This is a genomic window from Methylobacterium durans (assembly GCF_003173715.1).
Taxonomy (GTDB): domain Bacteria; phylum Pseudomonadota; class Alphaproteobacteria; order Rhizobiales; family Beijerinckiaceae; genus Methylobacterium; species Methylobacterium durans.
This window is the reverse complement of record NZ_CP029550.1, coordinates 4,555,890-4,784,785: the sequence shown is the minus strand read 5'-3', so window position 1 is coordinate 4,784,785 and position 228,896 is coordinate 4,555,890. Positions and strand designations below refer to the sequence as shown.

Genomic DNA, 228,896 nt, shown 5'->3' with positions numbered 1-228,896 from the left:
ACGGAGTGCAATGTCGCCGCGCCGTCTCCTTCCCGCTCTCGGACTCGGAGGGCTCGCGGCCGCCGGCCTCGTCGCGGCCTGCAACCCCTGGCCGGTCGGGACCACCGCCGCCGCCCGCTTCGTGAGCCGGGGGCTCGCCCCCTACGGTCTCGCCCTCGGCGCCGAGGGCCGGACCGAGATGTCGCTCCTGCCCCTGCCCCATCTGCGCTTCTCCCGCGCCCGCATCGCCGCGGGCAGCGCCGCCGGCCCCGCGCTCGCCGAGGGCGGCCGCCTGACGATCGAGCTGAGCCTGCTCGCCCTGCTCTCGGGGCAGGCGGAGGTCGGGGCGCTCGCCCTCGACGGGGCGACGATCCACCTCGACCTCGCCGATCCGCGCTGGAGCGAGCCCCTGCGCCGCCTCGGCGAGCGGCTCGCGCAGGGGCCGTCGAGCCACCCGCGCCGCCTCGTGATCAGCCGGGCGCGCGTCGAGGGACCGGCGCGCGCGCAGGATCTCGACCTCGTCCTGTCCTGGCCCGTCTGGAGCGCGAGCCTCGACTGTGCCGGCAGCCTGATCTTCAACGGCGTGCCGGCCCGCTTCGCCCTGGCGGGCCTGCGGCCGACCTCCCTGATGGCGGGATCGGAGACGCCCGTGACGCTCAACGCCTCCTGGGACGGCGGCAGCCTCGCCGCCGAGGGCACCGGGACCTGGCGGGAGGGCCCGCGCCTCGTGGGCAGCGGCAGCTTCGAGACCGGCTCCCTGCCGCAGACGCTCGCCTGGATCGGCACCGACGTGGCGCTGGCGCCCTTCCTCGACCGCTTCACCCTCGACGGCACCTTCGAGGCGAGCCGCGGGGGCCTGATGCTTCCCGACGTGCGGGTGAGCGTCGGCGGCAACGCGCTCGAAGGAGCGGTCTCGGCGAGCTTCGGGGAGGCGCGCAGCGCCGTGCAGGCGACGCTCGCCGCCGACAGCCTGAACCTCGCCCCCTGCTCGGCGGGTTCATCCGCCTGTTCGGACTGCCGGAGGACGGCGAGGCCGCGGGCGGCCAGAGCGTCGCCGTGAAGCCTCTGACCGGCGGCGACCTCGACCTGCGCCTCTCGGCGGGCACCAGCCGCCTCGGACCGGTCGTGCTGCAGGACCTCGCCGCGAGCGTGCTGGTGCGCGGCGGCACGATCGAGGCCTCGCTCAACCGGGCGGGCCTGCAGGGCGGCACCCTCAAGGGCCGCGTCGCCCTGGCGCCGGCCGGCGCCGACGGGGACGAGACCGAGGTGAAGGCGCAGGGAAGCTTCGACCGGCTCGATCTCGGCGCGCTCCTGATCGACCTCGGCCAGACTCGCTGGGTGCTCGGCGGAACGCAGGGCCAGTTCGCGCTCGAGAGCGTGGGACGCGACGCCGCCTCGCTCACCGAGCATGTCGGCGGGCGTGCCACGATCGCCATCGATGACGGTGCCATCACGGGGCTCGACCTCGCCGACGTGATCCAGCGCAACGGCGCCGTCGCGCACGGGGCGCTGGCCCGCCGCAACGGCCGCACCGCCTTCGAGCGGGCGGCCGTCTCGATCCGCTTCGCCGACGGCATCGGCGAGATCGGCGAGGGCTTCCTCCGGGCTCCGGCGCTCGCCGCCTCCCTGCGCGGTCAGGTCTTCCTCGCCGAGCGCCGCTTCCGGGCCCGCGCCGAGCTGACGCCGCGGGTCGCGGGCGGCGCCGAGGCGCCCCGCGCCGGCAACCTGTTCGAGATCGCGGGGCCGTGGAACGCCGTGACTGTCCGGCCCGCCTCCCGCGACGAGCCCTCCGCGGCGCCGGACCACTGGGACGGCAAGGTTCCGCTGCAGGGCCCGCTGCGCCAGCCGGCCTCCGTCGGCCTGCCGCCGGCCGCGCGCGCCTACGCGCCCTGAGGGCCGCGCCGCGCCCACGCATGGGCTCGCGGCATTCCCGTCTCCTCGGCACCGACACCCGCCTAGCGGCGCGACGGGTCCCCTCTCCCGTTCGGGAGAGGGTTGGAGTGAGGGGTGCGACCACTCCGGAAAGACCTGATTCCTCACCCGGTGCGCTCACGCGCACGCGACCTCTCTCGAACGGGAGAGGTGCGGGAACCCGGCCCGCGAGGCGGCCTACGCTGCTGCCCCCTGCCGCCCGAGGAGCCGCGAGGCGGCCAGCACGACGAGGCTCACCAGGGCGATCAAGAGTGTCGAGGCGGCGTTGATCTCCGGGTTCACGCCGAGGCGGACCTGGCTGTAGAGCCGCATCGGCAGGGTGGTCGCGCCGGGCCCCGAGACGAAGCTCGCGATCACGAGGTCGTCGAGCGACAGGGTGAAGGCCAGGAGGAAGCCCGCGACCACGGCCGGCGCCAGCAGCGGGAGGGTGATGGTGCGGAAGATCCGGGCCGGCCCGGCCCCGAGATCGGCCGCGGCCTCCTCCAGCGTCCGGTCGAGCCCCTTCAGGCGCGCGCCGACGATCACCGCCACGAAGCCGGTGCCGAAGGTGGCGTGCGCGATGACGAGGGTGGCGAGGCCCCGGTCGAGGCCGATCCCGACGAACAGGAGGAGCAGCGACAGCCCGGTGATCACCTCCGGCATCACCATCGGCGCGTAGACGAGGGCCGTGAACGCGCCCCGTCCGCGGAAGCGCCCATGCCGCTCCAGCGCCAGCGCCGCGAGGGTGCCGAGGATCGTGGCGACGAGGGCGGCCGCCAGCGCCACCCGCAGGCTGACCCAGGCCGCCGCGATCAGCGGGGCATCGTTGAACAGCACGCCGTACCAGCGGGTCGAGAAGCCGCCCCAGACGGTGACGAGCGACGAGGCGTTGAACGAGAACACCACGAGCACGAGGATCGGCGCGTAGAGGAAGGCGAGGCCGAGGCCGAGGGCCGTGCGGGTGAAGGCGGTCACGGCGCGCGCCCCCGCCTCACCGGGCCGCCTCGCCGCGCCGGGCCTCGGCCTCGCGGAACAGCACGACCGGCCCCACCAGGAGCACGAGGAGCAGAATCGCCACCGCCGAGGCGAGCGGCCAGTCGCGGTTCGAGAAGAACTCGCTCCACAGGACGCGGCCCAGCATCAGCGTGTCCGAGCCGCCGAGGAGATCGGGGATGATGAACTCGCCGACCATCGGGATGAAGCAGAGCAGCGCGCCCGCCACGAGGCCGGGAGCTGAGAGCGGCAGGGTCACGGTCCAGAAGATCCGGGTCGGCGAGGCGCCGAGATCGGACGCGGCCTCGCGCAGGCTCGGGTCGATCCGGCTCGTCACCGCGTAGAGAGGCAGAACCAGGAAGGGCAGGTAGGCGTAGACGAGGCCGATCATCACGGCGGCCTGCGTGTTGAGGATCTCCAGGGGCTCTCCGATCAGCCCGGCCCGCAGGAGGCCCGCGTTGAGGAGGCCCTCGGGCTTGAGGATCGCGATCCAGGCGTAGACGCGGATCAGGAAGCTCGTCCAGAACGGCACCACGAGCAACGCCACGAGGAGGGGCTGCAACCGGGCGGGGGCGCGCGCCATCGCGTAGGCGAGCGGCGTGCCGAGGCCGATGAGGAGCGCCGTCGCGGTGAGCGCGAGCCCGAGCGAGGAGAGCGCGGCGTCCCGGTAGAGGCTGTCACCCGCGAGCGTCTCGTAATTCCCGAAATGCAGCGCTTCGAGGAAGGTCGACCAGCCTTCGATGCCCCCCTGCCAGTCGAGCACCGGCAGGTAGGGCGGCATCGCGGTGGCGGGCTCCGACAGGCTGATCTTCAGCGTGATCGCGAAGGGCACCAGGAAGAAGGCTCCGAGCCACAGGAGGGGCGGCAGCCGCACCAGGGCGGCGAGCAGCCGCTGGGGGCGTCCGGTGCCCGGCGGGCGAGGCCGCCCCGTCACGGCGCGAGCACCCGGATCGCCTCCGGCGGGATGCCGAGGCGCACCCCCGCGCCCGGGCCGGCGCCGGGATCGGCCGAGACCGGGCTCGCGACGCGGATCAGCGTGCCGTCCCGCATCCGCACCTGCCGGCGGGTGCGGTCGCCGAGGAAGACCGACTCGGTGACCGTGCCGGACGGCCCCTCCCCGTCCCCGGCAAGCAGCGCGACGCGCTCCGGGCGGAGCGCCGCCACGACCGGCGAGCCCGGGCCGAGCGCCGCCTCGGGGGCGGCCGCGACGAGCGGTCCGAAGCCGGTCTCGACCGTGACCCGCCCCTCCGCCCCGCCCGCGGCGAGGCGCCCCGCGATCAGGTTCACGTCGCCGAGGAGGCCCGCCACGAAGCGGCTCTCGGGGCGCTCGTAAAGGTCGGCCGCCGTGCCGGTCTGGACGAGGCGGCCGCTCTCCATCACGCCGATCCGGTCGGCCATGGTCATCGCCTCGGCGGGATCGTGCGTGACGACGACGAAGGTGGTGGAGAGCCGCCGCTGCAGGGTGCGGAGTTCCCCTTGCGTCTCCTCGCGCAGGTTCCGGTCCAGCGCCCCGAGCGGCTCGTCGAGGAGCAGCACGCGGGGCTCGCGCGCGAGCGCCCGGGCGAGCGCCACGCGCTGGCGCTGGCCGCCGGAGAGCCGGTCGGGCCTACGCTCGGAGAATCCTTCGAGCCGCACCAGTCGCAGCAGGGCGGCGACGCGCTCGGCGATGGCGGCACGGCCGAGGCCGAGGCCCTGCAGCCCGTAGGCGACGTTTTTTGCCACGTTCATGTGCGGGAAGAGCGCGTAGGACTGGAACATCATGTTCACCGGCCGCCGGTGCGCCGGCAGGCCGGTGACGTCGGCGCGATCGATCAGGATGCGGCCCTCGTCCGGGCTCTCGAAGCCCGCGATGAGCCGAAGCAGGGTGCTCTTGCCGCAGCCCGAGGGCCCGAGCAGGCAGAAGAACGCGCCCGGCTCGAGGTCGAGGGAGACGCCGTCGACGGCCCGGTGTGCGCCGAAGGTCTTCGTGACGCGGTCGATGCGGACGAGGGGCTCTGGGCGCGGCGGAACGGGTGCGTGCAAGGCTCGGCGGGGGCGTCGGGTCGGGTGGGGGAGGCTACAGGCTTGTCGGCCGATGCGGAACCGCGAACGTCGCCGGGGCTCAGCCGTCCTCGCGCAGGGCCTCGGCGACCCGCGCCTCCAGCAGGTCCGGCCGGCGGATGACGAGGGCGCCGCGGGTGCGGTCGACGAGGCCCTCGCTCGCCATCACTGTGAACTCGCGCGTCACCTGCTCGCGGCGGCAGCCGATCCGGGCGGCGAGCACGTGGTGGTAGGGCGGCGGGGTCACGACCCGCTCCTCGCCGTGGCCGGCCCGCGGCACCGAGAGGCGCAGCAACTCGGCGTAGAGCCGGTGGCGCAGGTCGAGGAGCGCGTGCTCCATGAGCCGGGTGTTCAGTTCGCGCACGCGCTTCGTCAGCAGGCGGAACAGGCGGTCGGCGATCGCCTCGGAGGCGAACACGATCTGCCGGAAGACGGGGGCCGGCACCACGCAGACCTCGCCGCGGGTCAGCGCCGTGACGTTGGCCGAGCGGCCGATCCCGTCGAGGGCGGAGAGCTCGCCGAAGAAGGCGCCGGCCCGCATCTCGCCGAGGATGACCTCCTTGCCCGATTGCGAGCGGTTGAGGATGCGCACCTCGCCCGCCGCCAGGAAGTAGACGTCCGTCGAGACGTCGTCGTAATCGACCAGAACCTCGTTCTCGTCGAAGCGGCGCCAGTGGCAGCGCGTCTCGTAGGGGCCGAGCTCGATGCCGGGCTCCTTGAAGAACGGTATGGTCCCCAGCCGCCCCATGTCCGACAAGCCCCCAGGATACCGACACGATGCCGACGCGGCCCGCGTCCGGCGAGCCCGCGTTCACCCCGCCGCCGAGGGCCGGGCCCGCGGTTGAACCGGAAATGGCGAAATCGTCAAGCTCGTCCAAAGCTTGCCGGCCGGTCCGGAACGGGTCAAGCCGGCGCCGGGCGAAGAGCGTGGATGACGTCGGCGCCCGATCGGCGCTCGAAAAATCTGTTCCCGGACCTGGGGCGCCGGCCACATCAAGATCTCGGGTCTCCGGAGGCAATAACGAAGCTTTTACTTTTCTTTCGCGCCGGTCGCAGGCAAACCAGCCGCCCGGTTTCGCCGCCTCGGCGGGCCGCACGCGCGGTTCGGAGGTCCGTCGGCGGGCAGCGGACGGCGTACCGACCCCGCCGCACCGACGAACATGCCGCTGAACGCTCCCCGTCCCCTGCCGAGATCCGCCGCCGAGCACGGCGCCGAGCCGTCCGCCACGACCGAGACCGCCCCGCGTCAGGCGACGCTGGCCGGCGCCGTCACGCGGTCCGGCCGCGGCCTCCACACCAACCGATTCGCGACCGTGCGGGTCGTCCCCGCCGAGGCCGGCACCGGGATCGTGTTCCGCCGCCGGACGCCGGACGGAGCCGTCGCGACCGTGCCGGCCCTCTGGCAGTATCAGGTGACGCAGCCCCTCTGCACGGCGCTCCAGGCGCCGGAGGGGGCCCTCGTGCGCACGGTCGAGCACCTGCTCGCGGCGCTCAGCGCCTTCGGGATCGACAACGCCGTCGTGGAGATCGACGCCGAGGAATTGCCGATCTTCGACGGGAGCGCCCTGCCCTGGTGCGCGGCGATCCGCGAGGCGGGCCGCGCCGTGCTCGACGCGCCCCGCCGCCGGATCCGCGTCCGCCGCCTCGTGGAGGTCCGCGACGGGCGGCGCGCGCTCAGCATCGCGCCGGCCGACGCGCTCGTCGTGGAGGCGGAGCTCGCGCTGGCGCATCTCGGCGCGATGCGCTGGGAGGGCCGCATCGGGCCCGACACCTTCGAGGGCGCGCTCGCGCCGGCGCGCAGCTTCGGGCGCCTGAAATGGGCCCTGCCGCTGAAGCTCTACGCCTACGCCACCGGCCGCCCGATCCTGCGGGGGGCGCGCTTCGGGACCACGGCGGCGATCGTCGGCGGACGGGTCGTCGGCGGGATGCGCGGGCCGGCCGAGCCCGTGCGGCACCGCGTCCTCGACCTCGTCGGCGACCTCTCCCTCGCCGGCCACCCGATCCTCGGCCATGTTCGCGCGGCCCATACGGGCCACGTGTTGAATCACGCGCTGGTGGCCAAGCTGATGCGCGATCCGAGCGCCTGGGACTTGGTCTGACGGATTTCAGGATTCGTAGCAGCCGATCAGCCAGCGCTCGATGACTGCGCGCAGAGCCGCGCGCCAGCCTTCGATCCGGCGGACGTTGGTCAGTGTCTCGATGAGCTGCATCGTCCGGGTTTCCGTCGGCGCGCGCGGCGCGTCGTGAGGAGCCCCCCCGGAGACCGGCGCGCGGCGGCGCACGGCAACCCTGTTATGGCCCGGTCCGTGGGCCCGCGGCAAGCCGGTCCAGCCTGCGGCACGGTCGCGATCGGGCCCGCGGGATCGGCTCCGCCCCGCTTCGTCGCGCGCGCCGCTTGCCTCCGCGCCCGCGCCTCGCCAGAAGGCGCGCCATGCTCCGCGTCAACGACCTCACCTACCGCATCGGCGAGCGCCTCATCCTCGACGGCGCCACCTTCGCGATTCCCGACGGCGCCCGCGTCGGGCTCGTCGGCCGCAACGGCGCGGGCAAGACCACTCTGTTCCGGGCGATCCTCGGAGACATCCCGACCGACGGCGGCGACGTCGCCATGCCCCGGGGCATGCGGATCGGCGCCGTCGCCCAGGAGGCGCCGGCCGGGCCGGAGACGCTGCACGCGGTGGTGCTCGCCGCCGATACCGAGCGCACCCGCCTGATGCAGGAGGCGGAGACCGCCGAGGGCCTGCGCCGGGCGGAGATCGAGACGCGCCTCGTCGATATCGGCGCGCACGCGGCGCCGGCCCGCGCGGCGGCGATCCTGCACGGCCTTGGCTTCGACGCGGCGGCGCAAGGACGCCCCTGCTCCGACTTCTCAGGCGGCTGGCGCATGCGCGTGGCGCTGGCCGCCGTGCTCTTCTCCGAGCCGGATCTCCTGCTCCTCGACGAGCCGACCAACTACCTCGACATCGAGGGCACGCTCTGGCTCTACGACTACCTCGAGCGCTACCCGCGCACCGCCGTCATCATCAGCCACGACCGCGACCTGCTCGACACCTGCGTCGACCACATCCTGCATCTCGACCGGGGGCAGCTCACCCTCTGGCGGGGCGGCTACACCTCCTTCGCCCGCCAGCTCGCCGAGAAGCGCGTGCTGCAGGCGAAGGCCAAGGCCAAGCAGGACGTCGAGCGCGCCCACCTGCAGAGCTTCATCGACCGGTTCAAGGCCAAGGCCACCAAGGCCCGCCAGGCCCAGTCCCGCATGAAGCGGCTCGCCAAGATGGAGCCGATCGCGGCGCTGATCGAGGACGAGATGCCGGTGATCCACCTGCCGAGCCCGGAGCGGCCGCTCTCGCCGCCGATCGTCGCGATGGAGCGGGTCCAGGCGGGCTACAGCGACCGGATCGTGCTCTCGGGGCTGAACCTCAGCCTCGCCCCCGACGACCGCGTGGCGCTCCTCGGCGCCAACGGCAACGGCAAGTCGACGTTCTGCAAGCTGATCGGCGGGCGCCTGCCCCCGCTTGCGGGCGAATTGAAGCGCTCGTCCAAGATGGAGGTCGCCTACTTCGCCCAGCACCAGCTCGACGAGCTGAATCCGGCCGAGAGCGCCTACGCCCACGTGCGCGCCCGGATGCCGGACGTGCCGGAAGCGCGGGCCCGCGCGGCGACCGCCCGCCTCGGCTTCCCGGCCGCGAAGTCCGACACGCCGGTCTCCCAGCTCTCGGGGGGCGAGAAGGCGCGCCTGCTGATGGGGCTCGCTGCGTTCAACGGGCCCCACCTCCTGATCCTCGACGAGCCGACGAACCACCTCGACATCGAGAGCCGGCAGGCCCTCGTGGAGGCGATCAACGATTACGAGGGGGCCGTGATCCTCGTCTCGCACGACCGCTTCCTGATCGAGGCCTGCGCCGACCGGCTCTGGCTCGTCTCGAACGGTTCGGTGAAGAGCTTCGACGGCGACATGGACGATTACCGCCGCCTCGTCCTCGCGGGGCCGGAGCGGGAGGAGAGCCGCGGGGAGGCGACGGGCGGCCAGAAGGCCGTGGAGCGCCGCTCGAACGCCGAGAGGCGGGTGGCGCTGGCGCCGCTCCGCAAGAAGCTCGACGGGATCGAGGCCCGCATGGGCAAGCTCTCGGACGCCATCGCCAAGATCGACGCGGCGCTTGCCGACGGCACCGCCTTTCAGGCGAACGCCGCCAAGGCCGGCGAGCTCGCCCGGATGCGCGCGGAGGCCGCGGCCGCCCTCGGCACTGCGGAGGAGGAGTGGCTGAACCTCAGCGCCGAGATCGAGGCGGCCGGCTGAGATCAGGCGCCCGTCGCATCAAGCCTGGCCGCAGGACGCAACGGGGCTTCGCCTGTGACGTTGTCGCCGGCAGATGCGAGGTTTCCGATGCCCAGCCGACCCCACAGCTTCCTCCCGCACCTCGCCGGACGCGCGGCCCGCGGCCTCGGCCTCGCCGTTCTCGGCGGGGCGGCGGGCTGGATCGCCTATAGCCGCCTCGGCATCGACCACCGCGTTCCCCTGCCCCCCGCCCTGCCGGGGCGCCTGCAGCGCCTGCGCACCCCGGTCGGGGCGGTGAACCTCTACGACGACGGGCTGGAGAGCGGCGTGCCGCTCCTCCTGATCCACTCGGTCAACGCCGCGGCGAGCGCCTACGAGGTCCGCCCGCTCTACCGGCACTTCGCCCGCTCGCGCCCGGTCTACGCCCTCGACCTGCCGGGATTCGGCTTCTCGGAGCGGCGCCGGCAGGTCTACACGCCGGCCGTGATGGTGGGCGCGATCCACGCGGTCGTGGCCGAGATCCGGCGCCGGCACACTGCCGCGCGGATCGACGCGATCGCCCTCTCGCTCTCGGCGGAGTACCTCGCGCGGGCGGCTTTGGAGCGGGCGCAGGATTACCGGAGCCTCGGCCTGATCAGCCCGACCGGGTTCGACGCGCGCCTCTCCGGCCGCGGCCCCCTCGGCGGCAACCGCGGCAACGACACCGCCCGCGCCGCACTCGACCTGCCGGTCTCGGGCCAAGCGCTCTTCGACGCGCTCACGAGCCGTCCCAGCATGCGCTACTTCCTGGAGAAGACCTGGGGCTCGCGCGACATCGACGAGGGCCTCCTCGATTACGGCTACGCCTCGGCCCACCAGCCGGGCGCCGAGCACGCGCCCTTCTCCTTCATCGCCGGCCATCTCTTCCCGACCGACGCGACGCGCCTCTACGACGCCCTCTGGCTGCCGGTCTGGATGATCCACGGGACGCGCGGCGACTTCGTGGATTACCGCTACGCCGACGCCTTCTACGACCGGCCGAACTGGACGATCGAGACCATGCCGACCGGCGCCTTCCCGCATTTCGAGCGCCTCGGCGCGGTGGCGCGCAGCTACGAGCTGTTCCTCGACGAGATCGGCAGCACCCACCTGACCGACCCGGTCCGCGCGGACAGTCCCGCTTCGGTCTGATCAGGGCACGCGCCAGCGCGTGTAGCCGACGAGCCTCGCGAGCCTGTCCACCCCGGCCTCCGCGATCTCGGCCGGGATGCTGCGCCAGGCGGGCGGTTCGCTGAGACCGAAATGCCGGATCGTCTCGGTGACGATCGCGGCGATCTCGGCCTCTGTCCGCGCCGGGATCGGACGCGTCGCCAGCTCGTTCGGCGCCCTCTCGGGCGCGGGGGCCACGACCTGCGACCAGGACCGGCCCCAGACGGCGCGGGCGAAGCGCTCGTTCGAGGCACCGTACCGCTCGTCGACCCGCGCCCGCATCTCCGGCGCGTCCCCGCGGAACGGCTCCGGATCGAGCCCGCGCGCCCAGGCGGCCTCGTCGATGACATGGCCGATCTGCCGCGGATGGCCGGGCACCTGCCGGTGCGCCCTGAGCCGCCGGAGCCGGCGCGACGCCTCGACGGCGACCGGGCCCGAGCTGCGGTTCGTGACGAAGCGGAGCGTCTCGGGCGAGATCAGCGACGCGGTCCGGTCCGAGAGGCCGAGATCCCGGAACATCCGCTCGAGGAGCGGCGTGTCGGACCGCGCGTCGCGCAGCGGGATTCCCGTGACGCGCCCATCCGCGGCGCGCAGCCAGGGCTCGACGAGGGCGTGGTATGCGAAGCGCCCCGAGCCGCAGAGCGCACCCGCATACGCCCGGAAGCTGCGCGTCTCCTGCACGAGCTGGGCGCGGTGCGCGTAGGCCGAGTTCAGCTGCTCGAAGACCGGCTTCACCACCATCGCGACCTCGACCGCGAAGCCGTGGCGGCGGAACAGGTCGGCCAGGGTCGCGGGCACACCGAGGGCGGGCTTCTGCACGGAGAAATCCTCGTAGGAGAGGATCACCGTGTCGGCCGCCGTCCCGGCCAGCACGTCCGACAGGCACTTGAGGGCGGCGGCGCGCTCGGGCGGCGGCCGGCGCCCGTCGAGGGCCTCGCCCAGCGGCTGGTGATTGACTTCCGTCCCGTGGGGCGAGCCCGGCGGCGTCAGGTCCGGGTAGAGGATGCCGGCCTCCGCGAGGTGCGGGCGCAGGTTCGTCAGCACCGCCTGGAACGAGGTGGACCCCGTCCGCGGCATTCCGATATGGATGATTCCTCGACGCATCGTGCCTGCCGTGCTCTCCCTGTCCCGGGCGCTTGCCACAACCTGAAGCTGCTCTCTAGACGAGTGCACGACCTTTGGTCGACGCCCCGCCCTCCGCGAGACCTCGAATGACCGATCTCACCCTCGCCGCCGCCCGCACCATCGTCGAGACGGCGCTCGCGACCGCGCGTTCTCGCAGCCTCAAGCCGCTGGCGGTGATCGTCTATGATGCCCGCGGGTCTCTGAAATGTGTCCAGGTGGAGGACGGCGCCTCGCTCCGGCGGGCCGAGGTCGCCCTCGCCAAGGCGAATGGGGCGCTGGCCCTCGGCCTCGGCTCCCGCGCCATCGCCAAGCGCGCCGAGGAGCAGCCGCATTTCGTGGCCGCCGTGAGCCACCTCGTCGGGCCGGCGGCCCTGGTGCCGGTGCCGGGCGGCGTGCTGATCCGCGCGGGCGAGCGGGTCGTCGGCGCGGTCGGCATCTCGGGCGACACCTCGGACAACGACGAGATCTGCGCGGTGGCCGGCATTGAGGCGGCGGGCTTCACGCCCGATACCGGCGCCTGAGCCGCATGCGCCCGCGCCGCAGGGACATGCTTCCGCGCCGCAGGGACTGCCTCGCGGGCGCCGCCGCCCTCCTCCTCGGCGGCGCGGCGGGCGCCGCGGAGCCCGGCCTCTACCGACGTGGCAACGACGCCGACCCGGAGACGCTCGACCCGCACAAATCCTCGACGGTGGCCGAGGCGCACATCCTGCGCGACCTCTACGAGGGGCTGCTCACCTACGACAACCGGGGCGCCATCATCCCGGGCGCGGCCGAGCGCTGGACCCTCTCGGAGGACGCGCGCACCTACACCTTCGCCCTGCGGGGCGACGGGCGCTGGTCGAACGGCGACCCGGTCGTCGCGGACGATTTCGTGTTCTCGCTCCGCCGGATCCTGAAGCCAGAGACGGCCGCGAAATACGCCGAGGTGCTGTTCCCGATCCGGAACGCCGCCGCGGTGAACCGGGGCGAGCTGCCGGGCGACGCCCTCGGCGTGGCCGCGCCCGATCCCCGCACCGTGGTGATCGCGCTCGGCGAGCCGACTCCCTACTTCCTCGAACTCCTCACCCACCAGACCGCGATCCCCGTCCACCGCGCCAGCGTCGAGCGCTTCGGCGACAGTTTCACGCGGCCCGGCAACCTCGTCTCGAACGGGCCCTACCGCCTGCGCGACCTCGTGCCGAACGACCGCATCACGCTCGAGGTCAATCCGCATCACCGGGACGCCGCGCAGATCGCCATCCCCCGCGTCGCCTTCATCCCGACGCCCGATCTCGCGAGCGCGGTGCGGCGCTTCGCGGCCGGCGAGGTCGATTCGCTGGCTGATCTGCCCGGCGACCAGATGGCCTCGCTGAGGACGCGCTTCGGCCCGCAGGTGGTGCTGGGGCCGGCGCTCGGCGTCTACGCGCTGGCGTTCAACACCCGCAAGAAGCCCTTCGACGACCCGCGCCTGCGCCGCGCCCTCTCCCTCGTGATCGACCGGGAATTCCTGGCCTCCGCCGTCTGGGGCGAGACGATGGCGCCCGCCTATTCCCTCTGCCCGGCGGGCCTCGACCATTACGGCACGCCCCCGGAAACGCCGGGCCGCGACGCGCTGCCGATCGACAATGAGGCGGAGGCGCTCCGCCTCGTGAGTGAGGCGGGATTCGGGCCGGGCGGCCGGCCGCTCACCATCGAGTACCGGTTCAACACCACCGACAACAACCGCAACACGGCGATCTCCGTCGCCGAGATGTGGCGCGGCCTCGGGATCGAGACCCGTTTCGTCTACACCGACGCGAAGACCCACTTCGCGCACCTGCGCGACGGTGGCGATTTCGACGTGGCGCGGATGTCGTGGATCGCGGATTACTCCGACCCGCAGAACTTCCTGTTCCTGCTCTCCTCGACGAATGACGGCATGAATGTGGGCCGCTACGCGAATGCCGGCTACGACGCGCTGCTCGCCGCCGCGGCCGCCGAGCGCGACCTCGCGCGGCGGGCGGGGCTGCTCGCCGAGGCCGAGGGCATCCTGATGCGCGACCTGCCCTGGCTCCCCCTGATGCACTACCGCTCGAAGGCCCTGATCGCGCCGCGGCTCCACGGCTACCAGCCCAACCTGCGCAACGCCGCGCCGACCCGCTTCCTGCGGCTCGACGCGTGAGGCGGGGCCGCACGAACCCATGATCGGCTACGGCTTCCGCCGCCTGCTCCAGGCCGTCCCGACGCTGTTTCTCGTCGTGACGCTGAGCTTCTTCCTGATGCGGCTCGCCCCGGCGGCCCGTTCGACCTGGAGCGCCCGCTCCCGCCTGCCGCGATGGAGAATCTGCGGCGGGTCTACGGGCTCGATCAGCCCCTGCCCGTGCAGTACCTGCGCTACCTCGCGGCGCTGGCGCGCGGGGATCTCGGCCCCTCCTTCACCTTCCGGGACCTCGGCGTCGCCGACCTCTTCGCCCGCGGCCTGCCGGTCTCGATGACGCTGGGCAGCCTCGCCCTCCTCCTGGCGCTCGGGGCGGGGATCAGCCTCGGCAGCCTCGCGGCGCTGCGCCGGGGCGGCGGTGCCGATCGCGCGGTCGGCCTCCTCGCCGCCGCGAGCCTGTCCCTGCCGAGCTTCGTCGTCGCCCCCCTCCTGCAGATCGTGTTCGGCCTCTCCCTGCGCTGGCTCCCCCTCGGCGGCTGGGAGGGCGGCGCGCCCGCCCACCTCGTCCTGCCCGTGATCACCCTCGCCCTGCCGCAGGTCGGCGCGATCGCGCGGCTGACCCGGACCTCCCTCGCCGAGAGCCTTGCCGCCCCTCACATCCGGACGCTGCGGGCGATGGGGCTCGGCCCGACCCGGGTGCTCGCCCACGCGCTGCGCGGCGCGCTGCTGCCCGTCGTCGCGATCCTCGGGCCCCTGGCGGCGGCGCTGCTGACCGGCTCCGTCGTCGTCGAGACGATCTTCGGCCTGCCCGGCATCGGCCGCTACTTCGTCGACGGCGCGCTCAACCGCGACTACACGCTGGTGATGGGCACGGTCGTGCTCGTCGCCGTGCTGGTGATCCTGTTCAACCTCGCGGCCGATCTCCTCTCGGCGATCCTCGACCCGCGCCTGAGGCTCGGGCGGTGAGCGGGGCGGCCGCGCCGCACGCCGCCATCGCGCCGCGCAGGCTGGCGCCGGGGCGCCTGATGCTCGGCCGGCTCGCGCGCAACCGCGCCGCGATGGGGGCCCTCCTGGTCCTGGTCTCGATGGCGCTGGCCTGCCTCCTCGGCCCCGCCCTGACGGGACACGCGCCGGAGCGGAGCTACCCGGACCTGCGCCAGCTCCCGCCGGGACTCGCGGCCGAGCCCGGCCCGGAGCGCCTGCGCCCTGCCCTCGACCGCATCGCCTTTCGGATGCGGGCCTCCGTGGCCGAGGCCGAGCGGGCGGGCGACCGGTTGCGCCTCGTGCTCGCCGCCGACCGGCCGATCGACCCGCGCTCCCTCGTCTACCTGCCCCGCTCCGACCTGTTCGGCGACCCCCGCATCCTCGCCCGCGAGGCGGACGGGCGCCGCCTCGTGGTCGAGGTGCCGGTGCGCCGCCTGCACTTCCTCCTCGGCACCGACGTGCACGGGCGCGACCTCCTCACCCGCAGCCTCGTGGCGGGGCGCGTCTCGCTCCTGATCGGGCTGACGGCGACCCTCGTCGCGCTCCTCGTCGGCGTCGCCTACGGCGCGGTCTCGGGCTTCGTGGGCGGGGCGACGGACGCGGTGATGATGCGCCTCGTCGACATCCTCTACGCCCTGCCCTTCGTGTTCTTCGTGATGGTGCTCGTTGTGTTCTTCCGGGCGAGCCTCGCGCTGATCCTCCTGGCGATCGGCGCCGTCGAGTGGCTCGACATGGCCCGCATCGTGCGCGCCGAGACCCTGGCTCTGCGCCGCCGCGACTTCGTGCGCGCGGCCGAGGCGCTCGGGCTCTCGGCGCTCGCCACCCTGCGCCGCCACATCGTGCCGAACGCCCTCTCGCCGATCGTCGTGGCGGCGACCCTGCTGGTGCCGCGGGTGATCCTGTTGGAGAGCTTCCTGTCCTTCCTCGGCCTCGGCGTGCAGGAGCCCGCGACGAGCTGGGGCGTGCTGGTGGCCGAAGGCGCCCGCGCCATCGAATCGGCGCCCTGGATGCTCGCCGGTCCCGCGAGCTTCCTCGTCGCCACACTCGTCGCGCTGAACCTGCTCGGCGACGGCCTCGCCGACGCCCTCGATCCGCGCCGGGCGGCGTGATGCGCCTCAGCGCGCCTCGACCAGGGCCGGGTAGACCATCCGCACGCTCCGCCGCGCCTCCGGGATGGTCGCGGCCTGTCCGCCGCGGACGGGCCGCGCCGCCGGCTGGACGGCAAGGCTGACCTGCGTCGGTCGCAGGCTCCAGACCTCCGCGCTGTTGATCGCCACCGGCGCGCGGTCGCGACCGAGCGTCGCGTCGGCGCCGTGTGTCGGCACCGCCGCGAGGCCGGCGAGCGTCGTCGCGCTCAGGAAAGCGAGGCGCAGGCAGGGATGCAGGGTCGAGCGGGGGCGAGGTTTCATGGGGCGCAGCCGTGTGAGCGCCCTAGATGAGACCGCTGGTGATGAAACCTTGTCCGCGTCGAGACGATTCGCACAGGACCACCAACAGAGATCCTGAGGGAGGGTAAACGGTCGATGTCGAGCCGAGCGGAGGGCAAGTCCGGCGCGCAGGCGCCCGAGCGCGTGCCGATGGGCACGATCATCGACACCGACATCTCCGCCCGCCTCGACAGGCTGCCCTGGGGGCGCTTCCATGTCCTCGTCATCGTGGCGCTCGGCATCACCTGGGTGCTCGACGGGCTGGAGGTCACGCTCGCGGGCTCCCTGGTCGGGGCGTTGCGCCAGCCGCCGATGTCCTTCTCCGAGTTCGACGTGGGGCTCGCCGCGAGTTCCTACCTCGTCGGCGCCGTCACGGGCGCGCTCGGCTTCGGCTGGCTGACCGACCGGATCGGGCGCAAGAAGCTGTTCTTCATCACGCTGGCCCTCTACCTCGCCGCCACCGCGGCGACCGGCCTCTCCTGGGACATCTACAGCTTCTGCCTGTTCCGCTTCCTCACGGGAGCCGGCATCGGCGGCGAGTACACGGCGATCAACTCGACGATCCAGGAACTCGTCCCCGCCCGTGTCCGCGGCTGGACCGACCTCGTCATCAACGGCTCGTTCTGGATCGGGGCGGCGCTCGGCTCCTTCCTGTCGATCGTGGCCCTGCGGCCGGGGCTGATCGACCCGGCCTGGGGCTGGCGCATCGCCTTCTTCGTCGGCGGCGGCATCGGCCTCGTCATCCTGCTCCTGCGCACCTGGATTCCCGAGAGCCCGCGCTGGCTCGTCACGCACGGCTACGCGGCCGAGGCCGACCGGGTCGTCACAGGCATCGAGAAGCGCTTCACCGACGAGGGCATCACCCTGCCGCCGATCGACGAGAGCAAGCGCCTGCGGCTGAGGACGCGCAGCCACACGCCCCTCTCGGAGGTGTTCGGCGCGATGTTCCATACGAGCCGGCGCCAGACCTTCGTCGGCCTCGCGCTGATGATCGCGCAGGCCTTCTTCTACAACGCCCTGTTCTTCACCTACGCGCTGGTGCTGGAGCGGTTCTACGGCGTGCCGGGCGACCATGTCGGCTGGTATCTCCTGCCCTTCGCGCTCGGCTCCTTCCTCGGGCCGCTCGTGCTCGGGCGGCTGTTCGACACGGTGGGGCGCCGCCCGATGATCGCCTTCACCTACGGCATCTCGGCCCTGCTGCTCGCCGGCGCGGGCTACCTGTTCCAGATCGGCGTGTTCGGGCCCATCGGCCAGACGGCGGTGTGGATGGTGGTGTTCTTCTTCGCCTCGGCCGCGGCCTCCTCGGCCTACCTGACGGTGGCCGAGACCTTTCCGCTCGAGATCCGGGCACTGGCCATCGCGGCCTTCTACGCCATCGGCACGGGGATCGGCGGCGTCTCGGGCCCGCTCCTGTTCGGGACGCTGGTCGAGACGGGCTCGCGGGAGTGGGTCCTCGTCGGCTACCTGATCGGCGCGGCCCTGATGGCGGTGGCAGCGGTGGTCGGCGGGATCTACGGCACCGCCGCCGAGGGCAAGTCGCTGGAGAGCGTCTCGAAGCCGCTCGCGGCGGCGTGAGGCGACGGGACGGGCAGCCTGCTGTAACATGTTACAGAAGGACCCGGCATGCCTCACCATAACGAGAAGCCACGATCCGCAGCCTCGCGTACACTAACCTACCGGGAGCGGATGCGCGCCGCCGGCCTGCGACCGGTTCAGATCTGGGTGCCGGACACCCGTGCACCCGGTTTCGCGGCAACGTGCCGTGCTCAGGCCGAGGCCATCGCGGCCGCGGACCCAGCCGGGGATGAAGCCCTCCGCTTCATCGAGGACACCTACGTGTGGCCGGAGGTGTGATCCGCCGTGGAGACCTGCTCACCGTCGTGATCCCGGGCGAGTACGGCAAGCCGCGCCCGGCTCTCGATGTCCAATCCGACCTCTTCTCGGCGCTGCCTTCGGCAACGATCTGTCCGTTGACGACGACGCTGCGCCCGGACGCAGGCTTGCTTCGCCTGACGATTGAACCGTCGCCGTCGAACGGCTTGCGGCAGACCTCCCAAGTGGTCATCGACAAGATCACGACGATCCCGCAGCAGCGCATCGGTGGGTTGATCGGGCGAGCCGACGATCACGTCATGGTCGCCGTGAACAGTGCTCTCGCCCTCCACCTCGGCCTGGCCTGATCAGCCCGCCGCCCGCCAGACCTGCCCGTGATAGACGAAGGCCGCGCCCTCGCTCGCCAGCGCCGCGAGCCCGGTCAGGGCCGGGTCGTGGACCGTGATCACGCTCGTGGGGATCTGCGCCATCATCTGCGCGAAGGGCGCCTTGCGCTCGAACGCCTCCCGGAAGCCCCCCGCCTGCAGCACCCGCACGATGCGGGGCGCGATGCCGCCGCCGATGTAGACGCCGCCCGTGGCCAGGAAGGTCAGGGCGAGGTCGCCGCAGGCCCGGCCGAGGAGGCGGGCGAACAGGGCGAGCGTCTCGGCCGCGTGCGGATCCTCCGCCGCGAGCCCGGCCCGGGTGATCGCGGCCGGGTCGAGCTTGTCCCGCGGGCTCCCCGAGCGGACTTGGTAGACGGCCGCGTGCAGCCGCGCGAGGCCGGGCCCCGACAGCAGCGCCTCGACCGTGACGCGCCCCTCGACGCGCTCGACCGCGTGCCAGACCTGCTCCTCGAACGCGTCGGTCGGGCCGAATTCCGTGTGCCCGGCCTCCGTCGAGACGATGGCGAGGCGGTCGGCATAGGGCACCAGCGCCGCGGCGCCGAACCCCGTGCCGGGGCCGAGCACGAGGCGGGCGCCCTGCGCCTCCGGCCGCGCCGGGCCGATCACGGTGAGGTCGTCCGGCGCGATGCCGGCCGCGCCCGCGGCGACGGGCACGTAATCGTTGACGACGACGGCGCTGGAGAGGCCGAAATCCCGGGCGATCCGCTCGCCCGCGATCACCCAGTGGGCGTTGGTGAGCTGCACCGCCGGCCCGTCGACGCGCCCCGCGATGGCGAGGATCGCCGAGCGGGGAGCGGGCGCTTCGCCGCCCTTGGCGAGCGCCGCGCGGATCGCGCTCGACGGGTCCGGATGGCCGGCCGTCGCCTCGTGGGACAGGACCCGCGGTGCGGCGCCCTTCGCCTCCACCAGCGCGAAGCGCGCGTTGGTGCCGCCGATATCGCCGACGAGGACCGGGAATTCGAACATGCGCGCGTCGCCCCTGTTTCGGTTCGCCTGGAGCCTCCGGACACGGAGCTTAGCCCCGCGGCCCGGCCCGGTTGAAGGCCCTCAGGCCGCGGGCAGGCCCGAGACGTCCATCGGCGCGCCCTCGGCCCAGGCATAGAGCAGGGCGCGGACCGCCGCCGGATCGGCGAGGCGCCGCGGCGCCACCGTCTCGCCGGGGCCGACCCGCACGCTCACGCCCCCATCCTCGTTGACGGAGGCGAAGGCGAGTTCGTCCGTGCGGTCGTCGCCGAGGAACACCGCCTGGCGCCCGGCATAGGGCGCCCCCTCCATCAGCGCCCGGATGGCGTGGCCCTTCGTGGCCGAGGCCGGCACGATCTCGCCGACCGCCTTGCCGAGCTGCAGCCGGTACGGACCGTCGAGCTCGGCCGCGATCTCCTTCACCACGGCCTCGGCCCGCGCGGCGTCCCGGGGCTCGCCAGTCGCCAGTGCACCGCGACCGAGGCGCCCTTGTCCTCGATCAGCACGGCGTCGAGGTCGGCGACCCGGGCCTGCAGGAGCGGCACGCGGGCGCGCAGCTCCGGGTGGTCCTCCGGACGCCCGCCCATCACCGCCTCCCCCACGCGGCGCTCGACCCCGTGCAGGCCGGCGACGTCGAAGCGGGCGGGCGCCAGGAAATCGTCGATCACGCCGATCGGCCGGCCGGTGACGATGGCGAGCGCACCGCCAAGCCGCTCCCGCAGCCGCTCCAGGGCGGGCACGAGGCCGGGATCGACCCGCACCGCGTCGGGCCGCGGCGCGATCTCGACGAGGGTGCCGTCGAAGTCGAGGAAGAGGGCGAGATCGGCCGTCACGGGGCGCTCCTGTCCTGAGGGCGGCCTGCGCTAGCACGCCGCGCGCCCGCGGCAAACGCCGCGATTGCCTGCCGGGACGCAGGCCGGTCTATCCTCTGGCGTTCCCGCGGAGACGTGAAGCCGATGCGCCCCGTTCCCCTGCCCGCCGGCCCGGACGAGGAGAGCGTCTGGGACTACCCGCGCCCACCGCGGCTGGAGCGGGTGCCGCAGCGCCTGCGCGTGGTGCTCGATGCCCGCACCATCGCGGAGACCGGCCGCGGCTGGCGCGTGCTGGAGACGAGCCACCCGCCGACCTACTATTTCCCGCTCGAGGATGTCGCCCCCGGCATCCTCGGCCCGCCGCGGCGGGCCGGGATCTGCGAGTGGAAGGGACGGGCTGTCCTGATCGACGTGGCGGGCCGGCCCGGCGCCGCCTGGTCCTACCCGGATCCGACGCCACCCTTCCGGGCGATCGCCGGGCATGTCGCCTTCTATGCCGGGCCGATGGAGGCCTGCACCGTCGGCGATCTCCGCGCCGAGCCGCAGCCCGGCGCCTTCTACGGCGGCTGGATCACGCCCGGCATCGTCGGCCCCTTCAAGGGCGGCCCCGGCACGATGGGCTGGTGAGCGGGTTTGGCGCGGAGCCCGGCTCCCGCTACATGCCGGGCCGGAACGGGCAACGGGAGCGGCGGATGCAGGGTACGAACGCGGGCGAGCCGGCGGCTCTGGGCTTCAGCGCCGAGCGCCTGGAGCGGATCGACGCCTGGATGCGGAGCCTCGTCGCCGAGGGCAAGCTCGCGGGCCTCTCGGTGAGCGTGATGCGGGGCGGGCAGACCGCCTTCGCCCGGGCGCACGGCCTCGCCGACCTCGCCCGGGCGCGGCCCTTCACCCTCGATACGATCACCCGCATCTACTCGATGACGAAGCCGCTGACCTCGGTGGCGGTGATGATGCTCTACGAGGAGGGGCGCTTCCAGCTCGACGATCCGGTCGCGCGCTTCCTGCCCGAATTCTCCGAGATGCGGGTGCTCACCGGCGGCAACCGCATCAAGTTCGACAGCGAGCCGGCCCGCCGGCCGATCACGATCCGCGACCTCCTCACCCACACCTCGGGCCTCACCTACGGCTTCATGGAGGCGACGCTCGTCGACGAGCTCTACCGGCGCAACGGCGTCGATTTCCACCTGAAGGACGCGAATCTGGCCGAGGTGGTGGGGCGGGTGGCGAGGCTCCCGCTCCTGTCCCAGCCCGGTGCGCAGTGGAACTACAGCGTGGCGACCGACGTGCTCGGCCACCTCGTCGCGGTGGTCTCGGGGCAGGATTTCGGGGATTTCCTGCGCGAGCGCGTGATCGCGCCCCTCGGCATGATGGACACCGACTTCCACGTCCCGGCCGGGAAGCTGCCGCGCCTCGCCGCCAACTACACCCTGTTCCGGGACCGCAGCCTGAAGCTCTACGACGACGCGGTCGATACCGCCTTCGCGCGCCCGCCCGCCATCGCGTCCGGCGGGGGCGGGCTGGTCTCGACGGCGGCCGATTACCTGCGCTTCTGCCGCTTCATCCTGAATCGCGGCGCGCTCGACGGCGTGCGCCTCCTCGGCCGCAAGACGGTCGAGCTGATGCTGACGAACCACCTGCCCGGCGACCTCGCCAGCATGGGCACGCCGCGCTTCGCCGAATCCTCCTACACCGGCATCGGCTTCGGCCTCGGCTTCTCGGTGATGCTCGACCCGGCCCGGGCGCAGATCCTCGGCAGCCCGGGCGAGGTCGCCTGGGGCGGCGTCGCCAGCACCGCCTTCTGGATCGACCCCGCGGAGGATCTCGCGGTCGTGCTCCTGACCCAGCTCGTCCCCTCCTCGGCCCTGCCGATTCGCCGGGAATTGCGGGTGCTGACCTACGCCGCGCTGGTGGGGTGAGAGGCCGCGGCTCCGCCCGGGAGCTGCGGCGCGCTCACTCCGCGGGCGCGGCCTTCTTCTCGGGCGCCGGCGGCTTCGGGGCGGCGGGCTTCGGGGCCGGGGCCGTCGCGGTGGCGGTGCCCGTCGTGCCGGGGCCGGCGGCGCCCGCCGCCGCGGCCGGGGCCTTCGGCGCCCACTCGGCGTCCGCGCGCGGGCCGTTGGCGCCGTTCGTCGGGCCGGTGAGCTGGCCGGGCAGCACGTCGGTGACGCGGTTCCAGGTCTGCGAGCCGCACAGGAAGCCGAGCATGCAGCCGCGCACCGAGAGCTCGGTCTGCTGCTCGGTCCAGATCGTCACGTCGTAGAACTTGCCTTCCTCGGAATTGTAGATCTTGCCCTCGAAGCGGGCATCCGCGTTCGGCTTCAGGCCCATGATGAGCTGGTGGCCGAGCGAGGGCCGGGCCTGCTTCTTCGGGTCGGGGTTCTTGAAGTCGACGCGGGGCTGGCCCTTGTCGTTGAGCGGCGTCTTCAGCCAGACCACGTAGCCGCAGATGTTCTTCTCCTGCGGGCCGCACTTCTCGACGCGGATGCGGGCGCGCCCGTCCTCCGTCAGCCAGGTGCCGCTCGGGTCGGCCGGCGCGGCGGCCTGGGCCAGCCCGGCGAGGGCGCCGAGCGCGATGAGCGGCGCGGCCACGCGTCCGGCCAGTCGTCCGGCACTTGCGCCGATCCGTCGAAACGTCATCCGATCACTCCCATGGCCCCCTGTCCGCCCCGACGACACGCCTCGGCGGCCCGGCCTCGTCTGTCTGTCCCGCCATTCCTCCCGGAAGGTGTCCGGATCATGACCGCGCCCGCCGCGGCCGGGGTAAAAGCAGGGGGACGGATCCGCACCGTGCGCCGCGAAACGGTCCCCGAACGCGAAGAGGGCCGGCGCTCGCGCACCGGCCCTCCCCTGTCACGATCCTGCGACCGGGCTCACTCGGCCGCGGTCATCTCCGGCGTGTAGTGGCCGCACCAATCCTTCGAGGCGACCACGGGCCACAGGCCCTTCGACTCCGGAGCCGGCTGGCTCACCGGCGGGTTGAAGCGGCAGAGCCCCTCGTCCGTCGCGGAGATGCCGCCGTTCAGCTTGTGGTCGTCGAAGAAGCGGCAGCTCTCGCAGGCGCCGTCGTGGGTGCTGGCCATGATCGTGTCTCCGTTCCGTTGGGGGGCAGGCCGGAGCCCGCCGCGTCCTCACACTTGTTAATTAGAACAAGTCGAATGTAGCGTCAATGCGCGGGCGCCACACCGGTTCCGGAATCGACCTCCGGGCTGTGCGCGGGCCGGCCGCTCCCGTTGACGGGCGGGATCCGCGCGGCCTAGCGTCAGCCCCGACGGTTCCCTTCGGGGATCAAAAGGGAACGCGGTGAGGGTTCGCCCCGAGGCCGCGGCTGCCCCCGCAACTGTGAGCGGCGAGTCCTTCACCACCATGTCACTGGGGTCTGCCCCGGGAAGACGGTGCGAGGGCGGCGACCCGCGAGCCAGGAGACCTGCCGTCAGCCGTGGTCACACGCGAAACGCGTCGGGCGGGGTGTCCTGACGGGTGTCGAAGCGCTGCCAATCCCGAGCGGAGGCGGCGACCGAGGCCTCGTTCGCGGTGACGTGCCACACCGAGCGCGCCCGCGTGTCCGCTGCATCCGCTTCCGCAACCGCCGAAGGCCTCGCGCCGGCGGCCCCGCCCCGTTCCGCCCCGCCCCCTGCGGCGTGGCGCTCCGGGTCATGGCTGTCCCGCGATGCCGTGCGGCGATATCCTGATTGTAATGTTGTAACATTGCATTCAAGGTTGCGGTGGGGCCGGTCATCCGCGCGTGCCTCGACCCTCGGAATCGACACCGTCATGCCGTCCCGTCCCCTCACGATCCGGTCACCCGGCCGGGTCCCTGCCCGCCTCGCCCGACGCCTCCTCCTCGCCGCCGCCGGCCTCGCTGCCGGCCCGGAGGCCGCCGGGGCGCAGGAATCGGTCACCCTCGACACGCTCTCGGTCGCCGGCGCCGGGACGCCGGGAGCCGGGGTCCTTGGGGCCGATCTGCCCGCCGGCCTCGCCCTGCGCGCGCCCAACCGCGGCGCGAGCCGCCTCGGCCTGACGCCGCTGGAGACGCCCGCCAGCATCGACGTGATCGCGGGCGAGACTGCGCGCCTGCGCGGCCAGAACACGCTGGTCGAGGCGGTGACGCAGAACGCCACCGGCATCACCACCATCGCCTCGCCCGGAAACGGCAACGGCGCCTTCACGGCCCGGGGCTTCGCCGGCCCGAACTCGATCCAGCAGCTCATCGACGGCACCCGCCTCTTCGTCGGCGCCGGCACCGTCAACTTCCCCTTCGACACGTGGAACATCGAGCGCATCGAGGTGCTGCGCGGCCCGGCCTCGGTGCTCTACGGGGACGGCGCCATCGGCGGCGTGGTCAACGTGGTGACGAAGAAGCCCCTCTTCGTGCCGCTCAACGAGGCGCGGGTCGGCCTCGGCACGGACGGGGTGGCGCGGCTCGCGGTCGATTCGGGCGGGCCCATCGGCGAGTCGATGGCCTACCGGCTGAACGTCAGCGGCAACCGCGCCGACGGCTGGATCACCCCGGACGGCGATTTCCGCAATCTCGCGGTCTCGGGCGCCCTCGCCTGGCGGGTGACGCCCGATCTCGACCTGACGGTCAGCCACGATTACGGCTTCCAGGAGCCGACGCGCTACTGGGGCACGCCGCTGGTCGAGGGCCGCATCCTCGAACGCTTGCGCTTCAACAACTACAACATCCGGGATTCCAAGATCCTCTGGCAGGACAACTGGACCCAGGCCCGGGCCGAGTGGCGCCCGAGCGCCGACATCACGATCCGCAACACCGCCTACCGCCTGCAGAGCCGGCGCCACTGGCGGGACGTCGAGCAATACGCCTTCAACCGGGGCACCGGCCTGATCGACCGCTCGGACTACATCGAGATCTACCACCAGCAGGAGCAGATCGGGAACCGGTTCGACGCGGCCTTCCGGGGCGAGCTGTTCGGCTTCCGCAACGAGTTCCTGGCGGGCTTCGACGTCAACGCGATCCGCTTCCGCCACACCAACAACTCGCCCTACGGCGGCGAGTCGAGCGTGGCGCCGACGAATTACGATCCGGGCCTGTTCATCAACCTCGCCGGCACCCGGCCGGCCTATTCGACCCGCACCAGCCAGGCCTCGGTCTTCGCCGAGGACCGGCTGATCCTGTCCGACCGCCTCTCGCTCTTGGCGGGCGTGCGCTACGACGCGCCGAGCCTGCACCGGGACGACCTGCGCGCCGGCACGTCCTTCGACCGGGACTTCCGCTCCGTCAGCTACCGGTTCGGCGCCGTCTACAACCCGACGCCCGAGACCGCCCTCTACGCCCAGTACGCCACGGCGACCGACCCGGTCGGCAGCCTGATCAGCCTGTCGCAGAGCCTCGCGAACTTCCAGCTCTCCACGGGCCAACAGGTCGAGGTCGGCGCCAAGGGCCTGTTCTGGGGCGGGCTCGGGGAGTGGACGCTCGCCGGCTACCGCATCGTCAAGGACAACCTGATCTCGACGGTGCCGGGCCAGCCCGGCGTGAGCACGCAGGTCGGCCAGCAATCCTCGCAAGGCTTCGAGGCGGCGCTCTCGCTCCAGATCACGCCCCTCTGGCGCCTCGACGCGAACCTCGCCCTGCTCCACGCGCAGTACGACGATTTCAATCAGGCCGTGAACGGCGCCGTCGTCTCCTATGCCGGGCGCCAGCCGATCGACGTGCCCGAGCGCGTCGCCAACCTCTGGCTGAACTATGCCTTCGCGCCCCGATGGGAGGCGCGGGTCGGCGTGCAATATGTCGGCGACACCTTCTCGAATTTCGGCAACACCGCCCGGCGGCCGGACTACGCCCTCGTCAATCTCGGCCTCGACCATCAGGTCACGCCGGCCTCGCGCCTGTCGCTCAGGGTCTACAACCTGTTCGACAAGGTCTACGCGGTGAGCGGCAACGCGGTCGACGGGATCGGCACCAACTGGCTGCTCGGGCGCCCGCGCTCGTTCGAGGTCGCCTACGCAGTGAGCTTCTGACGGGATGCGACGTCTGAAGCGCGTCAAGCGGTGGCTCGTCCTCGGCCACCGCTGGCTCGGCATCGGCACGGGCCTGTTCTTCGCGGTCTGGCTGCTGTCGGGCCTCGTCATGCTCCACGTGCCGTTCCCGGGCCTGACGGAGGCCGAGCGGCTGGCGGGGCTGGCGCCGCTCGCCCTCGACCGGTTGGGCGTCGAGCCCGCCCGCGCTCTCGGCGCGGCGGGGCTCGCCGCTCCGCCCCGCTCCCTCGACCTGGAGATGCGGGGCGACGAGCCCGTCTACCGGATCGTGACGGCCGAGGGCCGGCCGGTTACGGTCTCGGCCGTCACCGGCGCGCTCCTGACCCCGTCACGGCCGAGGCGGCGCTCGCCCTGGTGCGGGCCCGGGCCGGCACGGCCGCGGACGTGCGCACGCTCGCGCGCGACCAGTGGACGGTCGCCGGGCGCTACGACGCCTTGCGCCCCTTCCACGTCGTCGCGCTCGGCGATCCCGCCGGGACCGAGCTCTACGTCTCCGCCGTCACGGGCGCCGTCGTCCTCGACACGGGGGCCCGCGAGCGCTTCTGGAACTGGCTCGGGGCGGTGCCGCACTGGCTCTACCCGACGCCGCTGCGCGCCCGCCCCGACCTGTGGCGCGACGTCGTGCTCTGGGTCTCGGGGATCGGCATCGCGGGCGCCGTGAGCGGGCTCGTCCTCGGCATCTGGCGCCTGCGCCCGCGGCGCCGCTATCCGTCGGGCGCCGCCACGCCCTACCGGGGCATCGGCCGCCTGCACCACCTGTTCGGGATCGTGGGCGGCCTGGGGATCCTCACGTTCGTCGTCAGCGGCTGGCTCTCGATGAACCCGAACCGCTGGTTCTCCGGGCCGAGCGTCAGCCCGCAGGCGCGGGCGACCTATGCCGGCGCGCCGCCGCTGCCGGCCTGCCCGAGATCCGGGACGCCGCCGCACCGGGCACCGTGTCCCTCCGCCTCGTCGCCCTCGCCGGACGCGCCCACCTCCTCGCCCGCGACGCCTCGGGTGGCCGGCGCTCAAGCCCGCCGGTCGAGGGGGCGGCGATTCTCGCGGCCGCACCGGGCCTGATGCCGGACGCGCATCTCGCGCGCGCCGAGCGTCTCGCCGCCTACGACGCCTACTGGTACGCCCACCACGACACGAAGCCGCTGCCGGTGCTGCGCCTCGTCTTCGACGATCCCGCCGCGACCTGGTTCCACGTCGACGCGGCGACCGGCGAACTCCTCGACCGGCTCGACCGCAGCGGGCGGATCCACCGCTGGCTGTTCGCGGGGCTCCACCGCCTCGATTTCCCCGTCCTGATCGGCCACCGGCCGACCTGGGACCTCGCCCAGTGGCTCCTGGACGGGCTCGGCCTCGTCGTCGCCCTCACCGGCGTGGTGATGGGCTGGCGGCGCCTGCGCCGGCTCAGGCCCGCCGCCGGAACACGAGGCTGAGGTTGTTGGCCGGCATCTCCACACGCTCGGCAAGCGCGAGCCCGTGCCGGGCGCCGAGCGCGGCGACCGCGTCGCGGTCGCGCAGGCCCCAGGCGGGGTCGCGCGCTTTCAGGTCCGCGTCGAAGGCGAGGTTGCTCGGCGCGGTCTCACGGTCCGCCTCCAGGAAGGGCCCGTAGAGATAGAGGGGGCCGCCCGGCGGCAGCAGCCGCCCCGCCCCGGCCATCAGCCCCTCGGCCGCGGACCAGGGCGCGATGTGGATCATGTTGATCGCCAGCACCGCGTCGGCCCGCGCCAGCGGCCAGGATGGCGACGCCGCGTCGAGGGCGAGGGGCTCGCGGAGGTTCGCGAGGCCGGCGCGGCGCCGGTGCGCCGCGATGCTGGCGATGGCCTGCGCGCTCGGGTCGCTCGGCTGGAAGGTCAGCTGCGGCAGGCCGCGCGCGAAATGCACCGCGTGCTCGCCCGAGCCGCTCGCGACCTCCAGCACCAGCCCCTGCGCGGGCAGGATCCGGGCGAGCAGGGCGAGGATCGGCTCGCGGTTGCGCAAGGTGGCGGGGCGTGCAGGGCCCCGTCCGTGGCGTCCCATCCGAGCATTGCGGTGCCTCCCTCGGTCTCAACGCTTCACGTCCCCGCGCGGGGCCCTTCCCCGACGCGCTCGCGGTTCCGATCTTCTCCCCGCAGCAGACCGGAGGCGCCGATGCGGATCGAGACCAACGTCCTGTTCGACCTCGACGGGACCCTCGTCGACAGCGTGTACCAGCACGTGCTGGCCTGGAAGCAGGCCCTCGACGCGGAGGGCATCGCCCTCTCCGTCTGGCGCATCCACCGCAAGATCGGGATGAGCGGCGGCCTGTTCACCAACCAGCTCCTGCGCGAGACCGACCTCGAGATCAGCCCCGAGCGGGTCGACCGCCTGCGCCGCTTCCACGCCGAAGCCTATGCCGGGCTCTCGGACCAGATCGTGCCGCTGCCGGGCGCGCAGGCGCTGCTCGCCGCCCTCACCGAGGCCGGCATCCCCTGGGCCATCGCCACGAGCGGCCGGATGGAGACGGCGCGGGCCAACCTCGACGCCCTCGGGATCGACCCCGCCGCGGTGCCGGTGGTGACCCGCGATCAGGTGAAATACGCCAAGCCCGATCCGGACCTGTTCCTGGCCGCGGCCGAGCGCCTCGGCGTGCGCATCGACCATTCGGTGATCGTCGGCGACAGCATCTGGGACATGCTGGCGGCCCGCCGCTGCAAGGGGCTCGGCGTCGGCCTCCTGTCCGGCGGCTACGGCACCGACGAGTTGGAGCGCGCGGGCGCCGTGCGGGTCTACGAGGCCCCGGCCGACCTCCTCGTCCATCTCGACGAGGTGGCCGGCCGGCGCTGAGCCCGGCTCATTTCGGCTTGCGGCCCGTCCAGGCGGCCAGCATCGGCGCCGTGAAGGTCTCGTACCACCACGTCGCCGGCGTGGCGGGCCAGACCGGGAACGGCGCCAGGGCGAAGGCCGCCGGCGCCGCGCCTGCGCCCGGCCGCGCCGTCTTCCCCTCCACCACGGGCGGGCGGCCGTGCTTGATCAGGAGGTCGTTCAGCGCCTCGACGCCGAGGGCCTCGACCGGGACGCCCTGCTCCTCCGCGAGCCGTTTCAGCTCGGAGTAGCCCGGGGCGTTCACCCAGAGTTGCATCAGCCTCGGTCCCTCGGAGGCGCCCCGCGCCGGTTCGGGCTTCGCCGGCGCCGTCGAGAGCGGCAGCGGCCGCGGATCGGACCCGGGCGGCCGCGCCTCCTGAGGGCGCGGCTCGGGGCGCGGTTCCTGCGGGCGCGGCGTCAGGCTGGTGAGGGAGGGGCGGCTTCTGCGGGCCATGGGCCATCTACCTTCGGGTTCTGCGGGCCTCGGCGGCGGGGCGGACGAGGTCGACCACCGTCGACCACATCGCGCCGACCTCCTCCGCCGCGCGGCTGCCGGGATCGTACTCGTTGACCGACTGGCCGCTGATCAGCGCGTGCGACAGGCTCGCCCGCTGCGAGACCTGGCCGGGCAGGACCGGGGCGCCGAGGTCGGTCAGCACCGTGCGGGTCTCGGCGACGATGCTGGTGGCCGGCCGAGCCGGGTCATCGGGGGCGCGGCGTTGATGAGGCAGGCGATCCGCGCCTTCAGGCTGCGGGCCATCGCGAGCGTCGCGCCGACCGCGTCGAGGTCGAACGGGCCCGGCCGCACGGGGATGAGCGTCAGGCTCGCCCGGCTCATCAGGGACGAGATCAGGGGCGCGTTGTGGGGCGGACTGTCGATGACGACCCAGTCGGCGCGCTCGGCCCTCGCCCGCTCCAGCGTCTCGGGCACCGCAGCGGCATCGGCCTGGACGAGGAGCGGCGTCTCGGCCGCGCGCTGCCGGTGCCAGAACGAGAGGGAGCCCTGCGGGTCGGCATCGACCAGGATCGTGCGGCCGTCGCGGGCGGCGAGCGCGCCGAAATGCGCGGCGAGCGTGCTCTTGCCCGCCCCACCCTTCTGCGTCGCGATCAGGATCACCTGCACGGCGGCTTCCCCTCAGGTCCGGCCTCGAGCCGAGGCGCCGGCCGTGTCGCACTGCGGCGAGATGGCCATTTGAGGAGAGATGCCGGGCGCTGGCAAGCCCTCGCCGCGGCCGGATCCCGCCGATGATCGCGATCTACGCGACGATGTCGCCCGGATGATCGCTCGATGATCGCGCGCGGCGCGCGGGAAACGCCCTAGATGGATCCCGTGACCGACCGCATGCCGAGCCTGTCCCCGCCCTCCGCCGATACCCGCCGCCCCCCGTCCGTCGAGCGCCTGCTCGCCCACGCGGCGGCCGCCCCGGTGATCGCGGAGCACGGCCGCACCGCCCTCACGGGCGCCATCCGCGCCGTGCTCGAGGCCGTCCGCGAAGGCCGCCTCCCCCTCGGCGACGAGCCCGCGCTGCTCGCCTCCGCGGCGGGGCGCCTCGCCGCGGAGGCCCGGCCCTCGCTCCGGCCGGTCTTCAACCTCACCGGCACGGTGCTGCACACCAATCTCGGCCGGGCGCCCCTGCCGTCGGAGGCCGTGGTGGCGGTCGCCGCCGTGATGACCCAAGCCTCGAACCTCGAATTCGACCTGGAGCGGGGCGAGCGGGGCGAGCGCGACAGCCACGCCGAGGCCCTGATCTGCCGCCTCACCGGGGCGGAGGCCGCGATCGTCGTCAACAACAACGCCGCCGCGGTGCTGCTCGTCCTGAACGCGCTCGCCCTGCGAAAGGAGGTGGTGGTCTCCCGCGGCGAACTCGTCGAGATCGGCGGCTCCTTCCGGGTGCCCGACGTGATGGCCCGGGCCGGCTGCCGCCTGCGCGAGGTCGGCACCACCAACCGCACGCATCTGAGAGACTACGACGAGGCCATCGGCCCGCGCACCGGCCTCGTCATGAAGGTCCATCCTAGCAATTACGCGATCCACGGCTTCACCGCGGAGGCCGACGAGGCCGATCTCGGCCGCCTTTGCCGGGAGCGCGGCGTGCCCTTCGCGATCGACCTCGGCAGCGGCAACCTCATCGATTTCGCGGCCTACGGATTGCCGCCGGAGCCGACGGTGCAGGAGGCCCTCCGCCGCGCCGACCTCGTCACCTTCTCGGGGGACAAGCTCCTCGGCGCCGTCCAGTGCGGGCTGATCGCCGGTCGGCGCGATCTCCTCGCCCGCATCCGCCGGAACCCGCTGAAGCGGGCGCTCCGGGTCGACAAGATGACCTACGCCGCGCTCGAGGCGACGCTCCGGCTCTACCTCCATCCGGAGCGCCTGCGCGAGCGGCTGCCGACGCTGCGTCTCCTCACGCGCGAGGCCGCCGAGATACGGGCCCAGGCTGACCGGCTCTCGGGCCTCGCCTCGGAAAGCCTGAGGGGATGGGCCGAGGTCGCGGTCGAGCCCTGCATCAGTCAGATCGGCTCGGGGGCGTTGCCCGTCGAGACGCTGCCGAGCGCCTGCCTCGCGCTGCGGCCTCCCGGGCGCGGGCCGAGGGGAGGCGGATGGCTGAAGCGTCTCGGGGCGGCGCTCCGCGCCCTGCCGGTTCCGGTGATCGGGCGCATCGGCGACGGGGCGCTGCGGCTCGACCTGCGGACGCTTGAGGACGAGGCGGGCTTCCTCGCCGCCCTCGCCGCTCTCGCGCCTCCCCCGACGAGACCGTGAGGCGACGCTGTCCTCGGCCGGCCACGACTGCTAGGTTCGGAGATGGAGGCGAACGGGGTCTGGTGGCCCTCCTGGTCTTCAAAACCAGCGGTACGCCAACAGCGTACGGTGGGTTCGATTCCCATCCGCTTCCGCCAGATCAAGGACTTACGGGCGTATCGGCACCCTCTTGCTGCGATAAGACCAGCGGTACTGTGCCGGGTTTCGTGCCGACTCTCCTGATGGCTCGATGCAGGTGAGCGGTGTTGAGGTGCGCGTACTTGAGCGTCATCGCGATGTGCCGATGGCCAAGGATCGCCTGTAAGGCGGCGAGGTCGCCGGTTTCCTGAAGAAAGACGCTGGCGAAGCGGTGGCGCAGATCATGACAGCGCCACGGCACCCTGGCTCGCTTCGCAATGCTGGCGAACCGGCTGGCAAAGTGGGTGTACCGCTGCCCGTCCGCACCATGCCAGAAGACGTAGCGCTGGTCAGCATGGCGCGGTGTGCCGACCAGTGTGCCGAGTGCTCCATCGCTCAGCGGTACAGTCCGGGGCGATGATGTTTTGGTCTTCCAGAGGCGAACTTCTCGGCGCTCGATCGAGACCTGTTTCCATTCGAGGCTGCAAACCTCCTCCTGCCGCATGCCAGTCTCAGCAAGGAAGCGGATCAGCCGCCCGATCATCGGAGTTGCGTGCATGATCAGGCGTTCGATTTCCTCGTCGCTTGGATACGATGTGCGAGGAGGCGCCTCGCGGATGTGTTTCTTCGAGAACTGCCGGACCGGATTGACCTCAACAAGGTCCCACGCGACCGCACAGGAGAAGAGGCAACTCAACGTCGCCAAATCCCGCCGGATGGTAGCTCCGGTGACACCCTCGTGCTTCCGGGCCGCCACGAAATCGCTGAGGCGCCCTTTACTGATCTCATCGAGGTAGAGCGTTCCGAAGCGAGGGCTTATATGCTTGAAGCTCTCACGGTAGCGTGCCTGGGTAGAGGGCTTGAGCGTCGGCAAATACTCTGAGGCGAACCGTTCGAACGCTTCTCGATAGGAGCGTCGTGGACGGCCGCCGCGATCAAGGCGGCGATGCTCCTCCAAGAGCTGAGCGAGGTACTGCTGAGCGACCGCTTTCGAGGATGCGCCGGCAGACCGCCGAACTTCCTTCCCATTCGCCTGAAACCTGATCCACCACCGGGTGCCACGCCGATAGACCGTCGCCATCCAACCCCTCTGGTACGATCGTCCCCGACGAGGATGATCGTACCACTCAGGCGAGGGTCAATGTTTCCGGTGTAGAAGCGGGGACAGCCAGAAGCTCCGAGGAACCGAGTCGAACGCCGCGCCCGCCCTGAACGCCCGATCACCCAAAGCGCAGCTTGAACAAGAGAGCGTCCTCAGGATCCGCGAAGCGGAAGAGACGGCCAATAAGGCGCTGCTGAGGATCACGTATGGGAACGACATCAAAGCCGCCGGCACAATGCTCAGAAAGCCAAGCGCGGCATGCCCTCAACCGTCTGTGGAACAGATCCTGCTCCATCGAGCAGTTGCTCATCCCGAGACAGGGCACTGTGTAGCGAGTCTTAGCGCGCCTTGTGGCGTCAACGAAGCCGGGCTGCATGCGGGCCGGCAACCGCGCACTTAGTTCAGCGACATCGAAGGGGAGTCTCATGCATCTATTTATTATGGAGCAGCAGTGAGGCCGGCGCAGGCGAAAACTACCAGCGCCGCAAATGGACCTGCATCACAAACTCCAAGTCCCTCTCACAAACATTGACGCCACTAACTTGACTCGATGAGCCAATAAATGAGCCCTATGTATCGGCGAAATGAGACAATTTCGCTGTCTTAGGGTTGTAAATGTAGCCTGTTATCGAGCCATCCCTGATGCGCTCGACGGCCTCGTTGACAGCGAAGAGTGGCACAAGGAACCATTCCTTTGGCACAACAGGCATCCCAAACCGATCATTTATCTCTATATCAACACGCGCGCATCCGAAAATCCTATGAATCAGATTTTCCAGCTTCGTGCGGTTGATATTGAATAGTTCATAAGTGGCCACGATCTCGACATCCGCCATCAAGAACGTTGGATCAACACGGGCATTTGAAACTCGCCGTTCGACGTTACCACTGGTAACTCCAATTTTATGAAGAATATTGCGGTGAGCAGCCACGGTGGGATGATCCGATTTGCTTCGCAACACGTAGATAGTGCCGCTCGCCTCGTCTCCATCCTCGTCCTGATCCGCAAACAGAGGCCCTGCGGTGGGATCGGTTATGCGACGGCCCGCCTCATCCTTGTAGAGAGCACGCTGTAGAGACCGCAGGAGCAAATCGCTCTCGGTGCCGTTGGAATATACAACTCTGAGCCGGGCGTCCGAATCGCCATTCGGCGCTCTGATGGGCTCTCCAACAGACGCCACATAGGCCGTCTGGCCTCCAAGAATAAAGAACTGCCCTGCCTTGATTTCTGCCTTTGAGAAGCCGGCGTCCTTGACGAACGGCCTCGTTATACGAAGCCCACTGGTGAGTTCGTTCTGGACCTGCTGAAAGAGCGGTTTGAATTTCTCGAAGTCTGCGCATCGCTCTCTGGTCGCGATCTCCTCAGCCTCTCGCTTCTGCACAGCGCTCCGGACGTGACGAAGCTGCGTGATATCGGACGAGCCTGCGGCCCCTTCCAGCTCTGCCAGCAGTTCGTCATCGTCCATGGCTTCGACCGGTGCGGCGGGCGCGGCAAGCGCCTCAGTCAGCAAGCCCTGATGGTCGAACCCGGCCAGCAAGGAGCGGCACTCCTCAAGCGCGCGCAGCCGGTCGAGGCGCACGGCATATAGCCGCTCGAAAATGTCGCCATCCTCGCCATGCTGCGGGGCGCGGCCGTGTGTCTCCACAAAGCGCTGTATGTCCTCGAAGCCGGCGATGATCCGCTCCTCGCGCGCCGACCGCCCGCCCTTCTTTTCCGGCCGAGCAAAATCCTCCAATTCAGAGCGGAGTTCATCAAGGTCGAGATCACTCATAGCGGCCCTCATCCTTGAAGCGAACGAAGGCGGCAGCGCCTTCGGCCATGCGCTTTTCCCAGGCATCGGCCGAGCTGATCGACGGGAGACGGCCACGCTCCTTCTTAAATCGGACGGCGCGCACCGCCAGCTCCTTAGCTTCCTCGGGCGTCAGGGTGGTGCGCTTTGCGGCAATCGCCGCCGCGACCTGTTTCAAGCTGTCCTCGCTCATGGTCTTGGCCAGGATCGAATAGGCCTCGCCGAACGGGTTCACCCGGTCGATCAGGTCGATGTCCAGCTCGCGCACGTTCATGGCGTACCGGCGCACGCCTTCCACAAAGGCCGTGTTGGCCTTCTCCTCATGAAGCGAACTGCCGCAAGCAACCTCCTTGGCTTTCTGGGTTGTCCGTCGTCAGATGATTTGAGACGATCTGGGACGCTCAGGAACGGAGGCTCTGGTCCACCTGGGTTGAGAGGTTAGGCAGCCCGCGCGTGGTGGCGCAAGCGGCGGTCGATGAGGGTCTGACGCTTGATCTGCGCCCGCTCGCGCAGGATGCCCTCGCCGCGGCCGAGATAGACGTCAGCGGGGGTGAGATTGCCCAGGCTCTCGTGAGCTCGGACGTGGTTGTAGTGCTCCACGAAGGCGGCAACCCGGGCCTCCAACTCGCCCGGCAGGTAGGCGTGTTCGAGCAGGATGCGGTTCTTGAGCGTCTGGTGCCAGCGCTCGATCTTGCCCTGCGTCTGGGGATGGCGCGGCGCACCGCGGATGTGGGTCATGCCTCGGCTGCCAAGCCATGTCGCCAAGTCACCCGCGACGTAGCTCGATCCGTTGTCGGTCAGCAGCCGCGGGCGATGCGCCACCGGCACCTGATCGAGCCCGGCCGCGGTCAGCGCCAGATCGAGCGTGGCGGTGACGTCGCTGGCCTGCATCGTGGCGCAGAGCTTCCAGGCCACGATGAAGCGCGAGAAGTCGTCCAGCACCGTCGACAGGTAGTACCAGCCCCAGCCGACAACCTTCAGGTAGGTGAAGTCGGTCTGCCAGAGCTGGTTGGGCGCCGTGGTCTTGTCGCGGAACGCGTCGGCGGCCTTGACGACGATGTAAGCGGGGCTGGTGATCAGGTCCTGGGCCTTGAGCAGGCGGTAGACGCTGGCTTCCGAGACGAAGTAGCGCCGCTCGTCGGTGAAGCGCACCGCCAGTTCGCGTGGGCTGAGTTCCGGCTCCTCCAGCGCGAGGGCGACGATCTGCTCGCGGATCTCTGTCGGTAGACGGTTCCAGACCCGGCTGGGCCGGGATGGTCGGTCAGCCAATGCCTCGGGACCGCCTCTCAGGTAGGCGTCGTACCAGCGGTAGAACGTCGATCGGGTGATGCCGAGCTTCTCCAGGGTGCGGCGCACCGGCAGGTGGGATTGCTCAACCAGCCGGATGATCTCCAGCTTCTCAGGGGCTGGGTACCTCATGCCTCGTCGTCCCCAGCCCCGCTCATGCTTTTTTTGAGCAGGCGGTTCTCCAGGAGGAGATCGGCCACAACCTCCTTCAGCGCGCCCGCCTCGCGGCGCAGCTCCTTGACTTCGTCTGCTGTCGCCGCCCGCGCCGTGTCGCCCGCCAGCCGCTTCTTACCGGCTTCCAGGAACTCCTTGGACCAGCCGTAGTACATCGAGCTGGCGATGCCCTCGCGCCGACACAGCTCGGCGATACTGTCCTCGCCGCGCAGGCCCTCCAGCACGATGCGGATCTTCTCCTCGGCCGAGAACTGCCGGCGGGTGGCCCGGCGGATGTCTTTGATCACCGCGTCTGCCGGCTTGCGTGCCAGTCCGGATGTCTGCTTCATCGTCGTGCCTCAGGACTACGATGAACCAGCCATCCTCCGTTCGTGAAGGGCCTCGATGTGTCTCAGGAGCGCTGACGGCGGACACTCCATCATGACCTTGATGTCCTGTAAGCCAGTTGGATTTCTCACGTGTCCGCGCAGCTTCCCGTATTAGATGAGCCGTGAGAAAAACGGCTCCCGGACGAGAACGGGCGCGGAACGCGGCCCGGCCGAGATCCAACCCCCTCAGCCAACCGTCCTCTCCACGTCCTCCTGAACGTCCCCGCCACGGTTCTCCCGAACCGATCCGGCGCACGATCGAGGCAGACAGTCACACTGGTACGATCAGGCGAGGACAGTCAGGCGGTACGATCAGAACGACGATCTCCGAGAGGATCGAGATCCGGCCATTATCGGGCGGTATGAAGACAGATCGGCGCAGGAGGTCGAGGAGAAGGGTCGGCGAGCGTGGGGCTGCGAGGCGCCCCTCCCGGGGCTCAGAGCAAGCCAGCGATGCCGACAGCCGGGCCGCGAAGGATGAGCGGGACGGCTCAGGAAGGGTCAGCAGCCATCTGGGTAACGTTCATGAAGAAGTTGCAGGTGTATCCGGACTTCAGCCGCCGTCAACTTTGAGGCGGATAGGAGTGCAGGTCAGACCGGCAGCCTGATGTCTCACGCTTGAATAGTGGGAAGCAAGATAAATCCCACTCACGTGATATTACGTGAGGTAAATATGGACAGTCGAATGCCCGCGCTGGCATTATGGTGAAGTCTCGTTTTGAGGCGCAACAACCATTTTCAAGAAGCTATGTTAAAAACAATCTCCCGTATCTACCTCATGAGCGAACTCGCGCGCACTTATACGTCACCACAAACAGGAATTCTACGCCTCGATATGGCGGCGATCACTGATTTCGACGGATTTCCTTCGTTTACTGCCGTTCGCGACTATGTGCTCAACCGGCTGCGCTATCCCGCGCCCCAAGCCAACAAGCTGGAGAGCTACGGCTGGGTGCCCACGCTCTACACGCCCAATCACCGCACCTTCACGAGCCGGAAGACCGGACGCTCCTTCACCCGCTTCGGCTGCTGGCGCAACGGCGCGGCCGAGGACCCAACGCTGAGCCTGTTCTACGCCGACGTGGACAATGCCGATACCGATCGGCCCATGGTGACCATGCAAACCGTCGCATCAGCTCTGGACGCTCGCGGGCTCTCCTACTTCATGTACACAAGTTACAGTCACAGGGCCGAGAAGCCGAAGTTCCGTATCGTCATCGACACGGACCGGGACCTCACCCGCGTCGAGATGCTGCGGATCGCAGTATGGCTGAACCAAGTAGCCTTCGGTCAGCAGGCAGATCTCTCCATCTACGACCCCGGCGACTTCGTGTTCGCTCCGCCGCACAGCACGACCGTCATGGAACACCTGAGCGGCATCCCGCTCACCGTTGATGCGGCGCTTGCCGAGCAGCGGCAGCTTGAGCAGCACGACCCCTGCATATGGACGAAATACGTCGCGCAGAAGCAGCCATCCGAGGCATGCACCAAGCCGGCACGAAAGCAGACCGCTGCCGTAGAACAGCGTCGGGCCGATCGAGCTATCCGGCCCGAGATGAGCATCGACAATCCTGCCGTCTTCAACCCGGCTTGGGCCAGCTTCTACAGCGGCCGCATCACCAACGGCAGCCATTACGAGACGATGCGTTCGCTGCTCGGCATGGTCTGGGCGAAGACCGGAGGGGCCTTGAGCTACGGCGAAGTGGATCAGATCCTCCGGCGGATCGACGCCACGGCCGGCGGCTACTTCATCCGCCAGCACGGTGAGCAGAAGGCAGCGGAACTGATCGATTGGCTCATGAGCCTGTCCGTCGAGGAGGATGAGGACACCTACGAGTGGAATCCACTCCTCGAACGGGATGAGAGCGGACTGACCGTGCTCGTGAAGGAAGGCGAGTGCGGGGAAGGCAAGACGCGCGACGAACTTGCCCGCATGGCACGCGCGAAGGGTCGCTTCGTCTACGTCGTGGACAAGATCGCCACCATCGAGCAGCGCCGGCAGGAGTTCTTCGAGATCGCCGGCCGCCGAACTGCGATGCGCTTCCGGATCTTCGAGGCGCACAGTGAGCGGGCGGAGTGCCGTGTGCCCGTTCAGTTGGCGGCCATCCGCAAGGATCTCGACAAGGAGCCGGCGGGACGCCCTGCCATCGTGTTCGTGACGCAGGCCAGCGCGACGATGATGGATTGGTCCGCCTGGGGTGATTGCGAGGTGATCTTCGATGAGGTGCCGGACTGCTTCGCCACCTTCCCCATCGACGCCAAGAACCACGCCGAAGTGCTGCGCCGCCACGTGCACATCGAGCAGGAGGATGGCGCTTGCTACAGCCTCGGATTGACAGGCGCTGGCCGTGAACTCGCCCGCGCCACGGACGTGGACGACTACGACAAGGTCCACCACGGTCTGTGCGTGCTGCTGAGCAAGCCGAACACCCACGTCTGGGCGAGGAAGGCAGCGTGGGACAACCCGGCTGAGGGCGGCCGGCTGGAGTTCTTTGCCGTCACCTCGCCGCTGAACCTCAGCCACTTCAGCAGCGTGCGCCTGCTCGGAGACGAGGCGATGAAGGCTGTTACGGTGAAAGCCTGGACGGAAAAGTGGGGGGTCACCTTCGAACCGGTCGAATTCGAGCGCCGCAAGCGGCTCGTGCCGACCGCCGATCGAGTGACGATCCGGTACTTCTCCGATCATCGCGACAGTTCGCTCACCCGGTTCCGTGAAGGCGATCTCCCGCTCGAATCCGTGACCAAGTGGATCAAGCAGGACGCGGCCGGCGAGCCGGTGCTGTGGACGGCCAATGAGCGGCTACGGGCAAAGGCCAAGCTCGACCACCGCCACTTCATCAGCCCTAAGGCGCATGGCCGTAACGACCTCCAGCACTACAAGCGGGTGGCGTGGCTGGCAGCGATGAAGCCGAGCCAGTTCGAGGTCGGCTCGCTGCGCGAGGTCTGCGGCATGACGGCTGCCGAACTGACGGAATGGCGCGAGTTCAACGCCATGTACCAGTTCGTGATGCGTTGCGTCCTGCGCGACTTCTCCTCAGCAGAGCCGGCGGTGATCTACGTCTTCTCCCGCAAGCAGGCCGAGTATCTGAAGGGCCGCCTCGGCGGCACCGTCGAGAAGGTGCCGGGCGTCATCGAGGATAAGCCGGTACGCTGTATCGACGAGGCTGGCGCGATGACGGACGCCGAACGCTCGAAGGTCAAGTACTGGCGCGGGAAGATGACGAAGGCGGGGGTCACCGACGTGCGGCTGCTGCCGAACGCCACTCGGAAGCTGAATGAGCGCGAGATCCGGCTTGTGAACGCCACCTTCGAGAGGATGGCTGGTGAAGCAGCGCAAAGGCGGCTTGCAGCGTAGCAACTGCGGGGCGACAGGAAGATGGCCTGCCGCCCCGCTCCTGCGAGAACAGCGACGCTTCTCTGGCCAAGCAGGCATTCCGCCACTGCACTCCTTTCATGTGATGAGATTTTGGCGGTCCCGCTTGATTCAAGACCGCAAATGGCCGAGTAGGCGCGTATTCAGCAAACATATAAGCCAAGAACAAGTGACCGAGCAGACGGTAGGATCTCAGCCTGAATTCGCTCAACTCGTGGCCGACATTGTCTCGGCCTACGTGTCGAACAACCCGGTTCCTGTTGCTGAGCTTCCGGCTCTCATCGGCAACGTTCATCAGGCACTGAATGGCCTCGCGAGCGGCACGGCTCAGGCCGCCGCTGAGGAGATCGAGAAGGCCGCGCCTTCGCAGGTCAAGAAGTCGATCACGCCGGACTCGCTGATCAGCTTCATCGACGGCAAGCCCTACAAGGCTCTCAAGCGTCACCTGACCAAACACGGCCTCGACCCCTACAGCTACCGCCAGCGCTACGGACTGCCCAACGACTACCCGATGGTGGCCGCCGCTTACGCCGCCCAGCGCTCCGAATTGGCAAAGGCAATTGGGCTTGGTCGGGCTGGTGCTCGGGCCGAGTAAACCACCGACCGTAGCCGCCGGGCGGCCTAACAAAGATCTTCGTCCCTGGGCATCTGCCGTTTCGAATCAAGAGGCCCAGAGAGACCTTGACGCGCGGTAAACCACTTATCGCGACGCCCCTTCAGGCCGAGTTTTCAGGGCACGGTCTTGTTCACGCCAGCCGCCGTCCCCTCCATTGCGCCAGCACTCTCGTGAGTCGCGTTGCGCGTTTGATCCACGTTCTGCTGCAATGCGCTGCGGGCCTGCTCGGCTCCCTGCCGCATCGCGCCCTGCGCCATGCCGCCAAGCTCCTTGGCTTGAGCCTGCATCGCCGCGAACTGCGATCTCGTGAACTCTGACTGAAGCTGCATCGCCTCCTGAGCGCTGTTGGCGCGCGCCAGCTTCTGGGCGAAGTCGAACGCTGCATGCACGTTCTGCTCGGCCGCCTGGAAGCTGCGCGCCGTCATTTCCGCCGCGCTCTGGCGAGCGCTCTCGGCCGAATCTTGGACTTGCGCGGATGTGCGGCGGGCGGTGCTGATGAAGCTGTCGAATGCCTGCCGCGCTTGACCGACACTCTTCTCGGCAAGGTCGCGCATGCTGTCGGGGATCTCGAAGCGAGGTGTGTCGTTCACAGGCGCCTCCTGAGTTGGTGCACCCCCGTCATCGATACGGCGGGGCGCGGTTCATTTCCCTTCGTCTCGATCTGCGAGCGGAGGGTGAGGCACTAACGTCGGACGCTCACCAACCGTGCCGGTCACTCACGCACCGCTCATGATTTCGCTCCTCGCAGAAGCTGAAGCCGCGTGCTGCGGCGACGCTGGACCTGCTGTTGCACGATCGCATCAGCAGTCCGAACTGTGCTTCCTTAGCAGAAGGTAGAATGGCCAAGGTTGAAATATCGTGCTCCGTAATGTGGATTGCGTAGGCAACCTGTTTGTTTTGGTGCCGCGCAACGCATCATAGTTCCAGGGCGTTGGCCATCGCAGAAGTGGTCTGCTCTGGAATGGGCCGAAGGGAACGCCTTTATGCTGTACCTGATGCGTGATGCTTGTGACCTGATGCTCACGCCAGCGCGCATGGCAGCCGGGGTCGCCAGGACAGCCTGTCAGAACCCGTTCAGCCCACTCGCCTACACACCCTCAAGCCGCGCCGTCGCTGCCTCCTGCGAGTTGTTCGAGCGGGGCACCCGCAGCTACGCCAAACCCACCTTCGACCTGCCCGCGTCCGAGCACGTGGTGTGGGAGCGCCCGTTCTGCCGCGTCATTGCCTTCGGTGCACCCTCGGCAAAGCCGAAGATGCTGATCGTGGCCCCCATGTCGGGCCACTACGCAACACTCCTGCGCGGCACGGTGGCGGCGTTCCTCGACACGCATCAGGTGTTCATCACCGATTGGGCCGACGCCAAGCAGGTGCCGCTGTCGGCCGGACGCTTCGACCTCGACGACTACATCGACTACTGCATCGCCATGTTCGAGGCGCTGGGACCGGACCTGCACGTCATGGCAGTCTGCCAGCCCTCCGTGCCGGTTCTCGCCGCGATCGCCCGTATGGAAGCCGAGGATCACCCGCTGGTGCCGCAATCGGCCGTGCTGATCGGCGGCCCCATCGACACCCGTCACTCGCCGACAGCCGTGAACAGGCTGCCCCAGGAGCGCAGCATCGACTGGTTCCGGCAGCACTGCATCCACGCGGTGCCGTGGCCGCACGCGGGCTATGGCCGCAATGTCTACCCCGGCTTCCTGCAACTGGCCGGCTTCATCAGCATGAACCTCAATCGCCACCAGTCGGCGCATTGGGACATGTTCAACCACCTCGTGCAGGGCGATGGCGACTCGGCTGCCAAGCACCGGGAGTTCTACGACGAGTATCTGGCGGTAATGGACCTCACGGCGGAGTTCTACCTCCAGACCATTGAGACGGTGTTCATCGAGCATGCGATGGCGCGTGGCGTGATGCGGCACCGGAACGAGCCGGTGGATCTCGGCGCGATCCGCCGCTGTGCCCTGATGGCGATCGAGGGCGAGAAGGACGACATCACCGGCATCGGTCAGACCCGCGCGGCCCTGGATCTCGCCGAGAACCTGCCGGCCGCGAAGAAGGCCTACCATCTCCAGATCGGGGCGGGGCATTACGGCATCTTCAACGGCTCGCGCTTCCGGGCGGAGATCGCGCCGAAGATAGCTGCGTTCATGCAGCAGAACGCCGCCCTGCTGCCGGCAGAGCTACCGCCCGGGCTCGCGGATGTGACCACCTCCGGCTCAGATGCAGTGGCAGAGCCGTCCCCGCCAGCCGCGCTCTTCGCGGACAGAGCGCTGTCACAGGGCAGCGCCTCGGCCGAGTTGCGCCTGTAAGTTCCTGAACAGGACCCAGGCCGTTTGCGGCGAGACGCTGGCGAGCGGCCTCAGTGGAGGGTGTTGCGAGGATCTACGATCATCCTCGCTGACGCCTTCCCCTGCTGAGCCTCCGCCATCAGCCGCTTGGCCCGCTGTTGTAGCTGGTCGAGCCGCCTATTCAGCAGGACGCGCTGCCTCTGCCGCTTGCTCTCAAGCTGCCGGACAATCCGCTCCTTCTCGGCCTCCGGGCCGGACCATGCCTCAAGCCGCTCGCAGTCGATCTGGAAGCCAAACTCCACATCAGCCTGCGCAGCCAAGGTTCTCTGGAGGCAGCCCGTCAGATCATCGAGTTCGAGGCCGTCCGGCAGATCAGGGGGCAGTGCCTCCGTCCAGTCATCGCCGGGGTAGTCGAAAAGAGGCGGTACGCTGCCCTGCGCAGTGAGCGGCAAAAGCACGTTGGAGCCAGCGACGATGGCGCCTGAAGCGTCTCGCAGGGGTGTCGGATGCGGCATGAAGGGGATCAGCGTCCCATCCGGGCGCTCCAGCACGGCCTGCACCCCGCGCACGGCCCGGCCTTCCTTCAGCGCCACCGCCATGGGGCACTGATCGAGCGGCAGGTGAGCACCTTCGGTCGTGAAGATCCGCCAAGAGCCGCACCAGCGTGTCTTGCCGAGTTCGGGCCGGTAGCCCCAGAGATCGGCTGCCGCCTCGTTGTAGTAGGTCAGCCAGCCGTCCGCGTCGGTTGTGTAGGCAGGCGACGTGATCCGCTGGAACAACTCAGCCGGCGACCGCTCATCATTCCAGCCGTGGTCCGGCGCGTCGAGCGCGTATTTGGAATCGTCCAAATCCAAGGCGTTCTCCCTCGACCAGCGGGCCACGAAATGCCCGCAAGAAGCATTCCGGTTGCCCCCCTCTGTCGCGAGTAACCTGCGAACCGAATCTGCTCATGCAAAGGCAGTCTCGGCTCGTCTGGGACGCGCAAAGCGTCGCACTCCAGATCGTCCAACCCTGCGGGATTGTGCCTTGAAGCTTCCGGGGGCGGTCGCTCCACGACGCCATGACCAGCTCACGCCAGCCTGGGCTCTCCCGCAATGCCTTGTGCGGACACACCTACCTCGCACACGCGGGCAGTGCCTACAATGGCTCCATGACAAGGCTCCGACAGGGAGTGTCCCGGCTGAATCATAACGTGCTTGAGCCGGCGAACGGAGCCTTGCCTAGGGATTCGGCGTGTGGCTCGAAGGCCAGAGGAGTTGACGCTCGATGAAGTCGCGGCCATCAGAAACAACACTCGCCGTGGTTGATCACCGCTTCGTGGCAGGCGAGGTGAGTAATCAGGTGCAGCCTCACCGATCGAGCGGTTGGTCTAATGAGCGACCGGAAGACTGAGCGCATACCGATACGGCTCATACCAGTCCTCGGTGAGGGTGACTCACGTGGGGTGAGTAGCCCAGCGAACCCGGGTGTGATTCCTTCTCTGGGCGTGGTTGCCCGAGGAGGATGTGATGGCCGCTCCCGTGCCGCTCCGGTCAGATTTCGATGCGCCGAGGCTGCGCGCGCTCGCCAAGACCTCACGGACTCCAGCCCAGACACGCCGTCTCCTGGCACTCTCAGCCATCTATGCCGGCCGATCGCGCTCGGAGGCGGCGCAGATCGGCGGGGTCGGGCTGCAGACCGTGCGCGATTGGGTGCTGGCCTTCAACACACGGGGACCTGACGGCCTGATCGACGGCAAAGCGCCCGGTGCGCGCCCGCGCCTGAATGCGGCCCAATGCGAGGCGCTGCGGGCCATGGTGGAGCAAGGCCCGACGCCAGCTGCCCACGGTGTGGTGCGCTGGCGCCTGGTCGATCTGGCCCAGATCCTGTGTGAGGACCACGGTGTCTCGGTTTCCGAGCAGACGCTGAGCCGCGTCCTGCGCGCCATGGGCTTCCGTAAGCTCTCGGCGCGGCCTCGCCACCACGCCCAGGATCTGCAGGCGGCGGAGGTTTTTAAAAAGACTTCCCGGCCCATCTGGCAGAGATCGCGCAGGCAACCGGCGGCAAGCCGATAGAGATCTGGTTCTCAGATGAGGCCCGTGTCGGCCAGAAGAACACCATCACCCGGCGATGGGCACGCCGCGGCACACGGCCGGCAGCTCCGAAGGATCAGCGTACCGAATCCGCCTACATCTTCGGAGCGCTCTGCCCTGCACTCGCTAAGGGCGCCGGTCTCGTCATGCCACGCTGCACCACCGAGGCGATGAACCATCATCTCTCCGAGATCGCCCAGCATGTCACACCGGGCGCTCACGCCGTCCTGCTGCTCGATCAAGCAGGCTGGCATCTCACCAAGAAGCTTGTCGTGCCGGGCAATCTCACCCTCATGCCGCTGCCGGCGCGCTCGCCTGAGCTGAACCCGGTCGAGGCCATCTGGCAGTTTCTACGCCAAAACTGGCTCGGCAACCGGATCTTCGGCTCCTACGACGACATCGTCGATCACTGCTGCCATGCCTGGAACAGGCTCATTGATGAGCCCTGGCACATCGTCTCCATCGGCCGACGCACCTGGGCTCATGAGTGCTGATCAGTGAGACTTGGTATCAGAGGTAAGCTCTGGGCGCTGCGCTGCTACCTACCTCACTCTCAGATCAAGCGGACGTTGTCGCGAAAGCCGTACGCTGAGCGACGCGGCCGAGGATCGCTGCTGCGATCTTCTGATCTCCAGTGTTGATATGGATAGGCTTTGGGAGCGGCAACGGCCCCGAAGTGGCGGGATAGGCGTGGCTCATGACCGTGATCAGCACGCCAGACCAGAAAGCCGACTCTGAGCAAGTCGATCTCAGCGCGTGCGAGCGCGAGCCCATCCATGTGCCCGGCTGCATCCAGAGCCACGGAGCGCTCCTCGTACTTGAGCCGACCCGGCTGACCATCAAGAACGTTGCGGGCGATACCGGCACGCTCTTGGGCCACGCCCCGGAGACTCTGCTCGGTCGTTCCCTGGCCCAGCTATTTGGACCGGCGCGTGTGAAGCACCTGCGGCCTCTCCTCGCGCAGGACGATCTCGCGACGCCGCTGCACGCGCTCGATCCTGACCTTCGCCTCGGCACGGTGCCGGTGGATGCCAGCGTGCACAGGTCACGCCTGATCAAGGTAGCAACAGGGCGGAGGTGTGCGGATCGAAGTGTGTTGGTGGTCGAGTTCGAGGCGGCTGACCTACCCGATCTGCGCACGCGCGATCCGCTCACGACCGTTCAGCAGATGCTGCTCGCGGTGCAGCCTGCCCCGGATCAGAAAGCCTTCTGTCAGGCTGCAACCGAGCAGATTCGCCGGGCGACCGGCTATGATCGGGTCATGATCTACCGCTTCCTGCCTGAGGGTGAGGGATCGGTCATCGCCGAGAGCCACAGAGAGGGTGTGGCGTCCTACCTCGGCCTTCGCTATCCGGCCTCTGACATTCCGAGGCAGGCTCGCGATCTCTATCTGCGGAACTGGCTGCGCATCATCGCTGATGTGCGCTCCGTGCCGGCCCCTCTGCTTGGCCCAGCAAAGGGCGGCCGAGATGCGATGCCTGCTGTGCTCGACATGAGCCAGTGCACGCTGCGCGCGGCCTCGCCGATCCATCTGGAGTACCTGCGGAATATGGGCGTGGCCGCTACGATGACGATTTCCATCATCGTGGGTGGCCGCCTCTGGGGGTTGATCGCGTGCCATCACACAGTTCCGAAACGCATCCCGCGCCATCTGCGTGCGGTCTGCGAGTTGTTCGGCCACATGTTCTCGTTCCAGCTAGAGGCGCGCGAGCATGTCGAGGCCCTGGAGATCCGCCATAGGCTGCGCCGTGCGCGAGAGACGCTGGTGCAGCGCATCTCGGAGGAAGGCGATCTCGCCAGAGGATTGATCCAGCAGGCGAGCAGCCTCCTCGGCTACGTGAACGCGGGCGGTGTGGCCCTGTTGGTCGAAGACGCATTCTTCGCGATCGGACGCAGGCCGGGTGAGGACCAAGTTCGCGCGCTCGTCAGGTGGTTGGCGAGCAGTCAGTCATCAGGTGAAGCCGTGTTTGCGACGGCTTCGCTGGCGAGCCAGTGGGAGCCTGCCCGTGACTTCGCCCAGGACGCCAGTGGCCTGCTGGTGCTCGCCGTCGCGCGCACCCCGCCAATCTACATCCTCTGGTTCCGTCCCGAGGTACTGGAGACGGTCCGCTGGGGCGGCAATCCTGATAAGCCCGTCGAGATCGGCTCTGGCGGCTACCGCGTGTATCCGCGCAAGTCGTTCGAGGCGTACAGTCAGTCGGTTCGGTTGCACGCGGAGCCCTGGACGGAGACCGAGATCGAGGCCGTGCAGTTGCTCCGGTTGTCACTGCTGGAGATCATCCTCAAGCGCATGGAGCAGGTCGCGCGCGAGCGTAATGCCGCCCAGGCTCGCCACGAGGTGATGCTGGCTGAGTTGAACCACCGGGTGAAGAACACGCTTGCGACTGTTCAGGCGCTGGCACGCCACTCCAGAGGCAGCGCGACCGCACTCGACGCCTATGTGCACAGCTTCGAGCAGCGCATTCAGGCCATGGCTGCCTCACACAACCTGTTGAGTGATGCTGCTTGGCAGAAGGTGGAATTGCGTTCCCTCATCGTTGAGCAGTTGAGCCCATACGCCAAGGAGGGTGACAGCCTCTGGCTTGAGGGCGACCGAATGAGCCTGCTGCCCAGGATGGGCGCATCCCTTGGTATGGTGTTCCACGAGTTGGCGACGAACTCAGCCAAGTACGGCGCGCTCTCGGTGCCGGGTGGGCGCGTGCGCATCCGGTGGAGTGTCACAGGCCATGCGCCCTCCCGTGTGCTGAGCTTGTTCTGGCGCGAGGTGGGTGGTCCGACAGTGAAGCCCCCAAGGCGCGAAGGCTTTGGCTCCTTCGTGACGCAGCGTCTGATCGAGTACGAGATGCAGGGCACCAGCGAAGTCATCTACAAGCCGGACGGTGTGTGCTTCTACATGGACGTACCCGAGACGGCACTGGTGCTCGGCACAGTCCTCAACGGAGCATCGGGCAAATCGGCGACGCAGGCAGACGAGACCACAGGCGCGCCACGAATTCTGCTGGTCGAGGATGATGCCCTGCTCGCGCACGTGCTGGAGGAGGCGGTCCGCGCCCTTGGCTGGACGCCCGTGGGACCGGTGGCGCGAATTGAGGCCGCCATGGTGCTGACGCTGATCGAGGCCGGATCACTCGATGGGGCGGTGCTCGACATCAACGTTGATGATGAGAAGGTATGGCCAGTTGCGGAGATTTTGCAGAATCAAGGCGTGCCGTTCCTGTTTGCGACCGCCTACGACCGCAGCCGAGATGTCCTGCCTGCGCGCTTCGCGAATGTGCCGATCCTGAGCAAGCCGTTCGTGGAGCAGCAACTCATGGACACGCTAATGTCGCTGGTGGCGGGCAGAGACCCCCAGCATAACGGACACAGCAGATTCGATGCATAGCCGCACCTGAAGACGTTGCTTGACTGAGCGGCATGAGCGGTGAGATACGCCGCCGAACGGTCAAGAATAGCAGAAGAGAAAATGTCAGAACCTACTCCGGGCAGCGCGCCCGAATTTATCGGACTCGCCGCCGACATCGTGTCGGCCTTTGTCTCCAACAATCCTGTTTCTGTGGCCGAGCTTCCAGCGCTCATCAGCAACGTTCATCGGGCGCTAAACGGCCTCGCGAGCGGCACGTCTCAGGCTCCTGTGGAGGAGGTCGAGAAGCCGACGCCCTCGCAGATCAAGAAGTCGATCACACCGGACGCGCTCATCAGCTTCGTCGATGGAAGGCCCTATAAGACGCTCAAGCGCCACCTCGCTGGGCATGGCCTCGACCCATACAGCTATCGTCAGCGCTATGGTTTGCCCAACGACTACCCGATGGTGGCAGCCAGCTACGCCGCCCAGCGTTCCGAACTCGCCAAGGCGATTGGCCTCGGGCGTGCGGGTGCGCAGGCAGAGCGGACCAGCGGACGCGGCCGGAAGGTTGCGTAACGTGCCTGCACCTTATAGGCGTCCCCAGAGATGAGCAGGGTATCTGGCGAGGCCAGCGAGATGCCCGCTCGCTGGAGAGCCGCATACAGGCAGGACTAGACTGCTATCGGTGCAACCTCGTTGTGGCCGAGCCAGTACGCATTCACCTGCTCAATCAAGCTGTGCAGCGCGTGCGGTTGGCTCGGCTTCACCAGAAACGAGTTCGCGCCAAGGTCATAGGCTTGCTTCAGGTCGGTCTGGTCGCGTGACGAGGTCAGGATCACGACGGGGATGCGACGCAGTGCTGGCTGCGCCTTGACCCAGGTCAGAACCTCTAAGCCAGACCGACGTGGCAGCTTAAGATCTAGCAGGATCACGACCGGCCGCATTGAGGGATCGGCCGATGACGCCACCTCGCTCAGCAACGCCACAGCCTCATCACCATCGCAGGCGAAGCGAAGTGGGACGCTCGATCCGAGTTTCTTGAAGGCGCGGGTTAGAAGATGCCGGTCATCTGGATCGTCCTCGACGACCACGATCACATCTTCAAGCGGTGCGCTCATCCCCACCCCCCTCCTCGGCGGCCCGAAGCTCAATCCAGAACCGGCTGCCGCGACCAAGTTCCGATTCGACACCGCAGGAGCCCCCCATGCGCGTCGTCGCCCGCCGGGCGATAGCTAACCCTATGCCGGTTCCAGGGTAGGCTTCGATCCCATGCAGGCGCTGGAACGGGTCAAAGATGCGCTTCTGGTGCTCTGCCGCGATCCCAATGCCGTGATCTTCGACCCAAAGGCGGACACGCCCCGCATGCCGATCCGCGTGGATTAGCAGTTCGGGCTTCTCACCCGGCCCAACGAACTTCACTCCGTTTGCAATCAGGTTGCTTAGAACCTGCCGCAAGACCGAGCGGTTCGACTGCACCTCCGGAAGGGGACGCTCAACCCGAACATCTGCGGCCGTGTCCGCCAACATCGGCGCGAGGTCTGTCAGCACCTGATCTACGGCCGCTTCGAGAGATTCAGGTCTGACGCTGACTTCCTCCTTGGCCAGTCGGCTGTAAGCGAGGATGTCTTGGATTAGATCCTCCATGCGCGACGCGGCGGCGACGATGCGCTTGGTATAGTGATGTCCCTCTGGACCAAGGCCATCACCGAAATCCTCGATGAGCGCATCCGCGTAGCCTTGCATCGAGCGAAGTGGCGCTCTCAGGTCATGAGAAATGGAGTAGGCGAATGCGTCGAGTTCACGGTTAACCTCGACGAGCGCTTGCGTCCGTTCCTCAATCCGGCGCTCCAAATCGGCGTTCAGGCTGGTGAGCGCGTCCTGCGCTTCGCGCATCTCCGTGATGTCCTCGGCGATGCCAACTACGTACTCAAACTGACCAGTCTCATCGTGCACCGGCCAACCTCGGTCGCGTACCCACCTGAGTGATCCGTCCGGCCGCATGATCCGGTAGTTCTCGTCGTAGGTGCCCTTCATCGCCCTTTCGGCGTAACTGGCGCTTACCCGTTCACGATCGTCCGAGACGATGGCTTCCAGCCAGAGGCGGGGGTCCTGGTAGAGCGCTGACCGTGCCTGACCCCAGATGTGCTCGAATGCGGGATTGATGTAGAGCAGCGTGCTGCTGCGTGGGTCCGAGACCCAGAAGGCTTCCTCGATGTTTTCCGCGAGATTGCGGAAGCGTTCCTCAGCCTCGAACAGGCGTGTCTGCGCGCGTTTGCCGACAAGCGTGACAACGCCCAGAACCGCGCTGCTGAGTGCAAGACCACCGCTCAAGAGGGCGACCGCTGTGGCCCAGGCGGCATCCGTCTGCTCGCGCTTCGACTGTGCCGATAGGGCCTCGGTCCCTGTATCCCGGATGGTGCGAATCGTACTGTCGATCTGCTCCATCAACTGCTGGCCGACATCGGTCCGAACGACCTCAAGCGCAGCGTTTTGGCTACGCGCGCCCAGGCCAATCGTGTTGGCCAACTCGTCGAGCTTGTTCTCGATCAGCGAGCGGAGGTTCGCCAAACGCGCGACCTGCTCCGGCCTCCTGACCACTTGCTCGGCAGCCTTAAGGTCAGCCCAGACGCGCGGCACAGCCTCCTGATAGGTGGTGAGATAACGCTGTTCGCCAGTCAGTAGGAAGCCGCGCTGCCCCGTCTCGGCGGCTCGGATCGCCTCATGAAGCTCGGCCACGAGCGTCAGGACCGAGTTGATGCGGGCCACCTCCATACGGCTGGTGTTCAGCCGAGAGAGGTTCAGAACGAGTGCGCCCGTACTCACGACAGTGAGCAGGAGGGCAATCGTTAGAGCGATCAACCCGAAAGCGGAGAGACCACCCCGCTTGTGATGCCTGATGCGGTCCACGTTATATACGACGCCTTGCCACCAGATTCCCTCCCGGCTTCGAAACGCAGAAGCGCGGATCAAACGCCGGAAGCCCGCTGTTAGCACCGCGACCTGATGCCCTTCCATCTGGAGCGCACATGCGAGTGATTGTTGCCGACGACGATCCGGACACGCGTGCCCTGAACATCCGAGCCCTCTCACAGGAAATCGCCGGATTTGACGTGGTGGAGGTCGCGAGCCAAGCCAGCCTTGAGCAGGCGCTCGCTTCGCCTCCCGACCTTCTGGTGACGGATTACGACCTCCGCTGGATCGATGGCTTCGCGTTGTTCAACGCGGTCAAGGCGGCTCACCCCAATTGCCCCGCTATCATGGTCACGGGGACCGGCAACGAGGATCTTGCGGTCCGTGCCATGAAGGCCGGCTTCGACGACTACGTAGTGAAGGGGCGCAATCAGCTAAAGCGTCTGGCTCTCACCGCGCGCATCGTTGTCGAGCGGGGGCAGGCTCGACGGGCTCTGGCCGAGAACCGCGATCTGGTACTGGCCGAACTCTACCATCGCCTGCACAACAACCTCCAGATTGTTATCAGCCTGATACGGCAGACGGAGAAGGCGCTTCAGAGTGGTCCAGACCGGCAGCAGCTTGCCGACCTGCGTCAGCGCATTCAGTCGCTCAGTCGCCTACAGGAGCAGTTCTACCGCTCGCCGGACTTCCGTCGCGTCGATTTCGGTGCCTTCATCGGCGAGTTGGCCTCCAGCCTCGTGGCATTGGCACGCGTGCCCGTCAGCCTTGAGACAGAACTGGAAGCCTTGGAGTTGCCGGTTGACGTAGCTGTGCCATTTGGGTTGCTGGCCAACGAGATCATTACCAACGCGGTCCAGCATGCTTTTTCCGAGGTGGAAGGCGGGGAACTCAGGGTGCAGTTGCAGCGCGAGCAGAGCCGAATTGTACTCACGGTAGAGGATAACGGCCGGGGCTTTGAGCGCGATCTCCGATCGACACCCATTGGAATGGGCTTACACCTTGTTGAGCGATTGGCGCAGCAGATCGGCGGAGAGGTGATGGTTGAGGACAAGCATCCCGGTACCCGGTGCCGTGTAGGAGTTGCCCTTTGAGCCAGAACCTGCGGGTGCTGATCGTCGAGGACGAGTATTTGGTGGCCAGCTACCTGACTGACCTCGTGGAAGAAGCTGGCCATGAGGTGATCGCCGCAGTTGAGACCGGCGAGAGCGCGCAGGAGCGCCTGATGGATGGAGGGATCGACCTTGCGATCTTAGACATTAAGCTCCAGGGCATTTTGACGGGGATCGACGTGGCCAGAATCGCGCGAGCGCGCTTAATCCCGCACGTGTTCGTATCGGGTTCTGGAGACCCGACGACCCGCACTGCCGCCGAGGCAACAGGACCCGTCGCCTTCATTCAAAAGCCATTGGACCAGCGGCAACTCGACGCTGTGTTCACTAAACTGCTGCGCGAAGCCGTTAATCCTCAGGAGAGCAGTTCCCTCGCATCAAGGTAGGTAGGTTCGGGCCAGCCCGACCTTGTTATTTCAGCCCATCTCCAGCGGGATGTCGAGCAGACAGACGACTCCTGCCGGCTCGTAGCTCATCCGGACTTCGCCCTGGAGTTCGCTGGCAAGGCCGCGTTCGATCATGCGCGTTCCGAAGCCTCTGCGCGTCGGCGGGGTGACAGGCGGGCCACCTCGCTCCTCCCAACGTAGTGCTAGGCGAAGGCGCGTTTCGACGGACCGATCGCCCTGCTCGGTAATCTTCCATGTCACTGACACGGTACCAGTGGCATTCGAGAGCGCTCCGTACTTGATCGCGTTGGTCGCAAGCTCGTGCAGCACCATCGCCAACGCCAATGCAATGCGAGATGAAACCCGGATCGCGTTGCCCTGCCAGCGACAGCGCTCGCCGTCCCCACCATGTAGCCGCAGCGCATCAGCGACGATCTGGGCAAGGTCCGCACCCTGCCAGTCCTCGGCTGTCAGCACATCGTGCGCCTGAGCCAGTGCGATCAGTCGCGCCGTGATCGCTTCGCGTGCCTCGGCCAGTGAGCCTGCTGTCCGCAGAGACTGGCTGGTGAATGCCTGGACGGTAGCGAGTGTGTTCTTCACTCGGTGGTTGAGTTCGTGCACCAGAAGCACCTGACGCTCGGCTGCCTGCTTCGCCTCCGTGCGGTCCCGCAGGATCTTGAGAAAGCCAACGAGCCCGCCCTCATCATCGCGCAGTGGCATCATCAGGCCGTTAGCCCAGAAGCGAGAGCCGTCCTTCTTCAGGTGCCAGCGGTCGTCCTCGCCACGGCCTTCCGTGACGGCCAAGCGCATCTCGGTTTCCGCAATCGCGGTTCGGTCGTCCTCAGGCGTGAAGATCAGGTTGGCTGGAGCGCCGACCGCCTCCTCCTCGCTCCAGCCCATCAGGTTCTGAGCGCCTGAGTTCCACCCTGTGATGCGTCCGGTCAGGTCGGTGGTGAAGATGGCGTAGTCGCTGGCGCTCTCTACCGCGAGGCGATAGCGCGCTTCGCTGGCCGCGAGAGTCGCGCAGTTCGCGGTAAGTTTGGCGTTCGCCTGCTGCAACTCGGCCGAGCGTGCCTGCTTAAGGGCCAGAGCAGAGCGCAGATCTGCCACTTCGTGCTCGTAGCCTGCGCTGGCCGCCGGTACATCGACGGTTGTGCGCCGCACAGCCTCATCGAGCGAGCGACGCAGGCGGCCAATCTCGGCCTCAAGCTCGGCTTCACGTTCGCTCGGCTGCTGAGCGGGTGGAGACAGGTCGTGCAAAATCATCTCCGGAGCGCAGGCAAGCGCGGTGAGTAGGGAGCTTGGTAGGTTGCGCGCAGTAAGCCGGATTCGAGCCTGGAATGTGACGCATTGGATGCGAGGATTCGGAGGCATGCGCCCTAAAGGCCGTGAGAAGCAAGAAGTTAAGCCATCTGGGCGATTCATCACTCCTCAGCAACGGACAAGTTGCGAAGCGCGTTCATCCTCGGGCGTGAGCACAGCCGCTCACGATGTTGCAGAGCCATGGCCACTGACGGATCTCACGACCACTTCCTTGTTCTGCTCTCGGTCGTGATCGCGGCGGCAGCCTCCTACACGGCTCTCGATCTCGCCAGCCGCGTGCGTGCCGCTACAGGTTGGGTGCGGCACGCATGGCTTGGAACGGCCGCTGTCGCGATGGGCGGCGGCATCTGGTCGATGCACTTCGTCGCCATGCTCGCGTTCAGCATGCCGGGCATGGAGGTCAGCTACGACCCAACCCTTACCGTGCTCTCGCTTTTGCTCGCAGTCGGCGTCACCGGGGCTGCGTTCGCTGTCGTGAGTAGAAGTGACGCGAGCACCATCATGCTCGGGTGGAGCGGCCTCTTCATGGGGCTGGGCATCGCGGGTATGCACTACGTTGGCATGGCCGCGATGCGGATGCGGGCCGACCTGCGCTACGAGAGCATCTGGGTCGCAGTTGCGATTTTAATCGCCATCGGAGCCTCCACGACCGCCCTCTGGCTTGCCTTTCGTTACGCCAGAGCAGGGTCCCGGATCGTCGCGGCGCTCGTCATGGGCGTGGCCGTGGCTGGCATGCACTACGCGGCCATGCAGGGCTCAGCGTTCCATGCTCACGCAGGAATGGCTGAAGCTCAGACCGATGCCAACCTTGATCAGATCAAGCTGGCGCTTGCCGTCGCGACCACGACCTTTGTGATCCTCTTTCTGGCATCCGTGGCTGCCATGTTCGACCGGCGGTTTGCCGTTCTGGCCGAGCGCGAAGCCGAAGCGCTCCGCCAGAGTGAGGAGCGCTACCGGACGCTCTACAGCAGGACGCCTCTTCCCCTTCATTCGCTCGACAGCGACGGACAGATCGAGCAGGTCAGCGAGGCGTGGCTCGACCTCCTCGGCTACACCCGAAAGGAGGTCATCGGCCGCCCGCTGATCAACTTCATGACAGAAGCTTCTGCTCGGCAGCGGATGCAGGAGGACTGGCCTCGGCTGATCCGGGAGGGCACGCTGAAGCAAGCCGAGTACCGGTTTGTCACGAAGGCGGGCGAGATCCTTGAGGTCGTGGTCTCCGGGCGAGCCGAGTACGACCACGACGGCGCATTCACAGGTGCTCTGGGCGGGGTTGTCGATGTGACCGCGCGCAAGCGAGCCGAAGAAGCGCTGCGTCAGGCGCAGAAGATGGAGGCGGTGGGTCAGCTAACCGGGGGCGTGGCGCACGACTTCAATAACCTACTGGCTGTCGTGATCGGGAACCTCGACCTGCTGCGCAAGCGAGTTCCTGACGACCCTCGCCTTCGCCGCCTGCTGGACAATGCTGCGCAGGGTGCTCAGCGCGGCGCGGCCCTGACGCAGCGCATGCTGGCTTTCGCGCGTCGCCAGGATCTCAAGCCCGAGGCTGTGGACATCGCTTCTCTGGTGCAGGGCATGGCGGACCTGCTCCAGCGCGCTGCTGGGCCAGCGGTGCACATTGAGGAGCAGTTCCCCTCCAAGCTTCGTGCGGTTCAGGTAGACGCGAATCAACTGGAACTCGCGCTCATCAACTTGGCGGTGAATGCACGGGACGCGATGCCGAATGGCGGTACGATTACCTTGGCGGCGCGAGAGGAGCATGCTGATCCTGAGACTATGGATGCACTCCGACCCGGCGACTACGTGTGCTTGTCCGTGAGCGACACGGGCGAGGGCATGGACACGGCGACGCTGGCACGCGCACGTGAGCCCTTCTTCACGACCAAGGGCGTCGGTAAGGGCACCGGATTAGGGCTCTCGATGGTGCACGGACTGGCCGAGCAGTCGGGTGGCCGATTGGTGCTGTCGAGTGAGAAGGGCAAAGGCACAACGGCAGAGATCTGGCTGCCGCTGGCTGAGGAAGGTGCTTCCACAGCACGTCCGGCTGACGCTACGGAATCAGAAGCCACTGCTTCGGCCTACAAGTCGCTGCGAGTTCTCGTAGTGGACGATGACGCGCTGGTGCTCGCAAACACGGCCGAGATGCTGGAAGACCTTGGCCACACGGTCGTTCAGGCAGCCTCAGGCCGGGAGGCTCTGAACGCACTGCGCCATAGACGCGATGTTGATCTGATCATCACCGATCATGCTATGCCGGAGATGACCGGTGTGCAGCTTGCGGCTGCGATCCGGGCTGATCGGCCTGATCTGCCGATCATCCTGGCGTCCGGCTACACAGACCTGCCGGAGGGCACGGGATCCGGACTCCCCCGCCTGAATAAGCCGTTCAGTCAGACGGCGCTGAAGCGAGCCGTGGGTGAGCAGGCGCAGGCCATAGAAGAGCAGTCACAGGTCATCCCGTTCCCAGCGCGTCAGGGATGAGCAGCACGGCACTCGAACGTGTCTTGGTGCTACGCGCTGCCTGCGGAGGATTAGTGACGCGTAAACATCCGCGTCAAGCAGCCGTGGCTATGTGGGACGGGAGGGCTCCATCAGCAGGCTTAAGGAGCGCAGCGATCGCCATCTGCTCCTCCCGGAAGAACTCGTGCATGGAGCTATAGAACCGGTGCATGGAGCGGCACGCCTCATAGATCGAGTCGTCCGCCTCACCTTGTGAGAGCTTGAGGTAGTCGCTCGCCTTGTGCTCAGCGATCTGAGCACCAGCAATGCACTCAGCCAGAGCCTTCTGGATCTGAGGCGGAAGATTCTCACTCACCTGAGTGGCCGCTGGCATGGGGCGCGTCTCCCTGTAAGGCGGCGTCTGATCAGGCCGTCTTTGAAGCGTTGTGTGAGACACCCTCATTGGTTGGGATGTCTGCTTGGGGTCAGATGGTCTCAGCGCTGCGGCACGATATCGGCCAACGTTTGTGACGAGGCCGCATGCGTTCACGCTGTCAGCGCATCTGGTATACCAGATATGCTCGCCGCTATAACCTTTGTTGTTGGCAGGTGCCGCTTCCTGCTCGCGCCAGCGTCAATGTACGAGGTCGTGCAATGCCGGCGGGTAGACTTTCGCCGACGATCGAGGGCTTCTCACTCCCGCCTGCTAGAAGCGGAGCGATGGTAAGGCCAAGCTGAAAGATCGCGCGCAATTATATCTTCTGAAGCACTGCGCTGTGTTTCTGCAACCATATTCGAATTCAGTATGCACCCGCCGGAACGGCCACGCTGCCGGTGAGTTGCATGGTCAAGCTTCAGCTTGGCCGTTCACAGGTGCCCATGATCAGCCCAGACCAGAACCAGCGATCCTGCCTGACCGCAGCCCTGCGCGCCCACCTCGGCAATCAGCTTCGAGCCTGCTACGGCACTCTCCTGACGGAGCAGCAGCCGCAGCGGCTTCTCGATCTTATCAAGCAGCTTGAGAGTGCTCTGAGCACTCTGAGGGAACCAACCTCGGCAGCGTTTCGTGATGGCTTGCTGGCGGCGGTTCCGCGCTTGCACACCTATGCCATGTCCCTGACCGGGAACGCCGCGCGAGCCGATGATCTCGTGCAGGAGGCGCTGCTCAAAGCTTGGTCGAACCAGCACAGTTTCGTGCCCGGCTCCAACCTCAACGCGTGGCTGTTCACGATCTTACGCAACCAGTTCTACACGGAGTGCCGCAAGGGCAAGCGCGAGGTGGAGGACGCAGACGGCGCTGCGGCCGAGCGGCTGATCGAGGTGCCGGACCAAGAGGATCGGATCGAGTTGCAAGATGTCTGGAGCAAGGTGGCGAAATTGCCTGCACTCCAGCGCGAGGCTCTGCTCCTCGTCAGCGTCCATGACATGACCTATGAGGCTGCCGCCGAGGTGATCGGATGTCAGGTTGGCACTGTGAAGAGCCGGGTCAGTCGTGGTCGCGCCCTGCTGTCGGACCTGCTCGGCTTCGCGGGTGGCCGCCTGAGTAGGGCTGCGGCCTGATGCGTGTACGCCGCCCTACGCGGATTGTGGCCCTGAGGACGATGGGCGGCATCTGGTGAACACAGCGACGATCGCGCAGAAGACCCTATGCGGCGCGCGGGCGCGGCGGCCTCTTGCGGCCGACGAGGCGCGAATTGCGATAGCGCTTGTCGTGCGTCACCTCGCGCGTGACCCAGGCGGCAGCGTCACAGGCTGGTCCTCCCGCTGGAGTTCCACCTCGGCCAGGATCAGCCCTGCGAGTGCGCCGTCGAACACGTCCACCTCCCACATCAGACCGGCATGCTCGATCCCGTAGCGCCTCTTCTCCAGGCAGCGGTCGGGTGAGATCAGGCTCAGGAGGAAGTCGGCTGTCTCGGGCGAAATCTCCCGCTCGAACTCTGCCCGTGACGAGCCCTGCTTTTTGCCCTTCCATGTGAGAAAGCCGCGCTCACCCGCGCGGCGCACCCGAAGCGTATTTCTGCCATCAGTGTGCAGATAGCCCTGACGGATGTGCACGCCCGCCCGGCAGTGAGTCAGCACCTCAGGGGTAACGAGAAACCTGCGCTCGATCTCAATCTGCACAGGGCATCCGATCCGTTCGAAGCCGCAGCCTGAAGCGTGATGGCTCCTGCTGCGCCTCAGAGCTACGCTCCCGCTCCGCAACGGTCCAGCATCGGCTCATGTACAGCCGGTACTCCCGGTTGAATGCTTGTGGGCGAACTCGCCTGCCGCCGTGCGGTTGGCATGACGTTCGGGATATGGCGTCGCGATGGCAGGGGTGAAGAAGAAGTGGCGCAAAGCACGGCGGCAGGTAGCGGCTCTGCCCTACCGGTTCGACATGCAGGGCGAACTTGAGGTTCTGCTGATCACCTCGCGCGAGACGCGGCGCTGGGTCCTGCCGAAGGGCTGGCCGATGCCCGGCCGCAAGCCACATCGAGCGGCCGAGCGAGAGGCATACGAGGAAGCTGGGCTGAAGGGGCGGATTAGCAAGGCTGTGTTCGGCACCTACGAGTACGACAAGCGCCTCGACAACGGCATGGTGGTGTCCTGCGAGGTTAGTGTGTTCCCACTGCACGTGACGGGGCAGCGCAGCCGCTGGCCCGAGTGGGGTCAGCGGGAGCTATGCTGGTGCACGCCCCACGAGGCGGCAGACCTCGTGCAGGAGGGCGACCTCAAGCTCCTGCTGCACGCCTTCATTCCGGATGAAGTTCCGGCCTTGTCGTGACGGAGTGCAGGCTCTGTGATGGCTGCGCAACCACATCCACCCAGGCAAGGAACTGGTTTGTCATTGGTCAGCGGCGTTCGTCACGAACCTCACTGTGGGCCATCTTCTCGCCCGTGCATCCAATCTGGGTCGCCCGGCGTTGAGCCGTCACGAAGATGGACTTGCACCCCATCATCCGACCCTCCGTTCGTTCGTGCCTCGGCGCGAGCCTGCGGCTCCACAGGAACCCACGAACCCCATGCCCGACGACAGTAGTCGGTCGACCCTGCCGCCACTGGCTGACTGCGTGATCCGCGCCTGATCGTTCGATCCGGCTCGCCCGCGACCGGCCTTGGCGGCTGGTCAGACAAGGTGAGCCATGACCCTCCCAAACACCTTTTCGCGCGCGGCAGCGCCTGTGCGCCGCGACCGCAGCGCCGCTGCCATCCTCATCATGATGGTGCTGGTTTTCGCGCCGGTTCTCGGCATGCACGTCGTTGCCGTGGCCTTTAGCTCTGACGCCGCATCTGTCACGAAGTCCTGGGCCGCCGATGGCGTCGCAACGCTCCTGAGGCTCGGTCACGGCTCACCGGGCTAATGGCGGGATCAGTTCCTGCCGCACCTACGCGGCGACTTCACCCATCGTTTTGGTTGCCTGCGAGCGAACAAAGCAGCGGTCGAAGGCGTCGGGATCGTAGATGCGTCCGTGCATATCGCTGACCTGCACGCCCCGCGCCTGCTCGCTCTCCAAGGATCTGGCACGCTCCAGTGCGGTTTCGGGAGACCGGGCCTGATAGGCGATGTGACCGTCCTGCGTGCTCGCGCTGATGATGAACTGCAACAGCTTCCCTCCGTGGCGATAAAGCCGAGCTTAACGAACAGAAGCGTGGAAGGCGAGGTTGAGCCCGGTAGGGTGAGGATGCGCACCGCGTCCCTCCCCGAACCGCGTCAGGTTCACAGCAGATGCACGACCACGGGCGATGAACGCCACGGGCATGCCCCTTGGAGGCTTCATGAAGAAGTTGGCTCTGTCGGCTGTTGCAGCCGCGTTTGCGGGCTCCCTGCTTGTCGCTCCGGCCGCTGAGGCTCGCCCCGGCTACCGAGGCGGATACGGCTATCACGGCGGCTACGGCTATCGGGGTGGCTACCGCCACTACGGCCACCGTCGCGGCTCCGGTGTAGGTGGTGCACTCGCAGCAGGTGCGGCGCTTGGCATCATCGGCGGCGCTATCGCTGCCAGTCAGGCTCCCCGCTACTACGCTCCGGCTCCGGCCTACGGCTACGATCCCTACTACGGCTACTGACCGCCGTCGTAGTTCGATGCGAAAAGGGGTGCCTTCCGGCACCCCTTTTTCGTTGCTGCTCAGTCTGCCTTGAGCACACACCCAATGATGCGGTTCGGCACTATGCAACCATGCCGAGCGCAACCACGCATCCGATCAGAGTTACGAAAGAAAAACTGAAGCCTAAGCTTGCTTGAAGCAGCGACGGGCCTGACGGGAGCGCATTCCTATACTCAGCATTAGTGCTCATTTATCGTCCCCAGCGTTTGAATTTGGCTTGCAACGCAGGCACAAGCTGAGCGGTTCCATCGGGAGGCGTGCACGATTGCTTGGCTGCTGCGCTTCTCGTCCTCAGCGCAATCACGCGATTGTCTCAAGCAACGGGGTTGGAGCATCCCCAGCCCTGGGATGTTGATAGTCCGCTCGCCCTTAGGTCGGCATCAGCGGGCCGGGGAGCGCCTGCTCTGCCTCTTCCAGAAGGCGCGCCTCGTGCTCGCGCAGCATGACGATGAGCCAGATCAAACCAGCCGCTGCCAGGACCAGTAGGCATACGCCCACGGGGCCGGTCACCGCCTCGATGCGCGAACCGAAGAAGTAAGCGCCACACGCAAACACGGTCGCCCAGACGAGCCCGCCAGTGGCGTTGAACAAGAGGAAGCGTGGCCATGCCATCCGGTTCGCGCCGGCCAGGAGTGCTGCCAACACGCGCAGTACGGCGACGAACCGGCCCAGGAACACGACCTTGCCGCCATGGCGCATGAACAAGTAGCGCCCGAGCTTGATCTTCTCGGGCGTGATGCCGATGCGCGGCCCATGACGGATGAGCGTTCGCTGCCCCACGCTGCGGCCGATCCAGAAGCCGACGCTGTCGCCAATCACCGCCCCTGCCACGGCTGCGGCAATGACCGCGCCTAGGGAGAGATTGCCGGTTGCTCCGGCGTAGAGGGAGGCGCTGACGAGACACGTCTCACCAGGGAGTGGCAGGCCCATGCTCTCCAGGCCGATCACCAGGGCCACGATCCAGAGCCTGAAGTAGCCCCCTAAATGACCGGACACGGGCTCACGCTTGTGGAAGTGTGTGCCTATGACCGATCCTATGGTGAGTTTTAACGATCCGCCCCGCGCCGAGCGCGTCGAGGTGATCACCTCCGTCCAGCGCCGGCGGCACTGGACCACGCAGGAGAAGGTGCGCCTCGTCGAGGAGACGTATCTGCCCGGCCAGTCTGTCTCGCTCGTCGCCCGCCGCCACGGGCTGAACGCCAACCAGCTGTTCACGTGGCGTCGGCTGATGGCGCGCGGCGCCCTCACGGCCGCCGGGGCCGGCGAGGAGGTGGTGCCAGCCTCCGAGCTTCGCGCTGCCCTGCAGCAGATCCGCGAGCTACAGCGGCTCCTGGGCAAGAAGACGCTGGAAACCGAGATCTTGCGCGAGGCGATGGAGCGGGTCGCCGCCCCCAAAAAGTTGCCGCTGCGCATGACCTCGTGGCTGGGGGACGGCCGGTGAGCGCGGTGGCTTCGGCTTTGGGCTTATCGCGCCCGCACCTCGCCTCCTCCCGGCAGACGGCCCCCGCCCGGAAGCCCATAGCGCGACGCGGTCGTCCGCCTGCACCCGACGCCGAGCTGCTCGGCGCGATCCAGGCGCTCATCGCGGATCTGCCGACCTACGGCTATCGGCGCGTCCACGCCCTCTTGCGCCGGCAGGCCGAGCGGGACGGCCGGCCTGCGCCGAACGTGAAGCGCGTCTACCGAGTCATGAAGGCGCACGACCTCCTGCTTCAGCGACACGCGGGCGGAGCCGAGACGCGCCGTCATGAGGGCAAGGTGGCGGTGGCCGTCCGCAACACGCGCTGGTGCTCGGACGGGCTAGAGATCGCGGCGGAGAACGGTGAGAGGGTGCGGGTCGCCTTCGCGCTCGACTGCTGTGACCGGGAGGCGATGAGCTACGTGGCAACCACGGCGGGCATCACGGGCGAGGACGTCCGCGACCTGATGGTGGCGGCCGTCGAGCATCGCTTCGGGCCAGTCAACCAGCTGCCGAGCCTGATCGAGTGGCTGACCGACAACGGCAGCTGCTACTTGGCCCGCGACACGCGCCGCTTCGCTCGCGACCTCGGATTGGTGCCGAAAACGACGCCGCTGGAGAGCCCTCAGAGTAATGGCATGGCCGAGGCGTTCGTGCGGACCTTGAAGCGCGACTACGTGCGCGTCTCGATCCTGCCGGATGCTGAAAGCGTGCTGCGCCAGCTTCCCGTTTGGCTGGCGCACTACAACGACCTTCACCCTCATCGCGCGCTGGGCTACCGCTCGCCGCGCGAGTTCATCGCCCGATCAACCCAGGAGACCGTGTCCGGTCTTTAGGGGGCAACAACAGAGCCCGTGCGTGGCGATCAGCGCGGACAGGTCACCGAGAACGAACTCCAGCATGGACTCAACCGGCTTGCTGCTGCGGATGTTCGGCCAGCCTAAGGGTGGTTGAGCCCAGCCCTGAGGCACCTTCCGAACGCACGTCAGCGTTCACTGCCTCGTATAACTCAACGGTAGCTCTCGCTGCTCCGGCTCATGCGGCGAGCCACATCTCTGCTTGCGTGAGACTGCCCGAAGATCAGCCATGCGATGGCAAAGCCAAGCGCACCTGCGGCGAACAAACCGCCGAGCGTCGCACCGTCCATGTTGCCGAAGGCTTGGCTGCCCTGTCTGTAATAGCGCTGACCCTGATCGGAGGCGCTGTCCCACATGTCTGACGCCTGATCGGCCACTCCACGCACCGCGCTCTGCGCCTGATCGGCGAAGCTCTCACTCCGTTGTTGATCCTGGCCCCTGCCGGATTGCTTGGCTCCTGAAGAGCCTTGCGACGAGGGGTTCTGCGCTTGTGTCTCAGCCATGACCTTCTCCTCAGTTTCGCTGTCCCGGATTTTCGTTGGCGGTGCCGCTTACACCGCCTCCAGCATCAAAGCCGGGGTGTTCCGCGACGGCGCATGAAGTACCAGACCGCCGCTGCAATCAGGGCGGCCAGGATGATCAGCCAGAGCCAGTTCGTTCCGCCAGCCGCGTGTGTGGTGGCTGGTGCAGTAGGCTGAGCGGGGGCAGGTGTGGTTGGTGCTGTGGTCACCTGCGCAAGGGCTTGGCTTGCGATCACGAGCCACAGAAATGCGCTTGCCTGTGCCGTTTTCAGCATTGTTGCCTCCCATGTGGGAGCACGTAACGAACCGCTGGAACAACACGTTCCGCGAGAACTCCTTCCTACGGCAAAGGTTTGACTTGCGGCATCCCAACTCGTCGGTTGCCGCTTCTCCAGGCAGCCGGCGCAAGGTGAACAGAGAGCCGCTTGCCGTGTCACGGCCGGTTCATCTGGGAACGCCCAATCTTCCTGTGTTGGTGCAAACCAATCGCTGCTCAGCGGCACATACCGGCGCAATCGAGCAGATGTGTTCTGCATCCGAAAGGGAGTTCACTATGCGCATCAGTTGCCTTGCACTCAGCGCCCTGCTGGCTACTTCGCTGTCCGGCGCTGCGCTGGCCCAGGCTGGCGCTGCTGGATCTGCGGAAAAGAACCTCAACAATCCGGGTAGCGTGAAGAGCAACACCGAGAAGGGCATGCCCGCGAAGGACGGTGTTGCGACCGGCGCTGCGAAGAGCACGAGCCCGAATACCGCGAAGACGGCTCCCGCTTCCGGCTCGAAATCGGGTGCAACCTCGACCGGTGCACACTGACCGCATCCAGTCTGCCTGAGATGATGAAGGCCGGGCCATCTGCCCGGCCTTTGCCGATCAAACAGGCGATCTGCGGTCGCAGGCTCGTGGCGCGGCCACGGGTCAGTGGCTCGCGCCTGCGGCGGGCCGGAGGCCAAGAAAGGGAAGTGATGAGGGCCGCAACGGAACGTAGCCATTGGCGTTGAAGCTCGACAGTATGGAGTTCCAGGCCCATGACCCTTCTCACCATCCTGCTTGCAGGCAACGTTGCTATCGCTGGCACATTTTCCCTGGTCGCAGCTCTGAACGGACTGACGAGCTTGTGAAAGCCAACTTCCTTCGGCCGCACTTCGTAAGTAGCCGTCCCCTCGCTTTTCTCGCGGCCCGGCTGTCGGCATCGCTGGTCTGCTCTGTGCCCTGGTGGGCGCCTCGCAGCCCCACGCTCTCCGACGCCTTCTCCTCGACCTGCCGCACCGATCTGTCTTCATACCGCCCGGATCTCGATCCTTTCGGGGATCGTCGTCTTGATCATACCGGCCTGACTGGGCTCGTCTTGATCCTACCAGCGTGATGGTCCTCTGCGATCGTGGGCGCGGCCGTTCAGGAGGACGTCGGCAGGACGATTGGCTGAGTGGGCTGGGTCTCAGCCGGGCTGCGTTCCGCGTCCGTTATCGCCTAAGGAGCCACTTCCCTCACGCTTCATCGAGTACGGAGAGTCGCATGGACACGTGAGAGATCTAACGCTTCTCCGATTAGCCGAGAGTAGACGATCGAACCGTAGGGTGCGGGAGAAAAGCTGCTATCTCGGTCAGCGCACCTTCGCGCCCAGAGCCTCTGAGAAGGGCAGCGTCATCAGGTGCCGGTCCTTCGCGTTGGTGATCACGTACTTGAACTGAGAAGGATCAAGCCCCTCTCTCACCAACTCCGCCGCCACCCCTGGGACCGAGTGATAGGCCGCGAGGTAAGCAGCCTCGACGCTATCCAGCTCAAGGCCGATCTCGTCCTGTCGCAGCTTCGAGAGGGCATGCAGGTGGAAGTAGAACAGCGGCATGATGCAACTCGCCTCCGTCCTGCTACCAACTACGAGGACAGCAGGATGGATCAATGCTGACCATCACCGAAGAATACGGATGGCGTGAGAGGCGACAATCTCGCGACCCTCTGCACGGACTTCCGGGCCGAGCATCCTGAGGACGATTACGCGATCGTCTCGAACAGGGTAGCGATGCTTCCCAGCACCATGACCCACATGGCGGCCAGGGGGACCAGCGACCTGATCGGGCTCAACGATGTACTGGCCGTGCCACAGGCACCGGAAGCAACTGGACGTCTCTCCCTCCTGAGCCGTCCCGCTCATCCTTCGCGGCCCGGCTGTCGGCATCGCTGGCTTGCTCTGAGCCCCGGGAGGGGCACCTCGCAGCCCCACGCTCGCCGACCCTTCTCCTCGACCTCCTGCGCCGATCTGTCTTCATACCGCCCGATAATGGCCGGATCTCGATCCTCTCGGAGATCGTCGTTCTGATCGTACCGCCTGACTGTCCTCGCCTGATCGTACCAGTGTGACTGTCTGCCTCGATCGTGCGCCGGATCGGTTCGGGAGAACCGTGGCGGGGACGTTCAGGAGGACGTGGAGAGGACGGTTGGCTGAGGGGGTTGGATCTCGGCCGGGCCGCGTTCCGCGCCCGTTCTCGTCCGGGAGCCGTTTTTCTCACGGCTCATCTAATACGGGAAGCTGCGCGGACACGTGAGAAATCCAACTGGCTTACAGGACATCAAGGTCATGATGGAGGTGAGATCTGGATCTCCTCTCTCCCTCTCCCAACACCAGTCCGATCTGTGTTCGCGCTCTTGCCCTCAACGGAATCTCGGAGAGCCGATGGGGTGCGATTGGCGGCCCGAGGACCATAGGGCCAGCCGAGAGCATCCCATCGTGAGTGGGTAGGCGCTGATGCGCCTACCCCTCAACGATCATCGGGAGCCATGAGAGCAGGGCATCACACCAGCGCCTACGATGGATGGAAACCGATGCCCTGAACAGAGAACGAGGGAACGGCCCACGTCCGAGCACTGTGCCGACTCGTTCGCCGCACCCGGCTGTCAGCACTAGAGGCATCCGATACCCTAACTTCCTCACCTAATTGAGGTTTCTGCCTAAGACACACTCAGGCTGCCCTACAGGATCGATCTTCAAAACCAGCGGTACGCCAACAGCGTACGGTGGGTTCGATTCCCATCCGCTTCCGCCAGGATTGCCGCGCGCCGGGCCGCGGCGCTCACTCCCCGCAGCCGTTCCGCCGCTCCTCGCGGACGATGTCGGCGACCTTCGCCCGGTCGCGGGCGGAGAGCGGCACGTCCCGGATGTCATCGTAGCGGCAATTCGCGTTGCCGAAGGCCCGGATGCCCCGCGCCGTCCGGAAGCAGTAGCCCGCCTCGGCGTAGACGGCATTGCGCTCGCCCCAGAGCTCGTCGCAGGGAAAGGCCGCCTGCGCCTGGCCGGCGAGCGGCAAGGACGCGCACACGAGAGCAGCGCGGACGAGAGCGAGAAGACGCAAGGCAGGGCTCCGGACGGTGCGCCGGGACTGTGTCACATCCGCGCGCGGGCGCCTATGGCCGCGCTTGGGCAGGCGGCGTTCACGGGCCGCGCCTCGTCCTCGGCGTCTCTCCCACGCGATTCCCCCGGACCGATCTCACGAATCGACCCGCAGCCCGGCGGGGCCCGTCTCGACGCGGCCGACGATCGCGGCGAGCGGGTAGCCCGCCGCCCGGATGCGGTCCCGGATCGCCGCGGCGCGCCCCGCCGCGCAGGAGACGAGGAGCCCGCCGGAGGTCTGCGGGTCGGTGAGGAGATGACGCCGCCAATCCGGGAAGGATTCGGGCAGGGCGACATCCGCCCCGAAGGCGGCCCAGTTCCGGTGCGATGCGCCGGTCACGAAGCCGTCCCTGGCGAGCGCCGCAGCATGGGTCAGGAGCGGCACCGCGCCGGCCTCGATCGCCAGCCGCAGCCCGGATGCGCGAGCGATCTCCAGCCCGTGCCCGAGGAGGCCGAAGCCGGTGACGTCCGTCATGGCGTGCACGTCCGCGTCGGTCGCGAGGTCAGGGCCGACCCTGTTGAGGAGCGTCGTTGTCGCCACGAACTCGGCGTAGCCGTCCCCGGGCAGGCCGTCGCGCTTGATCGCCGCGGAGTAGATCCCGACGCCGATGCCCTTCGTCAGGATGAGCGCGTCGCCTGCCCGAGCGTCGCCGTTGCGGCGCACGTGCTCGCGTCGCGCGGTGCCGATTACGGCGAGCCCGTAGATCGGCTCCGGCGTGTCGATCGAGTGGCCGCCCGCGACCGGGATGCCGGCCTCGGCGCAGAGGCCAGCGCCGCCTCTCAGGATCTCGGCCACGGTCTCGGGCGCGATCCTGCCGACCGGCATGCCGAGGATGGCGAGCGCCAGGATCGGACGGCCCCCCATCGCATAGACGTCGGAGATCGCATTCGTTGCGGCGATGCGGCCGAAATCGCGCGGGTCGTCCACCATCGGCGTGAAGAAGTCTGTGGTGGCGATGAGGCAGGTGCCGTCGTCCAGGGCCCAGACGGCAGCATCGTCCGCGGTCTCGTTGCCGACGAGGAGACGCTCGAACGGTCCGGCCGCGGGCTGGCTCGCCAGGAGCCCGCGCAGGATGCCGGGGTCGAGCTTGCAGCCGCAGCCGCCCCCGTGGGCGAGGCTCGTGAGGCGGGGCGTCGGCGTGTCCATGATTCCTCCGCTGGGTCCGTCACTCCCTGCCTAGCAGCGACGGCCGCCCGAGGCGAAAGACCGGTTCCGGGCTTTGCCGCCGGCCCCGCGCCCGCACCGCCTCAATACGCCTCGGTCAGGTAGGCGGCGATGGCCTTGCCGGCCGCCTCGTCGATCGGGGCGTGGTAGACCTTGATCATCTTGGTCACCTCGGATTCCCAGAACGCCCGGCCCTTCTTCGGCGGCTGCATCGCGATGTAATCGACCGAGTGGCAGCTCAGGCAGTTGGTCTGCGCCGCCTCGAAGCCGGTCTCGTGGCCGGAGGGCGCCGGACGCAGCTGCGCCGTCGCCTCCGGGAGGTCGTAGGTCTTCGGGCCGGCCAGGGCCGCACCGGCGGCGAGAACCAGGAAGGCGGCGATCAGGATGCGCGTCATCGTCCCCTCCCCTCAGGCCGCCCGCACGCGGGTGGTCTCGACCACGTTGCGCAGGTACCCGGCCGGGTTCCAGCGCGGCTCCAGGGGCTGCATCGCCCCGTCGTTCCCGGTCGCCCGGACCCGGATCGCGTGAGCGCCGGGCGGCAGGTCGGCCTGCAGCATCCAGGGCCGGAACGCGTAGCGCCCAAGATCCGGCCCGAGCTTCGCCTCGCTCCAGGTGCGGCCGTCGTCGAGGGAGACGGCGACCGCCCGGATGCCCGAGCCGCCGTCGAAGGCGATGCCGCGCAACGGCGTCGGACCCGCCTTCACAGTGGCGCCGTCCGCGAGGTTCGTCAGGAAGGATCGGATCGTGAAACGGTTGATCGGCACGGTGCCGGCGGCCGGCTTGCCGGGCTCGGTGCAGGCGCAGTCGTTGTCCGGGATGCGGTAGGCCGTCTTCATCCAGAAGCCCTCGTAGGGCTTGTCGAGCACGGTGACGCCGTTGAGGTGCTTGACCCAGTAGGTCCCGTAATAGCCCGGCACGACGAGGCGCAGCGGATACCCGTTCAGCCAGGGCAGGTCCTCGCCGTTCATCGACCACGCGAGCATCACCTCGCCGTCGCGGGCGTGATCGAGTTGGAGGGTCTTGGCGAAATCCGGCGTCTCCGGGACGACCGGTCCGTCGAGCCCCTCGAACAGCACCTGCACGGCGCCCGCCTTCACGCCGGCCTTGTCGAGCACGGCTCTCAGCGGCACGCCCGCCCAGCGGGCGCAGCCCATGGCGCCGTTGGCGAGTTGCCCGCCCGCCATGCGCGGCTCGAAGAAGCCGCGGGAATTGCCCGAGCACTGGTTGACCGCGACGATCTCGGCGCCCGGCATCGCCTTGAGCTCGGCGAGCGACAGGGAAACGGGGCGCTCGACCAGGCCCTTTACCTCGAGACGGAACGCGTCCGGATCGATCGCGGTCGGGATGTCGGCGAGGTGATAGCGGACGAAGAAGGCATCGTTCGGCGTGATGGCGCCCTCGTCGAAGACCGAGAAGGGCGTCTCCAGTTGCGGCGGCCGGGCGGTCATCTGCAGGAGCGGGCGCTTGCCCGGATAGGCGACGAGCGGGCGCTCGCCGTTGCCGAAGGGCAGCGTGACGGTCTCCGCCAACACCCGCAGCGGCGCGAGGGCCGGGCCGCTCGCGAGCGCGAATAATCCGGCCCGCCTGATCAGCTCACGCCTGTGCAGCATCCCCGTCCCTCCCGTCTGCGCCCGATCCGGCGGGGTCGATGCCCGCGGGCCGGCCGAATTGTCGTGGACGGGTCAAGACGCGGGAGGGCGGTACCTTATTCTCGCGCGCGGAAAACTTTTCCGCGGAGGTGCCCGGCGGGATCAGCCCAGGCAGGGCCGGTCGGCCATTCCGGCGGCCTGATCCATCGCGAGGCGGAGACGGTCGGGGTCCGGCGCACGCAGTGCCTGCTCGATCGCCGCGGCGACGAGGGCGAAGCGCTGGGCCTCCATCCCGTCGGAGAGAGCGACGTAGCGGCGCCCGCCCGCCTCCCAGCTGACGAGGCGCAAGATCGCGTGTCCGCCCTCGCCCGCGACTACGTCCGCCGCCATGCCCGCTGGCGGGCCCATCCAGAGCGCGAGCCGGCAGCCGTGCGGTCCCTCGTAGCCGGCGAGCTGGCTGCCCGCTCCCGCCGCCGACAGGTAGGTGAGCGTGAAGCCGGCGGCACGGAGGTCCGGCGCCGCCGCCTCCGACCCCGTGGGCGCGCGGCTTCCTCTGACCGGTCGGGCCTCTGCCCAGGCGGTGAAGGCTCGCACGGCCGGGTCGCCCGGCGCGGCGGCCTCCTGCCGCAGCCAGAGCCCTCCGCCGAGGATCACCGCCAGGGCGGCGGCGGCCCAGCCGAGGCGGCCCCCGAGGCCGGAGGCGCGCGCGGCGGGGAGCGGCGCCCGGGCTGCCGACCTGGCGCTGTCCGGCGCGGCCGCCCGCACCGACCGCTTCAGCCGGGACAGGGTCGCGACCTGCGCCGCCACGTCCGGATCCCGCCGGGCCGCCTCGGCGACTCCTCGCCGTGCCCGCGCATCGAGCTCCCCGTCGACATAGGCGTTAAGCGTCTCCCAGCGCATCATTCCTCCCCGGCGGTTTCGTCGAGGCCCGCGATCTGCGCCAGCATCCGGCGCCGGGCCCGGTGCAGCCGGCTCATCACCGTTCCGACCGGGATCCCGAGCGCCTCCGCGGTCTCCCGGTAGCTCAGCCCCTCCACATCGACGCAGGCCACCACGCGGCGGCAGGGCGCGTCGAGGCGCTCAAAGGCTTGGCGGACCGCGATCGCGTCGATCAGGCGGTCGTCGGTCGCGGCCGGCACGGGGCAGGCCTCCACCTGCCCGCTCGGCTCCCGCACGGCGGCCCGGCGGATGCGGTCGATCCAGGCGTGCCGGACCACGCGGAACAGGTAGGCCAGCGCCGCCCGCTCCTCCGTCGGCGCGGCCCGTGCGGAGAGCGCCTGGAGCGCACTCTGCTGCATCAGGTCGCGGGCCGCCTCGGGCTCGCGGGTGAGCTTCAGGGCGTAGCCGAACAGGCGCGGCCAAGCCGCGATCAGGTGCTGGCCGATGGTTCGCATCGGGTGCGCGGACCTCCCGTGGGCGACCCTAGCACGGCGGGCGGGTGACGGCGCGCGTCTGGGGGAAAGTGATTAAATGAAAGGCCCGCCATTGATTCAAAAGGGTTTTTAATTTTCCTGAAAGCGATTGATACGCTGGATGGAAGCGAATGCATGCTGAAAGACTGCTGCTTGGAAGCGAAAAAATGGCCAACCAGGATTTTAGCGCCTCAACACCTCAGGCTCCCTCTTGGGAATAGGGGTCCGTGACGGCGACGGCGGTGGCCGCCCCGATGGATTGCAGCCTTGCGCAGTGAGGCACGGAACCCGAGCGAGCTCTACCTAGGACGCTCTACCCGACCTTTGCGGTTGGACGGCCTTCAAAAAATTCCTCAGTGCCTCCGTACGCTTGTAGATGCGACCTCCTGCCAAAACCGGATCGAAGGCCGGCTTGTATCCGCGCCTCCGCAGCAGATGGTACACCGCCAAAAAATGAAGATCGAGCATTTGCCCGATTGTGACCGCAGAGATGTATTGACGCTGGAAGGTCTCAATGCCGTTGGGTGTCACACGGCTCGACCTCCGGGCAGGACCGGACGTCCTCAGTGCCCCCTCTCGGACCAAGAAATGATACGTCCGTGGGCCGATGCCGAGAAGCTTGCAAACCTGATCCCGTGTCGGCGACTGAGCAGGTCGACGCTGAACCATCAACCGCTCGACGTCCGCCCTATTGAGGAGAATGCCTGCCAGGCCGACGCTCCCGTCCCCGACGCCCGCAGCCAGCACGGTGCGGCGGACGAGCGACCGAAGGAGCCGCTCAAGACCCAGGAAGCCGTACCCGTCCGTCAACTGCGCCGCGCTGACGACGTCGATCAGATCGGTCGGGCCCGCATCCGATAGCGCCGGTGCAGAACCGGCTACGTCAAAAAGCAAGTATTCGATCTCAATCCGGCTAAACCGATGGCTGCTCTTGTCGTGCGCGTTGTCGCTCGTCGTCAGGTATCCGGCGGATCGCAGCGTCAACACGCTGGTCGTCGCGATGCCCAGCAACCGTGCGGCCTCCGTCAACGAAAGGGCGTCGTCGTACATCTCCTTGATCTTCGGCAACAGCGACCGAGCGATCTTTACCCTGGTGTGATTCACTTTCCCCGGACCCACGATGCCGAGATCGCAGAGGATCGGGTAGAGCTCGCCGGCCCAGGGCTTGAGTCCACAGGCCTCGTTGACGTAGGTCAAGTTGACCCAGCGCGACGCTTCCGCCGGGCGCCCGAAGACCACCGTTTTCGGACCTGCGGGAACGTTGGCCAGGAAGTGTCGCTCGTACTCATCACGCAGCGGCTGGACACTGGGAAATTCCCACCCGCCGAGCGTGTGGCCGAACCGGCGGTACGCCCGGCTCGATCCATCTTCCTGGCGAGCCGAGCTTCCAAGGTGGTCCTTGGCGAGTCGGTAAAGGACGTCGAGGAAACGATGATAAGCCCGAGGCCAGCGGCGGAGAATGTGGAAGCTATCCATTTTCGCCGCGAGCTTGGCTTCTCGGGAGGCGCTGCGCTTCTTGATTGTCCGACTCGACGTTTGCGGCTGGGGTTCCAGGGGAGCTTCGGTCGTGTTGCGCCTCTCGGATCTGAGCCTGTTGTCCTGGATCTGCCATCCCAAGGAAAACATCAGTGCCGTGGCTTGCCCGAGCGGGAGCGCGTCGAGCACGGGGATGGCGCGGTGAGGCATCCCAAGGAGCCGCGCGAGAATGTAGGCGTCCGCACGCGCTTCCAGCGCATCGACCAGCTCCGGTTCGACACAGGACAGGTCCGCACCGCATGCGCAGAACCGCACGTCAGCCGGCAGGAGCGTGAGGCGCTGCCCGCAGGACCGGCACCGGTCCACCAGCCAAGCCGAGTGCCTCGGGCAAACATCGATGGCCCGTAGGTCCCACCAGAAACGCCGGTGGCAGCAGGCCGTCGGTTCGGCCGTGTGGTCATGCAACCGCAGGTCGTCCCGCAGGCAGGCAACACAGACGCGGCGTTCGTCGTGCACGAACCAGTCGTTGTTGTGGAACTTCTCTCCTCGGAAATGCCGCGCGTGCCAGTCTGGCGCGGGGGTCCAGGACAGGACGCGGCCCGGTTCGAAGCCGGCCAACTCCGCGATGGCCGATGCGGCGCCACCGCTCGTCACGTCCCAGTAGGGTACACCCACGTCACCGGCAAAGGTGCGAAGGTCCGTGCGGCGGTGCCGTACAGCCAGCCTTGCCAACAAGCCGTATGCGGGCTCCTCCTCGCGGAAGCGGACTCGGAGCGCCAACGAGCTCAACCCGGTTTCCTCTTGGCTCTAACCGGCCGGAGGCATGGCATGCGCCGGCGCGGGGACGGCTCCCATCCTGCGGGGCGTAGCTGAAGAACCGGTTTCACCCGAAACTGCGCATTCGCGCTCACCTCCCGTTCCCCAGCTGCCCGCGGTGTCCCTCTTGTGACGGGCTGTCCATTCCATGCGTGCGACCCTTGAAACCGGCGCGCCCGGTCGACGCCGTCGTGAGGTTGCCCCCTTCAGGTCCGGCGGTTGCCGGCGGGATTGATTCGCGCCGTGCACGGCACCCGTTCCCCGGGCGAGAAGGCGCAACCGATCTGCGCAGCACGCCCAAACCAAGCGACGCTTCATCCTTCGCGGCCGACAGCCATGCGGCGCCATGACTCGTTGCAGCCTCGGTTACCCGGATTCGGGAAACTTCCGGTTCTCCCGCCTCTCTTGGCGAAATCCCGCCGATTGCTGCGCCGCGTCAGCCATATACAGTTCGGCCTACCCGCCATGATGTGCCTTGACAACTTAGAGCGGCCGAAACAATTTACGGTGAGGCTGTTTTCCGTAGAAGTCGATTTGCTCTTCGAGCAATCTGATGATCCTTGAGAGTTTTCTTCGGGGGGGCAAGTCGTGTCTTATATTCACGCAAGTAGTCCTAAAAGAGGAGTTGTCGTTTTTGAGTCTGACGATGGGACCGAAACAATTCGAGAGGGTGGAAGCCGCTCTTGGCGGAACAACAATCCTGGAAATATCGAGGATGGACGCTTCACGAGGCGAAGCGGGTCCATCGGAACCGACGGTCGGTTTGCAATTTTTCCAGACGAGACGACCGGCCTGCGCTCGATCTCCCGGTTACTACTCACAGCCCCTTACAAGAAGCTCACGCTCAAGCAGGCCATATTCAGATACGCTCCATCCAATGAAAACGACGCTGAGGCCTACGCTCAAGATGTGTCGCACCGGACCGGCATCGGTCTCGGTGACATCGTGGGGGAGCTCGCGGATGATCAGCGCGACCGAATCGCCGAGGCGATACAGATCCACGAGGGGTGGCACGCGGGCCGGGAATACCCGAAGCCGCACGAACTCCTGACGGAACTGGGCGAGGACGTGGGCCAATCAGCCTCGGCGCCGCTCTCGGAGGAGCCGATAACGCTCGCGGAGCAACTCGGCAGCATCATCTCCACAATGTCCGACAAGCTTGCCGCTGCCGCTGCGGCGCGGGACGGACGTCAAGTACCGCTATTTTTCCCAGATGGTATCGAGCTGATCCAAGTCAGCCTGCAGGGTAGTTTTGGCGATCCGAAAATGCCGTCACTGACGGCCAGTGTGACAATCAGCGGCCTCAAGCGCTTTCCCGGTCCGCAATCCGAGCCGGCTCAGCCAGAACCGAAGGCATCCCACTTTCGTTCGGACACGGATTTGCTTCCCGTCGAGGCTGTCGAATTCGAGGAGGATTTCAGCGCGCTGGAAAGCGTTGACCTCCCGAGCCTGATGGCTCCGGGTTCCCCCAAGGGCGTTCCTGCGGACGATCCATTCCCATTCGCACGGAGCGATACGCCAGTCGGCAACAGGCATTGGCCGCTGAGGACGAAGCATCCGTTGCGAAACGTCGTATCCTACACAACCCAAAGGAATCAGATTGTCGGGAGCGCGGGACGCATGTTCCTCGGCGCGCGACCGAAGGGCCGCTACCACGTAGCCATTGATCTATATGCTTATGAGAACGACGAAGTCCTTGCCTGCGAGGACGGGACAATCGTCGCCTTTTATCCTTTCTATCCCTCGAAGGCTGGAGAGATGACGTATGCTCTCTTGATCGAGCATGCCGCTTTCGTGATCAACTACGGCGAGGTCAAAGGCACTTCCTCCCATACCTATGGATGGAAGGTCGGGGACCGTATCAGGTCGGGTCAACCAATCGCACGCGTGAGCTCTACGGCGATGACCCATTTCGAGACTTACGTTCGAGGAACAGTTCGCAACGAGCAATGGTACCGAGGCCGTCCCCACCCGCCTCATTTGTTGAACCCGACGGCCTATCTCCTGGAGACTTTGTCCGCCTGACGTGTTGGCAGGCCGGGGCCGCATGTCTGTTTGACGCGCGATGAATTTCGCCGAGGGCGCGGCCGCATCCTGCAAGGGCCTTCCGGGTGCCGGAAGGGGCCACGTCACGACGTCCGCCCTGGCTGGACTCGTCGCTGCGCATCCTCGCGAAGGTAGAAGATCTGGCGGCAGGTCGGTGGGCCAGCCGCGATGGCAACCCCACGCTCGGCCATGATCCGGGATGCGCGCCTCGGTGAGGTGCCGAGGAGACGCGCCGCTTCGCTCGCCGGCATGTACCGGCGCGCGAATGCATCGACATCGCAGCGCCGCAACGAGCGTGGACCAGCCCGACCCTGACCGAGAAGGCCGATCCGCCGCAGCGAGCGTGCCGCCTCATGATGGATCCCGAGCTGCCCGGCGGCCTCCTCCACCGTGAGGCCGTCTCCCTTCCGAAGGCGGCGGAGGTCGGCCGGCCTGACCATGACCGTCGCCAGGGACAGTCGTCCTGGCGAAACGCCGGTCGCCCGGAGGGTCCCGGCCTGCAGCCCGGCACAGGCCACCTCGATGGGAACACCGACGGAGCGGCATGCGCTGGCCAGCATGGCCGACCCGCTCGGCGTGGAGCGGCGAATTGGGGCGCCGACGACCAGCGTCCGCAGGAAGCGCTCGGCGGCCGCAACCTCGAAGCGGCCCTCCGGTTCCGCCCCGCCGGTCCCGATGCCTGCGGACGCGATCAAGCCGGTATCCACGATGCGCCCTGCCTGCGCCTTCCCGACACCGAGGATCATGCGCAGGCCCTTCGCGTCGGTGGTTCGACCCAGGGTCTCGCGCAAGTGGGTAAGCCGCGCCCCGTCGATGGGGAAGGCAACGCTCCGGCGGATGCCGCCGGACAACATGCCGTGTCTCAGCAGGAGACCTCGTGCGCGGCGGTGCCCCATGCCCAGGCTCGATGTCGCCGCCGTGAGGTCCACCAGCGGTGTTCCCGGCGCCCAACCGAGCGCCCGCTCCCGCCCCGAGATCACGCCATTCGCCACGGCATGCTCGCGGAGGGCACGCTTCAGCATCCGGCCGAACCCGTTGTCCGGCAAGCCCCCGATCCAGAGTTCGTAGACCCAGCCATAAGACCCGATCAGCCCGGGCCGGCCGCCGCGTGACCGGCCGTCGGCGAGGATCCGATCCAAGGCTTGCCGCAATCCGTTTTGCCAGTCGGCGATCAGCTCCATGCCGGCGTTCCGGTACGCCGACGCCTCGCTCGCGCTGGGGCGGGGCTTGCGGGAGCTCCATCGACCCTGCGCGGCGATGCCGAGGCGTTCGAGGGCTCGTACGGCCTCTTGATAGGTCAGTGGATCGACCAGGCACGCCTGCGCGCGGCTTCCAAGCAGGCGCTCCGTGAGGTAGCGGTCGGCTGGCCCTGGCGGGCGACCGCCGAGCTCGGGGGCCGAAGAGAGCGAGGCTCCGCATCGGCATCGGTCAACCGGGCCCGCCCAGCCCGGGTTGCGGCCGCAGGCCCGGCACGACCGCGCAAGCGGAACGCCATGCGCCACGCAGCCCGAGACCGACCTGACATCCCACCAGTACCGGTGATGGGCGAGCCGCTCCGGCGGCAAGCCTCGGTCGAGCGCGAGGCGCGCGTCGTCCGCCAGGCAGTGCGGGCACCAGCGCCGGCTCGTGACGGACCAGTCGCCGAGCGCGATGAACTCTCCATTCAGCTCGACCGTGCGCCTTGCGGCGTCGATGAGGGGCGAGCGGAGGCCGAGCGCGAGCGGGTCGAACCCCGCCAGGCAAGCGACTTCCCCAGCCGAGCCCCCGCGCAGGATGGCGCGAAAGGCCAGGCCGCAATCCGCCGCAAAGCCGGCCGTGTCGCCCGAGCGCCGGTGGCGTGCCGCCAGGCGCATCATCGCCCCGTGCGCGGGTTCATCCGTCATCTCGGGCACGCGAAGCCCGAGCGGCACGCGCCTCACGCCGACCTCCCGAATGTGCTCGGTGGCGGGGTCTCCACCGTCCTGTGCGCCGTCACCCGCGATTGGTCCCCCATCCGGGCGCCCGCCATCTTGCGCCAGAGCGCGCGGAACGCCTCGCCCTGGGCGAGGTAGGGGTTGTCATCCGCCGATGCGTCGAGCTCCGCGTCGGCCACGTCGGCAGGGTTGGGGGAGCCCCCGCCGAAAGGCTCTGCCGGCGCGCCTGCGGCTTCGCCGAGGAAGGGCGCATCGAAGTCCAGGAGGACGGTGGGCTTCTTCCTCAGCACCAGGTCGGCGTAGATCCGGGCCAGGAGCCTGAGGTCGACCCGCGCCTTGCCCTCGCTCAAGGCGGCCTCCAATGCCAGGCTCAGCTGGCCGGAGATGATCCCGATATGGCCGCCCGTGGCGCAGTAGATCCGGGCGGCAAAGTCGAACTCGGTGAAATTGGACGGCTCCGGGAGCGCAAGGTGGCGCTCGAAGAAGGCCAGGATCCCGAGATACTTCTTGCGTCCCAGGCGGTCGCTCCAGTTGTAGGGCTCAAGATGAAACGGGGGCCGGAAGCGGCGGCGCAGCTGCCGGAGCTTCGTCGTCTCGGGTAGGTCGCCGAGGTGCGGAAGGCCCGCAAGCACGATCTGTGTCGCGAACGGGTTCAGCAATTGCTTCAGGAACTCCGCCGCATCCTCCAGATCGTTGTCGTTCTTTTGGTCGACGAGGTGGTGTGCCTCGTCGATCATGAGCACCTCGACGCACATCTCCTCGCACAACATCCTGATCTCGCTGAGGATGCGCGCGGTGTTCCAGCCGTCCCGCAAGCGGTAGCCAGGCTCCAGGGCGTCGAAGATCGCGCCGGCGAGCTGGCGCGGGGTGGTTCGCTTGGGGGCCTCCACGAAGAGGACCGGGCGGATGTTCCCGTCCGGCGTCACCCGCATCGGGTTCTCATCCCGCAGGGTCTCCAGGATGAAGCTCTTGCCGGCGCCGGGCTCGCCGAGGATCAGGAGGGCGCGCGCCTTGAGGGGCTTCACGCCCTTCGGGCGCCAGCGCCGCCGCAACGTCCCGACCGCGCGCTGCCCCTTCTTGAACATCTCGTGGGGCACCACGGCATGCTCGAAGGTCTTAACCCGCTCGCTGACCTCCGCGTCCGTCAACGTCATGTGTGGCTCCATTCGTCCATGAGGGCATCGAGGTCTTCGGTCAGGCTCTGGTGGAGGGAGCTGGCCGAGGGTAGGGGTGCGGGCGGGGCCGCGGTGGCGGGGGTCGCCCGAGCCGGAGGCACGGTCTCGACGGCACCGGGCTCGGTCTGGACGGCGACGCTGGCCGGCTCCGGCGGCCGCGTGTCCGGGGGCCGACGGGCGTGAAGTATTCCCCGTTCGCGCGCCGGTACCGGGCGACTTGCGCCGCGGTCGTCAGGGACTTGCCGTTTCCGAGGATGCGGTCGCTCTCCTCCTCGGCCCGTTGCTTGGCCAGGAGGATGTCCTGCTCCGTCACGAAGCGCCCGCTTCCGGCCCTGCGCGCTCCCTGCAGATGCAGGCCGGCCGCAAAGATCGAGACGCCGCGGGCGATGGCCTGGTTGGTGCAGTCGACCGGGATGTGCTCGCCCGTATCCTCGTCCAGCACCCAGATCCTCCAAAGATCGAACGGATCGAACCGGACCTGGTAGAGCTTCTGCAGCCCTCCCCGCCGCTCGCGCAAAGCCGTCAGCCTCCCCGAGTGGTAGTTCAGGCCTTCCAGGCTGATCCCGGTGTTGCCGATCGGCCTGTCCCTGACCTGCCCGATGAGTTCGATGACCTGGGAGTGCGAGGGAACGGCGCGGACACCCCCCTGCCGCGCCACGAGGTCGTTCCAGACGTCGAGGGGCCGCGCCTCCAGCGTCCTGTGCTTGGCGACGTGGTAGTCGTCGACGATATAGCCGAGCAGGTCCCGGCGCAGCTGGGTCAGCGTCGTTTCGGCCCGCTTGATCGCGTTGTAATCACCGCGCGCCACCGCGCTGTGGAATGTCTTGCCCTCGCGGTGGCCGTAGACCTGCGCGTTGAACCGGCCGAACAGCCTTTCGAGCTTGCCCTTCAGCCACGGCGCCATCACGGGCAGCGGTCGGAGGCGGAAGTTCATCGCCTTTTCACTGCGTCGCAGGCTCTTCGAGCGGAACTCCTTCCCGTTGTCGACGAACACGAGACCGGGGATGCCCTCGCAGGGCCAGGGATTGCTCAGGCCCTCGATGCCGCGCAGGTCCTTCGGCCAGAATGCGTGCCCCATGCAGCGCTGAAGCGACGCGTAGCTGGGTAACTCAAAGGACAGGTGGCACCCGATCAGCATCCTTGACGCGCGGTCGAGGGCCGCCGTGAACCAGGGCCTTCCGATGGCACGTCCGGTCTCCTCGTCCACGACGATGAGGTCTACCAACGAGTGGTCGAACTCGACTTCCGCCATGACCTTGGCGAGAGCGTCCGTCTTCCGGAAAACGTTGAAGGCGAGGTAGGCCGGCCGGCCCCCCTCTCGCACCTTCATCTCCTCTCGCGCGTCTAGCAGGCTGTTCTTGAAGGTGCGGAAGGCGGGGTAGGTCGGGTAGGGGCGCTGCCCGCCCTTCTTCCGCGGCTTGTCGGCGTCGAGGCCCTTGCCTTTGCAATGTTCCTCGAACTTGCCGTACGCATAGGTCAGCGGCGGCCGACGACGGTCCTTGACCAGGTAATACTTTTCGATATGCGCCCGCATCTCCACGTAGATCCAGTGGGCATACCGCTGCTTGCGGTCGCCCCGCCCACGGAAATTCGGTAGCAGGACGCGAATGTCGCGGTCGTGCGTGATCCAGGTCCGGTACCAGAGCTCGACCGTGCGCGGCTTCGGAACGACGAGGGGCTGCCCCTTCTTCGGCCGTTTCAGCTCGGTGGCGGCCTTGCGCTGCCGCTGGCGCCGCCGCTCCGCGAGCGCCGCCGCGTAGGCGATGTCCTCCTCGCGCCATTCACGCTCGAAAGCCTCGAAAACGTGCGGCGCCGCCCACGCGTAGCTTTCCTCCAGCGTCTCCCCGGCCCCGTGCCAGTCGTCCACCTCGCGCACGTACTCGACCCGGCGCAGGGCAATGGCCTTGTGGTCCTCGGGAAAGGCCTCGAACGCCTTGGACAGGCAATAGGCAATGTGCTCGTCGGCTTCGGGGTCGGCGGCGTGGAGCTCGACGGCATGATCGAGACGCAGGTCGTGGATGTGGTCATCCGACCACGTGACCGCGTCTTGATCCCCGAGCTGCACGAGCCAGCCCTTCCGCTTCCGCTTGAGAACCTTCCAGAGTTCCGGGCGGCTTCCCTCGCGTTGCACGTGCAGATGCGCGCCGGGATGGAGCTCGATTTGGACGGCGCTCATGCGGTCCTCCTGCCGACGAGACGGCTTCGCAGGGCGAGGGGTTGGTCGATTTCGATCCGCACCTCGTCGAGGGCCACGAGCCCAAGCAGCGTTCCGAAGGCGTCCGGGCCGAGGCCGGCCGAGCGCAGAAGCTCGCCAGCGGTCGCAGGATGGATGCCCGTCCGAATGGCTCGGCGCAGGGCCGCGAGCGCCGGCTCATCCCAGACCGGTCCGGCGTGGCAAAGGATCTCGCGCGCATTCTCAAGGCGCGGGGATCGCCGGATCTCCGCCTCGGTCCAGGTCTCGAACGTCGCTCCCCGCCGCTCGCATTCGGCCTCGATGGCCACCCGGCGGCCGCCCAGCGAAGCGTCCTTGAGCAGGCGACGCAGGGGTTTGACCTCGCGGTACGTGCGAGCGCCGGCCGTGGTGAGGATCAGGAAGTCGGGGACGTAGCGGCGCGCTCGCCCGCCCTGCCGCCAGCGGAACACTTCAGGCTGCGCCCAGAATCCCTCCACCGCGGGGTCGACGCAGAGGATGGTGATCAGGTCCGCTTCCAACAGGCTCTCGTACGGAACGTCGGCCTGCATCCTGTGGGACCAGAGGCGGTGCACGAAGGACCACCGGCTCCGACCCTCCGCACCCGTTCGGACCGGTGCCCACCCAGGTGCCATTCCCGGGGGCGCGCGGCCTGGCTGGGCGTCGGGACTGAACGAGGCCGCGCGCGCGTACGTCAACTCTGAATCTCCGTGGTTTCATGTCCGCTCAGAGGCGGCACTGTGGCGGTACCGCGGGAAGCTAAGTCGAGGCCGGTTAACCTCGCGTCAGGCTCCCCCGGGGGTATTCGGCGTTGCTTGTGCGGCAATGCCCGGACGGTCCCGAGCCGGCAGCCAGGCCGCTTCGGTGCCGCCGGAACCGTCATCCCCCGAGACGGCACGGATGGTTCGTGCACCCGCACGAGCGCCTCCCGCCACGTACACCGGCGGGCGCGCTCGCCGGCACCTCGGAGCCTCTCGGGTCTGACTCTGCTCCAGGCGCCCGGTCAGCCCTTCCGGTCGGGCAGGAGGTCTGGCGCGGCCGCGGTGACGACGCCGGCCGGCAGTCGCGCCGCCGCGGTGGCGAGCAGAGCTTGTCGGAGCCCTGACGGCGCGGGGATGGGCCGGGCATCGGCGCACCACGCTTGCTGGGAACGTGACTTTAGCCTTGGCTGGCCGGGGCCCGTTTCGTCGCCCAGGATCTCGCCCGGCTTCGGCGCCGCCGCCAACTGGCGGGTCGCGCCCGCGCGTCTAGCCGGATCCGTGACCGGACCGGCCGAGGCGTCATCCGGCAACCAGCCGGCGCTTGCGCCGGCCTCCTGCCGCGATGAACGGCGACCGTGCGCGCTCTGGCTTGCCGGTTCACCGGCACTGAAATGGCAGGGCACCCGCTGCCACGCGCCATCGAGCAGCGCCCACACCGCGCCGAGGTCTGTCGGATCGAGCTTGACAGATATCCGGGTGCACCCGGCTGCTCGCGCAGCGGCCAAGGCGGAAGAAGCGTATTGAAGACCGCCGACGCGCAGGCCCTGCATCGTGAGGCGCCGATCCAAGCGGGCATGCGGCGTGGGCGCGCCTGCGTCGCCGAGGCTCGACGCCGCGTTGTCAGGGTTGACCGCGGGCTCAGCCCCGTCGCGTGCCCCGGGGGGCAGAACCAAGCCAGGCCCCTGCGTGTTCGGGCCCTCCCCCGTCGGTTTCTTCACTCGCCTGGGCCTCGGTTTCCGCCCGCGCTTCTCCAGGGCGGGGTGGAAAGGCAGATCGGGCTGCGCGGGGCGCGTATCCGCGGCCGGCTCCGCGGGTCCGTCGGGTTGCTGTTCGGATTGCCGATGCGTCATCGTCGTACTCCGCTTCGGACCCTGAGCGGCCAACGGGGGCAGGCTCATCGGGTCGGGGGCGGACCGATGGGGTACGTGAGACGGGGCTTGCGGCCGCGAATCAAGCGTGCGATCGATATCCCAGGAGCGCACGGAACCCCGTGGCCAGTCATGCTGGCCATCGTTCGGTCCGGGATCCCCAGGGCGCTGTTCGAATGCGGTTTGGCCCTGGGGAAGGTTGAGCTCTAGCGACACACGCGGTCCTGCAAGACCGCGTGTGTCAGCCTGCTCGCGGCGGTCCGCGCGAGCGCGTGCCTCCTGCCGAATCGATCATGCGCACACGTCCTCCGAAGTGCCGTCCAGGCCTGCGGTGATAGAGATTCCCGTTCGGGATCGATCCGTCAATAAAAATCTTCAGACCACGAAGTATGTCCGTGACGTGTCGGCGTCTCGGGAGGCCGACGTCACGCGATGTTCGTGTTCCTGTTCCGGCTTCGGTCGGGCTTCTTCGTGCTAAAACTGCGTTCGAAGGATTGAAATGCTAATCCTTTGCTTTGCGGTCCGATTGAGATCTTTCAAGCGTCCCATCGGGACAGCAGCATAAGGATTGTGTCGGCAATCCTTGGTTTGCGTCTCCATCTCGCCGCGCCCTGCGATGATCCGGCCCCACAACCCCCGGCCAGCCCAAGGACGTTCGCCCTGTTCGCGGTTCGGGGATGCTCGACCCGCCTGACGGCTGCTTCGGAGCCATCCCTCGGGGGCACGCCAGGCGTGCGCTCCGGCTTCGTCCGCCGATTGCCCTGGCGCCTTGTTCGCGGCGGCCCCCACAGGGACGCCGCCAGACAACAGACAACGGGCCGGGGTCCACGAGCGGGAGCGCGGGAGAGCGATGTTTCGACGCGGCAAGAGGCGAATTATATCACCGCCGCCGGTGCGGGCTCAACGACGAAGCCGAACTTCCTTCCGCGATGGTTAACCGTCGTCCGCTTGCGCGTTGGCCATCGTGTTCGGCCCCAGGGCGCTCCGGCCCCGTCCGCCATCCATCGCAGCGCTACTGGCCCAGATCGGATCGAAGGCGTCCCCGCCGAAACACGACCTTGCTGCAGGCCATCGGTGGCTTTGCCATGGCGCGCCCGCCGGTTTCGTCGGAACATCGGCCTCTCGGCGAAGCGGCGCTGGCCGTGTGCCACGGTGGCGCGAGAAACCGTCCATGGGAGGTCTGCGTGAAGAACATCGTCGTCTGCTGCGACGGCACCGCCAATGAATTCGCCGCCGACCGGACGAACGTCGTCAAGCTGTTCTCGGCGTTGACGCATGACCCGAGCGAGCAGGTCGCCTACTACCATCCCGGCCTCGGTACGATGGAGCCGGCCGGAGCCCTCACGCGTCCGGTGCGCTGGGCCACGCGCCTCCTGGGCAAGGCGGTCGGCTACGGCTTGGCCGCGGATATCCGCGACGCCTACGTCTACATCATGGAACAGTACGAGCCGGGCGACCGCGTGTTCCTGTTCGGCTTCAGCCGGGGGCCTACACGGTCCGCGCGGTCGCGGCGCTGCTGCGTCTCTACGGGCTCATCCCGAAGGGCAACGCGGCCCTCGTGCCGTATGCGGTGCGGATGCTGACCGGCGTGGATTCCGACAGGGGAAGCGCCGGGCGCGACGCCTACTTCCGCCTGGCCGCCGACTTCAAGGCCTGCTTCGGCGCGCCGCGTGCCTGCAGGCCCTACTTCCTGGGGGTGTGGGATACCGTGAGCTCGGTCGGCTGGATCGGCAATCCCCTGCGGCTGCCGCACACCGCGGCCAACCCCGACATCCACCACGTCCGGCATGCCATCGCCATCGACGAGCGGCGGGCCTTCTTCCGCACCAACCTGTTCCGTGAGGTCACCCCGGATCCCGGCGAGCCCGCGCAGGATCTCAGGCAGGTCTGGTTTCCCGGCGTGCATTGCGATGTCGGCGGCGGCTACCCGGAGGACGGGAGCGAGCTCTCGCAGGTGGCCCTGCGATGGATGGCGGCGGAAGCCATCGCCCTCGGCCTGCGCGTCGACCCGGTGCGCCTGTCGGCGTTGACGGCCGCGACCGCTGTGCCGGTCGCGGGGACCGGCGCGATGCATGAATCGCTGACCTGGCGCTGGTGGCCGGCCGAGTTCCTGCCGAAGCGGCACTTCGATGGATCGCGCCGGACCTGGGAGCGCCGGATGAACCTCTTCCGGCGACGGACGCTCCCGCGCGGCGCTCTCGTGCACGAGAGGGCGAAGCGGATGGGAGGGGGCTACCTTGCCAGGCTGCCCGCCGACGTGACGTTCGTCGCCTCCCGCGGTGATCCCGGCGACCGCGCGCCCACCGTCGGCGCATGAGCCCCTGACGGGGCGACGCCTGGGTTCAGGTCTCGGCCTTGGAGTTCGGGATGGGCCGCACGGATGCGGGGACGCGCGTTGACCCTGGGCAAAGGGGTCGGCCCACTCCGGCTCACGGCGCCGTCGGGATGCTGGCGGCGATCTTGTCGACCCAGACCTCGCCCGAGGCGACGCGCCGGTCGCCGCCGACCGGCAGGACCGTCAGGTTGTCCGGACGATCCATCCGGATCTTCCTGGCGAGTTCCTCCCGCTCGCGCGCGAGGTCGACGCCGCCCGGGCCCCCGGGAGCGTAGGGACAGACGAAGACGGGCTTCCCGGCCTCCTCCGTCACCGCGCGGAACATGCCGTTGATGTGGCCGTCGTCTCCGTTGAAGCCGTAGCCGAGGACGACGACCGCGTCGCTGGCCCGCATCGCGTCGTAGAAGTCGACGTAGCGCCGCGACATCTCGACGGAGGTCAGCGGCTTGATCCCGCTCTGGGTGAACATGAAGGGGACCAGGAAGCGGCCCGCCCTGTCGAGCGCCCCTGCGTCCTGCGCCACGATCATGTTGCGGTAGGGGTCGTAGAAGTCGCGGACGCTGCCGTTCAGGAATCGTGCGCGCACGTCGCCACGGCCCCCGCCCGCCATGACGCTGTCGAAGAGGGCGGTGTAGTTGGCCGTGCCGACCTGGACATCCCGGATCCGGCCCTCGGTCAGCGAGGCCAGGACGTCGTGGTAGTACCCGGCAGAGCCGTCGAGGCCGCCGAGCGCCCTCGCTTCGAGCTCGGCGATGTAGGTGCGGACCGAGAGCAGGAAGGTGCTGATCTTGCAGAACTTCGCCCATTCGCGGGGCGCGTAGAGGTAGCGGAAGTTGCCGTCGACGAGCCCCTGGTAGTCGAGGCACTGGGCCATGATCGTCTCGATCACGTGGAAGGCGAGGCTCTCGAACGCGACCTCGATGGCTGCGGCCAGGGACACCGGTGCGCGGGTTTCCTCCAGCACCAGGCGGTACGCCGCGAGGCCGGCCTGGCCGTATTCCAGCCGGAAGATGCCGGCGAGGTCGTCGAAGACGGGGATGTCGGGGGCCTTCTGGAAGATCTGGTCGTTGAGCGAGGACACGAGCTGCTGGCCGAGCGAGCCGACGTAGAGCTCAAGCGTGCCCCGCAGCAGGTTGCGCAGGCCCGTGGCCTGCGGTCGCTTGCCCAGGACGTCCAGCGCCGCGGAGAAGTAGGCCGACCGGAACAACTCGGACCCGTTGGCGCCGAGGCTCGGGTTCAGCTCGATCTCCTGGGCGTAGGTCTCGGCGCCGACCGGCCGCCCGAACGTCCGCTCGAACAGGTCGCTGAACTCGCGCTCGTCGACGCCGGCCCCCCGCAGGACCTCGCGGCAGAGCTCGTCGTAACGGTTGAGCCCGTCCCGCACGAGGGTGCGCCGGTATTCAAGGCTCGCCTCGAACAGGCTCGCCCGGTCGGTGCTGCCGAAGACGGCCACGCGCTTGGTCTCGTACCCCGGCGGGAGCCAGTCGGTCGCGTAGACCGTCCGCGGATTGATGCCCGCGCGCATCCTCTGGAACTGGGCCCGCTCGTCGTCCATGCTGCGGCGGAAGATGTCGAGCGCGAAGCGGCCGCCGGCCGGCATGCCGTAGCCGACCTCGGCCCCGGCCCCGAAGAAGAAACTCAGTTTCGCCGCCATCCCGCACCCTGCCCTGTCACGTCGGCCCGCTCCCGGCGTCCGACCGCGGCCCGTCCGTATTCCTCCCTGCGCATAACCATGCGGCGAGCGCCGAGGCCAGCGCCAAGGCTCCGCGCGGGCGCCGTGGCCTGACGGCCCCGCTTTGCGCCAGCGCCATGCCCGCGCGGGTCCGGCGAGAGCCCTCGCCGGGACGCGGCCGCGGAGCGCCATCGCCCGGCGCGACGGCGCTGCATCCGGCCCGCCTTCCATCGGGCGTGCATAACCCTGGGACGGCCTGGAGCGACGGCGCCTCCGCGGGTACCGTCACGGCCGGCCCACGCTTGACGCTTTCGAGCGTGCGCAAGGATTGACGGCACGATCCTATCGAGCCGTGGCAGTCTGGCGCGCCGCCAACGCTCCGGCGCCGCGGCAAGGCGGGCTTGGGCGCGAGGCCGCGGGATCCGGGCCGGCACGGGGGAGCACATGGCGCGCACACCGGCCGAGGGCGGCGACGACGCCTTCCATCGCTTGGTCCTCGCCACGTTCGGGCACCAGCGCTACACGCAGGACAGCCCGATCCTCCCGAACGTCTGGATCTCGTTCCTCCGCAGGCCGGAGGCGCCCGTCGACCTCATCCTCACGCCCACGTCGGGGTCCCGGCCGGGCGAGATCGCGCGGAACCTGCGCGAGCGCCTGCAGCGCCTGGACGGGCGTGCCGCGGCGCGGGCCCACGTCGCCTACATCAACGGGACCGTCTGCGCGCGCCTGACCTTCGAGGAGTTGCTTCGCGTCGTGATCCCGATGACGACTTGGTGGCTGCGCGTGTCCGCCCGCCCTGGCGCCGTCGAGCTCCTCTACGCCGACCTGTTCGAGCGCACCGAGGACGACGACGACGTCGCGGCCGTGATCTCCCGCACCGGGCAGTGGGAGTTCTTCCGGTTCGCGGCGCTCAGCGCGATGGTGTCCCTTCGCCGGGATTCCGACCTGACGCCCAAGGAGCTGGCACGGGTGAGGGACGGTCTGGCCGGGGGCGGGCCGGGCCGGAGGCGGCAACCCACGCTCCGTGACGTGAGGCCGGCGATCCAGCGCTTCCGCGACCTGGCGCAGGGGTTCCTCGGCTTCGCGAGCCCCGATCCGGTCACGGGACAGCGCGCGGAGATCTGGACGGTCAACCGCAACCGCGAGGCGTCGGTGTCCGTCGCGCTCTCGCGGAAGACGGTGAAGGCCGACGCCGCGCATTGCCTGTTCAACCTCGACACGAGCGGCATCCGCTGGGGCATCGTCGACAGCGGCGTGGACGCCACCCACCCGGCCTTTTTCGACCGGGCCAAGCTGAGGGCGTCCCAGCCCGGCGGCGGCCCGCCCGCCGCCCGGCAGCCCTGGGCGGACCTGACCCGGGTGGCGGCCACGTACGACTTCACCTTCCTGCGCCGGCTGATCTCGACCGGACGGATGCCCACGGGCCGGGCCGGCGGCTGGCCCGACCGGGCGCAGGCCCGCGCCATCAACGGCCGGTTCCAGCGCGAGATCGAGATCCTCCGGCGCCGCTACGACGAGGGCGGCGACCTGGACTGGTCGGTGATCGAGCCGCTCATCCGGGTGCCGCACGGGCCGGACTATCGGGCCCCGCGCTCGAACCATGGCACCCACGTCGCCGGCATCCTCGCCGGCGACTGGCCGCGGGACGAGAACCCGGAAGGCGACGTCGACCTGCGCGGCATCTGCCCCGCCCTGGAAATCTACGACCTGCGGGTGTTCGCGGACGACGGCAGCGGCGGGGACGAGTTCACGATCCAGTCCGCGCTCGAATTCGTGACCTACCTGAACCGGAACCGCCAGGTGCCGGTGATCCACGGGGTGAACCTCAGCCTCTCCATCCCGCACGAGGTCGAGAGCTTCGCCTGCGGCCGGACGCCGATCTGCGACGAATGCAACCGGCTCGCCGGGCAGGGCGTCGTCGTGGTCGCGGCGGCCGGCAATCGCGGCTGGGTCGATGGCCTGGCCGAGAACCAGTTCGGGGACTTCCGCTCGATCACGGTCACGGATCCCGGCAACGCCAGCGAGGTCATCACCGTCGGGTCCACCCATCGCGTCGAACCGCACACCTACGGGGTCAGCTACTTCTCAAGCCGGGGTCCTACCGGCGATGGCCGTATGAAGCCAGACGTCGTGGCCCCCGGCGAGAAGATCCTCGGTCCCACGCCAGGTGGCGGTCTGCGCCGCCTCGACGGCACCAGCATGGCGGCGCCGCACGTCAGCGGGGCCGCCGCCCTGCTGATGGCCCGCCACCGCGAGTTGATCGGCGACCCCCGTCGCGTGAAGGATGTCCTGTGCCGGACGGCAACCGACCTTGGCCGTGAGCGCTACTTCCAGGGCAACGGGCTCGTCGACGTGCTGCGGGCGATCCAATCGATCTGATGAGGCCATCATGGTGACCTTCGAGGCGCTGAACGCGGAGCACGGCGACTGCCTCCTGATCCACTTCACGGATGCGGAGGGCGCCCGGCGGCTCTGGCTGGTCGACGGGGGGCCCTCCCCCGTGTTCCGGGACCGGCTCTCGAAGCGCATCGACCAGTTGCGCGGTGGCGCGCCGCTGCGCCTCGACCTCGCGATGGTCAGTCACATCGACGACGACCACATCAACGGCCTACTGGCGCTCCTGCGCCAGCAAGTCCGGCTCGTGAAGGACGAGAGGAAGGCAGGCACCGTCGACATCCGGGAGTTCTGGTTCAACGGCTTCGAGCAGATCGTCGGGACACCGGCCGTAGCTGCGGGCGCCGGCCCGGCCGGCCGCGGCCAGGATTACGCGGTCGAGCTTGGCCTGGCCGGCGAGTTCCAGACCGGCGTCACGGCGAGCGTCGGGCAGGGCAACGACCTGCTCGCGGACCTGAAGGCCCTGAGGATCCCCGTCAACGCGCACTTCGACCGGCTCGTCGTCGCACCCCGCCGCCTGCCGGGCGTCGGCGGGGCCGCGGTCACGGTCCTGGGGCCGCTCCAAAACAGGCTCGATGCCCTGCGGAGGAAGTGGGCGGCCGCGGCGCGGAAACCGAAGAAGGCCAGGAAGGCCGAGCTCGCCGACCTGTTCCGCACCGACCTCGACACCTCGGTCCCGAACCTCTCCAGCATCGTCGCCCTGGTCGAGGTCGGCGGAAAGCGCATCCTGCTGACCGGCGACGCCCGGGGCGACGACATCGTGGCCGGCTGGAAGGCGGCCTTTCCGGACCGGCAGGAGCCTTGCCCCGTCGACCTCCTGAAGATGCCGCACCACGGCAGCGACCGCGGCATCACGGAAGCCTTCCTCAAGCTGTTCCCGGCCACCCACTACGTCATCTCGGCTAACGGGCGCGACGGGAACCCGGAGCCCGCGGTGCTGGAGCAGATCGTGGTGACCCAGGAAGGGCGCGCCTTCACGATCCACTTGACGAACGACCTCCCGCACGTCCGACAGAAGATCGAGGAGCTCCAGCGGCGACCGGGCTCCCGGTTCCTGTACCGGGTGCGTGACACTACCGAGCCCGAGGCGCTGTCCCTGCAGATCACGCTCTGAGCCCTGTGGCGTAGGGAGCACCGCCCACAGGATGGCCGCCGAGCCTACAGACCCAGACCCGCGCGTGATGCCGCGTGATGGAGCGGCCCCGTGGTCCGAGATCGCGACCCGCTCCTAGCCGCCGAGATCTGACACTTGGTGACCGCACTGCGGCAGGGCCGTGGAGATGCCGTCGCGTGTCAGTGTCCGCCTCGCCCGTCCTTCCTTCCGGGGGAAAACGGGCGCCGTGCCTAGGGCTTCCTCCGCCAGGGTCAGGCAGGCCTTGTCAAGACATGCCGAGGCGCCTGTCGAAGCCTCAGCGCCGGCAGCGAGCGCTTCCAAGGCGCAGAGGAGATGCTCGGCCGCGCCGAGTTCCCCCTGACGGCACGCCTCCCGGAAGGCGGCGAGGATCAGGGCGTCGATGGCTTCCGCCTTATCTCGACGCGGTCGCGAACTCACGGGCGCCCGCCCTCGGCCGGCGGAACCTCGGATCGGAACAGACGGAGTGCGACGACGGCGAGCGCCAGTTCCGCAGCCGCGAACACGGCCAGGACGGGGCCGAAGTCGAAGCGAAGCATCGACCCGAACAGCAGGCTTCCCAGGCCGAACCCGGTGAACAGGAGGCAAACGTTCAGGCCCATCGCTTGGCCCGGCCGCTGACCGCCGAGCGCGGTGACGATGCCCGCGAACAACGGTTGCGTCATGTCGTAGCCGAGGGACAGGACCGTCACCGCCACCACCGCGAGCAGCAGGGGCGCGTCGAGGATCAGGGCTGCCGCCGCGACGGCGCCCAGGAAGAGGCCGAGCGGCAGGAGCCGCCCGCGACCGCGTCGGTCCGCCACCCGGCCGATGACCGGGCCGAGCAGGAAACCGGGGATGCCGTAGCCCAGGAGAGCAAGGCCGACGCCGACGGGCCCGAGACCGTAGCGCCGCTCGAAATACAGCCCCAGCCAGGTGAACACGCCGGAGTGGAAGATCGAATTGAGGAAGACGTAGACATACGTGCGGCGACCGCGGGGAGAGACCAAGAGGTCCCGATAACCGCGGAACAGCGTGCCCAGGTTGGCCCCGGCCGCCGTCGCGCCCGGAACGATCCCGCGTGACCGCCTAAGGACGAACAGGATCGCCGCACCTGCCGCCGCCACAGCCAGGAAGAGGCCCCGCCATCCGATGGATGGTTCGAGCAGCGCCCCGAAGGTGGACCCAAAGGCCATGCCGCCGGCCATGGCCCCGAAAAGCCATCCCAGCGGGCGCCCGCGTCGCTCGTACGGAAAGAGCCTGCCGACGAGGACGAGACCGAGCGGCACGACCCCGCTGGCCCCGAGCCCGGTCAGCAGACGCCAGAGCGCGAGTTGCTCCACGGACCCTGCCGTGGCGGTGAGGGCCGTCAGCACGGCGAAGCCGGTCATCGATCCGGCCATGACGCGCCAGATGCCGAGGCGGTCCGCCAGGAGCCCGTAGACCAACGTCGCCACGCCGTACGGAATCAAGTACGCGGGAACGATCAGTCCGACCCGCTCCGGCGAGGCGCCGAACGCCTCCCCGAGTTGTGGAAGGATCGGGGCGACCATGAAAGCCTGGAAGAAGATGGCGAAGGTAGCGGCCGCAACCGCCCGGAGCAGGCGCTCCCGATGCACGTCCGAGACGTCGGGCGAGACCGGGGTCATGGCCGGACCGCACCGGTCTCGAACCCGGCGCTGTCGAGGGCCGACCTGATCTGTCCGGGTTCGATCCGGGACGCCTCGAACGTCACCGTGACGCGCTTGTGCCAGGTGCTGGGCTTCGCCTGATGGACGCCGGGTACACCCAGGACGGCGTCGCGGACCTTTTCGGCGCACCCGTCGCAGATCATACCGGGCACGGTGAAGGTGACCTTGGACAGGGAGGCCTTCGGCCTGTCGCTCATTGCACCGTTTCTCCGGGTTCAAAGCAGGTCCGCGTAGACCTGGGCGTAGTAGGCGCTGACCAGCAGGAGGGCCGCGCCGCTGACGATTTGCAGGGTCCGTCCCCAAAGGCCGAGGCGAGCCAGGCGCGTGACGGCCCCGGCCGCCATCCCTGCGGCAAGGAACGGGAGACCCCGGCCGAGACCGAACAGCAGGGCGAGCAGGATGCCCCGACCCGGATCCCCGTCCGATGCAGCGACCGTGAGCAGGAGCAGCAGCGGGGCCACCGAGGTGCCGATGCTGAAGATCAGCCCGTAGACGAAGGCCCCGAAGAGGCCGGGCCGGCGCCATGCGGTGAGGTTGCCGAGGCGCATGCGGGGCCAGCAGAACGCCGTCACCGCCGCGCAAAGCGACAGGATCGCCATGGCGAGCGCCCAGCCCCTGCCGAAGGCCTCGGTCGCCAGGGCGCCGAGATGGCCAGCGACGGCTCCGAGAACGGTGAGGCTCAGGACGATTCCCGCAAAGAACGCGCTCGCGACGTGAAGCCCCATTCGGCGAGAGCCCGCCTCGGAGGCGCTGGCGACGCTGGCGATGCCGAGCCCCACCGGCAGGGTGCAGGGGCAGACCGCACTGGCCAGGATGCCCGCGAGGAAAGTGACCCACAGGGTGGCCGGGCCGCTTGTGCCGGACGCCAGCGGCTGGATCACGCTTTCGAGGGTCATCGCTCAAGAACCGGAGTGCCAGCCTTGTAGCCAAGACCGTCGATGGCCGTTTTCACCCGACTGAGAAGGAGGGCACGCCCGGACGCGTAGGTGACGCGGAGCGAGCGCCGAACGAAGTCGATCTCCGCGTCCGAGACGCCGTCGACCTTCCTGACGGTTCGCTTGATCGACGCGGCGCAGGACAGGCAGGCCATGCCCTCGATTGGAATCGTCGCGACCTTCAGCTCGGAGGCCCGGCGCGACAGGGCCGGCGGATCCTCCACCGCCCATGGTCGACCGACCGAACCGAAAGTGGCGGCGACGGCAAGCACGGCGACGGCACCCTGGCGTAGAGGGTCTGTCATGGGAGTACTCCTGTCAGGTCGGGTTGGGGTGCGCTGTCCGGGGCGGATGGCCGACGGTCATGATCGCACCCAGGAAGAGGCCGGGCTGTCCCCAGAGCGAGTTGAGGAAGATCGCGGTGACGCTGACCGCCATGGCGACCATGGCCCAGATCGGGTTGACCAGCCCGGTCGCGGCGAGCGGGATGCCGAGGCCATTGAAGGCGAAGGCAAGCCAGACGTTCTGGAGCATCTTGGCGTAGCTGCGGTGGCTGATCCGGCGCGCGAGCGGCAGCGCGGCGAGGCGGTTCGACAGGATGATGATGTCGGCGGCCTCGATGGCGATGTCGGTGCCGCCGCCCATCGCGATGCCGACGTCCGCCTGCATCAAGGCCGGGGCATCGTTGATGCCGTCGCCGACCATCGCGACCTTGCCCGCGGCCTGAAGCCGTCGCACGATCTCGGCCTTGCCGTCGGGAAGGACGCCGGCGTGGACCTCGTCGATGCCAGCCTCGCCGGCGATCCGGCATGCGGTTCGCTCGTTGTCCCCGGTGAGCAGGACCGTCCGCAGCCCTTCCCTGCGCAAGGCCGCGACAACCGGCACGGCATCCGCCCGCAGCTTGTCGTCGAGGGCGAGCAAGCCCAGCAGGCGGCCGTCACGGCCGGAGAGGATGACGGTGCGCCCGGCCTCCTCCAGGGTCAGGATGCGCGCTGAAGCGGGCGCGAGATCGATGCCGTGGCCGGCGAGGAAGGCCGGGCTGCCGACCACGACCTCGCTATCCGCGATCCGGGCCACGACCCCTTTGCCCGGAATGGCCTCGAACGCTGCCACCTCCGGGGGCACGGCACCGCGCGCGAAGGCCGCTTTGACCACGGCTTGGGCCAGCGGGTGCTCGGAGAAGGCCTCGGCTGCGGCGGCGAGGGCGACAAGCGCGGCCTCGGTCCCCGAATACACCTCGATCTCGCGGACCACGGGCCGCCCCTCGGTCAGGGTCCCGGTCTTGTCGAGCACGATGGTGTCGACGAGGCGATAGCCCTGGAAGGCCTCGCCGGTCCGCATCAGGATACCGTGCTCGGCCGCCTCCCCGGCGCCCCGCACGATGGAGAGCGGGGCCGAGATGCCGACGGCGCAGGGATAGCCCATGACCAGGACGCTGAGGCCCGCGAACACGGCCCGCTCGATGTCGGCCTCACCGCCGAGAAGCCAGGATCCGGCGAGCCAACCCGTGAAGGCGAGCGCGGCCACCACAAGCACGGTGGGCGTGTAGACCTGCAGCACGCGGTCGACGAGGTGGAGGAGGCCTGGCTTCAAGGCGCGGGCGTCTTCGACCTCGCGGATCACCTTCTGCAGGAAGCTGCCGGCGCCGACGGCCGTCACCCGCACGAGCAGGCTGCCGGTGCCGTTGATCGAGCCGCCGATGACGACGTCGCCTTCCGTGCGCTCGACCGGGATGGGCTCACCGGTCACCAGCGCTTGGTCGACGGCGGAGCGGCCGGACACGACCGTCCCGTCGACGGGCACGCGCTCCCCGGGGCGAATGCGGACGAGGTCGCCGACCGCCACCGCTTCGAGCGGAAGGTCCTGCTCCTGCCCGTCCCGGACCACGCGGGCGGTTTCGGGCTGGAGGTCGAGCAAGCGCTTCACGGCCTGCGAGCTGCGCGTCTTGACGATGAGCGACAGCCACTCGGAGAAGATGTGGTAGGTCACGACCATCACCGTGACGGCGAAGAACGGGGCGGTCGGATAGCCCGGACGGTTCAGTACAAGCCCGATGACGCCGCCGGCCATGCCCGCGAAGGCGCCGATCTCCAGCAACGCGTGCTGGTTGAGGATGCCGCGGCGCAAGGCCTGGATGGCCATGTGCAGGATGTGCCGTCCGACCCCGAAGACGAGGGCCACGGCCAACGCCGCGACGAGCCAGGGGGCGGACGTCGCCAAGTAGCCATGGAGGTTCAGGTAGAGGAGACCCAGCGCCAACACGGTCAGGCCACCGGTGCTGGCAACAGCGGCCAAGACGCTCGTTTTTTTCAGGACGAGGAACACCATGGCGCCGAGGCTGAGGCAGACCAGGGCGGGCAGGTAGCCGATCCAGCCGAGCGAGGGATCCGCGATGATGGGAATGGAAGCGACGCTGAGGGCAACCGCGATGACGAAGCGGCGGCTCTCCCGCACGAGGTCCCGCTCCTCTTCCTCGAACGGCCGGACCTTGCGCGGGTCGGAGATCGTGTAGCCGATGTCGCGCAGGATCCCGAGCAGAGCCGCCGGACGGGCGATTGCGGGATCGTACTCCACGAGCGCCTGCTCGTGGGTCAGGCTGACGGCGACCTTGTCGACGCCGGGTTGGCTGCCCAGCGCCTTCTCGATGGTCCCGGTGCAGAGCGAGCAGTGGAGGCCGCCGATCCGGGCGCGGATGCGGGCGCGGTCGGGCCGGCTTGCCGGCTCCTCGCTCCAAAGGGGAAGGTTCGCGTCGAGCGCTGGTGCCGAAGCCACTGCCCTGTCTCCTTGCGGTGTCGGTGAACGGGATCAGGCCGGGTCGCGGGCGACCACGTGGAAGCCGCGCCTCTCGACGGCGGCGACGAGGCGGTCCCCGCTCGTAACTTGCGGGTCAAAGAGGACGCGGGCGCGCGCTTCCTCGAAGGAGACGTCGACGCCGCGCACACCGGCCTGTGTATCCAGGAGCGAACCGACGGAGGCGGCGCAGGAAGCGCACCGCAAGCCCTCGATCCTCAGGGTGATGGTCTTCATCGTGGCTTCCCCTTCCTCGGTTCGTCGCACCGACAGGTGCCTGGCCCGCGCGGCGCGTCCTCCAGGGCTTCCAGGATGGTGCAGTCCTCAAGTCCGCCGCGTCCGGGGCAGGAAGCGACCACGGCCTCCAGGGCTGCGCGCACGCGGAGGAGTTCGGAGATCTTCTCGTCGACCTCCGCGATCTTGTGCTGGGCCTGGGCTCGCACCTCGGCGCAATCGGCGGCCGGGTTGGCGCGCAGGGCGAGGAGTTCCTGCGTCTCCTTCAGGGAAAACCCGATCCTCTGGGCCTGCCGGATGAAGCGGATGCGGGTGACCAGCTCAGGCGAGTAGGTCCGATACCCGGTTCCTTTGATGGGCTGCTCGATCAGGCCTTCGCGCTCGTAGAAGCGGATGGTCTCGACGCCCACGCCGGCGTCCTGCGCCGCCTGTCCTATGGTTTGATCTCTCATCCCGGATCTCGACATCACCAGCTCCCAACGACCCTAGCGGCCGTACCATGGTACGGAGTCAAGCCGCCTTCGAAGCCGCGTGTGAGGCGCCGCGCCGCGTTGGACCGTCGGCCGCCGCCGAGTCCGCGCCACCGCCGCCGACACCTCACGGAGGCGGCGCCATGCAAGAGCGGCGAGGCCGACCGTATGCGGCGCTTGGCCCCGACCCGTGGTGGCCGTCGGGAGCGGTGTGCAGACGGCCGGCAGGACGGGTGAGGACGCCATGCCGACAGATCCCCGTGGGCCGTGATCGCCGCCGCGGGCAGCAGGTTGCGGGCAGCGCGACCTGCGGCCCGCTAAAACTCAAGCTGGACCTCGGAGAGCGCGCATCATTCGGGCGATGACGTGCCACCGGCGTGGAACCCGTCGGGTCGATCTAGCGCACGCCGTGCGACGGATCCGGTTCCTGCCAGTCCAGGTGCGCGATGGCAGGAGCGTCGGGTTTGATCCGCGTCGCGCTGGACCGGCTTCCGCGCGCGGCGCGAGGGATCGGGCTGCTTTCCTCGTCTCCCGCTCAGCTCAACCGACCGAGGCCTGCTCAATCGACCCCGTCGGCTTTATGCCGCCGCGCCGGGCAGTCAGGAGGCGACGGACTGGCGTTCCGTGCGCAGCACCAGGACCCGACGCAGGCGGCCACCGGCTTCGAACTCGATCTCGTCCTCCTCCGCGCTCCCGAGCAGTTTCGCCCCCAACGGGGAGGTCACGGGGAGAAATCCGTTCGTGGCGTCGTCGCGCCCTAGGCTGAGCGTGAACGCCGCGGTCTTGTTGTCGTCCAGGTAACGGACCACCACCCGGTCACCGGCACCGATCCCGGCCGGTGCCGCCGCGGTCTTCCCCGTCGCAGGTTCGCCCTTGATGGCGTCGCCGCGCGGCTCACCCACGCTGCCTGGGGCGGTCAGATGCGTCGTGTGGACCCAAGCGCCCTGGACGGCGCCCCCGGGCGCGATGCCGGACCGTTCGAGGGTCTCGAACAGATCCAGCATGCAGTTGTCGGGATCGAGGGCGAAGCTCGACGCCCAGCACCGCCAGAAGCGCCAGCCGACGCGCTCCAGGACGCGCTGACGGCGCATGTCGTCCGCCCAGCGCTCCGGCCCATGATACCTGTCGCCGTCGCACTCGACCGCGAGCCGGCGCCCGTCTGCGCCCTCGACCACCAGATCGATCCGATACCCGAGCGCACCGACCTGCGGCGTCACCCGATATCCGCGCTCGACGAGGCGACGGAGGACGTCGCGCTCGAAATCCGAGTCGCACAGGGACTCCAAGTCCCCGGACCGGGCCGCAACGCCGGCCATGGGCTCGCGGAAGTGCCGGATGACACGCGCCTTCAGGTCGTCGGGCTTGAGCTCGTCCTCCCGGACCGAGCGCACCAGCACGAGCCGGTCGCGGGCCCGCGAGAGAGCCACGTTGAACCGTTGTTCGAACTGCGTCGCGGTCTGGGCCTGCTTGCTGCCCGGGTCGGCGATCATGGACAGGAAGACCACGTCGCGCTCGTTGCCCTGGAAGGTGGCGCTGTCGCCGCAGGCGATGCGGTGGCGCAGCATGACGTCCTCGCCGAGCTCGTCGAGGAGCATGCGGTTGATCAGGGCGGCCTGCTTGGCGCCGATGAGCGAGACGACGCCGATGGTCCGCCAACGGTCCTGGGCCGCCACGCGCGAGAGCGTCGGGTCGTCGACGAGCTTGCGGATCTCCCCGACGATGACCTCGGCCTCCCGCGGGTTCTGCTTGTCCCCCTGGCGGCGGCCGTCCGGCACGTAGATGTCGACGAGGGGCGGGTCGAGGCGTTCGTGCACGGTCGGCACCCGGAGGGGCACCAACGGTTCCGGATAGAACTGCATCGAGAACCGGATGATCGGCTCGACGCAGCGGAAGTGCTCCCGCAGCATGACGAGCTTGTCGGGAAACATCACCTTGGCGAGGTCGTAGAGCGAGGAGCCCGGCAGGAGAAGGGTCTTGAAGGGCTGGCCCTTCAGGAAGCCGTGTTCGAGCCGGTCGATCTTGGCGTTCTCGATGAAGGCCGCGCTCGGGCTGACCTGCTTGTCGTCCCCGACCACCAGGATCTTCCTGCCCCGAAGGAGGGCCGGCAACTCGCGAATATCCGACTGGGAAGCCTCGTCCATGATCACGAGGTCGAAGGAGCCGAGCTCGCCGGGCAGTTGCTCGGCCACCCGCCAGGCCGGCATGATCCAGCAGGGGATGGCCGCGTAGCAATCGGCCATGGCAAGGCGTGCGTCGCGGCGGTGCCGGGCAGCACCCTTTCCGGTGCCCTTGCCTGTCCTGCGCAGGGCGGTGGCGAACATCATCAGGGCCGAGCGAACGGGCCCCGTCATCGAGCGGCCGAGTTCGTAGAAGGTCCGCTCGCGGACGAGCTGCTCGAAGGTCTTCCTGACCTCGGCGTCGAGGCGAACGCGCTCGTCGGCGAGCACCCTCAGCCGACCCCGGTCGTCGATCCGCTTCAGGTAGGCGGCAATCGCGGCCCAGTCCCAGGCCTCGCGCCAGTCCGGCGGCAGGAGCGGATCGACGTCGCCGCGAGCCGGCTCGGCCCGAAGCCGGCCGGCCCAGATCGGCGCGCCGCCCTCACGGACGGCGCTGGTGACGGCTTGCACGGTCTCGAACGCGGCTCTGTGGTCGTGCAGGTCGGCGACCTGCCGGCGCAGGGCAGCCCAGAGGTGCGCGATTTGCTCCCCGTCGACCCGGTCCCGTCCGACCGCCTCGGACAGGAAGTCGCGGGCGAGCTTGCCGATCTTGCCCGCGGCGTCCGGGAACAGGGTCTCCAGACGGCCGATCTCGGCCCTTGAGGCTGCGAGCTGGGCCCCGGCCGCCGCGTTGCGGAACGCCTCCTCGAAGGAGACGAGACGGACAGGGTCGAACCAGAGGTCCCGGGGCGAGCCGCTTCCCGGGACGAGCCGAGCGAACGCCTCCGCAAGGACCTGCATCGCGCCGTCGGCCTCCACGAGCACGGCGTCGAGGGTGGCGACGAGTTGGGCGAGATCGCGCGCGGAGGCCGCCGGCGGCGCCCCGATCTCGTCACCGAGGGCGCGCCAGCGGATCCCGAGCGAACCGACCACCCCACGCCACGCCAGATGGTCGCGGACGTGGGCCCATTCGCTCGCCCCGGCCGGGGGACGGCCCTGCACCCGTATGGCGTCGACGAGGGGACGAAACGACTTCTCCCGGAAGGCGAAGAGGCCGAAGACCGATTCCCCCGCGGCCAGTTTGCGGACGATGTCGCCGACCTCCGCGGAAGCCGGCGCCAATGCCTCAGGAAGCTCGACCGGAAGAGCCAGGTAACGCTCTCGCTCGCGCGTCACGGGACGGGCGTCGTCGGCGAACTGCCGCGCGAGGCCGACGAGACCGCCCGACCCGTTTGGGGTGACGGCCTGGTCGGCCAGCGCCTTCAGCCATGGCGCCTCACGGACGAGACCTGCCACCCGGCGCAGGGTCTCCAGCGCGGCCGCGGCCCGGAGTGCCAGGGCGACCTCGTCCGGCGAGCCGATCCGCACCCGAACGGACGGATCGCGCGCGGCCGCCGCGGCGAACCGTTCGGAACGGATCAGGTCATCGTGCAGTCGCGCGACCGTGTCGCCGTCCGGCAGGTCGTCCACGGTGGGCAGGAGGCAGTCGATCTGTTCGAGGCGCGGCCCGAGGGCGAGGCGTGCCGCCCGCAGGGCGTCGACGCGCTCGTCCCGAGGCGCGGCTTCGACGGAGACGGCGTCCGGGCGGTCCTCGAACCAGCCGTGCCTCTGGGCCGAGAGGCTGATCGTCCGGGCGAGCTCGGCGGGACGCTCGTTCCCGAAGGCGGGCGAGAGCTGTCGCAGGGCGAATTGCGCGATCTCGGCATCGATGGACGCCAGACGCTCACGAAGGCCCACCACCGAGGCTTCCAGATCGCGGATCAGCCGTGCCTGCTCGGATGGCCTGATGCTCTCGACGACCGATTGCAGCAGGCGCACCGCCGTTTCGAGTTGCCGGAAACCCTCGCGCTCGGTCGCCGTGATGCTGATGGCCAGGTCGCGGATGCCGTCCGGCAATTGGTCGCGCAGCACGGCCAGGGCCGGCTCGCCGTGCGAGACGACGAGGACGCGGCGCCCGGTGGCCATGGAGTGGCAGATGATGTTGGAGATCGTGTGGGTCTTGCCGGTGCCCGGCGGCCCCTGCACCACGATGCCGTCGGCGGCTTCGAGGCGCCTGACGATCTCGATCTGCTCGTCGTTGAAGGGCTTCGGGAAGAACAGGTCGCCGGCTTCGGACGACCCTTCCGGCTCCGGCGCATCGCCGGAGGTGCCGCCGACGCGGTCGCTCAAGGGTCTCCAGACATCCTCCGACGACGCCTCGGTGGGTCCCATGACCAGCGTCCGCGCCGGACCCGTAAGCCCCTGCTCCTGCGCGATGCGCTCGACGGACCGCTTCAGGTTCTCGATGTCCGTCAGCAGGAAGCTGTCCGACCGGCGGCGGGCGAAGAGCACCCAGCGGTCGGACACGGAGAGGTTCCCATCCGCGGCCGGCAAGGGTTGATCCGGAGCCGGCGCCAGACGGTCCGGCAGGTAGACGCCCTCGGCGTCCAGCCGTGCCTGGCAGACCCTCAGGACGGGCTCGAAACTCTCGCGCCGGTAGGGCGAGACGCCCTCCTCCGGGTCGAGGATGGTCATTGCGCGCCGGGCCGCGTCCTGGGCGAGCGTCACGCCCTCGACGCCCAGTTCCTCGAAGGCCCGCAGGTTCACCGTCGCGCCGACCGCCCGCGGCCGCACCCGGATCACCGCCCCGCCGACGTCGTCGATCTCGATCTCGACCAGGCGTTCGACCAGCGGCAGGTCGATCTCACGCTCCTCCTTGCGCCAGCGCGCCAGGCCGATGCCCCAGACGAGCTCGAACGGACGCTCCCCGCCGCCGAGTTCGGCGAGCTGCGCGATTTCGAACAGCCGCTGGTAGAGGCTCAGCGACCTGCGAACCGGGCGCTCCGCGACGGACCAGGGCAGCCACGCGCCCGCGATCCAGGCCTCCGCGGCCGCCCGCAGGTCGGGTCGGTCCTCAAGCCGGAGGCGCACATCCCAAAGCCGGACTGCGTCGACCTGCGGTGCGAGCGCCTCGGCGCAGTCCACGGCGCGCGCCGTTCCCTCCGCGACGAGCGTGTCCTTCTCGCCCTCCGGCACGGTTCGGATCAGGAAGTCCCGCAGCTTCGGCCGGCGCTCCGGATCGGGGGTGATCTCCAGCCATTCCGCCGCAGCCTCGGGCGGCGCGGGCGGATCGCCGCGCCGAAGCCGCTCAACAGCGAGCCAGATCGGGCCGTCCTCGTCGACCAGGTCGTGCCTGACGCCCGGCAGGGCGTGCAACTCATGCTGGTGAAGGACGAAGGCCTGCCCTGTCGGAAGCCGGTGCTCCCCGAGCCGCATGGCAACCCTCTCGTCGAGCCTGACGACTTGCTCGACGTAGCCGAGAAGGGCGTGGAGCCGCCCGGCGGCGGGATCTGCTACGGTCTCTAGCTTGGTCATTGCCCAGGAGCGCTACTCCGACCGTGGCGCCTGGGCGAAGCTTTCGCACGGGACAGTCCGACAGGCTCTCATGCGGCGTCAAGCTCCCGTCGTCGAAAACTCCAGGGTCCCCAGGCGTCGGGCAAGCGGAGACGGGCTGGGCGCGGGTGGGCGGACCAGATCCTACGGCACGGCCAGGGAAGTGCTGGGCGGCGGCTGCTCACACCCAAGAGATTTCAGGCCTCACGGACTCAGAGAAGATCGACCCGAAGATGGCCCTGCCGACCTCCAGCGCCTCGTCCAGGGCCAAAGCGGCACCATCTCGGCGTTCCGACCGTCCGGTGAGCCAGCGCCGGCGGTGCTCGTGCGAGCAGAAGAACGTGGTCGTCCGGCAGCACGAGCCGGCGGCTCCCCTCGTAAGCGAAGTCGTACCAGACGACGGTTTCGTTCGGGGTCGCGTTCCGCACCTCGCGGCCTCCGGACGTCGTGGCTGTCCGGCTCCTCTCGCCGCCCCGGCCGGAGGTAGAAGGGGCAGGCCCGACCATGAACCGTCGCAAGGGGACATCCTTCGCCGGTTCACGATTTCGGGACTGTCGGGCCGGCGGCTTGGAGCGAGCGCCGGCACCTTCCCCCGGGATCAGCCGCGCTTGTCCTGGGGCTGCTGGCCGGAGCCGCCCTGGTTCTGCCGATCCATCATGGTCTGCATCATCTTGTTGCAGTTCTCCATCATCTTCGACATCTCCTGCATCATCGGCATCGAGCCGCCCTGCATCATGCCGTGGTCCATCATGCCTTTCTCCGGGGAGAGGGAAGGCGACGGGGCAGGCTCGGCCGAGGCCGCGGCGATACCGGCCAGCAAGGCGCCGCCCAATGCGGCCGTGGTCGCGAACTTCGAGATCGTTGCCATGAGGTCTCCTGTCGTCCGTTCGGTGTCAGGGTGGTCCGCCTCCGCGCTACGCGCGCGCGAAGACCTTGGTGTCGCCGTCGCCGATCTCGTAGACCGTGAACGGCTCCGTCTTCTCGCCATCCATGCCGGGTGAGCCCGCCGGCATGCCGGGCAAGGAGATGCCCTTGATGGCTGGCCGCTCGGCCAGGAGTCGCTTGACCTGTGCCACCGGTACGTGTCCCTCGACGACGTATCCCTCGATGAGCAGGGTGTGGCAGCCTTGGAGCGCTTCCGGCACGCCGTGCTCGCGCTTGAGCGCGGGCAGCGTGGAGGTGGGCCGGACAGTAACCGGAATGCCGCTGCGCCGGAGCACCTTGGCGTAGGCATCGCAGCACTGGCACTGCGGGGTCTTGTAAAGGATGGCGGGGCCGGCGCCTTGTGAGACCCCGACCCCGGGCAGGGCAGCCGCGAGGAACCCCACGAGAACCGTACGTCGCCTCATCCTCTCACGCCCTCCGGCCTCGATCCCACTCACGGGGCCGTGGTGATCGACTGGACCGTGTAGTTGCCTTTGGATCCGCTCAGCGTGAACTGGACCTTCGCGCCCGGCTTGACCTTCGAGAGATCGACGGATGTGGCTGCCGGGAACTCCATGTGCATGGCGGGCCAACCGATGGCCGGGATCGGCTCGTGGTCGAAGGTCACCTTGTGCTGTCCGGGATCCACGGCCGCGACCGTGCCCTTCGCGCTGGCGGTCTGGTTCTTCGCGCCGGCCGCGTTCCCGCTCATGCCCGGCATGTCGTCCATGCCGGAGGGTTTGCCGGCCTGCGCGTGCGCGGCCCCGCCGAGAAGCAGGCTCGTCGCGGCGGCCGCGGCAAGCGTCCTCATGCGGGTTGACTGACCAAGATCGAACATCGGCATCCCTTCTCTCGTCGCTTCGTCCTGCGGCCCGCGCGCAGCGGAACAGGGCTGGCCCGAGCCTCGCTCGACGGGCAGGCCGACCCTGCAGGCCATCGTGGAAAACTTCGGCACCGGATGGAGAAAGGTTACAGATCGACGTGGCGGCGCTGAAGGAAACGCCGACGCCGCGAGCGAAGCCGCCCCGGTCACACCGCCCACCGGCGATGACCCGGATCGGCGCGCCACGGGGCCGTGGACCGGCATCGATGGTCCTTGGCGCCCAGGTTTGTGCGCGCCCGCATGGTGCCGGCGCTATGGCGGCCCGGATGTAGCCGGGCCGCAATCGCAGAGATTCTGCGGCGAGAAGGAGAGGGTTTCGCCGGCGGCGTCCCGCGGCAGGGCCATCCCGCGCAGGCGGTTGTGGATGGCCGTCGCGGCGATGGCGGCCTGGCCCATCGCGACGCTGATCTGATCGAGGCTGCGCACGACGTCGCCGGCGGCGAACAGGCCGTCGGTCGAACTTCTCTGGTGCTCGTCCGTCACCACGCAACCCTTGCCGTCCAGCTGCGTGCCGAGTCCGCGCACGAGCTCCGACCGGGCATCGCTGCCGAGGGCCGAGTAGAGGACATCGAAGGAGCGGCAATCGCCGTCGCGCAGGGCGAGGGCGCGGATCCTGTCGTTCTCGATGACCACCTGTTCCACGCTCCCCTCGACGACCTCGATCCCGGCGGACGTGACCCGATCCCGCTCGTCAGCCGACAGCGTCAAGGGGCGGCCCAGCGACAGCAGGGTGATGTTCGAACTGTAGGTGCGGAGGAACAGGGCCTCGTGAAGCCCACTGCTGCCATGCCCGATGACCCCGACGCTTTCGCCCAGAACCTCGTAGCCGTCGCAGATCCCGCAATGGCGTACCAAACCCCGCCGGATCGCGTCCGGCAGGCCCGGGAAATCCGGCTCGCGGTCGACGATGCCGGTCGCCAACAGAACCGTGCGGGTGGCGATCCGCTGCCCATCGACCGTCGCGACGAACACGCCATCTTCCCGACGGGAGAGCTGGGTCACGGAACCCGCGACGACGTGGGCGCCGTATCGGCGGGCCTGTTCCGCCATCCGGTGCAGCAAGATCGGCCCGCGAATGCCATCCGGGAAACCGGCGTGGTTGTGGGACGTCGGGATCAGGGCCGCCCGGCTCCGACCGGCGTCCACCACTTGGAAGCGGCGACGGAACCGGGCCAGGTAGATGGCCGCGGTCAGACCCGCCGGGCCTCCGCCGACGACCAGGCAATCCAGGAGCTTGTCCGGCATGGTTCCGCGTTCCTCGCGACGGTGGGGCTGGTCGACGCCCGCGATGTTCGGCGTCGCGGTTCGGGCTCGGGACGTCACTCCGCAGCGGGTCTGACGAGCCGAGGCGGCACGTGGTCTCGGCCGGCTTCTGCCGAGCCCGGCTGGCTCCGGCTCCGATGCGGGAGCCCCCGCGCCTTGACCAAGCCGTAGATGGCCGGGATGACCACGAGGGTGAGGACGGTCGAGGAGACCATTCCGCCGATCATCGGTACCGCGATGCGTTGCATGACCTCGGAGCCCGAGCCCGTGCTCCACAGGATCGGCACGAGGCCGGCCATGATGGCCACCACCGTCATCATCTTGGGCCGCACGCGCTCGACCGCGCCCACCATGATGGCCCGGTAGAGATCCGCGCGGGTGGGGTCGCGCCCTGCGGCGACAGCCTCGGCCCGCTGCTCGTCCCAGGCATGGTCGAGGTAGATCAGCATGATCACCCCGGTCTCGGCCGCCACGCCCGCCAGGGCGATGAAGCCGACGGCCACCGCGACCGACATGTTGAAGCCCATCCACCACATCAGCCAGACCCCACCGACCACGGAGAACGGCAGCGACAGCATGACGATGAGCGTCTCGGTCAGGCGGCGGAAGTTGAGGTAGAGCAGCAGGAAGATGATCAGCAGGGTCACGGGCACCACGATCTTCAGGCGGGCCTCGGCCCGCTCCAGGTACTCGAACTGGCCGCTCCACTGCAGCGTGGTCCCCTGCGGGAGCTTGACCTCGCTGGCCACGGCCGCCCGTGCCTCGTTCACGTAGCCGCCGAGGTCGCGCCCCGTGATGTCGACGAAGATGTAGACCGCGAGCTGCCCGTTCTCGGTGCGGATCGAGGTCGGGCCGCGGGTGAGCTGGACCTTGGCCACCTCGCCGAGCGGGACGGTGCCGCCATTCGGCATCGGCACCTGCACCTCCCTTGCGATGGATTGGGGGTCCGAGCGGAAGGCGCGCGGGTAGCGCACGTTCACGGTGTAGCGCTCGCGGCCCTCGACCGTGTTCGTGACGCTGTCGCCGCCGAGCGCCATGGCGATGACGTCCTGGACGTCGCCGACCATGAGGCCGTAGCGCCCGAGCGCCTCCCGGTCCGGCGTGATGTCGAGGAAATAGCCGCCGATCACCCGCTCGGCATAGGCGCTCGACGTGCCGGGCACGGCCCGCACGACCGCCTCGACCTCGCGGGAGACCTTCTCCATCTCGGCCAGGTCCTTGCCGTAGACCTTGATGCCGACCGGGGTGCGGATGCCGGTGGCCAGCATGTCGATGCGGGCGCGGATCGGCTGCGTCCAGGCATTCGAGACGCCCGGGAACTGCAGGGCCTTGTCCATCTCGGCCTTGAGGCTCGCCAGCGTCACGCCGGGGCGCCACTCGGCCTTCGGCTTCAGGCTGATGATGGTCTCGAACATCTCGGTCGGCGCCGGGTCGGTCGCCGTCGCGGCCCGCCCCGCCTTGCCGTAGACTGTCGCGACCTCGGAGAAGGACTTGATGATCCGGTCCTGGGTCGCGAGCAGCTCGCCCGCCTTCGTCACCGATATGCCCGGCAGGGTCGTCGGCATGTACATCAGGGTGCCCTCGTTGAGCTCCGGCATGAACTCGGAGCCGAGCTGGCGCGCCGGCCAGATCGTCAGGGCGAGGACCGCCGCGGCGGCGAGGATGGTCAGGACCTTGGCCCTGAGCACACGCTTGATCACCGGCCGATAAATCCAGATCAGGAAGCGGTTGAGGGGGTTCCTGTGCTCGGGGACGATCCGGCCGCGCACGAACAGCACCATCAGGGCCGGCACCAGCGTCACCGACAGCGCGGCGGCGGCGGCCATGGCGAAGGTCTTGGTGAAGGCGAGCGGCCCGAACAACCGTCCCTCCTGGCTCTCCAGGGTGAAGATGGGGAGGAAGGAGACCGTGATCACGAGCAGGCTGAAGAACAGCGAGGGGCCGACCTCGGCCGCCGCTTCCACCAGAATCTCCACGCGCGGCTTGCCCGGCGGGGCGCGCTCCAGGTGCTTGTGCGCGTTCTCGATCATGACGATGGCCGCGTCGATCATGGCGCCGACCGCGATGGCGATGCCACCCAGGCTCATGATGTTGGCACCGATCCCGAGAAGGTGCATGCCCCCGAGCGCCATCAGGATGCCGACCGGCAGCATCAGGATGGCGACGAGCGCGCTGCGCAGGTGCAGCAGGAACACCACGCAGACGAGCGCCACGATGACGCTTTCCTCGATGAGCGTGTGCTTCAGGGTCTCGATGGCCGACTCGATCAGCTGGGAGCGGTCGTAGACGGGCACGATCTCGGTGCCCTTGGGCAGGCTTTTCGCCATCTCGGCGAGGCGTGCCTTGGCGCCCTCGATGACGTTGAGGGCGTTGGCGCCGAAGCGCTGCAGGATGATGCCGCCGGCGACCTCGCCCTCACCGTTCATCTCGGTGATGCCGCGGCGCTCGTCGGGGCCGAGCTCGACCCGGGCGACGTCGCGCACCCGCAATGGGGTGCCGGCCTCCGTCTTCAGGACGATGTTCTCAATGTCGGCGACACTCTTCAGGTAGCCGCGCCCGCGCACCATGAACTCGAACTCCGAGAGCTCGACCGTGCGGCCGCCCACATCCGCGTTGCTGGCCCGGATCGCGTCCCGGAGCTTGTTCAGGGACACGCCCTGCGCCCGCAGGCGGTTCGGGTCGACGACGACGTTGTACTGCTTCACGAAGCCGCCGACCCCCGCGACCTCGGCCACGCCCTCGGCCCGCGAGGCGCCGAAGCGCACCACCCAGTCCTGAAGCGAGCGCAGCTCGGCCAGCGTCTGCTGTTTGGCCAGGATGACGTACTGGTAGACCCAGCCCACGCCCGTCGCGTCGGGCCCGAGCGTCGGCGTGACGCCCGCCGGCAGGCGCTTGGCGGCCGCATTGAGGTATTCGAGCACGCGCGAGCGGGCCCAGTACGGGTCGGTGCCGTCCTCGAAGATGACGTAGACGAACGAGACGCCGAAGAACGAGAAGCCCCGCACCACCTTCGACTTCGGGACCGTCAGCATCGCGGTGGTCAGGGGGTAGGTGACCTGGTCCTCGATCACCTGGGGCGCCTGGCCCGGATACTCGGTGTAGACGATGGTCTGGACGTCCGAGAGGTCCGGGATGGCGTCGAGCGGCAGGGTGCGCACGCTGTAGAGGCCGGCCGCCACCACGAACACGGTGCCGATCATGACCAGAACGAGGTTGCGGGCGGACCAGCCGATGAGGCGGGCGATCATGGTGCCTTCTCCTCGCCGGCGGCCGGCGCGGCCGCCATGCCCTGCAGGGCGGCCTTGAGGTTGCTTTCGGCGTCGATGAGGAAGTTGGCGGAGGTCACGACCTGCTCGCCGGCCTGCACGCCCTCACGGATCTCGGTATAACCGTTGCCCCGGGCGCCGACCTGGACCGCTCGCGGCTCGAAGCGGCCCTCGCCCTTGTCGACGAGCACGACTTGGCGCGCGCCGGTGTCGATGACGGCGTCGTCGGGCACCGCGACGACGGGCTTCGCCGACCCGGTCCCGATCTCGACGTCCGCGTACATGTCGGGCAGCAGCACCCCGTCGGGGTTCGGCAGCTCGATGCGAACGCGGGTGGTACGGGTTTCCTTCGCCACCTGCGGGTAGATGAGTCCGATCTTGCCGGTGAAGGCGCGACCGGGGAGCGAACGCACGCGCACGGTCGCGGCCTGACCGATCCTCACGCTGCCGAGCTCGTGCTCCGGCACGTCGGCGAGCACCCACATCACCGAGATGTCGCCGATCCGGAACAGGGTTTCGCCGGCCGACGCCTTCATGCCCTCGACCGCCCCGCGTTCGAGGACGACGCCGTCCCGGGGGGACGACCAGGTGATGGCCATGGGCACCCTCCGGGTGCGCTCCATCTCGGCGATGGCCTCGGCCGGCACGTTCAGGTTCTGCAGGCGCCGGCGTGATCCGTCGAAGCCGGGATTGGCGATGAGCTGCGCCGCCGCGGCGTTGATCTCGGGCGAATAGACCTGGACCAGCGGCTGGTCCTTCCGGACACGGTCACCGGTCGTGACGTTCTCGACATGGTCGACGAAGGCGTCGGAGCGGGTGGCCACCACGGTGACCCGGCGCTCGTCCAGCGTGACGGTGCCCGGCACCCGCACGGGGCGGCTCACGACGCGCCGCTCGACGGCCTCCGACCGCACACCGGTGCGCTGGATCTTGCCGGGGGAGATCCTGACCGTGTTGCCGTCCTCGGCCTCGCCTTCGTAGACGGGGATGTAGTCCATCCCCATCGAGTCCTTCTTCGCCACCGGTGAGGTGTCCGGCAGGCCCATGGGATTGCGATAGTAGAGAACCTTCTTGCCCCCGGCCTGCGCCATGCCGGTCTGGCCGCCACCGGCCGGCTCCGCCGGCTTCGGCTCGAAATCCACGTCCTCGCCGACGCGCACGGGCCGGTAGTCGCGGCCATCGGGCGTTTTGGCCGGGGCGAGCGCGTAGAGCGCCTTGTCGGGATCACGATAGTAGAGGACGGGGGCGTCCGGTGGCGACCCCGCCTCGTCCCGGACGAGCAGCGTGGAGACCGAGACCGGCAGCCAGGCCGGCAGGGGCCAACGGGCCTCGCCGGCCCTCAAGCCAAGGGCGAGGGCGCCCACGAGCGCAGCCGGCACGGCCACGAGCCCGATGAACCCAGAGACGAAGCTTCGGCGGGTGCCCCGGCGCCCGTGCGCCTCGCCGACCTCGAACGGTGTCATGTGGTCCATCACGGCACCGCCTTGAGCGCGAGCTTGGTCTGCACGGTGCCGGTTTGGCCCTGCACCTTGGCGGCCAGCGAGAGCTGCCAGTCGCCGGCCATCGTGAGATTGGTCTTGAACCGATAAAGGCCGGGCTCGGTCGCGGGCTGCGGCTCCAGTTCCGTCGTCATGGTGGGCATGCCCGAGGGCGCCATGTCGAGGCGGTGAGCGAACACGACCGCGTCGGGAGTGGGCTTGCCCGTCGGCTTGTGCACGAGGCGCACCGCCAGAACCGCCTCGCCCTGCTTGGCCCGGGCGTCGGTCAGCTCGAAGGCATAGTCCTTGAGCGCGACCGGTGTGCCGGCGCCGGTGGGAGGCGACCCTGGAGCCGGCAGCCAGCCGGCGAGCGAGGCGGGCACGTGCTCGGTGATCGAACTCGGAATCGTCCAGGTCCCGCGCCCCCAGCCGTAGCCGACGCCGGCGGCAGCCGCGAGCATCGTGGCCAGGAGGGGGATGGCCAGGATCCATCTTGTCCGGCCACCGCCGTCCGGGGCGGCCTCGAACTCCTCGAAGTCATGGAACGGCGTGTTCTGATGCATCATGGAACCGCTTGCAGGACGAGCCTGCCCTGGATCGGGGCCGAAACCCCGGGGACCTTGGCCGCGAGCGTGAGTGCCCAGGCGCCCGCCATCGAAAGGTCGGTCTCGAAACGGTAGTGGCCGGGCAGCGTATCGGTCCGGAGCTCCAGCGGAGCCGTCATCGCGCCCATGCCGTCAGGCGACATGTCGATGCGGCTGATGAACAAGACCGCGTCCGGAACCACCTTGCCCGTCCGCTCGTCGACGAGCCGGACCAGGATGGTCGTGCCGTAACCCTGCTTCACTTCGCGCTCGACGAGCTCGAACGTGTAATCGCTCGATGAGCGGCGGCCAAAGGAAGAAGCAAGGGTAGCGCCCGAGAGAGTGAGGAGCAGCGTCAGCGCGAGGACACGCCACCATGGTTTGCACCGCGCCGGAGCGGCCGCGGCGCGTGCCGCGGCCACCGGGGGCATGCGAAGCCGGGTTCTCAAAACGCAGGACCCCCTGCCGTGCCGCCGAGGTTCTGTTGAGCGGGCAGGCGGGACGGAAATTCGGCGTTCCCGCGGGTGCTGCTGCGCAGGTCGCGGCCTTGCCGGTCTCGCGCGCCGCGCATGCGACCGACGGGTCCGGCAAGGCTTCCGGTCGTCACCGGGTCGCGCAGCGCGTGAGCCGAAGACCGGTCATGCTGGTGCGCCGGCGGACCGGATCGCGCCTGCAATCCCGGCGAGGCGGATGCAGCACCGGCCACGGTCAGTGCGACGAGCGTGATACCAACCCTGAGCTTCATGACGGATCTCCGTCCCTGGGGGCGCCAGCCGTTCAGCGCTATTGCCAACGAGTTCGGGGGGCGGGATTATTTCGTTACAAGCGATGGCTTGCCGTCTCGACCGCGCCGTTGCCGATGCGACGGTATCTGCGACGGCCTCAATATTGCGGGCCGCCGGCGGTGCCGCCGAGGTTCTGTGCCTCCGGCGCTCGTTCAGGAAACCGCGCATTGCCACGCGTGCTGCTGCGCATATCCCGGCCGAACACGTCGCGGGCGTCCAGCTCCAAACGAGGGCCATGGGGTAAGCTGCCGGTCGCCTGCGGGCCGATGCCGGGGCGGATCGAGCCTGAAAGGCCGCTGCCGCCGCGGCAGGATCCCGGATGCCGGAGAGAGGACCGGCTGATGCAGGCGCCGCGAAGGCCGCGAGAGCGATGGCGGCTGCGAAAGAATAATTCACGATTGCGCTCCGAAGATGATGAATAAAGATTAGATTTGTGCCTCTACTGTCATGACTTCGAGTTTGGCAGATTTTTAGTTACACGGTGTCTTGCGATGACGTTGCGCGTTGAAGGCCACTGGTCTGATTGGTGAGCCGGCCCGAGGGAACTTCCGCTGAGATGTCCGGGCCTACGCCTGATGCGTGAAATGCGGGCCAGGGACCGAGCCTCGACCCAGGCGGCAGGCCGCCCAGGTCGAGGCGCGTCCGTGCACGCCGGAAGCCGGCGGTCAGGCTACCTGCGCGCGGATTCTTGGCACCTCGCGCCTCGATATCTCGGACCTCACCGCTGCGCTGACCTTCTCGAAGGCGCGCACCTCGATCTGGCGCACGCGCTCGCGGGAGACGCCGAACTCGCCCGAGAGGTCTTCCAGCGTGATCGGATCCTCGACCAAGCGCCGCGCCTCGAAGATGCGCCGCTCGCGCGGGTTCAGCACGCTCAGCGCGTCCCGAAGAGCCGAGAGGCGGTTCTGCCCCTCCTCCTCGCCCGCGAGCACCGCTTCCTGGCTCGGCGTGTTGTCCACGAGCCAATCCTGCCACTCGCCCTCCCCCTCCTGGCGCAGGGGCGCGTTGAGGGAGGTGTCGCCGGACAGGCGCCGGTTCATGTCGATGACGTCCTGCTCGGGCACGCCGAGACGGGTCGCGATCTGCTTGACCTGATCGGGCTTGAGGTCGCCCTCCTCCAGCGCGGAGATGCGGCCCTTGGCCTTGCGCAGGTTGAAGAAGAGCTTCTTCTGGTTGGCGGTGGTGCCCATCTTCACGAGGGACCACGAGCGCAGGATGTATTCCTGGATCGCGGCCTTGATCCACCACATCGCGTAGGTCGCGAGACGGAAGCCCTTGTCCGGGTCGAAGCGCTTCACGGCCTGCATCAGGCCGACATTACCCTCGGACACGACCTCGCCGAGCGGCAGGCCGTAGCCGCGGTAGCCCATGGCGATCTTCGCGACGAGGCGCAGGTGCGAGGTCACGAGCCGGTGGGCGGCCTCACGGTCCCCCCCATCCCGCCAGCGCCTGGCCAGGGTGAACTCCTCGGCCGGCGCCAGCAAGGGAAACCGATGGATCTCGCTGAGGTAGCGGGGCGGGATGCCGAACTCAGACGAGACCGACAGGGAGGTGTTCTGCATGACGGAGGCCGCCGATGTTCCTTGGGCAAGAATCGAGGTCGACTGAGGTTGGATTACTGTTGGCCGTGACCCCGGCGGTTCGTGTTCTCCCGATGCGGGACGCCGTTGACCGAACCCGTCGAGCTCACATCCAGGGTGACGTTCGGCCGGGAGGCGACGGTATTCCGCCTGTTCAATTCGTAGAGCTTGATGGCGTCGGTACCGTTCGGGCCGGCCGAAGCAACGTACGGTGTCGCCACCGCAATCACGGTGGCAATCGCCAGGGCTATGGCTGAAGACTTCATGGACGTTGATCCTTCTTGCGAGACTAAATCGAGGTGTTGGCTTGAGCCCCCGGTTGCGCCGGGAGCCGTTACGGATGCGAGGGTTTCTCGAATGGAGGGGTGCCAACACGTGGCACAGCGGCATGCCGGGCTCATCGCCCCGGCGGCAGCTCTCTTGAGCTCACGACGGCGGGCCGGCGCGGCTTTTCGCGTTCAAGCCCGCCCCGTGGACCGCGCCCGCGCCCGCGGCTCAACCCAGCTCGGTCCGTCCCGTCCTGTCAGAAATTCGGCCGGAGCCGTGCCGGATGACGGGTCGCTGGGCGGCGGGACCCGATGTCGACCGACCCGGTTGTGCGGGCGGCGTCCGGCGCTTCGAGGGTGCGGGGTGCCGTCTGGTGCGCTCCAGGCCGGAAGCGAAGCGGAACATTGTCGATCCACCCAGCGAGGGCGTAACCCGGCAACCCGGCAATCATGGCGATGCCCGCGAAAACGGGGATTATCTTGTTCTTCATGGCGGGACACTTTTAGTTGTCTCAAAGCTTGCTGCTTCTGTCCTTGATTTCGGACCTGCCGCGAAAGCCGTTACAGCGCACTCAAAATATCTCACGTGGTCCGACCGGCTTCGCGAGGGGCCGCCGCAATCGCCGCCCAGCGGGGATCGCTCCTCCGCCCGAGGGGAGGACGCACGGTCGGGCCTCACTCCTCGGTTCGGGGTGGGGAGAACAGGTAGAACCCGTCACGGCTGGCCGCCTTCCAGGCGGAGGCCGCCTTGAAGCCCGGTGGCCTGAAGCCCCGCTTGCCCAGGGTGCCCCGGTACTGCCACGCCGCACCGGTGAGAAAGTCCGGGATCGGCAGGCTTGTCGGAACCGCGCAGTATAGGTCATGGGCGAACCGGGCTTCGAAGATGACGTAGGTCCGCGGCGGCGACTTTGCCCGACCATGGGCGCCCTCGGCGAGCGTCGCGACGCGCTCCCGAGGTCGGGGGCGGCGTTCCCGCGCAGCCGGGGTTCCGCGGTCCGCGCGCCTCCCCCTCGGCGGCCCCATACGCACCGAAGCCACCCCGATCATGTCCGGCCAGGCGTCGCCGATCCTCGATGACGGCGGGTTGGCGCCGTGTATCCCGCGCCGCTGCGGAGCGCGACCGGCGCGAACCGCGGCCGTACAGGCCGCATCGGCCCGGGATGCGAGCCGCCGCAATGCCGGCCAGGAACCACCTGCGACATCAAAGTCATGGTGCCGAGTTCGGAGGCGGCGGACGCTTCGTTACAACGTGGGCTGCCGGGGCGACGCCCGCCGGACGCCGGCAGACCCGACTTAATTAAGCGCGGCAAAACGGTCGCCCAGCCGATGCGAACCCTTTCGATGCGCGCGCCCGCCTGTTATGCCGGGCCGGATGTCCTGGCTGCGGTCCCGTTCCCTCTGCGTGTGGTTCCTGACCCTCGCCCTCGTGGCGGGGTTCGCGCTGCACGGTGTGCAGACCGCGCACATGAAGGCGTCCATGCCGGTGGCGGCGATGCAGGTGCCGATGCCCGACGGCTGCGATGGATGTGACGAGGGCGGGAAAGCCTCCGCAGCCTGCTCACTGCTGTGCGCCGGCTTCGTCGCCATCGTGCCGGCGGCGTTCGGCCCCCGGATCACCGGGGCTTCGTTCGCGTACGCGCTCGCGGATGTCGCGGGCACGAGCTTGCAAGGGCCGCCCGATCCCTTGCCGCCCAAGAGCCCCGTCCTGAGCTAGGCGCGCCGGCCAACCGGCGCGCTGGTAGCCGCGCTTTCGGCGACAGCCTCCGTGCGAGCTTGTGCCCGGGTCCCTCAACGAGGGGCCGGCCCTTACGGCATTCCAGGACGAGACCGATGTCATCCCTCCGTGACCCGGCCCATGGCCGGCTGTCCTCGGCGCGCACCTGCGCGCGCAGCCTGTCCCTTCGCGGTCCGGCGCCCGACCCAGGCCATCCAGCGATGCTCCGCACCGGGAGCCGCCATGACCTGGCCCCACCGCCATCGCGCCGGGGAGCAATTGTAACCGTTGAGGCAGACCTCCCGAACTCGGTTGGGAGTGCATGATGATTGCCAGTGAAGCAGAGCTCAGGGGCCTGATGAGGGCCAGCCTGGACGGTGACGCGGCTGCATACCGGGCGGTTCTCGACCGACTGAGCCGGCATCTGCGCGCCTATTACCGTGGTAAGCTGGCCCGCATCGGGCGAAGCCAGTCCGAGGCGGAGGACCTCGTGCAGGACACGCTGATGGCGATCCATACGCGTCGGCATACATACGACGTGAACCAGCCGTTCACCCCGTGGGTGCAGGCCATCGCCCGCTACAAGCTGATCGATCACTTGCGCCATACCCGCCCCTCGATGGCCGATGTGCCCATCGAGGATGCGGGCGACTTCGAGGCGCAGGACGACCATGCCGGTGCGGAGAGCGCGCACGACCTGGATCGGCTCCTGGCCAAGTTGCCCGAGAAGATGCGGCGCGCGATCCGCTACGTGAAGCTCGACGGCTTGAGCGTCGCCGAGGCCGCCAGCCGAACCGGCATGTCGGAATCCGCCATCAAGGTCAGCGTCCACCGTGGTCTCAAGGCCATGGCGTCCGCGATCAGCCTAGGAAGGGGACGATGAGAACGAACGAGCTGATCGAGATGCTCAGCACGAACATCGAGCCGACCGACCACGGCCGGCTCAAGCGCGGCCTCGGCCTCGCCGCGGCGCTCGGCGCGGGGGCGGCGCTCTGCGTCGCGCTTCTGTTACTCGGGATCAGGCCGGACCTCCATCACCCCGGGGTGCTCGGCTTCCTGCTCCTGAAGGTCGCCTTCGGCGCCGGCATCGTCGTCCTGGCCGGGTGGCTGTTGACCAAGGTCGCACGCCCGGGCGGTGAGACCCGGATCCGGGCCTGGGTCGCCGCGGCGCCGTTCCTCGGCGTCATGCTGCTGGCCGCGCTCAGCCTGGCCTCGGCGCCGAGCTCGCACTGGGACAGGATGCTTGTCGGCCACATGTGGCTGGAGTGCCTCGTGTCGATCCCGATCATCGGCGTGCTGCCCTTCGCCGTGCTGGTCTGGGCCGTCCGCCGGTTCGCCGCACCGACCGACCTCGTCCGGACGGGCGCGCTCGTCGGGCTGGCCGCCGGGGGGATCAGCGCGATGGGGTACGCCCTCCATTGCATGGACGACTCGGTCCCGTTCGTGGCGCTCTGGTACGGCGGCACCATCGCCTTCTGCACCCTCGCCGGTGCCCTGCTCGGGCCCCGTCTGCTGCGTTGGTGACGTCCGCGAGCCCGCGCGGCCGCCGCCCGAACGCCGACGCGGGGTTCCGCGTCGCTCGACCGGGGCGGCTCAGCGGCCCCGCGGGCGTGTCGGGCCGGCGTGACGTAGGCCGCGACGGGTCTCGCCCGGACCGCGGCGACCCGGCGGCGCGAGCCGAGCGCAGTGTTACAGTCCAAACACGAGGCGGGCGGCAAACCGATCAGGTCGGTGCGAGATCGCGGCGCGGCAAGGATGCGGCCCGACGAGGGTGCCTTTCGTTCCTGCAATGTTCCCTTTCCGGCTGAGCTGCCCTACTCTCTTGCGGATTGGGTCGGCACCATCCGGAAATGAATCCGTGGACAACCGGGTGAAACGGACGTGACGAGCCCGAGAGCCGGAACGTAGACCGGGTGCCATCGGGTTGGGGGTTGGCGTCGGACCGAGCATCCCCGACGCGACGGGATTGATGGATGAGCGCACGACTCGATTGGCTGGACCTCCTGAACTCCCAGCGTCGCAAGGGAAAGGCGGCCGGGAGGGCGCATGAGCCAAGGCTCGGCGAGGACCGCACCGAGCACGAACGCGACCACGACCGCATCTTGTTCTCCACGCCCGTGCGCCGCCTCCAGGACAAGACGCAGGTCTTCCCGCTCGAACGGAACGACAGCGTCCGCACCCGCCTGACCCATAGCCACGAGGTCGCGAACATGGCGCGGAGCATGGGGACCACCCTGGCCTTCGTGCACGGGGAGGCGCTCGGCTTTCCGGCCGCGGCCGAGCCCCTGCGCAACGTTCCCGCCCTCCTGGAGGCCATCGGGCTCGCGCACGATCTCGGCAACCCGCCCTTCGGCCACCAGGGCGAGACCGCGATCCAGACCTGGATGCGACGTCACTCGGCCCCGCATTCGACGGACACGGGCTCCTTCGAGATCTTCGATGCGCCCGGCCTTACCGAGGCGATGCGCCGCGACTTCCTCAAGTTCGAGGGCAACGCGCAGGCGTTCCGGTTGCTGACCAGGCTGCAGATCCTGAACGACGATTTCGGGCTCAACATGACCTACGCCTTCCTGGCGGCCCTGATGAAGTACCCGGTGCCGTCGGATGCGGTCGACGAGTCTTCCCAGGCCCGGAAGAAGTTCAACTTCTTCCAGTCGGAGGCCGACATCGCTTCGGAAGTCTGGGCGGAGACCGGGCTTCAGCAGGGCGTCCGGCACCCCCTGACATTCGTGATGGAGGCTTGCGACGACATCGCCTACTCGGTCGTGGACATCGAGGATGCCGCCAAGAAGAACCTGATCAACTTCAACGTGCTGATGGCGTGGCTGCGCCACGATGCCGGCGATGACGTGCTGACGCGCGAGGTCTGTGAGCGGGCGGAGCGATACCACGCCGACTTCCGCCGCGAGGGGCTCTCACCCGGTGAGCTCGACGATATCTCGATGCAGATGTTCCGCGTCGACGCCATCGGCAAGATGGTGAAGGCCGCCGTCGGGGCGTTCGTCGCCAATCGGGACGCCATCATGGCGGGGACGTTCGACCGGGAGCTGATGGCGGCCTCGAAGGCGGTGGCTCTGTGGACGTCACTTAAGAGGTTTGCCAAGTTCCACGTCTATCGTCACCGCAGGGTGTTGGTGGTCGAACTCGACGGCCACCGCGTGATCCACGAGCTCATGGACATGTTTTGGAAGGCCGTGATCGAGCGCAGCAAGCCGGATGACCTGAGGTCCGACCGCGAGGCCTTGCCGGCCTACGTCTACTCCCGGATCTCCGAGAACTACCGGCGCGTCGCCGAGGCGCCGGCCAACCGGATGCCCATGCGCTACCGGGAGTTGCAGCTCATCACCGACATGGTCTCGGGCATGACCGACACGTTCGCGGTGTCGCTGCGCGACGACCTGAGGCGGCACCATGGCTAGCCCCGGGACGCGCGCCGGCGACGGGGGCGAGCTGGGCCGGCGGATGCGGGCCTTCCTCGGGGACGAGGCGCGCGGTGGCCACGAGATCGCGGACCTGATCGGGCATCTGGGCCACGCGGGCGAGGTCGCCATCTTCGGCGGCATGCCCCGCGACATCGCCTGGGGCGGGGCCGAAGCCTTCGCGTCGGACGTGGACCTCGTCGTCGACACCGCGCCGGAGCGCCTGGCGGACCTGCTGCGCGACGGCCCCGCCGTGCGCAACCGCTTCGGGGGGTATCGGATTGCCGGCCGCCGCCATTCCTACGACGTGTGGGCGCTGCCTTCCACCTGGGCGGTGCGTTCAGGCCATGTGCGGGCCACGTGCTTGGCCGACCTGGTTCATACGACCTTCTTCGACCGTGACGCCGTGCTTTATCGCTGCGGCGCCCACCGGGTTCACCACGGCCCGCGTTTCACGGAATGGCTGCGCGACGGTACGGTCGACATCAACCTGGAGGCCAACCCGAACCCGCACGGGGCCGTGGCCCGCACGCTGCGCATCCTCCTCGAACACGAGCAAGCCATCGGCCGGAGGCTCGCCGACTATCTACGCCGGATGGCGGTGACGCCCGGCTGCAGGTTCGAGGGGGAAATCGCGTCCCGGCTCGCCCAGGCGCTGGCGAGTCTCGCCCTCTCGCCCTCCGGTGCGGGCAGCGGCACCGCGGCGCCACGCCTCCGCCGCCTTGCGAAGCGTCAGGCTTCCGTGGAGGAATGGCGGGCCGACGCTCAGGACCGCAGGTCTTACCCGGCAAGCGGTGAGGCCTGGTCGATGGCGCGGCGGAAGTGGGGATCCAGTCGGGGCGAGGAAGGCCTCCTCTTGCTCGGATTGGCCGCGGTTCTTGGGACGGCGGCGACGCGGTTCGTCCCGTTGAGCTGGCCAGCCCTTCTCGCGGGGGCGATAGTCCTCCTGGTTGGCTGGATGACCCTTGGCCGGCGCCCGAGCAAGCGCGCAACCGGAGCGGACACGGACGTCGTGAGTTCGCCGGCCGATCCCGCTCCACCCATGACCGACCCCTCACGCCACGCGCCTCCACCCAGCGCGCCCGAGCCTGCCCTGCCGGCCCCGCTCGAAGGGCCGAGAGGCACCTTCGGCAAGCGGCGCTCCGACGCGGTTGCCTCCGAGATGCACGACGAGCCTGCCTTCACGATCACGGCCCTCGTCGACGAGCCGGAACCCGTCGCCCGCCGTTCGCCGGAGGGGCGCGGCAAGCAAACTCCGTCGGCGCGCTGGGTGCCGCCCGGCGAGACGGTCGGGATCAAGGACCTGACGATCTCGGGCGGCCTGATCTATGTCGGCGAGAAGCTTGGATCGGACGCGTGGCGCCCGGAGAACTGTCTCATCAACCCCTCGCTCCCCGTGGCGAAGCCTGGCGGAGCCTCGGCGGTCGGACTGGCCTACTGGTGCCGCTACGATGGGATCAGCCCCGCGGGCCGCCGCGCCTACCTCGAATGGCTGGCAACGGGGCGCTCCGACCCGTCGGCCGACATCGCCTGCGTTTTCCTGTACTTCTACGGTTTGGAATACCGGCTGTTCAAAGGGAAGGCCGTGGCCGACGGGCCTGCGCTGGTCGCGGAGGTCGAGCGGCTGCTGGGGATCTACGGAGCGAACAGCTCGTTCCAGGGCTATGCGCGAAGCTTCATCCAAGCCGCCCGGCTCGTCGTTCCCGAGATCATAGGTCCGCGTCCGGGGCTCAACCTCGACCGGGCGGTCTATAGCTTCGAATTGCCGCTCGATGTCAGGGTCCATCTCGGCCAGAAGCTGGCCCAGGGCACCCCCTTGGAGGCCGACGACGCCCTCCTCTGGCTGGCGGCCCTTCCCGACCGCGGCTTCCGCACCCCGGTCACACGATGCCCGGATGAGTTCGAGGCCCTCTGGCGCCTGCGCTTCGCGGACAGGTACCCGATGGGGCTGAAGGTCAGCGTGCCCAAGGCTCGCATCAAGGCGTCCTACGCCGCTGCCAGCTCGACATTTCAAGTGAGCCTGAAGGGGCCGCATGAGGCCCTTCCCGATATCGCGGCGGTGTCCGCCCCCGTGAAGAGGCTTCGCGAGCTCGTCGAGGCATGCACCGCCGAGCTCGATGCGTACAGCCGCTTCGTCGGCAAGCGCCCGGACGCGCGCGAGAGCGCGCAGGCCGCCCTGCTGCTGCCGCCCGACCTGGGCTCCGCCGGCAATGCCTGGCGGCGCGTCAGTGAGCGCTGCGACGCCCTGTTCGCGAACGGGGAGACCATGCCGTCCACGTCGCTTCGCCGCCTCCTGGAGATGCTGGAGATATCGCCGCCCGCAGGTGGGCGCCTGCCGCAAGCCATCGCGACACAGCTCTACCAGGTGCTCGACCGGATCGGCATCGCCATCGAGCCGGACCGCCGCTACGGGGGCGCGGCCCCGGACGCCGAAGCGACGGTCTTCCTGTTCAGGGCTGCGGGCGGTGGGCCGGTCGAACCGGCGCGGCCGGAGTACCAGGGACTGCGGGGCATGATCGAGATCGCCTGCCTCGCGGCGGCCTCGGACGGCGAGGTATCCCAAGACGAGGTCGAGACGATTCTCGCTCAGGTTCGGGCTGCCGACGCCGTCGGCCCCACCGAGAAGTCCCGCCTGGCGGCCTACGCCCTGTCCATCCACCGCGACCCGCCGAAACAGCAGGGTGTCCTGAAGCGGCTGGCGGCCCGTCCCGTCGCCGAGCGCCAGGCCTATGCCCGCGCGGCGCTCGGGGCCGTGATGGCCGACGACCAAGCCACGCCCGCGGAGGTGCGGTTCCTGGAGCGGTTGCACAAGGCCCTCTTCCTACCGGTCGAGGGCATCTATGCGGTCCTCCACCGTGGGTCCCCCGGCCCCGCGGGGCCGGGCGAGCGACGGGAGGCCGCCGACCGATCCGCCGGGCGCGTCGTCATCGACGCGACGCGGCTCGAACGCATACGCCGCGAGACGCAGGCCGTCTCAAGCCTGCTCTCGAACATCTTCGTCGAGGAGGCGGCGCACGGCACAGGGATGGAGGCGGTCTCGCCGGGAAGCGGCAGCGCGCCGGACCGAGGCGGGGACGCGGCGGACGCCCCAGGACTGGCCGGTCTCGACCCGGCCCATGCCGGCCTGCTCGCCCTCGTCGCCGCATCCCCGGCGCCGCTGCCGCGCGAGGCGTTCGACCGGGCGGCGCGAGCGAGCGGCCTGTTTCCCGACGGAGCGCTTGAGGTCATCAACGAATGGGGCTTCGACCGCTTCGACGAGGCCTTGATCGAGGACGGCGACCCCGTCACCATCGCACACCACCTTCGCGTTCATCTCGTCCCCAGGGCCGTCGCCTAGACCCATGCAACCAGCCGCTTCGACCATCCGCCCGCGGGACCGCGACGCGATCCTGCAGGCCCTGTCGGCCGGCGTCGTGCCCCGCACCGGCCTTCGCCACGTCCAGGTCGGGCGCGCCGCCGAGATCGCCGCCCTGGTTCGCGACATCGACCGCATCGCCGACCAGGGAGCGTCCATCCGGTTCGTGATCGGGGAGTACGGGGCCGGGAAGACCTTCTTCCTCAACCTGGTCCGCCTGATCGCCCTCGAACGCAAGCTCGTCACCGTGCACGCGGATCTCGCGCCGGACCGCCGCCTGCACGCCAGCGCGGGGCAGGCACGGGCCCTCTACGCCGAGGCCCTGCGCAACATGGCGACCCGCACGAAGCCGGACGGGGGCGCCCTGGGCAGCATCGTCGAGCGCTTCGTGACGGATGCGGTCAAGGAGGCGCAACAGGCCGGCCTGCCCGTCGAGAGGGTCATCGACCGCAGGCTGGCGCCGCTCCAGGACGAGGTCGGCGGCTACGACTACGCGGTCGTCCTCAAGGCGTATTGGCGCGGGAGCGAGGATGGCAACGAGGCGCTGAAGGGCGCGGCCCTACGTTGGCTCCGGGGCGAATTCTCGACGCGGACCGAGGCGCGGCAGGCCCTCGGCGTGCGGACCATCGTCGACGACGACAACGTCTACGACGCACTCAAGCTGCTGGCCGCCTTCGTCCAGCTCGCGGGCTACGGCGGCCTGTTCGTCGTGTTCGACGAGCTGGTCAACCTGTACAAGCTGCAGAGCGCGCAGGCGCGCAACCAGAACTTCGAGCAGGTCCTGCGCATCCTCAACGACGTCCTGCAGGGGAACGTGCGCGGGCTCGGCCTCGCCCTGGGCGGCACGCCGGAATTCCTGCTCGACACCCGCCGCGGGCTGTACAGCTACCAGGCGCTCCAGAGCCGGCTGGCGGAGAATGCCTTCGCGAAGGGCGGCCTGGTCGACCTGTCCGGCCCCGTGATCCGGCTGCAGAACCTCACCCCGGAGGACATGCTGATCCTGCTGTCGAACATCCGGGCGGTGTTCGCCGGCGGCGATCCCGCCAGGCACCTCGTGCCGGACGAGGCGCTCGGTGCCTTCATGGATCACTGCAACGACCGAATCGGCGAGGCCTACTTCCGCACGCCGCGCAACACGATCCGCGCCTTCGTCCAGCTCCTGGCCGTCATCGAGCAGAACCCCGGCACGGGCTGGAAGGAGCTGCTCGGGCACGTCGAGGTTCGGAGAGACGACCAGGCGGACGACGCCGGGGCGGACGCCGACGTCCCCTCCAGCCCGGCGCCCGACGATGAGCTCGTCAGTTTCCGCCTCTGACCGACTCCCCCGCGACGGGGCGTTCGACCGCCTGGCGCCGGAGGTCCGATCCTGGATCCGGGAGCAGGGTTGGACGGGGCTTCGGGACATCCAAGCCCGCACGGTCGACGCCGTCCTCGACGGCGGTGACGACGTTCTGGTCGCCGCGGCGACGGCGGCGGGCAAGACCGAGGCGGCCTTCCTGCCCATCCTGACCCGGATCGCCGGCCGGGCCGAACCCGGCTTGGCGGTGCTCTACGTGAGCCCGTTGAAGGCGCTCATCAACGACCAGTTCCGTCGCCTCGACCAACTCTGCGAGCGGATGGAGATCCCGCTCGTCCGCTGGCACGGGGATGCGCCGCAATCGGCCAAGGCGAGGATGCTGGCCAAGCCGGCCGGCATCGCCCTGATCACCCCGGAGTCGGTCGAGGCCCTGCTGATCCGGCGTCCCGCCGATGCCGGCCGATTGCTGGCGGCGTTGGATTTCGTGGTCGTCGACGAGGTGCACGCCTTCCTGTCGGGGCCAAGGGGGCTCCACCTGGCGTCGCTGCTCAGGCGCATCGAGGCCCTCGGCGCGCCGGGCCGGACGCGACGGATCGGCTTGTCGGCCACCATCGGCGACGCCGAGGCTGCGGCGGCCTGGCTTCGCCCGACCGCACCGGAGCGCGTCCGCCTGCTCCAGGACGGTGGGTCCGGCATGGATCTACAGCTCCGGATCCTCGGCTACCTGGAGCCGCTCGACGCCGATGGCACCGACGGGGCCGAGGCGGAGGCCGCGGCCGGCGCGGGGCCGCCGCTGGCCCTCGACGCGATCACGGACCACCTGTTCGCCTCGCTGAGGGGCAGCAACAACCTGGTCTTCGGCGGCTCCAGGCGGCTGGTCGAATCCCTCGCGGACAGGCTGAGGCGCCGCGCCGAGCGGTTCGAGGTTCCCAACGAGTTCTTCCCCCATCACGGCAACCTCTCCAAGGAATTGCGCGAGGAGCTCGAAACCCGCCTCAAGGACGCGTCCCTGCCGACGACCGCGGTCTGCACCTCCACCCTGGAATTGGGGATCGACATCGGCTCGGTGCGGTCCGTCGCCCAGGTCGGCGCGCCCCGCTCCCTCGCCTCGCTGCGGCAACGATTGGGCCGGACCGGCCGGCGGCAGGGCATGCCCGCGATCCTCCGGATCTACGTTCGCGAGCAGGAGCTCGACGAGCGCTCCTCCATCCTCGACGAGCTTCGCCACGACACCGTGCGGGCGGTCGCGGCCATCCGGCTGCTCGCCGCCCGGTTCGTCGAGCCGCCCCCGGCCGGCGACGGCGCGCTCGCGACCGCCCTGCTGCACCAGGTCCTGTCCGTGATCGCGCAACGCGGCGGCGCGCGGGCCGATGCGATCCATCGCCTCCTCTGCGGTCCCGGGGTCTTCGCCTCGGTGACGCCGGCCGACTTCGCGGAACTGCTGCGCGGCGCGGCCCGGAAGGAGGCCGGCCTGATCGAGCAGGCTCCGGACGGGACGCTCCTCCTGGGCGAGCGTGGCGAGCGCCTCGTCCACGCGCGCGAGTTCTACGCCCTGTTCGACAGCGGGGCGGAGTGGCGCCTGGTCGCCGGGACCCGGTCGCTGGGCACGATCCCGCTCACGAATGCCATCTCCAAAGGCAACCTGGTCGTCTTCGCCGGACGCCGCTGGCTGGTGGAGGCGGTGGACGAGCGGGCCCATGTCCTACAGGTCTCGTCGCATCGGGGCGGCGTGATCCCGAAGTTCGAGCGCCTGTTCGCCGAACCCACGCATGACCGGCTCCTCGCCGAGATGCGCCGCGTCTTCGGGGCCGACGACGTTCCGGCCTACCTCGACGAGCGGGCCCGCAGCTTCCTCGTCGAGGGACGGACGGCCTATCGCCGATTGGGGTTGGAGCGCTCCACGATGGTGCACACCGGCCGCGACCTTCACCTCTTCGCATGGCGTGGCAGCGCGACCTGCGGCGTGCTGGCGGTGGTCCTGTCGATGCTCGGGATGCAGGCGGAACCGCACGATCTCGGCATCACCCTCCCCGGTGCGGGACCGGACGACGCCCGCCTCGTCCTGCGCAGGATTGCGAGCTCGGCGCCGGGCTGCCTCGGGACCGTCGCGGACTTCGTCGGTGCGCTCCAGACCGCCAAGTACGATGAGCATGTCCCGGAGACGCTGCTGCGGCGCTTCTGGAGCCGGCGACACCAGGACGTCCTGACGCGGATGCCAAGCTTAGCCGCCGAGATGTTGAACGGCATGACCGAGGATTGATCCAGGCGTTTCGCGCGGATCCCGAAGTGGCCATCCGGCGAGCGGCCCTCGCGGGCCGGTGTGGTCCGATAGCAGTGGCTTGGCAGATCGGCGGGGCAAGCGTCGAGACAGTCCGGCATCTTCTCCCCAAGTGCCATCCAGCGCCGCAGCCTTGAGCTCCGTGCGCCGAGACAGGGCCGAGTCCCAGACCGGCCGAGAAGACAAGGGATGCCGGCCCGGGGTTTGGGAGCGAGACCGCAGTCGAATCCCGCGGACGGAAAACGGGCGCGCTGATCGCGGACAGGCTGCCGCTCCCCCAGGGCTTGGGTTGCCAACCCGTCCGACCGGAATTCGAGGCTTCGGACAGCCTGGGAATGGCATGCGCGAGCTTGACCGTTTCTTCACCTGTGGCGGAGATGAGTGGCGATCTACGGTCGGGGGGGTGATTCGCATGGTGGCGCGCCGGACGGTGGTGATCCAAGGGCGCCTCGCCATGGCGGACGGCCGGCTGGCGGCGGCACGCCGATGCGAGCACGGCGTCCAATTCATGACGGTCGACCGCATGGTCGCGCGCCTCGCCGGCGGTTTCGCGCGACCGGTCGACGACGAGACGCTCAAGGGCATTCTCGGCACTGTGCTCACCGATACCGATCTCGGCGAACTCGATCCCATCAAGGCCTTGCCCGGAATGATCGACGCCGCCGCGGAAACCCTGCGGAAGGCCTGGCTGGCCGCCTTCGATCTGTCGCGGGCGGCAACCCCCACCGACCGGATCGCCTCGGTCCACCGCTTGGAGGAGGCCGTCCTCGCCAGGTTGCCTGTCGGGATGATGCGCCCCGTCGACCTTGCCGAGGGCGCGCGGGCGCGGCTCCTCCACGCGCCGCACGTTCTCGGGCCCGTCGAGATCGTCGGTCTCGCCGACATCGCGCCCTGCTGGCGCGGGACCGTCGCCGCCTTGGTGGACCACGTGCCGGTGACGTGGGTGGCGGGCCCCCGCGCCGTTCCGGACTGGGTCCGGGCGGCCGGCATCCGTGTCGTCACCGCCGAGCCGGAAAACCCGGTCGTCGCGGTCTGCAGCGCGGCGACGCCGAGGCACGAGGTCCTGGAGGCGCTGCGCTGGGCCCGGGAATTGATGGCGTCCGGGCAGGCGGAGCCGGCGGACATCGCGGTCGCGGCGTGCCGGACCGAGGAGTACGACGACGTCGTGCTCGCGCTCCGCGCGGAGGCAAACCTCGACGTCCGCTTCGTCCACGGCGTGCCCGCGGCCAGCGTCCGCGAGGGGCAGGCTGCGGCGGCGCTGGCCGACATCCTGATCCGGGGGATCTCGCAGGACGGCATCCGCCGCCTGGCCGCCCTGCTGCGCGAGGGGCCCGGACCGTTCGCGTCGCTTCCGGAGCGTTGGACCCGCATTCTTCCGCGGGAGGCGCCCCTGACCGATCTCAGGGCCTGGGAGCGGCTGCTCTCGGGACTCGGCGCTGGCGATTTTAACGACGGACATGACCATACCGGCGCGTTGCGAGACATCGTGGGCATGCTGGCGCGGGGACCGTCGGCCGCCGCGGAGGCCGGCGAGAAATTCCTCCACGGACTGGCGCTCCGGATCTGGCGCAAGGCCCTGATCGAGGGGGCGGCCGCCGTGATCGACCTGACCCTGGGGCGACTGCGCATCGACGACGGGGCCGATGCCTGCGCTTCCGTCGTCTGGGCACCCGCCTCGGCGCTGGCCGCCGCGCCGCGGCGCTTCGTGCGCCTGCTCGGGCTGAGCTCGCGGGGCTGGCCCCAGGTGAGCTCCGAAGACCGCCTGCTGTCGGACCACCTCGTTCCGTCCCGCGTCCTCGACCCCTTTCCCAGGCCGCTGTCCGACAGGAGCGACTTCCACGCGATCCTGGCCACCAGCGCCAAGGCCGTCGTGCTGTCCCGGCCGCGGCGCGGTCCCGACGGACGGCTGCTCGGCCGGAGTCCGCTGCTGCGCGACTTCGGCGCGGGCGAGGCCTATCTGGGGCGCAATCGCATCCCGCCCCACGCGGTCGGCGAGCTCGACCGGCTGATGGCCAGGCCGGAGGAGTTCCGTGCGACGGCCCAGGCTCGGTCCGCGTCGAGCTGCTGGAGGGCGTGGGGCCGGGCCGAACTCACCCCGCATGACGGGCGCGTCCGGCCGGACCACCCGGTCGTGCTCGCCATCCTAGGCCGCACCCACTCCGCCAGCTCGCTGCGCAAGCTCCTGCGCGACCCCCTGGGCTTCGTCTGGACCTACGGTCTCGGCTTGGGGGCGGCCGACCCGGCCGAGGAACCCCTCACGCTCGACCATCGTGCCTTCGGCAGCCTTGTCCACGAGGTGCTCGAACGCGCGGTCCTCGCGCTGGAGGCGGACGGAGGCTTCGCCCGGGCGACGGAAGGGGGCCGGCGCCAGGCGCTGGCCGCGGCCCTCGACGCCGTCGCGGGGGGCTGGGAACGCGAACGGCCGATCCCGCCCCGGATGATCTGGCGCCAGACCCTGGACCGAACCGGCGCGCTCGCGCTGGCCGCCCTCACCCACCCGGACGAGTCCCTCGCAGGGCAACAGAGCTGGGTCGAGGTTCCGTTCGGAGGGCAGCCACCGAAGCGGGATCACCACCCCCTGCCCTGGGACTTCGAGGCGCCCGTCACGATACCCGGCACCGGGTTCCGGATCTCGGGCTACATCGACCGGCTCGACCTGTCGCACGACCGCGGCACCGCCAGGGTCCGCGACTACAAGACCGGCAAGCCGTGCGATACGGACACCGTGCTCGCCGGGGGGCGGGAACTCCAGCGTTGCCTGTACGGCTACGCCACGCGCGTCCTTCTCGGGTCGGATGTGTCAATCGACGCGTCGTTGCACTTCCCGCACGAAGGCCTGTGCATCCGGCTCGACCAGCCGGACGATGCGCTCGATGGCCTGGCCGCCTACCTCCTCGCCGCCCGCGAGAGCCTGCGGGCCGGCCACGCCTTCGCCGGCCCCGATGCCCAGGATCCCTGGAACGACCTGGCCTTCGCGCTGCCGGCGAACGCCGACCAGACCTACTGCCGGCGCAAGCATGACTTGGTGAGGACGACGCTCGGCGAGGCCGCCCGCGTCTGGGAGGCTGCCTGATGACCGCCCACGACCGGGGGCTCGCCGACGCGGCCCAACGCGCGCTCGCCGTCACCGCCCACGACAGGTCGCTGCTCGTGGAGGCCGGCGCCGGGTCCGGGAAGACCGCCCTGATGGCCGGCCGCATCGCCATGCTGCTCGCGTCGGGCGCCGTCCCCGGGGCGATCGCGGCCGTCACCTTCACCGAGCTTGCCGCCAGCGAGCTGCTGGAGCGCGTCGGCGAGGTCGTCGGGCGCTTGGTCGAGGGCCAGGTCCCGGAGGAGCTGCGGGTCGTCCTCCCGGACGGGCTGAGCCCGGTACAGCGGAGCCACTTGGCCGCGGCAGGCGAGCACCTCGACGAGTTGGCCTGCACGACCATCCACGGGTTCTGTCAGCGCCTGGTCAAGCCCTATCCGGTCGAGGCCGACATCGATCCAGGTGCCCGGATCGCCGACGAGGCGGAGGCGGACGGGATCTTCCAGGACCTGCGCGACGAGTGGCTTCGGGAAAGCCTCTCCGGGCGCGGCGGGCTCATCGCGGAGATGGTGCTGGCCGATCCGGACGCCGGGCTGTCCGCCATCGACCGCGTGGCCGGCTGCCTGCGTGACGGACGCGCGGTGGGCACCGCGCCGGCGGAGCCCCTCCCCGCGTTGGTGCGGGCGTTCGGCGATAGCGTGCGAGCCTTCGGGGACTTCCAGCGGTCATGCCCGGTGCCCGAGGCCGAGACCCGCGCGAACGTGGGGGCGTTCCAGGCTATGGCCGCTCGGCTGTCCGGCACGGGTGCCATCGGCGACGCCGAACTCGTCGCCATCCTGACGGCGCCGGCGGAGGCGAGCCTGTGCAAGGCCGACGGTGACTTCGCGAAGTATCGTGGCGGCAAGGGCAAGTGGACGGATGCGGCGAAGCTGGTCGGGCTCCCGAAAGCCGAGGCCTATCGGCTCCAGGCGTCGGCCGAGCGCCTGCATGTCGATTGCTGCGAGGCCTGGCGTCGTCTCAAGGCCAACGCCGCCAGCGAGCTCCTGGGCCGGCTCACTCCGTTGGTGCGAACCGTGCTGGACCGCTACCAAGCCCGCAAGCGCGCCGGCGCCCTGCTCGACTTCGAAGACCTCATCGCCGCGGCCGCCAGGCTGCTCCGAGAGCAGGAGACTGTCCGGCAGGCGCTGGGGCGCCGCTACGCCCACGTCCTGGTCGACGAGTTCCAGGACACCGACCCGTTGCAGACGGAGATCCTCTGGCGCCTGTGCGGCGAGCTGCCCATCGGGGCCGCGGATGTCTGGACGGAGCGTGTGCTCCGACCGGGCGCGCTCTTCCTCGTCGGCGACCCGAAGCAGGCGATCTACCGCTTCCGCGGCGCGGACGTCTCGACCTACGTCCGCGCGCGCAATTGCATCCTCGCGCAATCGCCGGACGGCGTTGTCTCGATCTCGACCAACTTCCGGTCCTGCCGCTCGATCCTCGGATACGTGGACCAGCGCTTCAGGGATATCCTGAACGGGACCGGCCAGCCCGGGTTCACGTCGCTCGAAGCCCACCATCCCGATCACGACCGCGGCCCCTGCATCGCGGCCCTGGATGTGTCGGCCAGCGCCGACGGGGCAAGGCAGGGTGCGGAGGCGCTTCGCGATGCGGAGGCGGAAGCCGTCGCCGACCTTTGCGCCCGGCTGATCGGACACCAGCTCGTCACCTGCAAGCGCGAAGGCAGCCGCACGCTCCGGGCCGGCGACATCGCGTTGCTGGCACCGAGCGGGAGCGACCTGTGGCGTTACGAGGAGGCTCTCGAAGCGAGGGGCATCCCGGTCTCCACGCAAGCCGGCAAGGGCTTCTTCCGGCGTCAGGAGGTGCACGACCTGATCGCGCTGACGCGGGTGCTCGCCGACCCACGCGACACGCTGGCGCTCGGGGCCCTGCTGCGCGGACCGGCCGTCGGCCTGACCGACGAGGAGCTGCTCGACCTCGTTGATGGGCTGCCACGTGACCTGGAGCGTCCGGACAGCCTACCCAAGTTGCGGCTACATATCGACGTCGTGCAGGTGCAGCATCCGGTTGCGCGGCTCGTCCTGGAACGGCTGCAGGTCTTGGCCAGGCGGGCGCTCGGCACCACGCCGCACGACATCCTCAGCCAAGCCGTCGATGCGCTGATGCTGCGTCCGGTGGTCTTGCACCGGCATGACGGTCACGCCGAGCGGGCTCTCGCCAACATCGACTTGTACCTGGAGATGTCGCGACCGTTCGCGGTCCGTGGTCTGCGGGCATTCGCCGGAGCGATGAAGGCGGCGTGGGAAGGCCGGACGCGCACCGTGGAGGGCAGGCCGGACGCGCAGGAGGCCGCGGTCTCGTTGTTCACGATGCATGCGTCGAAGGGGCTCGAATGGCCCGTCGTGATCCCGATCAACACCTCCACCAGGACCAAGTCCGTCTCGGGGGCGCTGGTCGACCGCGCCTCGAACTGCCTGTACTGCCCCGTCTTCGGGGTGCGGCCCGCCGGGTACGACGAGGCCCTTGAGAACGAGAAGCGCGAGGTCGGCAACGAGCGCGTCCGCCTCTGGTACGTCGCGGCCACGCGAGCCCGGGAGACGCTGCTGCTGCCGCGGTTCTCCGAGCCGGGGGGGAGCACGTCTTGGTCGTCCGTGATCGACCTCGGCCTGGACAACCTGCCCGCCATTGACTTGGATCGGTTGCCGGTCGGGACACCGTCCATCGCGCCGCAGCGCGAGAATGGTCAGACGCGGGAGGTCTTCGCCGCCGAGGCAGCTGCCGTCGCCGGGCGACGCCGGTTGACCTGGATCGTCCCCAGTCGCGGCGATGACATCGGCACGACGGCTTTCGGTCCGCCGGACATGGTTGAGGGCGGATCGGATGTTGGCCCATCGCCCGCGGATTTGCCGAAGGGGAGCCGGGAGCGAGGCATTCTGATCCACAAGCTGATGGAGGAGATCCTGACGGGCGAGTCGAGCGAAGGCGACGGGCTCGAACAGCGCGCCACCGTCCTCGCCCAGCAGCTCGGCCTCGGGACCGCGGGCACTCTCGGGACCGCCCTGGACCTTGCCGAGGTTGCGGCCAGCGTGTCCAGGGCGCTCCGCATTCCCCAGATTGCCGAGATCCGCGACCGGCTCCGGGCCGAGTTGCCCGTCTTCGGATTCGAGAGCCTCGCCGACGAGGACCAGGCAACGGCGGGCGTGGTGGACGCCATGACCCATGATGCGACCGGTCGGCCGGACGTCGTGGTCGATTGGAAAAGCGACGTGGATCCTTCGGATGCGGTCCTGACGGACTACCGGCATCAGGTGGCTCGATACCTTTTCGCGACGGGCGCGCGGCTCGGCCTGATTGTCCTGGTGACCAGCGGCCGGGTCGTCCCAGTGACCCATGCGCCGCGATGACCGACTTCGGGGTCGGTGCACCCGGACGGTCTCAGGCCGATGCTGCCACCGTGTCGGCTACCTTTGCCCTGCGTGTGCCGAGTGGCTCGGGCCTGCCCGTGGTGGTGTCCTCGGCCGTCTGGTGCTCCATCTCCGCGTTCAGCTCGGCGCCAACGAGCACGATGGTCGTCGAGATCCAGATCCAGGTCATGAAACCGATGATGGCCCCCAACGAACCGTAGGTCTCGTTGTACTTGCCGAAGCTCGACACGTACCAGGAGAAGAGAGCCGAGACCGCGATCCAGAGGAAGGCGGCCACGCCGCTTCCCCACGTCACCCAGCGCCACTGCGCGGTGTCCCGGCTCGGACCGTAGCGGTAGAGCAGCGCGAGGCTTCCCAGGACCACCAACAACAGGATCGGCCAGCGCAGCAGCGCGATGACCCATTCCATCGAGCCCAGGTTCAGGAAGGCCAGGGCCGCCGGAATTACCACGATGCCGACGAGGGCCAGGACCACGAAGAGGAGCGCGCCGGCGGTGAAGCTCAGCGAGCGCAGGTTCAGCCAGATGAAGTTCCGCTTCTCCTTCTCGTCGTAGACGATGTTGAGCGCGTCGAAGATTGCCTTCATGCCGCCGTTGGCGCTCCAGATCGAGAGGAGGATGCCGAAGGCGGCGGTGAAGCCGAGGGTGCCGCCGCCCTTGGCCGCGATCCGCTTGACCTGTTCGCCCACGATGTCGAGGGCGCCGCTGGGAAGGATGCCTTGAAGGCTGGCGAGCTGGTCGTTGATGGTCCCGGGATCGGCGACGAGGCCGTAGATCGAGACCAGGGCGCCGATGGCCGGGAACAGGGCGAGGATCGCGTAGAAAGTGACGCCGGCCGCGACCAGCAGCACGCGGTCGTTGCCGAACTCCTGCAGCACGCGCTTGCCGATGTCCCACCAGCCCTTGGCCGGGATCTCGGTCGGGCTCTCGGCCTTGCGGCCCCGGTCCGCCTCGGTGCCGGCGACACGCTCGGCCGCACGACCCTCATGCGCCGCCGGCCCCTCCTCGGCACCCAGTTGGCTCGTGCCTCTCGCCCTTGGCGGCGAGGAGCCGCGGCGCGGGAGCGCCACGACCCCGAGAAGCGCGGTCCCGAGGATCATCGTCCACGCCATGGATGTGGCTGCGGAGGACGAGCTACGCGGAGGTGTTTTGGTAGTATCCGTCATGGGCCGGCCTGCTGGTGGTGCCTAAGCGGAAGGCTCGGCCGACCAAACAACGTGCGCATCGTCCGTTCGTTGCTGCAAGGGCTTACTGGTATTCACGAATATCGGGGTGCAGGCCAGGCGAAAACGCGGTGAGCCAAATCGCCGGAGTGATGCGACGGCATCGGACTGGCCGAACGCAGCGGGCACCGAGCTCTGCACGTCAGGGGAGCGACCGCCACATCAACGCGAAGCCCAGGAGGATCATCGCGAGCAGGAGGAGGCCGCCCGAGGCGCTGCTTCGGGGGCGCTGGTGCCAAGCCAGGAAGGTGCCGGCCAGCAGGTTGAGGGCGATGATGAGACAGACTTGCGCGATGGTCATCCGCCGGCCGGGCGGCCGGTCGTGAACCTCAGGGCAATCGCCGATAATTCCGGCGTCCTGAGATAGCCATATGACTTATGATGATTGGGCTCGCCATTCGGGCGTCGATACGCATTCACGACCGCGCTGTCGCGGACGGAGGCCCCATGCCGGTTCGGGGCGTAATCGTCAGCCAGCCCGCCAGCCACGGTGGCGATGTCCCGCCTGTCGGCCAGGTTGGTCCAACGCCCGACGTTGTTCGGCACGCGCACCTCCCCATGCTCTTCGGCGACCTTCAGCTTCACCTCTGCCAATCCCAACGGCGACCCGAGCGTCACGAAGTGGTCCACCAAGACAGATGGTTCGTCGCGTTCGAGCATCCTCAGGGCATCGTAGGCGATGATCGATCTCATCGAGTGCGCAACCAAAAGGACTGGCTGCCCGGAGCTGGCCTTGATCCGCACGCATAGGCGGCCTCGCACCTCTTGCGCGAAGCCCGTCTCGGACTGGTAGTGCCATAGATCGTCGAACCGGGTCTTCAGGATGATGTCGTCGACCGGGGTGACGCCGGTCTTGGACTGGACCCAATCCAACCCCTCGTAGACGGTCTCCAGAACCGCGTTGACGGGCTGGGTCTCGTCCAGGTCCGGCCTCGGGAACGGCCCGGTTCCAGTGTCGGGATGGTAGGGTTCCTTGTTCTCGTCCGACAGGATGGGCCGGTCGTAGCGCAGGTCGGCCCAGTAGACGAATTCGAACGGGATCTCGTCCGCCTTCGAACCGCAATTGCGCTTCAAGCCCTCGACGAGGGCGGCCTTCCACCAGCGCATCTTCTCGTCGAGCGGCGGTTTGTTCTCCAAGCCATGGATGCCGATGATCATGCCAGGCCGCTCGCCTTCGGGACGGTGGTGGTGTTCGAACCTAAGAAACGCGTGCCGCCGCCCGCGCGGCCTTCTCCCGGCCACGCGCCTCGGCCTCGTTGGCGGCCTCCTCGGCATCGTCGAGGCGCTCGGCGCGGCCCCGTGTCTCGCAGCGTTGCCGCAGGTCGTCGAGCTCCTCTTCCGTGAGGTGCTCGATGCCGATGTAGCGGTTCTGGGCCGCGCTGGCCCGGATGAGCTCGTCGAGCTTGGCCTGGATGGCCGCCCCGTCCCGGTTCTGCGAGTTCTGGATCAGGAACACCATCAGGAAGGTCACGATGGTCGTGCCCGTGTTGATGACCAGTTCCCAGGTGTCCGAGAAGCGGAAATAGGGACCGCTCACGGCCCAGGCGACGACGCAGGCTGCGCCGAGCGCGAAGGCGACCGGATGGCCTGACAGCTTGGCCACCCTTCCGGCGAAATCGCTGAAGGCACGTGAAGCGGACATGGGAGGGTCTCCGATTGGGCAGCCTCGCCCATCAATCACGCGGCGGCCGGATGCCGAGGGCCCGGATGATGCCGTACGTCGCCGCCCCGGAGGCGACGGACAGGGCCATGACGATGAGGAAGCCCTGTGGGTCGTCCGCGAGGGGTAAGCCCTTCACGTTCATCCCGAAGATGCCGGTGATGAAGGTCGGCGGCAGGAACAGCGCCGAGAGGATGGAGAGCACGTAAAGCTGGCGGTTGCTCTCCTCCGCCACCCGGGCCGCGACCTCCTCCTGCAGGAGCCGGGCCCGCTCGGCTAGCAGGTTCACATCCCTGTCGAGGGCGTCGAGCCGCTGTGAGAGCCGGGCCGCGGCCTCTACGGCCGGTCCGTGCAGGTGTCGGGCCGCGTCGTCCTCCTCCAGGCGGTGGAACACGGCGGCGAGCCCGAGCAGTTGCCGGTGCAGCCGCACCGCGTTCCTTCGGATCGGGCCGAGGCGGCGCCTGTCGTCGCCAGCATGCCCATCGAGGACGCGGTCCTCGATGCCGTCGAGCTCCTCGGCGAGCCGCTGGCCCGTGGCGGACATGGCGGCGACCACGTGCCCGACCATCGTCTCCAGGAGCAGCGCGGGCGAGAGGATGGGCTGCCCGCCCTCGACGCCGGCCCGGGTCGCGTCCGGGCTCTCGACCAAGCCCCGTCGGCCGCTGACCAGCGCGCGCGGGCCCATGACGAAGTGCAGCCGGCCGGAGGCATCGGGCCGGGCTCCGGGTCGGGGCAAGTCGGCCACCACGCCACCGACATACCCGGCCTCGACGGTCACTCTCTGATGCTCGTCGCCGCTGAACACGGCCTGGGCGAGCGGGCGGGGACCGACGTGTCCCGCGTCGACGAGATGGCTGAGATCGGTCGCCGTGAGCTCGAAGTGCAGCCACAGGAAGCCGCTGCCGAAGGCGTCGAGGTCCGGCAGCGCCTCGGCGGGGGCGAGTATTCGGCCACACCCGTCCCCATCGAAGGACATCGCCCAGAGCAGGCCGGTCAGCGGGGCCGTGGACGGGACAGCATTCATGGTGGGGCTCCCGGCCTGTCGACCTGCCTCACGCGGTCGGCACTGCCACGAGAGAGCAGTACCGGGCGAGGGCTGGATTACGGACCGGCAGGAAAGCGCGAAGGGGCACCGTTGACTTCCATGTGACGTGGCTCTCCTAACGCCGGCGGTCACGTTACCGTTGCCGCGGCGGGGGTTTGCTCCGTCTCTCGATAGGAGGAAGCGGATCGGGGCGGCAGGCACCCGCACACTTATCTGGGCGAACCGGCGCAGACCGGCGCACGACGAATTGGTCCGGGCATGGCCCACGCGGGAAGAGGCGGGTCCAGCCGGGACCGAGCGCGGCTGGTGGCAGCCGACCATCGAGGTGTTGCGCGAGGAACGTCGCAGGGCAGCCTCCCTGGAACGCGCCCGAGCGACGCGCCGGTCCGAAGGAAACTGACCGCTCGCGCCGGATCGCGTGGGGTCACGCCCTGGGGCCTGGACCTGCCGCCAGCATGCCCCGAAGCGCCGGCCGGGCGTAAGCGTCAGGCAGTCTCGTTGGCGTCGAGCGTCCTGCGGCCGAGCCAGCGGTCCGTGGCGGTGTAGCGCCGTCGTCCAGTTCCTAGAGCGGCCGACCGCAAGCGATACGCTTGCGCAGATTTTCCCGGAGCTTGCCTGGCCGGAGGGTCTCCAAATCGCCGACCTTGCCTTACCAGCGGCTGGCCTCGACCCAGCTCGGCGGGATATCGCGTGCCCTTGGGACAGAACCGACACCACGGGCGCTGCGAGCTGAAATGTCGGCCACGAAGACCGAATTTAGCCATGGCTCGACGTAAACGAGGCCGCCTCCATCCGGAATCGGCCCCGTCTTACTTCAAGTTGATCTCAAGCGGAACTTTGGGCCTGAAAGCGCAACATTGAGTCCGAGATCATGTCTCGCCGTGCCAGCCGCGTAAGCGGCATGCGATGCGCCGATGGCAGCGCTCCCCGCCGCCGGCCCACGCTCGCGTCCGCCCAGCCCTGCCGGCAAGCCACGCGGTGGCGTACGGGCGTTTCACGTGGCCGAGCCTCGATGCCACGGGCGCCCGAAAGCCGGCACGATTGCGGCCGCCGAGGAAGGCTCACCCGCGGCCGGGGACGCACGCCCGGCTCGCGACGACCCCTATCGCGTCGCCGAGGACATAGAAGCGGGCGCCCTCCCGCTCCAGGGTCTCGCGAAGGGCACGCAGGATGCGCCGGCCGGGCTCCAGTTTCTGGTTCTCGTAGTCGTTGATGGTCTTCTTGCTGACGTCGGACAACCGCGCGAAGTCCTGCTGCGTGAGGCCGAGCAGATCGCGCGCGGCCTGGCAGACGATCCCCGGCAGGCGTTCCTCGGCCGGAAGCTCGTTAACCGTGAGGAGCGAAAGGTCGAGTGGCGACTTGTTTCCCCGGTGATATAATTTTACACCCGTGGTATAATTCCATTTCGTTGATCGGGCCGGGTCGCCCCCGTGCGGATGTTCGTCCGCACCGGCGCCCTTGGCCTGTTCGGATCGCTCGGGATGGGAATGCACCATGCTCTACGCCTTCTACGGGCTCGACGGCCGCTCGGCCGCGACCCACGCCGCCCTGCTCGCGGCCTTCGCCCTCGCCGCCGCGGCCCGCCCCGCCACCATGCTGAGGATCGCCGGGTCGACGCACGGCCTGGCCCGAATCCCGGAGACGATGCCAGAGGCCCTGCGCATCGTCGAGTGGCCGGCCGCGGGGAGCGACGCTCCGGACGCGGCGCTTGTCGAGACCCTCATCGCCGAGGCCGCCGCCGAGGACCGGGACATCGTCCTGGACCTCCCGCTGGCCTGGCTCGCGCGACGGGACATCCGGGAGAGGGCGGACCTCGCGGTCGTCGCGGTGGGACCGAACCCATTGGACGAGCGCCTCGCGGCCTCGGCCATCGCCCGTCTCCTGCACGACCGCGTCGGGAGCGGGGCGGAGGAAGCCCATCCCGTCGCGGGTGAGCGCACGCCGGAGCGCCAAGCGCCCGTCTGGTTCCTCGGATGCGGACGGTCCGGCGGCGGTCCGGACACCGTCCGCTTCGAGGGCGCGATGCGCCCGCTCCTCGACCGGGGTGCGCCTGCGGACGGGTTCAGGTTCCTGCCCGTGGCGCTGCCCGTCCCGACCCGGGCCGAGGCCGCCGCCATCGCCGCGGGACAGCCCCTCGCCCGGACGCTGCGCCAGGGCATCCTGCTGCTCGCCGCCGTCGAGGCGGCCGCGGGCGACCCGTTCGCCGCGTGCCTCGACAGCGAGAGCTTCGCCCGGTCGCTCGGGCTCGGTTCGCCGACGCTGATCACCGCCGACGAGCGTCGGCTGTCCGAGCGGCTGCGCGACCTCGCCGACGGGCTGGAAGCGCTGGAGCTGGGCGGCCCGACCCTGGAGGAGCTGGTGCAGGCTCCGCTGATGGAGGCCTGGAGCTTCCAGCCTGCGCAAACTTCCGTGATCGCCGGCGTGTCGTTCGGGCACCCCACGATCCCGTCGGGCCGCCGCACGCTCACCACCGCCGTTTTCGCCACCGATGGTAGGACCTTCGCCCGGACCCTCTCGCGCCTGTACCGGCTCGGGACCCCGGCCGAGACGGCGGCCGGCGCCGCGCTCCAGTGAGGAGCGCCCGCCCCTCGCCCGCCCCGCACGCCAACCCGGAGTCGCCGACCATGACCCGCCCCTCCCCCGGGCGCCGTGCCGCCTGCCCGGCCGATCCCGCCCGTCCCTGCCCCTCGGCCGCGGCCGCGCTCCGGCGCGCGCCGCCCATGCTCCGTCTCTGGCGGGTCGTGCCGCCCCAGGCCCTGGGCCCGGCGACCGCGCGCTCGCTCCTCATGGTCCTGAGGGTGGTCGAGCCGCCGTGCAGCCGGCGGCGCTGGGAGGCGGCGCTCCGGGGCGACCCGGCCGCGATGGCGCGCGTCGCCCTCACCGTCCTGCGCGTGCACGGCGTGACCGGTCCCGCCGCCGACACGGCCGCGAGCGGCTTGCTGGTGCAGGCGCTGCGCGGGGACCGGACCGCGCCGGTCATCCTGGCGACCGCGCTCCGGCGCTTGGCGCGCCGGCGCCCGGACGACCGTCACCTGGCCGTGCTGGCGGACCGTTGGGCCGCCTGGTCGCCGCGCGTCCCGCCCGCGCAACGCGCACGGCCAGCCGGACACGGCAGCGGACCCTGACCCGCCCGGGCCGCTGGTCCGCCTCCCTCCGCTTCACGCCTCGATGGAAGGAAACCGTCATGCGCATCTGGCTCCTGTCCGACCTCCACCGTGACGTCGGGGGCGCTCCCTGGGACCCGGTCACCGTCCCGGTCGCCGACGTCGCGGTCGTGGCCGGCGATGTTTGCGAGGGCCTGCCCGAGGCGGTTCACTGGGCCGCGGAAGCCATCGGACCGCACATGCCGGTCGTGATGGTGCCCGGCAACCACTCGTTCTACCGGCGGACGCACGGGGAGGAACTCGACCGGGGCCGCGCGGCCGCCGCCGCGGCCGGCATGCACCTCCTCGAAGACGCGGTCGTCACGCTCGGCGGCGTGCGGTTCTGCGGAACCACCCTGTGGACCGACTACGCCCTCGACGGGATCGAGCGCCGGGCGGCGGCGATGGAGACCGCCCGCAGGGGGCTCAACGACCATCGGAGGATCACTTGGACGAAGCAGCCCGAGTGGCGGCGGTTTCGGCCCCAGGAGGCCCTCGGCCTGCACAAGGCCTCGCGTGCCTACCTCGACGCCGCGCTCGGCGAGAACCCGGACGGGCTGCCCCAGGTCGTCGTCACCCATCACGGGCCGGCGCCGGCCTCGGTCGCCCCGGCCTTCGCGGGGGATCCGCTCAACCCCGCCTTCGTCTCCGATCTCAGCCCCTTGATCGAGGCGCACCGGCCGGCGCTCTGGCTGCACGGTCACGTGCATGCCAGCCGCGACTACGTGGTCGGGGCCACCCGGGTCGTCTGCAACCCGAAGGGTTACGGCTCGGAGAACCCCGGCTTCTCGCCCGACCTCGTCATCGAGGTCGGGGCCTGAGTCCCGGCCCGCTCCGCGGCCCCCCCAGCAAAGGACCAGCCATGGCTTGCTACCTGCCCGCTGACTTGCCCGAGCAGGTCATTGTGCTTCGGACCCTCCTCGGCCGATTGGACCGCGTGGTTTCGGGCGTCTCGCCGACGGAGCGGGAGCTCGCCTGGGGTCCGGTCGTCGATGGATGGGCGCCCGCCGCGCTGTCGTCCCCCGCCATCCTGGGCACCGTCGGCGACCGGGCGGTCCTGACGAGGCGGATGTGGGCCCTCGACCCGCGGCTGGGATGGGCCCTGACCGAGGAAGGATGGGTCCGCCTCGGATGGCCCGGCGCGCGCTGAGCGCGGGACGCCGTGCCGCCGCTCGACCCTCGCGAAATCCCCAGCCCAAACGGATCCCTGCACCCTTGAACACGCCTCACATGCCCCCGAAGCTCGCACACCGTGTCGTGCTGCGCCACCTGCCTCGCGTCCTGCGCGCCGGGCTCGACCGCGACGGCATCTACGGGCAGGTGCCGGCCTCGCTGGCCCGGGACGTCCGGGTTATGGATCCGGGGCTCGGGGCGGTCGTCGAGGCCTGGGCCGAGGATGTCTCCGGCCACGGTCAATTCGCGCGCGAGGAACCGTCACCCGGCGATGCCGCGCCCGCGTCGCCCGGCCGAGCCCCGCGCGACGTGCTCATGCGCATCCTCGCCCGGCTCGGACGCCGGCGCGTCGCGCTGCCGCCAGCCGATCTCGCCCTGCCGGATCCTGTCGCCGTCGTCGCCTCCCTCGACCAGTATGCCGCCAGCCACGACTCCGCCATGGCGCGGGAGATGGCGGACGCCGTCCTGCTGCTCACCGCCTCCGCGGGCGACACCCAGACGGCCAAGCGCCTGGCCGCCACGGTCTGGCGCGAGATCCCCCGCATCGACGAGACCGCCGCGATCCTGCGCCTGCGGGATTTCGCTGCGGCATACGATGACGACGACGAGGACCTCGCCTTCCCGTTCGGGGGCGCTCAGGTCGTACCCGTCGCCGACGGACGATCCGAGGCCGAGCGACAGGCTTGGCGCGAGGCCGTGGACGCGGCCATCGCCCGCGCGCGGGTCGAGGCCCGCGCCCTCGCGCTCGGGCTGTCCGCCATCGCGGTCGGGCAGGCTCTGCGGTATTACGGCTCGGACAGCATCGGCAGCGTGGCGCTGAGCTTCGGCGAGAGCGTGCTCCAGCCCGTGGAGCGCCGGGCCCGGGCCGACGAGCGCATCCGCCTGGAACGGGCCGCCGAGCGCAAGCCGGGCGCGCTGGACAAGCTCAAGGCCGCCTCACCCGAGACGGACGCGGAGTTGGAGACGGCGGTGCCGGAGGGCCACGTGCTCGTGTGCCGGGGGCTCGGCGCCACCGGCGCCGGCAAGGGGCGCGATGTCACCAAGGGGTATGAGCGCGCCATCGGCCACCCGCTGCCGCTGATCCGCACGCCCGACCTGGCGGTCGTGCGCCAGATCCTGCTGAGCGAGTTCCCGCAAGCCGAGGAGGCCATCGACTTCGCCCTGCGCGACCTGATCGGCAGGCCCTTCGTCCGCCTGACCCCCCTGCTCGTCCTGGGGCCGCCGGGCGGCGGCAAGAGCCGGTTCCTGAGGCGGCTCGGCGAGCTCCTCGGCGTCGGGGTCCTGCGCGTCGACGGGTCGAACGACGCCGGGGCCTCGTTCGGCGGGACGGAACGGCGCTGGTACTCGTCCGAGCCCTGCCGGCCGTTCATGGCGGTGAACCGATTCCTCCAGGCCAATCCGCTCGTGCTCGTCGACGAGCTCGACAAGGCCCCGGTGCGCAGCGACTACGGCCGGCTCTGGGATGGCGTGATTTCTTTCCTCGAAGTCGAGACCGCGTCCCGGTTCCCGGACCCCTGCATCCAAGCCGAACTCGACCTCTCCTGGGTCTCGACGGCGTTCACCGCGAACGAGACTTGGGCGCTGCCGGGTCCCCTGCTCGACCGGCTCCGGGTGGTCGAATTTCCCGTGCCCGGACCGGAACATCTCGACCGGCTGTTGCCGGCGCTGCTCGCCGACATCGCGCGCGAGCGCGGTCTCGACGCGCGGTGGTTCCACGCCGTCGATGGGGTCGAGCTTGCGGCTCTCCGGTCCCGCTGGGGCGGAGGGTCGGTGAGGCTGCTGCGTCGCATGCTGGACGGGGTCCTGCGCGTGAGGGACCGAACCGCCCGACGGCATTGATCGGCCCCGCCGGCAGGCGGCGATGTCCGGGATGGTTCGCCGTCGGGGCGGCCCCGACCGGCTTGTGGTTCTCCAGCGAGGAAAGACAGGGTGATGCCGCAGCCGGACAAGGCGTACGACGACTTCGTGCCGTGGGTCTTCCGGCACGGCCGCCTGGACCGTCGACGCGTCGAGCGGTCGGCGGCGGCGAACGCCCGCACCCCCGTGGCGCCCGACCCGCCCGGCGGGATGCGCCTCTGGATCCTCTCGGACCTCGACGTGGATCGGGCCGGGGATGCGTTCCGGCTGCCGGAGGCCCTGCCCGCGTTCGACGCCATGCTCGTCGCCGGCAACGTCGCCGAGGGCCTGTGCGGGTCGGTCGAGTGGCTCGCTTCGGCGCTCGGCGGCCGGCATGAGGGGCGGCCCGTGATCCTGGTGCCTGGGCCCCGCGAGTACCGGACCGGGACCTCCGTTTCCGAGACGCTGCGGACGGGGCGTGAGCGGGGACAGGAATTGGGCATCACCGTCCTGGCCGACGAGACGGTGCGTCTCGGCGGCCCCGGGGATGCCGTGCACCTCGTCGGCGCGACCCTCTGGTCCGACTGGGCCATCCACGGGGCGAGCCGGGCGGGCTGCGCACGGACGCAGGCGCGCCACCGCTGGGTCGAGGCCGAGGGGATCGGGGCCGATGACGGCCGGCCCTGGGGGCCGCACGACGCGGCCGGCGCGCACGCCCGCTCCCGTGCCTACATCGAGGACGTCCTGGCCAGCATCGTGGTCCAGCGCCACGGTTTCCGCCCCACCCCGGCCTCGCTGGTCAGCGGGGTCGGCGCAGGCGACCGCGCCGTGGTGCTGACGCATCATGCGCCCTCCCCGCGTTCGCTCGCTCCCGATTGGTCGGGCTGGCTCTGCGACGAGTGGCTGGCGGCCTCGCAGGTCTCCGACCTGGAGGCCGTCCTCGACGCCTGGGGGGCGCCGGCCCTCTGGGTTCACGGTCGCGTGCCCGCTGCGGTCGACCTTCGCCTCCGTAAGACGCGCGTGGTCGCCAATCCCCGCCCGGCGCCGGGAGGGCGGGCCTTCGACGCAGGGCTGGTGGTCACGGTCTGACCGTGCCCGGTCCCGACGGCCCTGACCCGCCCGTTCCCTCACCGTCACGCCCCCTCGCGCGCGGTCAAGCTCTCCTGCCCTTCAGAGGTGATCCCATGCGTCACGAGACCCTGTGGTGCCTTGATATCGAGACGGTGCCGGACGGCGACTTGGTCCCGGCGGATTGGCCGTCCGACCAGTTCATTGCCAAGGCCATCTGGCATCGCGTGGTGGCGATTTCCGTGGTCGAGGCGTCGGTCGAGCACGTGCCGGGGCGAGGCGAGCGCTACGAGGTCCGCTGCTGCCGCAGCGGCGGCGAGGCCGGATGGGACGAGCGCAGGCTGCTCCAGGCCTTCTGGAAGCGCTTCGCGGAGCTGAGACCCCGGATCGTCAGCTGGAACGGCCGGCGGTTCGACCTGCCCACGCTCAGGCTGCGGGCGATGATGTACGGCATCTCCGCGGAGGCGTGGTACGCGACGGGCGACCGCTGGCACGGCTACACGCACCGCTATTCCTCCGAGTGGCACTGCGACCTGATGGAGGAACTCGCCGACCATGGGGCGGCGACGCGGCTCGGCATGCAGGACGTGGCGGTTGCCATGGGGCTGCCCGGGAAGGTCGGGGGGCACGGCTCCGAGGTCGCCGAGATGGTGGCGCGAGGCGATCTGGAAGCCGTGCGTGCGTACTGCGAGGGCGACGTCCTCAACCTTTTTGCACTCTACGCGCGTTGGGCCTTGCTGACCGGCCTGACGGACGGCGCCGGGCACAACGCCGCCATGGACAGCCTCGCCTCCTGCTTGGCTGCCAGCCGGGCCGAGCGGCCCCATCTCGGCGCGTTCCTGGACCGCTGGCAGTCATCCCCGCGGCCGGCGCCCGCCTTGGTTCCGCTGCCGAAACCGGGACTTGCCGGGTCCGGGCTGGAGAGATCCACCCAGGGATGAGCGCGCGAGGCGCTCGCCGCGTTCAAGGCGTTGGCGAAGTACCTGTGAGGACGGTCCCCTGCTCAGCGTCCTCGCCGACCGGACCCACCGGCACCTGTTCGCCGCGCAGGTCATCGCACTCGTCGGCAGGGGTCTCCTCACCGTGGCCGTCGGGCCGCTCGCGTGCCGCGTGGCTGGTGGCAGGGCTGCTGCTGGTTTGTGGTTGGTCGGGTCGTTCGCTGAGGACCTCTGCCCGCAGGCGCCACGGCGCTCCGCCTTCTGGTCGTCGCACTTCGTCCTAGGTTTCGGGCTCGCCGGCGTCATCCTCGCCCTGCCGATCTAGCGGCACGCGCGAGGGCGCCAACTCCCGGTCGAGGACCCTGGCCCCTTGCACCGCCACGCCAAGGCGACCCACGCCGCCCTTTACCCCCGCTCCTCGTCATCGTGGGTCCTGGTGTCGCCAACGCCTTTATGCGCGGCGTCGACCTGAGCGGCATCGACAGCCTCCCGAAGTTCGGCGACCCGGACCTTGAGCCCCCTGACGCAGTGGCACGGCCTCGCCGCGAACACGCTGACGGCGGGGCCCTCTTCCGCGCCGTCGCCGCGCTCGTGCACCATGATCCCTGGCGCGACGCGGTGCTGCGCCGCATCCCGCTCGGTCGCCCGGCGACGGGTCGTCCCGGCGGACGACGAGGCCACGCTGTCATCCCGCAGCGACGGGGCCGAATGCTGCTCGCCGCCGACGGTCCACGGAAGAGATCCGAGGCTTCGTGCGTGGCGGCAACCACGGGCCTCGGATGTGGTTGGTCCGCTGCGGCACCTCGAAGCGAAGGGTCGTCGTGCACATCATCATCCGCTCCGGCATCACCCTGCCGGCCGTCGCCCTGCCACTGACAGGGGTGACCGCGCCCGAAGCCCAGGCGCGGTCCACGAGCGCGCAACGCCTGGTCCGGGTCATCGACACGGACCAGGACGGGACCATCGACCTGACGGAGGCGCGCTGCGGCTCGCACCCCCTTCGCCGGAGCGGATCGCGACCGGGACGGCCGACGCCAGGGAACTCCTCGGCTTGCTGACCTCCCGTGAGCTGAAAGCCGCCGATCCGGACCGCGCCGGCACGCTAAATAAGAAGGAGTTCCTAACGGTCATCGAGCAGCGGTCCAGGCGTGCGGATGCCGACCGCGACGGCACGCTCGACGCGCGCGAACTCGGCACGAGGCCCGGCAGGAGCCTGACAAGGCTGCTCCGGTAGCGGGAGCGCCAGGGTGGTTCCTCGACCTCCCGTTCGGGTGAGAGGGAGAACACGGTCGCCGCGGGTCGGCGACCGGCGGCCCGCGCGACGCCCCGCCAGCACTCCGGCGCGCAGCGGGCTTGTGGTGGTCTCGGGCGGGAATGCTTCCGTGTGCCTGAAACGGCACTCCGGCCGCGTTTCGACTTCGGCGCACAAGCTTCGCCGTTGTCTCCACCCGGCCCTGCAGCATAGTGGCAGCCCAACCCTGCCTGCGTGAATTCCCGATTTGCTGCGCGAAGGACCAAGTCTTTGACGTGGAGGATGTCGGTGGCGCTGAGCGTCCTGCTCGCTGCCCCTGCCCAGGCTCAAGCCGCGACGGTCGCCGGGCACGGCGCTTCGACATGCGCACGGTTCAATGAAGCGATCCGATACAACCCAGCCCTTGAGCGCGGGCATTCCGCTTGGGCGCAGGGCTTCGTGTGCGGCGCGCTCATGCGCGTGCCGTGGGGAATCGACGGGGACGTTGACCTATTTCCGGGGTCGATTCCTGCTGCGAACCGGACGAATGTCCCTAACCATGTCCGTTCGGACAATGCGGTCGAGTATCACATGGCAGCTCGGGCGTTACATCGACAGCTCCGCCCTTCGAGGACCTGATGCTGATTTTGCTACGGCCCGCAACTTCGGAACCGGTGGCACGCACGTGTTCCACATGACCATGCGCAAACCGCTTGCGGCACGGGCGGCGTTCGCCCGCATCTCGAAATTCGCCGGGGTCCGCCGCTCCCTGACGGCGTGCGCGCTTGCCGGGCTCTGCACCATCGTCCTCGCGCAGGCCGCGGCGGCGACCTCCGACGATGACGACGACTCCGTTCCAAAGACGGAAAAGTCGGGCGAGCTGGAGCAGCCGACGATCAGCGGCCCCCTGAAAGCGGACCCGCGTCCGGCCTCCTTCATGGCCGGCCCAATCGGAAAGATAAGCGTGTCCGGGGTCGTGACCGGCTACGGCGTGCTGCAGGGTAACCCGGCCTCGGATGACCGAACAGGTCGCGTCGATTTCAGCAATCTCCAGATGATCGTTCAGAAGGCGGACGGACCGGTTCAGTTCTATGTCCAGACCGGCATCTACTCTATCCCGGCCTTGGGCCTGCCCAATTCGAGCGCGATTGACACGACCTCGCAAACGTATGGGTTCGTTCCCCTCGCCTACGCCAAGGCCAAGCTCAGTGACGAGTTTTCCCTTCAGGGCGGCCAAATGCCCTCGCTGTTCAGCGGCGAGAGAACGTTCACCTTCCAGAACATGAATGTCGAGCAGGGCTTGCTCTTCTACCAAGCCAACAACATCAACAAGGGCCTGCAGATCGCTTACAGCAAGGGACCCACCGTGATCACGGCGTCGCTGAACGATGGCTTTTATTCCGACAGGCTGACTTGGCTCATTGGTTCGGTTGTTTACAAGTTTGACGAGGAAAACCGGGTGAGCGTCAGCGCTGGTGCGAACCTTGATCGCTCTGCCCGCGACACTGTCGCAACTCCGCTACTGCAAAATAACAGCAGCATCTATAATCTGACCTACGGGTACAAATCCGGGCCGTGGATCATATCGCCTTATGTCCAGTTCACCCACGTGCCTCGTGACTTTACGCTCGGCATCAACGACACTGCCTCCACCTACGGGGGCGCTCTGCTTGCGAGCTATTCGTTCACGCCTCAGATATCCCTTGCTGGCAGGATTGAGTACATTGCTCAGTCTGGCAAGAAAAGCATCGGCGAAACGAGCCTTCTTTATGGACCCGGGAGCAAGGCGTTCTCGGCGACCATAACGCCAACCTTCCAAGTCGACCGCTACTTCGTCCGTCCCGAGTGCTCGTATGTCAGGGCGGTCAACGCCACGTCCGGCCTGGCCTTCGGGAAAAACGGAGATAAGAAGCGGCAGGGTCGTTTCGTTCTCGAAACAGGCATTTTGTTCTAGCGCTCATCTCGAAGGTGTGGCCCGCGCCGCAGAAGCTCACGGGGCGCGGCGGACCCGCGGGACCCGCGGCGCGGCGCCTCGGCGGACCGCCCGGGGTCCTCGCGGCAGGGGCGACGGCGGCGCGGGGCCGATGGATGGTGCCGCGCGTCTTCGGGCGGTGCGGCGTGCGCGCAAGGATGGGACCGGATTCAGGCGCGAAGGCCGACCGAACCATCGCGGAACGCCACCGTGCCGGGCGCCGACGGCCGGCCCCGCGCGGTCGGTCGCCAGGGCCGTCCGGACTGAAGGCGTTTCCGTGTGAGAGGTGAGGTTTGGCCGGCGTCAGCAACCAGCCGAAACGCGCGGAGGTCCGGGCGGTTACAAGGCAGGGGCCTCGGCGAACAGGAGTGGCGACTTGCCCATCGAGCCCTCGCGGCACGCGGCACGCGACAGGGGCCGCCATCGCGTCGCGCGTCTGGAAACCGGGCGCCCGGGGCAACCGGCCGAAGGCTTACAAGGAAGGCAAGCGGGTGTAGTCTGCGGCTCGCTGCCCGGCCCCGTCCGGGTGGGCCAACATGGATCCAGTGCCAATGGGCACGGTCGTCAGGTGGGCGGTGGTCTCGGTCATCGTTCTGTGGCCCGGCGCCGTAGGCGCCTACTCGAACGTGGGGGCGCGGGCGCCGCGCCGCTCAGCCCACGGCCCGCCTTCGCGCGGGCGACCGACCGGGTCCCGGACGCGACAGGCAGTGTCATCGAGCCGCCCGGACGCGGCCGGGTGCCGAAGCCGGCGACCCGGCCGGCCTTGCACCCGTCACCCGGGCATTGAGCGCCAACCGGTCGCCGGCTTCGCGGGCGCCCGAACCGGCCGCACCGGCGAAACGCGCGGGAGAGGCCGTCCTTCGAGCCGGTCCGGTCGCCCTCGACGCCCGGTGTCGGCGCCGGAATCCTGCCGGTCAATGCTGCTCGTGGAGGCACTCGCCGTGGTCGGCCAGCACCTCGATCACGCGGCACTGCTCGATCCGGCCTCGTGCGCACTGGTCGATCATGGCCTGGATCTCGGTCCGCAATCCTGTCAGCCGGGCGATCCGGTCATCGATGTCGGCGAGATGCCGGCGCGCGACGGCGTCCGCCTCGTCGCAGGGGCGGTTCGGCTGGTCGGCGAGCGCCAGCAGCGTCCGGATGGCGTCGACCTCGAACCCCAGTTCGCGGGCATGCCGGATAAAGCGCAGCCGGCGCGCCGCCGCCTCGTCGTAGGTTCGCTGGTTCCCCTGCGTCCGCTCCGGCCGGGGCAGCAGTCCCGTCTCCTCGTAGTACCGGATGGTCGGGATCTTGACCCCGGTTCTCGCGGACAATGCACCGATGGCGAGCGGCTTCATCGAATCCCCTTGCTCCTCTAGTGGCTAGAGGGATTAGCACCCTTCCCATCGACGCGGAAGGTGCAGGATGGATACGCTGCTTCGCAATCCCGATGAGGTCCCGGAGCCCCGGGGATCCGACGTGCCACCGACCCGGCTACGCGTCGCCGGCATGGATTGCGCGTCCTGCGGGGCCAAGATCGAGACCGCCATCCGCCGGCTGCCCGGCGTCGAGGACGTGGCGGTCTCCGTGCCCGCGCGAACGGTGACCGTCGCGCACACGGGCACGGTGAGCCGCGCCACCCTCTCCGCGGTCGTGGCCTCGCTCGGCTACGCGGTGTCGGACGCAGGCGCCGCGTCGTCCGCGCACGGCGCCCAGAGCGCCGACCGGGCTGGCCGGGCGGTCGGCTCCGACGAGATCCCTTGGTGGCGCAGCGGGCGCGGGCTCCTGACCCTCGCCTGCGGTGCCGCCCTCGCGGTGGCGTACGCGGTCGGGCGGGTCGCACCCGCGGGTGGGCATTACGCCTTCCTCGCCGCGCTCGCCGTCGGCCTCGTGCCCGTCGCGCGGCGCGCCGTGGCCGCGGCCCGGTTCGGAACGCCGTTCTCCATCGAGACGCTGATGACCGTGGCGGCCGTCGGCGCCGTGATCATCGGCGCGACCGAGGAGGCCGCCACGGTCGTGTTCCTGTTCCTCGTCGGCGAGCTCCTGGAGGGCGTTGCCGCCGGGCGCGCCCGCGCCTCGATCAACGATCTGTCGAGGCTGGTACCAAGGACGGCCCTGCTGGAGACGGACGGTCGCGTCGAGGAGGTGCCCGCGGGCGCCCTTCAGGTCGGCGCGACCGTGTTGGTTCGTCCCGGCGACCGCATCCCGGCGGATGGCGTCGTGACGGATGGCGAGGGCGCAGTGGACGAGGCCCCCGTGACCGGGGAGAGCGTCCCGAAGCCGAAGGCCCGGGGCGACACGGTCTTCGCGGGCACCATCAACGGCGACGGGGCCCTTCGGATCCGCGCCACGGCCACCGCGCAGGACAACACCATCGCCCGCGTGGTGCGCCTCGTCGAGGAGGCCCAGGAAGCCAAGGCCCCCACCGAGCGGATCATCGACCGATTCGCCCGCTCCTACACGCCCGGCGTGGTCGCGGTCGCCGCCGCGGTGGCGGTCCTGCCGCCGCTTCTCCTCGGCGCCCCATGGGCGGAGTGGGTCTACAGGGGCTTGGCACTCCTCCTCGTCGGCTGTCCCTGCGCCCTGGTGATCTCGACCCCGGCAGCCATCGCTGCCGGCCTCTCCGTGGGGGCCCGGCGCGGGCTGCTGATCAAGGGCGGCGCGGCCCTGGAAAACCTCGGTCGGGTGACGGTCGCCGCCTTCGACAAGACCGGGACCCTGACCGAGGGTCGTCCCCGGGTCACGGACGTGGTCCCGCTCGGTCGGTCGGAACGGGAGGTGCTTTCCCTTGCGGCGGCCCTGGAGACGGGCTCCGCCCACCCGCTCGCCAAGGCCATCCTGGCGAGGGCGGCGGACGCCGGGGTTCCCATCCCCCCGGCCGCAGGCGCGCGGTCCGTCGGCGGCCAGGGCGTCACCGGCCGCGTCGGGGGCGTCGAGCTCTTCCTCGGCTCGCCCCGTGCAACCGCGGGGCGGGTACCGCCCACACCCGAGCTCGAAGCCCGCGCCGCCGCCTTGAACGCGGAGGGCAAGACCGTCTCGGTGCTCCTGGCCGACGGCACGGCGGCCGGGCTGCTCGCCATGCGCGACGAAGTGCGGCCCGACGCCCGCGCCGGCATCGACGCGCTCGCCGCCGCGGGCGTACGCGCCATGATGGTCACGGGCGACAACCAACGTACGGCGAACGCCGTTGCCGGAGCGTTGGGGATCGAGGCCCGCGCCGAGCTCCTGCCCGAGGACAAGCAGAGCATCGTCCGGCAGCTCCAGGGTGCCGGCGAGATCGTGGCGAAGGTGGGTGACGGCATCAACGACGCCCCGGCGCTCGCCGCGGCGGACGTCGGCATTGCCATGGGTGGCGGCACGGATGTGGCCCTTGAGACAGCGGATGCCGCCGTCCTTCACGGACGGGTTCGCGACGTCGCCCGCATGGTCGACCTGTCGCGCAGGACGATGCGCAACATCCGGCAGAACATCGCCCTGGCGATGGGCCTGAAGGCGGTCTTCCTCGTGACCACGGTCGCCGGCCTCACCGGCCTGTGGCCGGCCATTCTGGCCGATACCGGGGCGACGGTGCTCGTGACCGCGAATGCGCTCCGCCTCCTGAAGGCCCGAATCTGAGCCTGCACGCGCCCCTCGCACGCGGCTCCGGGCACACCCGTGAACACCGCACCGTGCCGCGGACCGTAGCCCCGACCGGCAGGATGCCGGAGCCGAACGTTGCGCCGGGCAAGCCGTCGAGCCGAGCCAACAAGGATACCGTAAGAGCCATGACGCCGCACGACAGCCACGCCGGCCCCGACCACGACCATGCGGGCCACGATCACGAACCCGGTGGCCACCAGCACGGGCCGGGGCACGTCCACGCCCCGGCGAGCTTCGGCCGCGCGTTCGCCATCGGCATCGCGCTGAACGTCGGCTTCGTCATCGTGGAGGCAACGTATGGCGTGCTCGGCAACTCGGTGGCCCTCTTGGCGGATGCCGGACACAATCTCTCGGACGTGCTCGGCCTCATCGTGGCCTGGGTCGCGATCATCCTGTCCAAACGGGCCCCGACATCGCACTATACGTACGGCATGAAGGGCTCCTCGATCTTGGCGGCCCTGTTCAACGCCGTGTTCCTGCTGGTCGCGGTCGGGGCCATCGCCTGGGAGGCGGTCCAGCGCTTCGCCGAGCCCGCCCCCGTCGCCGGCAAGACGGTGATGATCGTCGCCGCCATCGGCATCCTGATCAACGGCGCCACCGCCTGGCTCTTCGCCTCAGGTCGGAAGGGCGACATCAACATCAAGGGCGCGTTCCTGCACATGGCCGCCGACGCCGCGGTCTCGGCCGGTGTCGTCGTCGCCGGCCTCGTGATCCTCTACACCGGCTGGACATGGCTCGATCCGGTGGTCAGCCTCTGCATCGTGGCCGTCATCGTCTGGAGCACGGGGGGCCTGCTACGCGACAGCGTGCGGATGTCGCTCGCCGCGGTGCCGCCCGGCCTCGACCCGGCAGCGGTGCGCCGCCACCTGGAGGACCTGGCCGGCGTCGCCGCCATCCACGACCTGCACATCTGGCCCATGAGCACCACGGAGGTCGCCCTCACGGCCCACCTCGTCATGCCGGGAGGCGCCCCAGGCGACGCCTTCCTGATGCGGGCGGCGCGCGAGATGCGGGAGCGCTTCGGCATAGGCCACGTGACCCTGCAGGTCGAGACGAGCGAGGCCGCCGCCTGCGCGCTCGCACCCGAGCACGTGGTCTGAGGCCGGCATGCAAGCCTGGCCCTACACCTTGATCCCCGCCGCGGCCGCCATCATCGGCGCGGCGGTAGCCGTCAACCTTCGACCCGGTCCCGTCCTGGTCAGTGCCATCCAGCACTTCGCCGCCGGCGTCGTCTTCGCGGCGGCCGCGGGCGAGATCCTGCCCGACCTCAAGCATGCCGGATCGCCCTGGGCCACGCTCGTTGGCGGCGCGCTCGGCGTCGCGGCGATGCTGCTGGTACGGGAGCTGGAGACCCGCGTGAAAGGGCCGGTCGGGCTGATGTCCGTCACCGGCATCGACATCCTGGTCGACGGCCTCGTCCTCGGCATCGCCTTCGCGGCCGGTGCCAAGGCCGGCATCCTGCTCACGGTGGCTCTGACCATCGAGGTGCTGTTCCTGGGCCTGACCGTCGCGAACGAGCTCGGCGAGGGCGGCGCGTCGAAGCGCAAGGTGGTTGGCCTCACCGCGGCCCTCGTGCTGCTGCTGCCGCTCGGGGCCTTGCTCGGCGGGCCCGTCGGTTCCCTACCCGCCACCGTCCAAGCCGGCTTCCTCGCCTTCGGCCTCATTGCCCTCCTCTATCTCGTCACGGAGGAGTTGCTCGTCGAGGCGCACGAGACCGAGGATCGGCCCTGGGTGACCGCGATGTTCTTCGCAGGCTTCCTGCTGCTGTTGCTGCTCGACGAGTTGGTCGGCTGAGGGGGGAGGCCGAAGCCTTGGATTGCATCGACGGAGCGAGCCCGCCTTCGCGCGAGACGCACATCCTCCTCGTCGAGGATGACGACGGCATGCGCATGCTCGTCGGCCGCGCGCTGCGCGAGAGCGGCTACCGCGTCACCGGCTGCCGGAGCGGGGCGGAGATGTGGCGCCTGCTGCCCGGGGGCGGCGTCGACCTCATCCTCCTCGACGTCATGCTGCCTGGGACCTCGGGGCTCGACCTGTTGCGAGCGATCAGGGCGAAGGGCACCGTCCCCGTCATCATACTCAGCGCCCGCGCCGAGGAGGCCGACCGGGTGCTCGGCCTCGAACTCGGGGCCGACGATTACGTCGGCAAGCCGTTCGGGCGGCCGGAGCTCCTGGCCCGCATCCGCGCGGTGCTGCGCCGCGCCGCCGTCGCGCCGACCCCGACCGCGACGGCGTGGCCGGAGACACTCGCCTTCTCGGGCTGGCGGCTCGACCTGCGCAGCCGCGCATTGACCGATCCGCAGGGGGCCGCCGTCGACCTATCAGGCGCGGAGTACGACCTGCTCCTCGTCTTTTTGGAGCATCCCGGGCGCGTGCTCGGCCGCGAGCAGATCCTGGAGATGAGCCGCGGCCGCCTCGCCGCGCCGTCCGACCGCAGCGTCGACACCCTCGTCAGCCGACTGGGACGCAAGCTCGAACCGCCCGAGGGCGCAACGCCCCTCGTCAAGACGGTGCGCGGCTCGGGCTACATACTGGGCGCCAAGGTCGACCGGGCATGAGGGGTCTGGTCGGCCTCGCCCGAAGCCTGGAGGGCCGCACGGTCGCCGTCCTGCTGCTGGCTGTCCTCGCGGTCCATGGCGGGGCCCTGATGCTCTACCGCCGCTCGGCCGCGGTCGCAGCCGACGAGGCGTTCGCCACGGAGGTCGCCCGCCAGCTCGTCCTGGCGCGTGAGTCCGTCCTGCGACGCCCGCCGGACGCACGCGGCACAGAGGCCAAGGCGCTTTCGTCGGCTCACTTCGAGATCGGTTGGGACCGGGAGGCACCGGTTGCCGGGGGCGAGGGCACCGACCCCGAGCTCCGCGACTTGCGCGACCGCCTCCTCGAACTCGAACCGGTTCTCGGCCCGGGTCTCGACCTCGCACTTGCGGCGCCGGACGAGCCGCTCCACCAACAGGACCTGCGCGGGACCTCCCCGCTTCCGGACGGTAGCGTCCTGACCTTCCGGTCCGCCCACGCACCGGGCCTGGTTCGTATTGCTCCCTGGGCATTCCTGGCGACGGCCATGGCCGTCCTCGTCGGTGTGGCCGCCGTCGTCCTGATGCACCGGATCGCGGGACCCCTGCGCGCGCTGACCCGCGCCACCAGCCGGATCGGACAGGGCATGGTCGTGAGCGTTCCCGAGGTCGGCCCGGACGAGACGCGCGGGATCGGCCGGGCGCTCAACGCGATGCAGACGCGCATCCACGCGCTGGTCGCGGAGCGGACGCAGGCGCTGGCGGCCGTCTCGCACGACCTGCGCACGCCCATCGCGCGGCTCCGCCTGCGCCTCGACCGGGTCGGCGACGCCGAGGAGCGCCGCGCCATGGCCGACGACCTCGACGAGATGCAGGCCATGGTCGACGCGACGCTGGCCTACCTGCGCGGCGATGCCGACCCGGAGGCGCGGCAGGTCACGAACGTCGCCAGCGTCCTGATGGGCGTCTGCGACGCCTCGGCGGACGCGGGTCGGGACGTCGCGTATCAGGGACCGGGCCGAGCGCTCGCGACGGTCCGGCCCGTGGCGTTCAGGCGTGCCTTGGAGAACCTCGTCGACAATGGGGTGCGCTACGGCTCACGGGTGCGCGTCGGCCTGGGCATCGAGGAGGCCGAGCTGGTCGTGCAGGTCGATGACGACGGCCCCGGCATCGACCCAGAGGACGTGCCCCGCGCCTTCGAGCCGTTCGCCCGGCTTGAGGGCTCACGCAGCCGCAACACGGGTGGGACCGGCCTCGGCCTGACCATAGCCCGGCGGGCCATCGAGGCCGAGGGCGGCACGCTCGGCTTGGCCCCCAGGCCCGAGGGCGGCTTGCGGGCCGAGGTCCGCCTGCCCAGGGTTGGCCCCAGGGGCTGACACACTTCGTCACGAACGCGGCGAACGGGAGACAAAAGGTTTGGCTATCTCGTCCTTCGATGCGGCTTCGGCCGCCGGGAGAAGGAAGACAGACCGATGACACGCATGCCGGCCATCGTACTTGCCGCAGGGATCCTGGCCGCGGCCGCGGCCCCCGCGCTCGCCGTGGACGGGCACGGCAACGCCTCGAACCCGGAACGGACGGTCCCGAACACGGGCAACGTCTCGGGCGGCCCGACCCACCGCGACGACCCGCGGGTGCGCGAGGCCGAGGAAGCCGGGAAGGACGGCAAGCCGGCGCACCGCGCGAACGACGGCCATGCCCACGGCCACGGCCACGACGGGAAGTAAGGCCATCGCGGGAGGGCGCCGTGATGCGGATGCTGCCGTCACCGGTGGTTTTCGCGCGTCTCTCCGCCGGCATCGGCTACGCCATGGCGGGCGAGGCGGACGCCCCTTCCACCACAGCCGGTCGCGGTGCGGTCCCGCCCCTCGCCGTACTCTGACCGGCCCGGCCCGGGCCATTGCGGCCGGGGCGGGTCTCCTGCCTCAATCGTCGAAGTCGTGATGGTGATGGTGCCCGCGGCGCTCGAAGGCCGCAGGACGGTCGTACTCGTCGTGATGGCCGTGATGGCGCCGGACCACCACGTCGTCGTGGTCGCCGTGCCGATAGACATCTACGTGTTCGTGAGGTCTCCGGACGCCCGGGCCGTACTCGTAATATTGGGCCGATGCCGCCGCCGGCGCGAGAGCGATGGCCGCCGCCATCAAGCCTGCAAGGTGCCGTCTCATCGATGTCTCCTCTCGGATCTCGGAGCGCGCCAGGGTGCGACGCCGCCGTTGAACGCGTCCTGAAGGCGCCGTTCAGGAAGCCTCGGGGCTCGCGACCGCGCCCTCCGGATAAGCGAAGGGGCCGCCGCGGGGTACGGTCACCCTCGCGACGGCCCCTGGTCAGGCGCGCAGCGATTAGTGCCGGTGCTCTTCGACCACGGTCTTCTCGTGATGGTCATCGTGGTGATCCTCATGCACGACCGGGCGGTCGCGATGATGCTCCTCGACGGTGGTGTGCGTGTGCTCGACGTCGTCGTGATGATGTTCGCCATGCACCGACACCCCACCCGGGCCGACGTCCACGTGCTGCGCCAGCGCGGCGGCGGGGGCGAGGGCCAGGGCGGCCGAGGCGGCCAGGGCGGCGATCGTGATCCTCATCGGGGGTCTCCTGAATTCGAGGTTGCGGCGCAAACGCGCGCTGCCGCGAAACAGATCCGGACTTTTTCTGGTCGGTATCCGTGCTGATGCAATTTCTCTTTCCGCTGAACGTGACTGGATCGAACCGTGTCACCGTCGGCGGCTGACAGGTGCGAGCCGGAGTGCGATTTGGCAGGTCCGGATAGACGCCGCGCTATCGCAAGGTGAATCCGGCCCATTGGACCGGGGGCGATGTTCAGGGCAGGTTCAAGCATGTCGGGCGACGGCTTGTGCCGGCGGACCTGAATCGCACATAAGGGCGACGATGGACTTTGGCGGTCGGCATAAGCGCCGTTGGGCGAAGCGAGGCTGGTGGGTGGTGGCCGCCCGCATGCTCGCGCTCGTCCTGGCCTTGGCCGTCGTCGCCCCGACCGCCGGGCTCGCCGAGGATTTGGCCTTCCATTCGGGCCGCCACCACGGTCGGACCGAGATGGCCACCGTGGATGCTGCCGCGCTGGGTGAGGCCGTCGACCCGGGCCTAACCTGCCATGTCCATTGCGGCTGCCACCAGCTGGCGACCTTGCAGGCCGACCCGGTCGCACCCGCGCCCGACGTTCCGCGCCCGGTCTACTTGTGCTTCGCCGAGGCGCTCGCCTCCGTCGTCCCCGACCGTTTGGCACGACCGCCCCGCGCGTGAGGTGACCCCGCGCCCCTGGGCGCATCCGCCCGGCCGCCCCACCCGGCGCCGGGCCCGTTGCTTCGTCTGAACCTATGGGACCGAACGTGACCGCCCAGCGAGGCCGTCCGTCGTCCCGGCCGAACGGTCCCCCATGCGTCTCTTCATCCTCGCGGCCGTCCTGGCCGTCGGCATCGCCATCGGCGTCGCCGCCCCCGCCGTCACCGGCTTCGTCCGGACGACACTCACCACAGCCGGGCTGCCGCCATCCCTGATTACCTTCGCCGCGGGCCCCGAAGCCGGCAGGCCGGCGGCGGGGGCCAGCCATGCCGAAGGGGACGGCAATGACCACGGCAAGCCCGCGGTCAAGCCCGCGGCCAAGCCCGGCGACGGCCACGTCGAGCACCCCCCCTCCGAGGCGGAGGACGAGGAAGGTCACGTCAGGATGACCGCCGAGCAGGTCCGGAACCAGGACATCTCGGTCGTGAAGGCCGAGGGCGGCACCTTGTCCCGCCACATCCTCGTGCCAGGCACCATCACGCCCGACACCGACCGGATCGCGCGCGTCCCGGCCCGGGTCGTCGGCACCGTGGCCGAGATGCGCAAGCGCCTGGGCGACGACGTGAGGAAGGGAGAGGTCGTGGCCGTCCTCGACAGCCGCGAGGTCGCCGACGCGAAGAGCGATTACCTCACCGCCTCGGTGAAAGCCGAGTTGGAGAAGACGAACTTCGACCGGCAGCAGGCCCTCTGGGACAAGCGCATCTCGGCCGAGTCGGCCTTCCTGAATGCCAAGGCCGTCTACTCGGAGGCGAGCCTGCGCCAGGACCTCGCCCGGCAGAAGCTCTCGGCGCTCGGGCTGAACGCGGCGGAGGTGGCGAAGCTCGCCAAGCAGGACGAGACCACCCCGAACACCTCGACCCTGCGTCAGTACGAGCTGCGCTCCCCGCTCACCGGGCGGATCGTCGAGCGCAAGGTCGATGTCGGCACGGCGGTGGGCAAGGAGGGCGACCCCTCCGACCTCTACACGGTCGCCGACCTCTCGACCGTCTGGATCGAGCTCTCGGTCCCGACCTCCGAACTCGCCAAGGTCAAGGAAGGTGCCGGCGTCACCGTCACGCCCAGCCAGGAGGGCGGCGAGCGCCACGAGCGGGGCAAGGTGATCTTCGTCAGCCCCCTCCTCAATGCGGACACCCGCGCCGCCCGGGTCGTCGTGGCACTTCCGAACAAGGATATGGCCTGGCGCCCCGGCACCTACGTCACCGCCGAGGTCGAGATCGCGCAGGACGCCGTCGGCGTGCGGATCCCGAAGGCCGCCCTGCAGACCGTCGAGGGCAAGCGCGTCGTCTTCGCGCGCACCGAGGAGGGCTTCGAGAAGCGCGAGGTCGAGCTCGGACGCTCCGACGACGACGCTTTCGAGGTCGTCTCGGGCCTGAGGCCAGGCGAGGAAATCGCGGTCGCCAACACCTTCCTCCTCAAGGCCGAGCTCGGGAAGAGCGAAGCCGACCACGATCATTGAGGAGAATCGGCATGATCTCCCGCATCCTCGACTTCTCGGTCCACCAGCGCTGGCTGGTGCTGCTCCTGGCGCTGCTGGCGGCCGGTTTCGGCGTCTATGCGCTGACCAAGCTCCCCGTCGACGCGGTCCCCGACATCACCAACAACCAGGTTCAGATCAACACGACCGCGCCCTCGCTCTCGCCGGTCGACATCGAGAAGCAGGTCACCTACCCGGTCGAGACCGCGCTCGCCGGCATCAAGGGGCTGGAATACACCCGCTCGCTCTCGCGCAACGGCTTCTCGCAGGTCACCGCCGTCTTCGCGGAAAAACTCGACATCTATTTCGCCCGCCAGCAGGTCGCCGAGCGCCTGTCCCAGGCGAAACAGGACCTGCCGCCCGGGGCGGAGCCCCACATGGGCCCGATTTCGACCGGTCTCGGCGAGATCTACATGTGGTCGATCCACTACGCGAAGCCGGGCGAGCGGACGGTCTCGGCCGCCGGCAAGGCGGGCTGGCAGCCGGACGGCAGCTACCTGACGCCGGAGGGCCAGCGCCTGCGCACCCAGTTGGAGCAGACCGCGTATCTCCGCACGGTGCAGGACTGGATCATCAGGCCCCAGATCAAGACCGTGCCGGGCGTGGCCGGCGTCGATGGTATCGGCGGCTTCGAGAAGCAGTACCACGTCCAGCCCGACCCGACGAAGCTCGCCTCCCTCGACCTGTCCTTCGGCGACGTCGCCCGGGCCCTGGAGGCCAACAACGCCAACCAGGGCGCGCGCTACCTGGAGGACAACGGCGAGGGCTACGTCGTGCGAGCGGCCGGTCGCCTGGAGAGCATGGAGGAGATCGAGAACGTCCTCGTCACGACGCGCGGCGGGGTGCCGGTGCGGGTCAAGGACCTCGCCGAGGTCCGGATCGGGCGCGACCTGCGCACGGGCTCGGGCAGCGAGGACGGACAGGAGGTCGTCGTCGGCACCGCCCTGATGCTGATCGGCGAGAACAGCCGCACGGTCGCCGCTGCGGTCGACGCGCGCATGAACCAGATTCGCAAGTCCCTTCCGCCGGGCGTCGAGGTGCAGACGGTCCTCAACCGGACGCTGCTCGTCGAGGCGACCATCAAGACGGTGGCCAAGAACCTCGCCGAGGGGGCGGCCCTGGTCATCGTCATCCTGTTCCTGCTGCTCGGCAACATCCGAGCGGCCGTCATCACGGCGCTGGTCATCCCGGTCGCCATGCTGATGACCATGACCGGCATGGTCGAGGCGGGGATCTCGGCCAACCTGATGAGCCTGGGCGCGCTCGACTTCGGCCTGATCGTCGACGGGGCGGTCATCATCACCGAGAACGCGCTCCGCCATCTCGCCGAGAAGCAGCAAAGTCTCGGTCGCCCCCTCGACACCGAGGAGCGCCTCGCCACCGTGCGGGCCTCGGCCGAGGAGATGATCAAGCCGTCCCTTTACGGGCAAGCCATCATCATCCTGGTCTACGTGCCACTCCTCACCTTCACCGGAGTGGAGGGGAAGATGTTCGAGCCGATGGCGCTCACCGTCATCATCGCGCTCGTCTCCGCCTTCGTCCTCTCCCTCACCTTCGTGCCGGCCCTCATCGCCATCGTCATCACCGGGAAGGTCACCGAGACGGACAACCTCATCATCCGCGGGCTCAAGGCGGCCTACCAGCCAGTGCTGGGCGCGGCGGTGCGGGCGCCCTTCGCCTTCGTCGGCGGGGCGCTCCTGCTCCTCGTCGGCGCCGCCGTGCTGTTCACGCGGCTCGGCACCGAGTTCATCCCGCAGCTCGACGAGAAGAGCATCGCGCTGAACGCGACGCGGATCCCCTCGACCTCGCTGTCGCAGTCGCAGGCCATGCAGCTCAAGGTGGAGCAGGCGGTCTCGAAGTTCCCGCAGGTCGCCTACGTCTTCTCGAAGACGGGGACGGCCGAGGTCGCCTCGGACCCGATGCCGCCGAACTCGTCCGACACCTTCGTCATCCTCAAACCCCAAGAGGAATGGCCGGACCCGTCCCTGGGCAAGGCGGAGTTGCAGGAGCAGATCGAGAAGGCCGTGGCTGAGCTCGCCGGCAACGTCTACGAGTTTTCCCAGCCGATCCAGCTCCGGTTCAACGAGCTTCTGGCGGGCACCCGCGGCGACCTGGCCGTGAAGGTGTTCGGCGAGGAGTTCGAGCCGATGCTCAAGGCGGCGAACCAGGTCGCGGCGGTGCTGCGCGGCATCAACGGGGCGGAGGACGTCAAGGTCGAGCAGACGGCGGGCCTGCCGTTCCTGGAAATCAAGATCAACAAGGCCGAGGCGGCGCGGCTGGGCTTGAGCACCGGGCCATCCAGGAGGTCATCGGCGCGGCCATTGGCGGCAAGGACGCCGGAATCGTCTTCGAGGGCGACCGGCGCTTCCCCATCGTCGTCCGCCTGACCGACAAGGTGCGCGAGGATCGGGAAGCGCTGGAGAACATCCCGGTACCGTTGCCACCCGGACCGAACGGCCGGGCGACCTCGGTCTTGCTGAAGCAGGTGGCGGGCTTCTCGGTGACGGAGGGGCCGAACCAGATCTCGCGCGAGAACGGCAAGCGCCGCGTGGTGGTCACCGCCAACGTGCGCGGGCGCGATATCGGCTCGCTCGTGGCGGAGGCTCAAGGAAAGGTCGGCACCCAGGTGCGACTTCCCCCCGGCTACTACGTGACCTGGGGCGGGCAGTTCGAGAACCTCGCCTCGGCGAAGCGACGCCTCATGATCGTGGTGCCGGTGTGCTTCTTCCTGATCTTTCTGCTGCTGTACTCGGCGCTCGGCTCACCCCGCGACGCGATGCTCGTGTTCAGTGCGGTGCCGCTGGCGCTCACCGGCGGCATCTTCGCCCTTTGGCTGCGCGGCATGCCGGTCTCGGTGCCGGCGGCGGTCGGGTTCATCGCGCTCTCGGGCGTGGCGGTGCTGAACGGCCTCGTGATGCTGACCTTCATCAAGCAGCTCATCGCCGAAGGGCGGCCGAAGCGCGAGGCGATTCTGGAGGGCGCGATGACCCGGCTGCGGCCGGTGGCGATGACCGCGCTCGTGGCCTCACTCGGGTTCGTGCCGATGGCGCTCGCGACCGAGACGGGCGCCGAGGTGCAGCGACCGCTCGCGACCGTGGTCATCGGCGGCCTGATCAGCGCGACCCTGCTCACCCTCGTGGTCCTACCGGCCCTCTACGCGCGCTTCGGCGGCAAGGAGGTTCCGATCACGAGCGGGAGGCCGGTCAAGGAGGCGTCCGCTGCACCGCTCGGAGAGGCGGCGGAATAAGCTGGATGTTCTGGGAGGGTCAAACCATGAGGATGTTTTGGCCATCGCTCGTCGGAGCGATGCTGTCGGCGAGTACGCCAGCGGCCCTGCGGGCGCAGGACGCTCCGTTCGGACTGTCATGGGGACCCATGATGGCCGTTCCTCGCCCCTCCATGGTCGACCGCGAGGGCAACATCACCGCCCTGTTCTACTTCCACGACCGTCCCCTCGCGGCGGGTAGCATGACCCAGGAGGTCGTCCTTGAGGTTTGCCAGGACGAGGGGCTGCAGCAGGTGATCTGGGTCAGTCAATCCTTCCCGGAAGCCGAGGTCGCAAGCCGGTACGGGGCGATCTACCGTGAAGGCGTCGAGCGCTACGGCTTGCCGCAGGACGATCCGCGACCTGACACCGTGGTCTGGCCGGGAGGCCGAACGCTCCTGGCGCTCCGTTCGGTCTCCGGCGACCAGAAGCGGCTGATCATGATCTCGACCGGCGACCGGTATGAGCGTTGCTCCGACGCGCACGTCGCCGCGACGGGGCACCGGGCGAGCCTGCATACCACATCGCTGCTCGACCCAGCCGGGCCTGCGCCAAGGTAACGATAGCCGCCCGACGCCGGGCGCAGACACGATGCTTCGGCCGGGACGGTCGATCTGAACGTCGACGGACATGGGAAAGCTCCGATGCTGAGATGCCTAGCCATCGCCTTCACCATCGCAGTCGCAGGCCCCGCACGGGCGGAAACGGTCAAGATCGTCGGCCTCGGCGCTAGTACCTGCGACCGGTTCAACAAGGAAATTGTCGGAAGCCCGTTGATTGAGCGAGACTACTTCGCCTGGGCGCAGGGCTTCATGAGCGGGGCGCTGATGCGGGCGCCGCCCGGCGTCGACGAGGGCCTGGACCTCTCGCCGCCCTCAGTTCCGCTGGAGAGCCAAGCCGATTTCCTGCGGTCGTTCTGTGCCGAGAAGCCGGACCAGGACTACATGGACGCAGCACGCGCCCTCTATCATCGCCTGCGCGGGCCGAAGACCTAGCCCGTCTTATTCACCGGGCAGTGGCTTGCGGCGTGTTTTGGGCTGATGGCGCGCGGGATCGGGCGTCTGTTCTGACGCGTGTGGACCTGGATCGTTCTGTCAGCACTGGAGGGACGGGAGCGGGTTTGTGGGGCATCACGGCCCCTTGGTTTAGCCAGGTGCTGGGGCGAGCGTGGTCGCGAGATGGCTCAGTAGGTCGGCCTCAGGACAGGCGGCGGCGAAGGCGAGGCGAACCCGGCTGGCGGTCTCGCGGATGCGGGCGCCAAGCTTCAGGAGGCGCAGCCGGAGCGTGGCGAACTCGGCCGTGGCGAGGCGGTGCGCCTTCGGGATGGCCTCACGCACGCTCAGCATCAGCCAGTAGGCCGCCGTGTGCAGGACGAGCCGCATCTGGTTGGCGGCGGGATGCCGGCACGAGGTACGGTCGGAGGCGAGCTGGCTCTTGTGCAGCTTGATCAGGTTCTCGGCCTGTCCGCGGGCACAGTACAGGTCGGCATAGAGCCATTCCGGCGTGCCGGTCGTGATGTTTGTGACGACATAGCGGATGTCGAGGCCGAGCCGGGTCGCCTCGATACGGGCGGCGACGCGCCGCTCTTGCCGCCAGGATTTGGCCGCGTGCGTGGTCTCGGCAAAGCCCCGCACCGCATCCTCGTTGTCGATGGCTCGCACAACTCTGATGTGATCGGCCGTCTGTTCCACCTTGGCCGCCAGCGCTTTGGTGCCGGTCAAACCGAAGACGTAAGCGACGCGGTTGTCCTCGCACCAGTCCATTGCCTCGGGCCGGCCGTAGTGGCCGTCGCCCCGGATGGTGATCGCGGTGTTGGGCCAGTGGCGGCGGATCGCCCGGACGAGGCGGCGCAGATGTCCACGCACTTCGCGGCCCGAGGGCGTCTTGCCCGGCCGCAGGATCATCGCGACCGGGCGGCTGGTGGCGGTGTCGTAGACGTGGATCGGCAGAAAGCAGCGCTCATCGTGATGGGCGTTGAACAGCGACAGTTGCTGCTGGCCGTGCACCACGTCGCACGTGTCGTCGATGTCCAGGGTGACGGCGTCGGGCGGGACGGGGTAGCTGGCGCAGTAGAGGTCGACCAGCACCCGCCCGAGCCGGATGAGGTCGCGCAGACCCGGCGTGTTCTCCAGCCGCGAGACGGTGGGCTGGCTCATCAGGTCGTGCCCGCTCTCGGGCAGGCGGCCGCAGGCGAGCTTGAAGGCGGGGTCGGCGCGCAGGTGGTCGAGGTCGTCCGCATCCTCATACCCGCAGGCAATCGCCAGGATGCGCGCCAGCAGGATCTCGGGCAACGGATGCAGAACCCGGCTGGGGTCACGACGGTCCGGGATCACAGCAGCGAGCTTGTCGGCAATGTCCAACCGCCGGGCGGCCTGGGCGAGCAGCAGGACGCCGCCATCCGAGGTCAGGCGTCCGCCATCGAAGGCGGCTGTGAGCTTCTTGCCCCGAACGGATGGAAACGCGAACGGGAGACACGTAGGATCGGACATGGCGGGCGTGGCAGGCTCGGTGCGATCTGAAGGCTTGGCGTCAGCACCCAATCCCTAAGCTACATCAATGCTTTATGCTACGCTCGCCACCCCAGATCCACCGTCCTCGTGAATAAGACGGGCTAGGACAGCCAGGTCCTTTCCGTGTCCAGTCGTGGGCCTTTCAAGTGCCGAGGGGACGGCGCCTCCACAAGCTCTCCCTCAGGACCGGCGGCGCCTGAGCCAACACGTCCTCACGGGCGTGGGCCATCGTAGCGGCAGCGCCGGGGAGCTGGTTGCAGGAACGGCGCCGAGACCCTATCGATACCCATATGGGGTTAAAAGGGGCCACCGGCGTCCATGTGGGCCCGCACGGCAGGCTCATCCGATGCTGGCGGAAGTCTCTCGCTGCTTGTGGAAAGCGGTCGGATCCCACCGACGGGCATGACGATGTCTCCGAGGATTTTGCTGCACCGTCAGACTCAGAGGGATATCTGATAGAATTTTTTCCCGTATTAATCTTGGAGTGATCAGTATTTAGATGATGGTTTGCATTGTTTATGGTTTAAACCAAGTTATCAATTTACAATAGGCCCAGTTTCCAAAACGGCAAAACTTTACCAAGGCATTGAGTTGCAAAAATGAGCAAGAAGATGGGACGCCGGCTGGAGAGCTGGGGGCCATCCGAGGCCGGTAGGCGTCCCCGCCTGCGGAAGCATGTCCTCGCGCGGGCGACGCGTACCCTTCACCTCATCTATGGATTGATCGTCCTCTTCTGGATGATCCTCGTGATTGTCTCCATCCGCCGGTGACCGACCGCGCCCGGAAACACGCGATCACCTCATCGCCGTCCGGGCGCTTCGGAGACCTGGCCCGGGCCGGCCTCCCACGATGCGCCGTCCCGCCCGCTATGGTACCCCCACGGGGTTCTTGAGGCCTTTCCCGCTCCGGCGCGTTACTCTTGCCAGCCGCGATCCCCGCGCCTGCCGACCCATGCCAAGACAGGAGTGCATGATGACGAAGCGCGCTCTTCTAGGTTCCGCAATCCTGTTCGCCCTCGCTCCGAGTGCAAACTCCGCTGCAGGGTTGAGCTCGAACACATCGGCCTTCTCCGCCGGGCTCTATCTCGATCCAGGAGCCGGCCAAGAGGCTCGCGGTACCCTGACCCGGGCGCACTACCGCCCCGTCTTTCTGGGATGCGTCTACTCCTATCATGAGTGCGAGCATCTCGGACACGAGCGCGGGTTCTACAATCACTTCACGCGGCACGACCATAGGACATGCCATCATGGGCCGTCCTACGCCTGCTACGGCCAGTGAAGACTTGAACATTTGGACTGTTATAGAACAAAGGATTTGTGGGATGGGCGAGGCGCTGAGACTTTTCTTGATCGCGGGCGCTTCGGTCGTGCTTGTGGCGGCGTCCGGCCTGGCGCAAACGTTCGAGGTCGGACCGGACGACGTTCGGCCGGGACATGACCACCACCACGAGCCCGTCATCGAGGGGCACCACGACCATCCCGTCATCGAGCATCGCCGCCACGACGTCGACCATGACCATGGGGTCGTCATCGAGCGACACGACGGCGGCCACCATCACGACGACGATTGAGCGGGTTCGAGCACCCGGGCCCCGGGTCATCTGGGGATGCGTCAGGCTCGCTTGGATTGCGGGGTGGCCACCTGGCGAGGGAAAGGCCCGCCTCGGCCGAGGCCTCGCGGTGGCGCCGATCCGGATCAGGCATCCGCATCCACGTCCTTGTTGCGACGTCCTGGCGTCGACCGCCCCCGCCAGTCCCGGCACGGGCGTCGCCGGAAGCAAACCAGCCGAACAATGCCGGATGGGAACGTGACGACCCGGGCCAGCCGTCCCGACGGCGGCCGGCACGGGGCTGCGACACGATGACGGGTCGGCGTGCCGGGCTCCCGGCCCCCTGCCCGCCATGGGCCGGATCGGGCGCCGCGCGAGCCTGGCCGGAACGGATGCGGAACGGGCGAGTTGCCGTCCCTGAGGCGAGGCCAGGGTTCCGCACGGTCGCGGGCCCGCCTTCGCCGCGTGGCCGGGTGCCCGAGCGCGTGCGCGCAGACGCAGGTGGGCTCACCGGCCCGGTCGGTCGATGGGGGGCTGCGCATGGCGACCGTGTTCTTCTCGTATTCGCACAGGGACGAAGATCTCCGCGACCGGCTTGAGGTCCATCTCACGATGCTCAAGCGGCAGGGCGCCATCGAGGCCTGGCACGACCGCCGCCTCATCGCGGGCGACGAGTTCGGGGGCGGCATCCACCGGGAGCTCGAACGCGCCGACGTGATCCTCCTGCTGGTCTCGCCCGATTTCCTTGCATCCGATTACTGCTACGACATCGAGATGCGGCGCGCTCTGGAGCGCCACGGCGAGGGCAGCGCCCGGGTCATCCCCGTGATCCTGCACCATTGCGACTGGCACTCGGCCCCGTTCGGCAAGCTCCTGGCCGCGCCGCGCGACGGCAAGCCGGTGGCGTCCTGGCCGGACCTGAACGAAGCCTTCCTCGACATCGTGCAGAAGATCCGGGCGGCGCTGCCCGGATCACGCAGCCGCCTGCCGGGCGCACCGCGCCGCACGCGCCACCCCCCGCCCCGGGGCCGCGCTCCAGCAACCTCCGCCTCAAGAAATCCTTCACCGAGGTCGACCGTGACCGCTTCCTCGAAGAGTCTTTCGAGTTCATGGCCCGCTTCTTCGAGAACTCCCTGCAGGAACTGCAAGGGCGCAATCCCGGCATCGAGACCAGCTTCCGCCGGATCGATGCCAACCGTTTCACCGCCGTGGTGTACCGGGACGGCAAGGCCGTCTCGCGTGGGAAGGTCGTCCTCGGCGGCATGTTCGGCCGTGGCATGACCTACTCGATGGACGACCGCGCCCCGGACAACAGCTACAACGAGATGCTGGGCGCCGGCGCGGACGACCAGGGACTGCACCTCAAGGTGGGGGGCATGTCCGACCTGCGCGGATCCGGGCGCGGCCATCTCACCTCCGAGGGGGCGGCGGAGGTGTTCTGGAGCCTTCTGATCGAGCGCCTCCAGGGCGACTGACGCGACCTTGTTGCGGCGGACCGGCGTCACGGCCCCAACACAGGACCGTCCAGGGAGCGAGCCCGTGCGAGAAGCCGACCTTGATCACGCCTTCGCCGAGGCCCTGAGGGACTCGGCCGCCTTCCAGGCCTGGCTGCTGTCCGGAGGACGCTTCGCCAGACATGCCATGAGCGCGCGCCTGCTGCACGGCGAGCAAGCCGCGGCCCGGAAGGCCAGGCATTGGTGGAAACACTGGTGGTGCAGCCTGCCGGACGGCAGCCAGGGCGAGACCGATATCTTCGCCGTGTTCGACTCCGGGGACGAGGGGCGGTTCGGGATTCACGTCGAGAACAAGCCCCCGCACGGTGTCCTCCCGCTCCGGCAGGCGGTCAATTACCGGCGACGCGCCGCCTTCAAGGCGAACGATCCGCGCTGGCTGAACTACAGCGACTTCGAGGTCATTCTCGTGGCACCGGCAAGCTTTTTGGCCGCTCACCAGGAATGTCTCCGCCAGTTCGACAGGGGCGTGTCGTACGAGGAGGTCGCGGCATTCGCGCCCTTGTTCGCGGAGGCACTGCTGGCGGGGGCGGCCTGAGACCCTGCGGCCACGTGCGACCCCGAAGGGCATCGTCGGGCGGGACCTGCGGTCGTGGGACGAGGCCGGGAGCCTCGACGGCCGTGCCCGTTCGAAGCCTTCCTACTGTCCCGTGGACCAATCGTCGGGCGCAAGCTCGAATGCGATGTCGGCCGAGGTCGCGCTGACGATGACGGTGTAGGCACCTCCGGCATCCAGCCACAACGGCTGTTGGGTCAAGGGGAAGTACGCCTGCACGGCTGCTTGGGCGGCCTCGCGCGCCCGGTTCACCTCGTCGGCTGTCTCGGGATCGGTGTTGTCGCCGCCCCCGAACCAGACCTCGACGGCGTCGCCGGGCTCGCATGCCTGCCTTGCCGCAGACAGGAACCCGCGAAGGTCCGGCGTCCTGTGGTGGACGTTGTCGTAGTGGCAGAGGCCGGCCCATGCCTGGGTTTGGTTGACGACGGCAATCGCGATGCACGGACCCACCCCGTAGGTCACGAGTTCGTCCTCCTCGTCCAGGTCGAAGGTGAAGGCGGCTTCGTTCTGATCGACGTCGAACATCGAGTGGTTTCCCCTCCCAGGCCGGAACGGCCCCGCCCGTTTCCCCGCCCTTTGCCCCTAGACGGCTCGGTCCCCGCGGAAACGCGCGAACGTACTCCGTCCGGCGGGTCCGAACAGGATGACGTCGTAGGTCGCCGGTTCGACGCCGGCGACCTCCATGCCGGGCGAGCCGACCGGCATGCCGGGAACGGCGAGGCCCGTGCCGGAGGGCCGCTGCGCGAGCAGCCGTTGAATGGCCGCGGCAGGCACGTGCCCCTCGATCACGTAGCCGCCGACTTGGGCCGTGTGGCAGGAGGCGAGCTCCCGCGGCACGCCGAGGCGAACCTTGACGGGATTCACGGCGGCCTCCGTGACGCGAACCGTGAAGCCCTCCTTGCGCAAGTGCGCCACCCAAGCCTCGCAGCAGCCGCAACCCGGGTCCTTCGTGACCGCCACGTCGGGCAGGGGCTCCGCCAGTGAGGCACGCCCACCGGCGGCCGCGGCCGCCAAGCCCAGGACCACGGTTCGCCGTGACGGCCAAGACTGTTCGTTCATGTCCAACCTCCGGAGGTGACCGGTCGCGCATACCGTAGCGACCGGTCCTTATCTGCGTAAGGTGCGCTTGCCTGCCGGCAAGGTACCCGGGTCCCTCGGCTGCGACGACGCGCGGCGGCCACCGGGATGGAACGCCGAGGCCGCCCGGTTTGTCTCGGCCGATGGTCCGCGCCAGAGGGTCCGTCGACGTCCCCTGCGAGATCGCGCCGGTCCAACACGCTGCCGAACCGGAAGTCGGTCAAGGACGTGATGTCCGACGCTACCTGCCAGGAAGGCGTCGCGGTCCCTGGGCGCGAGGGCACCACGAGAGGACCGGAGCGCGCTTGTCCGTGCTGTCGGGTTGGCAGGGCCGGCGGTGACTTTCCGGGCACTGCCTCCGGGGCTGTCCGGATCTCGTCAAAAACCGGGTCCGCCCGCAGTCCCGCCGAGGTTCTGCGCCTCGTACGGGCGCTCCGGGAACTGGGCGTTCCCGCGCGTGCTGCTCCTGAGGTCCCGGCCCTGCACGTCGCGGGCGACAGTTCCGGCGGTCCGGCCTTCGAGGATGCTGGCCGTCGCCTCGGGATCGGTACTCCTGCCGGAAGCCGGCCGTGAGCCCCATTCGACGATTCGGCCATCCTGGACCGTCGACCTGGGATGAGCCCAAGCGTTGCCGCCCAAGGAGAGGATCGTGAGTGCGATCACGGTGAGATGCTTCGACATGGTTGTCCATCTTGTTCTTGAGGACACCGCGTGGGTGCCTCCTACAAGTTCGGACGCCTGAGGAGCTTCGTTACAAGTCTTGCCGCGGACTTCAGGGGCGCAAGGCTACCAGGGCGGTCCTGGCGCGTAGTGCGGTCGCGACCCAAGTGGCCGCGAACGGTCCGCGTAGGCGACCCTGGAGTGACCGGCAACAGGGCCTTTGCCGGCTGTCCGGGATGATCAACCAGGAGGAAAGGAATGGCTGAGCTCGTGGTGGTGGGGTTCGACGATCCCCATGAGGCGGACCGTGCCCTGAACGAATTGGCGCGCCTGCAGACGGAGTACCTGATCGACCTGGAGGATGCCGTCGTTGCCGTCCGCGGGCCCCACGGCCAGCTTCGGTTGAAGCAAAGCGTCGACCTGGTCGGCGCAGGGGCGGCCTCCGGGGGATCTGGAGGGGCGATGTGGGGTTCGCTGGTGGGCCCTCTCTTCCTGAACCCGCTGCCGGGTCTTGCCACGGGCGCAGCCCTCGGCGCCGGGGCGGCCGCCTTGTCGGGGAGCCTGGCCGATTATGGCATCGACGATGGCTTCATCGGCTCCATCGCCGAAACCCTGCAGCCCAATACCTCGGCGCTCTTTGTGCTTGTGCGCAAGGTCCAACCCGAGAAGGTGGTGGCGGAGATGTCGCGCTCCCGCGGCCGAGTGATCCGCTCGGCCCTCTCCCCGGAGCAGGAGAGCCGCCTCCAGGCAGCCCTGTCGGGGCCGGAGGTCTCCATGCCGGGCAGCGGTGAACTGCCGGTAGGCACCGCGGGACCTGTCCCGAACCCCAGCACGCCTCCGGAGGGGGGCAACGGTTTCGGGCGCTTGATCCCAGGACCTTACCCGCGGGAATCCGCGGGGCCGCATCGGCGAGTGCTTCAGGGACGGTATCCCCGTCCGGTCGCCCAAGCCGATTTCCCGTTGAACGGGATCGCGAACTTGCGCGTCGGGTAGTCCGGGTCCGGGATGCGGGGCGCGACCTTGTCCGGGGCCTTGCCCGCGAGAACCTGCCGCACGTCGGCGAGCACCGGCTCCGAAAGCCGATAATACTGGTGGCCGTAATTGGAGCTTCCGTCGTTTTCCCGCGTGTTGCCGACGTCCGTGCAATCGACCCAGATGACCTGGTTCGGGAGTTGGCCAAAATCGGCCGGGCCGAAGCCGCCGAGGGGCCTGTGGAGGTTCGCGGCCCAGCTCAGCATCATCGCGAGGTCGCTCTCGTTCGTGTAGACGTCGATGTGCTTGGCCAAGGTCAGGAGCGGCCTGAGCTTGCGTGCGTTGCCCAAGGCGTCGTCGTCCTCGTCGGCCGCCATCAGAAGCGCGTAAAGGAAGTAGCGCCGGGCCAGCAGGTCGGGGCGCGCCAGGGAGATCGACTGGAGGGCGGAGCTCAGGGCCCGGTTTCCCATGGAGTGGCAGACGATCTGCAGCAACGGCCTGTCGTCCTCCGCCAGGGGGGCCAGCTTGGCGAAGAGCCGGCCGAGGCAGAGGGCGATGGCGGGCCCCGATGCCAAGGCCGTGATCCTGTCCCTGTCGTAGGGCGTCGGGCCGAAAGCGCCCTGCGACGGCCACGCGAAGCAGAAGACCCTCCGGGCGCCGTAGCCGGATGCGACCTGCGCGGACGAGCTCATCGATTGCAGGAACGTGTTGTTGAAACCGGGAAGGAACACGATCCCCCCGGCCCCCGCCGACGCCCGCTCGGCCCGGATCTCATCCTCGGCGAACGCGACGATGCCGCCGCCCGCCTGGATCGAGGCCGCCGCCTCGTCCACCGACAACGGGTGCCCCGCCTCCTGCCTCAAGGTCGGATCCAGGCGCAGCGTAGCCGGGTCCGGCGTCCAGACCGGATGCGGGACGCCGTCCGAGCGGATGACGTCGATGGAACCGGTCAGGTAAGCCGACGGATCGGAGGGATCCAGGAAGCCCGTTCCGAACAGGCTGCCGTCCCGCGTGCGGTTCCTGTTCGTGCCGAACTGAACGGTGATCTTCGCCGGTGCAGCCGAAGCGGGCGCACCGGTAACCTCCTGCGCCTGGGCCGGGTCAAGGAGGGGCCCCGGGACCGCCATGGCAACCAGCCCTTTCTCCAGGTCGCGACGCGTGATCATCGAACGTCCCCCCAAATATCCTGGAAGGACATCGCAGCCACCGCGATTCGTAAAGCTGTTCGCCTGACATTTCTTCGAATGCCACAAGGACGGAATACAAAATTCCGTTATCTCCATTGGGTCCGAGCGGGTGAATTCAGTGTCTCGCCATGACGCGCCGCTCCGGGCGGCCGCCTCGCTCTTCGCGACCTGTCGGGAGCGACGCCCCGGGCGGCCAGGGCGCGGCCTCCCCCCGGCTTCTCGGAGCGGTCCGGACCGGGGCTCGCCCCACGGCTGCCAACCGCCGAGGGCGGGGGCCAGGGCGAACCGAGGGGTTGGCCACCGAGCGCCGGCCGGTGCCCTGCCCCGCAAAAAACCCGTATACCCCCGGATCGTATATTGGCGGACGGCGTTGCGTAGGACCGCATGGGCGGAAGCAGGAGTGTACGATGACCAAGACATTATCCCAGGTGTCCCTGGCGGCATCCGCCGCCCTCGCGTTCGCGCTGTTCGCCCCGGCTCCCGCGTCAGCCGGGGACGGGCCGGCCGTGGTGATCGAGGGGGGGCACCAGGACGACCACCACGCGCCGGCGGCCGGACACCACGCGACCGAGGGGCATCATGGTGACAGCGGTCACCGCGAGGATCACCACGAGGTCACGCACGAGGGCAGCCACGGCGGCGGGCACGGCGAGGACGGCCACCACTGACGGGGCGCGCCAACGGTGGTGGAGAAGCCGCTCCCGCCAGGGGGCGGCTGGTCCAGCGGGGCGGTCCGCGTGCCCTCAGCGCGGAGGTGTGCGACCGGCGCGGAGCCCGCGAATGTGTATTGCCAAGCCTCGAACTCGCAATTAAACCCCTTAGGGGTATATGACGCCTTGCACGGCGGAGGCGATCTTGGGCCGTGCCGTTCGGCGTGACCGGTCGGACCGGGGACTTTGGTCTGCTCGGTGTCTGTTCGCTCTCGCGACGGTGGTCGAGCCGGTAGCCTGCGGACCCGCAGCGGGATCTGGGTTGGACATGGGGCGCGGCTCACTGCCGGGCCGAGAGGCCGTTGGTCGCCCGTCGCCGCCGGGGCGAGGCGTGCCGAGAGGGTAAGTGCGCGCCGTCGCCGGGGCGCCCCAGCCCGATGGACCCGCCCGCTACAGGAAGGTTGGCATGATCGAGATCCTCCCGAACTGGCATCCGGTGGTCGTGCACTTCACGATCGCGCTGCTGCTGACGTCGTCCGCCCTGTTCATGTCGGGAGCCTTGCTCGCCCGGCGGCCTGTCGGCTCCGCCGTCACGCACGTGGCGCGGTGGAACCTGGCCTTGGGCGTCGTTGCCGCCGTCGTGGCGCTCGTCACGGGCTGGCAGGCCTACAACACGGTGGCACACGACGAGCCCTCCCACGCCAACATGACCATCCACCTTCGTTGGGCGCTCGGCTCCGCCGCGCTGTTCCTGGCCGCCGCCGCCGCGGCGTGGTTCGACCGCCGCCGCGCCGCCGGCGCGAGCGGTATCCTCCTCGCCCTGGTGCTCGCGGGCTCGGGGGCCCTCGCGGTCACGGGATGGCTGGGTGGCGAAAACGTCTACCGTTACGGCCTCGGGGTGAAGAGCCTGCCCAAGTCGGACACCCACGTGCACCCCGGTTCGGGCGATGGGCATCAGCACGAGCATGGTCCCGGCCCCGGAGGCGAGCCGGCGGTCAAAACGGGGGAGAGCTCGGCCAAGGACGGAGGTCGCGCCGCTTCCCCGCCGGCATCGCCTCCCGCCTCGGATCCGTCCGCCGCCTCCCCCGGGGGACATTCGCACGGAGACGCCCGCGATCACGCGCACTGAATCTGCGAGGGCGGCGCGTCCGAAGCGCGAAGCGGCTCCTCCGGGCCGGCGGTGGCGAACTGTCGCCGTCCGACGGCGCGACCGCTTCATTCCCCGGCCAGCGGGCAGAGTGGCCCCTGAGTGACGGTCGGGGCCCGTGAACCCCGCTCCATCACCCCGCGCCTGAGCGTCGGCGGGCCCGCTCGGGCCGCGGATCTCCGGTCAGGGCCGGCGCGAACCTTCGGTGCGATGGCGGGTTGATACGCCTGAGGGGTATCTGGAGAGACCCACATGACAATCGCGAGAACCGTACTCGTCGCCGGCCTGATCCTCGCATCGGGCGCTGTCGCCTCGTCGGCGCAGGATCACGGTGGGTCCATGTCCAGTATGAAGGGCATGGACATGAAGAACATGAGTCCCCTGCAGAAGGACTCGATGGCCGCCATGGACAAGATGAACCAGGCGATGATGCAGGGGATGATGGATCCGGACCCCGGCATCGGTTGGATGAAGGGCATGGCGGCTCACCACCAGGGCGCCATCGACATGTCCGATGCGGCCCTCAAGCATGCCAAGGATGCCGACGTTCAGAAGGAGGCCCGAAAGACGAAGGAGGAGAACGAGAAGAGCCTGAGGGAGCTTCAGGCGAAGATCCGAAAAGAAAAATAAGGCGCTCCACGCACGAGCCCAGCCCCGCGCACGTTCGCGGGCCGGGTCCGCGGGCGTGCGCGGGTTGCTCCCTTTCCCGATGCACCGGTCGTCGCCTCGCAGAAATGAGCTTTAACGCCTCGATAACCTTTGCGAGCGAGAAACCCGGTTGGGGTATGTCTGCCACGTCAGGCCGGCCAGGCGTTCGCCCTTGGTGCACAGCGACGGATCGAACGCCCAGGTGCGGAGGATCGCTCACGGGGGGCTCGCCTCCAGCGGTCGCCAGCCACAATGATGTGGCCTGTTTCCAACAGTCGCAGCGTTGATCTTAAGTTAACCTTTTCATGCGTTGCCGATTTCCCGGGCTCGTGCGAGAGTCGCGGCCGATTTGGTGAGGTCGCCCGATCCTTGGCATTCCTGCGCACATTGGTGTTCGCCTTCCTGGCGGTGGCCGTTGCCATCGCCCCGGCGGCGCCATGCACGATGACCAAGCACGCCTCGCGCGATCATGCGGCGCCCGGGGTGCCCACACCGTCCGACGGGGCTGAGGCCCCGCATCACAACCATCACCCGGTCACGGACGGGGCCGAGGCGCCGTCCGTGCCGGCCGCCCGCGCCGATGGCGCTGGCGGAGGGCTCGATGCCGCCCCGGCTGCCGGCGCACCGGACCGCGTGTCGGCAGCCGTTCCGCACCAGCACCACCAGCACGCGCAGAGTCACCACAAGCGCGCTCCGGCCTGTCCGGCGACCTGCTGCCCCCTAGCCTGCCAGGCCGCCTTGCCGGAGGTGCCGTGGTCGGGAGCCGTCCTGGACTTCCGTCCCTCCGAGCCCCTCGGGATGGCACGGGAGGACGGCGTCGCCGATCCGCGCCCCGTGCGCATCGAGCGTCCGCCGAGACGCATCGGCTGATGCCGGCGGGCGCGCCGCGCCCGCCTCTGACCCGCGCCTACCGGCCAGTCAGCCCCCGTCACGCCCGACCCGACAGCTGACCCCGCTTGGTCCGCGCCACGCGCCCGTCGCTGGCGTCGTCGTGCCGTGCCGCCTCCCACATGTCCGCGGACTCATCCCGCGGCCGGTCGCCCCTTTCGGGATGCAAGACATGCTCAAGTTTTCGAGGCTGGCCGTGCTGCTCACGGCCTTGCCGCTCGCCGCCTGCGTGCCGACGGCCCCGCCGGAGTGGCTCGTCCTGCCGGCGGATCCCGCCCTCGGCGTAAGGGCCCCGCGCTACTCCGCGGTCACGGCGGGCGTGCAGCGCTACGACGTCGTCGACCCGAAGGACTGGCGCGAGCTCAACAGGGCCGTGACGCCCAAGCCCGGTCAGGGCGGCATGGAGGGCATGCCGGGCATGGGCGGCACGGATCACTCCAAGATGCCGGGCATGAACGGGATGCCCGGCATGGGCGGCAAGCGCGACACGGGAGGCCGCTGATGACCAGCCCTTGTAACCAAATCGGCCCCTGCCCCGGATTACGGCACGAGGGGGGCGTACGATGACCAGGCTGTCAAACCCGGTGAGGCCGGCGGACCGTACGGGGGACCCGGTGTCGGGCCGGCGCGCCCGCGCCCTCGTCGGCATGGCCGGAATCGGCCTGCTGCTCGGCGGGTGCGCGAGCTTCTCGCCGGACGCCGGGCTGTCCGTCGCGAGCGGCTACGCCTCGCTTGAGCTCAGGAAGGATCTCGTCAAGGTCAGCGACGAGGCCCTCGCGCTGACCGCGGAGGCCCGGGCCGAGCAATTGCTGCGCCGTCCCCTGACCGCCGACAGCGCGGTGCAGGTCGCCCTCCTGAAGAACCGCGGCCTCCAGGCGGCCTTCAACGACCTCGGGGTGTCGGAGGCGCAGTTCGTCCAGGCGACGCTGCCGCCCCTGCCCCGTCTCACGCTGACCCGCACAGGAGGCGACTTCTCGCTGGAGGTCGAGCGCTCCCTCGTCGTCAGCCTGTTCGAGCTGGTGACGCTGCCCGCCCGGGCCGCCATCGCGCAGACCCGGTTCCGGGCCGATCAGTACCGCGCCGCCGATCAGGTGCTGCGGCTCGCGGGCGAGGCGCGCCGCCAATTCTACCGCACCGTGTCGGCGAACCAGTCGGTCGCCTACCTGGAACAGGCCCTGGCGAGCGCCGGATCGGCCTCGACGCTGGCCAAGCAACTCGGCGAGACGGGAGCGCTGAACAAGCTGGAGCAGGCGCGCGAGCATGCCTTCTACAGCGAGCTCGGGGCGCAGCTGGCGAAGGCCCGGGTGTTCCAGCGCGTCGAGCGCGAGAGGCTGGTCCGCCTCCTCGGCCTGTGGGGACGCGAGATCGATTTCCGGCTTCCGAACGGCCTCCCGCCCCTGCCCGGCCGCCTGGTTCCCGGGGCGCAGATCGAGGCGGAGGCGGTGAAGAAGCGCGCCGACCTGCAGGTTGCCCGCTTCGAGCTCCAGTCACTCGCCGGCCAGTACGGGCTCAACCAGGTCAGCGCCTTCGTCAACGTGTTCGACGTCGGGTATTCCGACGTCTACGACCGCTCGAAGACCTTCGAGCCCAACGCGCAGGGCGGCTTCGACATCCGCCGCGACACGACCTTCCGGAAGGGTTACTCGGCCGACCTCGTCATCCCGATCTACGACTTCGGCACGACGGTGGTCCGCGGCGCCAAGGAGGCCTATCTCGGGGCCGCCCACCGCCTGGCCGAGCGGGCCGTCAACGCCCGCTCCGAGGTGCGCGAGGCCTACCAGCGCTATCGCGGGCAGTACGACATCACGCGTCACTACCAGGGCAGCGTGCTGCCCCTGCGCAAGACGATCCAGGACCAGGCGCTGCTCCAGTACAGCGGCATGCTGATCGACGTGACGACGCTGATCATCGACGCACGCTCCCGGATCCTGAGCAACGTCCAGGCCATCGAGGCCCAGCGCGACTTCTGGATCGCGGCGACCGATCTCAAGGCGGCCGTCGTCGGCGGCGGCTTCACGGGCGGCGGCTTCGGCGGCGAGAGCGCGGGCGTCGAGGGCGTCGCCGGCGGCGGCGGCCCGAGCCTGGCGTCGGCGACGCCGGGCGGCTGAGGCCGGCCGCGACTGCCTGGGACATGGAGGATCGAATGACCGAGATTTCGCGAAGGGGCCTGCTGGGCGCTGGGGGACTCGTCCTCGCCGGCACGACCATGATCAGCGGGCGCGTGCAGGCGGCCGGCCTGCCGGAGGCGCCCTCGATGGAGAAGGCGACGATGCAGCCGCCGCTCTACCCGACCACCGGGCCGGACTACCAACCGGTGGTGACGCTGAACGGCTGGACGCTGCCGTGGCGGATGCGCGGCGACTGGAAGGAGTTCCACCTCGTGGCCGAGCCCGTCGTGCGCGAGATGTCCCCGGGCATGAACGCGCGGCTCTGGGGCTACAACGGGCAGTCGCCGGGTCCCACCATCGAGGCGGTCGAGGGCGACAAGGTCCGCATCTTCGTCACCAACCGGCTGCCGGAGGCGACCGCCGTGCACTGGCACGGCCAGACCCTGCCCAACGGCATGGACGGCGTGGCGGGCCTGACCCAGCCCGGCATCCCGCCGGGCAAGACCTTCGTCTACGAGTTCATCCTGAGGCGCTCGGGCACCTTCATGTACCACCCCCACTCGGACGAGATGATCCAGATGGCGATGGGGATGATGGGCTTCTTCGTCGTGCACCCGCGCGACCCGGCCGAGCGGCGCGTCGACCGTGACTTCGTCTGGCTGCTGAACGCCTACGACATCGAGGCCGGGTCCTACGTGCCCAAGGTCAACACGATGCTCGACATGAACATGTGGTGCTTCAACAGCCGGGTCTGGCCGGGCATCGACCCGATGGTGGTGCGCCAGGGCGACAAGGTGCGCATGCGCTTCGGCAACCTGACCATGACCAACCACCCCATCCACGTGCACGGGGTCGACTTCAAGGTGACCGGCACCGACGGGGGCTGGGTCGACGAGAACCGGCAGTGGCAGGAGGTGTCCGTCGACGTGGCCGTCGGGCAGATGCGGGCCATCGAGTTCAACGCCGACAACCCGGGCGACTGGGCGATCCACTGCCACAAGTCGCACCATACCATGAACGCCATGGGCCACTCGGTGCGCACCTACATCGGCGTGAACCTGAAGAGCACGGCCAAGCAGATCCAGAAGATCGCGCCCGGCTACATGCCGATGGGGGCCACCGGCGGCGGCATGATGAGTGAGATGGAGATGCCGCTGCCCGAGAACACCCTGCCGATGATGACGGGGGCCGGTCCGTTCGGCTCCGTCGAGATGGGCGGCATGTTCACCGTCCTGAAGGTACGGCCGGGCCTCGCGGCGGGCGATTACGGCGACCCGGGTTGGTACCAGCATCCGGAGGGCACGCTCGCCTACGAGTGGACGGGCGACCCCCTGCCCGAGCCGAAGCGCGCGCCCGACACGCCGAAAGGCAAGCGGGCGCGCGAGACCGACCTGCGCGTGGTGGACCCGCGGAAGGGCCGGACGGCCGCGAAGGCGGGCGGCCACGACAACCACTGAGTTCGCTTGGCCGGGGCCCCGGCCGAAGGGTTCGGGAGGGGATGCCCCTTCCGGAGGCCGCCGCGCGGGTCGCCCAACCCGCCCCTCAACGGGCGCCCGCGCGGCGGTTCATCATCGCACAGGAGAAAACCATGAGGCGCATTGGCCCCCTAGCAGTCCTGTCGGCAGCGCTGCTCGCCGTGGCGGCCCCGGCCTGGGCCGAGTCCGTCAAGGGCACGGTCACGCAGATCGACCCGGCTGCCGGCAAGGTCACGCTCGACCACGCCGCGATTCCGAAGCTCGGCATGGACGCCATGACGATGGCCTACAAGGTCCGGGATCCCGCCGCGCTCCAGGCCTTGAAGTCCGGCGACAAGGTCGAGTTCGAGGCCGCCGACGTGGGCGGCCAGTACACCGTCACGAAGATCCGGAAGGCCAAGTAGGGCAACCGACCGGGCCCGTCGTGCGGACCTGCCCGATCCTGCGCGACGGCTCCCGCTCCGCGGAGGGACAACACATGCGACGCCTCATCCTGACCGCCGCCCTGGCGGCAATCCTCGCCGGGTCCGGGCCCGGCGCGGTCCTGGCCCAACCGGCGAAGGGCGCTCCGGCGGCCTTGGAGCGCGTGCGCGAGGTCATGGCGGACCGTTTCAGGACCCTCAAGCTGACGGGCGACCCGGACCGGGACTTCGCCGAGCTCCTGATCGCCAGCTACGAGCAGTCCCTGTTTCTCGCGAAGGCGCAGCTCGACTACGGCGGTGACCGCCAGTTGCGCGACGTCGCCCAGAAGATCCAGGACGAGCAGCAGCAGAAGATCGACACGCTCCGGGAATGGCAGGTCCGGAGCCGGCAGCCGGATTACCGGGCGCAACCGAACCAGACCCCCTCCGGCGAGGGGCCGCTGGACCGCCAGGCCCAGGCAGGTCCGTCCGCGCAGGCGACCGCGCCGTCCGCGGCGCCTGCCCCGGTGAAGGCCCCGGCATCGCCGCCGCCGGCCAACACGCCGCTGGTGGCCGGGACGGTGCAGAAGCTCGATGAGGCCGCCGGCAAGGTCACCCTGGATCATGAGCGGATCCCCAATATCGACATGGACGCGATGACGATGGCCTACCGCGTCGCGGACCCCGCGGCCCTGAAGGGGCTCAAGGCCGGGGACCGGGTCCGGTTTTCGGCCGACCGGGTGAACGGGCAGATCGCCGTCACCCGGATCCAGAAGGCCAGATGAGCGCCCGGTCCGAGCACCAGCGCGCGGCGGAGGCCGGACGCCTCGTCGCCTTCGTCTGCGCGGTCGTCCCCAGCCTCGCCCACGCCGCACCGACGGGCGGGGACGGCGCAGTCGCCGCGCCGCCTCCTCCGGCCGAGGTGTCCCCGCCCGCGCAGGCGTCCCGGGCGGACCCGTCCGGCTACAAGGACGTGCTCGCCCGCGAGGCGCGGGCCCGGGGCCTGCCGCCCGCGGTCGCCGACGCCGTCGCCTTCGTCGAGAGCGGCTTCAACGCAGGCGCCGTCGGGAGCGTCGGCGAGCTCGGGCTGATGCAGGTCCGACCGGCCACCGCGGTCCTGCTCGGGCATACCGGCCCCGCCGCGGCCCTCCTCGACCCGGCAACCAACGTCCGCTTCGGTGTCGCTTACCTCGCGCGCGCCTGGACGCTCGCAGGGGGCGATCTCTGCCGTGCCCTGATGAAGTACCGCGCCGGGCACGGCGAGGAGCGGATGACCGCGCGCTCCGTCGCGTACTGCCGAAGGGCGCGCGACCGCTTGGCGGCGACCGGCTCGCCGCTGGCCTCCGCCGTTCTGCCCGCGGCGGTGCCGAGCGCCGCGGGCAGCCGCTCCCCAACCGCGCTCGCCGGGCAAACGGGCCGCCAAGCGGTCCTCGCCGCGGCGGCGGCGCGGCTGTGGGCCGAGCATGCCGCCCGCGTCCGCGCCATCGAGGCGAGGACCGACCGCATCATGAGAGGCGGCTGAGGCCGCTCGGGAGACAGGGATAGATCATGCCAGGAGAGCGACTTCCGCTGCGCTGCCCGCCCGGCCCTGCCGCGGCGCCGGCGGCCGACGCCCGCCAGGCCTCGTCCCGAACCCGTCCGGGCCAGACACCGGCCTGCGGCCCGCGCCACTGCCAACGAGGGGGCTGATCCCATGGCCCACACCCACCACGCGCACACCCGTCACCCGCGGCAGGATGATCCCGCATCGTCCGCCAAGGCGCCCGTCCGGGACCCGGTCTGCGGCATGGGCGTGGATCCGGACACGACGCCGCATCATGCCCGGCACGGTGAGACGACCTTTCACTTCTGCTCGGATGGCTGCCGGTCGAAATTCGTGTCCGATCCGGAGCGGTATCTGCGGACCTCGCGCGACACCGCGGTGCCAGCGCCGGCGGCCTCGGGGAGCCTCTACACCTGCCCGATGCACCCCGAGATCCGGCAGGACCGCCCCGGCAGCTGCCCCATCTGCGGCATGGCGCTGGAGCCGCTGACGCCCACGAGCGAGCCCGTCGTGAACGCCGAGCTCAAGGACATGGGCCGGCGCTTCCGGGTCGGCCTCGCGCTCACGCTGCCGGTCTTCGCCCTGGAGATGGGCGGGCACCTGACCGGCCTCGTCGACCGCCTCGGGCTTCAAGCCTCCAACTGGATCCAGTTCACCCTGGCCACCCCGGTGGTGCTCTGGGCCGGCTGGCCGTTCTTCGAGCGGGGCTGGCGCTCGCTCCTCACCCGCCGCCTGAACATGTTCACCCTGATCGCCCTCGGGACCGGCGCGGCCTACCTTTACAGCGTCGTCGCGACGGTCGCGCCGGGTGTTTTCCCGGCGGCCCTGCGTGGCCATGACGGGGCCGTCGCGGCCTACTTCGAGGCGGCCGCGGTGATCACGGTCCTGGTCCTGCTCGGCCAGGTGCTGGAGCTCATGGCGCGGGAGCGCACCTCCGGCGCGATCAAGGCCCTGCTCGACCTCGCCCCGCAGACGGCATCCAGGCTCCGGGACGACGGCTCGGACGAGGAGGTCCTCGTTTCCGAGGTGGCCGTCGGTGACCAACTGCGCGTGCGCCCGGGCGAGAAGGTGCCCGTGGACGGCGAGGTGATCGAGGGGCGCTCGGCGGTCGACGAGGCGATGATCACGGGGGAGCCGCTCCCGGTCGACAAGGAGCGGGGGGCCACGGTCGTCGGGGGAAGCCTCAACACGACCGGCAGCTTCGTCATGCGCGCCGCCCGCGTCGGGTCCGAGACCACCCTGGCCCGCATCGTCGCGATGGTCGCGGAGGCCCAGCGCTCGCGCGCGCCGGTCCAGCGCCTCGTCGACGAGGCCGCCGCATGGTTCGTTCCCGCGGTCGTCGCGGTCGCGGTCCTCGCCTTCGTCGCCTGGATGGCCTTCGGGCCGGAGCCGCGCTTCACGTTCGCGCTGCTCGCGGCCGTCGCCGTGCTGATCATCGCCTGCCCCTGCGCGCTCGGGCTCGCGACCCCGATGTCGATCATGGTCGGCGTCGGCCGCGGCGCCGGGAGCGGGATCCTCATCAAGAACGCCGAGGTCCTGGAGCGCCTGGAAAAGGTCGGCACGCTCATCGTCGACAAGACCGGCACCCTGACCGAAGGCAAGCCGTCGGTCACGGGCGTGGTGTCCGCTCCGGACTTGACCGAAGCGGAGGTGCTGCGGCTCGCCGCTGCCGTGGAGCGCGCCAGCGAGCACCCGCTCGCGCGCGCCATCGTCCGGGCCGCGGACGGGCGCGGCCTGACGGCCGCGTCCGTCACGGACTTCGACGCCCCGACGGGCAAGGGCGCGATGGGCACGGTCGAGGGCCGGCGGGTCACCGTGGGCAACCTCCGATTCCTGGGCGCGCAGGGGATCGACGCAACGGTCCTGGAGCAGGCGGCCGAACGCGCGCGGGGACGGGGGGCGACCGCGGTGTTCGTCGGGGTCGACGGGCACCCGGGCGGCGTCATCGTGTTGGCCGATTCCATCAAGACGTCGACGTTCGAGGCGATGCGCAGGCTGCACGAGGACGGTCTGAGGATCGTCATGCTGACCGGCGACGGCCGGGCGGCCGCGCAGGACGTCGCGCGGCTCCTCGGCATCATGGAAGTCGAAGCCGAGGTCCTTCCCGGGCAGAAGGCCGAGGTGGTGCGGCGCTATCAGGCGGCGGGCCAGGTCGTGGCCATGGCCGGCGACGGCGTCAACGACGCGCCGGCGCTCGCCGCCGCGGACGTCGGCATCGCGATGGGGACCGGCACCGACGTGGCCATCGAAAGCGCCGGCATCACCCTGCTGGGCGGGGATCTCGCCGGCATCGTGCGGGCGCGGCGCCTCTCGCGGGCGACGATGCGCAACATCCGGCAGAACCTGTTCTTCGCGTTCGCCTACAACGCTTTGGGCGTCCCCGTGGCCGCGGGCCTGCTCTATCCCTTCCTCGGCATCCTCCTCTCGCCCGTGATCGCGGCGGCGGCGATGGCGCTCTCCTCGGTCAGCGTGATCGGCAACGCACTGCGCCTGCGCGCGGTGCGCATCGGCTGAGGCGGCCATGCCAAGCCACACCCATCGCGGCGCCCCGGCCCCGCTCCGGGCCGGCCTCCATCGGCAGCGCGGAAGTGCTGCCCTGCGCGCCGGCCGATGGCCGAGGTCCGACCTGCGACACCTGATCCCGGGCTCCAGCAAGGTCCCACGGCGCCCATGACGCTCCACCCCGTCGCCCTCCGCGCCGCGGACGCTTACCTGGCCATGGCCGACGCCGCCGCACCGGGCCTCGTCGAGGCCCTGTATGTCGTCGGGTCGGCCGCGCTGCAGGATTTCCGGCCGGGCCTCAGCGACCTCGACTTCGTGGCGGTGACGTCGGGGCGGATCGGCCCGGCAGCCCTGGCGGCCCTGGCGGACGGCCACGCAGACCTCGCTCGCACCCGGCCGGCGCCGCCGCTCGACGGCATCTACGTGACGTGGGACGAGCTCCGGGCCGGTCCGCTAGAGGTCCCTGAAGGTCCCTGCGTGAGGGAGGGCCGCTTCCTCGCGTCCGGGTGCCACGAGAGACATCCCGCGACCTGGGGCCGGCTCGGCAGCGACGCCGTCACGGTGCGCGGGCCCCTCTGCGCCGGTACGGTGATATGGCGCGACCCGGCACGCCTTGAGCGCTGGGTCCTGGGGACCATCGACGGCTATTGGCAGCCCTGGTTGGCCCGCGGCGCGAGGGCCGTTTCGCGGAGGGGCGTCGTGGCCCTCCGGCCGAGGACCGTCGAGGCGGGCGTGCTCGGCATCTGTCGCCTGCACTACGCCCTCGTCACGGGCCTGGTGCCCTCGAAGAGCGATGCGGGCCTCTACGGGCTCATCACCTTCCCGCGCCAGTGGCACCGCATCATCGACGAGGCGCTGCGCATTCGTCGCGAGCCTGGGTCCGCGTCCTTCTACCGAAACCCGTACGCACGCCGCCGCGAAATGCTGGCCTTCGTCCGGACGGCCGCCGACGACGCGCGCGCGCTCGCTGCCGCGACACGCGTGCGGAGGCCGGCATGAGGCCGATGGGCCTCCCTCGCCGCGGCACGGAAGGCGTGCGGCGGGAGCCGCCGTTCGGAGCGGACCGGCGCCACGGTTTCCACGTACGAGGCGCCCGGCAACCGGTTCCGGGCGCACGCCGGCCGTGCCCGCCGCATCTGCGAGACGGTGCCACTGCCGCAGCGCGAAGGTTCAGCTGATGCCGCGATATTTCCTGGATTTCAGCGACGCCAAGGGGAAAATCGTCGACCGGGAGGGAATCGACCTGGCCGACCGGTCGGCCGCTCGGGCGGAGGTCAACACCACCCTCTCCGAGCTCGCGAGGGACCTGCCGCCCGACGAGGACCGGATGATGCTGGTCGCACGGGTGCGCGACGAGGCCGGCGGCGTCCTGATGATCGCGACGCTGTCCCTCGTCGTGGAGTGGACCACGTAGGCGGACGCGGGGCCCGAGGAGGCCGCCGTTCTCGGCGCGGACGGAAGAGGGCCCGGATCGCATCCAGGGATCGAGGGATGCCGGATTCCCGCGCATCGTCGTTTGCCGCAGCCAGGCCTCGCCCGTCATGGGACGTCCGAAACCCAGCCGCAACGTTCCGGGCCCAAGCCAGGCCCGGCCGCGAAGGTTGCGGGACACGGTGCACAGCCCGGTTCGACCACCCTCCGGCAAGGCTGCACGCATGGGCGGGCGTGTCTGAAGGGGGGCACCCGTAGTGAAGCCTGTCCGGCTCGGCGGAGCCGGCCCCAATCCCGGAGCACCCGTTGTTCACGCCGTCCTTCGTCCACGATCTGGTCCACCGGGTCGGGGGGCTCGACTACCCTCACAGTCACTGGTGGATGGACCTGGTGGCCGTGCTGGCCTTCGTCGTCGCGCCGGCCTGGACGGCTTGGCTCGCCGCCCGGCTCGTCCTGCGGCGGGCACGGCTTCGGCGTCGCAGCCGAGCCCAGGCCTCACGGCGCGACGCCCCGTCCTCGCCCGACCCGCAACCGTCGCCCGTCGATGAGGACGTGTCGCATGGCTGCCGGCTGGAAGCCTACGTCGTACAGGCGACGCTGCGCTTCCAGCTCCGTCTCGTGCTGCTCTCCCTCCTGACGCTCCCGGCGGCGTGGCTCCTCCTCGAAATCCCCAAGCACATCATCAATCACGCGCTTGCCGACACGGACGGCGATGGCCACCCCGGCATGGCCTTCCTGGGCCTCGGCCTCGGACGGGTGGAGCTTCTGTTCGCGCTGTGCGCGAGCTACCTGGGCGTGCTCACGCTGGGCGGGCTTGCCAAGTACGCCGTCAACCAGGCGCGGGGGCGCGTGAACGAACGCCTCGTGCGCCGTCTGCGCCTCGCCATCGTCCGGCGCGCGCGCGGGGAGCAGTCTCCCGAGCAGCGCGCCACGCTCGCCGCCGTCGCCGTGCAGGAGGTCGAGCCCATCGGCTACTTCGGGGGCAGCCTCGTCGTCGTGCCGCTGGTCCAGGGTGGCACGCTCGTGACCAGCGTCGTGTTCCTGCTCTTCCAGAACGCCGCCCTCGCCCTCGCCGCCCTGATCATGCTGCCGGTGCAGCTCAGCATCCTGCCAAGCCTGCAACGGCGGCTGAACGCCAGGGTGCGCGAGAGGGTGCACGGGACACGGGCGTTGGGAGGGCTCCTGACCGCGGCGCGAACCGACCATGCGGCCGAGCCGGGCGAGGCCCCGGACGGCCAGGGTCGGAGACTCCCGCCCCTGCTCCGGCAGATCGGTCAGGCCAAGGACCTTGAGCGGGTCCGCGTCGAGATCAACGACCTCAAAGGCCGGATGAAAGGTCTCTACAACTATACCTCCAACCTGACGCCGTTCTTCTTCTTCTCGCTGGGCGGCTACCTCGTCGTCCAGGGCCGCCTTTCTCTCGGGGCGCTCGTCGCGGCGCTGGCGGCCTACAAGGAGATCGCGCCGGCGCTGCGCGAGTTGTTCGACTTCGCCCAGAGCTGGTCCGACGCCAGCGCGCGCTTCGAGGAGGTCACCAAGGCGCTCGCGCGTGCCGGGCACCCCTCGGAGCGAGGCGCCCCGGCGCCGGGCCGCCAGGTGCAAGCGGCTTGACGTTTTTCCCGCTCCGAATGCGCCCCCCAAGGGGCCGCGTGTCTCGAAGCGACAACCAGCCGCTCGTCGGCCAACGGACGGCACGCCACCTCGCATTCAGGCGTCCCATCCTGGTCTCGCGACCGGGGAAGCGGAAGTTGTCGGCGATCCCGCGCTCGCGAGGGCGGGATCAGCTCGCCCGGCCCGCGAAGGAGTTGGCGAACGCCAAGTCGAGATCGCGCAGGGCCTGCTGCTGGCACGGGACGTGGACGGTTCTGAGCCAGTCGTCATCGGCGCGCGGGCGGCCGGGTCTAGGGCGGCGCGGTGAAGCAGCATAGCAAGAGCCTCCCAGGAATGCGCATGCGCCGAGGAGGGGCAGGATCCCGCACTCACCGGTGCATCGCCGGCCCTGCCCGCGACATATGTGGCGCGGGAGCCTACCGAGGCCGGACGAAGCGCGCTACTATAAGGACTTGCCATCGGCTACCATCAGGTCGACCGGCGAACCTAGGTCGTTATCATGGCTAGTGAGCGCGAACGGGCAGCCACCGAGCGGCCTCGCCGAGAGGACGAGGCTTCCGCAGGCATGTCGGTTTCCGCCCGTCTCGGCCAGTCCACCGCGCTCATGGGCCTGGACCCGGCCCAGGTGCCGTATGCCGGCACGGATCTCCCGGGCCTTCTGCGGCAGGTGAAGGAGGCGATCGACCAGGTCGCCATCCCCCCGTTTCCTCCCTCCTTGAACCCGGCACAGGCGCGAGCGATCCGCGCGGTCGGGGCGCATGAACCCTTGTTCGCGCCCGACCGACGCGAGGCCGACGATGCCGGGTCCGGGCTCCTGGCCGATAGGCTCCTGGATTGGCTGTCTTCGGAGCCCTATGCAGCCGAGCGGCCGACCAAATTCTATCGCCAGCCACCGGAGAGCGCCTTCCAAGCCCAGCAGGGGGGTGGCTCGACGATGCCGACCGCGGCATTGCCCGGCCGTCCTGCGGGCTTGGGTGCCGCCCACGACGGCGCCGCGAGCTCCCTGAGCGTTCTCTCCCTTTCCGAGAACTTGGTGGGCGTCGAGATCGGCTGCCTCTCGGGCCTCGATCCGGAGACAGCCGTCAAGCGGCTCGACGACGCGCGCAGGAGGAGCGCCCTCGTCCGCGAGCTCGGTCAGGAGACCGACGACCGCGCGACACCTCTCTTTGCCATGATCGGCACCGGTCTCGACGCCCCTGGGCAGCGCGACCTGATGGGCGAGGCCTACTATCTGGAGGTCCCGGAGAGCTATTGGGGCTTGGATCCTGCGGGCCGCCGCAACCTAGTCCGGTCCTTCCTCGTCGACCCGAACGAATTCCTTCCGGACGAACCGGCCGAGTTGGCGTCCACGGGGTCCACGCCTTCGACGCCGGACGCCGACAGGGCCGTCTATGCGACGATGCCATTCGAGACGGACCCGGAGGCGGTGGCCGACTGGACCCGCCACATCAGCCTGCCGCTCCGCGCGAAGGACAAGGCCGACTGACGCACCATGGGTTGGGATCCGGTGCTCGCGGCCCACGGTGTCGTGCCGCATTGTTTCGAGGTGGGCGGCGACTTCTCGCCGGCGAGCATCCGCGACCAGATGGTCCGCGCCTACCTGATCGTGGAGCGCGCCATCCGGGCAGGCCTCATCGACGGGGCAGGGCGCGACCTCCTGGTGATCGGCGCCGGCGCCTCCGGCATCACCGCCGCCATTCATGCCGCCGACCGGGGTGTCAGGACCGTCGTGGTGGAACGAGAGCCGGCGGCGTTCGTCCGGCAGCGGTTCTGCTTGACCCGCGACATCGACCCGACCCTCTACGACTGGCCCCTTGCCCACTGGCGTCGCGGGCACTTCCCGTGGTCGGGGCCGCCCATGCCGCTCGGCTGGACGGCGGCGCGTGCGAACGCCATCGCGCTCGGATGGGAGATGCGGCTCCGTGCGGCGCTGACGCGCCACGCGGGACGGCTCGACGTCCGCTACGGTGCGGGCCTGGACCTGCCCATCCCCGGGGCGATGCCCGTCGCGAGCGCGGATGGTTACCTGGATCTCCCTCTCCGCCAGGGAGCGAGCCCCACTGGCTCCGAACGCTTCGGGGCTCTCGTCTCGTGCGTCGGGTTCGGCGGGGAGAGATGCACCGAGGGCGGGTACACCGGATCCCGCTTCTGGGAGAGCGACCAGCTCGAAGCGAGGGATTTGGGCCTGCCGGGCGTCGTCCCCAGGGTCCTGGTCTCGGGCGGCGGCGACGGCGCCCTGCAGGATTTCATCCGCGTCGTGACGGCTATGGGCGCGCGGCAGGTCTACGAGCGATTGTGCAATGCCGGGCAGGCGGTGAGGCGGGCGCTCGACCGGGTCGAGCGCATCGTGCAGGGAGCGGAGGACCAAGCCCAGCGTACGCTGATCTGGAACGTGCTCAGCGCCGACGACGAGAAGGCCATGGCGCAGCTTGAAAGGGCCCACGAGCACGCCATCGCTGGCCTGAGGGCCTCACCGGCTTGGGCGACGGTCGACCTCGTCCTGGCGGGGCTCATCCGGAATCCCATGCCGGCCACCGTGCTCGCGCATGACGGGGCCTGCTTCTCCCGCTGCTACGCCTTGAACCGGTTTCTGGCGCTTCTCCTCCTGCGGCTGGCACAGGAGCGGGGCCTTCCGATCCAGCGACGCCGGCACGTCAGGGTCGCCAGCGTCACGCCGGTCGGGCATGCCGCTTGTGCCAGCGCCGCGAGCTGCCACGGGCTTGAGCACGACGTCGAGTTCGTGCCCGCGCCTGGGGTCCCGGTTGACATCACGGCTGCCACGGACCGGTTCGAGGTGGTTGTGATCCGACATGGACTGTCGGGCCCGCTCAACCTGTTCAAGGACAGGTCGACGGTGAACCGGCGGCATCTGCTTCCCTACCATCTCACGCGGTGACGCGCGGTCGGCGGCGGGCGCTGCCGCGTTCGTCCGCAGACCGACACGACGGGATCCGCGGGGGAAAACCGCTGCCCCACCAGTGCGGCGACCCCGTTGGAACCGCTGCCAAGCCGCGGCCGGCGGCCAGCGAGCCGGTGGCCGGACCGCGTTGCCCGCGCATGGCCCCGGGTTCGGCGCCCTTGGGAGCGGCCGTTCGCAGGCTCGCCGGCGTTCGCGGCGCCACACCGTCCTGCGCGCCTCAAGGACTCGGGCTGCCCAGCCCCTCGCCAGCCACCGCGAAGCCGTCGCCAATGGGCGCGAAGCGCACCCTGCGGAGCAGCCCGAAGGCGTACTGCGTGCAGGTCTCGATCTGCCAGGGCGAGAGGCCGGCCCGTTGCGCGCCCCTCAGCGACGCGATGTTGCGTTGGTCGATGAAGGCCACGACGTAGCGCATGCCACACCCTGCGGCGAATTCGGCCATCCGGGCCGTGACGGCGGACATGATACCCATGCCCCGGTACGCATTCGGGGTATAGGCGCTTTCCAGGAGCCCTTCGTCGAGCGACAGGGCGGGGAGCGCGGCGGCGGTCCGGATCACGTCGCTGTATCCTTCGGTGAGCCACTGGATGTGGCACGGCCGGCCGGTGGTCTCGTCCACGGCGACCATTGCGCGGCTCATCAGGGTGCGCCGGCCCACCATGCCCAGCCGCCATGCGACGTCCGCACGTTCGCGCTCGGCCGCCGTGCCGTCCGCCGCCGGGAACAGGGCGGCCACGTCATCCGGCCGGAGCGCGCGCAGGCTGATCGGGACGTTCGGCCGCGGTCCCGGGAACGGGACCGCCAGATCCCGCCGGAAGCCGATCAGGACCCTCTCGCCGTAGGGCCCCTCCCGGAGCCGGCGCGCCACCTTGGCGCCGAGACCGCCGAGGCGGCCGTTCCTATCCACCCGGAAGCCAGCTCCCCGGCCCGATCCGACGCGCATCGCACAACCTCCCCTCGCTCGAATGGCCTCTTCCGGACCTCGACCGGCCGGAGCCGTCCCCGCTCCCGCGACGCCCGGGAGGGCGGGCACGCGCCGTTACATGGCCCCGGGGCTGCCGGGTGGGCGCGGGTCGAGGGCCGAGCGAGGCCGGGTCGGGTCCGGAGACCCTGGGCCGGCGGTTTCCACGACGATGCCGCTGGAGCGTCCCCGCCTGCATCGCGTTCGGCTATCGCAGGAGCGTCGCGCCGAGCTGCGCGACGCCGCGCAGCAGGCTCGGCGCGATGCCGAAGGCCAGCGTTCCCGCCGAGCACAGGCCGAGCGCCCAGGCGTAACCTGCGCCGGGCGCCCCCGCCTCGGGGCGTTCCGGCTCCCGGAAGTACATCTCGGCGATGACGGCGACATAGTAGGCGAGCGCCACCGCCATGTTGGCCGCCGCGAGCACGGCGAGCCAGGCGAGGTCGCCGTCGATGGCGGCCAGCAGCAGGAACACCTTGCCGGCGAAGCCCGCCAACGGCGGGACGCCGGCCAGCGACAGGAGGGCGAGGGTCAGCGCCGCCGCCGACCACGGCGCGCGCCGACCGAGGCCGCGCACCGCGGCGAGGCCGTCGCTGGCGGACATGCGCTGGACCTGCGCGATCACCGTGAACGCCGCCAGGTTCATCAGGAGATAGGCCACGACATAGTACCCAATGGCCGGCAGCGCCTGGGGGACGCGATCGGCGACCGCGACCGCCATCAGCATGTAGCCAGCCTGGGCGATGCTGGAATAGGCCAGCAGCCGCTTCAGGCTTGCCTGGCGGAGCGCCACCAAATTGCCGAAGGTCATCGTCGCAGCCGCCATGAGCGCGAGCACGGTCGGCCACGCGGCGAGACCGTTCGGCATCGCCTCCAGCAGAAGGCGGAGGAGGCCGGCGAAGGCGGCCACCTTCGGCACGACCGAGACGAAGCCGGAGACCGGCGCCGTGCCGCCCTGGAACACGTCGGGGGCCCAGACGTGGAACGGCACCAGCGTCATCTCGAAGCCGTAGCCGACGACGACCAGGCCGAAGGCCAACGCGACCCAGGCCCGGTCGGCGCCGGCCAGCCCCGCGCCGATGGTTCGCAGGTTCAGGCTGCCGGTAAGGCCGAACAGGAAGGTCAACCCGTAGGCCATCACCGCCAGCGCGGCGGCGCCGTAGAGGAAATACTTGAGCGTCGCCTCCTGGGCCGGCCCGTCGCTCCGGACGAGCAGCACGAGCAGGTAGGCGGGCAAGCTCACCATCTGCAGGAACAGGACGATCAGGCCGAGGTCGGTGGCCGCCGCGAGCCCCAGGCCCCCGACGGTCGCCATGAGGAGCGCGACCGGATGGTGCGGCTCCTGCTCACTCGCCCGGAAGTGGGAGGCGAGCGACAGCAAGCTCACCACGGCGCCGGCCTCGATGACGAGTTGGTAGAAGGCCCGGAACGGGTCGACGGCGTAGGTGCCGCAGAAGGCGTCGCGCGGCGTGGCCGTCAGCATGGGCAGGGTCAGGCCCATCGCGGCGAGGAGGGCGAGCAACGCCAGCGCGGCAGGAAGGCGGCGCCACCGGCCCCGGGCCCAGCCGGCGACCGGGACCAGGGCCAGGGCGGTTCCGGCCAGGACCATCTCGGGCGCGACCGCCCCGAGATCCATGCAGCCGCCCATCGCCGAGCCGCCGGTCACGGCAGGTGCGCCAGCGCGGCGGTCGTGCCGTCGAGCAGCGCGACGAGCGTGGCCGGCAGGATCCCGATCCCGACCGACAGGGCCGCGAGCGCGCCCGCCGACCAGGCTTCGCCCGCCGTCAGGGGTGGCAGGGCCGGCGCATCCGCCGGCGGCCGCCCCATCAGCAGGCCGGTCACCAGCCGAAGGTAGACCGCGGTCGTGACGACGAGCGCGAGGACGGCCAACCCGGCGACCCAGGCGGAGAGCTGCAGGGCGGCGCCGACGGCCTGGAACTCGGCGATGAAGCCGGACAGGCCCGGGAGCCCGAGGGAGCCGAAGGCGAGCAGGCCGAACAGGCCGCTGAAGACCGGCATCGGGCCCATCAGGCCGCCGAAGCGGCCGATCTCCCGCGTCCCAGTGCGGTGCTGGAGCATGCCCACCAGCAGGAACATGCCGCCCGTCAGCAGGCCGTGGCTGACCATCTGGACGGCGGCGCCGTTGAGCGCCAGCCGGCGCACCCCCTCGTTGTCGGCCAGCGCCGCCACCGCGACGCCGAGCGTGACGAAGCCCATGTGGTTGACCGAGGTGTAGGCGACGAGCCGCTTCATGTCGGACTGCGCCAGCGCCGCCAGCGCGCCGTAGAGGAGCGACACCAGGGCCAGGGCGACCAGGAGCCAGCCGAACCGGGCGACGGTCTCCGGCAGGGCGGGCAGCAGCACGGCGAGCATGCCATAGCCGCCCATCTTCAGCTGAAGCCCGGCCAGAACGACGCTGCCCTCGGTCGGGGCCTCGACGTGGGCGTCGGGCAGCCAATTGTGCAGCGGCACGATCGGGAGCTTGACCCCGAACCCGAGGAGAAGCGCCAGGAAGACGAGGCCGCCCGCGAGCGGGGTCCGGTCCAGCGGCCGCGCCTGGACGATGGCCGACAGCGAGAAGGTGTGCGGCTCCATGGCGAGGTAGAGGGCGAGGAAGCCCAGCAGCATGGCGAGGCTCCCGGCGCGGGTGTAGAGGAAGAACTTGAGCGCGGCGTAACCCCGTCGCTCCCCGCCCCAGATGCCGACGATGAAGTACATCGGCACCAGGCCGACCTCGAAGAACAGGTAGAACAGCAGCAGGTCCTGGGCCGCGAACAGGCCGATCAGCCCGGTCGCGAGCAGGAGGAAGAGGAAGGCGTGGGCGTGCGCCCGGTCGTGCCCGGGGAGCACGTAGGCCATCACGACCGTGAGGAGGACCGCGGTGAGCAGGATCAGCGCCAGGGAGAGGCCGCCGACGCCGATGTCGTAGCTCGCGCCGAGCGATGGGATCCACGGGAGCGTCTGCCGCCACTGCAGGCCGTCGGCGGCCGGGTCGAACCCCACCCAGAGGATGACGGCCGCGCCCAGCGTCAGCGTGGCCCCCGCCAGCGCGGCCCGGCGGACGAGGTCCGGACGCCCGCGCGGCAGCGCCAGCACGGCGAGTCCGGTGAGGAGCGGCAGGAAGATGGTCACCGTCAGCATCGCGGCCGTTCCCTTCAGGGCCAGAGCATGAGCGCGCCGGCGGCGAGCGCCGCCGCGGTCCAGGCGAACAGGCCGAGCGTGTAGAGGTAGAGGCGGCCGGCCTGCAGGGCGCGGAGCCGCTCGCCCCGCCGGCGAGCCCGGCGGCGAGGCGGTCGCCGCCGCGCCCGAAGACGCCTGCCTCGATGCGCCCGGCCCCCTCGGCGGCTCGCCAGGATCCCCGGGCGACGGCGCGAGCGCCGGCGTCGAGCGCACCCTCGATTGCCGGGATCGTCCGGGCGAGCCGCATGGTCCAGCGTGCCGGCGCCACGGTGGCCGCCGCCAGCCCGGCGGCGAGCCGTGTCGGGAAGGTGCCGAGGGCGGGCGCCCCGCCCCATCCCCGGGCCGCACCGATGCCGAGGCCGAGGATCCCGGCGGCGATGCCGAGATTCCGCCAACCGGTCTCCGCTCCGGGCCCCGCGGCGAACGGCAAGACGGCACCGAACCGGCCGGCCAGCAGCCAGCCGAGACCCGCGGCGGCCAGCGCCAGCCCGCCCATGCCGGCGCCCATCGCCGATCCGCTTGCGCCGGCGTCGGCAGGCGCGCGGCCCCTGCCCTGGCCGAGGAAGGTCGCGGCCCCCGCGCGGCCGATGTAGACGCCCCCGAGGAAGACGAGCAGCACGACCAGGGCCCCCGCCCCCGGCCCGTGCCGCGACGCGACGGCGAGGACCGCGTCCTCGCTCCAGTACCCGGACAGGGGCGGCACGCCGGCCAGCGCCAGGGCCGCGACGAGGAAGGCGGCCCCGGTCAGGGGGAGCGGGCGAACGAGGCCGCCGAGCCGGTCGAGGGCGCGCGTGCCCGTCCGCTCCTGCACGACGCCGGCGGCGAGGAACAGGGTCGACTTGAAGGCCGCGTGGGCCGCGAGGTGGAGCGTAGCCGCGCGCGGCCCGCCCAGGCCGAGCGCGACCATCATCTCGCCGAGCTGCGAGCAGGTGGACCAGGCGAGCACCCGCTTAAGGTCCGTCTCGGCGGTGGCGATGAGTCCGGCGGCCAGGGCCGTGACGGCCCCGGTCCAGAACAGCGCGTCGAGCGCGAAGGGCGCCGCCGCGAAGACTGGATACAGGCGCAGCACGAGGAACACGCCGGCGGCGACCATGGTGGCGGAGTGCAGCAGGGCCGAGACAGGGGTCGGTCCGACCATCGCGTCGGGCAACCAGGCGGAGAACGGCAACTGAGCGCTCTTGCCGGCCGCGCCGGCCAGCATGAGGAGCGCGATCAGGGTGACCGCGCCGGGGGCGATCCCGCCGCCCTCGACGGCGCCGACGAGAGCCTCGATGTCGCAGCTTCCGACGAGGCCGAGCGCCAGGAGCCAGCCGAGCAGGAGGCCGACGTCGCCGGTCCGGGTCATCAGGAACGCCTTGGCGGCGGCCCCCGCGGCACCGGGCGCGGCATGGTCGAAGCCGATCAGGAGGAACGAGGCCAACCCGACCAGCTCCCAGGCCGCGAACAGGAGCGCGAGGGAGTTCGACAGCACGAGGGTCAGCATGGCGCCGATGAAGAGGCCGAGCTCGGCGAAGAAGCGGGGCCGGTCGGCCCGACCGGCCATGTACCCGAGGCTGTACAAGCCGACGCACAGCGCGATGCCGGCGACGGTCATCGCGACGAAGCACGTGAGCGGCGTCGCCGCGAGCCCGACCGTGAGGCGATAGCCGCCGCTCTCGAACCAGGTCGCCGACAGCGACGTGCCGCCCGGGACCAGCGCCAGCCCGGCCAGGGACAGGGCGACGGCGCCGACCACGAGCTCACCCCCGCCCCAGGGCAGGCGCCGGCCGAGCCCGAGAGCGGCCGCGGCCGCGAGGAGCGGCAGGAGCGGGACGGCGAGAAGCGGGATCATCGCTTCAGGTCGGCGTAGGCGTCGACCTCGGCCGTTCGGCGCTGCCGATAGAGCAGCAGGACGAGGGCGAGCCCAATGGCCATCTCGACGGCGCCCACCGTGACGATCAGGATGGCGAAGATCTGCGCGGAGTAGTCGCCCGGCGCGGTGAAGCGCCAGAACGCGACGACGTTCAGGCCGATGGCGTTGAGGAGCACCTCGACCCCCATCAGGACCATCACGGCCGAGCGCTGGGCCACCACGGTGTAGAGGCCGATGGCGAACAGGAGCGCGCCGACGACGAGGTACGCGGTCAGCGGGACGGTCATGCCGTATCTCCCCCGTGCTGGTGGTGCGCCTCGTGCGGGTCCGCGTGCCCGGCCGGCCGGTCCGGCCCCGCGAGGGAGGCGAGGCGGTCGCCCCGGACCGGCTCCGGCTTGGCATCGACCGCGACCCTGGCGGCGCGCGAGGCGTCGTCCGGGTAGGCCGAGGGCCGGGCGAGCAGCACCGCGCCGAAGATGCCGATCAGGATCAGGAAGCCGGCGCCTTCGAAGGCGACCATGTACTTGTCCATCAGGAGGTGGCCGACCCGGCGCGCCGAGTCCGGGTCCGGTACCGCGGCGGACACCGGCCAGGCCGGCCGCAGGATGAGCATGCCCACGAGCACGACCCCGATCCCGAGGGCGAGCCAGGCCGCCAGCGGGCGCACGGGCGTCACCATCGACATGTCCATCCCACCCATGTCCATGCCGCCGTGGCCGCCGCCTTGCGCGTGCTCGTGGGAAGCATGTCCGTGCTGATGGGCCGCGTGCCCGACCTGGGCGTCCTGCGGCATGGCTTTGGCCGCTTCGTCGTGCGCGTGGGCCTGCTCAGCCTGCGCCTCGCCGCCCTGCCGGGGCTCGTGCGGCTCGGCGTGGCCCTCGCGCCCCGCGGCGGTGGCTTGGCCGCTGGCTTCGCCGTGCCCGTGGCCGCCCCGCCCGGCATCCGGAGGCTGGCGCGGGACGAGCCCCTTGCTGAACCAGCGCTCCAGCGGGGCCAAGTCCATGCCGGCCATCATCGCCCCGCCGGGGTCGTGCATGACCAGCACCATGAACAGGATCATGACGAGGAAGCCGCCGATGTACATCATCACCTGGAGCAGCCCGATCAGGTCGGCGGACAGGAGGATGAACAGCCCGGCGACGCCGATGAAGGAGGCCATCAGGAAGATGCCCGAGCGGAACATGCTCATGGTCGTGGTCATCCCGAGCGCACCCGCGACGGCGACGAAGGCCGAGATGCCGAAGGCGGTGAGCTCGAAGGCCGCGGTCATGTCCGCGGTCCCACGCCGAGGAGGATCAGGCCGCCGACGAGGAGCACGTTGAGGAGGCCTGCCGGGATCAGGACCTTCCAGGACAGCGCCAGCATCCCGGCCGTCGAGAGCGGCCGGACACAGCGCCCGAGCCCCAGCATCAGCGCCATCAGGGCGTAGGTCTTGGCCAGCATCCAGGCCCAGCCCGGGAGCCACGGCCCAGACGGACCGCCGAGGTAGAGCACCGCCCCGATCGCCGCGACGACGAGGAGCACCCCGGCGAGCGCGAGACGCCACAGGAGGGCGGACCAGCCGCCGGCCGCGCCGAGCACGCCACCGCCGATGGAGCCCGCGAACGGCTCCAGGAACGGGGCGCGGTAGGACTGCATCAGCCCCGTGACGAGGTAGAGGAGGAAGCCTAAGGGTTGCAGGACGACGAACCAGAGGTCCCGCTGCGCCTCGACGACGGCGACGGTCGACAGCGAGCGGGCCATCATGACCACGCCGACATAGGCCAGCCCGAGCGGCACGACGTAGGCGACGAGCTGGGCGACGATGCGGTAGCAGGCCTCCACGGCGTCGGGGGTGTTGGCGCCCCAGCCGGCGAGCGCCAGGCCGAGCACGACGAAGTCGACGACCACGATGACGTAGAAGAGTCCGATCCCGAGGTCCCGGCCGATCAGCCCGGGCCCGAACGGCATGACCACCATGGCGAGCGCGACCCCCGCGAGCGCCACCACGGGCCCAGCCGGCAGGAGCCATCGGTCGGCGTTCGGCAGGTCGAGGCCGCCGCGGAGATAGGCGCCGCGCGCCGGGCCGGCCTCCCAGCCCGGATGGGCGAAGAGGCGCTCGACGACCCAAGTCAGGCCGGCGCCGACAATCAGGGCGGCGAGGACCGCCGCGGCGCTCCCGACTATTCCCACCGGAGACCGCCCATGCCCCAGGCGTAGGCGATGCCCGCCGAGAGGAGCGCGATGAAGACCAGCATGTCGAGGAAGGCGCTCACGCCGATGTCGGCGAAGACGACCGCCCACGGATACATGAAGATCATCTCCATATCGAACGCGAGGAAGATCAGGGCGTAGACCGGGTAGCCGAAGCGATACTGCGCCCACGCGCCGGTGGCCGGCACCGTGCGCTTCGGGCGCCGGGCGAACGCGGCGAGAGCCAGCAGCGAGAGGCCGAGCGTCATCAGCAGCACCAGCGCCACGAAACCGTAATCCCCGAGCACCGGTCCGGCCGACGGGCTAACCTGCATCCGCGGTCCTCCTGGCACCGCACCCCGCTGCCACGTGGTGCACCGTGCCGCTCCACACCCTGGAAATCGCGGCACGCGCGGCCGGACAGTTCTGGCTTATACCCCTCATGGGTACGCTGGCCAACTCGCGAGCCGCTGCGAAGTTTCTCCGATCCACGACGGGTTCGGCTGGCGGTGTCCGGCGCGTTGGCAAGCAGTGCTCGGTCGGCGCGCCCCCCGCCGGTCACGCGTCGACGTTGGCTTGCCTTCGAGCCGACCCCGCACGCCGGCCTGACGGAATCATCGACCAGCCTCCCTTGTCATCCGTCCTCTGGCGGGAGAGACGGCTCCGGTAGACGGGGTACCCTGGCCAATGGACATCCCTCCCGACGAACTGACCTCGCTGTTCCGTGTGCCGGACGGTCGGGTCATCGGCATCGAGATTTCGGTCGATCTCGGTGGGAAGCCGGTGGGCCTGGACGAGCTGCTGGGATGCCTCGTTCGCCTTCGCCAGGCTCGGGCGCACGTCGCGGCCGTTGGTGAATTCGGTCGTTGGATCGAGGACCCCGGTGCCCTGTCGGGGCGAGCGCGCCACTCGGCCGAGGAGCTTGCACGTGCGTTGGACGACCCCGATCCGGTCGACCGTTCACGAGCGCTCGACCAATTCGCCCACGACCTCGGGCTGTTCCTGCCCTTCACCTCCGAGCATCGGTTGGGCGCGCGGTTCGAGTTCGTCGGCGGCTATCGCGAAAATCCGACCGGCCTCCGGTTCATCGCCCGCGGAACGGCCTATGCGTTGGTGCTTCTCGTCACCGTGCTCGGCACCGTCCAGGTCCAGAAGGAATACGGAGCCGAGGCCTGCCGCGCGCAGTCCGGCGAGATCACCAGGCGGCAGCTCGCGCTGCTCGAAGCGGCGGCACGCCGACAGGGTCGCTGGACACCGGAAATGGTGGAGAGCCACAAGGTCATCGTTCGGGCTTCCTGAGCGGCAGCGAGCCTGTGCGGATCGACCCTGCAAGGGCTTGGCCTCAGGCTACGTGTCCCGCCCGGGACCGATTTCGAGATCAGGCTCGATGGACCCGGTTCCGATCCCCGTCCCGGACCCTGATGGACCCGGGTCGGCCTGCCCCGACCAAGAGAACGGGCGAGGCTCGCTCCATCGCTTGGTGACCTCGGCCCAGGTCAGCCAACCGTACACGTCGATCGCTCCTCTGAACGGTCCCGCGAGCTCGCCCGCGTCGACGATGTGGAAGCTGCGCTCGACGTGCGTCCGCAGATCGTCCCTGTCCACCACGCCACGCGCCGCCAGGTAATCGACGACGACACCGATGGATTGGACGAAGCGAGCCGTTTGCTCATCGAGCGCGCGCCGGGCGAGGTCCCGTTGCAACTCCAGCCGGCCCTCCAGCCGTTCGATCCGCTTGTGCAGCGCGTCGCCCGCGGACGCCGTCTCGCGCTCCAGATCCGATCCCTCGCTCCGCATCGTGTCGCCCTGCCTGACGCATGTCCGGCTTCAGGGTCGCCGATTCGGCGCTTGACGCCTGCAGGCCGGCACGACGCCGCGGGAAAGTCGTGCCCGACATGGGAGCTTGCACGAGCGCGTCCGCAGGATGCGCAGCTTGATGCGTCGGGTCCGAAGGACAGCGCCGGGCCGGCACGCATTGCCCGCCCCGGCATGCTGCCTTGCGGGGTCCGGCGCGCTGGAGAGCCCCCAGCCACGTGCGTCCCTGTGCGCTCGCCCGCCGTGGCCGCGACCGCTCGCGACGGACGGCGCGTCAGGAGGTCCATGACGAGAGTGATGGAGACGAGCCCCCCGTCGCGGATGAGTCGCTGGGCCCACCCGACCGATGGAAGTTCCGGTCGACGGAGCGGCCGGGCGAGCCCGGCCGCGAGCGTAGGCCCCGCGCATTGCGGCGCGGGGCCGCTGCCGGTCAGGCGAGCAGGTAGTCGTGCTCCGGATTGGGGGACGTGGACGCCGTCTCCTGGAAGATGAGCTGGGAGCCCTCGCTCATGATCGCCGCGTCGTCGACGAAGGCGCCCTGCCTCCCGTCATCGGCGTTGAACATGAAGTCGTCCTGCGCCATCTCGCTCTTCGTCAGGCCTTCGAGGAAAACCGAGCCGTTGCCTTGGTTTGTCTGCCAGCTGACCAGGACGCCGGTGTGGTCGTCCCCGTGCGTCGAGGTTTCGTCGGAGACCGTGACCTGCCCCGGCAGGATGTCGCGCAGCGCGAGGTGGTCGAACGCGCCCGGGCCCGCATCGAAGCCGCTGGTGATGATATCGTCCCCGGTGTCCGGCCCGACGATGAAGGCGTCTGCGCCATCACCTCCGTTCAACTCATCGTTACCTTGGCCGCCGTCGAGCATGTCGTGCCCGGCTCCGGCGTAGAGCTTGTCGTTGCCGCCCTCGCCCATGAGGTTGTCGGCCGCGTCCCCGCCGTAGAGTTCGTCCTTGCCGTCGCCGCCCGCGAGGTGGTCCTGCCCTGCCCCGCCGTCGAGCACGTCGTTGCCCCTGTCCCCGCGAAGGTCGTCGTCTCCGGCCCCGCCGAACAAACGGTCGTCGCCGCCGGACCCGAAGGAGTAGTCGCGCCCATCGGTGCCCTGGAAGGTGTCGGCGTGACCGGTGCCGGTCCGCACGTTGAACGCGTCGAAGCGGAACGTCCCGTCGGGACCCGTGTCCCTCCCCGCGTTGTCGGCGCTGAGGTTGTAGCCCTCGTCAATGATGTCCCTGAGCTCCGCCCTGACGGTTTCGGCATCGGCACTCGTGGGCTCGATGACCTGACGGTCGTCCGTGAACATGAAGTCATCCTGCGCGAGATCCGTCTTGTCGACGCCCTCCAGCAGCACCGAGCCCTGGCCCGCGTCCACGTTCCAGCTGATCCTCACGCCCGCGTCGGTGTCCTCGAAGCGCAGGTCCTCGGGGCGAGGCCGCGCACCGCGAGGTGATCCAGCATGCCCGGGCCGGCCGAGAAGTCGGTGATCACGTCATCGCCGCTGTCGGGCGAGATCACGAACGCATCGCCGCCCGGACCGCCGGTGAGCACGTCGTTGCCGGGGCCGCCCTCCAGGTCTCCGTGGCCGACGCCCTCGTTGAGGTAGTCTCGCCCTTCGGCGCCACGCAGCCCGTCCGCCGCACCGCCGCCAATCAGGACGTCGTCGCCCTTGCCGCCGTCGAGGTGGTCCATGCCGGCGCCGCCGGTGAGGACGTCGCTGCCCTTGCCGCCCTGGAGGTCATCGTCCTGGCCTCGGCCGGACAGGTCATCGTTTCCGTCGCGGCCGAACGCGATGTCCATCCTGCCGGTCCCGGCGTAGGCATCGGAGGCGCGCCCGCCGACGAACAGCTGATAGTCGTCGAAGCTCTGCTGAAGGCCCTGCCCAGTGGCGTGACCTTCGTGCTGCGATTTCCTCGTCATCAGGCGTATCCTCTTTCCGGCGAAGGGACTCAGGATGCAGCCCTGCTTGGGGACTCCTGACCCATACCCTGGCAGGGTACACGCTCACAAAACCGAGGGCCGAACGAAAGGTTTCCTGATCGGGGGCGGTTTAGGACCGTTCGACGCACGAATTCGGCGGCCGGACGGCCGTTCCGTGCGGAGGCGCGCCCTGCGGACAGGGCTGCTGCGAGGATGGGCCTGGGTGCGTACCCCGTCCCGGTACCAAGGGCCCGTCAGGATGAAGGTTCAGGCGCTGGGTCCTGCGGCACCGGATCAACGTCGGGGCAGGCTGGATCAGGCTCCGACGACCGCCGGTCCCGGCGGCGCCGCGTAACGACGGGGCCGTCTCGATGCCTGAAGCGCCGTTCGGGCGGGGCCCGGGCATCTGGACCCCGCTTATCGAGGCACCCCGACCGGTCGAGCGATGGCGAGCACGCCCTTCAAGCCGCTCCCGAAGCGGGCAATGGTCTCGCGGTGCCCGCGCAGCTCGCTGTAGGGGAGGTAGCGCAGGTCGAGCTCGCTCACCCGCGAGAAGGCCGGCCGGGCGAATTGGGCGCGCACGTCGTCCTCCCGGTTGTCCGGGGCGACCAGGAAGAAGTTGCGCGCGGTCCCGCCCTCGACGCCGAGCGCGAGGTCGAGCATGCGCACGATGCCCGAATAGATGCTCGTCGTGTGCTCGACCTCGAAGGCGGCCGCCACGTCACCGGTCGCCTTGTCGAGCCAGATCACGTCGATGAGCCGGACCGTCTCGGCCGAGCCGTTCTCGGTCAGGCGCTCGGGCAGGCGGCCGAGGCAGCCGTCGGACAACCTGCCGCCGGCATAGGGGCGGCTGGCATCGTTCGAGGCGATCCAGACACCGAAGCCCAGGGCAAGCCCGAGGTCCCGAAGCCAGCCCTGGATTTCCGTGTGCGTGTGGTCGGCCTCGCTCGCGGCCTGCGCCGCCTTCGAGGCCGTCTCGGCGGCCTCCGCCCGCACCCGGTCGAGATCCTCGCGCCAGCGCGCCAGGGCGGCGGCCCCGTCGCGCTCGGGCAGCGGGTAGCGGCCGGACCCGACGTCGAACAGGAAACCCGCGATGGCGCCGTAGTCGTTCGAGAGGAGCGTGCGGTGGGTGGCGTTGAGGGCGACGATGCCCCGGCGCATGGCGAGGTACTCGTCCCACTTGCCGAGCTTCACGTTGGCCCCGGTCAGCGCGTTGTAGCCCTTCACGATGGCCGTGTTGAACGGGCTCACCCAGGTCGGGTGGAGGAAGTAGAGGAGGTTCGCCGCGGCCGGGCCCAGGCCCTTGATCCCCGCCCGGTCGAGCGTCTGGATCGCCGCCAGCACGTGTGCCTCGGCGTTGCAGCACAGGCAGGTGTCGAGGAAGCGCCCGAAGGCGACCTGGTTGGCGCGGTTCTCGTAGATGTCCGGGATGCGCAGCTTCGGCTTCCAGAGAAAGGCATGGTCGGCGCCCTTGAACACCTGGCGCTGCTCCGCGATGGAGTGGACCACCGTCTCCAGCGAGGAGCCCCGGTAGGCGTTGCCGAAGGTGTCGGCCTGGATCTCGTCGATGACGGCCTGGATGCCGCGCCGGATCGAGCGGAAGTTCTTGATGCGCTCTTCCCAGAGAAACCAGGTGCGATAGGAGGCGCCGGCGTCCTCCCGCCAGTGCCGGATGAGGTTGGGAACCCAGGCGTCGTCCACGTTCGTCATCGGTTTGCGCTTGCCGGTTGCGAGGGTCGGACTATGCCCTGCCCCCGTATCCAGCACCACAAGGTCGCGGGTACCCCACCGGGGTTGCGGGTGATGGCGGACGGGTGTCGCAACCGTGCAACGGCGGATCAGGCTTGTGCGGCGCTCGTCCCGCGGGGATCCGCTTTCCGGACGTCACACCGACCACCAAGCGGTGCTCCGGTCGAGGCGTTGCCCGGTTCCCGAGCCGCCCGGCCCCGCGGTCTTCGGTTCGACCTTTCCAGGTAAGGCCCTCCGCCGCGAAGCGCCCGGACGTCCTCGGGAGCGGTCAGTCGGGCATGGCGGTCGACGCCGGCCTGCCCGCTCACGGCCGCGTCCCGCGACGATGCGCCGGCAGGATCGGATGTCCATGACCCAGTTAGCCATGCCGCCGGGGAGGCCAGTCCGACGACAGCGACGCTCGAACATACCGGGCAGCTGCGCCGTTCTGTAGGGATGCCCAGTCCCTCGTCCCTCACGTCCGCGCCGCACCGCCTGATCCGGGCCATCCGCCGGGCCTTCAACCAGTTCCTGGCGCTGCCCCTTGCCACCGTAGCAGGCTTCGTCGGCCTCAACGCAGGCGTCTACCTCGCAGACCGTGTCTGGTCGGAGGGGCGCGTCCCGGACGGCCTCGCCTGGCTGGGCAAGCTGTGCGGTGACCACCAGGCGATCGGCAGCCTCCTGACGACCCTGGCGTCAAGCATCATCACGGTGACGTCGATCACCTTCTCGCTCCTGCTCATCGCGGTCCAGCAGGGATCTGCGGCTCTCACGGCCCAGGTCACCGACCAGTTCATGATGCGGCGGGCAAACCAGCTTTACTTCGGGTACTTCGTCGGCCTGTCCGTCTTTGTGTTGTTGACGCTGCTGACAAATAGCGCATTCCACCGGCCGGTGTTCGGCACGATGCTGGCGCTGATCATGACGACGGCTGCGCTCTGCCTGATCATCCTCATGATCTACAATACCATCGACCAGATGCGTCCGGAGCAGATCGTGCTGTTCATCCACCGGCGCATCCTCCGTGCCCGCGAGCACGACGAACCGGTTCTGTCGCAGACCCGGCGGGCACCGCGGCGGCACTGGGTCCTGGCCTCGACCATCCGCTCGCCGGAGAGCGGACACGTGGTCGGCGTCGAGCGGACACAGCTCCGGACGGCGGTCGAAAGCCGGGGTCGGGGAGGCGTGGAGCTGGAGCTGCTCGTCCCGCTCGGCAGCCAGCTCGCCGTCGGCGACCCGCTGTTCGCCTTGCGCGTCGACCCGCACCAGGTCTTGGATCCCAAGCACCGGGAGGAGATCGCGCACGCGGCGGTCGCGGCCGTCACGTTCGACGCCGGCCGCGACCTCAAGCAGGACGCGCGCTACGGCTTGCACCAGCTCGCGACCATTGCCTGGACCTCCACCTCGACGGCCAAGTCAAACCCGAACCCCGGCCAGTCCGTGGTGCATGCGTTGCGCGACATCATCGCGTTGTGGAGCCCCCGCGAGGCCGACCCGCAGGAGGATCCGTCCTCGCCCCTGGTCTACGCCGACAGGACCCCGAGCGAGGCCACCGACGCGCTTGAGTTGATCATTCTCGTGGCGTCGGAGTCGATGCAGGCGCAGACGCTGGCGGACGCCCTGCGGACGGTGGCCATCCTCCTCGGCCACGTGTCGCAGCCGACGGCGGAGCGGCTCGCCGACGTTGCCCGTCGGGCCGTCTCAAGCCTGGGCGAGCACGTCCTGACACGGCAGCTTGCGGCGGCGCTGGACGAGCTCACGGACGCGCTCGACCGGCGCGGGTTCGCGACAATCGCGGGCGCCGTCGCCGACGCCGCGACGCAACTCGGCGCCAGCCTCGGCAAGCTCAATTCCCGCTCGACCCGGGTGCCGGCCGTGGCCGGGCCGTGATCCGGCACGAGGCGGGCCGGTGCCGCATTCCCCCGTGCTCAGGTCTGCCGCTCCATCGGCTGCGATGGCGACGGCGCGCTCGGTCAAACGCATGAGGCACGCCGTCGGCATCCAGAGCGCTCGACATCGAGGCCGTGCGAGGCATGGGCAAGCCGGCCGTGTGCGGTATATCGGGGCGCGCGAGTTCACCGCGCCGTCTTCAGTGGCGCCCGTCGCGGGGCAGGCTCCGGGGCTGCGGAACCGTGAACCCACCGGCTCGGGATCGCCCGAGCCCCTCGATCTCGAAGACAGGCTTTAACCCGGCGCATGGTCGAGAGTGTCCCGCCTCCCGGTCTCGGCTTCCTCTCGGGGGGCGGGCAGATGGGTGCACGCATGCGTGCGCATGATTGGTCGGCCTCGCCGCTCGGCTCGCCCGAGACCTGGCCGCAATGCCTGCGCTCGGCACTGAGCCTGATGCTCGGCTCCAGGTTCCCGATGTTCGTGGCCTGGGGACCGGAGCTCGGGTTCCTCTACAACGATGCCTACGTCGAGATCCTCGGCCGCAAGCACCCGGCTTCGCTCGGGCGGCGCTTCCAGGATGTCTGGTCCGAGATTTGGGAAGACCTCTTGCCCCTGGTCGATGTGGCCATGGCCGGCGAGGCGACCTGGGCCGAGAACCTGCCGCTGACCATGCACCGGAACGGATTCGCCGAGCAAACCTACTTCACCTTCTCCTACTCGCCGGTCAGGGACGATGCGGGCGCAGTCGGCGGCATGTTCTGCGCCTGCACCGAGACGACCGGCAAGGTGCTGGCCGACGAGGCGTTGCGCGCGAGCGAGGCGCGAGCGTCGGGCGTGCTGGAGGGGATGGGCGAGGGCTTCCTGCTGCTCGACCGCGACTTCCGCATCCTGCAGATGAACGCCGAGGGGTTCCGGCTGGAGGACCGGCCGGCGAGCGAGATCCTGGGGCGCTCCCATTGGGAGGTCTATCCCGGGTCGGAGCACATGCCCATCGGCACGATGTACCTGCGCGCCATGCGCGAGCGCATCCCGCTCACGTTGGAGCATCGCTACGTCTGGCCCGACGGGCACGCGGCCTGGCTGGAGGTGCGGGCCTATCCGGCACCCGATGGCTTGGCGCTGTTCTATCGCGACGTCACGGAGCGGCGGGAGCGAGAGGAAGCGCTGCGCGAGGCCGAGGCGCGCCTGCGCGGGCTCGCCGACAACCTGCCCGGCGGCATGGTCTACCAGATCGGCATGCCGCGCGACGGCTCCAGCCGGCGCTTCCTCTACGTGTCGCGCGGCTTCGAGCGGATGACCGGCATCCCGGCCGAGGCGGTTCTGGCCGATCCCAGGGTCGCCTACGAGCTGATCCTGCCCGAGTACCGCGAGAGCCTGGGCGCGGCCGAGCAGGCCGCCATCCGCGACCTGACGCCCTTCGACTTCGAGGCGCCCTTCCGGCGGCCCGACGGCGAGGTGCGCTGGAGCCGCATCATCTCGGCACCCCGGGTGCTGGCGGATGGCTCGCTCGCCTGGGACGGCATCCAGCTCGACGACACCGGCCGCAAGCGGGTCGAGGAACGCCTGCGCGAGAGCGAGGCCAAGTTCCAGGCCATCGCCGACTCCATCGACCAGATGGTCTGGTCGACGCGGCCCGACGGCTACCACGACTACTTCAACCAGCGCTGGCACGACTTCACCGGCGTCCCGGCCGGCTCGACCGATGGCGCGGGGTGGAACGGCATGTTCCACCCCGACGACCGGGAGCGTGCCTGGTCGACGTGGCGGCACTGCCTCGCGAGCGGCGAGGCCTACCGCATCGAGTACCGGCTGCGGCACCGCACCGGGCAGTACCGCTGGGTGCTCGGTCGCGCCCAGCCCGTGCGCGACGAGGCGGGACGGATCACGCGCTGGTTCGGCACCTGCACCGACATCCAGGATCTCGTGGAGGCGCGCGAGGTTCTGGCACGGAGCCGCGAGGAGCTCGAACGGCTGGTGGCCGAGCGCACCGCCGACCGCGACCGCATGTGGCGACTCTCGACCGACGTCATGCTGGTCGCGCGCTACGACGCCACCATCGAGGCGGTCAACCCGGCCTGGACGACCCTGCTCGGCTGGAACGAGCGGGAACTCATCGGACGCGCCTTCATGGACCTCGTCCACCCGGACGACCTGGCCCCTACCCTGGCCGAGGTCGGCAAGCTGCAGGAGGGCCTGACCACCCTGCGGTTCGAGAATCGCTACCGCCGGAAGGACGGCCGCTATTGCTGGCTGTCCTGGACGGCGGTGCCCGCCGAGGCCCTGATCCACGCGGTCGGGCGCGACATCACGGCCGAGAAGGAGGCTGCGCAAACGCTCGCGGAAACCGAGGAGGCGCTGCGCCAGGCCCAGAAGATGGAGGCGGTCGGCCAGCTGACCGGCGGCATCGCCCACGACTTCAACAACCTGCTCACCGGCATCGTCGGCTCGCTCGACCTGATGCAGACCCGCATCGCGCAGGGGCGCACCGATGCGATCGAGAAGTACGCCAAGGCCGCGATGTCCTCGGCCAATCGCGCGGCCGCCCTGACGCACCGCCTCCTCGCGTTCGCGCGCCGCCAACCCCTCGACCCCAAGCCGGTCGACGCCAACACGCTCGTGACCTCCTTGGAGGATTTGCTGCGCCGGACCATCGGCGAGGCCATCAGTCTGGAGATCGTCACCGCCGGCGGCCTCTGGCTGACCTTGTGCGACCCGCACCAGCTGGAAAGCGCGATCCTGAACCTCGCCATCAACGCCCGTGACGCGATGCCCGACGGGGGCAAGCTCACCATCGAGACCTGCAACACGCATCTCGACCGCGCCTACGCCAAGCTGCATCCGGGCGTCGCGCCCGGCCAATACGTCTGCATCTGCGTGACCGACACCGGTTCCGGCATGCCGCCCGACGTGATCGTCCGGGCCTTCGACCCGTTCTTCACCACCAAGCCCATCGGCCAGGGCACCGGCCTCGGGCTCTCGATGATCTACGGCTTCGCCCGCCAGTCCGAGGGGCACGCCAAGATCTACTCGGAGGTCGGCCGGGGCACGACGGTGAAGGTTTACCTGCCGCGCCACCGCGGCGAACTGGCTGCGGACGAGGACGCGGTCACGGGCCTGACGGAGGCGCACCGGGCGGAGGCCGGGGAGACGGTGCTCGTGGTGGAGGACGAGCCCGTGGTCCGCGACCTCATCGTCGAGGTGCTGAACGACCTCGGCTACCGGGCCCTGGAGGCCCAGGACGGACTTTCGGGCTTGAGGGTCCTGCAGTCGCGAGAGCGCATCGACCTGCTCGTGACCGACGTCGGCCTGCCGGGCCTGAACGGGCGACAGCTCGCGGACCAGGCTCGCGAGGGCCGGCCGGACCTGAAGGTTCTGTTCATCACCGGCTATGCCGAGAACGCGATGTTCGGCAACGGGCATCTCGATCCGGGCATGCAGATGATCACCAAGCCGTTCCCGGTCGAGGCGCTGGCCACCCGCATCCGCGCGATGATCGAGGGGTGACCGCGCGGGCGTCGTGCCGGGCTATGGAACCCAGAGGGTGTCCCGCTCGGCAGCATCGCACGATCCCGTGCCACTGCGGATGCACGCCGATGACAGCGCCCCACTGTCCCTGCGCCGTTCCGGTCAATTGATCGCCGCCGCGTCCGCGAGGCGGGCGGTGAGGCAAGTACGGGCCGGGCGGGGGCCGCACCGTGACCTCCCGCCCGCCCGGGTCACTTGAGCGTCAGGCACCGGACGACGGCGTGTAGCCTGCCGATTTCACTGCCCTGCCGACCGCGGCCGCATCCGCCGTGCCGCGCACCGTGACGGTCTTCGTGGCCGGGTCCGCGGCCGCCTGGGTCCCCGGCAGGTCGCCCTCGACGGCGGCCTGGATCGCACCTGCGCAGTGCCCGCAGGTCATGTCGTCAACCCGGAGGACCACGGTAGCGGCATCCACCGGGCGAGACGTGGATGACGGGCGGGCGGTCGCGTTGTTCGTGCAGCAGCACATTCGGAATCTCCTCGTTCGGGATCCCGCCTCAGATGGACCTTCCCATCGTGGGAAGGTCAAGGGTCGCTCCGCGCATTCCTCGCGCCGCAGTGACCGCAGTGCGAATTCACACGGCAGCGGGAGAGGATGGGCGAAGAACGCACGTCCGACCGATCCACGTTCTTGACCTTCCCATGATGGGAAGGACCATCTGGAAAGCCATCGGAACACAACGGAAATAGCGATGGCACAGCAGGCGCGCGCAAGGCCGGTAGCGGAGTCCGGAACGACATTCGATTTCCCCGTGCGGGGAATGACCTGCGCCTCTTGCGTAGGACGCGTCGAGCGGGCGGTCCGCGCCGTCGAAGGCGTGCGGGCAGCCAATGTGAACCTGGCGACGGAGCGCCTCAGCGGCGTCCTGGCGCCGGGAGCCGGCAACGCCGCTGTCGCCGAAGCCGTCCGGGCGGCAGGTTACGAGCCCGTCGAGGCCGTAGCGGAGCTGCAGGTCTCCGGCATGACGTGCGCGTCCTGCGTCGGTCGTGTCGAGAAGGCGCTCCGGCGGGTCCCGGGCGTCCGCGAGGCGAGCGTCAACCTCGCCTCGCAGCGCGCGACCGTGCGCCACCTGGGCGGGACCGAGATGATCCGGCGTCTCGTCGGCGCGGTCGCGGAAGCGGGTTACGAGGCCGAGCCGGTCCTCGGCGACGTCGCACCGGGGGGCGGCAAGAGGCGGCGCGCGCGGCCGAGCTCGCGGCCCTGCGCCGCTCCGTCCTTCTCGCCGCCCTCGCCACAGCGCCGCTGCTCGTGTTCGAGATGGGCGCCCACCTCTCGGGCGACCTGCACCGGGCCCTGGCGGACAATCTCGGGCAAGGCACCGTCACGATCCTGTCGCTCGTCCTCGCCAGCCTGATCCAGTTCGGGCCGGGGCTGCGCTTCTACGCCAAGGGCATTCCCGCGCTCCTGCGTGGCGCCCCCGACATGAACAGCCTGGTGATGCTCGGGACCAGCGCGGCCTACGGCTTCTCGGTCGTCGCGGTCCTGGCCCCCTGGCTCCTGCCGGCCGGCACGGCCTACACCTACTTCGAGGCCGGCGCGGTGATCGTCACGCTCATCCTGCTCGGACGCTGGTTCGAGTCTCGGGCCCGGGGACGCACGAGCGATGCGATCCGCCGCCTGCTGACGCTTCAGGCGAAAACGGCCCGGGTGGTTCGCGACGGCGCCGAAACGGAGGTCGATGCCGGTGCGGTGCGCGCCGGCGACGTCGTCGTCGTTCGCCCCGGGGAACGCTTGCCGGTCGACGGCCTTGTGCTCGACGGCACATCCTACGTCGACGAAGCCATGGTCACGGGCGAGCCCGTCCCGTCCCGCAAGGCGAAAGGCGACACGGTCATCGGCGGGACCGTGAACGGAACCGGCAGCTTCCGCTTCGCGGCCACGAAGGTCGGGGCCGACACGCTCCTGGCGCAGATCGTGCGGACGGTCGAGGCGGCGCAGGGCTCGAAGCTGCCGATCCAGGCGCTCGTCGACCGGGTGACCACCTGGTTCGTGCCGGCCGTTATGGCCGCCGCGTTCCTCACGCTCGTGGTCTGGCTCGCCTTCGGCCCAACGCCGGCGCTGACTTTCGCGCTGGCGAACGCCGTCGCCGTGCTGATCATCGCCTGCCCCTGCGCGATGGGGCTCGCGACCCCGACCTCGATCATGGTCGGCACCGGCAAGGCGGCCGAGCTCGGCATCCTGTTCCGGCGCGGGGAGGCGCTCCAAGCCCTGCGGGACGCGCGCGTCGTGGCGCTCGATAAGACGGGAACCCTGACCAAGGGGAGGCCCGAACTCACGGATTTCGAGGTCTTGGGCGGCTTCGAGGCGGACACCGTGCTGCGTCTCGTGGCGTCGATGGAGGCCCGCTCGGAGCATCCCGTCGCCGCGGCCATCGTTTCGGAGGCGCGCCGACGCGGGCTCACGCTGTCCGAGGCCGCCGGGTTCGAGGCGGTTCCCGGCTTCGGCGTGCGCGGCGTCGTCGAGGGGCGGCGGGTCGACGCCGGTGCCGACCGCCTGATGCGTCGGCTCGGCCTGGACCTTGGCGCCCTGTCGGGTTCGGCCGCGCGGCTGGCCGACGAGGGCAAGACGCCCCTGTACGTCGCCGTGGACGGGGTTCTCGCGGCACTGGTCGCGGTCGCGGACCCCGTGAAGGCATCCACGCCCGAGGCCATCGCGGCCCTGCATCGCCTGAACCTGAAGGTCGTGATGGTCACCGGCGACAACGGCCGGACCGCGCAGGCCGTCGCCCGCCGCCTCGGCATCGACGCGGTCGAGGCGGAGGTGCTCCCGACCGACAAGGCCGATGTCGTCCGCCGCCTGCAGGAGAACGGCACCGTCACCGTGGCTTTCGTCGGGGATGGCATCAATGACGCCCCGGCGCTTGCCCAGGCCGACGTCGGGCTCGCCGTCGGCACCGGCACGGACATCGCCGTGGAGAGTGCGGACGTGGTGCTGATGTCGGGAGACCTCAGGAATGTCGCGAACGCCGTCGCCCTCTCGCAAGCGACGATCCGCAATATCCGTCAGAACCTGTTCTGGGCTTTCGCCTACAACGCGGTGTTGATCCCGGTCGCCGCCGGTGCGCTGTACCCGGGCTTCGGCATCCTGATGTCGCCGATGTTCGCCGGGCTCGCCATGGCCGTCTCCAGCGTCAGCGTCGTCCTGAACGCCCTCCGGCTGCGGGCTTTCGCGCCGGTGCTTGAGACGGCCAAGGCCCCGGCGTCCTGACAGGCGCCTCCCGCCGAGGCGAGGACGGGCGGGGCCGGCGGTCGCGGGCCGTCGGTCATTCCCGTCTCAAGGCCAGGGGCCTGCGGCCGAAGGGCCGTCGACGAACGAACGCGGACAGGAGTTTGATATGAACATCGGTGCAGCCGCAAAGGCCTCGGGCGTCTCGGCCAAGATGATCCGGTACTACGAGAGCATCGGCCTGATCCGGCCGGCGGCGCGGTCCGAAGCCGGTTATCGCGTGTATGAGGGCGCGGACATCCACGACCTTCGCTTCGTCAAGCGCGCGCGAGGCCTTGGCTTCTCGGTCGAGGAAGTGGGCGCCTTGCTCGACCTGTGGCGCGATACGAGCCGGGCGAGCGCTGACGTCAAGGCGCTTGCGATGCGACGGGTCGGCGAGCTGGAGGCCAGGATCGCCGAGATGCAGGGCCTGGCCCGGTCGCTCCGTCACCTCGCCGACAGCTGCTCCGGCGACGCTCGCCCGGACTGTCCGATCCTCGACGACCTCGCCGCCGTGCCCGCGGCGCGGGCACCGCTCGCCTGCACGGGGCCGTAGCCCGCATCCGCAACTCTGGCACGGCCTCAGGTCTCCGAGCCGCGGACCTCGTCTCAAGCCTGGATCCGCCCCGGTCCATCCGAAGCTTGCAAGCCAGTCCCGTTAACGTCAGGCCTTGGTCCCTGGGCAGCTTTTGCACCCTGCGAGCCGGCACGGAATCTTCTCGGGCCAAGCTAGGGGCCGTGGACACTGAATGGCATGCGCATCCTGCTCATCGAAGACGACGCGATGATCGGCGAGGGCCTCGTCCGGGCCCTCGCCGCGCAAGGCATGTCGATCGATTGGGTGCGCGACGGCCGCGAGGCGGAAGCGGCGCTGCGCGGTGATGGACACGCGCTGGTGCTCCTCGACCTCGGCCTGCCCGGCACCGACGGCCTCGATCTGTTGAAGAACGCCCGCAGCCGCGGGGTCGACACGCCGGTCCTCGTCATCACGGCCCGGGACGCGGTGGACAGCCGCGTGGGCGGCCTCGACCTCGGCGCGGACGACTACCTCGTCAAACCCTTCGAGACGCGCGAACTGCTCGCCAGGATGCGCGCGGTCCTCCGGCGGCGGTCGGGCCGGGCGACCTCGTGCCTGGTCGCCGGCCCGACCGAACTCGACACCGAGACGCATGCCCTGTCGCATGCGGATGCCGTCGCGGTGCTGCCCGCGCGGGAATTCGCCCTCATGAATGCCCTGATGGAGCGCCCCGGACGCATCCTGTCCCGCGCGCAGATCGAGGAGCGCATCTACGGCTGGGGCGAGGAGGTCGAGAGCAACGCCGTCGACGCCCTGATCCACGCGATCCGGCGCAAGTTCGGAAAGGGCGTCATCCTCAACGTCCGCGGCGCCGGCTGGATGGTGCCGAAATCATGACCTCGCCGTCGCTCCGCAAGACGGCGCTTGCCTGGATGACGGCGCTCCTGACGCTCGTCGGCCTGATCGCGATGCTCGTCGCCTACGGCCTTGCGCGAACCGAGGCCGCCGACTTCCTCGACGGGCAGTTGCGGCAGGTCGCCCTCAATGCCGGCCCCGGGCTCGCCGACGCGGACGCGCCGCCGGCCGCCGACCAGGACCCCGAGGACCAGATCGCGGTGACCATCTGGAGCCGGGGTGTCCCCACCCGCAGCGATCTGCAGGGGGCCGCGCTGGCGCCTCCCACATCGACCGGCTACGCGGACGCCGTCATGGCCGGGGAGCCGTGGCGGACCTACACGACGGGCAACGCCGTCTGGACGGTCCAGGTCGCGCAGCGCGACCGGGTGCGCCGGGAGTTCGCCCGCAGCGCCGCCATCGGGGCGGCGGCCCCGATCCTGCTCGTCATCCCGCTGTCCTGGCTCGTCGTCGGCTGGGCGATGAACCGGATGCTCGGCCGCCTCGACGCGCTCGCACGCGACCTCGCCGACCGGAGCGCCGCGGCGGCGGCGCCGCTGTCGCTGGCCGGCATCCCGGTCGAGGTGGCGCCCCTCGTCGAGGGCATGAACGGGCTGATCGCCCGGCTGCGCACGGCGCTCGATGCCCAGAAGCGCTTTCTCGCCGACGCGGCGCATGAATTGCGCACGCCGCTCGCCGCCCTGCAGATCCAGGTCGACAACCTGGGCGCCGACGGCGGTGCGGGCCTGGGCGAGCGCCGGGGCGCCATCGCGGGCGGCGTGAGGCGCGCGAGCGCCCTCGTCGAGCAGTTGCTTCGCCTCGCCCGGCTCGATGCGCCCGCGCAGGCCGAGACCGGTCCGGTCGAGATCGTGCCCCTCCTTCTCGACTGCGTCGGCGAGCACGTCGTCGTCGCCCAGCGCAAGGGTGTCGATCTCGGCGTCACGGTGGATGCACCCGCGACGCTGCAGGGCTCCGAGGCCGAGCTCCGGGTCCTCGTCGCGAACCTGATCGACAACGCCGTGCGCTACACGCCGGCCGGCGGACAGGTGGACGTCCGCCTGCATCGTCCGGAGGGCCAGGTCGTCATCGACATCCTCGACACCGGCTGCGGCATTCCGGCGGGTTCCGAGAGGCGCATCTTCGACCGGTTCCACCGCGCCGCCCCGCCCGACGAGGAAGGCTCCGGCCTCGGCCTTGCCATCGCCCGCCGCATCGCCGAGCGCAACCACTTGGGCCTGACGGTCGAGAACCGCCGGGACGGCTCCAAGGGTGTCCTCGCCCGCGTCGTGCTGCCTGCCTAGGGCCGTTCGCGTCAGCGCGGTTCGCGTCAGCGCGCATCCCCAAGGCTCATTCTGTCCTCATTCGGATGGGCTACAGGCTTCGTCCGACGACGGGCCGGGCCTTGCGCGAGCGCGGGCCGACACGCGCCGGAACAAGAGGTCCGCAGCATGAACCGCGACACGTACCCGGTCCCGAGCAAGGTCCCGGAGGTTACCCTCGGCTTCTGGACCATCAAGATCCTCGCCACGACGCTCGGCGAGACCGGCGGCGACACCGTCACGATGACGCTCGGCTGGGGCTATCTCGCGGGCACGGCGCTGTTCGCCGTCGCGCTGGTCGCCCTCGTCGTCGCCCAGATCCTGTCGCAACGGTTCCATCCGGTCCTCTACTGGGCCACCATCGTCGCCTCGACGACCTTCGGCACGACCATGGCGGATTTCGCCGACCGCTCGCTGGGGATCGGCTACACGGGCGGGTCGAGCCTGCTGCTCCTCTGCCTCGCGGCCATCCTCGGCCTCTGGTACCGCTCGGAGGGGACCGTCTCGGTGGACACGGTCTCGACGCCGCGGGTCGAGGCGTTCTACTGGGCGGCCATCACCTTCTCGCAGACGCTCGGCACCGCGCTCGGCGACTGGCTCGCCGACACCGGCGGCCTCGGCTACGAGGGGGGCGCGCTGGTCTTCGCGGCCGGCCTCGCCGGGGTCGTCGCCCTCTACCACCGGACTCAGGTCTCGCGGGTGCTGCTGTTCTGGGCGGCCTTCATCCTCACCCGCCCGCTCGGCGCGACCGTGGGCGACCTCCTCGACAAGCCCGTCGGCGACGGTGGCCTGAACCTCAGCCGTCCGCTCGCATCGGCTGTGATCGCGGCCTTCATCGTGGCAGCCATCGTCCTGCTGCCGCAGCGCGCGGGCCGCCACCCGGGGGCCGAGGCTGCGAAACCGTCGTAACGCGGGAGCGGCCTGCGATGGCTATCGCCAAGGCGCGTGACGGGCCATCCAGGATTGCCGGGATCCCCGGGTTCGACGCGCCCGCAGGGGCGAAGGCTGAACGCTCGGTCCGTACGGGGGCGCGGGACCGGTGAACGCTACGGGAGGCCGGATTCCGGCCTAGGCGTTCAAGCGGCCTGGCTGCCGCCGGGCCGCCGTTCCAGATCGTTCCGCTGCTGGACCTGCAGCGCCATCGTCCGATTGAGCCGCCCCGGCCTCAACGGTTCGCCGTGCCCCAGCGCGTCCCTCGCCAGCGTTGTTACCGGAAGCGGCGAACGGGTCACGCTACCCGCTACCCCAGGGGTCGCATGGTCGACAGTCGATGAGACCCCGGCCAACGGACCGAAGCGCTCCGCTTGTGCCGAGGATCTCGCCGCGGGACCGGGATGCCCGCGCGGGCGGCGCTCTCCCCGGGTCCCCGGTCATGGGCAGCTCACTCGGCAGGCGTCTTTAGGCCGGGCGGCAACATCGCCCGACGCTGGCTTCAGCCGTCGGTCAGCCGCGCGAACGGAGAGCGCCGGCCCTCATCGGCTGCCGCCGCCGCCGCCTTGCGGGACGGCACGCGAGGGCTGGCCTGCATTTCCACCGGCGGCCGAGTCGGTCTGGATGGTCGACGCACCCGTCGGGCCCGGCGCGATCACGACGTTCCGGTCGTTGCCGGTGGTATCAGGCGTGCGTGTGACCACGGGTGCGGTCGAGCCCGGAAGGTCCGGCCGGACCGGCGCCTGGGCGTTCGCGGCGCCGGCGAATGCCAACGAGACGCCGAGCATGAGGGCTTGTGTGCGCATGTGTGATCTCCGTTTCGAAAGGCTCACTCCGGCCGCTCCCCGGGACTCAGGCGGCCATCTTCCGGCAGCTCTCGGCGCAAGCCCGGCACTGGTCGACGCAAGCCTGCATGTCGCCTACGGCCTCGCAGGAGCGCGCGCAGTCCTCGCAGACGTCGGCGCATTCGGCGCAGGTGTGCTTATGGTGCCGGGTGCCGAGCAGCATGAAGTGCGCGGAGGTCCGGCAGATCTCGGCGCAGGCGAGCATCAGGCGGAGATGCTCGGGCTCGACGTGCTTGCCGCCGGCCGGCAGGCAGTGGCTCGACGCCATGCCGAGGCAGGTCTGGTAGCAGCGCAGGCATTCGTCGATGCAGGCCTGCATGTCATGGCTCATCTGATGCATTCCATCGCTCGCATTGTTGGGGGTCGGGCCAAGCCTTACTATAAGGGGGAGGCCCCGGTGCTCAGGAGCGACCAGGGGCGCTCAGCTCTTTCAACATACCCTTTCGGGGTATAGTTCCGGGTTTCGGGTCGTCGTTCGCCCTCCCCACCAGAGGTACACGGCAGCATGTCAGGTTCCGCAGAGGACCACGGGGGCGTCCCGGTCGACCACAAGCAGCAGATCCCCCGGCTTCGCCGCATCGAGGGACAGGTCCGCGGCGTGCAGCAGATGATCGAGACGGGGCGCTACTGCGTCGACGTCGCCCACCAGATCGACGCCGTCATCGCCGCCCTGCGCCGCGTCCAGTCCGACATGGTCCGGGACCACATGCACGCGCTCGTCCAGTCATCCCTCGCCGGTGACCTTCCGGAGGCCGAACGGCAGCGCCTTGCCGACGAGGTCGGCAGTCTCATCGCCCGTATTGTCTGACGGAGCCCCGGAGCCGGATACACCCGGCGGGACGCGCCACCTCCTGCACCGACTTCCCCCGGAGCTGCCCCCATTGCGGGGACGGGATGACATCCGCTCGTCGCGGCATCCGACGCCCCCCAGATGCCGTCAGTGTCACCGCCCAGCTGGTGGCCTGTGAGGCGACGTGAGCGTCGAAGGCGGCCTGGACCTGGTTCCTCGATCCTTTCCGCTGCTTGAGCAAGCCGGCTTCCTGCGGGGCTTTTGCCGGGCATACCCGGACACGGAGTTTATGGCAGGGGTCGGAGCCCTGGACCATCGGCTGCGCGGGGCGCGCACCTGACGCGCGGGGCCAGCCCACGGTGTCGCCGCGCCTCTCGAAGGGGTGGCGCACGGGCCGGCTGGGCGCATCCGCGCCGGAGCGAACGAGCGTGTCGGTCGCGCCGCCCGTCATGGACGGGGCGCGCAGGCGGTCGGAGGGGCCAGCCCGGCTTCATGCCCTGGCGCCGAGGTCCACGATGGGGCCGCTCCTCCCTGGACATGCCGAGACCAACCACGTCCGTCCCGACTTCGGGAGAGGGCCGTCAGGTCTCGTCTCCCCCGGACGAGGCATCGAGCGGCGCGATGCCGCTCAGGCCCCGAGGTCTCGCGTGGGCGGTTCCCGTTTCCGGCGCGGCCCCCGGACGCGTACGGCACGTCGGGTCCCGAGCGGCCCGGCCGGGGCCCGAGCTCCGAGCGAGGGCCACGGATGGCCCCCGCCGTCCAGAATGAACCTCCACAGGACTTCGGGGCGCCGACAGCCCTCCCCGACTACGTCGCGCCTGGCAGCCGGGGCGCTGCGGCTTTGCCGCCGGACGGCCTTTTCCCGCGCATCCGCCGAAATTGAACGAAGATCGCCCAGGCGTGTTATGCGCTTACTCTTCCGAGTAAACCCCGGCGGGGTATTCCCGCCCTAGGACTTTGTCGATGAGGATCTTTGTGATCGCTGCCGTCGCCGCCTTCGCCGGTATCACCCCCCTCCAAGCGGCTCCGCTTTCCGTCCCGGCCGGGACGGCGGCGCCGGGCGATGTCCTGACCCAGGTCCGCGACCGCGGCATGGGCCACGAAGGCATGCGACACGGCAGCATGCGTGGCATGCGACGGGGCGACATGCATGGCATGCGGCATGGCAGTGGTATGCGCGGCATGCGGCATGGCGGCGGGATGCGGAACATGCACGGCATGAATCACCGCGGCATGTGATCCGGGGGTTGGGGCTGTCCCGGCATCCCCGACCCGTTTCGCTCAGGCCAGGCCGGAGGGCGCTGCCTACCGAGGAGCTCGGCCGTCCGACTCTCGCGGAAGGCGGCGCACCACGGACGGTGCCCGGTGTGTCGCGACCAGACCCCCGGCAAGGAAGCCAAGGTCAACCCTCACGCCTCATCAGCTTGATCTGCACGTAAAACGTTCAACCGGAGAACAATCAACCGGTGGCATTCAGGGCTAAGGCCGAGATTGGTGCAGGGAGCCGGAAGCAAGGCGACATGGCCGCGGATCCGTACCCAGGCATGACACACGACAGCATGTTCAAGACGCTGACGTGGCCCAGCCCGGTGCTGACTGAAATGTCCGGGCTGCCTGTCTTGGAGGCAGGCACGAAAGCGAGGAAGGGCCACGGTGGCCATGGCTGCGAGCGCGGTGGTCGCCACGCCCGATTCCTCATCGACCTGCCGCCACTCTCGCCGGGGCCGGGGCGCGGTGAGCGGGATCAAGGCCACGTCGCGCGGCGGCCGCGGCCTGTCCGCGCCGCGGGCGTGGGCGCGGCTTCGTCCCCGCCAATCTGCGATGCCCCGCCGCCGGGGCGCCCGAGCCCGAGGTTACGCGCCAGTGCCGAGCGCTGCTCGGAATAGTTCGGGCAGACCATCGGGTAGTCCCGCGGCAGGCCGTACCGCTCGCGGTAGCTGTTCGGTTCGAGCCCGTGCTTGGCGAGGTGCCGCTTGAGCGTCTTGTAGGGTTTCCCGTCGAGGAACGAGATCAGGGCATCCGGCGTGACGGACCGACGCACCTGCGTCGGCGTGGGCTTCGGCTGCTCGTCCGCGGGGAGGTGGCGCAGCCCGCTCGCGAGACCGTCCAGCGCCGCATGAACCCTGGCGATCAGGGCGGGAAGCTCGGCAGGCGGCACGGGATTGTTGGCCACGTAGGCGGAAACGAGGTCGGCAGCTATTGCGGTCAGCTGCGGGCTATCGCCCTGCGTCTCTTCTGGCATGTCATTGATCCCACCAAGATGATTCAAGTGGAGTAGGTCGACCCGGCCTGTCGAGCATCAATGGTTGACGATGCCGCAGCCCGAGCGGCGTGAATTCACCCCGCCGGTGGGCGACCAAAGCAGGTTTCCCGAGACGGCACGGGGACGGAGGAAGCTCAGCATGCAGGCCAAGGGTGGATGCAGGGCCGGGCGCCTGGAGACCGCTCGTGGACAGCCGACAAGGGCGCTCCAACCACCATGGGCGTACGGCTCGAACCGCACGAACCCGGAAGCGTCGACTGCTGGTCCGCACAGCCGACGCCCAGATCAACGGACCCGCCGCCCGCACCCGACCGCCACGGCACCGGGCTGGCTCCCTGAGCAGGGCCGTCCTAGGACCTTGGCCTAACGTGCTTGGGCCGAGACGAACGGGATGACCAAGCGATCCAAGACCTCTTCGAAAGCGGCCCCGGCGATCAACTCGGATGCCTGGAAGACTTTCGTGGCGGATGCAATAGCCAAGCATCCGCACGAACGCCCGGACGCGGAACGCGCGGCCAAAGCGACGGCCATGGCGATGCACCGGGCCGGGGGCGCCGTGAAGCGTTGAGGACGTCGTCGACCGCCTTCCCACGGTCCAGGACGAAGCCTGCCGGCGCCGGTCGCCTCTCGTGGCGCCGCCTCTGAGCGCGTGCCGGGTCCTGAACGCGTCTTCGACGCCGCCGAGGCTTGCACCGCCGCGCGACGACATCAGCCGGAGGGCATGGCCATGGCCATGCCCAGTGCATCGTTTTCACAGGGCGCATGAACTTCCTGCCCGCTTGGTGGTCGCCGCCGCTCGGCCGGCCTCCCCGCGTTCGCCGCGGGCTCGTGGAACCGGCGAGACCATCGCGACCGCGGGGGCGCCGCCCTTTGCGAGGCCGCGGCGCCGGGCCCCGTCATGGCGAGCATCGTGGGTTTCACGCCGGGTTCTACCGGGAGCGTGCGACGAACCCACCGCTCAGGCCGCAGGGTCCCGTCGCCTCATGCCGCCATGCAGGGTGCCGCCCGATGTCCGGCGGCGGAGTCCGTTAACCATGCCCGCATCCGTCCGCGGGCCGAGAGATTCGATGCTTGCATCCGGCCACCGGATCTTCGTATGCATGGCCATGGCCATGGAGGCCATGTGAGCCCTGGACGGCGGATCCGCCCAGGGCCGCGGCATCCCTGGGAGGCGGCTCATGTTCAGCGACGTCCGGTCGGCCATCCAACAGGTCGATCAAGAGATCGAGGACCTCATCGAGGAGCAGGACAGGGTGCTGCGCGCGACCTGTTCGCGCCTGGCGCTCCTCTACCTGAAAAAGGACCGCATGGAGGAGCTTCTGGCCAAGGCGGAGCCGGAGGAGGCCGCGATAGCCCGGCCCCCGGCGCGGCCCAAGCCGGTGGTGGCGGCGAAAGCGGGGCGGTCCAACCCGGCTCCGGTCCCGGCACCGCTCGGTCGCGCCGCCACGGTGATCATCGAAGCCCTGGACCGGGAGGGCGCGGCCGGTCTGTCCGGCACCCAGTTGAACGAAGCCGTCAACAAGGCCGGCATGAGCAGGGACGCTGCCGAGAAAGCGAAGACGCGGGTCAAGCGGTTGGGCTTGGTCCGCCACGACGAGCTTGCCCGCCGCTGGTACCCGCTCGCGCAGTCGGATCGGTTGAAGACAGAGTAACAGCCTAAGGGCTGGCCAGATTCGGTCAGTGTCGGAACTTTAACCAGGCCGACGAAATCAGTCGCCGCAAATTACACTCGCGGTATAAAAAATGGTCCGGACCTGATACCATTCCACTCTGATGATGGAGGCGCACGTGGCAGCCAATCACATCGAACAAGCATGGATCTCTCGGCAGGCCGCGCCTGCGGCCGACCGGCCCGACACCGTCGGCCAGTCCATCAGCACGCCGCGGGCCCGAGGCCCGCCCTGGGTTCGGGTGCGGTCGGGGTCGACGGCCCGATTGCACAAAAAGAAACGCGCGACCCATGGGTCGCGCGCTTTATCCTGACCTCGCATCTCAGTTTCGCACCTGCCGCGAGTGTCAGGCATCCCGAACCCAAAGGCTCGGATTCGGCCCGCAAAGGCCGACGGGGTTCACCGGCAGGCTGCCAGGCCCGCTCGGATCAACGGTCGTACCGTAGCCGCACATGCGCGCCAGCGCAAGCGTCTCGTTGCGCCCGTCCTGGATCCCGTCGGCGAAAGCTGCCGGGGCTCCGCCCGCTCCTGAGGACGGCTGCGGATCCCGGTCCCCTTCGCCTGCGAGAGGACACCCACCATGGACGACCTGGACTTCGGCGACATCCGCTCCGCCGACGACAACTCCGTCTCCGCCGCCTTCCTCGACCCGGACTTCGACCGCTGGGACGGCGACGTCGCGCGCGCCCTCGGCCGCCCGGCCTGCGACTTCGACCGGCAGAGCCCGTCCGACGAGGACGACGGCGGCTTCTAGGCGCTCGCGCCACGATCCGACAACCCTCCCCCGGCCTCGGCCGGGGGACCACTCGCCCGTGTCCAGCGACGGGCCGCCGTGCGCCCCGTCAACCCGGAGTTTCGTCATGAGGACCCGCTACAGCGGAACCGCCACACCCTCTTCCACCGGCGCCGATGGAGCGCCGCCGCGCCTCGGCGAGCCGTCGCCGGACGTGCTGCGCCGCGCCGCCCAGGGGATCATCCCGTCCTCGCGGGGGCTGGCGAGCGTGGCCATCGACCATGCGGTCATCGGCATCTCCGTCGCGGACCTCGGCCTCGACGCCGTCCACCTGACGCTGGGCCGCGACGAGACCAGCGGCCTGATCGTCGTCGCCGCCCTCGATGCCGAGCGGCGCGGCCCGCGCGACGTGCTCCGGCTGTTCGGGAACGTCCCCGGTACGGCGGCGCGGTCCGCCGGGCTCGGCGCGGTCTGGACCTGTCCCGGCATGCCGGAGGCCGTCGTGGTGGACAACGGCACGGGCTACCACGACGCCGCCTTCCAGAAGGCCGCGGAGGAGCTCGGGATCCAGGTCCTGCACCGGCCGCCTCGCGCCCTGCCGGGCCGGTCGCATCTCGAAGCCCTGCTGGGCGGCCATGGAGCCTGCCGCTACATCCGCGGGCATGGTGTCGTCACCATGGCGATGCTCGTGGGGGCGGTCCATGCCTGGGTCGCCGCGTGCTACCAGCATCCCCGCGGCCGCGACACGGACGCGTCCTGCGGGCTCGGGTCGTTGGGATCGGAGCCGGTCCCGCCCCGGCAGCCCGCGCGCTCCATGGGGTTCCGGGCTCGTGCGCGGATCTTGCAAGGGCAGGCCGCCTGGGAGACCACGGCGCGCGCGCTGGGCCGCCGCCGTCGGTAGCCGGACCTGAGCCAGCTCCGGCGCCGCCCTGGCGCCCGGGCAGCCCTGATCCACCCCGAACCCTGCGGGCTCGCGCAAGGAGACCCGGTTCTAGGTATGCTCACGTCATTCCGAAGCTGGGCTACCCCTCGCCGCGCCGCCGCGGACGGTCGGTGGCTGCGGGCTTGCCAGCGGCACCGCGCCTGGTCTCGCGACCGTCGGCGGCGCCGGGCGCGTCGTGCCGGTTCGCCCTCTTGGCGCCATGGCGCCTCAGGGCGGCGGTGCCAGGGCCGCCGCAACGTTCGCGCGAGTGACGCACGCGCCGTCCCGTGCCGCGGCACCAGCGCGGCGAATGCCTCCGGTCGCGCCCGCTCGCCCTTGCGTTCGTCCTCGCCCTCCTGGCCGTCGATGATCCGGAGGACCCTGCGCATCGCCTGCGCGTCGAGATGCATGTGCCCGCCCTGCGCGTCCAGCGGCCCGGCCAGGGAGCGCGGTTCGCCACCCCGGGCCCCTCGGCGAACCAGGGGATGCCGCCGACCTCGGCGGCGACCACCTCGCCGCGATGAAGGGCCTCGCGGGCGGCGAACCGGTCGTCGATGCGCTGGTCGACCCAGCCGTGAAGCCGCCAGAACACCGGCTTGACGTGGGAGGAGAAGAACTCGCCCAGGAAGTCGCAGGCCGGTAGCAACCACTTGCCCCGCGGCTCGTGGTCAGGCCGCCCGAGGGGGCCGGCACTCCGGTCATGGGGTCTCGCGGGACCGAGCTCCACCACATGCCTCCACCACGGGCGCATGGCGTTGTGGACGACGAACTCGATCAACGCGCCGCGTGCGTCGAGCGACGGGGTAGCGAGGTGGGCCGGGTTCTTGAACGCCCGGTCCCAGGCGGACACCGGTCCCGGGAGGACATCCGCGCGGAGTCAGACTCGTCCCCCTTGAGCGCGGGAATGCGATGATTGTCGAGCGCGCCGGCCGGGTCGTTCCAGGCAGGGGGGAACGGCGAAGCCGTCGGCATTGCCCGCCGGGCGAGAGAGCGGCGCCGGATTGTCCAGCCCAGGCTCCGCCACGAGGCCGGCCGGGCCGGGGATGCTGGCCCAGGACCCGGGCATCTCAGGGCCGGCCATGTCGCGCACCGTCGCGATCATCCGCCCGTGCATGTCGAGCAAATCCTCGCCGAAGCCGTCGCTCAGGACGGGCCCGAGGCGGTTGCGGGCCGGGCGGCCATCCTCCACCCGTGAAGGGTTCCCGAGAGCCCGGCCCTCGCGATGAATGTCGCGTCGTTGCGCCGGACGCAGCAGCGGCCACGACCCGCGCACGGTGTGCCAAGCCATGTGCCACAGGCGGTGCGAAGCGCTGGCCAGCATGTCGACGACGGGCTCCGGGAAGGGAAAGTCCGCCCGGGGCTCCACGAAGTCGCGGCGCACGGCCGCGACCGAAAGGACCGCGCCCCCCGGCTACGCGAAGCACGGATCCAATTCGGCTGGGCCGCGCCTCGCCCGCCTCCGGCCAGGTCTGCGCGAGATGCCCCGAATACGCCTCGACCCAACCTTCCGCCCCGGCGCCCGTCACGCCGAAGCCTCGGGCGTGGAAGCGGCCATCCCCGCCCGCCAAGTCAGGAGCCGGCGAGGGTTGGTGGCGCGCGCGGGCATGCCGCGGAACGCGAGCCGGCCCGCGAATCCGCCAGGGGTGGCCGCATGCTCCACCGTGAGCTCCCGCTGCCCGGCCAGCAGGTCCTTGGCGTCGGCCGCCAGGCCCGGCCGGTTCCGGAGGCCGCGGAATGGCCGGATCGCGGTGAGTTCGCCGCCCATGGAACCGATCTCCCGGCAGATCCGACGAGGCTCGGCCAGGCTGCAATCGCTTCGCAGTCCTCCGGTCGGGCAGCGTCGGAAGCAGATCCTCGGCCCGGGGCGCGGAACGCCGGCGCTTGTCGCTTTCATGCCGAGCCGGACGATCGGCATGTGCTCCCGGGCGGAGCCAGGGGACGCCGATTCGGGCTGGCGACGCGAGGTGGGCGGGAACATCCCGGTCCCGACCCTGCGGCTGCAGCGAGGATGGGGTCCGTGGCCGCCCCCATCAATCGGTGCCCTGTGCCATGTTCACCCTCCCCGCAGCCCCGGGCGTCCGGCCCACCATCGTTGCCCCCGAAGCGGACAGATGCCGGAACCGGGGGGCGCCGCCGGCCCGCCCTCGGTGGAGGAGATCCAGCAGGCGATGCGGGCCATCGCCACGGTCTGCCCGGCCGAGGCGCGCCCCATCCTCACCGTGTTGCTCGGCAACCTCCTGAGCGCCAGTCAGGCGGGAGGAATCGTCCAGTCCAAGCTTGAGGGCTTGGACGTCAGCCTACGCAAGCACCTCCGGCAAGTGTGGCTCGACGGCGTCGTCGTTCCGCTCGTCCGGACGCGCAACGAGCTTCAACGCGCGACCTTTTCCGCAATGCCGGTCCTGCGCGACCCGCGGGACGTCTCCGACGTTCTTGCCGCCGTTCGGCGGATCGCGAGCGAAGTGCCGGAGCTCACCACGGCACAGGAGCACCTCGCAAAAGCCGTCCGCTACCTGGAGGCGGTGCCGGTTCTCATGCGGGCGATGGCGGACCTGGAAGGCCGCACCTTCAGGATGGGCGCGGGTCGTTGGCGGGCGTCGGGCTACGGTTCGGGCGAACGGGACACCGCCCGCAGGCGCCAGGTCCGGTCGGCCGAGCAGGCATTCCGCCGGGCCGCGCGGAACGCGCTTGCCCCGCTGGCCCGGGACCTGACGGATGCCGTCTTCGCCTGCACCCTGGCAGCCGCCAATGGTCCGCCCTTCACCCGAACCGCGCCGGAATTGCTGGCGCCACCCGTCGGCGGCTTACGGGCGAGAAGCCGTGAAGTCCCGGCTTGGCGCCTGCGCGTCATCGAGGGGCTCCAGGCCGATCTCTGGAACGGAGGATTGGGGGCGGCCCTGGAGGCGCTGCTGCGACGGCATCCGGGCATCGAGGTGCGGGGGGTAGGCGTCACGCGCGAGGGCGACGTTTCGGGGCTGGCGCGGATCAGCTTGGCGCGGGGCAGCATAAAATTCGCGCTCACCGCTCGTTTCGACCTGCAGGTCGGATCGCTCGAACAGGACGCGGCGGATCTCGTCGTCGCCGGCCGACGCACCCCGCGGGCGTCCCGGGCGGAACTGGAGGCATGCCTCGACCGCCTCCTCCCGCCCGAGTTTGACACCGGTCCGTTCCGCCTGATGCACCGGATCCTGGACGGGGACGGCGGCGAGGATCTCGCGCTCGACCCCTACGGCGAGGACGAACTCGTGATCGCCTGCGCCGCCGGCGGCCGGGTTCCGCCGGATTTCGTCGGTTGGCTCGTCGAGGCGGCCGACGAGGAGGGCGTGGCCCTGAAGGTCGCCTCGGATGAGACCGGTCTCCTGATAGGCGAGCTGGCGCGGCACGGTTTCGCCTGGGCGGACGGAAAGGAGCGCCGCTTCATGACGCGTCCGGCCTCGCCGCCCTGGGCCGCTGGGACCGCGCCCTGAGGATGGCCCCAGGCTGCTCGCCCCGGCGCGGGCCAGCCTGGGGCGCCGCCTCCGCGGCAGCGTCAATCATCGTCACATTGGAAGATGATCGCGTCCTCCGCTCCATGGATACCTATTTCATCCCCGTAGTCTTGCTTCCGCGCCGCCACTGCTTTTTCGTGCATCAATCCGTGCGCCGCTTCCCCGGGCGCCCCCACGTTGCTACCGAGCCGATGCCCGAGAAAGGACCGCCCTGAAGAGCGGCCCGAAGTCCGGGGCGGAAACGCCCGGGACGGGCGGCCGCCCGGCGACACCCTTGCCGGGTGGCCGCGCGGACATCGACGTTGCAGGCGCAAGGCGTCACCTTCGATCACGTGGCAGAGCCGGCCGGCGGCGTCGCAGCCCCAGGCAGAGACAGGCTTCGTCGGGGCGTGGCGGTTCGGAGCGGAGTGGCCGACGCGGCCGTGGCGGCCCGATTGGCCCGCGCCCTCAACGTCCGGGGAGGCTTCCCTGCCGCTCAGAGCGGGACCGGGTTTCGGTCCACGAAGGCCGAGGCCATCGCGCTGAAGGGCGCGTCCGGCCGCACCGCATGGGCCAGGAATGCCCGCGCCATCGCGACGACCTCCAGGGCCTCGGGCGACGTCCTGTCCCGGTACCGTGTCACGTAGCCGTGCGCGTCCTTGAGGTTTTGCAGCAGACGCTGGCGGCCCGCGTGCTCTGCCTTGTCGAGTCCGAGGATCTGCACGGTCTCAACCCCCGCGGGGGTCTTGCCGAATGGGATCTCCTCATGGAAGCCGATGTGGTCGCGAGGATCCTCCGGGCCGTCCGGCTTCAGGAGCATCGGCCGCTCCGCGGCCACGTCACCGTTGTGGTTGCGTGCCCGCGCGGCGGGATTGAACAGCGGGAAGACGTTTCCCTTGTTCGAGGAGTTGCAGAAGTGGCAGCTGAGCAGGAGGTTGTCCCAGTCGTAGGCGAGCCAGTAGTACCCGGGCCGCAAGGCCTTTCCCCTGCGGGCCTGCTGCGAGTAGGATTTCGGCCTCCAATGCTCGACATGCAGGAACGCGTAGGGCTTCTCGGGCTGGGCCTCGCAATAGCAGCACTTGCCATGCTGCGCCTGCTCCAGCGCCTGCCGGACGGTCCGGTGCGCGTAGATTCCCTCCGCGATGGCATGCTTGCTCCGACCGGTGTCGTAGCCCGCCGCATCCGCCTCGTAATCCGCGCAGTGGCGTCGCGCCTCGGCTGCGCCGGCGACGGTCAGGTGCTGCGGGGCCGGACCTTTGGCGATCCTGATCATCGGGCGGGCGCCGGGATCCCTTCGAGCCGCGCCACGCTCCGCATCAGGTCCTCGAACGCCTGTTCCTGCGGCGAGGGCGCGGTGGGCAGCTTCGCCGCGTAATCGTCGAGCTTCTTCAGGCGCCGTTTCTCGCCTGCCGAGAGCGTCTCCTTCCGGATCAGCGCGAGGCGCTCGTTCATGAGCGTTTCCGCCTCCGGCCCGCGGGAGCTGTCGAACGCGAACAGCTCGCTGGTCAGGAGCTGGTCGAACCGCCATTCCCGCGGGGGAAGCGGCTTGTTGAGGATGACGGTGTGGTCGTTCTCCCACCGCACCACCGCCACGTTTCCCCCGGCGGACAGGGTCTCCTGGGCGGTCACGGGGCTATGCGTGGTCGCGATGAATTGCACGCCCGGGAAATGCTTGGTGAGGTGGCGCCGGATGATCCTCTGCCACCGCGGATGCAGGTGCAGGTCGACCTCGTCGATCAGGACGATGGCACTCTCGCGCAGCGGATGGGGACTGGCCGGATAGGCGCTGAACATCCGCCAGGCCAGGTCGACGGTCCACGCAAACACCGTCTGGTAGCCCAGGCTCAGGTCGGTCAGGGGCACCACGCCCGAGGGGGTGGAGACGTGGACGCCGCTGTCGGACGCGGAACGCCCCGGGACCTTGGGGCCGCGGATCTCGATATGTCCGGGCTTCATCCCCGGGATCAGGTCGGCCACGGCCTTCTTCAGATCGGTCAGCTTGACTTTGTCATTTCCCGCGTCGCGGCGGTCCTTGGGCTTCGCCATGGTCAGCGATGCGTGGTGCATCCGCTCGAAGATCTCCTCGGCATCGAAGAGATCGATCGCGTCGCTGAACAGCGGGCTTGCCGGGTCGCGTTCGCCGACGACCGATCCATTCCCGTGACCGACATGCCGGGCGGCACCATAACCGATCAGGAGCGGGCCATTGGACGCCAGTTCATGCTCCGTCTGGGCGAATTCGACGTTGGTCAGTTCCGTGCCGTCCTTGGAGCAGGTGACACCGACCTCGATCACCGCATGGTCGGGCGTTTCAAGCGTGGCCCGGATCGTGGATGTCCGGATCGTGGATGTCTTGCTGTCGTCGAGCCGGATGAAGCGCCGGATCTCCTCGTTCTCGTGCTCGGAAAGTTCGGGGCCCGTCCACTCGGGCACCCCCGCATCGCCGCCGGCCTTCGTCGACTTGAGCGTCTGGTTGAAAGCGGGCACCGGTCGCATCCGCGCGAGGGACTGCATGATGGTCGTCTTGCCGACGCCGTTCTCCCCAAGGATCAGGGTCCAGCGAGACGGCTGGCCGTCAAGCCCGGTCAGGTCGAGCCGTTGTTCCGCGGCGAAGGCCCGGACGTTGCGAAGTTTGAGCTCCCGGAAGTGGAACCGGTCCGGGTGTCGCTTCTCGTCTGCCATGTCGTCGTCCGCCGTCCCGAAAGCCACCTTGCGGTCCTTGGCGCGGCGGCGCCCAACCGACCCGGCGGCGGGCGAGACCCTGCCCGGCGCCGGCCGTTATGGCAATGACCGCGGCAGGACGGTCGGGATCCGGTTACGACCATGTGGCGGCAATCGCCCACTTCACCGCGGCGGGGCTTGGCAAGCGAGGACGACGCCCGACCATTCTTCTCGACGGCGGCGGAACGCAAGTGTTCGGACCCATTTCTGACTGCCGCTGGCAGGGCTTGCCGACGTTCTTCGACCCGGGCCTGGCCTCGCACGTCGTATGCGCGCAGCGATGCGGCCGCCCGCGTTCGGCAAAATCTTCCTCACGAAGTTTTTGTATTGTAAAACTGTATTTTTTGTCTTGTTTTTCATCTCACGGAACTCCAAATAACGATGTCTACTATGTAAAAACCGAATAATTTGCTGGTAAGTGGCAGGTCGGATCAAGAAATCGACGGCCCCGAATTCGTTGGCGAAGGTTGGTTGGATCCGCTATGATCGGCGGAGTAAAGCGCCGGAGATCAGGATGGAACATGCACTGGAAGCTCCTCGGCCCGAGGTCGTCGAGGCTCGGGAGGAGCGCCACGAGGATGAGGTCGAGCTCGACAGCGTGACGCTGGCGCGCCTGCTCGCCGAGGTGCGCAACGAGGATGCCTTCGAGCCGGGCGCCTACAACCGGATGCACAACCGTCACAACCGCTGACGCCGCGTCGGCCCCTGCCATGATCACGGTCGATACGGTCCTCCTGAAGCTCGCCAGCCGCTGCAACCTCGATTGCGGTTACTGCTACGTCTATCACATGGGCGACGACGCTTGGCGGACCCAGCCCAAGCGGATGTCGCCGGCCGTCTTAGAGGCCGTCGCCGCACGGCTCGGCGAGCTCGGTGCGGCGCAGGGGCGCGGCTTCAGCGTCGTGCTCCATGGCGGCGAGCCGCTGCTGGTCGGCACGGTGCGGTTCGCCGAGATCTGCCGCACCCTACGCCGCACGCTGCCGCCATCCTGCGCATTGCACCTGCAGACGAACGGAGTCCTCCTGTCGGACGGCATCCTCGCGACCTGCGCCGCGTGCGATGTCGGGGTCTCCATCAGCGTCGACGGCCCCGCCGCCATCCACGACCGGCATCGGACGGACCACCGGGGCGGTCCCTCCCATGGCCGGGTTATGGCCGGCATCGAACGGCTCCTCGCCCATCCCGCCGGCCCCTCCCTGTTCACGGGCGTGCTCGCCGTGGTGGACCTCGCCTCGGATCCCGCCGACGTCTACGCGTTCCTGAAGGCGACCGGGGCGCCGAGCATCGACTTCCTTTACCGCGACGGCAACAACGACGTCCTGCCCGTCGGCAAGGCCAGCCTCGTCTCGGCCGAGTACGGCGAGTGGATGGGGCGCCTTCTCGACGTCTACCTCGCCGATCCGAAGCCCACGCGCGTGCGCGTCCTCGACGACATGCTGAAGCTCCTCCTCGGCGGCGAGGCACGCAAGGAGGGGGTCGGCCTCAACGAGTACGGTATCATCGTCATCGATACCGACGGCAGCGTGAACAAGAACGACACCTTGAAGAGCGCTTTCGGGGCCGCCGACCGCTTCGCCACGGGCTGGTCCGTCCTGACCCACGACCTTCGCGCCGTGGTGCGCTCTCCCGAGTTCGTGGCCTATCACCATTCGCAGCGCCCCGCCGCGCCGGCTTGCCTCGGCTGCCGCGACCTGACGGTATGCGGCGCGGGCATGCCGGCACATCGCTGGAGCCGTGAGAACGGCTTCGCCAACCCGAGCGTCTTTTGCGCCGACCAGCGCTACCTGATCGACCAAATGCGCCGCCACCTCGCCCGACACAAGCTCGCCGCATGATGCTCCCGACATTCCAGCGGGCC

The 228,896-nt window shown here is 69.5% G+C and carries 198 protein-coding genes, 1 tRNA gene, 8 pseudogenes and 1 riboswitch (1 of these 208 only partly in view); of the genes and pseudogenes, 108 read left to right on the top strand and 99 right to left on the bottom strand.

Annotated features, from left to right (window positions below):
* Positions 1-10: 10 nt before the first annotated feature.
* The gene (locus tag DK389_RS34460; RefSeq protein WP_236960246.1) at positions 11-1,039 is read left to right on the top strand and encodes an AsmA family protein; all 1,029 of its coding nucleotides are present in this window, start codon (positions 11-13) and stop codon (positions 1,037-1,039) included.
* Entirely contained in the window at positions 1,036-1,872 is an 837-nt protein-coding gene (locus tag DK389_RS34455; RefSeq protein ID WP_236960245.1) for an AsmA family protein, read from the top strand. The genes DK389_RS34460 and DK389_RS34455 overlap by 4 nt, the downstream gene beginning before the upstream one ends.
* Positions 1,873-2,088: 216 nt before the next feature.
* Here the strand turns inward: DK389_RS34455 and DK389_RS21920 are convergent, their stop codons facing one another.
* From DK389_RS21920 to DK389_RS21905, 4 genes are all read right to left on the bottom strand, one after another.
* On the bottom strand, positions 2,089-2,865 hold the full coding sequence (locus DK389_RS21920) for an ABC transporter permease (protein ID WP_109892779.1): 777 nt from the start codon (positions 2,863-2,865) through the stop codon (positions 2,089-2,091).
* Positions 2,866-2,881: 16 nt separating this feature from the next.
* Positions 2,882-3,817 carry an ABC transporter permease gene (locus DK389_RS21915; protein ID WP_109892777.1) on the bottom strand — a complete coding sequence of 312 codons (936 nt, stop codon included), beginning with the start codon at positions 3,815-3,817 and terminating at the stop codon, positions 2,882-2,884.
* On the bottom strand, positions 3,814-4,905 hold the full coding sequence (locus DK389_RS21910) for an ABC transporter ATP-binding protein (protein WP_109892775.1): 1,092 nt from the start codon (positions 4,903-4,905) through the stop codon (positions 3,814-3,816). Before DK389_RS21910 ends, DK389_RS21915 begins: the two co-directional genes overlap by 4 nt.
* A 79-nt stretch (positions 4,906-4,984) precedes the next feature.
* A complete protein-coding gene (locus tag DK389_RS21905) occupies positions 4,985-5,671 on the bottom strand; it encodes a Crp/Fnr family transcriptional regulator (protein WP_109892773.1) in 687 nt (228 codons plus the stop codon).
* Between the two features lie 412 nt (positions 5,672-6,083).
* On the opposite strand from DK389_RS21905, the gene DK389_RS21900 reads away from it, so the two are divergent.
* The 3 genes from DK389_RS21900 (at position 6,084) to DK389_RS21890 (ending at position 10,369) form a co-directional block, all read left to right on the top strand.
* Positions 6,084-7,022, top strand: a complete 939-nt coding sequence (locus DK389_RS21900) for a UDP-3-O-acyl-N-acetylglucosamine deacetylase (protein ID WP_109892771.1) — start codon at positions 6,084-6,086, stop codon at positions 7,020-7,022.
* A gap of 332 nt (positions 7,023-7,354) precedes the next feature.
* The gene (locus tag DK389_RS21895; protein WP_109892769.1) at positions 7,355-9,220 is read left to right on the top strand and encodes an ABC-F family ATP-binding cassette domain-containing protein; all 1,866 of its coding nucleotides are present in this window, start codon (positions 7,355-7,357) and stop codon (positions 9,218-9,220) included.
* An 87-nt stretch (positions 9,221-9,307) separates the two neighbouring features.
* Positions 9,308-10,369, top strand: coding sequence for an alpha/beta fold hydrolase (locus tag DK389_RS21890; protein WP_109892767.1), 1,062 nt, complete (start codon positions 9,308-9,310; stop codon positions 10,367-10,369).
* Here DK389_RS21890 and DK389_RS21885 read toward each other — a convergent pair whose 3' ends face one another.
* Positions 10,370-11,491: a hypothetical protein gene (locus DK389_RS21885; protein ID WP_109892765.1), complete on the bottom strand. Its 1,122-nt coding sequence runs from the start codon at positions 11,489-11,491 to the stop codon at positions 10,370-10,372.
* Positions 11,492-11,598: 107 nt separating this feature from the next.
* Here DK389_RS21885 and DK389_RS21880 point away from each other — a divergent pair, with 107 nt between their 5' ends.
* The 4 genes and pseudogenes from DK389_RS21880 to DK389_RS21865 all read left to right on the top strand — a co-directional run bounded on the left by DK389_RS21880 (position 11,599) and on the right by DK389_RS21865 (position 15,721).
* On the top strand, positions 11,599-12,033 hold the full coding sequence (locus DK389_RS21880; RefSeq protein WP_109892763.1) for a GlcG/HbpS family heme-binding protein: 435 nt from the start codon (positions 11,599-11,601) through the stop codon (positions 12,031-12,033).
* A 26-nt stretch (positions 12,034-12,059) separates the two neighbouring features.
* Positions 12,060-13,652 carry a peptide ABC transporter substrate-binding protein gene (locus DK389_RS21875; RefSeq protein WP_109896718.1) on the top strand — a complete coding sequence of 531 codons (1,593 nt, stop codon included), beginning with the start codon at positions 12,060-12,062 and terminating at the stop codon, positions 13,650-13,652.
* A 19-nt stretch (positions 13,653-13,671) separates the two neighbouring features.
* Positions 13,672-14,594, top strand: a pseudogene (locus tag DK389_RS21870) (ABC transporter permease).
* A 59-nt stretch (positions 14,595-14,653) separates the two neighbouring features.
* On the top strand, positions 14,654-15,721 hold the full coding sequence (locus tag DK389_RS21865) for an ABC transporter permease (protein WP_109896714.1): 1,068 nt from the start codon (positions 14,654-14,656) through the stop codon (positions 15,719-15,721).
* A 6-nt stretch (positions 15,722-15,727) separates the two neighbouring features.
* On the opposite strand, the gene DK389_RS21860 is transcribed toward DK389_RS21865, so the two are convergent.
* A complete protein-coding gene (locus DK389_RS21860; RefSeq protein WP_236960244.1) occupies positions 15,728-16,021 on the bottom strand; it encodes a hypothetical protein in 294 nt (97 codons plus the stop codon).
* Between the two features lie 114 nt (positions 16,022-16,135).
* Between DK389_RS21860 and DK389_RS21855 the strand changes: the two genes are divergently transcribed.
* From DK389_RS21855 to DK389_RS21845, 3 genes are all read left to right on the top strand, one after another.
* Positions 16,136-17,614 carry an MFS transporter gene (locus DK389_RS21855; RefSeq protein ID WP_109892761.1) on the top strand — a complete coding sequence of 493 codons (1,479 nt, stop codon included), beginning with the start codon at positions 16,136-16,138 and terminating at the stop codon, positions 17,612-17,614.
* 111 nt (positions 17,615-17,725) lie between these two features.
* Positions 17,726-17,893, top strand: coding sequence for an antitoxin MazE-like protein (locus tag DK389_RS21850; protein ID WP_418291963.1), 168 nt, complete (start codon positions 17,726-17,728; stop codon positions 17,891-17,893).
* Positions 17,878-18,219, top strand: coding sequence for a type II toxin-antitoxin system PemK/MazF family toxin (locus DK389_RS21845; RefSeq protein WP_236960242.1), 342 nt, complete (start codon positions 17,878-17,880; stop codon positions 18,217-18,219). The genes DK389_RS21850 and DK389_RS21845 overlap by 16 nt, the downstream gene beginning before the upstream one ends.
* Here DK389_RS21845 and glk read toward each other — a convergent pair whose 3' ends face one another.
* Both glk and otsB read right to left on the bottom strand, forming a co-directional pair.
* Positions 18,220-19,224, bottom strand: a complete 1,005-nt coding sequence (glk, locus tag DK389_RS21840; RefSeq protein ID WP_109892757.1) for a glucokinase — start codon at positions 19,222-19,224, stop codon at positions 18,220-18,222.
* A gap of 81 nt (positions 19,225-19,305) precedes the next feature.
* Positions 19,306-20,054, bottom strand: a pseudogene (otsB, locus tag DK389_RS21835) (trehalose-phosphatase).
* 123 nt (positions 20,055-20,177) lie between these two features.
* On the opposite strand from otsB, the gene DK389_RS21830 reads away from it, so the two are divergent.
* Positions 20,178-20,660 (top strand): DUF427 domain-containing protein, encoded by a 483-nt coding sequence (locus DK389_RS21830; protein ID WP_109892755.1) that lies wholly within the window; start codon positions 20,178-20,180, stop codon positions 20,658-20,660.
* A 65-nt stretch (positions 20,661-20,725) separates the two neighbouring features.
* Complete coding sequence (locus DK389_RS21825; RefSeq protein ID WP_109896710.1) at positions 20,726-21,949, top strand: serine hydrolase domain-containing protein; 1,224 nt, start codon at positions 20,726-20,728, stop codon at positions 21,947-21,949.
* 34 nt (positions 21,950-21,983) lie between these two features.
* Here DK389_RS21825 and DK389_RS21820 read toward each other — a convergent pair whose 3' ends face one another.
* Positions 21,984-22,667, bottom strand: coding sequence for a DUF2147 domain-containing protein (locus tag DK389_RS21820; RefSeq protein ID WP_109892753.1), 684 nt, complete (start codon positions 22,665-22,667; stop codon positions 21,984-21,986).
* A gap of 233 nt (positions 22,668-22,900) precedes the next feature.
* A complete protein-coding gene (locus DK389_RS21815) occupies positions 22,901-23,110 on the bottom strand; it encodes a hypothetical protein (RefSeq protein WP_109892751.1) in 210 nt (69 codons plus the stop codon).
* A gap of 172 nt (positions 23,111-23,282) precedes the next feature.
* Positions 23,283-23,476, top strand: a riboswitch (cobalamin riboswitch).
* A gap of 325 nt (positions 23,477-23,801) precedes the next feature.
* Between DK389_RS21815 and DK389_RS21810 the strand changes: the two genes are divergently transcribed.
* The 3 genes from DK389_RS21810 to DK389_RS35315 all read left to right on the top strand — a co-directional run bounded on the left by DK389_RS21810 (position 23,802) and on the right by DK389_RS35315 (position 27,451).
* On the top strand, positions 23,802-26,006 hold the full coding sequence (locus DK389_RS21810) for a TonB-dependent receptor (protein WP_109892749.1): 2,205 nt from the start codon (positions 23,802-23,804) through the stop codon (positions 26,004-26,006).
* Between the two features lie 372 nt (positions 26,007-26,378).
* Positions 26,379-27,083, top strand: coding sequence for a hypothetical protein (locus tag DK389_RS35320; RefSeq protein WP_335645491.1), 705 nt, complete (start codon positions 26,379-26,381; stop codon positions 27,081-27,083).
* Entirely contained in the window at positions 27,083-27,451 is a 369-nt protein-coding gene (locus DK389_RS35315; protein ID WP_335645490.1) for a hypothetical protein, read from the top strand. The genes DK389_RS35320 and DK389_RS35315 overlap by 1 nt, the downstream gene beginning before the upstream one ends.
* Here DK389_RS35315 and DK389_RS21800 read toward each other — a convergent pair.
* Entirely contained in the window at positions 27,423-28,034 is a 612-nt protein-coding gene (locus tag DK389_RS21800; RefSeq protein ID WP_109892747.1) for a DUF938 domain-containing protein, read from the bottom strand. The two genes, DK389_RS35315 and DK389_RS21800, sit on opposite strands and share 29 nt — an antisense overlap.
* 111 nt (positions 28,035-28,145) lie before the next feature.
* Here DK389_RS21800 and DK389_RS21795 point away from each other — a divergent pair, with 111 nt between their 5' ends.
* A complete protein-coding gene (locus DK389_RS21795) occupies positions 28,146-28,820 on the top strand; it encodes an HAD family hydrolase (RefSeq protein ID WP_109892745.1) in 675 nt (224 codons plus the stop codon).
* A gap of 7 nt (positions 28,821-28,827) precedes the next feature.
* Here the strand turns inward: DK389_RS21795 and DK389_RS21790 are convergent, their stop codons facing one another.
* The 3 genes from DK389_RS21790 to DK389_RS21785 are packed head-to-tail and all read right to left on the bottom strand — an operon-like array spanning position 28,828 to position 29,961.
* The gene (locus tag DK389_RS21790) at positions 28,828-29,292 is read right to left on the bottom strand and encodes a hypothetical protein (RefSeq protein WP_109892743.1); all 465 of its coding nucleotides are present in this window, start codon (positions 29,290-29,292) and stop codon (positions 28,828-28,830) included.
* Between the two features lie 7 nt (positions 29,293-29,299).
* Complete coding sequence (locus tag DK389_RS34450; RefSeq protein WP_236960240.1) at positions 29,300-29,497, bottom strand: hypothetical protein; 198 nt, start codon at positions 29,495-29,497, stop codon at positions 29,300-29,302.
* On the bottom strand, positions 29,491-29,961 hold the full coding sequence (locus DK389_RS21785; protein WP_236960238.1) for a ParA family protein: 471 nt from the start codon (positions 29,959-29,961) through the stop codon (positions 29,491-29,493). The genes DK389_RS34450 and DK389_RS21785 overlap by 7 nt, the downstream gene beginning before the upstream one ends.
* A 198-nt stretch (positions 29,962-30,159) precedes the next feature.
* On the opposite strand from DK389_RS21785, the gene selA reads away from it, so the two are divergent.
* Together selA and DK389_RS21775 are read left to right on the top strand one after the other, a co-directional pair.
* Positions 30,160-31,596, top strand: a complete 1,437-nt coding sequence (selA, locus tag DK389_RS21780) for an L-seryl-tRNA(Sec) selenium transferase (protein ID WP_418291962.1) — start codon at positions 30,160-30,162, stop codon at positions 31,594-31,596.
* 44 nt (positions 31,597-31,640) lie between these two features.
* Positions 31,641-31,733: transfer RNA gene (locus tag DK389_RS21775), tRNA-Sec, on the top strand.
* A 2-nt stretch (positions 31,734-31,735) separates the two neighbouring features.
* Here DK389_RS21775 and DK389_RS21770 read toward each other — a convergent pair.
* The 4 genes and pseudogenes from DK389_RS21770 to DK389_RS21755 form a co-directional block, all read right to left on the bottom strand.
* On the bottom strand, positions 31,736-32,794 hold the full coding sequence (locus DK389_RS21770; RefSeq protein WP_109892741.1) for a tyrosine-type recombinase/integrase: 1,059 nt from the start codon (positions 32,792-32,794) through the stop codon (positions 31,736-31,738).
* Positions 32,795-33,384: 590 nt separating this feature from the next.
* Positions 33,385-34,587, bottom strand: coding sequence for a GIY-YIG nuclease family protein (locus tag DK389_RS21765; RefSeq protein ID WP_109892740.1), 1,203 nt, complete (start codon positions 34,585-34,587; stop codon positions 33,385-33,387).
* Positions 34,580-34,969, bottom strand: a pseudogene (locus DK389_RS21760) (pseudomurein-binding repeat-containing protein); the annotation flags it as partial. The pseudogene DK389_RS21760 and the gene DK389_RS21765, both read right to left, overlap by 8 nt.
* Before the next feature lie 74 nt (positions 34,970-35,043).
* Positions 35,044-36,395 (bottom strand): IS3 family transposase gene (locus DK389_RS21755; protein WP_109889188.1). Its coding sequence is split into 2 segments (ribosomal slippage): positions 35,044-36,057 and positions 36,060-36,395, totalling 1,350 coding nucleotides; the frame shifts between segments, so codons are not numbered across the junction.
* 817 nt (positions 36,396-37,212) lie between these two features.
* Between DK389_RS21755 and DK389_RS21750 the strand changes: the two genes are divergently transcribed.
* Positions 37,213-39,789 carry a hypothetical protein gene (locus DK389_RS21750; protein ID WP_162560766.1) on the top strand — a complete coding sequence of 859 codons (2,577 nt, stop codon included), beginning with the start codon at positions 37,213-37,215 and terminating at the stop codon, positions 39,787-39,789.
* A 187-nt stretch (positions 39,790-39,976) separates the two neighbouring features.
* Positions 39,977-40,402: a Ros/MucR family transcriptional regulator gene (locus DK389_RS21745; RefSeq protein ID WP_109892738.1), complete on the top strand. Its 426-nt coding sequence runs from the start codon at positions 39,977-39,979 to the stop codon at positions 40,400-40,402.
* A gap of 134 nt (positions 40,403-40,536) precedes the next feature.
* On the opposite strand, the gene DK389_RS21740 is transcribed toward DK389_RS21745, so the two are convergent.
* Positions 40,537-41,013, bottom strand: coding sequence for a phasin (locus DK389_RS21740; protein ID WP_109892737.1), 477 nt, complete (start codon positions 41,011-41,013; stop codon positions 40,537-40,539).
* Between the two features lie 393 nt (positions 41,014-41,406).
* Here DK389_RS21740 and DK389_RS21735 point away from each other — a divergent pair, with 393 nt between their 5' ends.
* Positions 41,407-42,732 carry a polyhydroxyalkanoate depolymerase gene (locus DK389_RS21735; RefSeq protein ID WP_109892735.1) on the top strand — a complete coding sequence of 442 codons (1,326 nt, stop codon included), beginning with the start codon at positions 41,407-41,409 and terminating at the stop codon, positions 42,730-42,732.
* Positions 42,733-42,782: 50 nt separating this feature from the next.
* On the opposite strand, the gene DK389_RS21730 is transcribed toward DK389_RS21735, so the two are convergent.
* Positions 42,783-43,565, bottom strand: coding sequence for a PAS domain-containing protein (locus tag DK389_RS21730; protein WP_109892733.1), 783 nt, complete (start codon positions 43,563-43,565; stop codon positions 42,783-42,785).
* Between the two features lie 654 nt (positions 43,566-44,219).
* Between DK389_RS21730 and DK389_RS21725 the strand changes: the two genes are divergently transcribed.
* From DK389_RS21725 to DK389_RS21715, 3 genes are all read left to right on the top strand, one after another.
* Positions 44,220-45,277 (top strand): IS630 family transposase gene (locus DK389_RS21725; protein WP_109888638.1). Its coding sequence is split into 2 segments (ribosomal slippage): positions 44,220-44,712 and positions 44,712-45,277, totalling 1,059 coding nucleotides; the frame shifts between segments, so codons are not numbered across the junction.
* A 203-nt stretch (positions 45,278-45,480) separates the two neighbouring features.
* Positions 45,481-48,165: an HWE histidine kinase domain-containing protein gene (locus DK389_RS21720; RefSeq protein WP_109892731.1), complete on the top strand. Its 2,685-nt coding sequence runs from the start codon at positions 45,481-45,483 to the stop codon at positions 48,163-48,165.
* An 81-nt stretch (positions 48,166-48,246) separates the two neighbouring features.
* Positions 48,247-48,702, top strand: a complete 456-nt coding sequence (locus tag DK389_RS21715) for a Ros/MucR family transcriptional regulator (protein ID WP_109892729.1) — start codon at positions 48,247-48,249, stop codon at positions 48,700-48,702.
* A 95-nt stretch (positions 48,703-48,797) separates the two neighbouring features.
* Here DK389_RS21715 and DK389_RS21710 read toward each other — a convergent pair whose 3' ends face one another.
* Positions 48,798-49,244 (bottom strand): response regulator, encoded by a 447-nt coding sequence (locus DK389_RS21710; RefSeq protein ID WP_109892727.1) that lies wholly within the window; start codon positions 49,242-49,244, stop codon positions 48,798-48,800.
* Positions 49,228-51,141, bottom strand: a complete 1,914-nt coding sequence (locus tag DK389_RS21705) for a sensor histidine kinase (RefSeq protein ID WP_109892725.1) — start codon at positions 51,139-51,141, stop codon at positions 49,228-49,230. The genes DK389_RS21710 and DK389_RS21705 overlap by 17 nt, the downstream gene beginning before the upstream one ends.
* An 11-nt stretch (positions 51,142-51,152) precedes the next feature.
* Between DK389_RS21705 and DK389_RS21700 the strand changes: the two genes are divergently transcribed.
* Together DK389_RS21700 and DK389_RS21695 are read left to right on the top strand one after the other, a co-directional pair.
* Positions 51,153-52,130 (top strand): response regulator, encoded by a 978-nt coding sequence (locus tag DK389_RS21700; protein WP_109892723.1) that lies wholly within the window; start codon positions 51,153-51,155, stop codon positions 52,128-52,130.
* Complete coding sequence (locus tag DK389_RS21695) at positions 52,127-52,534, top strand: response regulator (protein WP_162560765.1); 408 nt, start codon at positions 52,127-52,129, stop codon at positions 52,532-52,534. The genes DK389_RS21700 and DK389_RS21695 overlap by 4 nt, the downstream gene beginning before the upstream one ends.
* 30 nt (positions 52,535-52,564) lie before the next feature.
* On the opposite strand, the gene DK389_RS21690 is transcribed toward DK389_RS21695, so the two are convergent.
* Positions 52,565-53,794 (bottom strand): sensor histidine kinase, encoded by a 1,230-nt coding sequence (locus DK389_RS21690; protein WP_236960236.1) that lies wholly within the window; start codon positions 53,792-53,794, stop codon positions 52,565-52,567.
* Positions 53,795-54,037: 243 nt separating this feature from the next.
* Here DK389_RS21690 and DK389_RS21685 point away from each other — a divergent pair, with 243 nt between their 5' ends.
* Positions 54,038-56,338 carry an MHYT domain-containing protein gene (locus DK389_RS21685; RefSeq protein WP_109892717.1) on the top strand — a complete coding sequence of 767 codons (2,301 nt, stop codon included), beginning with the start codon at positions 54,038-54,040 and terminating at the stop codon, positions 56,336-56,338.
* Positions 56,339-56,411: 73 nt separating this feature from the next.
* On the opposite strand, the gene DK389_RS21680 is transcribed toward DK389_RS21685, so the two are convergent.
* Positions 56,412-56,690 carry a hypothetical protein gene (locus DK389_RS21680; protein WP_109892715.1) on the bottom strand — a complete coding sequence of 93 codons (279 nt, stop codon included), beginning with the start codon at positions 56,688-56,690 and terminating at the stop codon, positions 56,412-56,414.
* 449 nt (positions 56,691-57,139) lie between these two features.
* Here DK389_RS21680 and DK389_RS21675 point away from each other — a divergent pair, with 449 nt between their 5' ends.
* Positions 57,140-57,856 carry a NepR family anti-sigma factor gene (locus DK389_RS21675; protein ID WP_109892713.1) on the top strand — a complete coding sequence of 239 codons (717 nt, stop codon included), beginning with the start codon at positions 57,140-57,142 and terminating at the stop codon, positions 57,854-57,856.
* Positions 57,857-58,012: 156 nt separating this feature from the next.
* Here DK389_RS21675 and DK389_RS21670 read toward each other — a convergent pair whose 3' ends face one another.
* Positions 58,013-58,417, bottom strand: coding sequence for a CYTH domain-containing protein (locus DK389_RS21670; protein ID WP_236960235.1), 405 nt, complete (start codon positions 58,415-58,417; stop codon positions 58,013-58,015).
* Between the two features lie 187 nt (positions 58,418-58,604).
* Here DK389_RS21670 and DK389_RS21665 point away from each other — a divergent pair, with 187 nt between their 5' ends.
* Both DK389_RS21665 and DK389_RS21660 read left to right on the top strand, forming a co-directional pair.
* Positions 58,605-59,060 carry an NUDIX hydrolase gene (locus DK389_RS21665; protein ID WP_109892711.1) on the top strand — a complete coding sequence of 152 codons (456 nt, stop codon included), beginning with the start codon at positions 58,605-58,607 and terminating at the stop codon, positions 59,058-59,060.
* Between the two features lie 358 nt (positions 59,061-59,418).
* Positions 59,419-59,637 carry a hypothetical protein gene (locus DK389_RS21660; protein ID WP_109892709.1) on the top strand — a complete coding sequence of 73 codons (219 nt, stop codon included), beginning with the start codon at positions 59,419-59,421 and terminating at the stop codon, positions 59,635-59,637.
* A gap of 24 nt (positions 59,638-59,661) precedes the next feature.
* Here DK389_RS21660 and DK389_RS21655 read toward each other — a convergent pair whose 3' ends face one another.
* The gene (locus DK389_RS21655; RefSeq protein ID WP_109892707.1) at positions 59,662-59,880 is read right to left on the bottom strand and encodes a hypothetical protein; all 219 of its coding nucleotides are present in this window, start codon (positions 59,878-59,880) and stop codon (positions 59,662-59,664) included.
* A 172-nt stretch (positions 59,881-60,052) separates the two neighbouring features.
* On the opposite strand from DK389_RS21655, the gene DK389_RS21650 reads away from it, so the two are divergent.
* On the top strand, positions 60,053-60,343 hold the full coding sequence (locus DK389_RS21650) for a hypothetical protein (protein WP_109896706.1): 291 nt from the start codon (positions 60,053-60,055) through the stop codon (positions 60,341-60,343).
* A gap of 408 nt (positions 60,344-60,751) precedes the next feature.
* Here the strand turns inward: DK389_RS21650 and DK389_RS21645 are convergent, their stop codons facing one another.
* Complete coding sequence (locus tag DK389_RS21645; RefSeq protein WP_418291961.1) at positions 60,752-61,339, bottom strand: DedA family protein; 588 nt, start codon at positions 61,337-61,339, stop codon at positions 60,752-60,754.
* Positions 61,340-61,418: 79 nt separating this feature from the next.
* Between DK389_RS21645 and DK389_RS21640 the strand changes: the two genes are divergently transcribed.
* Positions 61,419-62,677, top strand: a protein-coding gene (locus DK389_RS21640; protein ID WP_418291960.1) for an IS3 family transposase whose coding sequence is annotated in 2 segments (ribosomal slippage) — positions 61,419-61,761 and positions 61,761-62,677 — 1,260 coding nt in all. Because the reading frame shifts where the segments join, the coding sequence is not laid out codon by codon here.
* Between the two features lie 173 nt (positions 62,678-62,850).
* On the opposite strand, the gene DK389_RS21635 is transcribed toward DK389_RS21640, so the two are convergent.
* Positions 62,851-63,201: a hypothetical protein gene (locus DK389_RS21635; protein WP_109892705.1), complete on the bottom strand. Its 351-nt coding sequence runs from the start codon at positions 63,199-63,201 to the stop codon at positions 62,851-62,853.
* A 265-nt stretch (positions 63,202-63,466) separates the two neighbouring features.
* Between DK389_RS21635 and DK389_RS34445 the strand changes: the two genes are divergently transcribed.
* Positions 63,467-64,030: a hypothetical protein gene (locus DK389_RS34445; protein WP_236960231.1), complete on the top strand. Its 564-nt coding sequence runs from the start codon at positions 63,467-63,469 to the stop codon at positions 64,028-64,030.
* A 787-nt stretch (positions 64,031-64,817) separates the two neighbouring features.
* On the opposite strand, the gene DK389_RS21625 is transcribed toward DK389_RS34445, so the two are convergent.
* From DK389_RS21625 to DK389_RS21590, 8 genes are all read right to left on the bottom strand, one after another.
* Positions 64,818-65,060, bottom strand: a complete 243-nt coding sequence (locus DK389_RS21625) for a DUF6894 family protein (RefSeq protein WP_109892701.1) — start codon at positions 65,058-65,060, stop codon at positions 64,818-64,820.
* 1,222 nt (positions 65,061-66,282) lie between these two features.
* A complete protein-coding gene (locus DK389_RS21620; RefSeq protein ID WP_109892699.1) occupies positions 66,283-66,561 on the bottom strand; it encodes a YARHG domain-containing protein in 279 nt (92 codons plus the stop codon).
* 135 nt (positions 66,562-66,696) lie between these two features.
* The gene (gene selD / locus DK389_RS21615; protein ID WP_109892697.1) at positions 66,697-67,746 is read right to left on the bottom strand and encodes a selenide, water dikinase SelD; all 1,050 of its coding nucleotides are present in this window, start codon (positions 67,744-67,746) and stop codon (positions 66,697-66,699) included.
* Between the two features lie 101 nt (positions 67,747-67,847).
* Positions 67,848-68,159, bottom strand: coding sequence for a SorB family sulfite dehydrogenase c-type cytochrome subunit (gene sorB / locus DK389_RS21610; RefSeq protein WP_109892695.1), 312 nt, complete (start codon positions 68,157-68,159; stop codon positions 67,848-67,850).
* A gap of 12 nt (positions 68,160-68,171) precedes the next feature.
* A complete protein-coding gene (gene sorA / locus DK389_RS21605) occupies positions 68,172-69,374 on the bottom strand; it encodes a SorA family sulfite dehydrogenase catalytic subunit (protein ID WP_109892693.1) in 1,203 nt (400 codons plus the stop codon).
* A gap of 141 nt (positions 69,375-69,515) precedes the next feature.
* Positions 69,516-70,253, bottom strand: coding sequence for an anti-sigma factor family protein (locus DK389_RS21600; protein ID WP_109896702.1), 738 nt, complete (start codon positions 70,251-70,253; stop codon positions 69,516-69,518).
* Positions 70,253-70,747 carry an RNA polymerase sigma factor gene (locus tag DK389_RS21595; RefSeq protein WP_109892691.1) on the bottom strand — a complete coding sequence of 165 codons (495 nt, stop codon included), beginning with the start codon at positions 70,745-70,747 and terminating at the stop codon, positions 70,253-70,255. The genes DK389_RS21600 and DK389_RS21595 overlap by 1 nt, the downstream gene beginning before the upstream one ends.
* Before the next feature lie 321 nt (positions 70,748-71,068).
* Entirely contained in the window at positions 71,069-73,030 is a 1,962-nt protein-coding gene (locus DK389_RS21590) for a TniQ family protein (protein WP_109892689.1), read from the bottom strand.
* Positions 73,031-73,645: 615 nt separating this feature from the next.
* Here DK389_RS21590 and DK389_RS21585 point away from each other — a divergent pair.
* Positions 73,646-75,082, top strand: a complete 1,437-nt coding sequence (locus tag DK389_RS21585) for a hypothetical protein (protein WP_162560764.1) — start codon at positions 73,646-73,648, stop codon at positions 75,080-75,082.
* Positions 75,083-75,186: 104 nt separating this feature from the next.
* Here DK389_RS21585 and DK389_RS21580 read toward each other — a convergent pair whose 3' ends face one another.
* From DK389_RS21580 to DK389_RS32700, 5 genes are all read right to left on the bottom strand, one after another.
* Complete coding sequence (locus DK389_RS21580; protein ID WP_162560763.1) at positions 75,187-76,995, bottom strand: TniQ family protein; 1,809 nt, start codon at positions 76,993-76,995, stop codon at positions 75,187-75,189.
* A gap of 23 nt (positions 76,996-77,018) precedes the next feature.
* A complete protein-coding gene (locus DK389_RS21575; RefSeq protein ID WP_162560762.1) occupies positions 77,019-78,170 on the bottom strand; it encodes a TniB family NTP-binding protein in 1,152 nt (383 codons plus the stop codon).
* A gap of 40 nt (positions 78,171-78,210) precedes the next feature.
* A complete protein-coding gene (locus DK389_RS21570) occupies positions 78,211-80,367 on the bottom strand; it encodes a Mu transposase C-terminal domain-containing protein (protein ID WP_109892681.1) in 2,157 nt (718 codons plus the stop codon).
* On the bottom strand, positions 80,364-80,957 hold the full coding sequence (locus tag DK389_RS21565) for a hypothetical protein (protein WP_162560761.1): 594 nt from the start codon (positions 80,955-80,957) through the stop codon (positions 80,364-80,366). Before DK389_RS21565 ends, DK389_RS21570 begins: the two co-directional genes overlap by 4 nt.
* A 428-nt stretch (positions 80,958-81,385) precedes the next feature.
* Positions 81,386-81,913, bottom strand: coding sequence for a hypothetical protein (locus DK389_RS32700; protein ID WP_162560760.1), 528 nt, complete (start codon positions 81,911-81,913; stop codon positions 81,386-81,388).
* 995 nt (positions 81,914-82,908) lie between these two features.
* Between DK389_RS32700 and DK389_RS35715 the strand changes: the two are divergent.
* Positions 82,909-84,548, top strand: a pseudogene (locus tag DK389_RS35715) (T6SS phospholipase effector Tle1-like catalytic domain-containing protein).
* Positions 84,549-84,660: 112 nt separating this feature from the next.
* Here DK389_RS35715 and DK389_RS21550 read toward each other — a convergent pair.
* Positions 84,661-86,220 (bottom strand): hypothetical protein, encoded by a 1,560-nt coding sequence (locus tag DK389_RS21550; protein ID WP_109892673.1) that lies wholly within the window; start codon positions 86,218-86,220, stop codon positions 84,661-84,663.
* 462 nt (positions 86,221-86,682) lie between these two features.
* On the opposite strand from DK389_RS21550, the gene DK389_RS21545 reads away from it, so the two are divergent.
* Positions 86,683-88,617, top strand: a complete 1,935-nt coding sequence (locus tag DK389_RS21545) for a S8 family peptidase (RefSeq protein WP_210206697.1) — start codon at positions 86,683-86,685, stop codon at positions 88,615-88,617.
* A gap of 10 nt (positions 88,618-88,627) precedes the next feature.
* Positions 88,628-89,746 (top strand): ComEC/Rec2 family competence protein, encoded by a 1,119-nt coding sequence (locus DK389_RS21540; protein WP_109892671.1) that lies wholly within the window; start codon positions 88,628-88,630, stop codon positions 89,744-89,746.
* 434 nt (positions 89,747-90,180) lie between these two features.
* On the opposite strand, the gene DK389_RS21530 is transcribed toward DK389_RS21540, so the two are convergent.
* The 21 genes from DK389_RS21530 to DK389_RS21430 form a co-directional block, all read right to left on the bottom strand.
* Positions 90,181-91,392 (bottom strand): MFS transporter, encoded by a 1,212-nt coding sequence (locus tag DK389_RS21530; protein ID WP_109892667.1) that lies wholly within the window; start codon positions 91,390-91,392, stop codon positions 90,181-90,183.
* Positions 91,389-91,631, bottom strand: coding sequence for a heavy-metal-associated domain-containing protein (locus DK389_RS21525; RefSeq protein ID WP_109892665.1), 243 nt, complete (start codon positions 91,629-91,631; stop codon positions 91,389-91,391). Before DK389_RS21525 ends, DK389_RS21530 begins: the two co-directional genes overlap by 4 nt.
* Before the next feature lie 18 nt (positions 91,632-91,649).
* Positions 91,650-92,330 carry a cytochrome c biogenesis CcdA family protein gene (locus DK389_RS21520; protein WP_109892663.1) on the bottom strand — a complete coding sequence of 227 codons (681 nt, stop codon included), beginning with the start codon at positions 92,328-92,330 and terminating at the stop codon, positions 91,650-91,652.
* Positions 92,327-92,674 (bottom strand): heavy-metal-associated domain-containing protein, encoded by a 348-nt coding sequence (locus tag DK389_RS21515; RefSeq protein ID WP_109892661.1) that lies wholly within the window; start codon positions 92,672-92,674, stop codon positions 92,327-92,329. Before DK389_RS21515 ends, DK389_RS21520 begins: the two co-directional genes overlap by 4 nt.
* A 13-nt stretch (positions 92,675-92,687) precedes the next feature.
* Complete coding sequence (locus tag DK389_RS21510) at positions 92,688-95,141, bottom strand: heavy metal translocating P-type ATPase (RefSeq protein ID WP_109892659.1); 2,454 nt, start codon at positions 95,139-95,141, stop codon at positions 92,688-92,690.
* A gap of 33 nt (positions 95,142-95,174) precedes the next feature.
* Positions 95,175-95,396, bottom strand: coding sequence for a heavy-metal-associated domain-containing protein (locus DK389_RS21505; protein WP_194075097.1), 222 nt, complete (start codon positions 95,394-95,396; stop codon positions 95,175-95,177).
* Entirely contained in the window at positions 95,393-95,845 is a 453-nt protein-coding gene (locus tag DK389_RS21500; RefSeq protein WP_109892655.1) for a MerR family DNA-binding protein, read from the bottom strand. Before DK389_RS21500 ends, DK389_RS21505 begins: the two co-directional genes overlap by 4 nt.
* Positions 95,846-96,462: 617 nt before the next feature.
* Positions 96,463-101,373, bottom strand: coding sequence for an AAA domain-containing protein (locus DK389_RS21495; RefSeq protein ID WP_109892653.1), 4,911 nt, complete (start codon positions 101,371-101,373; stop codon positions 96,463-96,465).
* A 199-nt stretch (positions 101,374-101,572) separates the two neighbouring features.
* Positions 101,573-101,917, bottom strand: a complete 345-nt coding sequence (gene merB / locus DK389_RS35710; RefSeq protein WP_109892651.1) for an organomercurial lyase — start codon at positions 101,915-101,917, stop codon at positions 101,573-101,575.
* Positions 101,918-101,989: 72 nt separating this feature from the next.
* Complete coding sequence (locus tag DK389_RS21485; RefSeq protein ID WP_109892649.1) at positions 101,990-102,259, bottom strand: hypothetical protein; 270 nt, start codon at positions 102,257-102,259, stop codon at positions 101,990-101,992.
* A 46-nt stretch (positions 102,260-102,305) separates the two neighbouring features.
* Positions 102,306-102,740, bottom strand: a complete 435-nt coding sequence (locus tag DK389_RS21480) for a DUF411 domain-containing protein (RefSeq protein WP_109892647.1) — start codon at positions 102,738-102,740, stop codon at positions 102,306-102,308.
* Between the two features lie 29 nt (positions 102,741-102,769).
* The gene (locus DK389_RS34440; protein WP_236960229.1) at positions 102,770-103,402 is read right to left on the bottom strand and encodes a copper-binding protein; all 633 of its coding nucleotides are present in this window, start codon (positions 103,400-103,402) and stop codon (positions 102,770-102,772) included.
* Between the two features lie 48 nt (positions 103,403-103,450).
* A complete protein-coding gene (locus tag DK389_RS21470) occupies positions 103,451-104,443 on the bottom strand; it encodes an NAD(P)/FAD-dependent oxidoreductase (RefSeq protein WP_109892645.1) in 993 nt (330 codons plus the stop codon).
* Between the two features lie 74 nt (positions 104,444-104,517).
* Positions 104,518-107,709 (bottom strand): efflux RND transporter permease subunit, encoded by a 3,192-nt coding sequence (locus DK389_RS21465; RefSeq protein WP_109892643.1) that lies wholly within the window; start codon positions 107,707-107,709, stop codon positions 104,518-104,520.
* Entirely contained in the window at positions 107,706-109,199 is a 1,494-nt protein-coding gene (locus tag DK389_RS21460) for an efflux RND transporter periplasmic adaptor subunit (protein WP_109892641.1), read from the bottom strand. Before DK389_RS21460 ends, DK389_RS21465 begins: the two co-directional genes overlap by 4 nt.
* Entirely contained in the window at positions 109,199-109,771 is a 573-nt protein-coding gene (locus tag DK389_RS35310) for a FixH family protein (RefSeq protein ID WP_109892639.1), read from the bottom strand. Before DK389_RS35310 ends, DK389_RS21460 begins: the two co-directional genes overlap by 1 nt.
* Positions 109,768-110,220 carry a FixH family protein gene (locus DK389_RS21450; protein ID WP_109892637.1) on the bottom strand — a complete coding sequence of 151 codons (453 nt, stop codon included), beginning with the start codon at positions 110,218-110,220 and terminating at the stop codon, positions 109,768-109,770. The genes DK389_RS35310 and DK389_RS21450 overlap by 4 nt, the downstream gene beginning before the upstream one ends.
* A 14-nt stretch (positions 110,221-110,234) precedes the next feature.
* Positions 110,235-110,534, bottom strand: a complete 300-nt coding sequence (locus DK389_RS21445; RefSeq protein ID WP_109892635.1) for a hypothetical protein — start codon at positions 110,532-110,534, stop codon at positions 110,235-110,237.
* 705 nt (positions 110,535-111,239) lie between these two features.
* Positions 111,240-112,136 (bottom strand): RNA polymerase sigma factor RpoH, encoded by an 897-nt coding sequence (gene rpoH / locus DK389_RS21440; RefSeq protein WP_109892633.1) that lies wholly within the window; start codon positions 112,134-112,136, stop codon positions 111,240-111,242.
* Positions 112,137-112,189: 53 nt separating this feature from the next.
* Positions 112,190-112,420, bottom strand: coding sequence for a hypothetical protein (locus tag DK389_RS21435; RefSeq protein WP_109892631.1), 231 nt, complete (start codon positions 112,418-112,420; stop codon positions 112,190-112,192).
* A 675-nt stretch (positions 112,421-113,095) separates the two neighbouring features.
* Positions 113,096-113,458 (bottom strand): hypothetical protein, encoded by a 363-nt coding sequence (locus tag DK389_RS21430; RefSeq protein ID WP_162560758.1) that lies wholly within the window; start codon positions 113,456-113,458, stop codon positions 113,096-113,098.
* A 364-nt stretch (positions 113,459-113,822) separates the two neighbouring features.
* Between DK389_RS21430 and DK389_RS21425 the strand changes: the two genes are divergently transcribed.
* From DK389_RS21425 to DK389_RS21380, 9 genes are all read left to right on the top strand, one after another.
* Positions 113,823-114,134 carry a hypothetical protein gene (locus DK389_RS21425; RefSeq protein ID WP_162560757.1) on the top strand — a complete coding sequence of 104 codons (312 nt, stop codon included), beginning with the start codon at positions 113,823-113,825 and terminating at the stop codon, positions 114,132-114,134.
* 325 nt (positions 114,135-114,459) lie between these two features.
* Positions 114,460-115,017, top strand: a complete 558-nt coding sequence (locus DK389_RS21420; RefSeq protein ID WP_109896696.1) for a sigma-70 family RNA polymerase sigma factor — start codon at positions 114,460-114,462, stop codon at positions 115,015-115,017.
* Positions 115,014-115,658: an NrsF family protein gene (locus tag DK389_RS21415; protein ID WP_109892624.1), complete on the top strand. Its 645-nt coding sequence runs from the start codon at positions 115,014-115,016 to the stop codon at positions 115,656-115,658. The genes DK389_RS21420 and DK389_RS21415 overlap by 4 nt, the downstream gene beginning before the upstream one ends.
* Positions 115,659-116,107: 449 nt before the next feature.
* Complete coding sequence (gene dgt / locus DK389_RS21410) at positions 116,108-117,553, top strand: dGTP triphosphohydrolase (protein ID WP_109892622.1); 1,446 nt, start codon at positions 116,108-116,110, stop codon at positions 117,551-117,553.
* Positions 117,546-120,890, top strand: coding sequence for a tellurite resistance TerB family protein (locus DK389_RS21400; RefSeq protein ID WP_236960227.1), 3,345 nt, complete (start codon positions 117,546-117,548; stop codon positions 120,888-120,890). The genes dgt and DK389_RS21400 overlap by 8 nt, the downstream gene beginning before the upstream one ends.
* Before the next feature lie 4 nt (positions 120,891-120,894).
* A complete protein-coding gene (locus tag DK389_RS21395) occupies positions 120,895-122,223 on the top strand; it encodes an ATP-binding protein (RefSeq protein ID WP_109892620.1) in 1,329 nt (442 codons plus the stop codon).
* Positions 122,198-124,465 (top strand): DEAD/DEAH box helicase, encoded by a 2,268-nt coding sequence (locus DK389_RS21390; RefSeq protein ID WP_109892618.1) that lies wholly within the window; start codon positions 122,198-122,200, stop codon positions 124,463-124,465. Before DK389_RS21395 ends, DK389_RS21390 begins: the two co-directional genes overlap by 26 nt.
* Before the next feature lie 430 nt (positions 124,466-124,895).
* On the top strand, positions 124,896-127,556 hold the full coding sequence (locus tag DK389_RS21385) for a PD-(D/E)XK nuclease family protein (RefSeq protein ID WP_194075096.1): 2,661 nt from the start codon (positions 124,896-124,898) through the stop codon (positions 127,554-127,556).
* Positions 127,556-130,915, top strand: a complete 3,360-nt coding sequence (locus DK389_RS21380) for a UvrD-helicase domain-containing protein (protein WP_109892616.1) — start codon at positions 127,556-127,558, stop codon at positions 130,913-130,915. Before DK389_RS21385 ends, DK389_RS21380 begins: the two co-directional genes overlap by 1 nt.
* A gap of 31 nt (positions 130,916-130,946) precedes the next feature.
* Here DK389_RS21380 and DK389_RS21375 read toward each other — a convergent pair whose 3' ends face one another.
* The 6 genes from DK389_RS21375 to DK389_RS34430 form a co-directional block, all read right to left on the bottom strand.
* A complete protein-coding gene (locus DK389_RS21375; protein WP_109892614.1) occupies positions 130,947-132,101 on the bottom strand; it encodes a YihY/virulence factor BrkB family protein in 1,155 nt (384 codons plus the stop codon).
* Positions 132,102-132,300: 199 nt separating this feature from the next.
* The gene (locus DK389_RS32690; RefSeq protein ID WP_162560756.1) at positions 132,301-132,459 is read right to left on the bottom strand and encodes a hypothetical protein; all 159 of its coding nucleotides are present in this window, start codon (positions 132,457-132,459) and stop codon (positions 132,301-132,303) included.
* Positions 132,456-133,316 (bottom strand): lipase family protein, encoded by an 861-nt coding sequence (locus DK389_RS21370; RefSeq protein WP_109892612.1) that lies wholly within the window; start codon positions 133,314-133,316, stop codon positions 132,456-132,458. Before DK389_RS21370 ends, DK389_RS32690 begins: the two co-directional genes overlap by 4 nt.
* 40 nt (positions 133,317-133,356) lie before the next feature.
* On the bottom strand, positions 133,357-133,800 hold the full coding sequence (locus DK389_RS21365) for a low affinity iron permease family protein (RefSeq protein WP_109892610.1): 444 nt from the start codon (positions 133,798-133,800) through the stop codon (positions 133,357-133,359).
* Positions 133,801-133,831: 31 nt separating this feature from the next.
* On the bottom strand, positions 133,832-134,842 hold the full coding sequence (locus DK389_RS21360) for a transporter (RefSeq protein WP_236960225.1): 1,011 nt from the start codon (positions 134,840-134,842) through the stop codon (positions 133,832-133,834).
* A 1,082-nt stretch (positions 134,843-135,924) separates the two neighbouring features.
* On the bottom strand, positions 135,925-136,359 hold the full coding sequence (locus DK389_RS34430) for a helix-turn-helix transcriptional regulator (protein WP_236960222.1): 435 nt from the start codon (positions 136,357-136,359) through the stop codon (positions 135,925-135,927).
* Between DK389_RS34430 and DK389_RS21350 the strand changes: the two genes are divergently transcribed.
* From DK389_RS21350 to DK389_RS21320, 7 genes are all read left to right on the top strand, one after another.
* Complete coding sequence (locus tag DK389_RS21350; RefSeq protein WP_109892608.1) at positions 136,358-137,437, top strand: hypothetical protein; 1,080 nt, start codon at positions 136,358-136,360, stop codon at positions 137,435-137,437. The genes DK389_RS34430 and DK389_RS21350 overlap by 2 nt on opposite strands.
* A gap of 50 nt (positions 137,438-137,487) precedes the next feature.
* Positions 137,488-137,988, top strand: a complete 501-nt coding sequence (locus DK389_RS21345; RefSeq protein WP_109892606.1) for a hypothetical protein — start codon at positions 137,488-137,490, stop codon at positions 137,986-137,988.
* A gap of 59 nt (positions 137,989-138,047) precedes the next feature.
* A complete protein-coding gene (locus tag DK389_RS21340; RefSeq protein ID WP_109892604.1) occupies positions 138,048-138,827 on the top strand; it encodes a metallophosphoesterase in 780 nt (259 codons plus the stop codon).
* 41 nt (positions 138,828-138,868) lie between these two features.
* Complete coding sequence (locus DK389_RS21335) at positions 138,869-139,156, top strand: hypothetical protein (protein ID WP_109892602.1); 288 nt, start codon at positions 138,869-138,871, stop codon at positions 139,154-139,156.
* A gap of 65 nt (positions 139,157-139,221) precedes the next feature.
* Entirely contained in the window at positions 139,222-141,018 is a 1,797-nt protein-coding gene (locus DK389_RS34425) for a P-loop NTPase family protein (RefSeq protein ID WP_236960220.1), read from the top strand.
* A 93-nt stretch (positions 141,019-141,111) separates the two neighbouring features.
* The gene (locus DK389_RS21325; protein ID WP_109892600.1) at positions 141,112-142,104 is read left to right on the top strand and encodes a metallophosphoesterase family protein; all 993 of its coding nucleotides are present in this window, start codon (positions 141,112-141,114) and stop codon (positions 142,102-142,104) included.
* 95 nt (positions 142,105-142,199) lie between these two features.
* Positions 142,200-143,024 carry a ribonuclease H-like domain-containing protein gene (locus DK389_RS21320; RefSeq protein ID WP_109892598.1) on the top strand — a complete coding sequence of 275 codons (825 nt, stop codon included), beginning with the start codon at positions 142,200-142,202 and terminating at the stop codon, positions 143,022-143,024.
* Between the two features lie 402 nt (positions 143,025-143,426).
* Here DK389_RS21320 and DK389_RS35305 read toward each other — a convergent pair whose 3' ends face one another.
* Entirely contained in the window at positions 143,427-143,702 is a 276-nt protein-coding gene (locus DK389_RS35305) for a hypothetical protein (RefSeq protein ID WP_162560755.1), read from the bottom strand.
* Between the two features lie 140 nt (positions 143,703-143,842).
* Between DK389_RS35305 and DK389_RS32680 the strand changes: the two genes are divergently transcribed.
* The 3 genes from DK389_RS32680 (at position 143,843) to DK389_RS21305 (ending at position 146,206) form a co-directional block, all read left to right on the top strand.
* Positions 143,843-144,079 carry an EF-hand domain-containing protein gene (locus DK389_RS32680; RefSeq protein WP_162560754.1) on the top strand — a complete coding sequence of 79 codons (237 nt, stop codon included), beginning with the start codon at positions 143,843-143,845 and terminating at the stop codon, positions 144,077-144,079.
* Positions 144,073-144,255, top strand: a complete 183-nt coding sequence (locus tag DK389_RS21310) for a penta-EF hand family protein (protein ID WP_109892596.1) — start codon at positions 144,073-144,075, stop codon at positions 144,253-144,255. Before DK389_RS32680 ends, DK389_RS21310 begins: the two co-directional genes overlap by 7 nt.
* A 691-nt stretch (positions 144,256-144,946) precedes the next feature.
* Positions 144,947-146,206, top strand: a complete 1,260-nt coding sequence (locus tag DK389_RS21305; RefSeq protein WP_236961027.1) for an outer membrane beta-barrel protein — start codon at positions 144,947-144,949, stop codon at positions 146,204-146,206.
* A gap of 932 nt (positions 146,207-147,138) precedes the next feature.
* Here the strand turns inward: DK389_RS21305 and DK389_RS21300 are convergent.
* Positions 147,139-147,561 (bottom strand): MerR family transcriptional regulator, encoded by a 423-nt coding sequence (locus DK389_RS21300; protein ID WP_109892592.1) that lies wholly within the window; start codon positions 147,559-147,561, stop codon positions 147,139-147,141.
* A 67-nt stretch (positions 147,562-147,628) separates the two neighbouring features.
* Here DK389_RS21300 and DK389_RS21295 point away from each other — a divergent pair, with 67 nt between their 5' ends.
* From DK389_RS21295 to DK389_RS21270, 6 genes are all read left to right on the top strand, one after another.
* Positions 147,629-149,818, top strand: coding sequence for a heavy metal translocating P-type ATPase (locus tag DK389_RS21295; RefSeq protein ID WP_418291959.1), 2,190 nt, complete (start codon positions 147,629-147,631; stop codon positions 149,816-149,818).
* Between the two features lie 149 nt (positions 149,819-149,967).
* A complete protein-coding gene (locus tag DK389_RS21290) occupies positions 149,968-150,942 on the top strand; it encodes a cation diffusion facilitator family transporter (RefSeq protein WP_109892590.1) in 975 nt (324 codons plus the stop codon).
* Between the two features lie 7 nt (positions 150,943-150,949).
* Entirely contained in the window at positions 150,950-151,636 is a 687-nt protein-coding gene (locus tag DK389_RS21285) for a ZIP family metal transporter (RefSeq protein ID WP_109892588.1), read from the top strand.
* Between the two features lie 17 nt (positions 151,637-151,653).
* A complete protein-coding gene (locus DK389_RS21280; RefSeq protein WP_418291958.1) occupies positions 151,654-152,400 on the top strand; it encodes a response regulator transcription factor in 747 nt (248 codons plus the stop codon).
* Positions 152,397-153,731, top strand: a complete 1,335-nt coding sequence (locus tag DK389_RS21275) for an ATP-binding protein (RefSeq protein WP_109892586.1) — start codon at positions 152,397-152,399, stop codon at positions 153,729-153,731. The genes DK389_RS21280 and DK389_RS21275 overlap by 4 nt, the downstream gene beginning before the upstream one ends.
* A 96-nt stretch (positions 153,732-153,827) precedes the next feature.
* The gene (locus DK389_RS21270) at positions 153,828-154,082 is read left to right on the top strand and encodes a hypothetical protein (RefSeq protein ID WP_109892584.1); all 255 of its coding nucleotides are present in this window, start codon (positions 153,828-153,830) and stop codon (positions 154,080-154,082) included.
* Between the two features lie 198 nt (positions 154,083-154,280).
* On the opposite strand, the gene DK389_RS21265 is transcribed toward DK389_RS21270, so the two are convergent.
* Complete coding sequence (locus tag DK389_RS21265) at positions 154,281-154,523, bottom strand: hypothetical protein (protein ID WP_109892582.1); 243 nt, start codon at positions 154,521-154,523, stop codon at positions 154,281-154,283.
* A 174-nt stretch (positions 154,524-154,697) separates the two neighbouring features.
* Complete coding sequence (locus tag DK389_RS21260; RefSeq protein ID WP_109892580.1) at positions 154,698-154,940, bottom strand: hypothetical protein; 243 nt, start codon at positions 154,938-154,940, stop codon at positions 154,698-154,700.
* 358 nt (positions 154,941-155,298) lie between these two features.
* On the opposite strand from DK389_RS21260, the gene DK389_RS21255 reads away from it, so the two are divergent.
* The 5 genes and pseudogenes from DK389_RS21255 (at position 155,299) to DK389_RS21235 (ending at position 161,389) form a co-directional block, all read left to right on the top strand.
* Positions 155,299-155,616, top strand: coding sequence for a hypothetical protein (locus DK389_RS21255; protein ID WP_335645488.1), 318 nt, complete (start codon positions 155,299-155,301; stop codon positions 155,614-155,616).
* Between the two features lie 133 nt (positions 155,617-155,749).
* Positions 155,750-157,111, top strand: a complete 1,362-nt coding sequence (locus tag DK389_RS21250) for an efflux RND transporter periplasmic adaptor subunit (protein ID WP_109892576.1) — start codon at positions 155,750-155,752, stop codon at positions 157,109-157,111.
* Between the two features lie 11 nt (positions 157,112-157,122).
* Positions 157,123-160,376 (top strand): annotated as a pseudogene (locus DK389_RS21245) (efflux RND transporter permease subunit).
* A 131-nt stretch (positions 160,377-160,507) separates the two neighbouring features.
* A complete protein-coding gene (locus tag DK389_RS21240) occupies positions 160,508-160,954 on the top strand; it encodes a threonyl-trna synthetase (protein WP_236960218.1) in 447 nt (148 codons plus the stop codon).
* Between the two features lie 84 nt (positions 160,955-161,038).
* Positions 161,039-161,389: a hypothetical protein gene (locus DK389_RS21235; RefSeq protein WP_109892574.1), complete on the top strand. Its 351-nt coding sequence runs from the start codon at positions 161,039-161,041 to the stop codon at positions 161,387-161,389.
* Positions 161,390-161,539: 150 nt separating this feature from the next.
* On the opposite strand, the gene DK389_RS21230 is transcribed toward DK389_RS21235, so the two are convergent.
* The gene (locus DK389_RS21230) at positions 161,540-162,883 is read right to left on the bottom strand and encodes an IS1380-like element ISMpo3 family transposase (protein WP_109892572.1); all 1,344 of its coding nucleotides are present in this window, start codon (positions 162,881-162,883) and stop codon (positions 161,540-161,542) included.
* A gap of 1,342 nt (positions 162,884-164,225) precedes the next feature.
* On the opposite strand from DK389_RS21230, the gene DK389_RS21225 reads away from it, so the two are divergent.
* From DK389_RS21225 to DK389_RS21215, 4 genes are all read left to right on the top strand, one after another.
* Complete coding sequence (locus DK389_RS21225) at positions 164,226-164,474, top strand: hypothetical protein (protein ID WP_109892570.1); 249 nt, start codon at positions 164,226-164,228, stop codon at positions 164,472-164,474.
* 519 nt (positions 164,475-164,993) lie between these two features.
* The gene (locus DK389_RS21220; protein WP_236961026.1) at positions 164,994-165,734 is read left to right on the top strand and encodes a toll/interleukin-1 receptor domain-containing protein; all 741 of its coding nucleotides are present in this window, start codon (positions 164,994-164,996) and stop codon (positions 165,732-165,734) included.
* Positions 165,617-165,928: a hypothetical protein gene (locus DK389_RS34415; RefSeq protein WP_236961025.1), complete on the top strand. Its 312-nt coding sequence runs from the start codon at positions 165,617-165,619 to the stop codon at positions 165,926-165,928. Before DK389_RS21220 ends, DK389_RS34415 begins: the two co-directional genes overlap by 118 nt.
* 64 nt (positions 165,929-165,992) lie before the next feature.
* Entirely contained in the window at positions 165,993-166,502 is a 510-nt protein-coding gene (locus DK389_RS21215) for a hypothetical protein (protein ID WP_109892568.1), read from the top strand.
* A gap of 102 nt (positions 166,503-166,604) precedes the next feature.
* On the opposite strand, the gene DK389_RS21210 is transcribed toward DK389_RS21215, so the two are convergent.
* From DK389_RS21210 to DK389_RS21200, 3 genes are all read right to left on the bottom strand, one after another.
* Positions 166,605-167,045 (bottom strand): hypothetical protein, encoded by a 441-nt coding sequence (locus tag DK389_RS21210; RefSeq protein WP_109892566.1) that lies wholly within the window; start codon positions 167,043-167,045, stop codon positions 166,605-166,607.
* Positions 167,046-167,102: 57 nt separating this feature from the next.
* Entirely contained in the window at positions 167,103-167,579 is a 477-nt protein-coding gene (locus DK389_RS21205) for a DUF411 domain-containing protein (RefSeq protein WP_109892564.1), read from the bottom strand.
* A 396-nt stretch (positions 167,580-167,975) separates the two neighbouring features.
* Positions 167,976-168,278 carry a hypothetical protein gene (locus DK389_RS21200; protein ID WP_109892562.1) on the bottom strand — a complete coding sequence of 101 codons (303 nt, stop codon included), beginning with the start codon at positions 168,276-168,278 and terminating at the stop codon, positions 167,976-167,978.
* A gap of 237 nt (positions 168,279-168,515) precedes the next feature.
* On the opposite strand from DK389_RS21200, the pseudogene DK389_RS21195 reads away from it, so the two are divergent.
* Positions 168,516-169,112, top strand: a pseudogene (locus DK389_RS21195) (DUF1269 domain-containing protein); the annotation flags it as partial.
* Positions 169,113-169,174: 62 nt separating this feature from the next.
* On the opposite strand, the gene DK389_RS21190 reads toward DK389_RS21195, so the two are convergent.
* Positions 169,175-170,512, bottom strand: coding sequence for an alpha/beta hydrolase (locus tag DK389_RS21190; RefSeq protein ID WP_162560752.1), 1,338 nt, complete (start codon positions 170,510-170,512; stop codon positions 169,175-169,177).
* A gap of 311 nt (positions 170,513-170,823) precedes the next feature.
* On the opposite strand from DK389_RS21190, the gene DK389_RS21185 reads away from it, so the two are divergent.
* The 16 genes from DK389_RS21185 to DK389_RS21110 all read left to right on the top strand — a co-directional run bounded on the left by DK389_RS21185 (position 170,824) and on the right by DK389_RS21110 (position 187,716).
* Positions 170,824-171,084: a hypothetical protein gene (locus DK389_RS21185; RefSeq protein ID WP_162560751.1), complete on the top strand. Its 261-nt coding sequence runs from the start codon at positions 170,824-170,826 to the stop codon at positions 171,082-171,084.
* A 448-nt stretch (positions 171,085-171,532) separates the two neighbouring features.
* Complete coding sequence (locus DK389_RS21180; RefSeq protein ID WP_109892556.1) at positions 171,533-172,195, top strand: DUF2231 domain-containing protein; 663 nt, start codon at positions 171,533-171,535, stop codon at positions 172,193-172,195.
* Positions 172,196-172,465: 270 nt separating this feature from the next.
* Complete coding sequence (locus tag DK389_RS21175; RefSeq protein ID WP_109892554.1) at positions 172,466-172,843, top strand: DUF305 domain-containing protein; 378 nt, start codon at positions 172,466-172,468, stop codon at positions 172,841-172,843.
* A gap of 387 nt (positions 172,844-173,230) precedes the next feature.
* The gene (locus DK389_RS21170; protein WP_109892552.1) at positions 173,231-173,731 is read left to right on the top strand and encodes a hypothetical protein; all 501 of its coding nucleotides are present in this window, start codon (positions 173,231-173,233) and stop codon (positions 173,729-173,731) included.
* Positions 173,732-173,921: 190 nt separating this feature from the next.
* Positions 173,922-174,251 carry a hypothetical protein gene (locus DK389_RS21165; protein WP_109892550.1) on the top strand — a complete coding sequence of 110 codons (330 nt, stop codon included), beginning with the start codon at positions 173,922-173,924 and terminating at the stop codon, positions 174,249-174,251.
* Positions 174,252-174,312: 61 nt separating this feature from the next.
* Positions 174,313-175,857 carry a TolC family protein gene (locus DK389_RS21160; RefSeq protein ID WP_109892548.1) on the top strand — a complete coding sequence of 515 codons (1,545 nt, stop codon included), beginning with the start codon at positions 174,313-174,315 and terminating at the stop codon, positions 175,855-175,857.
* A gap of 35 nt (positions 175,858-175,892) precedes the next feature.
* Positions 175,893-177,314, top strand: coding sequence for a multicopper oxidase family protein (locus DK389_RS21155; RefSeq protein ID WP_109892546.1), 1,422 nt, complete (start codon positions 175,893-175,895; stop codon positions 177,312-177,314).
* A gap of 131 nt (positions 177,315-177,445) precedes the next feature.
* Complete coding sequence (locus tag DK389_RS21150; protein ID WP_109892544.1) at positions 177,446-177,736, top strand: copper-binding protein; 291 nt, start codon at positions 177,446-177,448, stop codon at positions 177,734-177,736.
* A gap of 74 nt (positions 177,737-177,810) precedes the next feature.
* Positions 177,811-178,518, top strand: a complete 708-nt coding sequence (locus tag DK389_RS21145) for a copper-binding protein (RefSeq protein WP_109892542.1) — start codon at positions 177,811-177,813, stop codon at positions 178,516-178,518.
* Positions 178,515-179,255, top strand: coding sequence for a lytic transglycosylase domain-containing protein (locus tag DK389_RS21140; RefSeq protein WP_162560750.1), 741 nt, complete (start codon positions 178,515-178,517; stop codon positions 179,253-179,255). Before DK389_RS21145 ends, DK389_RS21140 begins: the two co-directional genes overlap by 4 nt.
* Positions 179,256-179,426: 171 nt before the next feature.
* Complete coding sequence (locus DK389_RS21135) at positions 179,427-181,790, top strand: heavy metal translocating P-type ATPase (protein WP_109892540.1); 2,364 nt, start codon at positions 179,427-179,429, stop codon at positions 181,788-181,790.
* A 156-nt stretch (positions 181,791-181,946) separates the two neighbouring features.
* Positions 181,947-182,777 (top strand): aminoglycoside adenylyltransferase domain-containing protein, encoded by an 831-nt coding sequence (locus DK389_RS21130; protein WP_109892538.1) that lies wholly within the window; start codon positions 181,947-181,949, stop codon positions 182,775-182,777.
* A 178-nt stretch (positions 182,778-182,955) separates the two neighbouring features.
* Positions 182,956-183,192 (top strand): DUF6894 family protein, encoded by a 237-nt coding sequence (locus DK389_RS21125; RefSeq protein WP_109892536.1) that lies wholly within the window; start codon positions 182,956-182,958, stop codon positions 183,190-183,192.
* Positions 183,193-183,515: 323 nt separating this feature from the next.
* Positions 183,516-184,820: an ABC transporter ATP-binding protein gene (locus tag DK389_RS21120; RefSeq protein ID WP_109892534.1), complete on the top strand. Its 1,305-nt coding sequence runs from the start codon at positions 183,516-183,518 to the stop codon at positions 184,818-184,820.
* 565 nt (positions 184,821-185,385) lie between these two features.
* Positions 185,386-186,306, top strand: a complete 921-nt coding sequence (locus tag DK389_RS21115) for a hypothetical protein (RefSeq protein WP_109892532.1) — start codon at positions 185,386-185,388, stop codon at positions 186,304-186,306.
* A 6-nt stretch (positions 186,307-186,312) separates the two neighbouring features.
* Entirely contained in the window at positions 186,313-187,716 is a 1,404-nt protein-coding gene (locus tag DK389_RS21110) for an FAD-binding protein (RefSeq protein ID WP_236960216.1), read from the top strand.
* A gap of 241 nt (positions 187,717-187,957) precedes the next feature.
* Here the strand turns inward: DK389_RS21110 and DK389_RS21105 are convergent, their stop codons facing one another.
* The 8 genes and pseudogenes from DK389_RS21105 to DK389_RS21070 all read right to left on the bottom strand — a co-directional run bounded on the left by DK389_RS21105 (position 187,958) and on the right by DK389_RS21070 (position 196,234).
* The gene (locus tag DK389_RS21105) at positions 187,958-188,680 is read right to left on the bottom strand and encodes a GNAT family N-acetyltransferase (protein WP_109892530.1); all 723 of its coding nucleotides are present in this window, start codon (positions 188,678-188,680) and stop codon (positions 187,958-187,960) included.
* Between the two features lie 226 nt (positions 188,681-188,906).
* The gene (locus DK389_RS21100; protein WP_109892528.1) at positions 188,907-190,361 is read right to left on the bottom strand and encodes an NADH-quinone oxidoreductase subunit N; all 1,455 of its coding nucleotides are present in this window, start codon (positions 190,359-190,361) and stop codon (positions 188,907-188,909) included.
* Positions 190,358-191,836 carry a complex I subunit 4 family protein gene (locus DK389_RS21095; RefSeq protein ID WP_109892526.1) on the bottom strand — a complete coding sequence of 493 codons (1,479 nt, stop codon included), beginning with the start codon at positions 191,834-191,836 and terminating at the stop codon, positions 190,358-190,360. Before DK389_RS21095 ends, DK389_RS21100 begins: the two co-directional genes overlap by 4 nt.
* Before the next feature lie 703 nt (positions 191,837-192,539).
* Positions 192,540-193,706, bottom strand: a pseudogene (locus DK389_RS34410) (NADH-quinone oxidoreductase subunit 5 family protein); the annotation flags it as partial.
* Complete coding sequence (gene nuoK, locus DK389_RS21085) at positions 193,703-194,014, bottom strand: NADH-quinone oxidoreductase subunit NuoK (protein WP_109892524.1); 312 nt, start codon at positions 194,012-194,014, stop codon at positions 193,703-193,705. The pseudogene DK389_RS34410 and the gene nuoK, both read right to left, overlap by 4 nt.
* Positions 194,011-194,997 carry an NADH-quinone oxidoreductase subunit J family protein gene (locus tag DK389_RS21080; RefSeq protein ID WP_109892522.1) on the bottom strand — a complete coding sequence of 329 codons (987 nt, stop codon included), beginning with the start codon at positions 194,995-194,997 and terminating at the stop codon, positions 194,011-194,013. The genes nuoK and DK389_RS21080 overlap by 4 nt, the downstream gene beginning before the upstream one ends.
* A complete protein-coding gene (locus DK389_RS21075; protein WP_109892520.1) occupies positions 194,994-195,899 on the bottom strand; it encodes a complex I subunit 1 family protein in 906 nt (301 codons plus the stop codon). The genes DK389_RS21080 and DK389_RS21075 overlap by 4 nt, the downstream gene beginning before the upstream one ends.
* Positions 195,890-196,234, bottom strand: a complete 345-nt coding sequence (locus tag DK389_RS21070) for an NADH-quinone oxidoreductase subunit A (protein WP_109892518.1) — start codon at positions 196,232-196,234, stop codon at positions 195,890-195,892. The genes DK389_RS21075 and DK389_RS21070 overlap by 10 nt, the downstream gene beginning before the upstream one ends.
* Positions 196,235-196,586: 352 nt before the next feature.
* Here DK389_RS21070 and DK389_RS21065 point away from each other — a divergent pair, with 352 nt between their 5' ends.
* Complete coding sequence (locus DK389_RS21065; RefSeq protein ID WP_109892516.1) at positions 196,587-197,198, top strand: hypothetical protein; 612 nt, start codon at positions 196,587-196,589, stop codon at positions 197,196-197,198.
* 48 nt (positions 197,199-197,246) lie between these two features.
* Here DK389_RS21065 and DK389_RS32675 read toward each other — a convergent pair whose 3' ends face one another.
* From DK389_RS32675 to DK389_RS21050, 4 genes are all read right to left on the bottom strand, one after another.
* Positions 197,247-197,696 carry a hypothetical protein gene (locus DK389_RS32675; protein ID WP_162560749.1) on the bottom strand — a complete coding sequence of 150 codons (450 nt, stop codon included), beginning with the start codon at positions 197,694-197,696 and terminating at the stop codon, positions 197,247-197,249.
* A 448-nt stretch (positions 197,697-198,144) separates the two neighbouring features.
* Positions 198,145-199,095, bottom strand: coding sequence for a calcium-binding protein (locus DK389_RS34405; RefSeq protein WP_236960213.1), 951 nt, complete (start codon positions 199,093-199,095; stop codon positions 198,145-198,147).
* On the bottom strand, positions 199,092-199,622 hold the full coding sequence (locus DK389_RS34400; RefSeq protein ID WP_236960211.1) for a calcium-binding protein: 531 nt from the start codon (positions 199,620-199,622) through the stop codon (positions 199,092-199,094). Before DK389_RS34400 ends, DK389_RS34405 begins: the two co-directional genes overlap by 4 nt.
* A 417-nt stretch (positions 199,623-200,039) precedes the next feature.
* Positions 200,040-201,332 (bottom strand): type II restriction endonuclease, encoded by a 1,293-nt coding sequence (locus DK389_RS21050; RefSeq protein ID WP_109892512.1) that lies wholly within the window; start codon positions 201,330-201,332, stop codon positions 200,040-200,042.
* 474 nt (positions 201,333-201,806) lie between these two features.
* Between DK389_RS21050 and DK389_RS21045 the strand changes: the two genes are divergently transcribed.
* A complete protein-coding gene (locus DK389_RS21045; protein WP_109892510.1) occupies positions 201,807-203,240 on the top strand; it encodes a DUF2254 family protein in 1,434 nt (477 codons plus the stop codon).
* Positions 203,241-203,546: 306 nt separating this feature from the next.
* Positions 203,547-206,744: a hybrid sensor histidine kinase/response regulator gene (locus DK389_RS21040; RefSeq protein ID WP_109892508.1), complete on the top strand. Its 3,198-nt coding sequence runs from the start codon at positions 203,547-203,549 to the stop codon at positions 206,742-206,744.
* A 223-nt stretch (positions 206,745-206,967) separates the two neighbouring features.
* Here the strand turns inward: DK389_RS21040 and DK389_RS21035 are convergent, their stop codons facing one another.
* Complete coding sequence (locus DK389_RS21035) at positions 206,968-207,165, bottom strand: heavy-metal-associated domain-containing protein (RefSeq protein WP_236960207.1); 198 nt, start codon at positions 207,163-207,165, stop codon at positions 206,968-206,970.
* 292 nt (positions 207,166-207,457) lie between these two features.
* Between DK389_RS21035 and DK389_RS21030 the strand changes: the two are divergent.
* The 5 genes and pseudogenes from DK389_RS21030 to DK389_RS21010 all read left to right on the top strand — a co-directional run bounded on the left by DK389_RS21030 (position 207,458) and on the right by DK389_RS21010 (position 213,609).
* Positions 207,458-209,973: pseudogene (locus tag DK389_RS21030) on the top strand (heavy metal translocating P-type ATPase).
* Positions 209,974-210,100: 127 nt separating this feature from the next.
* The gene (gene cueR, locus DK389_RS21025) at positions 210,101-210,526 is read left to right on the top strand and encodes a Cu(I)-responsive transcriptional regulator (protein WP_109892504.1); all 426 of its coding nucleotides are present in this window, start codon (positions 210,101-210,103) and stop codon (positions 210,524-210,526) included.
* A 198-nt stretch (positions 210,527-210,724) separates the two neighbouring features.
* The gene (locus DK389_RS21020) at positions 210,725-211,384 is read left to right on the top strand and encodes a response regulator (protein ID WP_109892502.1); all 660 of its coding nucleotides are present in this window, start codon (positions 210,725-210,727) and stop codon (positions 211,382-211,384) included.
* A complete protein-coding gene (locus DK389_RS21015) occupies positions 211,381-212,682 on the top strand; it encodes an ATP-binding protein (RefSeq protein WP_109892500.1) in 1,302 nt (433 codons plus the stop codon). The genes DK389_RS21020 and DK389_RS21015 overlap by 4 nt, the downstream gene beginning before the upstream one ends.
* Before the next feature lie 147 nt (positions 212,683-212,829).
* Entirely contained in the window at positions 212,830-213,609 is a 780-nt protein-coding gene (locus tag DK389_RS21010; RefSeq protein ID WP_109892498.1) for a COG4705 family protein, read from the top strand.
* A 563-nt stretch (positions 213,610-214,172) separates the two neighbouring features.
* Here the strand turns inward: DK389_RS21010 and DK389_RS21005 are convergent.
* Complete coding sequence (locus tag DK389_RS21005; protein WP_109892496.1) at positions 214,173-214,436, bottom strand: hypothetical protein; 264 nt, start codon at positions 214,434-214,436, stop codon at positions 214,173-214,175.
* A 46-nt stretch (positions 214,437-214,482) separates the two neighbouring features.
* Positions 214,483-214,815: a four-helix bundle copper-binding protein gene (locus DK389_RS21000; protein ID WP_109892494.1), complete on the bottom strand. Its 333-nt coding sequence runs from the start codon at positions 214,813-214,815 to the stop codon at positions 214,483-214,485.
* A gap of 165 nt (positions 214,816-214,980) precedes the next feature.
* Here DK389_RS21000 and DK389_RS20995 point away from each other — a divergent pair, with 165 nt between their 5' ends.
* Together DK389_RS20995 and DK389_RS20990 are read left to right on the top strand one after the other, a co-directional pair.
* Positions 214,981-215,283, top strand: a complete 303-nt coding sequence (locus DK389_RS20995) for a metal-sensitive transcriptional regulator (RefSeq protein ID WP_109892492.1) — start codon at positions 214,981-214,983, stop codon at positions 215,281-215,283.
* Between the two features lie 945 nt (positions 215,284-216,228).
* The gene (locus tag DK389_RS20990) at positions 216,229-216,504 is read left to right on the top strand and encodes a hypothetical protein (protein WP_109892490.1); all 276 of its coding nucleotides are present in this window, start codon (positions 216,229-216,231) and stop codon (positions 216,502-216,504) included.
* Between the two features lie 505 nt (positions 216,505-217,009).
* On the opposite strand, the gene DK389_RS20985 is transcribed toward DK389_RS20990, so the two are convergent.
* Positions 217,010-217,507, bottom strand: coding sequence for a Ros/MucR family transcriptional regulator (locus tag DK389_RS20985; RefSeq protein ID WP_109892488.1), 498 nt, complete (start codon positions 217,505-217,507; stop codon positions 217,010-217,012).
* A 412-nt stretch (positions 217,508-217,919) separates the two neighbouring features.
* Between DK389_RS20985 and DK389_RS32670 the strand changes: the two genes are divergently transcribed.
* From DK389_RS32670 to DK389_RS32660, 4 genes are all read left to right on the top strand, one after another.
* The gene (locus DK389_RS32670; protein WP_162560748.1) at positions 217,920-218,096 is read left to right on the top strand and encodes a hypothetical protein; all 177 of its coding nucleotides are present in this window, start codon (positions 217,920-217,922) and stop codon (positions 218,094-218,096) included.
* 610 nt (positions 218,097-218,706) lie between these two features.
* The gene (locus tag DK389_RS20980; protein WP_109892486.1) at positions 218,707-219,180 is read left to right on the top strand and encodes a hypothetical protein; all 474 of its coding nucleotides are present in this window, start codon (positions 218,707-218,709) and stop codon (positions 219,178-219,180) included.
* Positions 219,181-219,778: 598 nt separating this feature from the next.
* Positions 219,779-219,952: a hypothetical protein gene (locus tag DK389_RS32665; RefSeq protein WP_162560747.1), complete on the top strand. Its 174-nt coding sequence runs from the start codon at positions 219,779-219,781 to the stop codon at positions 219,950-219,952.
* A gap of 106 nt (positions 219,953-220,058) precedes the next feature.
* Positions 220,059-220,832, top strand: coding sequence for a hypothetical protein (locus tag DK389_RS32660; protein ID WP_162560746.1), 774 nt, complete (start codon positions 220,059-220,061; stop codon positions 220,830-220,832).
* 121 nt (positions 220,833-220,953) lie between these two features.
* On the opposite strand, the gene DK389_RS32655 is transcribed toward DK389_RS32660, so the two are convergent.
* The 3 genes from DK389_RS32655 to DK389_RS20960 all read right to left on the bottom strand — a co-directional run bounded on the left by DK389_RS32655 (position 220,954) and on the right by DK389_RS20960 (position 222,618).
* Positions 220,954-221,703 (bottom strand): hypothetical protein, encoded by a 750-nt coding sequence (locus DK389_RS32655; protein WP_162560745.1) that lies wholly within the window; start codon positions 221,701-221,703, stop codon positions 220,954-220,956.
* A gap of 27 nt (positions 221,704-221,730) precedes the next feature.
* Positions 221,731-222,234, bottom strand: a complete 504-nt coding sequence (locus DK389_RS32650) for a hypothetical protein (protein ID WP_162560744.1) — start codon at positions 222,232-222,234, stop codon at positions 221,731-221,733.
* 141 nt (positions 222,235-222,375) lie between these two features.
* Positions 222,376-222,618: a hypothetical protein gene (locus tag DK389_RS20960; protein WP_109892480.1), complete on the bottom strand. Its 243-nt coding sequence runs from the start codon at positions 222,616-222,618 to the stop codon at positions 222,376-222,378.
* Positions 222,619-222,964: 346 nt separating this feature from the next.
* Here DK389_RS20960 and DK389_RS20955 point away from each other — a divergent pair, with 346 nt between their 5' ends.
* On the top strand, positions 222,965-224,317 hold the full coding sequence (locus DK389_RS20955; RefSeq protein ID WP_109892478.1) for a hypothetical protein: 1,353 nt from the start codon (positions 222,965-222,967) through the stop codon (positions 224,315-224,317).
* Positions 224,318-224,813: 496 nt separating this feature from the next.
* On the opposite strand, the gene DK389_RS20950 is transcribed toward DK389_RS20955, so the two are convergent.
* Positions 224,814-225,590 (bottom strand): HNH endonuclease family protein, encoded by a 777-nt coding sequence (locus DK389_RS20950; RefSeq protein ID WP_109892476.1) that lies wholly within the window; start codon positions 225,588-225,590, stop codon positions 224,814-224,816.
* Positions 225,587-227,026 (bottom strand): AAA family ATPase, encoded by a 1,440-nt coding sequence (locus tag DK389_RS20945; protein ID WP_109892474.1) that lies wholly within the window; start codon positions 227,024-227,026, stop codon positions 225,587-225,589. Before DK389_RS20945 ends, DK389_RS20950 begins: the two co-directional genes overlap by 4 nt.
* 526 nt (positions 227,027-227,552) lie before the next feature.
* Between DK389_RS20945 and yhhA the strand changes: the two genes are divergently transcribed.
* The 3 genes in view from yhhA to yhhC are tightly spaced (at most 19 nt apart) and all read left to right on the top strand, a layout consistent with a single transcriptional unit that may run on beyond the window.
* Entirely contained in the window at positions 227,553-227,729 is a 177-nt protein-coding gene (yhhA, locus tag DK389_RS32645) for a YhhA family cyclophane-containing RiPP (RefSeq protein ID WP_162560416.1), read from the top strand.
* A gap of 19 nt (positions 227,730-227,748) precedes the next feature.
* The gene (gene yhhB / locus DK389_RS20940; RefSeq protein WP_109892472.1) at positions 227,749-228,873 is read left to right on the top strand and encodes a cyclophane-forming radical SAM/SPASM peptide maturase YhhB; all 1,125 of its coding nucleotides are present in this window, start codon (positions 227,749-227,751) and stop codon (positions 228,871-228,873) included.
* Positions 228,870-228,896 carry the beginning of a cyclophane-containing peptide 2OG-Fe(II) oxygenase YhhC gene (gene yhhC, locus DK389_RS20935; protein ID WP_109892470.1) on the top strand. It continues 558 nt past the right edge of the window, so 27 of the gene's 585 nt are visible here — the first part of the coding sequence; it begins with the start codon at positions 228,870-228,872; the stop codon falls past the right edge of the window. Before yhhB ends, yhhC begins: the two co-directional genes overlap by 4 nt.

Excerpts from the sequence above, each read along its gene's own strand:
- DK389_RS21275 (WP_109892586.1), top strand. The coding sequence starts at position 152,397 with ATGAGGGGTCTGGTCGGCCTCGCCCGAAGCCTGGAGGGCCGCACGGTC.
- DK389_RS21600 (WP_109896702.1), bottom strand. The coding sequence starts at position 70,253 with ATGCGCTGGGAGACGCTTAACGCCTATGTCGACGGGGAGCTCGATGCG.
- DK389_RS21145 (WP_109892542.1), top strand. The coding sequence starts at position 177,811 with ATGCGACGCCTCATCCTGACCGCCGCCCTGGCGGCAATCCTCGCCGGG.
- DK389_RS21420 (WP_109896696.1), top strand. The coding sequence starts at position 114,460 with ATGATTGCCAGTGAAGCAGAGCTCAGGGGCCTGATGAGGGCCAGCCTG.
- DK389_RS21240 (WP_236960218.1), top strand. The coding sequence starts at position 160,508 with ATGGCCGTTCCTCGCCCCTCCATGGTCGACCGCGAGGGCAACATCACC.
- nuoK (WP_109892524.1), bottom strand. The coding sequence starts at position 194,014 with ATGACCGTCCCGCTGACCGCGTACCTCGTCGTCGGCGCGCTCCTGTTC.
- DK389_RS35310 (WP_109892639.1), bottom strand. The coding sequence starts at position 109,771 with ATGATGCATCAGAACACGCCGTTCCATGACTTCGAGGAGTTCGAGGCC.
- DK389_RS21720 (WP_109892731.1), top strand. The coding sequence starts at position 45,481 with ATGACCGTGATCAGCACGCCAGACCAGAAAGCCGACTCTGAGCAAGTC.
- DK389_RS21265 (WP_109892582.1), bottom strand. The coding sequence starts at position 154,523 with ATGAGACGGCACCTTGCAGGCTTGATGGCGGCGGCCATCGCTCTCGCG.
- DK389_RS21825 (WP_109896710.1), top strand. The coding sequence starts at position 20,726 with ATGCAGGGTACGAACGCGGGCGAGCCGGCGGCTCTGGGCTTCAGCGCC.
- DK389_RS21210 (WP_109892566.1), bottom strand. The coding sequence starts at position 167,045 with ATGTTCGACGTCGATCAGAACGAAGCCGCCTTCACCTTCGACCTGGAC.
- DK389_RS21860 (WP_236960244.1), bottom strand. The coding sequence starts at position 16,021 with ATGAAACCTCGCCCCCGCTCGACCCTGCATCCCTGCCTGCGCCTCGCT.
- DK389_RS21575 (WP_162560762.1), bottom strand. The coding sequence starts at position 78,170 with ATGACGTTGACGGACGCGGAGGTCAGCGAGCGGGTTAAGACCTTCGAG.
- DK389_RS21550 (WP_109892673.1), bottom strand. The coding sequence starts at position 86,220 with ATGGCGGCGAAACTGAGTTTCTTCTTCGGGGCCGGGGCCGAGGTCGGC.
- DK389_RS20985 (WP_109892488.1), bottom strand. The coding sequence starts at position 217,507 with ATGCCAGAAGAGACGCAGGGCGATAGCCCGCAGCTGACCGCAATAGCT.
- cueR (WP_109892504.1), top strand. The coding sequence starts at position 210,101 with ATGAACATCGGTGCAGCCGCAAAGGCCTCGGGCGTCTCGGCCAAGATG.
- glk (WP_109892757.1), bottom strand. The coding sequence starts at position 19,224 with ATGTTCGAATTCCCGGTCCTCGTCGGCGATATCGGCGGCACCAACGCG.
- DK389_RS21900 (WP_109892771.1), top strand. The coding sequence starts at position 6,084 with ATGCCGCTGAACGCTCCCCGTCCCCTGCCGAGATCCGCCGCCGAGCAC.
- DK389_RS21130 (WP_109892538.1), top strand. The coding sequence starts at position 181,947 with ATGACGCTCCACCCCGTCGCCCTCCGCGCCGCGGACGCTTACCTGGCC.
- selA (WP_418291962.1), top strand. The coding sequence starts at position 30,160 with ATGGATCCCGTGACCGACCGCATGCCGAGCCTGTCCCCGCCCTCCGCC.
- DK389_RS35315 (WP_335645490.1), top strand. The coding sequence starts at position 27,083 with ATGCCGGACGCGCATCTCGCGCGCGCCGAGCGTCTCGCCGCCTACGAC.
- DK389_RS21230 (WP_109892572.1), bottom strand. The coding sequence starts at position 162,883 with ATGTCCGATCCTACGTGTCTCCCGTTCGCGTTTCCATCCGTTCGGGGC.
- DK389_RS21650 (WP_109896706.1), top strand. The coding sequence starts at position 60,053 with ATGAAGAAGTTGGCTCTGTCGGCTGTTGCAGCCGCGTTTGCGGGCTCC.
- DK389_RS32660 (WP_162560746.1), top strand. The coding sequence starts at position 220,059 with ATGAGGACCCGCTACAGCGGAACCGCCACACCCTCTTCCACCGGCGCC.
- DK389_RS21325 (WP_109892600.1), top strand. The coding sequence starts at position 141,112 with ATGCCGCAGCCGGACAAGGCGTACGACGACTTCGTGCCGTGGGTCTTC.
- DK389_RS21710 (WP_109892727.1), bottom strand. The coding sequence starts at position 49,244 with ATGAGCGCACCGCTTGAAGATGTGATCGTGGTCGTCGAGGACGATCCA.
- DK389_RS21480 (WP_109892647.1), bottom strand. The coding sequence starts at position 102,740 with ATGAGGCGACGTACGGTTCTCGTGGGGTTCCTCGCGGCTGCCCTGCCC.
- DK389_RS21000 (WP_109892494.1), bottom strand. The coding sequence starts at position 214,815 with ATGCATCAGATGAGCCATGACATGCAGGCCTGCATCGACGAATGCCTG.
- sorA (WP_109892693.1), bottom strand. The coding sequence starts at position 69,374 with ATGCTGCACAGGCGTGAGCTGATCAGGCGGGCCGGATTATTCGCGCTC.
- selD (WP_109892697.1), bottom strand. The coding sequence starts at position 67,746 with ATGGACACGCCGACGCCCCGCCTCACGAGCCTCGCCCACGGGGGCGGC.
- DK389_RS21235 (WP_109892574.1), top strand. The coding sequence starts at position 161,039 with ATGCTGAGATGCCTAGCCATCGCCTTCACCATCGCAGTCGCAGGCCCC.
- DK389_RS21895 (WP_109892769.1), top strand. The coding sequence starts at position 7,355 with ATGCTCCGCGTCAACGACCTCACCTACCGCATCGGCGAGCGCCTCATC.
- DK389_RS21010 (WP_109892498.1), top strand. The coding sequence starts at position 212,830 with ATGAACCGCGACACGTACCCGGTCCCGAGCAAGGTCCCGGAGGTTACC.
- DK389_RS21495 (WP_109892653.1), bottom strand. The coding sequence starts at position 101,373 with ATGACCAAGCTAGAGACCGTAGCAGATCCCGCCGCCGGGCGGCTCCAC.
- DK389_RS21260 (WP_109892580.1), bottom strand. The coding sequence starts at position 154,940 with ATGAGGATCACGATCGCCGCCCTGGCCGCCTCGGCCGCCCTGGCCCTC.
- DK389_RS21135 (WP_109892540.1), top strand. The coding sequence starts at position 179,427 with ATGGCCCACACCCACCACGCGCACACCCGTCACCCGCGGCAGGATGAT.
- DK389_RS21395 (WP_109892620.1), top strand. The coding sequence starts at position 120,895 with ATGCAACCAGCCGCTTCGACCATCCGCCCGCGGGACCGCGACGCGATC.
- DK389_RS21765 (WP_109892740.1), bottom strand. The coding sequence starts at position 34,587 with ATGAGTGATCTCGACCTTGATGAACTCCGCTCTGAATTGGAGGATTTT.
- DK389_RS21665 (WP_109892711.1), top strand. The coding sequence starts at position 58,605 with ATGGCAGGGGTGAAGAAGAAGTGGCGCAAAGCACGGCGGCAGGTAGCG.
- DK389_RS21300 (WP_109892592.1), bottom strand. The coding sequence starts at position 147,561 with ATGAAGCCGCTCGCCATCGGTGCATTGTCCGCGAGAACCGGGGTCAAG.
- DK389_RS21675 (WP_109892713.1), top strand. The coding sequence starts at position 57,140 with ATGGTCAAGCTTCAGCTTGGCCGTTCACAGGTGCCCATGATCAGCCCA.
- DK389_RS21815 (WP_109892751.1), bottom strand. The coding sequence starts at position 23,110 with ATGGCCAGCACCCACGACGGCGCCTGCGAGAGCTGCCGCTTCTTCGAC.
- DK389_RS21685 (WP_109892717.1), top strand. The coding sequence starts at position 54,038 with ATGGCCACTGACGGATCTCACGACCACTTCCTTGTTCTGCTCTCGGTC.
- DK389_RS21890 (WP_109892767.1), top strand. The coding sequence starts at position 9,308 with ATGCCCAGCCGACCCCACAGCTTCCTCCCGCACCTCGCCGGACGCGCG.
- DK389_RS21110 (WP_236960216.1), top strand. The coding sequence starts at position 186,313 with ATGGGTTGGGATCCGGTGCTCGCGGCCCACGGTGTCGTGCCGCATTGT.
- DK389_RS21715 (WP_109892729.1), top strand. The coding sequence starts at position 48,247 with ATGTCAGAACCTACTCCGGGCAGCGCGCCCGAATTTATCGGACTCGCC.
- DK389_RS21360 (WP_236960225.1), bottom strand. The coding sequence starts at position 134,842 with ATGAATGCTGTCCCGTCCACGGCCCCGCTGACCGGCCTGCTCTGGGCG.
- DK389_RS21795 (WP_109892745.1), top strand. The coding sequence starts at position 28,146 with ATGCGGATCGAGACCAACGTCCTGTTCGACCTCGACGGGACCCTCGTC.
- DK389_RS21680 (WP_109892715.1), bottom strand. The coding sequence starts at position 56,690 with ATGCCAGCGGCCACTCAGGTGAGTGAGAATCTTCCGCCTCAGATCCAG.
- DK389_RS21115 (WP_109892532.1), top strand. The coding sequence starts at position 185,386 with ATGTCGGTTTCCGCCCGTCTCGGCCAGTCCACCGCGCTCATGGGCCTG.
- DK389_RS21465 (WP_109892643.1), bottom strand. The coding sequence starts at position 107,709 with ATGATCGCCCGCCTCATCGGCTGGTCCGCCCGCAACCTCGTTCTGGTC.
- rpoH (WP_109892633.1), bottom strand. The coding sequence starts at position 112,136 with ATGCAGAACACCTCCCTGTCGGTCTCGTCTGAGTTCGGCATCCCGCCC.
- DK389_RS21180 (WP_109892556.1), top strand. The coding sequence starts at position 171,533 with ATGATCGAGATCCTCCCGAACTGGCATCCGGTGGTCGTGCACTTCACG.
- DK389_RS20990 (WP_109892490.1), top strand. The coding sequence starts at position 216,229 with ATGAGGATCTTTGTGATCGCTGCCGTCGCCGCCTTCGCCGGTATCACC.
- DK389_RS21385 (WP_194075096.1), top strand. The coding sequence starts at position 124,896 with ATGGTGGCGCGCCGGACGGTGGTGATCCAAGGGCGCCTCGCCATGGCG.
- DK389_RS21020 (WP_109892502.1), top strand. The coding sequence starts at position 210,725 with ATGCGCATCCTGCTCATCGAAGACGACGCGATGATCGGCGAGGGCCTC.
- DK389_RS21335 (WP_109892602.1), top strand. The coding sequence starts at position 138,869 with ATGGCTTGCTACCTGCCCGCTGACTTGCCCGAGCAGGTCATTGTGCTT.
- DK389_RS21220 (WP_236961026.1), top strand. The coding sequence starts at position 164,994 with ATGGCGACCGTGTTCTTCTCGTATTCGCACAGGGACGAAGATCTCCGC.
- DK389_RS21735 (WP_109892735.1), top strand. The coding sequence starts at position 41,407 with ATGCTGTACCTGATGCGTGATGCTTGTGACCTGATGCTCACGCCAGCG.
- DK389_RS21530 (WP_109892667.1), bottom strand. The coding sequence starts at position 91,392 with ATGACCCCGGTCTCGCCCGACGTCTCGGACGTGCATCGGGAGCGCCTG.
- DK389_RS21470 (WP_109892645.1), bottom strand. The coding sequence starts at position 104,443 with ATGCCGGACAAGCTCCTGGATTGCCTGGTCGTCGGCGGAGGCCCGGCG.
- DK389_RS20960 (WP_109892480.1), bottom strand. The coding sequence starts at position 222,618 with ATGGGCGGCGAACTCACCGCGATCCGGCCATTCCGCGGCCTCCGGAAC.
- DK389_RS20955 (WP_109892478.1), top strand. The coding sequence starts at position 222,965 with ATGCCGGAACCGGGGGGCGCCGCCGGCCCGCCCTCGGTGGAGGAGATC.
- yhhB (WP_109892472.1), top strand. The coding sequence starts at position 227,749 with ATGATCACGGTCGATACGGTCCTCCTGAAGCTCGCCAGCCGCTGCAAC.
- DK389_RS21820 (WP_109892753.1), bottom strand. The coding sequence starts at position 22,667 with ATGACGTTTCGACGGATCGGCGCAAGTGCCGGACGACTGGCCGGACGC.
- DK389_RS21625 (WP_109892701.1), bottom strand. The coding sequence starts at position 65,060 with ATGCCGCTGTTCTACTTCCACCTGCATGCCCTCTCGAAGCTGCGACAG.
- DK389_RS21165 (WP_109892550.1), top strand. The coding sequence starts at position 173,922 with ATGCTCAAGTTTTCGAGGCTGGCCGTGCTGCTCACGGCCTTGCCGCTC.
- DK389_RS21350 (WP_109892608.1), top strand. The coding sequence starts at position 136,358 with ATGCTCTACGCCTTCTACGGGCTCGACGGCCGCTCGGCCGCGACCCAC.
- DK389_RS21505 (WP_194075097.1), bottom strand. The coding sequence starts at position 95,396 with ATGAAGACCATCACCCTGAGGATCGAGGGCTTGCGGTGCGCTTCCTGC.
- DK389_RS21125 (WP_109892536.1), top strand. The coding sequence starts at position 182,956 with ATGCCGCGATATTTCCTGGATTTCAGCGACGCCAAGGGGAAAATCGTC.
- DK389_RS21875 (WP_109896718.1), top strand. The coding sequence starts at position 12,060 with ATGCTTCCGCGCCGCAGGGACTGCCTCGCGGGCGCCGCCGCCCTCCTC.
- DK389_RS21155 (WP_109892546.1), top strand. The coding sequence starts at position 175,893 with ATGACCGAGATTTCGCGAAGGGGCCTGCTGGGCGCTGGGGGACTCGTC.
- DK389_RS32690 (WP_162560756.1), bottom strand. The coding sequence starts at position 132,459 with ATGACCATCGCGCAAGTCTGTCTCATCATCGCCCTCAACCTGCTGGCC.
- DK389_RS21205 (WP_109892564.1), bottom strand. The coding sequence starts at position 167,579 with ATGAACGAACAGTCTTGGCCGTCACGGCGAACCGTGGTCCTGGGCTTG.
- DK389_RS21570 (WP_109892681.1), bottom strand. The coding sequence starts at position 80,367 with ATGAGCGCCGTCCAAATCGAGCTCCATCCCGGCGCGCATCTGCACGTG.
- DK389_RS34430 (WP_236960222.1), bottom strand. The coding sequence starts at position 136,359 with ATGGTGCATTCCCATCCCGAGCGATCCGAACAGGCCAAGGGCGCCGGT.
- merB (WP_109892651.1), bottom strand. The coding sequence starts at position 101,917 with ATGTCCCCTTGCGACGGTTCATGGTCGGGCCTGCCCCTTCTACCTCCG.
- DK389_RS21415 (WP_109892624.1), top strand. The coding sequence starts at position 115,014 with ATGAGAACGAACGAGCTGATCGAGATGCTCAGCACGAACATCGAGCCG.
- DK389_RS21520 (WP_109892663.1), bottom strand. The coding sequence starts at position 92,330 with ATGACCCTCGAAAGCGTGATCCAGCCGCTGGCGTCCGGCACAAGCGGC.
- DK389_RS21750 (WP_162560766.1), top strand. The coding sequence starts at position 37,213 with ATGAGCGAACTCGCGCGCACTTATACGTCACCACAAACAGGAATTCTA.
- DK389_RS21045 (WP_109892510.1), top strand. The coding sequence starts at position 201,807 with ATGCCCAGTCCCTCGTCCCTCACGTCCGCGCCGCACCGCCTGATCCGG.
- DK389_RS32670 (WP_162560748.1), top strand. The coding sequence starts at position 217,920 with ATGACCAAGCGATCCAAGACCTCTTCGAAAGCGGCCCCGGCGATCAAC.
- DK389_RS21540 (WP_109892671.1), top strand. The coding sequence starts at position 88,628 with ATGGTGACCTTCGAGGCGCTGAACGCGGAGCACGGCGACTGCCTCCTG.
- DK389_RS21270 (WP_109892584.1), top strand. The coding sequence starts at position 153,828 with ATGACACGCATGCCGGCCATCGTACTTGCCGCAGGGATCCTGGCCGCG.
- DK389_RS21095 (WP_109892526.1), bottom strand. The coding sequence starts at position 191,836 with ATGCTGACGGTGACCATCTTCCTGCCGCTCCTCACCGGACTCGCCGTG.
- DK389_RS21015 (WP_109892500.1), top strand. The coding sequence starts at position 211,381 with ATGACCTCGCCGTCGCTCCGCAAGACGGCGCTTGCCTGGATGACGGCG.
- DK389_RS21830 (WP_109892755.1), top strand. The coding sequence starts at position 20,178 with ATGCGCCCCGTTCCCCTGCCCGCCGGCCCGGACGAGGAGAGCGTCTGG.
- sorB (WP_109892695.1), bottom strand. The coding sequence starts at position 68,159 with ATGACGCGCATCCTGATCGCCGCCTTCCTGGTTCTCGCCGCCGGTGCG.
- DK389_RS21285 (WP_109892588.1), top strand. The coding sequence starts at position 150,950 with ATGCAAGCCTGGCCCTACACCTTGATCCCCGCCGCGGCCGCCATCATC.
- DK389_RS21880 (WP_109892763.1), top strand. The coding sequence starts at position 11,599 with ATGACCGATCTCACCCTCGCCGCCGCCCGCACCATCGTCGAGACGGCG.
- DK389_RS21390 (WP_109892618.1), top strand. The coding sequence starts at position 122,198 with ATGAGCTCGTCAGTTTCCGCCTCTGACCGACTCCCCCGCGACGGGGCG.
- DK389_RS21190 (WP_162560752.1), bottom strand. The coding sequence starts at position 170,512 with ATGGAGATAACGGAATTTTGTATTCCGTCCTTGTGGCATTCGAAGAAA.
- DK389_RS21810 (WP_109892749.1), top strand. The coding sequence starts at position 23,802 with ATGCCGTCCCGTCCCCTCACGATCCGGTCACCCGGCCGGGTCCCTGCC.
- DK389_RS21065 (WP_109892516.1), top strand. The coding sequence starts at position 196,587 with ATGGACATCCCTCCCGACGAACTGACCTCGCTGTTCCGTGTGCCGGAC.
- DK389_RS20950 (WP_109892476.1), bottom strand. The coding sequence starts at position 225,590 with ATGATCAGGATCGCCAAAGGTCCGGCCCCGCAGCACCTGACCGTCGCC.
- DK389_RS21595 (WP_109892691.1), bottom strand. The coding sequence starts at position 70,747 with ATGCGAACCATCGGCCAGCACCTGATCGCGGCTTGGCCGCGCCTGTTC.
- DK389_RS32665 (WP_162560747.1), top strand. The coding sequence starts at position 219,779 with ATGGACGACCTGGACTTCGGCGACATCCGCTCCGCCGACGACAACTCC.
- yhhA (WP_162560416.1), top strand. The coding sequence starts at position 227,553 with ATGGAACATGCACTGGAAGCTCCTCGGCCCGAGGTCGTCGAGGCTCGG.
- DK389_RS32675 (WP_162560749.1), bottom strand. The coding sequence starts at position 197,696 with ATGCGGAGCGAGGGATCGGATCTGGAGCGCGAGACGGCGTCCGCGGGC.
- DK389_RS21515 (WP_109892661.1), bottom strand. The coding sequence starts at position 92,674 with ATGACAGACCCTCTACGCCAGGGTGCCGTCGCCGTGCTTGCCGTCGCC.
- dgt (WP_109892622.1), top strand. The coding sequence starts at position 116,108 with ATGAGCGCACGACTCGATTGGCTGGACCTCCTGAACTCCCAGCGTCGC.
- DK389_RS20980 (WP_109892486.1), top strand. The coding sequence starts at position 218,707 with ATGTTCAGCGACGTCCGGTCGGCCATCCAACAGGTCGATCAAGAGATC.
- DK389_RS21700 (WP_109892723.1), top strand. The coding sequence starts at position 51,153 with ATGCGAGTGATTGTTGCCGACGACGATCCGGACACGCGTGCCCTGAAC.
- DK389_RS21380 (WP_109892616.1), top strand. The coding sequence starts at position 127,556 with ATGACCGCCCACGACCGGGGGCTCGCCGACGCGGCCCAACGCGCGCTC.
- DK389_RS21850 (WP_418291963.1), top strand. The coding sequence starts at position 17,726 with ATGCGCGCCGCCGGCCTGCGACCGGTTCAGATCTGGGTGCCGGACACC.
- DK389_RS21525 (WP_109892665.1), bottom strand. The coding sequence starts at position 91,631 with ATGAGCGACAGGCCGAAGGCCTCCCTGTCCAAGGTCACCTTCACCGTG.
- DK389_RS21150 (WP_109892544.1), top strand. The coding sequence starts at position 177,446 with ATGAGGCGCATTGGCCCCCTAGCAGTCCTGTCGGCAGCGCTGCTCGCC.
- DK389_RS21635 (WP_109892705.1), bottom strand. The coding sequence starts at position 63,201 with ATGGCTGAGACACAAGCGCAGAACCCCTCGTCGCAAGGCTCTTCAGGA.
- DK389_RS21855 (WP_109892761.1), top strand. The coding sequence starts at position 16,136 with ATGTCGAGCCGAGCGGAGGGCAAGTCCGGCGCGCAGGCGCCCGAGCGC.
- DK389_RS21400 (WP_236960227.1), top strand. The coding sequence starts at position 117,546 with ATGGCTAGCCCCGGGACGCGCGCCGGCGACGGGGGCGAGCTGGGCCGG.
- DK389_RS21140 (WP_162560750.1), top strand. The coding sequence starts at position 178,515 with ATGAGCGCCCGGTCCGAGCACCAGCGCGCGGCGGAGGCCGGACGCCTC.
- DK389_RS21905 (WP_109892773.1), bottom strand. The coding sequence starts at position 5,671 with ATGGGGCGGCTGGGGACCATACCGTTCTTCAAGGAGCCCGGCATCGAG.
- DK389_RS21305 (WP_236961027.1), top strand. The coding sequence starts at position 144,947 with ATGACCATGCGCAAACCGCTTGCGGCACGGGCGGCGTTCGCCCGCATC.
- DK389_RS20995 (WP_109892492.1), top strand. The coding sequence starts at position 214,981 with ATGTCAGGTTCCGCAGAGGACCACGGGGGCGTCCCGGTCGACCACAAG.
- DK389_RS21445 (WP_109892635.1), bottom strand. The coding sequence starts at position 110,534 with ATGAAGCTCAGGGTTGGTATCACGCTCGTCGCACTGACCGTGGCCGGT.
- DK389_RS34400 (WP_236960211.1), bottom strand. The coding sequence starts at position 199,622 with ATGACGAGGAAATCGCAGCACGAAGGTCACGCCACTGGGCAGGGCCTT.
- DK389_RS21345 (WP_109892606.1), top strand. The coding sequence starts at position 137,488 with ATGACCCGCCCCTCCCCCGGGCGCCGTGCCGCCTGCCCGGCCGATCCC.
- DK389_RS21105 (WP_109892530.1), bottom strand. The coding sequence starts at position 188,680 with ATGCGCGTCGGATCGGGCCGGGGAGCTGGCTTCCGGGTGGATAGGAAC.
- DK389_RS21460 (WP_109892641.1), bottom strand. The coding sequence starts at position 109,199 with ATGGACCACATGACACCGTTCGAGGTCGGCGAGGCGCACGGGCGCCGG.
- DK389_RS21175 (WP_109892554.1), top strand. The coding sequence starts at position 172,466 with ATGACAATCGCGAGAACCGTACTCGTCGCCGGCCTGATCCTCGCATCG.
- DK389_RS34445 (WP_236960231.1), top strand. The coding sequence starts at position 63,467 with ATGCGCTTGCCTGTGCCGTTTTCAGCATTGTTGCCTCCCATGTGGGAG.
- DK389_RS21080 (WP_109892522.1), bottom strand. The coding sequence starts at position 194,997 with ATGACCGCGGCCTTCGAGCTCACCGCCTTCGGCATCTCGGCCTTCGTC.
- DK389_RS21660 (WP_109892709.1), top strand. The coding sequence starts at position 59,419 with ATGACCCTCCCAAACACCTTTTCGCGCGCGGCAGCGCCTGTGCGCCGC.
- DK389_RS21070 (WP_109892518.1), bottom strand. The coding sequence starts at position 196,234 with ATGCAGGTTAGCCCGTCGGCCGGACCGGTGCTCGGGGATTACGGTTTC.
- DK389_RS21800 (WP_109892747.1), bottom strand. The coding sequence starts at position 28,034 with ATGGGACGCCACGGACGGGGCCCTGCACGCCCCGCCACCTTGCGCAAC.
- DK389_RS34440 (WP_236960229.1), bottom strand. The coding sequence starts at position 103,402 with ATGCCGGTCCACGGCCCCGTGGCGCGCCGATCCGGGTCATCGCCGGTG.
- DK389_RS21365 (WP_109892610.1), bottom strand. The coding sequence starts at position 133,800 with ATGTCCGCTTCACGTGCCTTCAGCGATTTCGCCGGAAGGGTGGCCAAG.
- DK389_RS21545 (WP_210206697.1), top strand. The coding sequence starts at position 86,683 with ATGGCGCGCACACCGGCCGAGGGCGGCGACGACGCCTTCCATCGCTTG.
- DK389_RS34460 (WP_236960246.1), top strand. The coding sequence starts at position 11 with ATGTCGCCGCGCCGTCTCCTTCCCGCTCTCGGACTCGGAGGGCTCGCG.
- DK389_RS21250 (WP_109892576.1), top strand. The coding sequence starts at position 155,750 with ATGCGTCTCTTCATCCTCGCGGCCGTCCTGGCCGTCGGCATCGCCATC.
- DK389_RS21295 (WP_418291959.1), top strand. The coding sequence starts at position 147,629 with ATGGATACGCTGCTTCGCAATCCCGATGAGGTCCCGGAGCCCCGGGGA.
- DK389_RS21865 (WP_109896714.1), top strand. The coding sequence starts at position 14,654 with ATGCTCGGCCGGCTCGCGCGCAACCGCGCCGCGATGGGGGCCCTCCTG.
- DK389_RS21050 (WP_109892512.1), bottom strand. The coding sequence starts at position 201,332 with ATGACGAACGTGGACGACGCCTGGGTTCCCAACCTCATCCGGCACTGG.
- DK389_RS21160 (WP_109892548.1), top strand. The coding sequence starts at position 174,313 with ATGACCAGGCTGTCAAACCCGGTGAGGCCGGCGGACCGTACGGGGGAC.
- DK389_RS21370 (WP_109892612.1), bottom strand. The coding sequence starts at position 133,316 with ATGATCATCGGCATCCATGGCTTGGAGAACAAACCGCCGCTCGACGAG.
- DK389_RS21225 (WP_109892570.1), top strand. The coding sequence starts at position 164,226 with ATGGGCGAGGCGCTGAGACTTTTCTTGATCGCGGGCGCTTCGGTCGTG.
- DK389_RS21290 (WP_109892590.1), top strand. The coding sequence starts at position 149,968 with ATGACGCCGCACGACAGCCACGCCGGCCCCGACCACGACCATGCGGGC.
- DK389_RS21500 (WP_109892655.1), bottom strand. The coding sequence starts at position 95,845 with ATGAGAGATCAAACCATAGGACAGGCGGCGCAGGACGCCGGCGTGGGC.
- DK389_RS21450 (WP_109892637.1), bottom strand. The coding sequence starts at position 110,220 with ATGCCCCCGGTGGCCGCGGCACGCGCCGCGGCCGCTCCGGCGCGGTGC.
- DK389_RS21705 (WP_109892725.1), bottom strand. The coding sequence starts at position 51,141 with ATGGAAGGGCATCAGGTCGCGGTGCTAACAGCGGGCTTCCGGCGTTTG.
- DK389_RS21340 (WP_109892604.1), top strand. The coding sequence starts at position 138,048 with ATGCGCATCTGGCTCCTGTCCGACCTCCACCGTGACGTCGGGGGCGCT.
- DK389_RS21320 (WP_109892598.1), top strand. The coding sequence starts at position 142,200 with ATGCGTCACGAGACCCTGTGGTGCCTTGATATCGAGACGGTGCCGGAC.
- DK389_RS21005 (WP_109892496.1), bottom strand. The coding sequence starts at position 214,436 with ATGCGCACACAAGCCCTCATGCTCGGCGTCTCGTTGGCATTCGCCGGC.
- DK389_RS21885 (WP_109892765.1), bottom strand. The coding sequence starts at position 11,491 with ATGCGTCGAGGAATCATCCATATCGGAATGCCGCGGACGGGGTCCACC.
- DK389_RS21375 (WP_109892614.1), bottom strand. The coding sequence starts at position 132,101 with ATGACGGATACTACCAAAACACCTCCGCGTAGCTCGTCCTCCGCAGCC.
- DK389_RS21200 (WP_109892562.1), bottom strand. The coding sequence starts at position 168,278 with ATGTCGAAGCATCTCACCGTGATCGCACTCACGATCCTCTCCTTGGGC.
- DK389_RS21040 (WP_109892508.1), top strand. The coding sequence starts at position 203,547 with ATGGTCGAGAGTGTCCCGCCTCCCGGTCTCGGCTTCCTCTCGGGGGGC.
- DK389_RS21770 (WP_109892741.1), bottom strand. The coding sequence starts at position 32,794 with ATGGCGACGGTCTATCGGCGTGGCACCCGGTGGTGGATCAGGTTTCAG.
- DK389_RS21485 (WP_109892649.1), bottom strand. The coding sequence starts at position 102,259 with ATGGCAACGATCTCGAAGTTCGCGACCACGGCCGCATTGGGCGGCGCC.
- DK389_RS21435 (WP_109892631.1), bottom strand. The coding sequence starts at position 112,420 with ATGAAGTCTTCAGCCATAGCCCTGGCGATTGCCACCGTGATTGCGGTG.
- DK389_RS21185 (WP_162560751.1), top strand. The coding sequence starts at position 170,824 with ATGACCAAGACATTATCCCAGGTGTCCCTGGCGGCATCCGCCGCCCTC.
- DK389_RS32700 (WP_162560760.1), bottom strand. The coding sequence starts at position 81,913 with ATGCAGGGCCTGCGCGTCGGCGGTCTTCAATACGCTTCTTCCGCCTTG.
- DK389_RS21790 (WP_109892743.1), bottom strand. The coding sequence starts at position 29,292 with ATGGCCCGCAGAAGCCGCCCCTCCCTCACCAGCCTGACGCCGCGCCCG.